195 protein-coding genes, 2 tRNA genes and 6 pseudogenes (2 of these 203 cut by a window edge) are annotated in these 230,686 nt (G+C 65.2%); 118 read left to right on the top strand and 85 right to left on the bottom strand.

The window, feature by feature from the left end; translation table 11 throughout:
- A protein-coding gene (locus tag ACNQVK_RS35700; protein WP_418033557.1) for an ATP-binding protein crosses the window boundary here: on the top strand, positions 1–954 show its 3' portion. 2,409 nt of this gene lie to the left of the window's left edge; the window shows 954 of its 3,363 coding nt (coding positions 2,410–3,363); its start codon lies beyond the left edge, outside the window; its stop codon occupies positions 952–954.
- A 54-nt stretch (positions 955–1,008) separates the two neighbouring features.
- Here ACNQVK_RS35700 and ACNQVK_RS35695 read toward each other — a convergent pair whose 3' ends face one another.
- Both ACNQVK_RS35695 and ACNQVK_RS35690 read right to left on the bottom strand, forming a co-directional pair.
- On the bottom strand, positions 1,009–1,893 hold the full coding sequence (locus ACNQVK_RS35695; RefSeq protein WP_418033556.1) for a MaoC/PaaZ C-terminal domain-containing protein: 885 nt from the start codon (positions 1,891–1,893) through the stop codon (positions 1,009–1,011).
- Positions 1,838–3,190 carry a 3-oxoacyl-ACP reductase gene (locus ACNQVK_RS35690; RefSeq protein WP_418033555.1) on the bottom strand — a complete coding sequence of 451 codons (1,353 nt, stop codon included), beginning with the start codon at positions 3,188–3,190 and terminating at the stop codon, positions 1,838–1,840. Before ACNQVK_RS35690 ends, ACNQVK_RS35695 begins: the two co-directional genes overlap by 56 nt.
- Positions 3,191–3,299: 109 nt before the next feature.
- Here ACNQVK_RS35690 and ACNQVK_RS35685 point away from each other — a divergent pair, with 109 nt between their 5' ends.
- The 5 genes from ACNQVK_RS35685 to ACNQVK_RS35665 all read left to right on the top strand — a co-directional run bounded on the left by ACNQVK_RS35685 (position 3,300) and on the right by ACNQVK_RS35665 (position 8,900).
- A complete protein-coding gene (locus ACNQVK_RS35685) occupies positions 3,300–4,601 on the top strand; it encodes an acetyl-CoA C-acetyltransferase (RefSeq protein ID WP_044519054.1) in 1,302 nt (433 codons plus the stop codon).
- Between the two features lie 370 nt (positions 4,602–4,971).
- Positions 4,972–5,883, top strand: a complete 912-nt coding sequence (locus tag ACNQVK_RS35680; RefSeq protein ID WP_418033554.1) for a TIGR03564 family F420-dependent LLM class oxidoreductase — start codon at positions 4,972–4,974, stop codon at positions 5,881–5,883.
- Between the two features lie 72 nt (positions 5,884–5,955).
- The gene (locus ACNQVK_RS35675) at positions 5,956–7,248 is read left to right on the top strand and encodes a sensor histidine kinase (RefSeq protein ID WP_418034541.1); all 1,293 of its coding nucleotides are present in this window, start codon (positions 5,956–5,958) and stop codon (positions 7,246–7,248) included.
- Positions 7,245–7,892: a LuxR C-terminal-related transcriptional regulator gene (locus ACNQVK_RS35670; protein WP_418033553.1), complete on the top strand. Its 648-nt coding sequence runs from the start codon at positions 7,245–7,247 to the stop codon at positions 7,890–7,892. Before ACNQVK_RS35675 ends, ACNQVK_RS35670 begins: the two co-directional genes overlap by 4 nt.
- A 69-nt stretch (positions 7,893–7,961) precedes the next feature.
- Positions 7,962–8,900: an aromatic alcohol reductase gene (locus tag ACNQVK_RS35665; RefSeq protein ID WP_418033552.1), complete on the top strand. Its 939-nt coding sequence runs from the start codon at positions 7,962–7,964 to the stop codon at positions 8,898–8,900.
- A gap of 7 nt (positions 8,901–8,907) precedes the next feature.
- Here the strand turns inward: ACNQVK_RS35665 and ACNQVK_RS35660 are convergent, their stop codons facing one another.
- On the bottom strand, positions 8,908–11,814 hold the full coding sequence (locus tag ACNQVK_RS35660; protein ID WP_418033551.1) for an RND family transporter: 2,907 nt from the start codon (positions 11,812–11,814) through the stop codon (positions 8,908–8,910).
- Complete coding sequence (locus ACNQVK_RS35655) at positions 11,811–12,257, bottom strand: MmpS family transport accessory protein (RefSeq protein WP_418033550.1); 447 nt, start codon at positions 12,255–12,257, stop codon at positions 11,811–11,813. The genes ACNQVK_RS35660 and ACNQVK_RS35655 overlap by 4 nt, the downstream gene beginning before the upstream one ends.
- A 153-nt stretch (positions 12,258–12,410) precedes the next feature.
- Here ACNQVK_RS35655 and ACNQVK_RS35650 point away from each other — a divergent pair, with 153 nt between their 5' ends.
- Positions 12,411–13,013, top strand: a complete 603-nt coding sequence (locus ACNQVK_RS35650; RefSeq protein WP_418033549.1) for a TetR/AcrR family transcriptional regulator — start codon at positions 12,411–12,413, stop codon at positions 13,011–13,013.
- Positions 13,014–13,028: 15 nt separating this feature from the next.
- Here ACNQVK_RS35650 and ACNQVK_RS35645 read toward each other — a convergent pair whose 3' ends face one another.
- The 3 genes from ACNQVK_RS35645 to ACNQVK_RS35635 all read right to left on the bottom strand — a co-directional run bounded on the left by ACNQVK_RS35645 (position 13,029) and on the right by ACNQVK_RS35635 (position 16,181).
- Positions 13,029–13,520, bottom strand: a complete 492-nt coding sequence (locus tag ACNQVK_RS35645; protein WP_418033548.1) for a hypothetical protein — start codon at positions 13,518–13,520, stop codon at positions 13,029–13,031.
- Positions 13,521–13,628: 108 nt separating this feature from the next.
- A complete protein-coding gene (locus ACNQVK_RS35640) occupies positions 13,629–14,270 on the bottom strand; it encodes a DUF1361 domain-containing protein (RefSeq protein ID WP_276126288.1) in 642 nt (213 codons plus the stop codon).
- A gap of 72 nt (positions 14,271–14,342) precedes the next feature.
- Positions 14,343–16,181, bottom strand: a complete 1,839-nt coding sequence (locus tag ACNQVK_RS35635; RefSeq protein ID WP_409552634.1) for an acyl-CoA dehydrogenase — start codon at positions 16,179–16,181, stop codon at positions 14,343–14,345.
- Between the two features lie 236 nt (positions 16,182–16,417).
- On the opposite strand from ACNQVK_RS35635, the gene ACNQVK_RS35630 reads away from it, so the two are divergent.
- Positions 16,418–17,497, top strand: a complete 1,080-nt coding sequence (locus tag ACNQVK_RS35630; RefSeq protein WP_418033547.1) for a dihydrodipicolinate reductase — start codon at positions 16,418–16,420, stop codon at positions 17,495–17,497.
- 73 nt (positions 17,498–17,570) lie between these two features.
- Here the strand turns inward: ACNQVK_RS35630 and ACNQVK_RS35625 are convergent, their stop codons facing one another.
- The gene (locus ACNQVK_RS35625; protein WP_418033546.1) at positions 17,571–28,682 is read right to left on the bottom strand and encodes a type I polyketide synthase; all 11,112 of its coding nucleotides are present in this window, start codon (positions 28,680–28,682) and stop codon (positions 17,571–17,573) included.
- Positions 28,683–28,913: 231 nt separating this feature from the next.
- Between ACNQVK_RS35625 and ACNQVK_RS35620 the strand changes: the two genes are divergently transcribed.
- The 5 genes from ACNQVK_RS35620 to ACNQVK_RS35600 all read left to right on the top strand — a co-directional run bounded on the left by ACNQVK_RS35620 (position 28,914) and on the right by ACNQVK_RS35600 (position 37,340).
- Positions 28,914–30,335: a condensation domain-containing protein gene (locus tag ACNQVK_RS35620; RefSeq protein WP_418033545.1), complete on the top strand. Its 1,422-nt coding sequence runs from the start codon at positions 28,914–28,916 to the stop codon at positions 30,333–30,335.
- Positions 30,336–30,409: 74 nt separating this feature from the next.
- A complete protein-coding gene (locus ACNQVK_RS35615; protein WP_418033544.1) occupies positions 30,410–33,388 on the top strand; it encodes an RND family transporter in 2,979 nt (992 codons plus the stop codon).
- Between the two features lie 92 nt (positions 33,389–33,480).
- Positions 33,481–34,620 carry an acyltransferase PE gene (gene pe / locus ACNQVK_RS35610; protein WP_418033543.1) on the top strand — a complete coding sequence of 380 codons (1,140 nt, stop codon included), beginning with the start codon at positions 33,481–33,483 and terminating at the stop codon, positions 34,618–34,620.
- A 47-nt stretch (positions 34,621–34,667) separates the two neighbouring features.
- Positions 34,668–36,422, top strand: a complete 1,755-nt coding sequence (locus ACNQVK_RS35605) for an AMP-binding protein (RefSeq protein WP_418033542.1) — start codon at positions 34,668–34,670, stop codon at positions 36,420–36,422.
- Positions 36,423–36,455: 33 nt separating this feature from the next.
- Positions 36,456–37,340, top strand: coding sequence for a P1 family peptidase (locus ACNQVK_RS35600; protein WP_418033541.1), 885 nt, complete (start codon positions 36,456–36,458; stop codon positions 37,338–37,340).
- A 33-nt stretch (positions 37,341–37,373) separates the two neighbouring features.
- On the opposite strand, the gene ACNQVK_RS35595 is transcribed toward ACNQVK_RS35600, so the two are convergent.
- The gene (locus ACNQVK_RS35595) at positions 37,374–38,036 is read right to left on the bottom strand and encodes a GAP family protein (RefSeq protein WP_418033540.1); all 663 of its coding nucleotides are present in this window, start codon (positions 38,034–38,036) and stop codon (positions 37,374–37,376) included.
- Positions 38,037–38,119: 83 nt separating this feature from the next.
- Here ACNQVK_RS35595 and ACNQVK_RS35590 point away from each other — a divergent pair, with 83 nt between their 5' ends.
- Both ACNQVK_RS35590 and ACNQVK_RS35585 read left to right on the top strand, forming a co-directional pair.
- Positions 38,120–39,106 carry an isopenicillin N synthase family dioxygenase gene (locus tag ACNQVK_RS35590; RefSeq protein WP_418034540.1) on the top strand — a complete coding sequence of 329 codons (987 nt, stop codon included), beginning with the start codon at positions 38,120–38,122 and terminating at the stop codon, positions 39,104–39,106.
- Positions 39,107–39,134: 28 nt separating this feature from the next.
- Positions 39,135–39,620 carry a flavin reductase family protein gene (locus ACNQVK_RS35585; RefSeq protein WP_276126276.1) on the top strand — a complete coding sequence of 162 codons (486 nt, stop codon included), beginning with the start codon at positions 39,135–39,137 and terminating at the stop codon, positions 39,618–39,620.
- A gap of 18 nt (positions 39,621–39,638) precedes the next feature.
- On the opposite strand, the gene ACNQVK_RS35580 is transcribed toward ACNQVK_RS35585, so the two are convergent.
- From ACNQVK_RS35580 to ACNQVK_RS35560, 5 genes are all read right to left on the bottom strand, one after another.
- Positions 39,639–39,800: a hypothetical protein gene (locus ACNQVK_RS35580; protein WP_409552643.1), complete on the bottom strand. Its 162-nt coding sequence runs from the start codon at positions 39,798–39,800 to the stop codon at positions 39,639–39,641.
- A gap of 140 nt (positions 39,801–39,940) precedes the next feature.
- A complete protein-coding gene (locus tag ACNQVK_RS35575) occupies positions 39,941–40,690 on the bottom strand; it encodes a succinate dehydrogenase/fumarate reductase iron-sulfur subunit (protein ID WP_090433701.1) in 750 nt (249 codons plus the stop codon).
- A 2-nt stretch (positions 40,691–40,692) separates the two neighbouring features.
- Positions 40,693–42,600: a fumarate reductase/succinate dehydrogenase flavoprotein subunit gene (locus ACNQVK_RS35570; protein ID WP_418033539.1), complete on the bottom strand. Its 1,908-nt coding sequence runs from the start codon at positions 42,598–42,600 to the stop codon at positions 40,693–40,695.
- A gap of 63 nt (positions 42,601–42,663) precedes the next feature.
- A complete protein-coding gene (locus tag ACNQVK_RS35565; protein WP_044514771.1) occupies positions 42,664–43,485 on the bottom strand; it encodes a hypothetical protein in 822 nt (273 codons plus the stop codon).
- 52 nt (positions 43,486–43,537) lie between these two features.
- Positions 43,538–43,834: a hypothetical protein gene (locus tag ACNQVK_RS35560; protein WP_044514772.1), complete on the bottom strand. Its 297-nt coding sequence runs from the start codon at positions 43,832–43,834 to the stop codon at positions 43,538–43,540.
- 211 nt (positions 43,835–44,045) lie between these two features.
- On the opposite strand from ACNQVK_RS35560, the gene ACNQVK_RS35555 reads away from it, so the two are divergent.
- Positions 44,046–44,804, top strand: coding sequence for an isocitrate lyase/PEP mutase family protein (locus ACNQVK_RS35555; RefSeq protein ID WP_418033538.1), 759 nt, complete (start codon positions 44,046–44,048; stop codon positions 44,802–44,804).
- A gap of 102 nt (positions 44,805–44,906) precedes the next feature.
- A complete protein-coding gene (locus tag ACNQVK_RS35550) occupies positions 44,907–45,383 on the top strand; it encodes a hypothetical protein (protein WP_418033537.1) in 477 nt (158 codons plus the stop codon).
- A gap of 55 nt (positions 45,384–45,438) precedes the next feature.
- Here the strand turns inward: ACNQVK_RS35550 and ACNQVK_RS35545 are convergent, their stop codons facing one another.
- Positions 45,439–46,347 (bottom strand): DMT family transporter, encoded by a 909-nt coding sequence (locus tag ACNQVK_RS35545; protein ID WP_418033536.1) that lies wholly within the window; start codon positions 46,345–46,347, stop codon positions 45,439–45,441.
- Here ACNQVK_RS35545 and ACNQVK_RS35540 point away from each other — a divergent pair.
- From ACNQVK_RS35540 to nirD, 3 genes and pseudogenes are all read left to right on the top strand, one after another.
- Positions 46,346–47,759 (top strand): annotated as a pseudogene (locus ACNQVK_RS35540) (PLP-dependent aminotransferase family protein). The gene ACNQVK_RS35545 and the pseudogene ACNQVK_RS35540 overlap by 2 nt on opposite strands.
- A 115-nt stretch (positions 47,760–47,874) precedes the next feature.
- Positions 47,875–50,463 carry a nitrite reductase large subunit NirB gene (gene nirB, locus ACNQVK_RS35535; protein WP_418033535.1) on the top strand — a complete coding sequence of 863 codons (2,589 nt, stop codon included), beginning with the start codon at positions 47,875–47,877 and terminating at the stop codon, positions 50,461–50,463.
- Entirely contained in the window at positions 50,460–50,831 is a 372-nt protein-coding gene (gene nirD, locus ACNQVK_RS35530; RefSeq protein ID WP_418033534.1) for a nitrite reductase small subunit NirD, read from the top strand. The genes nirB and nirD overlap by 4 nt, the downstream gene beginning before the upstream one ends.
- Here the strand turns inward: nirD and ACNQVK_RS35525 are convergent.
- The 10 genes and pseudogenes from ACNQVK_RS35525 to ACNQVK_RS35480 all read right to left on the bottom strand — a co-directional run bounded on the left by ACNQVK_RS35525 (position 50,816) and on the right by ACNQVK_RS35480 (position 60,243).
- Positions 50,816–51,067 (bottom strand): transcriptional repressor, encoded by a 252-nt coding sequence (locus ACNQVK_RS35525; protein ID WP_418033533.1) that lies wholly within the window; start codon positions 51,065–51,067, stop codon positions 50,816–50,818. The two genes, nirD and ACNQVK_RS35525, sit on opposite strands and share 16 nt — an antisense overlap.
- Before the next feature lie 671 nt (positions 51,068–51,738).
- Positions 51,739–52,434 (bottom strand): sirohydrochlorin chelatase, encoded by a 696-nt coding sequence (locus tag ACNQVK_RS35520; RefSeq protein ID WP_418033532.1) that lies wholly within the window; start codon positions 52,432–52,434, stop codon positions 51,739–51,741.
- Positions 52,431–53,581: pseudogene (locus ACNQVK_RS35515) on the bottom strand (uroporphyrinogen-III synthase). The gene ACNQVK_RS35520 and the pseudogene ACNQVK_RS35515 overlap by 4 nt, the downstream one beginning before the upstream one ends.
- A 34-nt stretch (positions 53,582–53,615) precedes the next feature.
- The gene (locus ACNQVK_RS35510) at positions 53,616–55,031 is read right to left on the bottom strand and encodes a nitrate/nitrite transporter (RefSeq protein ID WP_418033531.1); all 1,416 of its coding nucleotides are present in this window, start codon (positions 55,029–55,031) and stop codon (positions 53,616–53,618) included.
- A gap of 111 nt (positions 55,032–55,142) precedes the next feature.
- Positions 55,143–55,730 (bottom strand): aminoglycoside N-acetyltransferase AAC(2')-Ib, encoded by a 588-nt coding sequence (aac(2')-Ib, locus tag ACNQVK_RS35505; RefSeq protein WP_418033530.1) that lies wholly within the window; start codon positions 55,728–55,730, stop codon positions 55,143–55,145.
- A 49-nt stretch (positions 55,731–55,779) separates the two neighbouring features.
- On the bottom strand, positions 55,780–56,664 hold the full coding sequence (locus tag ACNQVK_RS35500) for a 5-oxoprolinase/urea amidolyase family protein (RefSeq protein ID WP_418033529.1): 885 nt from the start codon (positions 56,662–56,664) through the stop codon (positions 55,780–55,782).
- A gap of 18 nt (positions 56,665–56,682) precedes the next feature.
- A complete protein-coding gene (locus tag ACNQVK_RS35495; protein ID WP_418033528.1) occupies positions 56,683–57,351 on the bottom strand; it encodes a 5-oxoprolinase subunit B family protein in 669 nt (222 codons plus the stop codon).
- A 74-nt stretch (positions 57,352–57,425) separates the two neighbouring features.
- Positions 57,426–58,130, bottom strand: a complete 705-nt coding sequence (locus ACNQVK_RS35490) for a queuosine precursor transporter (protein WP_044514793.1) — start codon at positions 58,128–58,130, stop codon at positions 57,426–57,428.
- A gap of 12 nt (positions 58,131–58,142) precedes the next feature.
- Entirely contained in the window at positions 58,143–59,093 is a 951-nt protein-coding gene (locus ACNQVK_RS35485; protein WP_418033527.1) for an ABC transporter substrate-binding protein, read from the bottom strand.
- Between the two features lie 16 nt (positions 59,094–59,109).
- Positions 59,110–60,243: a YeiH family protein gene (locus tag ACNQVK_RS35480; RefSeq protein ID WP_418033526.1), complete on the bottom strand. Its 1,134-nt coding sequence runs from the start codon at positions 60,241–60,243 to the stop codon at positions 59,110–59,112.
- Between the two features lie 265 nt (positions 60,244–60,508).
- Here ACNQVK_RS35480 and ACNQVK_RS35475 point away from each other — a divergent pair, with 265 nt between their 5' ends.
- Both ACNQVK_RS35475 and ACNQVK_RS35470 read left to right on the top strand, forming a co-directional pair.
- Entirely contained in the window at positions 60,509–60,796 is a 288-nt protein-coding gene (locus tag ACNQVK_RS35475; RefSeq protein WP_418034538.1) for a hypothetical protein, read from the top strand.
- Between the two features lie 38 nt (positions 60,797–60,834).
- Positions 60,835–61,149 (top strand): heme-binding protein, encoded by a 315-nt coding sequence (locus ACNQVK_RS35470; RefSeq protein ID WP_418033525.1) that lies wholly within the window; start codon positions 60,835–60,837, stop codon positions 61,147–61,149.
- Between the two features lie 30 nt (positions 61,150–61,179).
- On the opposite strand, the gene ACNQVK_RS35465 is transcribed toward ACNQVK_RS35470, so the two are convergent.
- The gene (locus ACNQVK_RS35465) at positions 61,180–61,776 is read right to left on the bottom strand and encodes a TetR/AcrR family transcriptional regulator C-terminal domain-containing protein (RefSeq protein ID WP_418033524.1); all 597 of its coding nucleotides are present in this window, start codon (positions 61,774–61,776) and stop codon (positions 61,180–61,182) included.
- 225 nt (positions 61,777–62,001) lie between these two features.
- Here ACNQVK_RS35465 and ACNQVK_RS35460 point away from each other — a divergent pair, with 225 nt between their 5' ends.
- Both ACNQVK_RS35460 and ACNQVK_RS35455 read left to right on the top strand, forming a co-directional pair.
- A complete protein-coding gene (locus ACNQVK_RS35460; RefSeq protein WP_418034536.1) occupies positions 62,002–63,612 on the top strand; it encodes an amidohydrolase in 1,611 nt (536 codons plus the stop codon).
- Between the two features lie 14 nt (positions 63,613–63,626).
- On the top strand, positions 63,627–64,970 hold the full coding sequence (locus ACNQVK_RS35455) for an APC family permease (RefSeq protein ID WP_418033523.1): 1,344 nt from the start codon (positions 63,627–63,629) through the stop codon (positions 64,968–64,970).
- Positions 64,971–64,990: 20 nt separating this feature from the next.
- On the opposite strand, the gene ACNQVK_RS35450 is transcribed toward ACNQVK_RS35455, so the two are convergent.
- Positions 64,991–65,428 (bottom strand): organic hydroperoxide resistance protein, encoded by a 438-nt coding sequence (locus tag ACNQVK_RS35450; protein ID WP_418033522.1) that lies wholly within the window; start codon positions 65,426–65,428, stop codon positions 64,991–64,993.
- 96 nt (positions 65,429–65,524) lie between these two features.
- On the opposite strand from ACNQVK_RS35450, the gene ACNQVK_RS35445 reads away from it, so the two are divergent.
- Positions 65,525–65,968 carry a MarR family winged helix-turn-helix transcriptional regulator gene (locus ACNQVK_RS35445; protein WP_418033521.1) on the top strand — a complete coding sequence of 148 codons (444 nt, stop codon included), beginning with the start codon at positions 65,525–65,527 and terminating at the stop codon, positions 65,966–65,968.
- Here ACNQVK_RS35445 and ACNQVK_RS35440 read toward each other — a convergent pair.
- The 3 genes from ACNQVK_RS35440 to ACNQVK_RS35430 all read right to left on the bottom strand — a co-directional run bounded on the left by ACNQVK_RS35440 (position 65,953) and on the right by ACNQVK_RS35430 (position 71,219).
- Positions 65,953–67,932, bottom strand: a complete 1,980-nt coding sequence (locus ACNQVK_RS35440) for an MFS transporter (protein WP_418033520.1) — start codon at positions 67,930–67,932, stop codon at positions 65,953–65,955. The genes ACNQVK_RS35445 and ACNQVK_RS35440 overlap by 16 nt on opposite strands.
- Before the next feature lie 342 nt (positions 67,933–68,274).
- Positions 68,275–69,300, bottom strand: a complete 1,026-nt coding sequence (locus tag ACNQVK_RS35435) for an alcohol dehydrogenase catalytic domain-containing protein (RefSeq protein WP_418033519.1) — start codon at positions 69,298–69,300, stop codon at positions 68,275–68,277.
- 2 nt (positions 69,301–69,302) lie between these two features.
- The gene (locus ACNQVK_RS35430) at positions 69,303–71,219 is read right to left on the bottom strand and encodes a flavin-containing monooxygenase (RefSeq protein WP_418033518.1); all 1,917 of its coding nucleotides are present in this window, start codon (positions 71,217–71,219) and stop codon (positions 69,303–69,305) included.
- Between the two features lie 412 nt (positions 71,220–71,631).
- Here ACNQVK_RS35430 and ACNQVK_RS35425 point away from each other — a divergent pair, with 412 nt between their 5' ends.
- Positions 71,632–75,129: a DUF4020 domain-containing protein gene (locus ACNQVK_RS35425; RefSeq protein ID WP_418033517.1), complete on the top strand. Its 3,498-nt coding sequence runs from the start codon at positions 71,632–71,634 to the stop codon at positions 75,127–75,129.
- A gap of 702 nt (positions 75,130–75,831) precedes the next feature.
- On the opposite strand, the gene ACNQVK_RS35420 is transcribed toward ACNQVK_RS35425, so the two are convergent.
- On the bottom strand, positions 75,832–76,725 hold the full coding sequence (locus ACNQVK_RS35420; protein WP_418033516.1) for a crotonase/enoyl-CoA hydratase family protein: 894 nt from the start codon (positions 76,723–76,725) through the stop codon (positions 75,832–75,834).
- An 84-nt stretch (positions 76,726–76,809) separates the two neighbouring features.
- Between ACNQVK_RS35420 and ACNQVK_RS35415 the strand changes: the two genes are divergently transcribed.
- Positions 76,810–78,279, top strand: a complete 1,470-nt coding sequence (locus ACNQVK_RS35415) for an amidase (RefSeq protein ID WP_418033515.1) — start codon at positions 76,810–76,812, stop codon at positions 78,277–78,279.
- Positions 78,280–78,297: 18 nt separating this feature from the next.
- Here the strand turns inward: ACNQVK_RS35415 and ACNQVK_RS35410 are convergent, their stop codons facing one another.
- The 3 genes from ACNQVK_RS35410 to lysE all read right to left on the bottom strand — a co-directional run bounded on the left by ACNQVK_RS35410 (position 78,298) and on the right by lysE (position 80,294).
- Positions 78,298–78,624, bottom strand: a complete 327-nt coding sequence (locus ACNQVK_RS35410) for an MmcQ/YjbR family DNA-binding protein (protein ID WP_418033514.1) — start codon at positions 78,622–78,624, stop codon at positions 78,298–78,300.
- A gap of 60 nt (positions 78,625–78,684) precedes the next feature.
- On the bottom strand, positions 78,685–79,602 hold the full coding sequence (locus ACNQVK_RS35405) for an alpha/beta fold hydrolase (RefSeq protein WP_418034534.1): 918 nt from the start codon (positions 79,600–79,602) through the stop codon (positions 78,685–78,687).
- Positions 79,603–79,694: 92 nt separating this feature from the next.
- Positions 79,695–80,294, bottom strand: a complete 600-nt coding sequence (gene lysE, locus ACNQVK_RS35400; protein ID WP_418033513.1) for an L-lysine exporter — start codon at positions 80,292–80,294, stop codon at positions 79,695–79,697.
- 575 nt (positions 80,295–80,869) lie between these two features.
- Between lysE and ACNQVK_RS35395 the strand changes: the two genes are divergently transcribed.
- The 4 genes from ACNQVK_RS35395 (at position 80,870) to ACNQVK_RS35380 (ending at position 85,053) form a co-directional block, all read left to right on the top strand.
- Positions 80,870–81,784, top strand: coding sequence for an RICIN domain-containing protein (locus tag ACNQVK_RS35395; protein WP_418033512.1), 915 nt, complete (start codon positions 80,870–80,872; stop codon positions 81,782–81,784).
- Positions 81,781–82,224 carry a hypothetical protein gene (locus ACNQVK_RS35390; RefSeq protein WP_418033511.1) on the top strand — a complete coding sequence of 148 codons (444 nt, stop codon included), beginning with the start codon at positions 81,781–81,783 and terminating at the stop codon, positions 82,222–82,224. Before ACNQVK_RS35395 ends, ACNQVK_RS35390 begins: the two co-directional genes overlap by 4 nt.
- 827 nt (positions 82,225–83,051) lie before the next feature.
- Complete coding sequence (locus tag ACNQVK_RS35385) at positions 83,052–83,633, top strand: TetR/AcrR family transcriptional regulator (RefSeq protein ID WP_418033510.1); 582 nt, start codon at positions 83,052–83,054, stop codon at positions 83,631–83,633.
- A 28-nt stretch (positions 83,634–83,661) separates the two neighbouring features.
- Complete coding sequence (locus tag ACNQVK_RS35380; RefSeq protein WP_418033509.1) at positions 83,662–85,053, top strand: family 1 glycosylhydrolase; 1,392 nt, start codon at positions 83,662–83,664, stop codon at positions 85,051–85,053.
- 58 nt (positions 85,054–85,111) lie between these two features.
- Here the strand turns inward: ACNQVK_RS35380 and ACNQVK_RS35375 are convergent, their stop codons facing one another.
- The 5 genes from ACNQVK_RS35375 to ACNQVK_RS35355 form a co-directional block, all read right to left on the bottom strand.
- Positions 85,112–85,483 carry a nuclear transport factor 2 family protein gene (locus ACNQVK_RS35375; RefSeq protein WP_418033508.1) on the bottom strand — a complete coding sequence of 124 codons (372 nt, stop codon included), beginning with the start codon at positions 85,481–85,483 and terminating at the stop codon, positions 85,112–85,114.
- 356 nt (positions 85,484–85,839) lie between these two features.
- Complete coding sequence (locus ACNQVK_RS35370) at positions 85,840–87,072, bottom strand: cytochrome P450 (RefSeq protein WP_418033507.1); 1,233 nt, start codon at positions 87,070–87,072, stop codon at positions 85,840–85,842.
- A gap of 104 nt (positions 87,073–87,176) precedes the next feature.
- A complete protein-coding gene (locus ACNQVK_RS35365) occupies positions 87,177–88,331 on the bottom strand; it encodes a dihydrodipicolinate reductase (RefSeq protein ID WP_418033506.1) in 1,155 nt (384 codons plus the stop codon).
- A gap of 151 nt (positions 88,332–88,482) precedes the next feature.
- Entirely contained in the window at positions 88,483–89,307 is an 825-nt protein-coding gene (locus ACNQVK_RS35360; RefSeq protein WP_418034532.1) for a helix-turn-helix domain-containing protein, read from the bottom strand.
- A 285-nt stretch (positions 89,308–89,592) separates the two neighbouring features.
- The gene (locus ACNQVK_RS35355; protein ID WP_418033505.1) at positions 89,593–90,300 is read right to left on the bottom strand and encodes a helix-turn-helix domain-containing protein; all 708 of its coding nucleotides are present in this window, start codon (positions 90,298–90,300) and stop codon (positions 89,593–89,595) included.
- A gap of 110 nt (positions 90,301–90,410) precedes the next feature.
- Between ACNQVK_RS35355 and ACNQVK_RS35350 the strand changes: the two genes are divergently transcribed.
- The 4 genes from ACNQVK_RS35350 to ACNQVK_RS35335 all read left to right on the top strand — a co-directional run bounded on the left by ACNQVK_RS35350 (position 90,411) and on the right by ACNQVK_RS35335 (position 95,371).
- On the top strand, positions 90,411–91,349 hold the full coding sequence (locus tag ACNQVK_RS35350) for an oxygenase MpaB family protein (protein WP_418033504.1): 939 nt from the start codon (positions 90,411–90,413) through the stop codon (positions 91,347–91,349).
- A 218-nt stretch (positions 91,350–91,567) separates the two neighbouring features.
- On the top strand, positions 91,568–93,163 hold the full coding sequence (locus ACNQVK_RS35345; RefSeq protein WP_418033503.1) for an aldehyde dehydrogenase (NADP(+)): 1,596 nt from the start codon (positions 91,568–91,570) through the stop codon (positions 93,161–93,163).
- Between the two features lie 25 nt (positions 93,164–93,188).
- Positions 93,189–94,112 carry a 5-dehydro-4-deoxyglucarate dehydratase gene (locus ACNQVK_RS35340; protein ID WP_418033502.1) on the top strand — a complete coding sequence of 308 codons (924 nt, stop codon included), beginning with the start codon at positions 93,189–93,191 and terminating at the stop codon, positions 94,110–94,112.
- Positions 94,112–95,371 carry a glucarate dehydratase family protein gene (locus ACNQVK_RS35335; RefSeq protein WP_418033501.1) on the top strand — a complete coding sequence of 420 codons (1,260 nt, stop codon included), beginning with the start codon at positions 94,112–94,114 and terminating at the stop codon, positions 95,369–95,371. Before ACNQVK_RS35340 ends, ACNQVK_RS35335 begins: the two co-directional genes overlap by 1 nt.
- Positions 95,372–95,402: 31 nt before the next feature.
- Here ACNQVK_RS35335 and ACNQVK_RS35330 read toward each other — a convergent pair whose 3' ends face one another.
- Complete coding sequence (locus ACNQVK_RS35330) at positions 95,403–96,959, bottom strand: DUF222 domain-containing protein (protein WP_418033500.1); 1,557 nt, start codon at positions 96,957–96,959, stop codon at positions 95,403–95,405.
- A gap of 147 nt (positions 96,960–97,106) precedes the next feature.
- On the opposite strand from ACNQVK_RS35330, the gene ACNQVK_RS35325 reads away from it, so the two are divergent.
- A complete protein-coding gene (locus ACNQVK_RS35325; RefSeq protein WP_064937132.1) occupies positions 97,107–98,033 on the top strand; it encodes a LysR substrate-binding domain-containing protein in 927 nt (308 codons plus the stop codon).
- Here the strand turns inward: ACNQVK_RS35325 and ACNQVK_RS35320 are convergent.
- Entirely contained in the window at positions 98,030–99,010 is a 981-nt protein-coding gene (locus ACNQVK_RS35320; RefSeq protein WP_418033499.1) for a 2-hydroxyacid dehydrogenase, read from the bottom strand. The two genes, ACNQVK_RS35325 and ACNQVK_RS35320, sit on opposite strands and share 4 nt — an antisense overlap.
- 317 nt (positions 99,011–99,327) lie before the next feature.
- On the opposite strand from ACNQVK_RS35320, the gene ACNQVK_RS35315 reads away from it, so the two are divergent.
- Genes ACNQVK_RS35315 through ACNQVK_RS35270 form a run of 10 tightly spaced genes read left to right on the top strand, consistent with a single transcriptional unit; the run spans position 99,328 to position 109,051 of the window.
- Complete coding sequence (locus ACNQVK_RS35315) at positions 99,328–100,881, top strand: ABC transporter substrate-binding protein (protein WP_418033498.1); 1,554 nt, start codon at positions 99,328–99,330, stop codon at positions 100,879–100,881.
- 4 nt (positions 100,882–100,885) lie between these two features.
- Entirely contained in the window at positions 100,886–101,815 is a 930-nt protein-coding gene (locus ACNQVK_RS35310) for an ABC transporter permease (RefSeq protein ID WP_276126226.1), read from the top strand.
- Positions 101,816–101,826: 11 nt separating this feature from the next.
- Positions 101,827–102,813: an ABC transporter permease gene (locus ACNQVK_RS35305; RefSeq protein ID WP_418033497.1), complete on the top strand. Its 987-nt coding sequence runs from the start codon at positions 101,827–101,829 to the stop codon at positions 102,811–102,813.
- A gap of 38 nt (positions 102,814–102,851) precedes the next feature.
- The gene (locus ACNQVK_RS35300) at positions 102,852–103,868 is read left to right on the top strand and encodes an ABC transporter ATP-binding protein (RefSeq protein WP_418034530.1); all 1,017 of its coding nucleotides are present in this window, start codon (positions 102,852–102,854) and stop codon (positions 103,866–103,868) included.
- The gene (locus tag ACNQVK_RS35295; RefSeq protein WP_418033496.1) at positions 103,861–104,850 is read left to right on the top strand and encodes an ABC transporter ATP-binding protein; all 990 of its coding nucleotides are present in this window, start codon (positions 103,861–103,863) and stop codon (positions 104,848–104,850) included. Before ACNQVK_RS35300 ends, ACNQVK_RS35295 begins: the two co-directional genes overlap by 8 nt.
- Positions 104,847–105,569 carry a sulfite exporter TauE/SafE family protein gene (locus ACNQVK_RS35290; protein ID WP_418033495.1) on the top strand — a complete coding sequence of 241 codons (723 nt, stop codon included), beginning with the start codon at positions 104,847–104,849 and terminating at the stop codon, positions 105,567–105,569. Before ACNQVK_RS35295 ends, ACNQVK_RS35290 begins: the two co-directional genes overlap by 4 nt.
- A 1-nt stretch (position 105,570) precedes the next feature.
- A complete protein-coding gene (locus ACNQVK_RS35285) occupies positions 105,571–106,383 on the top strand; it encodes an IclR family transcriptional regulator (protein WP_418033494.1) in 813 nt (270 codons plus the stop codon).
- Positions 106,384–106,406: 23 nt separating this feature from the next.
- Positions 106,407–107,756, top strand: a complete 1,350-nt coding sequence (locus tag ACNQVK_RS35280) for an enolase C-terminal domain-like protein (protein ID WP_418033493.1) — start codon at positions 106,407–106,409, stop codon at positions 107,754–107,756.
- Between the two features lies 1 nt (position 107,757).
- A complete protein-coding gene (locus tag ACNQVK_RS35275) occupies positions 107,758–108,717 on the top strand; it encodes a 2-hydroxyacid dehydrogenase (RefSeq protein WP_418033492.1) in 960 nt (319 codons plus the stop codon).
- A gap of 52 nt (positions 108,718–108,769) precedes the next feature.
- Complete coding sequence (locus ACNQVK_RS35270) at positions 108,770–109,051, top strand: WhiB family transcriptional regulator (protein WP_409550812.1); 282 nt, start codon at positions 108,770–108,772, stop codon at positions 109,049–109,051.
- Positions 109,052–109,123: 72 nt separating this feature from the next.
- On the opposite strand, the gene ACNQVK_RS35265 is transcribed toward ACNQVK_RS35270, so the two are convergent.
- The 4 genes from ACNQVK_RS35265 to ACNQVK_RS35250 all read right to left on the bottom strand — a co-directional run bounded on the left by ACNQVK_RS35265 (position 109,124) and on the right by ACNQVK_RS35250 (position 113,843).
- Entirely contained in the window at positions 109,124–110,470 is a 1,347-nt protein-coding gene (locus tag ACNQVK_RS35265) for an MFS transporter (protein ID WP_418034528.1), read from the bottom strand.
- Between the two features lie 195 nt (positions 110,471–110,665).
- Positions 110,666–111,391 carry an O-methyltransferase gene (locus ACNQVK_RS35260; RefSeq protein WP_409550813.1) on the bottom strand — a complete coding sequence of 242 codons (726 nt, stop codon included), beginning with the start codon at positions 111,389–111,391 and terminating at the stop codon, positions 110,666–110,668.
- 19 nt (positions 111,392–111,410) lie between these two features.
- On the bottom strand, positions 111,411–112,943 hold the full coding sequence (locus tag ACNQVK_RS35255) for a PPE domain-containing protein (RefSeq protein WP_418033491.1): 1,533 nt from the start codon (positions 112,941–112,943) through the stop codon (positions 111,411–111,413).
- Between the two features lie 45 nt (positions 112,944–112,988).
- Positions 112,989–113,843 carry a helix-turn-helix domain-containing protein gene (locus ACNQVK_RS35250; protein WP_418033490.1) on the bottom strand — a complete coding sequence of 285 codons (855 nt, stop codon included), beginning with the start codon at positions 113,841–113,843 and terminating at the stop codon, positions 112,989–112,991.
- Positions 113,844–114,005: 162 nt separating this feature from the next.
- Here ACNQVK_RS35250 and ACNQVK_RS35245 point away from each other — a divergent pair, with 162 nt between their 5' ends.
- Positions 114,006–114,515, top strand: a complete 510-nt coding sequence (locus ACNQVK_RS35245) for a hypothetical protein (RefSeq protein ID WP_409550816.1) — start codon at positions 114,006–114,008, stop codon at positions 114,513–114,515.
- Positions 114,516–114,662: 147 nt separating this feature from the next.
- Here the strand turns inward: ACNQVK_RS35245 and ACNQVK_RS35240 are convergent, their stop codons facing one another.
- The 3 genes from ACNQVK_RS35240 to ACNQVK_RS35230 all read right to left on the bottom strand — a co-directional run bounded on the left by ACNQVK_RS35240 (position 114,663) and on the right by ACNQVK_RS35230 (position 117,125).
- On the bottom strand, positions 114,663–115,304 hold the full coding sequence (locus ACNQVK_RS35240) for an AmiS/UreI family transporter (protein ID WP_418033489.1): 642 nt from the start codon (positions 115,302–115,304) through the stop codon (positions 114,663–114,665).
- An 80-nt stretch (positions 115,305–115,384) separates the two neighbouring features.
- Positions 115,385–116,587: an acetamidase/formamidase family protein gene (locus ACNQVK_RS35235; protein ID WP_418033488.1), complete on the bottom strand. Its 1,203-nt coding sequence runs from the start codon at positions 116,585–116,587 to the stop codon at positions 115,385–115,387.
- Positions 116,588–116,711: 124 nt separating this feature from the next.
- The gene (locus ACNQVK_RS35230) at positions 116,712–117,125 is read right to left on the bottom strand and encodes a MarR family winged helix-turn-helix transcriptional regulator (RefSeq protein ID WP_409550819.1); all 414 of its coding nucleotides are present in this window, start codon (positions 117,123–117,125) and stop codon (positions 116,712–116,714) included.
- Positions 117,126–117,258: 133 nt separating this feature from the next.
- Here ACNQVK_RS35230 and ACNQVK_RS35225 point away from each other — a divergent pair, with 133 nt between their 5' ends.
- Positions 117,259–118,344, top strand: a complete 1,086-nt coding sequence (locus ACNQVK_RS35225; RefSeq protein ID WP_418033487.1) for a substrate-binding domain-containing protein — start codon at positions 117,259–117,261, stop codon at positions 118,342–118,344.
- 111 nt (positions 118,345–118,455) lie between these two features.
- Here the strand turns inward: ACNQVK_RS35225 and ACNQVK_RS35220 are convergent, their stop codons facing one another.
- Positions 118,456–119,073 carry a TetR/AcrR family transcriptional regulator gene (locus tag ACNQVK_RS35220; protein WP_418033486.1) on the bottom strand — a complete coding sequence of 206 codons (618 nt, stop codon included), beginning with the start codon at positions 119,071–119,073 and terminating at the stop codon, positions 118,456–118,458.
- Between the two features lie 35 nt (positions 119,074–119,108).
- Between ACNQVK_RS35220 and ACNQVK_RS35215 the strand changes: the two genes are divergently transcribed.
- The 4 genes from ACNQVK_RS35215 to ACNQVK_RS35200 are packed head-to-tail and all read left to right on the top strand — an operon-like array spanning position 119,109 to position 122,612.
- Positions 119,109–120,515 (top strand): alpha/beta hydrolase family protein, encoded by a 1,407-nt coding sequence (locus ACNQVK_RS35215; protein WP_418033485.1) that lies wholly within the window; start codon positions 119,109–119,111, stop codon positions 120,513–120,515.
- On the top strand, positions 120,512–121,465 hold the full coding sequence (locus ACNQVK_RS35210) for a fumarylacetoacetate hydrolase family protein (RefSeq protein ID WP_418033484.1): 954 nt from the start codon (positions 120,512–120,514) through the stop codon (positions 121,463–121,465). Before ACNQVK_RS35215 ends, ACNQVK_RS35210 begins: the two co-directional genes overlap by 4 nt.
- Before the next feature lie 46 nt (positions 121,466–121,511).
- Entirely contained in the window at positions 121,512–122,183 is a 672-nt protein-coding gene (locus tag ACNQVK_RS35205) for an MBL fold metallo-hydrolase (protein ID WP_418033483.1), read from the top strand.
- A 21-nt stretch (positions 122,184–122,204) separates the two neighbouring features.
- The gene (locus ACNQVK_RS35200) at positions 122,205–122,612 is read left to right on the top strand and encodes a carboxymuconolactone decarboxylase family protein (protein WP_418033482.1); all 408 of its coding nucleotides are present in this window, start codon (positions 122,205–122,207) and stop codon (positions 122,610–122,612) included.
- A gap of 150 nt (positions 122,613–122,762) precedes the next feature.
- Here ACNQVK_RS35200 and ACNQVK_RS35195 read toward each other — a convergent pair whose 3' ends face one another.
- The gene (locus tag ACNQVK_RS35195; RefSeq protein ID WP_418033481.1) at positions 122,763–123,233 is read right to left on the bottom strand and encodes a winged helix-turn-helix transcriptional regulator; all 471 of its coding nucleotides are present in this window, start codon (positions 123,231–123,233) and stop codon (positions 122,763–122,765) included.
- Between the two features lie 174 nt (positions 123,234–123,407).
- On the opposite strand from ACNQVK_RS35195, the gene ACNQVK_RS35190 reads away from it, so the two are divergent.
- The 3 genes from ACNQVK_RS35190 to ACNQVK_RS35180 are packed head-to-tail and all read left to right on the top strand — an operon-like array spanning position 123,408 to position 126,597.
- A complete protein-coding gene (locus ACNQVK_RS35190; protein WP_418033480.1) occupies positions 123,408–123,671 on the top strand; it encodes a hypothetical protein in 264 nt (87 codons plus the stop codon).
- The gene (locus ACNQVK_RS35185) at positions 123,668–124,777 is read left to right on the top strand and encodes an alkene reductase (protein ID WP_418033479.1); all 1,110 of its coding nucleotides are present in this window, start codon (positions 123,668–123,670) and stop codon (positions 124,775–124,777) included. The genes ACNQVK_RS35190 and ACNQVK_RS35185 overlap by 4 nt, the downstream gene beginning before the upstream one ends.
- Positions 124,778–124,815: 38 nt before the next feature.
- On the top strand, positions 124,816–126,597 hold the full coding sequence (locus ACNQVK_RS35180) for an FAD-dependent oxidoreductase (RefSeq protein WP_418033478.1): 1,782 nt from the start codon (positions 124,816–124,818) through the stop codon (positions 126,595–126,597).
- A gap of 336 nt (positions 126,598–126,933) precedes the next feature.
- Here the strand turns inward: ACNQVK_RS35180 and ACNQVK_RS35175 are convergent, their stop codons facing one another.
- From ACNQVK_RS35175 to ACNQVK_RS35165, 3 genes are all read right to left on the bottom strand, one after another.
- Positions 126,934–127,620 carry a class I SAM-dependent methyltransferase gene (locus tag ACNQVK_RS35175; protein WP_418033477.1) on the bottom strand — a complete coding sequence of 229 codons (687 nt, stop codon included), beginning with the start codon at positions 127,618–127,620 and terminating at the stop codon, positions 126,934–126,936.
- 298 nt (positions 127,621–127,918) lie between these two features.
- Entirely contained in the window at positions 127,919–128,605 is a 687-nt protein-coding gene (locus ACNQVK_RS35170; RefSeq protein ID WP_418033476.1) for a DUF3159 domain-containing protein, read from the bottom strand.
- The gene (locus ACNQVK_RS35165; RefSeq protein WP_418033475.1) at positions 128,602–130,488 is read right to left on the bottom strand and encodes a S9 family peptidase; all 1,887 of its coding nucleotides are present in this window, start codon (positions 130,486–130,488) and stop codon (positions 128,602–128,604) included. The genes ACNQVK_RS35170 and ACNQVK_RS35165 overlap by 4 nt, the downstream gene beginning before the upstream one ends.
- A 57-nt stretch (positions 130,489–130,545) precedes the next feature.
- Between ACNQVK_RS35165 and ACNQVK_RS35160 the strand changes: the two genes are divergently transcribed.
- Positions 130,546–131,277 carry a MerR family transcriptional regulator gene (locus tag ACNQVK_RS35160; protein WP_418033474.1) on the top strand — a complete coding sequence of 244 codons (732 nt, stop codon included), beginning with the start codon at positions 130,546–130,548 and terminating at the stop codon, positions 131,275–131,277.
- Positions 131,278–131,391: 114 nt separating this feature from the next.
- On the opposite strand, the gene ACNQVK_RS35155 is transcribed toward ACNQVK_RS35160, so the two are convergent.
- A complete protein-coding gene (locus ACNQVK_RS35155) occupies positions 131,392–132,246 on the bottom strand; it encodes an alpha/beta hydrolase (protein WP_418033473.1) in 855 nt (284 codons plus the stop codon).
- Between the two features lie 96 nt (positions 132,247–132,342).
- Between ACNQVK_RS35155 and ACNQVK_RS35150 the strand changes: the two genes are divergently transcribed.
- The 9 genes from ACNQVK_RS35150 to ACNQVK_RS35110 all read left to right on the top strand — a co-directional run bounded on the left by ACNQVK_RS35150 (position 132,343) and on the right by ACNQVK_RS35110 (position 138,625).
- Positions 132,343–132,915 (top strand): TetR/AcrR family transcriptional regulator, encoded by a 573-nt coding sequence (locus tag ACNQVK_RS35150; RefSeq protein WP_418033472.1) that lies wholly within the window; start codon positions 132,343–132,345, stop codon positions 132,913–132,915.
- 84 nt (positions 132,916–132,999) lie between these two features.
- Positions 133,000–133,614 carry a cadmium resistance transporter gene (locus ACNQVK_RS35145; protein ID WP_418033471.1) on the top strand — a complete coding sequence of 205 codons (615 nt, stop codon included), beginning with the start codon at positions 133,000–133,002 and terminating at the stop codon, positions 133,612–133,614.
- Positions 133,615–134,159: 545 nt separating this feature from the next.
- A tRNA-OTHER gene (locus tag ACNQVK_RS35140) sits at positions 134,160–134,246 on the top strand.
- Between the two features lie 157 nt (positions 134,247–134,403).
- A tRNA-Lys gene (locus ACNQVK_RS35135) sits at positions 134,404–134,475 on the top strand.
- A 31-nt stretch (positions 134,476–134,506) separates the two neighbouring features.
- Complete coding sequence (locus ACNQVK_RS35130) at positions 134,507–134,929, top strand: FAD-dependent oxidoreductase (protein WP_418033470.1); 423 nt, start codon at positions 134,507–134,509, stop codon at positions 134,927–134,929.
- Between the two features lie 473 nt (positions 134,930–135,402).
- A complete protein-coding gene (locus tag ACNQVK_RS35125) occupies positions 135,403–136,041 on the top strand; it encodes a hypothetical protein (RefSeq protein ID WP_418033469.1) in 639 nt (212 codons plus the stop codon).
- A 110-nt stretch (positions 136,042–136,151) separates the two neighbouring features.
- Positions 136,152–136,925, top strand: coding sequence for a response regulator transcription factor (locus ACNQVK_RS35120; protein ID WP_418033468.1), 774 nt, complete (start codon positions 136,152–136,154; stop codon positions 136,923–136,925).
- Positions 136,926–137,225: 300 nt separating this feature from the next.
- Positions 137,226–137,906, top strand: a complete 681-nt coding sequence (locus ACNQVK_RS35115; protein ID WP_418033467.1) for an MspA family porin — start codon at positions 137,226–137,228, stop codon at positions 137,904–137,906.
- A 62-nt stretch (positions 137,907–137,968) separates the two neighbouring features.
- The gene (locus tag ACNQVK_RS35110) at positions 137,969–138,625 is read left to right on the top strand and encodes an MspA family porin (protein WP_418033466.1); all 657 of its coding nucleotides are present in this window, start codon (positions 137,969–137,971) and stop codon (positions 138,623–138,625) included.
- 35 nt (positions 138,626–138,660) lie between these two features.
- Here ACNQVK_RS35110 and ACNQVK_RS35105 read toward each other — a convergent pair whose 3' ends face one another.
- Complete coding sequence (locus ACNQVK_RS35105) at positions 138,661–140,094, bottom strand: glyceraldehyde-3-phosphate dehydrogenase (RefSeq protein WP_418034526.1); 1,434 nt, start codon at positions 140,092–140,094, stop codon at positions 138,661–138,663.
- Between the two features lie 170 nt (positions 140,095–140,264).
- On the opposite strand from ACNQVK_RS35105, the gene ACNQVK_RS35100 reads away from it, so the two are divergent.
- Complete coding sequence (locus tag ACNQVK_RS35100; protein ID WP_418033465.1) at positions 140,265–141,431, top strand: phage tail sheath family protein; 1,167 nt, start codon at positions 140,265–140,267, stop codon at positions 141,429–141,431.
- Positions 141,432–141,435: 4 nt separating this feature from the next.
- Here the strand turns inward: ACNQVK_RS35100 and ACNQVK_RS35095 are convergent, their stop codons facing one another.
- Both ACNQVK_RS35095 and ACNQVK_RS35090 read right to left on the bottom strand, forming a co-directional pair.
- Positions 141,436–142,359, bottom strand: coding sequence for a L,D-transpeptidase (locus ACNQVK_RS35095; protein WP_418034524.1), 924 nt, complete (start codon positions 142,357–142,359; stop codon positions 141,436–141,438).
- A gap of 59 nt (positions 142,360–142,418) precedes the next feature.
- Positions 142,419–143,732 carry an IS256 family transposase gene (locus ACNQVK_RS35090; RefSeq protein ID WP_047040733.1) on the bottom strand — a complete coding sequence of 438 codons (1,314 nt, stop codon included), beginning with the start codon at positions 143,730–143,732 and terminating at the stop codon, positions 142,419–142,421.
- Positions 143,733–143,936: 204 nt separating this feature from the next.
- On the opposite strand from ACNQVK_RS35090, the gene ACNQVK_RS35085 reads away from it, so the two are divergent.
- The 4 genes from ACNQVK_RS35085 to ACNQVK_RS35070 all read left to right on the top strand — a co-directional run bounded on the left by ACNQVK_RS35085 (position 143,937) and on the right by ACNQVK_RS35070 (position 146,964).
- Positions 143,937–144,677, top strand: coding sequence for a DsbA family protein (locus ACNQVK_RS35085; protein WP_418033464.1), 741 nt, complete (start codon positions 143,937–143,939; stop codon positions 144,675–144,677).
- The gene (locus ACNQVK_RS35080; protein ID WP_418033463.1) at positions 144,674–145,570 is read left to right on the top strand and encodes a cytochrome c biogenesis CcdA family protein; all 897 of its coding nucleotides are present in this window, start codon (positions 144,674–144,676) and stop codon (positions 145,568–145,570) included. Before ACNQVK_RS35085 ends, ACNQVK_RS35080 begins: the two co-directional genes overlap by 4 nt.
- Positions 145,571–145,654: 84 nt before the next feature.
- A complete protein-coding gene (locus ACNQVK_RS35075; RefSeq protein ID WP_090423911.1) occupies positions 145,655–146,029 on the top strand; it encodes a BlaI/MecI/CopY family transcriptional regulator in 375 nt (124 codons plus the stop codon).
- Complete coding sequence (locus tag ACNQVK_RS35070) at positions 146,026–146,964, top strand: M56 family metallopeptidase (protein WP_418033462.1); 939 nt, start codon at positions 146,026–146,028, stop codon at positions 146,962–146,964. The genes ACNQVK_RS35075 and ACNQVK_RS35070 overlap by 4 nt, the downstream gene beginning before the upstream one ends.
- An 11-nt stretch (positions 146,965–146,975) precedes the next feature.
- Here the strand turns inward: ACNQVK_RS35070 and ACNQVK_RS35065 are convergent, their stop codons facing one another.
- Positions 146,976–147,395: a DUF5313 domain-containing protein gene (locus ACNQVK_RS35065; RefSeq protein ID WP_418033461.1), complete on the bottom strand. Its 420-nt coding sequence runs from the start codon at positions 147,393–147,395 to the stop codon at positions 146,976–146,978.
- 67 nt (positions 147,396–147,462) lie between these two features.
- Between ACNQVK_RS35065 and ACNQVK_RS35060 the strand changes: the two genes are divergently transcribed.
- Positions 147,463–147,840 (top strand): ArsR/SmtB family transcription factor, encoded by a 378-nt coding sequence (locus ACNQVK_RS35060; RefSeq protein WP_044514993.1) that lies wholly within the window; start codon positions 147,463–147,465, stop codon positions 147,838–147,840.
- Here ACNQVK_RS35060 and ACNQVK_RS35055 read toward each other — a convergent pair whose 3' ends face one another.
- From ACNQVK_RS35055 to ACNQVK_RS35045, 3 genes are all read right to left on the bottom strand, one after another.
- Positions 147,841–148,521, bottom strand: a complete 681-nt coding sequence (locus ACNQVK_RS35055; protein WP_418033460.1) for a DsbA family protein — start codon at positions 148,519–148,521, stop codon at positions 147,841–147,843.
- Positions 148,522–148,556: 35 nt separating this feature from the next.
- Positions 148,557–149,210, bottom strand: a complete 654-nt coding sequence (locus ACNQVK_RS35050; RefSeq protein ID WP_418033459.1) for an SOUL family heme-binding protein — start codon at positions 149,208–149,210, stop codon at positions 148,557–148,559.
- A 96-nt stretch (positions 149,211–149,306) separates the two neighbouring features.
- Positions 149,307–149,906, bottom strand: coding sequence for a TetR/AcrR family transcriptional regulator (locus ACNQVK_RS35045; protein WP_418033458.1), 600 nt, complete (start codon positions 149,904–149,906; stop codon positions 149,307–149,309).
- A gap of 92 nt (positions 149,907–149,998) precedes the next feature.
- Between ACNQVK_RS35045 and ACNQVK_RS35040 the strand changes: the two genes are divergently transcribed.
- The 3 genes from ACNQVK_RS35040 (at position 149,999) to ACNQVK_RS35030 (ending at position 153,666) form a co-directional block, all read left to right on the top strand.
- Entirely contained in the window at positions 149,999–151,600 is a 1,602-nt protein-coding gene (locus tag ACNQVK_RS35040; protein ID WP_418033457.1) for an FAD-binding protein, read from the top strand.
- Between the two features lie 89 nt (positions 151,601–151,689).
- A complete protein-coding gene (locus tag ACNQVK_RS35035) occupies positions 151,690–152,982 on the top strand; it encodes a lipase family protein (RefSeq protein ID WP_418033456.1) in 1,293 nt (430 codons plus the stop codon).
- Between the two features lie 120 nt (positions 152,983–153,102).
- Positions 153,103–153,666, top strand: a complete 564-nt coding sequence (locus tag ACNQVK_RS35030; protein WP_418034522.1) for a TetR/AcrR family transcriptional regulator — start codon at positions 153,103–153,105, stop codon at positions 153,664–153,666.
- Here ACNQVK_RS35030 and ACNQVK_RS35025 read toward each other — a convergent pair.
- Positions 153,606–154,268: a TetR/AcrR family transcriptional regulator gene (locus ACNQVK_RS35025; protein WP_418033455.1), complete on the bottom strand. Its 663-nt coding sequence runs from the start codon at positions 154,266–154,268 to the stop codon at positions 153,606–153,608. The genes ACNQVK_RS35030 and ACNQVK_RS35025 overlap by 61 nt on opposite strands.
- 70 nt (positions 154,269–154,338) lie before the next feature.
- Here ACNQVK_RS35025 and ACNQVK_RS35020 point away from each other — a divergent pair, with 70 nt between their 5' ends.
- The 3 genes from ACNQVK_RS35020 to ACNQVK_RS35010 all read left to right on the top strand — a co-directional run bounded on the left by ACNQVK_RS35020 (position 154,339) and on the right by ACNQVK_RS35010 (position 157,748).
- On the top strand, positions 154,339–155,448 hold the full coding sequence (locus ACNQVK_RS35020; protein ID WP_418033454.1) for a DUF1214 domain-containing protein: 1,110 nt from the start codon (positions 154,339–154,341) through the stop codon (positions 155,446–155,448).
- Entirely contained in the window at positions 155,445–156,707 is a 1,263-nt protein-coding gene (locus ACNQVK_RS35015) for a sulfotransferase family protein (protein WP_418033453.1), read from the top strand. Before ACNQVK_RS35020 ends, ACNQVK_RS35015 begins: the two co-directional genes overlap by 4 nt.
- A gap of 63 nt (positions 156,708–156,770) precedes the next feature.
- On the top strand, positions 156,771–157,748 hold the full coding sequence (locus tag ACNQVK_RS35010) for a glycoside hydrolase family 6 protein (protein ID WP_418033452.1): 978 nt from the start codon (positions 156,771–156,773) through the stop codon (positions 157,746–157,748).
- 9 nt (positions 157,749–157,757) lie between these two features.
- On the opposite strand, the gene ACNQVK_RS35005 is transcribed toward ACNQVK_RS35010, so the two are convergent.
- Complete coding sequence (locus ACNQVK_RS35005) at positions 157,758–158,384, bottom strand: hypothetical protein (RefSeq protein WP_418033451.1); 627 nt, start codon at positions 158,382–158,384, stop codon at positions 157,758–157,760.
- A gap of 82 nt (positions 158,385–158,466) precedes the next feature.
- Entirely contained in the window at positions 158,467–159,246 is a 780-nt protein-coding gene (locus tag ACNQVK_RS35000; protein WP_418033449.1) for an SDR family NAD(P)-dependent oxidoreductase, read from the bottom strand.
- A gap of 79 nt (positions 159,247–159,325) precedes the next feature.
- Here ACNQVK_RS35000 and ACNQVK_RS34995 point away from each other — a divergent pair, with 79 nt between their 5' ends.
- The gene (locus ACNQVK_RS34995) at positions 159,326–159,808 is read left to right on the top strand and encodes a VOC family protein (RefSeq protein ID WP_418033448.1); all 483 of its coding nucleotides are present in this window, start codon (positions 159,326–159,328) and stop codon (positions 159,806–159,808) included.
- Positions 159,809–159,812: 4 nt separating this feature from the next.
- Positions 159,813–160,214 carry a RidA family protein gene (locus tag ACNQVK_RS34990; RefSeq protein WP_418033446.1) on the top strand — a complete coding sequence of 134 codons (402 nt, stop codon included), beginning with the start codon at positions 159,813–159,815 and terminating at the stop codon, positions 160,212–160,214.
- On the opposite strand, the gene ACNQVK_RS34985 is transcribed toward ACNQVK_RS34990, so the two are convergent.
- Positions 160,207–161,145, bottom strand: coding sequence for an SMP-30/gluconolactonase/LRE family protein (locus ACNQVK_RS34985; RefSeq protein WP_418033445.1), 939 nt, complete (start codon positions 161,143–161,145; stop codon positions 160,207–160,209). The two genes, ACNQVK_RS34990 and ACNQVK_RS34985, sit on opposite strands and share 8 nt — an antisense overlap.
- 117 nt (positions 161,146–161,262) lie before the next feature.
- Here ACNQVK_RS34985 and ACNQVK_RS34980 point away from each other — a divergent pair, with 117 nt between their 5' ends.
- Positions 161,263–161,844, top strand: coding sequence for a TetR/AcrR family transcriptional regulator (locus tag ACNQVK_RS34980; protein WP_418033443.1), 582 nt, complete (start codon positions 161,263–161,265; stop codon positions 161,842–161,844).
- A gap of 96 nt (positions 161,845–161,940) precedes the next feature.
- A complete protein-coding gene (locus ACNQVK_RS34975; protein WP_418033441.1) occupies positions 161,941–162,225 on the top strand; it encodes a hypothetical protein in 285 nt (94 codons plus the stop codon).
- Here ACNQVK_RS34975 and ACNQVK_RS34970 read toward each other — a convergent pair.
- Both ACNQVK_RS34970 and ACNQVK_RS34965 read right to left on the bottom strand, forming a co-directional pair.
- A complete protein-coding gene (locus tag ACNQVK_RS34970; RefSeq protein ID WP_418033439.1) occupies positions 162,200–162,871 on the bottom strand; it encodes an FMN-binding negative transcriptional regulator in 672 nt (223 codons plus the stop codon). The two genes, ACNQVK_RS34975 and ACNQVK_RS34970, sit on opposite strands and share 26 nt — an antisense overlap.
- Before the next feature lies 1 nt (position 162,872).
- A complete protein-coding gene (locus ACNQVK_RS34965) occupies positions 162,873–163,505 on the bottom strand; it encodes a helix-turn-helix domain-containing protein (protein ID WP_418033437.1) in 633 nt (210 codons plus the stop codon).
- A gap of 153 nt (positions 163,506–163,658) precedes the next feature.
- Here ACNQVK_RS34965 and ACNQVK_RS34960 point away from each other — a divergent pair, with 153 nt between their 5' ends.
- From ACNQVK_RS34960 to ACNQVK_RS34950, 3 genes are all read left to right on the top strand, one after another.
- Positions 163,659–165,695 carry a DNA/RNA non-specific endonuclease gene (locus tag ACNQVK_RS34960; protein WP_418033436.1) on the top strand — a complete coding sequence of 679 codons (2,037 nt, stop codon included), beginning with the start codon at positions 163,659–163,661 and terminating at the stop codon, positions 165,693–165,695.
- Positions 165,692–166,972, top strand: a complete 1,281-nt coding sequence (locus tag ACNQVK_RS34955) for a DUF4185 domain-containing protein (protein ID WP_418033435.1) — start codon at positions 165,692–165,694, stop codon at positions 166,970–166,972. The genes ACNQVK_RS34960 and ACNQVK_RS34955 overlap by 4 nt, the downstream gene beginning before the upstream one ends.
- Positions 166,973–167,055: 83 nt before the next feature.
- Entirely contained in the window at positions 167,056–167,937 is an 882-nt protein-coding gene (locus ACNQVK_RS34950) for an LLM class F420-dependent oxidoreductase (RefSeq protein WP_418033433.1), read from the top strand.
- A gap of 6 nt (positions 167,938–167,943) precedes the next feature.
- Here ACNQVK_RS34950 and thiD read toward each other — a convergent pair whose 3' ends face one another.
- Positions 167,944–168,750 carry a bifunctional hydroxymethylpyrimidine kinase/phosphomethylpyrimidine kinase gene (thiD, locus tag ACNQVK_RS34945; RefSeq protein WP_418033431.1) on the bottom strand — a complete coding sequence of 269 codons (807 nt, stop codon included), beginning with the start codon at positions 168,748–168,750 and terminating at the stop codon, positions 167,944–167,946.
- A 91-nt stretch (positions 168,751–168,841) separates the two neighbouring features.
- Between thiD and ACNQVK_RS34940 the strand changes: the two genes are divergently transcribed.
- The gene (locus ACNQVK_RS34940; protein ID WP_418033430.1) at positions 168,842–169,684 is read left to right on the top strand and encodes a PhzF family phenazine biosynthesis protein; all 843 of its coding nucleotides are present in this window, start codon (positions 168,842–168,844) and stop codon (positions 169,682–169,684) included.
- Here the strand turns inward: ACNQVK_RS34940 and ACNQVK_RS34935 are convergent.
- Entirely contained in the window at positions 169,681–170,280 is a 600-nt protein-coding gene (locus ACNQVK_RS34935) for a TetR/AcrR family transcriptional regulator (RefSeq protein WP_418033428.1), read from the bottom strand. The genes ACNQVK_RS34940 and ACNQVK_RS34935 overlap by 4 nt on opposite strands.
- A gap of 69 nt (positions 170,281–170,349) precedes the next feature.
- On the opposite strand from ACNQVK_RS34935, the gene ACNQVK_RS34930 reads away from it, so the two are divergent.
- The gene (locus ACNQVK_RS34930) at positions 170,350–171,513 is read left to right on the top strand and encodes an aromatic ring-hydroxylating oxygenase subunit alpha (protein WP_418033426.1); all 1,164 of its coding nucleotides are present in this window, start codon (positions 170,350–170,352) and stop codon (positions 171,511–171,513) included.
- On the opposite strand, the gene ACNQVK_RS34925 is transcribed toward ACNQVK_RS34930, so the two are convergent.
- Complete coding sequence (locus ACNQVK_RS34925; protein WP_418033424.1) at positions 171,510–174,746, bottom strand: ATP-binding protein; 3,237 nt, start codon at positions 174,744–174,746, stop codon at positions 171,510–171,512. The genes ACNQVK_RS34930 and ACNQVK_RS34925 overlap by 4 nt on opposite strands.
- Before the next feature lie 138 nt (positions 174,747–174,884).
- Between ACNQVK_RS34925 and ACNQVK_RS34920 the strand changes: the two genes are divergently transcribed.
- Both ACNQVK_RS34920 and ACNQVK_RS34915 read left to right on the top strand, forming a co-directional pair.
- Positions 174,885–175,502, top strand: a complete 618-nt coding sequence (locus tag ACNQVK_RS34920; protein WP_418033422.1) for a TetR/AcrR family transcriptional regulator — start codon at positions 174,885–174,887, stop codon at positions 175,500–175,502.
- Positions 175,499–176,290: a hypothetical protein gene (locus ACNQVK_RS34915; RefSeq protein WP_418033420.1), complete on the top strand. Its 792-nt coding sequence runs from the start codon at positions 175,499–175,501 to the stop codon at positions 176,288–176,290. The genes ACNQVK_RS34920 and ACNQVK_RS34915 overlap by 4 nt, the downstream gene beginning before the upstream one ends.
- On the opposite strand, the gene ACNQVK_RS34910 is transcribed toward ACNQVK_RS34915, so the two are convergent.
- Positions 176,256–176,804, bottom strand: coding sequence for a VOC family protein (locus tag ACNQVK_RS34910; RefSeq protein WP_418033419.1), 549 nt, complete (start codon positions 176,802–176,804; stop codon positions 176,256–176,258). The genes ACNQVK_RS34915 and ACNQVK_RS34910 overlap by 35 nt on opposite strands.
- A gap of 38 nt (positions 176,805–176,842) precedes the next feature.
- The gene (locus tag ACNQVK_RS34905; RefSeq protein ID WP_418033418.1) at positions 176,843–177,316 is read right to left on the bottom strand and encodes a DUF6194 family protein; all 474 of its coding nucleotides are present in this window, start codon (positions 177,314–177,316) and stop codon (positions 176,843–176,845) included.
- A 68-nt stretch (positions 177,317–177,384) separates the two neighbouring features.
- Between ACNQVK_RS34905 and ACNQVK_RS34900 the strand changes: the two genes are divergently transcribed.
- Positions 177,385–178,089: a MerR family transcriptional regulator gene (locus ACNQVK_RS34900; RefSeq protein ID WP_418033417.1), complete on the top strand. Its 705-nt coding sequence runs from the start codon at positions 177,385–177,387 to the stop codon at positions 178,087–178,089.
- A gap of 31 nt (positions 178,090–178,120) precedes the next feature.
- On the opposite strand, the gene ACNQVK_RS34895 is transcribed toward ACNQVK_RS34900, so the two are convergent.
- Positions 178,121–179,284, bottom strand: a complete 1,164-nt coding sequence (locus ACNQVK_RS34895) for an LLM class flavin-dependent oxidoreductase (protein WP_418033416.1) — start codon at positions 179,282–179,284, stop codon at positions 178,121–178,123.
- A gap of 109 nt (positions 179,285–179,393) precedes the next feature.
- Here ACNQVK_RS34895 and ACNQVK_RS34890 point away from each other — a divergent pair, with 109 nt between their 5' ends.
- Positions 179,394–180,140, top strand: coding sequence for a response regulator transcription factor (locus ACNQVK_RS34890; protein WP_418033415.1), 747 nt, complete (start codon positions 179,394–179,396; stop codon positions 180,138–180,140).
- Here the strand turns inward: ACNQVK_RS34890 and ACNQVK_RS34885 are convergent.
- Positions 180,102–180,779 carry a TetR/AcrR family transcriptional regulator gene (locus tag ACNQVK_RS34885; protein WP_418033414.1) on the bottom strand — a complete coding sequence of 226 codons (678 nt, stop codon included), beginning with the start codon at positions 180,777–180,779 and terminating at the stop codon, positions 180,102–180,104. The genes ACNQVK_RS34890 and ACNQVK_RS34885 overlap by 39 nt on opposite strands.
- A gap of 292 nt (positions 180,780–181,071) precedes the next feature.
- On the opposite strand from ACNQVK_RS34885, the gene ACNQVK_RS34880 reads away from it, so the two are divergent.
- The 5 genes and pseudogenes from ACNQVK_RS34880 (at position 181,072) to ACNQVK_RS34860 (ending at position 186,793) form a co-directional block, all read left to right on the top strand.
- Positions 181,072–181,509, top strand: a complete 438-nt coding sequence (locus ACNQVK_RS34880; protein WP_418033413.1) for an MmpS family transport accessory protein — start codon at positions 181,072–181,074, stop codon at positions 181,507–181,509.
- Entirely contained in the window at positions 181,506–184,418 is a 2,913-nt protein-coding gene (locus tag ACNQVK_RS34875; RefSeq protein ID WP_418033412.1) for an RND family transporter, read from the top strand. The genes ACNQVK_RS34880 and ACNQVK_RS34875 overlap by 4 nt, the downstream gene beginning before the upstream one ends.
- Positions 184,415–185,269, top strand: coding sequence for a thioesterase family protein (locus ACNQVK_RS34870; protein WP_418033410.1), 855 nt, complete (start codon positions 184,415–184,417; stop codon positions 185,267–185,269). Before ACNQVK_RS34875 ends, ACNQVK_RS34870 begins: the two co-directional genes overlap by 4 nt.
- A gap of 179 nt (positions 185,270–185,448) precedes the next feature.
- Positions 185,449–185,616: a hypothetical protein gene (locus tag ACNQVK_RS34865; protein WP_090424774.1), complete on the top strand. Its 168-nt coding sequence runs from the start codon at positions 185,449–185,451 to the stop codon at positions 185,614–185,616.
- 83 nt (positions 185,617–185,699) lie between these two features.
- Positions 185,700–186,793: pseudogene (locus ACNQVK_RS34860) on the top strand (tartrate dehydrogenase).
- A gap of 22 nt (positions 186,794–186,815) precedes the next feature.
- On the opposite strand, the gene ACNQVK_RS34855 reads toward ACNQVK_RS34860, so the two are convergent.
- Positions 186,816–187,484, bottom strand: coding sequence for an SDR family oxidoreductase (locus tag ACNQVK_RS34855; protein ID WP_418033408.1), 669 nt, complete (start codon positions 187,482–187,484; stop codon positions 186,816–186,818).
- Positions 187,485–187,636: 152 nt separating this feature from the next.
- Here ACNQVK_RS34855 and ACNQVK_RS34850 point away from each other — a divergent pair, with 152 nt between their 5' ends.
- A complete protein-coding gene (locus tag ACNQVK_RS34850; protein WP_418033407.1) occupies positions 187,637–187,903 on the top strand; it encodes a YdeI/OmpD-associated family protein in 267 nt (88 codons plus the stop codon).
- A gap of 15 nt (positions 187,904–187,918) precedes the next feature.
- Here ACNQVK_RS34850 and ACNQVK_RS34845 read toward each other — a convergent pair whose 3' ends face one another.
- Both ACNQVK_RS34845 and ACNQVK_RS34840 read right to left on the bottom strand, forming a co-directional pair.
- Complete coding sequence (locus tag ACNQVK_RS34845; protein ID WP_211157073.1) at positions 187,919–189,130, bottom strand: acyl-CoA dehydrogenase family protein; 1,212 nt, start codon at positions 189,128–189,130, stop codon at positions 187,919–187,921.
- Between the two features lie 26 nt (positions 189,131–189,156).
- Positions 189,157–189,762, bottom strand: coding sequence for a TetR/AcrR family transcriptional regulator (locus tag ACNQVK_RS34840; RefSeq protein ID WP_090424775.1), 606 nt, complete (start codon positions 189,760–189,762; stop codon positions 189,157–189,159).
- Between the two features lie 106 nt (positions 189,763–189,868).
- On the opposite strand from ACNQVK_RS34840, the gene ACNQVK_RS34835 reads away from it, so the two are divergent.
- Complete coding sequence (locus ACNQVK_RS34835; protein WP_418033405.1) at positions 189,869–190,243, top strand: DUF2834 domain-containing protein; 375 nt, start codon at positions 189,869–189,871, stop codon at positions 190,241–190,243.
- 261 nt (positions 190,244–190,504) lie between these two features.
- On the opposite strand, the gene ACNQVK_RS34830 is transcribed toward ACNQVK_RS34835, so the two are convergent.
- From ACNQVK_RS34830 to ACNQVK_RS34820, 3 genes are read right to left on the bottom strand one after another with little or no spacing between them, the layout of a single operon-like run.
- Complete coding sequence (locus ACNQVK_RS34830) at positions 190,505–191,281, bottom strand: type 1 glutamine amidotransferase domain-containing protein (protein ID WP_418033404.1); 777 nt, start codon at positions 191,279–191,281, stop codon at positions 190,505–190,507.
- Position 191,282: 1 nt separating this feature from the next.
- A complete protein-coding gene (locus tag ACNQVK_RS34825; protein WP_418033402.1) occupies positions 191,283–192,185 on the bottom strand; it encodes a hypothetical protein in 903 nt (300 codons plus the stop codon).
- 37 nt (positions 192,186–192,222) lie between these two features.
- Positions 192,223–193,119, bottom strand: coding sequence for an alpha/beta hydrolase (locus ACNQVK_RS34820; protein ID WP_418033400.1), 897 nt, complete (start codon positions 193,117–193,119; stop codon positions 192,223–192,225).
- A 77-nt stretch (positions 193,120–193,196) separates the two neighbouring features.
- Here ACNQVK_RS34820 and ACNQVK_RS34815 point away from each other — a divergent pair, with 77 nt between their 5' ends.
- The 3 genes from ACNQVK_RS34815 (at position 193,197) to ACNQVK_RS34805 (ending at position 196,612) form a co-directional block, all read left to right on the top strand.
- On the top strand, positions 193,197–193,841 hold the full coding sequence (locus ACNQVK_RS34815) for a TetR/AcrR family transcriptional regulator (RefSeq protein ID WP_418033398.1): 645 nt from the start codon (positions 193,197–193,199) through the stop codon (positions 193,839–193,841).
- Between the two features lie 521 nt (positions 193,842–194,362).
- Complete coding sequence (locus ACNQVK_RS34810; protein WP_418033396.1) at positions 194,363–195,226, top strand: phytanoyl-CoA dioxygenase family protein; 864 nt, start codon at positions 194,363–194,365, stop codon at positions 195,224–195,226.
- A gap of 180 nt (positions 195,227–195,406) precedes the next feature.
- Positions 195,407–196,612 (top strand): aspartate aminotransferase family protein, encoded by a 1,206-nt coding sequence (locus ACNQVK_RS34805; protein WP_418033394.1) that lies wholly within the window; start codon positions 195,407–195,409, stop codon positions 196,610–196,612.
- A 22-nt stretch (positions 196,613–196,634) separates the two neighbouring features.
- Here the strand turns inward: ACNQVK_RS34805 and ACNQVK_RS34800 are convergent.
- Positions 196,635–196,847, bottom strand: a pseudogene (locus ACNQVK_RS34800) (FAD-dependent oxidoreductase); the annotation flags it as partial.
- A gap of 11 nt (positions 196,848–196,858) precedes the next feature.
- Positions 196,859–197,548, bottom strand: a complete 690-nt coding sequence (locus ACNQVK_RS34795; RefSeq protein ID WP_418033392.1) for a transporter — start codon at positions 197,546–197,548, stop codon at positions 196,859–196,861.
- Positions 197,549–197,776: 228 nt separating this feature from the next.
- On the opposite strand from ACNQVK_RS34795, the gene ACNQVK_RS34790 reads away from it, so the two are divergent.
- From ACNQVK_RS34790 to ACNQVK_RS34755, 8 genes and pseudogenes are all read left to right on the top strand, one after another.
- The gene (locus ACNQVK_RS34790; protein WP_418033390.1) at positions 197,777–199,288 is read left to right on the top strand and encodes a flavin-containing monooxygenase; all 1,512 of its coding nucleotides are present in this window, start codon (positions 197,777–197,779) and stop codon (positions 199,286–199,288) included.
- Positions 199,281–200,198 (top strand): alpha/beta fold hydrolase, encoded by a 918-nt coding sequence (locus ACNQVK_RS34785; protein WP_418033388.1) that lies wholly within the window; start codon positions 199,281–199,283, stop codon positions 200,196–200,198. The genes ACNQVK_RS34790 and ACNQVK_RS34785 overlap by 8 nt, the downstream gene beginning before the upstream one ends.
- Positions 200,182–201,570: a flavin monoamine oxidase family protein gene (locus tag ACNQVK_RS34780; RefSeq protein ID WP_418033386.1), complete on the top strand. Its 1,389-nt coding sequence runs from the start codon at positions 200,182–200,184 to the stop codon at positions 201,568–201,570. Before ACNQVK_RS34785 ends, ACNQVK_RS34780 begins: the two co-directional genes overlap by 17 nt.
- Positions 201,571–201,610: 40 nt before the next feature.
- The gene (locus tag ACNQVK_RS34775) at positions 201,611–202,846 is read left to right on the top strand and encodes a PucR family transcriptional regulator (RefSeq protein WP_418033385.1); all 1,236 of its coding nucleotides are present in this window, start codon (positions 201,611–201,613) and stop codon (positions 202,844–202,846) included.
- Between the two features lie 325 nt (positions 202,847–203,171).
- Positions 203,172–203,990: pseudogene (gene rfbB, locus ACNQVK_RS34770) on the top strand (dTDP-glucose 4,6-dehydratase); the annotation flags it as partial.
- Between the two features lie 901 nt (positions 203,991–204,891).
- Entirely contained in the window at positions 204,892–205,311 is a 420-nt protein-coding gene (locus tag ACNQVK_RS34765) for an MmpS family protein (protein WP_055110858.1), read from the top strand.
- A complete protein-coding gene (locus ACNQVK_RS34760) occupies positions 205,308–208,190 on the top strand; it encodes an RND family transporter (protein WP_418033383.1) in 2,883 nt (960 codons plus the stop codon). Before ACNQVK_RS34765 ends, ACNQVK_RS34760 begins: the two co-directional genes overlap by 4 nt.
- A gap of 10 nt (positions 208,191–208,200) precedes the next feature.
- Complete coding sequence (locus ACNQVK_RS34755; RefSeq protein WP_418033381.1) at positions 208,201–211,131, top strand: RND family transporter; 2,931 nt, start codon at positions 208,201–208,203, stop codon at positions 211,129–211,131.
- 111 nt (positions 211,132–211,242) lie between these two features.
- Here ACNQVK_RS34755 and ACNQVK_RS34750 read toward each other — a convergent pair whose 3' ends face one another.
- Positions 211,243–211,581, bottom strand: coding sequence for a hemophore-related protein (locus ACNQVK_RS34750; RefSeq protein ID WP_090423941.1), 339 nt, complete (start codon positions 211,579–211,581; stop codon positions 211,243–211,245).
- An 848-nt stretch (positions 211,582–212,429) separates the two neighbouring features.
- Between ACNQVK_RS34750 and ACNQVK_RS34745 the strand changes: the two genes are divergently transcribed.
- Positions 212,430–213,398 carry a sulfotransferase family protein gene (locus ACNQVK_RS34745; RefSeq protein ID WP_418034521.1) on the top strand — a complete coding sequence of 323 codons (969 nt, stop codon included), beginning with the start codon at positions 212,430–212,432 and terminating at the stop codon, positions 213,396–213,398.
- A 7-nt stretch (positions 213,399–213,405) separates the two neighbouring features.
- Here the strand turns inward: ACNQVK_RS34745 and rfbA are convergent, their stop codons facing one another.
- Positions 213,406–214,272 (bottom strand): glucose-1-phosphate thymidylyltransferase RfbA, encoded by an 867-nt coding sequence (gene rfbA, locus ACNQVK_RS34740; protein WP_418033379.1) that lies wholly within the window; start codon positions 214,270–214,272, stop codon positions 213,406–213,408.
- Positions 214,273–214,762: 490 nt separating this feature from the next.
- Here rfbA and ACNQVK_RS34735 point away from each other — a divergent pair, with 490 nt between their 5' ends.
- The 5 genes and pseudogenes from ACNQVK_RS34735 (at position 214,763) to ACNQVK_RS34715 (ending at position 220,458) form a co-directional block, all read left to right on the top strand.
- Positions 214,763–216,019 (top strand): glycosyltransferase, encoded by a 1,257-nt coding sequence (locus tag ACNQVK_RS34735; protein ID WP_418033377.1) that lies wholly within the window; start codon positions 214,763–214,765, stop codon positions 216,017–216,019.
- 484 nt (positions 216,020–216,503) lie between these two features.
- Positions 216,504–217,304, top strand: a complete 801-nt coding sequence (locus ACNQVK_RS34730; RefSeq protein ID WP_418033375.1) for a TylF/MycF/NovP-related O-methyltransferase — start codon at positions 216,504–216,506, stop codon at positions 217,302–217,304.
- Positions 217,305–217,335: 31 nt separating this feature from the next.
- Positions 217,336–218,604 (top strand): glycosyltransferase, encoded by a 1,269-nt coding sequence (locus tag ACNQVK_RS34725; protein ID WP_418033374.1) that lies wholly within the window; start codon positions 217,336–217,338, stop codon positions 218,602–218,604.
- A gap of 141 nt (positions 218,605–218,745) precedes the next feature.
- Positions 218,746–219,531, top strand: a pseudogene (locus tag ACNQVK_RS34720) (TylF/MycF/NovP-related O-methyltransferase); the annotation flags it as partial.
- A gap of 162 nt (positions 219,532–219,693) precedes the next feature.
- Complete coding sequence (locus tag ACNQVK_RS34715; protein WP_418034519.1) at positions 219,694–220,458, top strand: TylF/MycF/NovP-related O-methyltransferase; 765 nt, start codon at positions 219,694–219,696, stop codon at positions 220,456–220,458.
- A gap of 12 nt (positions 220,459–220,470) precedes the next feature.
- Here the strand turns inward: ACNQVK_RS34715 and ACNQVK_RS34710 are convergent, their stop codons facing one another.
- Entirely contained in the window at positions 220,471–221,724 is a 1,254-nt protein-coding gene (locus tag ACNQVK_RS34710; RefSeq protein WP_418033372.1) for a glycosyltransferase, read from the bottom strand.
- A gap of 111 nt (positions 221,725–221,835) precedes the next feature.
- On the opposite strand from ACNQVK_RS34710, the gene mtf2 reads away from it, so the two are divergent.
- The 4 genes from mtf2 to ACNQVK_RS34690 form a co-directional block, all read left to right on the top strand.
- Positions 221,836–222,642 (top strand): fatty-acid O-methyltransferase Mtf2, encoded by an 807-nt coding sequence (gene mtf2 / locus ACNQVK_RS34705; protein WP_418034517.1) that lies wholly within the window; start codon positions 221,836–221,838, stop codon positions 222,640–222,642.
- 80 nt (positions 222,643–222,722) lie between these two features.
- Complete coding sequence (locus ACNQVK_RS34700) at positions 222,723–222,968, top strand: hypothetical protein (RefSeq protein ID WP_418033370.1); 246 nt, start codon at positions 222,723–222,725, stop codon at positions 222,966–222,968.
- Between the two features lie 545 nt (positions 222,969–223,513).
- Positions 223,514–223,744, top strand: coding sequence for an MbtH family protein (locus ACNQVK_RS34695; RefSeq protein WP_418033368.1), 231 nt, complete (start codon positions 223,514–223,516; stop codon positions 223,742–223,744).
- A 26-nt stretch (positions 223,745–223,770) separates the two neighbouring features.
- Positions 223,771–230,686: the 5' portion of an amino acid adenylation domain-containing protein gene (locus tag ACNQVK_RS34690; protein WP_418033367.1), read on the top strand. 3,419 nt of this gene lie beyond the right edge of the window; only the first 6,916 of its 10,335 coding nucleotides appear in the window; it begins with the start codon at positions 223,771–223,773; the stop codon falls past the right edge of the window.

Here is a 230,686-nt window from a genome sequence, read left to right as displayed (position 1 = left end):
CTGGCCGGCATCATGGCCGCCTACGACAGCTCGTTCCCCGACGCGATCCCCAACGACAGCGACGTGTTCGACGAGCGGGTGCACGACTACGTGGCATTGTGCCGTCGGATCGACGAGCGGGAGCTGCCCGACGCCTACGAGCGCATGCAGCGGCTGATCACCGAGCAGGCGCCGGGGGCGATCCTGAACCTGCACATGATCGCCGACAACGAGGCGCGGCGGATCACCGAGCAGATCGCCCGCGTCAACACGGGCCTGGGCGCGGTGGAGTTCAACCGCGGCACCCGGCTGACCCTGCATGCCGGTACCCGGCATCTGGCGGCGGTCGACGAACTCAACGAGAAGGCCCAGCGCATCTCCTCGCGGGTGTCACTGGTGAGCTTCGGCGACGAGACCGCGATGTTCGATCAGTACACCGACATCCTGCAGCTGCGGAAGTTGTTGGCCGGCAACACACCCGAGGACCGGCAGTGGACGCGCGACGCGCTGGATGTGCGCAACCGGTTCGTGCTGTACTGCGAGGAGCGCGACGCCGAGACCGGCGAGGTGATCCGGACCTACAGCAATTCCGGTGACAACTCCGGTGGTGAGCAGGAGAAGCTCATGGCGTTCTGCCTGGCCGGGGCGCTGAGCTTCAACCTGGCCAGCCCGGACAGCAACGACACCCGGCCGTTGTTCGCCCAGCTGATGCTGGACGAGGCGTTCTCCAAGTCGGATCCGCAGTTCGCCCAGCAGGCACTGTCGGCGTTCCGGAAGTTCGGTTTCCAGTTGGTGATCGTGTCGACCGTGCAGAACAGTACGACCATCCAGCCCTACATCGACAACGTCGTGATGGTGTCCAAGTCCGACGCGTCGGCGCCCAATGCCCGGCCCGTGGCGTCGGTCACCTCGGCGTCGATCTCCGAGTTCGCCGATCTGCGAAAGGCTTCGGGGGACGCGGTGCCCAGCGCCTGATGTAGCGCCCAGTGCTGCGAACAGTCCCCCGCAAGCGGGGGACTGTTCGCAGGGTCAGAGCGGGCTGACCGTTGCGGTCAGGTGCGGGTAGCCCTTCGAGAGGTTCCGCAGGGTCAACTCCCAGCCGTCGGCATCGCGCTCGACATAGAGCCCGGCCTTGGCAGGCAGCACCACAGGCTTGGCGAACCGCACCGAGTACTTGACCGCATCGGGGAGTTGCCCCTCGATGTTGGCCAGCACCGCTGCCGCACTGAACATCCCGTGTGCGATGACGGTGGGGAAGCCGAACAGCTTGGCGGCGATCGCGTTGGTGTGGATCGGGTTGTGGTCCCCGCCGATCGACGCGTAGTTCCGGATCTGGCCCGCGGTGATGTTCAGAACCGCGTTGGGCGGCGGCAGCTTCGGCTGCTTCTGCGGCTCCGGCTTGGGCTCACCGGACAGGCTGGTCCGCTGCTGGTGCAGGAACGTCGTCACCTGGTGCCAGGCGGTGTCGTTGCCGACCTTGAGTTCGGTGACGATGTCGACCAGCAGGCCCTTGCGGTGTTCACGCAGGTTCTCCGCATGCACGGCCGCGCTGACGGCGTCGGTCACCTTGATCGGCTTGTACTGGGTGATGTGGTTTTCGATGTGCACCGAACCCATTGCGGCGAACGGGAAATCGAATCCCGTGACCAGTGACATCACCGTCGGGAAGGTCAGCGCGAACGGGTAGGTCAGCGGCAGGGTGTCGCTGAACCGCAGCCCGGTCACCTGCGCATAGGCGGCGACGTTGGCCGGGTCGATCGGCAGGTTGTCGACCGTGACGGTACGGGCCGGCAGGGTTTCGTCGCGCGGGATGAACGGCAGGGCGCCGACGACGGCACGCAGCATGTTGTTCACGTGCTCATGCCCCCAACATGGCCTGGCCGCAGACGCGGATGGTGTTGCCGGTGACCGCATTCGACGCGGGGCTCGCGAAGTAGGCGATCAGTTCGGCCACATCCACCGGCTTCCCGCCCTGGAACAGCGAGTTCAGCCGGCGGCCGACCTCACGGGTGGCCAGCGGGATGGCGTCGGTCATCTTGGTCTCGATGAAGCCGGGGGCCACCGCGTTGATCGTGATGCCCTTCTCGCCCAGCACTGGTGCCAGCGCATCGGTCAGCCCGATCATGCCGGCCTTGGTGGCGGCGTAGTTGGTCTGCCCGCGGTTACCGGCGATGCCGGCCATCGAGGACAACCCGATCACCCGGCCGCCCTCGCCGAGCGTGCCGCTGGCCACCAGGCCCTCGGTGAGTCGCTGCGGGGCAAGAAGATTCACCGCGATCACCGAATCCCAGCGGCTCTCGTCCATGTTGGCGAGCAGCTTGTCGCGGGTGATGCCGGCGTTGTTGACCAGCACGTCGACCTTGCCGCCGTGCTGTGCAGTGACATGGGCGACTATGGCGTCGACCGCATCGTCTGAGGTGACGTCCAGCGTCAGCGCGCTGCCGCCGACCTTCTCGGCCACCTTGCCCAGATCTTCGGCGGCCTGGGGAACGTCCACCGCGACCACGGTCGCGCCGTCGCGCGCGAACACCTCGGCGATGGTCGCGCCGATGCCGCGGGCCGCACCGGTCACCACGGCGACCTTGCCGGCCAGCGGCTTGTCCCAATCGGCCGGCGGCGTCGAGTCGGCGGCTCCCACCCGGTACACCTGCCCGTCGACGTAGGCCGACTTGGCCGAGAGGATGAAGCGCAGGGTGGACTCCAGGCCGGTGGCGGCGGGCTTGGCGTCGGCGGCCAGGTACACCAGCGACGCCGTGGCGCCGCGCTGCAGTTCCTTGCCCAGTGAGCGGGTGAAGCCCTCCAGGGCGCGCTGCGCGATCTGGGCGTTGACACTGCCCGCCTGATCCGGGGTGGTGCCGATGACGACCACGCGGGCGCACGACGCGAGGTTGCGCAGCACCGGGGTGAAGAACTGGTAGAGCTCCTTGAGCCCAGCGGCGTCGGCGATGCCGGTGGCGTCGAGCACCACGCCGCCGAACGAATCGGCCCAGCGGCCGCCGATGTTGTTGGACACCACGTCGTAGTCACCGGCCAGCGCTGCGCGCAGCGGCTCCACGACGCGGCCCTCGCCGCCGATCAGCAGGGAGCCGGCCAGCGGCGGTTGTCCGGGGCGATAGCGGCGCAACGTTTCGGGCTGCGGCACGCCCAGCTGCTTGGCCAGGAACGATCCCGGCCCGGAGTTGACCACTTGGGAGAACAGGTCGGAAGCCACTTCAGCTGCCTTTCGCTTCGCAGTACTGCGTTGTCCACACCGAACTTACTCCAGAGTAAGAACAGTGGGTAATATGGCCCCGGACAACCCGACAGTGGAGGGCAAACAGATGGCCAACAACACGACCCGGCGACGCGTTGCCGTTTTGGGTGGCAACAGGATTCCGTTCGCGCGGTCCGACGGCGCCTATGCCAACGCCTCCAACCAGGACATGTTCACCGCCGCGCTGGACGGGCTGATCGAGCGTTTCGATCTGGCCGGTGAGCAGCTCGGTGCGGTGATCGGCGGCGCGGTGCTCAAGCACAGCCGCGACTTCAACCTGATGCGCGAATGCGTGCTGGGCAGCTCGTTGTCGCCGTACACCCCGGCCTTCGACCTTCAGCAGGCCTGCGGCACCGGCCTGCAGTCCGCGATCGTCGCGGCCAACGCCATTGCGCTGGGACAATACGAATCCGCGGCAACCGGTGGTGTGGACACGGCATCGGACGCCCCGATCGCGTTCGGCAACGACCTGCGGCAGGTCCTGCTGGGCCTGCGCCGGGCGAAGTCCAACCTGGACCGGCTCAAGCTGGTCGGCAAGCTGCCGGCTGCCCTCGGCGTGGAGATCCCGGTCAACAGCGAGCCGCGCACCGGGATGTCGATGGGCGAGCACGCCGCGGTCACCGCCAAGAAGATGGGCATCAAGCGCGTCGACCAGGACGAACTGGCCGCTGCCAGCCACCGCAACATGGCCGCGGCCTACGACCGGGGCTTCTTCGACGACCTGGTCACCCCGTTCCTCGGGCTGTACCGGGACAACAATCTCCGGGCTGATTCATCGGTGGAGAAATTGGCCAAGCTCAAGCCGGTGTTCGGCGTCAAGGCCGGTGACGCAACCATGACCGCGGGCAACTCCACCCCGCTGACCGACGGCGCCTCGGTGGCGCTGCTGTCGAGTGAGGACTGGGCCCAGGCGCACGGACACGAACCGCTGGCCTACTTCGTCGACGGCGAAACCGCGGCGGTGGATTACGTCAACGGGCCCGACGGCCTGCTGATGGCGCCGACGTATGCGGTGCCCCGGCTACTCGCCCGCAACGGGCTGACCCTGCAGGACTTCGATTTCTACGAGATCCACGAGGCGTTCGCCTCGGTGGTGCTGGCCACGCTGGCGGCCTGGGATTCCGACGAGTACTGCAAGGAGCGCCTCGGCCTGGACAAGGCGCTGGGCAGCATCGACCGCACCAAGCTCAACGTCAACGGTTCCTCGCTGGCCGCGGGGCATCCGTTCGCGGCCACCGGCGGCCGGATCGTGGCGCAGTTGGCCAAACAACTCGCCGAGAAAAAGAAGGAAACCGGTAAGCCGGTGCGCGGCCTGATCTCCGTCTGTGCGGCGGGTGGGCAGGGCGTCACGGCGATTTTGGAGGCGTGACCTCTAGAAACCGCAGGCCGGAAAACATCCGAAAAGTTTCTTTCGGGGATGTGTAACGGCTGCGGCACAGAGGTCGATACATGGGTAGCTCCGTGTTGCCGTCTGACCCCCCGACCCGACGGCAACACGGGGCGACCTAGCTTCGAATTCTCGGCAAAATTCGGCCGTACTTTTCTCTGGTTTGAGGGGTACCCGAGGCGTACGATCGAGCCTACGACGGGTTCGGGAGTGACTGATCCAAAGAGTCGGTACAGGGGTGAAAGACCGGCTGCGTGAGACGAATTGAAACGCCCCCAAGTGTCCTCCCGAACCCGCCCTTTTTTGTCTGATTACCCTCGGAATTCTGTTCACGCCCGCATAGCGTGGTGCCATGCAGATCAGCCTCATCGCCTCGCTCAGTGAAACCGGCGGCCGCTCGCCCGTCGACGCCACCGTAGAGAATCTCGCGCAACTGCACGAAGAGGGATTCCGGCGGGTCTGGATGACACAGATGCCCTATGAACCGGACCTGCTGACCGTTCTCGCGGTCGCGTTCCGCGAGGTCCCCGGGATCGAGGTGGGCACCGGTGTCATCCCCATCCAGAATCAACACCCGATGCTGCTGGCCCAGCGTGCGCTCACGCTCAGCTTGATCAGCGGGGGCCGCTTCCTGCTCGGCCTCGGCATGACGCACGCGGCGGTGACCGAGGGCATGTGGGGCATTCCGTGGGACAAGCCGGTCCGCCGGCTCCGCGAGTATCTCGACGGGCTGCAGCCCCTGCTGGACGGCGAGCCCGCTGACGCGCCGGGCGAGACGGTGACCACTCGCGGCGCACTGCAGATCCCGGGGGCGTCGGCGCCCGACGTGTACATCGCCGCACTCGGGCCGCAACTGCTCAAACTGGCGGGGCGTCGCACCGCGGGCACCGTCACCTGGATGACGGGTCCGACCACCCTGGCCGATCACGTCGTCCCGACGCTGCGGGACGCGGCCGGGGACCGTCCGGTCCGGGTGGTGGCGGCACTTCCGGTCAGCGTCACCGATGACGTCGACGGGGCCCGCGCCCAGGCCGCCAAACAGTTCGCGATGTACGGACATCTGCCGTCCTACCGGGCCATGCTCGACCGGGAGGGCTATGCCGGACCCGAGGACGCCGCGATCATCGGAGACGAAAACACGGTGGCTGAACGTATTCGGGCGCTCGGCGAGGTAGGCGTGGACGAATACGTCGGGGTGGTGTTTGATGCATCGCCCGAAACCAGGGCCCGCACTCGGGCGCTGCTGCGTTCACTCGACAGCTGACGGTGTGGCCAGCCACACCCCGAATTGGCTGGACAGCACCATCGCCCGGTGCCAACGTATCCGGCAACGATGATGACCGTGACCACCACCGCAATCACCGCTACCTCCGCACCCGAAGACCGGCGCCGAACACTGAGAACCCCGTTCACCGCGGCAGCGGGTCGTGGCTATCTCTATTTCCTGCTGGTGAGCGTCCTGGCTCTCGTCGGCGTGGTCTACCTGTTCGTGACCGGCCTGACTTCGGGGCTGTTGCTCGTCACCCTGGTCGGCATACCCCTGCTGGCGCTCGTGGTGTTGTCGGGGCGACGGTGGAACGCGCTGTACCGGTCGCTGACCCGGCTGGTCGGCGTCACGATCGACCCGCCGCCGCCGTTCGCCCGGCAGGCCAGTTGGCCACACACCGTGGCGGCTGCGCTGACCGACGGTGTCGGCTGGCGCAGCCTGGGTTTCCTTCTGCTGCAGAGCATCGTGATGACACCTCTCGGATACGGGGTGGTGCTGGGAGTCGTGATATCGGCGGTCCTGGTCCTCTCCCCGGCGATCTGGGCGATCACGGGGGAAGCGATCGTCAGCTTCGGCGAACCCGTGGACTCTCTCGGTATCTACCTTCTGCTGTCGGCTGGTGGACTGCTCGCGCTGTACCTGTTGGCGTGGGTCATGATCGGTATCGGGCGTGCCCATGTCTGGCTCGCCGAAGCGCTGCTCGCCCCGAACGACCGCGAACGCCGGGTCGGTGAATTGGAGCGGGCCCGTGCCGATGTCGTCGACGATTCGGCGGCGACGCTGCGCCGCGTCGAGCGGGATCTGCACGACGGAACCCAGGCCAGGCTGATCGCCGTGGCGATGACGCTGGCGCGCGCCGAGGAACAGTTGGCCGACCCCGACAAGGCCGATCGGGCCCGGCGACTGGTCTCCGACGCGCTGGCGAACACCAAGGACACGCTGACCGAACTGCGTGACCTGGTCCGCGGAATCCGGCCGCCTGCATTGGATCTCGGCCTGGTGCCGGCAGTGCAGACGCTGGTGGCGCGCAACCCGATCCCAGTCGAGCTGGTCGACGATCTCGCCGTGCGGCCGTCGCTGGGTGTCGAGACGCTGGCCTACTTCTGTGTTGCCGAGCTGCTCGCGAACGTATCGAAGCATTCCGGTGCCACCCAGGCCACGGTGCGGCTGCACAGCGATGCCGACGAACTGCGGATCACCGTGGCGGACAACGGGTCAGGTGGGGTGGAGCCCGCCAACGGCTCGGGGTTGACCGGACTCGCCGATCGGCTGCGGATGGTTGACGGCCGGCTGGACATCGACGGTCCCGCAGGCGGGCCCACCACGGTGATTGCCGTCGTACCGTCGGGAGCGCAGCGGTGACCCGGCTGGCGATCGCCGAGGACAATGCCATCCTGCGGGACGGCCTGACCCAGTTGCTCGTCGAACGCGGGCACGACGTCGTGGCCAAGGTGGGCACGGCCGAGGGGATCCGGGAGATCGCCGAGACGCTGCGGCCGGAGGTGTTCGTCATCGACATCCGCATGCCGCCGACGTTCACCGACGAGGGCCTGATCGCTGCCGTCTCGCTGCGGCGCTCGCATCCTGATGTCGGTGTCCTGGTGTTCTCGCAGTGGGTCGAGACCCGTTATGCCGCTGAGTTGTTGGCCGGGAACCCGGAAGGGGTGGGCTACCTGCTCAAGGACCGGGTGGCCGACATCGCCGAGTTCGACGCCGCGGTGCGGCGCGTCGCCGCCGGCGGCACCGCGCTGGATCCGGAAGTGGTGCGCCAGCTGATGGGGACCCGGCGCAGCGGCGATGCGCTGGCCCGGTTGACTGCCCGCGAGCGCGAGGTGCTCGCCCTGATGGCCGAGGGGCACTCTAACAGTGCTCTGGCCGAGCATCTTTCGATCTCCGAGCGTGCCGTGGAGAAACACATCGGCAGTATCTTCACCAAGCTCGACCTGCCGCCGTCGACGGCGCATCACCGCCGCGTGCTCGCGGTCGTCACCTACCTGAACTCCTGAGCGGCCCGGGATGATTGTCGCCGATCTTTCGGTTGCAATCCGTGCATCACCGCAGAAACGGAGGCCACGGTGCCCGCAACGCCAGCAACGGCGGACAGGCCGAGCATTCTCGTCATCGGGACCGGCGAACTCGGTGCCAGTGTGTTGTCCGCACTCACCCGTCACCTCGCAGCCCATCCGGGCGCCGCAAACATCGCGGTGCTGCTGCGGCCATCGGGAGCAGGTGCCGATGGGAAACGCGACGCGCGCAGCAAGGAACTTGCCAAGGCGGGTATCGCCATCGAGCAGGCTGACGTGGCGACGGCGTCGGTGGCCGAGCTCGCGGCCGTGATGGGGCGCCACCACACCGTCATCAGCTGTGTCGGTTTCGCGGCCGGCCCGGGCACCCAGCGCAAACTCGCTCAAGCGGCCCTCACTGCCGGGGTATCGCGGTTCTTCCCGTGGCAGTTCGGCGTCGACTACGACGAGATAGGGCGCGGTAGCGCGCAGACGTTGTTCGATGAGCAGCTCGACGTGCGCGACCTGCTGCGGGGCCAACACGCCACGGAGTGGGTGATCATCTCCACCGGCATGTTCACCAGTTTCCTGTTCGAACCCGAGTTCGCCGTCGTGGATCTGGCTGCCGGGACCGTGCATGCGCTGGGAAGCTGGGACAACCGAGTCACCCTCACCACCCCCGAAGATATCGGCGTGCTCACCGCCGACATCGTCTTCGCCGAACCGCGTATCCGCGACACCGTGGTCTATCTCGCGGGGGACACCGTCAGCTACCGCGAACTCGCCGATATCGTCGATCGGGTCCGTGCGACATCGGTAACTCGCACCCTGTGGACCACCGACTTCCTGATCGACCGGCTACGGCAGGATCCCGAGGACACGATGAGCAAGTACCGGGCGGTGTTCGCCCGCACCAACGGTGTTGCCTGGCCGAAGGATCAGTCGTACAACGCTGTTCGCGGTATCAGGACCACGACCGCCGAGGAATGGGCCCGAGCGAACCTGCGGTGACACCGGCTCACGCCGGCGACTGGTTCGATGTTGTCGGCTCGGGCTCCGGTTCGAGCAGTTCGCGTACCGAGGTGCGCGATCCATAGGGACGCAGCATGCGGCTGGCCGGACGGGGCCGCACGATCTGTGGCCACCAGAACCACCGGCCGAGCAGCGCCGCGATGGACGGTGTCATGAACGACCGCACGATCAGGGTGTCGAAGAGCAGGCCGAGGCCGATCGTGGTGCCGATCTGGCCGAGCACGATGAGATCGCTGAAGATGAACGAGGACATGGTGGCCGCGAACACGAGGCCGGCGGCGGTCACCACCCGGCCGGTTCCGGCCATGGCGCGGATGACGCCTGTCTTGAGTCCTGCCCCGATCTCTTCCTGGAACCTCGATATCAGTAGCAGGTTGTAGTCCGCTCCGACCGCCAGCAGCAGGATGATGGCCAGTGCCAGCACGATCCAGTACAACTGGATGCCGAAGATGTACTGCCACACCAGTACCGACAGACCGAACGATGCTCCCAACGACAGCACGACCGTTCCGACGATGACCATTGCAGCCACCAGACTGCGGGTGATGAACATCATGATGAGCAGGATGAGGCTGATCGCGGCCAATGCGGCGATCAGCAGGTCGTATTTGGCGCCGTCTTGAATGTCCTTGTATGCCGACGCGGTTCCGGCCACGTAGATCTTGGCGTCCGACAGGGGAGTGGCCTTGATCGCGTCGAACGCGGAGTCCTTGAGTGCATCGATGTGTGAGATGCCCTCGGGGGTGGCGGGTGTGCCTTCATGCGTGATGATCATGCGGGCGGCTTTGCCGTCTGGTGACATGAACAGCTTCAGGCCGCGTTTGAAGTCCGGATTGTCGAACGCTTCCGGCGGCAGATAGAACGAGTCGTCGTTCTTGGCGGAGTCGAAGGCCTGTCCCATCGCGGTCGAATTCTCGAGTGCTTCCTGGGACTGCGAGTTGGTCCCGGCCGTGGTGGCGTAGTTGGACAGGGTCAGGTCGCGGTTGCGTTCCTGGATGGCGATCTGCGGCGGAAGCAACGCAACGAGTTTCGGCTGGAGAGCGTCGAGCTTGTCCAAACTCGCGGTGATCTGACCGAACTGGTCGCTGAGCTTGTCGATGCCGTCGAGTGCGTCGAACACCGACCTCAGCGCCGCGCACATGGGGATGTCGAAGCAGTGCGGTTCCCAATAGAAGTAGTTGCGCAGCGGGCGGAACTGATCGTCGAAGTTGGCGATCTTGTCGCGCAGGTCGTTCACGATCGCGACGGTGTCGTGGAACGCCTGGGTCTGCTCGTGGGTGGCGGCGGCACTGGCCTGCTGCAACGAGACCTGCTGCTTGAGGATGTTGATCGTGTTCGACAGCTCGCCCGCCTGCTTGAGCAGATCGGCGGCGCGGTCCTGCTGATAGCCCAGATTCATGATCTGGCTGGCGCTTTGCGCACTGATCTGAAATGGGATGGAGCTGTGCTTGATCGGCGTGCCCAGTGGTCGGGTGATCGATTGGACCAGGGCAATTCCACGAGTGTGCAGAACGGCTTTGGCGATGCGTTCGAGCACCAGCATGTCGGCGGGGGTCCGCATGTCGTGGTCGGCTTCGACCATCAGTAGCTCGGGGTTCAGCCGGGCCTCGGAGAAGTGACGCGTCGCGGCTGCGTAACCGACGTTCGCCGGTGCTGATTCAGGCAGGTAGGGGCGGCCGTCGTAGCTGGTCTTGTACCCCGGCAGGGCGAGAAGACCGATGAGCGCGATCAGGCACGACACCACCAGGATGGGGCCGGGCCAACGCACGATGGCGGTGCCGATACGGCGCCATCGCGGTGCGCGTGGATTGCGTTTCGGCTCAAGAAGTCCGAACCGGCTGCCGATGGTCAGTACGGCGGGCCCCAGCGTCAGCGCGGCCACCAGCGTCACGAGCACGCCGATGGCGGCGGGTATGCCCAGGGTCTGGAAGTAGGGCAGCCGGGTGAAATGCAGGCAGGCGACGGCGCCGGCGATGGTCAGCCCGGAGCCGACGATGACGTGCACGGTGCCGCGAAACATGTCGTAGTACGCGGCTTCCCGGTCCATGCCGCGGCTACGTGCTTCGTGATAGCGACCGACGATGAAGATGCCGTAGTCCGTGCCCGCGGCGATCGCCAACAGCGTCAGCAGGTTCGTCGAATAGGTGGAAAGGCCGATGACCCCGGAGTGCGCGAGCGCGGCGACGACGCCTCGAGCGGCCGCCAGTTCGATGAGGACCGTGACGAGCATGAGGAGCATCGTGACGAGGGATCGGTAGACGACGAGCAGCATCACTGCGATCACCAAGAACGTTATGCCGGTGACCTTTTCGGTGCCCTCGCTACCGACCTCGAAGTTGTCGGTGATGAGCGGTGCGGCGCCGGTGACGTAGGCCTTGACTCCGGGCGGTGGCGGGACGCTGGCCACGATCTCGCGGATGGCGTCGACGGATTGGTTGGACAACGCTTCGCCCTGGTTACCGGCCAGGTACACCTGCACCAGAGCGGCCTTGCCGTCCTTGCTCTGCGAGCCGCCGGCCGTGAGCGGGTCACCCCAGAAGTCCTGGATGTGCTCGACGTGCTTGGTGTCCTCGGCCAGCCGTTTCACCAGGGTGTCGTAGAAGCGGTGAGCGTCGTCGCCGAGAGGCTGGTCGCCCTCGAGCACGATCATGGCCGCGCTGTCGGAGTTGAACTCGTCGAAGACCTGGCCGATGTGTCGCATCGCCATGGTCGATGGCGCGTCGGGCGCGTTCAGTCCCACAGAGCGTGCCGCGCCGACGACCTCCAGCTGTGGCACAAGGATGTTCGTCAGTGCGGCGATCGCGACCCACACGAGCACGATCGGTACGGCGAGCACCCGGATGGTCCGCGCCGTCCTGGAACCCTCCACGGTCTCGGGTCCGTGGGCGCTCATGCGGACTTGTCCAAGCAGGCGATGTAGCCGTTCACGTTGTCGGTGGACCTTTCGTCCTTGACCACGCCATTGACGGTGATGCGGCACCCGATGGTGTCACCGTCCCCTTGCGCCCTGAGGTCGGCGAACAGCGTCGGGTCGTCTGTGACCAGGGTTTGCGACCACGGCAAGGCCACATCGTCGACCCGCTGGGGTTGTGCGTCGATGTCCAGGTAGTTGATGGTGGCGACCGAACCGGGTGATCCGAACACTTCGAAGAGAACCCGTTTCGGGTTGTAGCCGGTGTTCTCCAGGGTGTCGGCGCTGGGCCGCGACACCTCGTTGTCGGAACCGAATATGCCGTGCAACCGGTCAACGGTGAAGGCGACGACCGCCACCACCAGCACGGCAACGATCACCGTCCAGCGCCGCCTGACCAGGCTTCCTACCGAGATCCCCTGCATCTCAGAGCCTTTCGACAACGGCGCCCCGCGCGCCTTGAGGCGAATGTCTTTGGCCGTACCAAGTATCTGAACGGTACCGTACGGTACTATCCTGGACGGGGCAAGACTTACGGCCGATGGACATCGGCTCCCGCTACCGAAAGGTTTCCCCGCGTGGCATCCGCTTCGACGCACGACGTTTCACCGCCGGCTCCGGCGTCGCAGTGGACTGAGCGCGAGGCCGAGCTGCTGGCGGTGACGCTGCGGCTGTTGCAGCAGCACGGCTACGACCGGTTGACGGTGGAAGCCGTTGCGACCGAAGCGAAGTCCAGCAAAGCGACCATCTACCGCCGGTGGCCGTCGAAGACCGAGCTCGTGCTGGCGGCCTTCATCGAGGGCACCCGGGTTCAGCTGGTCCCGCCCTGCACCGGCTCGCTACGCACCGACTTGCTCAGCATCGGGGCTTCGGTGTGTGCACAGGCGCGCGAACACGGCAGCACGATGAGCGCGATCATGTCCGAGGTGGCGCACAGCCCAGAGTTGAGCGCTGCCCTGCAGAACCAGTTCGTGCTGCAGCGCAAGAACCTGATGTCCGACGTTCTGGCCGATGCCGTGGAGCGGGGCGAGATCGACGCCGCGGCGATCCACGACGAGCTATGGGACGTGATGCCGGGGTATCTGGTGTTCCGGTCCCTCATCCCAGGACGTCCGCCGACCGAGGCGACGGTTCGCGCCCTGGTGGACGACGTCTTGATGCCCAGCCTGACCCGGTTCTGAGGACAGCGTCCGCGGTCAACCAGCCCAGGTGCGCCGGCTGGTGGCCCGCACTCGGCTGCTGGTCACGTTGTGTGGTCCCGCGCAGTGGACGGTGGGGGCGAGTTCGTAATGGCGGCGGCGCTCGTCGCGGTTGATGCGCCGGTTGAGTGTCCGCTCCTCGCGGGTCGTCAGTGCCTGGTTCTGGCGCATCAACAGCTCCAATTGCTGCCAGCTCAGGCCGTCGAGTTCGCCGTCGGCGTCGTGGGTTGCCACGACGATGCAGCCGCGCAGTAGCGGGACCGTCTTGGCGTTGAAAGTTGTGGTGGCCAGCAATAATTCAGTCGCACGTCGGTTGACCTGAAGCTGGCACCGCTGGGTCGACGGGCTGAACCAGAAGTCGAATTGCCGGTCGGTGGAGGTCAGGGACTGCAACCCCTGGTCGTGCACGAGTTCGTCGATGTCGGCCGTGGTGTAGGCCCGGGTTTCATAAATCGCGCCGTTGACGCTGCAATACAGAACGGTGTTCATAGTGGTGTTCCATTCGCCTCTTTCGTGTTGTGCGGCTGCCGAGGAGCGGCGCTGTTACTAGAGTTACCCATGTGGCGAATGGGATAAACCTCGATAACGATCAGGCCACTATCTGCGCACATTCAGTCCGTTGAGTGCCCAGACCGTCAGATAGGCCAACCCGAAGAAGGCCGCGACCGCTATCGCCACGCCTGTCGACTGCACGTAGGACAAAGGCGAGCGCATCCAGTCGAACGTCGCCGCGACCACCGCGTCCGGCTGGGTTACCAGATCCCAGGAGTTCCATCGCTGGAACCGTCCGATGACCACGCCGACCGCGCACGCCGCAACGGACAGGACGACGGTCAACCAGCCCCAGAAGGCGCCGAACTCATCGTCCAGGCGCTGATGCACCAGTAGCAGCGACACCACACCCAGCAGGATCCCGGTCCACGCGGCGAACCCATACTGCAGCACATGGCGCCACAGCTCGTAGCCCTCGCCGAGGTGGACCAGGTCGGTCACCAGGTAGGGCGCATTCGGCAGGAATGCCAACCAGGCCGCTCCCAGCGGCAGCAGCCACAGCCGGCGCTCGACCAGATCGAACGCGATCGCGACGACCATCGGGATCCACGCCAGTACGAGGTTCCACACCAGGAACTTGGTCGGGTAGGACATCGGTGCGGCCGGATCGGTGATCCCCAGGGCGAGGGTCAATGCTGTCGTCGCCATCAACGAGACGACGAGCAGGATGCCACGGGCTTCGGTCATGGGACCAGTTTGCCTGTCTCCCAAATGCAATGAGGCCCCGGGCGAACCCGGGGCCTCATTGTCGGCAGCTTCTTAGAACGCAGCCTCGTCGAGCTCCATCACCTCGTTGTCGATGGTCTCGATGACCTGACGGGTGCTGGTGAGCAGCGGCAGCATGTTCTTGGCGAAGAACGATGCGGCGGCGATCTTGCCCTCCAGGTAGGTGCGGTCCTCGCCGGTGGCGCCGGCGTCGAGCTTCTCGATCGCGACAGCGGCCTGGCGGGCCAGCAGCCAGCCGAGCAGCAGGTCGCCGACCGACATCAGGAAGCGGACCGAACCCAGACCCACCTTGTAGATGCTTGCGGCATCTTCCTGGGCGGCCATCAGGTACCCGGTGAGGGTGGCGGCCATGCCCTGCACGTCCTCCAGCGCGGTGGCCAGGAGGGCACGCTCGGTCTTGAGGCGGCCGTTGCCGGTCTCGTTCTTGATGAACTGCTCGATCTCGCCGGCCACGAATGCCAGCGCCTGGCCCTTGTCGCGGACGATCTTGCGGAAGAAGAAGTCCTGCGCCTGGATGGCGGTGGTGCCCTCGTAGAGCGAGTCGATCTTCGAGTCGCGGACGTACTGCTCGAGCGGGTAGTCCTGCAGGAAGCCGGAGCCACCGAAGGTCTGCAGCGACTCCTGGCCCAGCAGGACGAAGGCCCGTTCGGAGCCGCAGCCCTTGACGATCGGCAGCAGCAGGTCGTTGACCTTGTGCGCCAGCTCGGGCTCCACCCCGTGGACGGCCTTGGCAACGTCCTCGTCCTGGAAGGTCGCGGTGTAGAGGTAGACGGCGCGCATGCCCTCGGCGTAGGCCTTCTGGGTCATCAGGGACCGGCGCACGTCGGGGTGATGGGTGATGGTGACGCGCGGGGCGGCCTTGTCCATCATCTGGGTCAGGTCGGCACCCTGGACGCGCTCCTTGGCGTACTCGAGGGCGTTCAGGTAACCGGTCGACAGGGTTGCGATGGCCTTGGTGCCCACCATCATTCGGGCCTGCTCGATGACGTCGAACATCTGCGCGATGCCGTTGTGCACCTCGCCGACCAGCCAGCCCTTGGCGGGAACGCCGTGCTGACCGAAGGTCAGCTCACAGGTGGTGGAGACCTTCAGGCCCATCTTGTGCTCGACGTTGGTGACGAAGGCGCCGTTGCGCTCGCCCAGCTCACCGGTCTCGAAGTCGAAGAGGAACTTGGGTACGAAGAACAGCGACAGACCCTTGGTGCCCGGGCCGGCGCCCTCGGGGCGGGCCAGCACCAGGTGCATGATGTTCTCGAACAGATCGTCGGAGTCGGCGGACGTGATGAACCGCTTCACGCCGTCGATGTGCCAGGAGCCATCCTCCTGCTGGACGGCCTTGGTGCGGCCGGCGCCCACGTCGGAACCGGCGTCGGGCTCGGTGAGCACCATGGTGGCGCCCCAGCCGCGCTCGGCGCCCAGCACTGCCCACTTCTTCTGCTCTTCAGTGGCGTTGTTGTAGAAGATCTCGCACATGCCCGCGCCCATCGCGTACATGTAGGCCGCGGGGTTGGCGCCGAGGATGTGCTCGATCAGCGCCCACTGCAGGGCACGCGGCACCGGCATACCGCCGAGTTCCTCGGAGAGGCCGACCTTGTCCCAGCCACCCTCGAGGAGGGCGCGCATCGACTTCTTGAACGACTCCGGCAGCGTGACGCTATGGGTCTTGGGATCGAAGACGGGAGGGTTGCGGTCGCCGTCGGCGAACGACTCGGCGATGGGTCCCTCGGCCAGTCGGGCGATCTCCGCGAGCATCTCGCGAGCCGAATCCTGATCGAGATCCGCAAACTTGCCGGTGCCGAACACCTTGTCGATGCCGAACACGTCGAACAGGTTAAAGACCTGGTCACGGACATTGCTCTTGTAGTGGCTCACTTTTCCTCCTTGTGGAATGCCACCTGAGGTTGGGTACTTTGGATAAGTTACCCACCAGTAACTGCGGCTAACTATACCGTTCAGTAACTTCAACGCAAAGAGACTCTGAGCAATTTCTGAAAGCTAACCAACCCAGTGGTTGATCGACCTCTGTACCTCTTGATCAAAATGCTGCTGACCAGCAGTGTTATCGGATTGTGACGATCCTCACGAATATCACCACCTAGGGTGGGCGGATGCGTCGAATCGCGGTGTGGGGCACGGGGAACATGGGTGCGACGGCCATCAGGTCGGCCACGGCATTCCCGGGTCTGGAATTGGCTGCTGTCATCACGTCTTCCCCGGACAAGGCTGGTCGCGACGCCGCGACGTTCGCCAAGCTCGACGGCCTCACCGGCGTCAGCGCGACCACCGACGTGGACGCGGCGCTCGCCCAGTGCGATGCCGTCGCCTATATGTCCTCCGGCGATATCCGGCCCGAGGAGGCCATCGTCGAGATCGAGCGGTGCCTGCGGGCGGGCAAACAGGTGGTGACACCGTCGCTCTATTCGCTCTACGACCCGGCCTCAGCTCCGGCGGAGTGGGTCGACCGGCTCACCGACGCCGCGGTGGCCGGAAACTCCGCACTTCTGGTCAGCGGTGTGGACCCGGGCTGGGGCAATGACGCCCTCGCCGTGATCGCGGCCGGACTGTGTACCCGGATCCGAACCATCCGGTGTCAGGAGATCTTCGACTACTCCACCTACAACCAGCCGCATTCGGTGCGGGTGCTGTGCGGTTTCGGCGGGTCGATGGACGAGACCCCGATGATGCTGCTGCCGTCCATCCCCACCATGGTGTGGGGCGGCAACGTCCGGCTGATCGGCCGCGGCCTCGGACTGGATATCGACGACATCACCGAGACGGTCGAAAGGCTGCCACTGGTCGAGGCTGTCGACAACGTCATGGGCCGGTTCGAGGCCGGCACGCAGGGCGCGTTCCGGCTCCAGGTCATCGGATGGGCCAACGGTGTCGAGCGGGTCGTCATCGAACACATCACCCGTATCGACCCGTCCTGCGCGCCGGACTGGCCGCAGCCGGACGAAGGGGTCGGCGACCACCGGGTGATCGTCGACGGCGATCCGCAGCTGAGCATCGTGGTGCGCGCCGACGTGCCGGGTGGCACCCGGGCCGACGGCGGCAACACCACCGCGGCCAACCGCCTGCTCGGCGCGATCGACTGGCTGGCCACCCAGAAGCCCGGTATCTACGACGGACTCGACGTGCCGTTGCACCCACCACTGCCTGCCGAGATCGAGGCCACCCGCTGGATCTGATCGATCCGATCGCCGAGCACACGCAAAACTGCCCCTTCTCGTGTGAGAAGGGGCAGTTTCACATCTTGTCGCGCTAGGTGGTCTCGGCCGCCTCAGCCTGCGGCTCGGGGTCGGATGGTGCCTCTGCGGCGGACTCCTCCTGAGCCTCCTGCTGCGACGCCTCCGGCGAATCCGTCGGTGACTCCGGCGATTCCGCGTCGGGCAGCTGACCGACGAGGTACTCGGCGAGCCCGCCGATGGTCGGGTAGTCGAACACCGCGGTCGCGTTGAGCGTGAACTTGCCGCCGAACTGAGTGTGCAGCCGGTTGCGGAGTTCGATCGCCATCAGCGAGTCCGTGCCGAGATCCAGGAAGCGACTGGTCGCGGCCGGCGGTGAGGCGAGCCGCAGGAAGTTCTGCACTTCCTTCTGGAGGAACTCGGTCACGAACCCGGCCCGCTGTGGCACCGGGATCTCGAGCAGCTGCTTGAGAACTTCGCTGTCACCGACGACCTCACCGACGGCACTCGGCAGCACCAGGTCGAGGATCGGTGGCCGCTGACTGCCCAGCACCTTCGCGGCCCGCTGCCAGTTCGCCTTGATGACGGTGGCCTGGCCGGTTCCGTTGGCGATGGCCTCGGACAGGGCGCTCAGCGCCGCCGACGGCTCCAGCGGAATCAGGCCCTGTGCACTGATGTTCGCGGTCGCCGCCTCCGAGGAGGCCATGCCGCCCTGGCCCCAGGGACCGAAGTTGATCCCGGTGGCAGGCAGGCCCTGAGACCTACGCTGCGCGATCAGACCGTCGAGCAACGCGTTGGCTGTCGCGTAGTTGGACTGACCGGGTGAACCGAACAAGCTGGACACCGAGGAGGACACGATGAAGAAGTCCAGCTCGTCGTCCTTGGTCAACCTGTCCAGGTACTCAGCGCCGAAGGCCTTGGGCGCCAGTGTGGTCCGGAATCGGTCCACACTCTGCTGGCCCAGCAGCGCGTCATCGAGCACACCCGCGAGATGTGCCACACCGGCGAGCGGGGGCAATTCGGCGCGGATCCGGTCGAGGAGCTTCGCCACCTCGGACTCCTCGCCGACATCGGCGGCGAAGACATGGATGCGGGACTTGTAACGCTCGGTGATCTCCTCGATCAACCGCTGAGCGTCCGCATCGGGCGCACGGCGGCTGGTCAACACGATGTCACCGGCGCCCAACTGAGCCAGGTACGCAGCGGTGTGCAGACCGATCGCACCCAGTCCACCGGTGATCAGGTAGGTCCGGTCCGGGCGCGGTGCAAGCGGGTTCGGCATCTGGCACACGATCTTGCCGATGTGCCGGGCCTGCTGCATGCGCCGGAACGCCGTCCTGGCCTCCGTCAGCGGGTAGATCTCGGCGGGCAGTGGCGTCCATTGTCCCTTGGCCAAACCGTCCGACACCTCGGTCAGCAAGGTGCGAATGCGCTCGGGCTCCTGGAACATCACCGTGTCCAACGCGACGATCTCGTACGCGATGTCGGGTCGGGCCTCGGCCATCTGCTCCGGGGTCCAGATATCGCGCTTGGCGATCTCGGCGAAACGGCCGTTCTTGGCGGTGGCCCGCACGGTCGCCTCGACGAAGCCTTCGCTCGTCAGGCTGTTGAGCACCACGTCCACGCCGGCGCCGCCGGTGTCCGCCAGGATCTGGTCGGCGAAATCAGTTGTACGAGAGTCATACACGTACTTGACGCCGAGCTTACGAACCGTTGCCCGCTTGAAGGTGCTCGCCGTCGCATAGACCTCGGCACCGCACTGCTGCGCCATCTGGATGGCCGCCAGTCCCACACCACCACTGGCGGCGTGGATGAGCACCTTGTCGCCCGGCTTCAGTTGCGCCCAGTCGAATGCGAGCCGGACCGTCAGCGCCGCGGCGGGAATCGTCGCGGCCTCGACCGCGCTGACCCCGTCGGGGATCGGTGCCAGGAACTGCGCCGGCGCGTTGAACCGGCTGGCGAAGGCACCCTGCATGGAGCCGTAGACCCGCTGGCCCACCTCGACTTCGGTGACGCCCTCACCCAATTGCGTGACGACACCGGCGAAGTCACCACCGATCGGGCCGGGGTCACCCGGGTACAGGCCCAGCACGTTGAGCACGTCACGGAAGTTGAGACCGGCGGCCTCAACCCGCACCTGCACGTAGCCCTCGTCCGGCGCAGGCACTTCCTTTTCGGTGATCCGCAGGTTGTCGATCGCCCCGCGTTCGGTGGGCAACAGGGCGTAGTCGCTCCCGCGCGGCACCGTGAGATGCCCGCTGCGCGACCACGGCAGCAACCGGGAGGCCAGCAGCTTGCCCTGCCGCACAGCGATTTCCGGCTCGTCCACCGGTGTGGCCAGCAGTTTCGCCAGCGCCTGCACGGCCTCGGGTGATCCGTCGGTATCGACCAACTTGGCGCGCAGCGCCGGTTCCTCGTTGATCGTGGTGCGCCCGAATCCCCACAGCGCGGCCTGTACGGGATCGACAGGCTCACCGGATTCGGTGGCGACCGCCCGCTCGGTGACGATCCAGAGTCCGCCGGGCAGTTTGATCTCCCCGCCCTGCACGGTGTGCACCGCGCCGAGCAGGTTGGCGATCTCGGTCTCGAGTCGAGCCTGGCCCTCAGCGCTCGACTCTCCCGGACTCGGTGCGCCGGCGCGCCAGACGACACCGGAGAACGGCAGGCCGCGCTCCTTGGCCTCGGTCAGGACCTCACTCAGTTGCTGACCGGTGTTCCGATCGAACGGGATGCAGCCGGCCACCTTGACCGCGAGGTCGTCGAATCCGGCGATCAGCCAGGTGCCACTTGGGGTTTCGGTCTCACCTTCGGTTGGCGGTACCGGGACCTCGGCCCAGCCGAGGGTGTACAGCAGCCGGGTGGCGTCACCGCCGAGGCCGCGTAGCAGCGCCTCGCGAGGTGCCCGCTTGACCGTGAACTCCCGAATTCCGCCCAGGTAGCGGCCATCCCGATCGAGGTAATCGAGATCGAAGACCTGGGTTTCGCTGTCCAGGGCGCTCTCGTGCCACTTCGCGCGGCAGTAGAACCGCCGGGGCATCTTCTCCTTCAACGTCACCTGCCCGTACCGCAGCGGCAGGAACAGGTCGTTCACGCCCTGTTCGGCCGCCAACAGGGCCGGGAACGCCGGGAAGGCGACACCGGTGCACAGGTCCATCAGCACCGGGTGCATCGGCTCTGTTCCGAGTTGTTCGGCGAGTTCCGCGCCGACGAGGATGTCGCCGATCGCCTCGCCCTCACCGAGCCACAGCGACTTGAGCGAACCGGACCAGTTCGGGCCCCACGACAGTTCCAGGTCGGCGAAGGTCTCGAACAGTTCCTGCGGGCGCATCCGGTTCATGCGCTCGATCGCCTCGTCGACCGGGTCGTCCTCCGGCGCCGGCGCCTCGGTCGCGTCCTCCAGACCGCTGACAACCGTGCCTTCGGCGTTCAGCGACCAGTCGGCGATCCGGTCCCCGTAGGGACGGCTGTGCACCTGGAACTTCCACCCGCCGCCGTCGTCCAGCGGGTGCAACGTCAGCTGCACCTCGCGAGAACTCTTCTCGGGCAGGATGATCGGCTCGTAGAAGAACACGTCCTTGGCCCGTGCCGGGGTACCGACCGCGGCCAGTGCCATGGCTGCGTAGGTCGCCCCGGGGACGACGACGGTGCCGTAGATGACGTGATCGGCAAGCCACGGCTGGGATTTGACGGACAACCTGCTGGTGTACACGGAATCGCCAGAGGCCAGGTCTTTTCCACTGCCCAGGATCCCCGATCCCCCGGCAGCACCGTTGACGTCGGCGGTGATGCCGCCGCCCTTGGGCCAGAAGCGCCGTCGCTGGAACGGGTAGGTCGGCAGTTCGAGCCGGTGCCCGGGCTGACGGTGCAGCGCGGCGAAATCGGGACGGTGACCGCCGACGTAGGCCGAGGCCAGCGCATCGGCGATCTGGCGCTTGTCGGCGACGCCCTTGCGCATCGAGACGATGGCGCGGGGCGCCGGCAGGTGCTCCGGCCAGACCTGGACCGCCGCCCCGGTCAGTACCGGTTGCGGACCGATCTCCATCAACACCGAGCAACCCAGTGCCGCCACGGTCCGCACGCTCTCGGCGAACTGCACCGGTTGGCGTGAGTGCCGGCGCCAGTACTGCGCATCGAGCGGCGTCTGAGCCGTGAGCACGGTGCCGGTGCGGTTGCAGACCAGAGGCAACGTCGGGGTGGCGAACTGCAACTGTGCTGCGTACGACTCGAATTCGTCGAGCACCGGGTCCAGCAGCTCCGAGTGGAAGGCGTGGCTGGTCTGCAGCCAGGTGCAGCGGATTCCCTCGTCGCCGAACTTGTCGACGATCTGCTCGAGATCCTCACCAGGACCCGAGAGCACTGTGTTGGGGCCGTTGTAGGCACCGACCGACACCCGGGGGAACTCGCCGGCGATCTGCTCGACGTGCTTGGGGTCGGCGAAGACCGCCACCATTCGTCCGCCCTCGGGCAGGCTGCCGAACAGCCGGCCGCGCTCGGCCATGAGCCGCGCGCCGTCCTCGAGGCTGAACACCCCGGCCACGCATGCCGCTGCGTACTGGCCCACGCTGTGCCCGAGCACCACATCGGGCTCGATGCCCCACGACTGCCACAGCCGTGCCAGGCCCATCTCGACGGCGAAGAGCGCCGGTTGGGCAAACGAGGTGTGCCGCAACGTCTCTCCGGCCTTGCCGCCTGTCTCGCGATCCGTGGCGAAGATGACCTCGAGCAGCGGTGTCGGCAGGATGTCCTTGACCGCGTCAGCGCAGCGTTTCACGGTTTCCGCGAAGACCGGTTCGGAGTCGAACAATTCACGGGCCATTCCCGGGTACTGGCTGCCTTGTCCGGTGAACAACCACGCCGTGGTCGGGTGGTTCAAGTGTTCGCCGCGTACGACACCGGGCCGAGTGCGATTCTCGGCCAGATCTTCCAGGTAGATCCGCGCATCGTCGACCGAGTCCACCACCAGGGCGGCGCGGTGCTCGAAATGCGAACGGCCCGTGCCTGCGGTGAGGCACAAGTCCGCGAGGTCGGCATCCGGATGGGCGGTCAACCAGGTTGCGTAACGCTGGGCCAACGCGCCGAGCGCCTCCGGTGACCGCGCCGACAGCGTCAGCACGTTCACCTGTTCAGGCTGGGCCTCCGGCGTCGATTCCGGCGCGGCACCTTCGGCGAGATCTCCGCCGGCGAGGTCGTCGGCCGGTGCCGGTTGCACGGGCGCCTCCTCGACCAGCACATGCGCGTTCGTGCCGGTGAAGCCGAAGGAGCTCACGCCGGCGCGTCGCGGCCTGCCGTTGGCCTGCCATGGAATCGCCTTGTCGACCACCCGCACCGGCAGCGAGTCCCACGGGATGTGCGGCGACGGATTGTCGAAGTGCAGGCTCTGCGGCAGCGTCTCGTGCTGCAGCGACAACACGACCTTGATCAGACCCGCTGCCCCCGATGCGGATTCGGTGTGGCCGATGTTGGTTTTGACCGAACCCATCAGCAGCGGCCGGTCCGTGTCACGTGAGCCGCCGTAGGCGGCTGCAGCCGCCTGCACCTCGATCGGATCACCCAGCGGAGTGCCCGTTCCGTGCGCCTCGAGGTAGTCGACGTCCCCGCCGGACAGGCCGGCGCGAGCCAGCACGGATCCGATGAGCCGTTGCTGCGCACCACCATTGGGCACGGTCAAACCGCTCGACGCGCCGTCCTGATTCACCCCGCTGCCGGGGATGACGGCGCAGATCCGGTCGCCGTCGCGTTGTGCGTCGCTCAACCTCTTGAGGACGAGAATTCCGCAACCTTCGCTGCGCACATAGCCGTCCGCGGAGGCGTCGAACGTCTTGCACCGACCCACCGGGGACAGCATCCTGGCCCGCGACGCGGCAACGACGGTCACCGGAGAGAGCAGGACGTTCACGCCGCCGGCCAACGCCATGTCGCAATCACCCGACTGCAGTGCCAGGCACGCCTGATGGACGGCCACCAGCGCAGAGCTGCATGCGGTGTCGATCGCGACCGCTGGGCCCTCGAGCCCCAGGGCGAAGGCCACGCGACCGGAAATGGCATTGAGCGCGTTGCCGGTGATGAAGTGCGGCTCGATCTTGTCGATGGGCTCGGACGACAACAGATGCGCGTATTCGTTGGCCGCGACACCCACGAAGACGCCGGTTCGGCTGCCGCGCAGCGTCGCCGGCGCGTACCCGGCCCGTTCCAGACCTTCCCAGACCGTTTCGAGCATCAGCCGCTGCTGCGGCTCGATCCAGACGGCCTCACGCGGGGAGATGCCGAAGAACTCGGGGTCGAATCCGTCTATGCCGTCGAGGAATCCACCGAAGCGGGTGTAGGTCTTGCCCGGAGCGTCCGGATCGGGGTCGTAGAACTCGTCGATGTCGAATCGGTCTTCCGGGACTTCCCGGATGGCGTCGACACCACCGGACAGAACCTCCCAGAACGCCTCGGGATCGGGCGCACCGGGGAAGCGGCACGACACCGCGACAATCGCGATCGGGTCGTCGGTGCGCGTCGTCGCTGCCAATTGCGGTGCTGCCTTGGCCTGTTCGCCGAGTCCGAGCACGTCACCCAGCAGGTAGTCGGCCACGTCGGAGATTCGCGGGTAGTCCATCACCAGGGTGATGGGGATCTCCGCCCCCACTCCCTGTTCCATGCGGCGGCGCAGTTCGACGGCCATCAGCGAATCCATGCCCAGGTCGAAGAACCCTGCGTCCTCACGGATTTCCGCGGCGTCGACGCGGGTCACCTCTGCCACGGCATCGCGCAGGTAATCGGTCAGAAGCTTCTTGCGCTGCTGCACCGGTGCATTCGTGAGCTGCTCGACCAGCTTGGTCTTCCCGGACGCGGTGACCGGAGATGCCGCTCCCGACAGCTGGGCGGGCAATTCGCGTTCCAGCTCGGCCAGGAATGCCCGTCGGCCTGCCTGCTGATAGAGCGGCAGGAAGCGGGCCCAGTCGATCCGGGCTATCACGCCTTGGGCGGGGCCAGCTGCCGACGCGGCCGCCACGACATCAGCCAGACCGGCCAGTGCATCGGAGGGCGACAGCGTCTTGATCCCGCGCTGTTCCAGCCGTGCACGGGATTCCGCGTCGGCCATACCGGCCGACCACGGACCGAAGTTGACGCTGGTGCCGGCGATGCCCTGCTTGCGCAGACGCCAGGAAAGCCCGTCCAGGTAGGCGTTCGCCGCGCTGTATGCGGTCTGGCCGAATCCGCCCCACACCGAGGCGATCGAGGAGGTGCTGATGAAGAAGTCGAGCTTCTCGTCGGCCGCCGCCTCACTCAAATGCCATGCGCCCCAGACCTTCCCGGCAAAGACCCGATCCACTTCAGCGTCGTCGAGCTCACTCAGCGGCGTGGTACCGATCTCGCCCGCGGCGTGCACGATGCCGGCCAGTGGCGGCAGCTCGGCCCGCACGGTGGCCAGGAGGCGGGCGACGTCGTGTGCGTCGGCGACATCGGCCGTGGCGACCCGGATCTCACAGCCGTGCTGCTCGCGCAGCGCGTCGATGCGCTTCTGAGCGGTGTCGCCGGGTTGGCGCCGGCTGGTCAGTACCAGTTGCTTGGCGCCGTGCGCGGCCAGGTGCCCGGCGATCTCGAGCCCGATGGAGCCAAGCCCGCCGGTCACCAGATACGTTGCGTCAGCGCGCAGTTCCAGCGGTTTGCCGCTCGGTAGGTCCACCGGCCGAACCAGCCGGGGAACGTAGACCTCATTACCCCGCAGTGCGACCTGGTCTTCCTTGACGGCCGATTCGGATGCCGCCGGGATCCGGTTGAGCAGTGCGGACCATTCGCCCGACGTTCCCTCGGAGAGATCGGCCAGACCGCCCCACAGCTGTGGAAGCTCGAGGGCCGCGGCGCGGCCGAATCCCCACAGGGCACTCTGCTCCGGCGTCACGGTGTCCGCATCGGTGACGTGTTGTGCCCCGCGGGTGACGAGCCAGATCGGCGCCCTCAGGTCAGCGGCGATCGCGGCGCGGAAGAGTCGCCGCGTTCCGGCCAGGACCTGGTGCTGCATCCGCAGCAGCGATCGCATCGAGGGCGTGGCGCCGGAGTCGAGCGCGGCGACGTGCACGATGCGCAGCGTCGATTCGCCTGCTGCCGCGGCACGCAACGTCGCTGCGAGTTGTACCTCGTCCGCATCGGAGGCGGGCAACTCGAGGAATCGATACTGCTGCCCACGCGCGGTGAGGGTGTCCACCAGCGGCTTGACGGCTTCGGACTCGTTGCCGATGAGGATCCAGGAACTCTCCCCGGTTTCCGCGCCGGAGAGGGAGGTAACCGCCTTCTCCCACCGGAACTCGTAACGGTCGTCCGCGATGGACTGCGTCGAGCGCTGTTGATTGTGTTGCGCCGCAAGCTTGGTGAGTACCGCGAACGTCTGATCGTCGCCGCCTGCGCCGTCGAGCAGGGCTGCGAGTTCCTCGATGCGGCCGTCCTCGAGCAGCCGGATTGCCTGGGTGCGGGCCGCCACGTGCTGCTGCTGGTTGGGCTCTTCACGATTGTCGCGGTACCAGTACTGCCGGTGCTCGAACGGGTAGGTCGGAAGGTCCAGTTTCTGCGCGTGGGCCTGCCGGAAGGCGCCGAAGTCGGGCAGGTGGCCCAGCACGTAGGCATCGGCGACGGCTTCGGTGATCTGCCGGTGGTCGGCGGTGTTCCGGCGCAGCGAGGTGATCACCCGCGGTGCGGTGGCCGGGTCGGGCCACGCACCCAGGGCTGTCGCGGTCAGCACCGGACGCGGGCCGACCTCGAGCAGTACCTTGCAGTTCAGATCGGCGAGGGTGCGCACGCTCTTGGCGAACTCGACCGGTTGGCGCGCGTGGCGACGCCAGTAGGCGCCGTCCATCTTGACGCTCCGGCCCAGGGCTGCGCCGGTGCGGTTGTCGATCAGAATCCGTTGTGGTGCTTTGAAAGTGAATTGGTTCGCGTACGCCTCGAACTCGTCGAGGATCGGCTCCAGCAACGCCGAGTGGAACGCGTGGCTGGTCTCCAGCCAGTCACACCGCACGCCGTCGGCCGTCAACCTGGCCACGGCCTGCTCCAGGTCGGCGGCAGGCCCGGACAGCACGGTGTTGGCTCCGTTGTAGGCGGCGACCGACAGAGTCGGGTACTCGTCGGTGAGGCTCTCGACCCGCTCGGCCGCGGCGAACACCGCCACCATGCGGCCGCCCGCAGGCAGACTGCCGAAGAGGCGGCCGCGCTCGGCCATCAGCCGCGCGCCGTCTTCCAGGCTGAACACTCCCGCGACGCACGCGGCCGAGTACTGGCCGACGCTGTGACCGAGCACCACGTCCGGTTCGAAGCCCCACGACTGCCACAGTCGGGCCAGGCCCATCTCCAGGGCGAACAGCGCGGGTTGGGCGTAGGAAGTCTGCCGCAGCGTCTCTTCGCCGTCGGGACCGTCGAGGTCGAAAATCACGTCCAGCAGCGGCTTCTCGAGGACATCGGCGACCACTGCCGCGCATCGGGTCAGGGTCTCGGCGAACACCGGCTCGGTGTCGAACAATTCGCGGGCCATACCGGGGTACTGGCTGCCCTGGCCGGTGAACAGCCACGCGGTCTTCGGCGTGTCATGGGATTCCCCACGAACCAGACCGGGTGCCGGGCGGTCGTCGGCGAGAGCACCGAGCAGCTCCACCGCGGCCTCCCTGGAATTGACCACCAATGCGGCGCGGTGCTCCAGGTGTGCGCGCCCTACTCCGGCTGTGAGGCACACGTCCGCCAAGGTGGCCTCCGGATGCGCGCTCAGCCAGTTGCGGTACTCGCCGGCGACCTGCACCAACGCTTCCGGCGTCCGCGCGGACAGCGGAAGAATGCTGAACCGCTTGCTCTCGGATTGCCCGGTCGGGCCCGGCTCTGCCGCCGGTCGCGCCGTCGGCTCAGGAGCTTCTTCGAGGATGACGTGCGCGTTGGTCCCGGCGAAGCCGAATGAGCTGACACCTGCGATGCGGGGTTCACCGTTGCGTTCCCAGGGGGTGGTCTCCTTGACCACTTCCACCGCAAGGCGGTCCCACGGAATGTGCGGCGACGGGTTCTCGAAGTGCAGGTGCTTCGGCAAGGTCTCGTTCTCGAGCGACAGGATGACCTTGATGACGCCCGCGATGCCGGCGGCCGCTTCCAGGTGTCCGATGTTCGTCTTCGCCGAGCCGATCAGCAGCGGGCGGCCCGGTTCGCGTCCGGCGCCCAGCACCGCGCCCGCTGCCTGCGCCTCGATCGGATCACCCAGCGAAGTTCCGGTGCCGTGCGCCTCCAGGTAGCCGACTTCGCTGGGTTTGAGGCCGGAGCGTTCGAGAGCGTCGGTGATAACCCGTTGCTGGGCCACGCCATTCGGCACCGTCAATCCACCGGATGCGCCGTCTTGGTTGATTGCGCTGCCACGGATCACGGCCCGGATCCGGTCGCCGTCACGGATGGCGTCCTCGAGACGCTTGATGACGATGACGCCGCAGCCCTCGCCGCGCACATAGCCGTCCGCCGCGGCGTCGAAGGTCTTGCAGCGGCCGTCGGGGGCGAGCATGTGAGCGCTGGAGAACGTGATCATCGTGGCCGGTGTGAGCAGCACATTCGCACCGCCGGCCAGCGCGAGGTCGCACTCACCCAGCCGCAGCGCCTGGCATGCCTGGTGGATCGCCACCAGCGACGAGCTGCACGCTGTGTCGACGGCGACAGAGGGCCCCTGCAGGCCCAACCGGTAACTGATGCGGCCCGCGGCTGCGGCGTTCGACGTCCCGATGGCCATGTAGGCCTCGATCTCGGGGTAAGTCAGCTCGTCAGAGGCCATTCCCAGGTAGTCGTGGGTGGCCAAACCCACGAAGACGCCGGTGTTGGTGTCGGCCAAAGCCGTTGGCGCGGTGCCCGAATGCTCCACGGCGCGCCACGCCGTCTCGAGCAGGAGCCGATGCTGCGGGTCCATCAACCGGACCTCGCGCGTCGACAGGCCGAAGAACGGCGCGTCGAACCCGGTCACGTCATCGACGAAGCCGGCGCGGCGGGTCACCACCTTGCCGGGTACGCCTGGTTCCGGGTCGAAGAACTCGTCGGCGTCCCACCGGTCCTCAGGTATCTCCGACACCGCGTCGCGGCCCTCGCGCAAGACCTCCCAGAACGCGTCGGCGTCCGGTGCGCCAGGAAAGCGCGCCGCGTAGCCAACGATGGCAAATCGAGGGTTCTTGTCGATCGGATGTTCAGCGGTTCCCATGGCCCGTTGCCCTCCTAGCGTCGGCGGTCACGCATGACTACGCCGGACATTTGTCGCACGCGAAAATTGTCCACCCCCCGACGGCACTAGAGCACTATTACACGTGAACCTGTGACGCGTGATGCACAGCTTGCGCCGTGAGGCGGGGGGAGCGGTTGCCAGCGGACCGAGGGTATGTTGGGCAGCCACAGGTGATCACGGCCACAGCCGGCCGAACGGGAGGGCGACGCTTTGCGCATCGGGAAGATAACTGTTGGCGCACTTGAGGAATGGACGTTGAGTCCGGGATCGGTCACGTCCTGGCATCCGACGGCTACCGCTCAGGAAACGGCAGATCGGGCACCTGTGAGCTCGGTGCCAGTTAGCTACATGCAGAGTCAACATCTTCGAAATTACAGCGAGCGGAAGGCTGCGGGCCTGAACTTCTCGCGGCAGATCATCGCGAGCTGTGAGGTGGCCGGCCAGTGTGACATCTCCGCCATGGACCACGCGGTCAACACCTACCTGCGTCGGCACGACACTTTCCGCAGCTGGTTCGAAAAGGGCGATGACGGCAAATTCGTTAGGCGAACGATCGAAAATCCGGATGATATCGAGTTCGTGCCGGTCGATCAAGGCGACATGACGGTCGAAGAAATACACGACCATGTCGTGGGCATACCCAATCCCTTGGAATGGGGCTGCTTCACTTTCGGAATTATCCAGAACGAAGATCACTTCACTTTCTTCGCGGCCATGGATCACGTGCACGGCGATGCCACGTTGATCGGCACGACGATGATGGAAGCCAATGGCATGTATTCCGCGATGAGCGGAAGCGGTCATGCTCTTCAGTTGCCCGAGCCCGGCAGCTTCGACGACTTCTGCGTCCGGGAACGGGAATACACGGACATGTTGACCCTGGAGTCGCCGGGAGTTCAGGCGTGGATCGAGTTCGCCGAGAACAACAGTGACGGATTTCCGGAATTTCCACTGCCACTGGGCAATCCGGACAAGTCGACCAGCAGTGCATGGAGCTCGATGGTCCTGATGGACACGGCGCAGACGGAACGCTTCGACGCGGCCTGCGCGGCGGCAGGCGCACGTTTCGTCGGCGGCTTGTTCGCCTGTCTCGGCCTGGTCGAGCATGAGTTCACCGGCGCGCTGACGTATTACGGACTCACGCCGAGAGATTCCCGCACGGCCAGCGACAATTTCAACACGCAGGGCTGGTTTACAGGCTTGATCCCGATTGTTGTGCCGGTCGCGGCGACCTCTTTCAGCGACGCGGCCGGAGCCGCACAGGCATCTTTCGATTCGGGCCTGGATATGGCGCGGGTGCCGTACTATCGCGTACTCGAGCTGGCGCCGTGGTTGAATTGGCCGCAGCCGAACTTTCCGGTCTCGAATTTCCTTCACGGTGGTGCCGCACCGCTCAACGCGATCCTTGCGGCGGGTGACTTGGGCCTCGCGAACAACATCGGGATGTACCCGGACAATCGGTTCTCGTACCAATTGACGATCTACATATTCAGGTACGGGGAGGGCACGGTCATGGCGATCATGCATCCGGACAATGCCGTTGCCGAGAAGTCGGTTACTCGGTACATGGAAGCCATGAAATCGGTGTCTTCCAGGGTTGCTGACAGTGGCCACTGGGGGCGCGTCGCGTAGCGGCGAGCAAATGGGCGCGGACGTGAGGAGCACAAGGGCGACTGCCATGGAAGCGGCGCGAGGGTGAGGGCGAGATGCGACGGCTAGCCGATTTCGTAGTGCGGTGGCCCTGGGCGGTGATCGGGATCTGGGCGGCACTGCTGGTCGCCCTGCCGCTCGCGTGTCCGTCGCTGAGCGACATGGCCCAGAAGCATCCGCTGGCCATCCTGCCCAGTGATGCTCCGTCGAGCGTCACCGCGCAGAAGATGACCGAGGCCTTTCACGAATCGGGCAACAACGACCTGCTGTTGGTGGCCCTGATCAACGAGGACGGGCTCGGCCCCTCTGACGAGGCGACCTACCGCAAGGTGGTGGACGCGCTGCGTGACGACGTGACAGACGTCGAGAGCGTCCAGGATTTCGTCGGCACCCCGCAACTTCGACAGTTCCTGACCAGCAAGGACAAGACCACCTGGGTCCTGCCGGTGGGCCTGGTCGGCGAGTTGGGGACCCCGCGTGCGATCGACTCGTTCAACCGGGTTTCCGAGATCGTCAAACTCAGCACGGCCGGCAGCCCGCTGCAGGTGCACCTCACCGGCCCCGCGGCCACCGCCGCCGACCTCACCGTCGCGGGAGAGAAGGATCGGCTGCCGATCGAGCTCGCGATCGCGGTCCTGGTCCTGGCGGTGTTGCTGGTGGTCTACCGAAGTCCGGTGACGATGCTGCTGCCGTTGGTCACGATCGGGTCGTCCCTGCTCATCGCCCAGGCGCTGGTGGCGGGCTTCTCCGAGCTGACGGGTGCGGGTGTCTCGAACCAATCGGTCGTATTTCTGAGCGCGATCATGGCCGGTGCCGGCACGGACTACGCGGTGTTCCTGATCAGCCGCTATCACGACTATCTGCGGTCGGGGAAGGACTTCGACGACGCGGTCCGGGCGGCGATGCTGTCGATCGGGAAGGTGATCACGGCGTCCGCCGCGACGGTGGGGCTGACGTTCCTGTTGTTGAGCTTCACCAAGATGGGCGTGTTCAAGACGGTCGGAATCGCGGCGGCGATCGGTATCGCCGTCGCGTACCTGGCCGGCCTGACTCTGTTGCCGGCGATCCTGGTGCTGGTCGGACCTCGCGGGTGGGTGAAGCCGCGGCGCGAACTCACCGCCCGGTTCTGGCGGCGTTCAGGCATCCGCATCGTGCGCCGTCCGGTGCCGCACCTGGTCGCCAGCCTGCTCATCTTGGCCTTGTTGGCCGGATCTGCGATCTTTGCCAAGTACAACTACGACGATCGCAAGGTCGTGGCGGCGTCGGCACCGAGTTCGATCGGGTACGCCGCGGTCGAACGTCATTTTCCGATCAGTCAGTCGATTCCGGAATACATCCTCATCCAGTCGCCGCACGACCTGCGGACGCCGAAGGGCCTGGCAGACCTGGAGCAGATGGCTTCGCGCGTCGCCCAGTTGCCCGACGTCGGTCTGGTCAGCGGCATCAGCCGCCCCCTGGGTGAGGTGCCGGCGGAATTCCGGGCCACGTTCCAGGCGGGAATCGTCGGTACCCGGCTGGCCGATGGTTCCCAGCAGATCGATCAGCGCGCCGGGGATCTCAACCGGCTGGCGAACGGGGCCAACACGCTGGCCGGCAGCCTCGCCGACGTGCGGGCTCAGATCAACCAGATCGCGCCCAGCCTCCAGAGTGTGGTCGACACGTTCTCCTCGGCGCGCAGCGAGTACGGCGGCGACAAACTGGTGAAAGACGTCGCAACCGCGGCCAAGCTCGTGCAGAGCATCAACGCGCTCTCCAACGCCATGGGGTACAACCTGTCGGCGGTCAAGAACATCTTCGGCTGGATCGAGCCGGTGCTGGCGGCGCTCCAGAACAACGCGGTGTGCGACAACAACCCGTCCTGCGCCGAGACCCGCATCCAGTTCCAGCGTCTGGTCGACGAGAACAACTCCGGCAGCCTCAGCGAGATCAACGATCTCGCCCATCAGCTGAACGGCGCGGGCGACGACAAGCAGACCCTCAACTCCACGGTCACCAAGCTGAACGCGGCCCTGGCCAGCGTCAACAAGGCGGTCAACGCCATGGGGCTGAACAAGCCGGGCGGTCCGCAGTCGGGCTTGAAGGATCTGCAGTCGGGCGCCAACCGCCTGGCCGGCGGAAGCCGCGAAGTCGCCGGTGGCGTGGATGAACTGGTCAAACAGATCAAAGTCATCTCCGCCGGCCTGAACCAGGCCTCGTCGTTCCTACTGACGATGCGCAACGAGGCCACGGATCCGTCGCAGGCGGGATTCAACATTCCGCCTGAGGTACTGGGCCTGCCTGAGTTCAAGAAGGCCTCCGCTGCGTACGTCTCGCCGGACGGCCGGTCGGTGCGGTATCTGGTTCAGACCAAGCTGAACCCGTTCAGCTCCGAGGCGATGGATCAGGTCAACCAGATCCAGGACGTCGCCCGCGGTGCCCAGCCGAACACCACGCTGGCCGACGCCTCGATATCGATGGGCGGATTCCCGGCCGGACTTCGGGATACCCGGGATTACTACCAGCAGGACATCCGGTTCATCATGACCGCGACCCTCATCGTGGTGCTGCTGATCCTGATGTTGCTGTTGCGCTCGCTGATCGCACCCCTGTACCTCGTCGGGTCCGTGGTGGTCTCCTACTTCGCGGCACTCGGTATCAGCGTCCTGGTGTTCCAGAATCTCCTCGGCCAGCAATTGCATTGGAGCGTGCCGCCACTGGCCTTCGTGGTGCTGATCGCGGTCGGTGCCGACTACAACATGCTCATGGTGTCGCGACTGCGGGACGAGTCGCCGAACAGCACGCGGTATGGCGTCATCCGCACCTTGAGTTCGACCGGAGGCGTGATCACCGCGGCGGGTCTGATCTTCGCCGCCTCGGTGGCCGGCCTGATGTTCTCCTCCATCGGCATAGTGGTGCAGGGCGGCTTCATGATCGGCGTGGGCATCCTGCTGGACACCTTCGTGGTGCGCACCATCACGGTGCCCGCCATCGCTGCGCTGGTCGGCAAGGCGAACTGGTGGCCGTCGCGTGCGGCCGGAGGGAGGCTGCGCACGTGAGGAGTCAGGAAGTTGCACGCGTAAGTACGGGTGAGCGCGCTCGCGTGATGTGTGTGAGACTACGAAACGAAGCGGGGCGATAGGGCGTGGAGATGAAGAAACTCCTTGCAGGACTTGCATTGTTGATGGCCACCAGCGTCACAGGATCCTTCGGGGTCCTCGGGAATGCCTGGGCCGATGACACGCCGGCCCCGACGCCGCCGCCGGGCGGCCCCGCCGCGGGTACGCCGTCGAACCCGGGAACCGCGTACGCATTGGGTGGCGCTCACGTCCTCGGGATCCCCTACGACGAGTACATCCGGATGACGGGTGAGAAGTGGTTCCCCGGAATGAAGCGGACGAAGGTCGACTACCCGGCCGGTCAGGTTCAGGGGCACACCCTGGAACGATTCTTCCCGGGGATCGGTGCTCTCGGCGAGAAGTTCTATCCCGGCATCGGTCTCGATGGTCCCAGCATCGGCGAGTCGGTCGACGAGGGAGAAGGAAACCTCGAAACAGCCGTCCGCAACGGTGGCAAGGGAACAGCGATGGGGCTGTCCGAGGGAGCGCTCGTGCTCAACGCCGTGAAGGCGCGACTGGCCAATGACCCGACTGCTCCGCCGCCGGACCAACTGAGCTTCGCGACCTTCGGCGACCCGATCGCCAAGCATCCCTTCGGTGAGAGCTTCCTGACCCAGAACTTCCCCGTCGGGAGCGTCGTGCCGTTCATGGACTACCGGATCCCGGCTCCGGTGGAGAGCCAGTACCACACCGACCAGTACATCTCCGCCTATGACAGCATCGCCGACTGGCCGGACCGGCCCGACAACTGGATGAGCGTCATCAACGCCATCGCCGGTCTGGCCACCGGTCATACCGCGATCGCGTTCACCGATCCGAGCAATGTGCCGGCGCAGAACATCAGGACGACGGTCAACTCCAAGGGCGCGACCACGACGACCTACATGGTTCCCGAAGAGCACCTTCCGCTGGTGTTGCCCTTCAAATACCTCGGATATGACCAGAACACGCTCAACCAACTGGACGCGGTACTCCTGCCCATGGTCGATGCGGGGTACTCGCGAAACGACGATCCGGCGACGGCGCCGATCACAGTGGACCCGGTGCACGGGTTCGACCCTGCGGAAGTCACCGCACCGGCCAACGAGGCGACCTTCGGCGGCGGCACCGATCCGATGTCGGAGCTTGCCAATGCCGCGTTGTCGGTGCTGAACCCCCACGGCGCGGGCTGACGGCGCCTTCCGAGTTGATGGATTCGACGAGTTACGGACGTGACGTGATGATGTCTACCCCCCAGTCATCGATTCTCTCGATGCTGCACGGACGTGCCAGCATGCGCCCCGACGACGTGGCCTTCACCTTCACCGATTACACCGCCGACCCGGCGGGTGTCGACGAGACCCTGACGTGGTCGCAGTTGTCACGCCGGACGATGAACGTGGCGCGCGAGATCCGTCTTCACGGGTCGGTCGGTGACCGGGCGGTGATTCTGGCCCCGCAGGGCCTCGAGTACATCCTGGCGTTCCTGGGCTCCATGCAGGCCGGGTTCGTGGCGGTTCCCCTTCCCATGCCCCATCGCGGCTCGAGTCACGACCGCGTGAGTGCCGTCTTCATCGACACGAAACCGTCGATCGTCCTGACGACGTCCGCGGTTGCCGAGGACGTCGGGGATTACGTGGATCAGTCGCGGCTCAGCACCGCGCCGAAGATCGTCGCGATCGATGCGTTGAACCTGGATGCCGATGACACAGACGGGTTCGAGAGCGGCACAACCGAGTTCCCCGCCACGGCGTATTTGCAGTACAGCTCCGGTTCGACCCGGCTGCCCACCGGGGTGATGATCTCGCACCGCAACGTCCAGCAGAACTTCGAGCAGCTGATGCGGGGCTTCTTCGCGGATGCGCACGTCAAACGCGTCAACGATGCGACGATCGTGTCGTGGTTGCCCTTCTACCACGACATGGGTCTGGTGCTGGGCGTCTGCGCACCCATCCTGAGCGGCTACCGCGCTGTGCTGACGAGCCCGTTGGCGTTCCTGGAGCGGCCGGCCCGATGGGTGCGGGCGCTGGCCGAGAATCACCACGCCTTTTCCGCGGCGCCCAACTTCGCCTTCGATCTGGCCGCCCGCAAGACCAAGGACGCGGACCTCGACGGTCTGGACCTCGGCGGGGTGGTGGGCATCATCAACGGCGCCGAGCGCGTCGAACCGGCGACCCTGGAACGTTTCACAGACCGGTTCGCGCACTTCAACTTTCGGGACCACATGCTGCGTCCGTCGTACGGGCTTGCCGAGGCAACGGTTTTCGTGACCACCGGCATGTGGAGTGAGTCGACGGAGGCCGCGCACTTCGACGTCGATGAACTGTCCGCGGGCCGGGTACGGCGGTGTGCCGCCGGAACCGGCACTCCGCTGGTCAAATACAGCCTGCCGCACTCACCTGTGGTGCGCATCGTCGACAGCGATACCAACACCGAATGCGCGCAGGACGTGGTCGGCGAGATCTGGGTCCACGGCGACAACGTCGCGGCCGGCTACTGGAGCAGGTCACCGGAGGAGCAGCAGTGCTTCGGCGCCACACTCGCCGACCCGACACCGGGCACGCCTGCCGGACCATGGTTGAAGACGGGTGATCTGGGCTTCGTCTCCGAGGGCGATCTGTTCATCGTCGGGCGCATCAAGGATCTGCTGATCATCCGCGGGCGCAATCACTACCCCGAGGACATCGAGGCGACGGTCCAACAGATCACCGGCGGCCGGGTCGCGGCGATCTCGGTTCCGGTGAACAGCACCGAGAAGCTGGTGACCGTTATCGAGGTCAAGAAGCGGGGAGAGTCCACGGTAGAGGCGGTGCACTGGCTCAAGGAGATCAAGAGCGACGTCACCTCCGCGATCTCGAACGCGCACGGGCTGAATGTCGGAGACCTGGTGCTGGTATCTCCGGGGTCGATTCCGACGACGACGAGCGGCAAGGTCCGGCGCGCCGCCTGCGTCGAGCAGTACCGGCAGGACGAATTCACGCGCTTGGACGCCTGAGCGCACGGTTGGTCCGTCAGTACCGTTGGGACGATGTCGGTACTCAACTCGCAAGTCACGCAGTTGGTTGGGGTGTCCGTTGGTCATTGGACCGATGAGACGTCGTTGACCGGATGCACGGTCGTTCTGCTTCCCCGTGGCGCCGTGGCGTCACGGGAGGTCCGCGGCGGTGCACCGGCGACGCGCGATTTGGACGCGTTGGCCCCGGACAAGGCCGTTACGTCGATCGACGCCGTTCTTCTCACCGGGGGATCGGCCTTCGGTCTGGCTTCGGCCGACGGGGTGATGAGGTTCCTCGAGGAACAGCAACGCGGTGTGTCCACTCCGGGTGGGCTCGTTCCCATCGTTCCGACGATGGCTCTCTTCGATCTGGCAGTCGGCAACTCATCGGTTCGTCCGACGGCCGAGAACGGATACCAGGCCGCATCCTCGGCATCCGGTCCCGACTTCGCGGTAGGGCAGATCGGGGCCGGGGTCGGTGCTTTCACCTCGCACTGGCGCGGCGAAGGCCACCGCAAACCCGGTGGGATCCGGTACGCGGAAACCGTTTTGGGAGATCTGGTGGTGGGTGCGCTGTGCGCGGTGAACGCGTACGGAGATGTCGACCGCGGGAACACGCCGGTGAGCCTCGACAGCGTTGCGGATCTGGAGCCGCCGTTCACCTACTCGTCCGATCGTGTCCATACGACGATCGGTGTCGTGATATCCAATGCGCGACTGGACAAGACGGCATGCTTCGTGGTCGCTCAGGGTGCCCACGACGGACTGGCACGTGCTCTCACGCCCCCGCACACCAGATACGACGGCGACGGGTTCGTGGCCGTGGCGACGGGTGAAGTCGAAGCCGATGTCGACACCGTCCGCCTCATGGCGCTGGACGCTGTTTGTCGCGCGATACGTTCTGCTCCCGAGCGGTAATCCGCCTGTGGGATCGGCATCGCCGACTCACATTCAGAGACCGACGAGCCCCACGACGACCAGCACCGCGCCGACCGTGGCCACCACGGCGGCGACTTTGCGGTGGCGTTGGGTCTGCAGCCACTCGTGCAGTGCCGACAGCGCGGCACGGGTGCGCTCCGGGGCCACCAGGTAGGAGATCAGCGGGATTTCCACGAGCCCGAACGCCACCACGTTGAACAGCAGCAGGGCGCCCAGCTGGGTGGCCGCCGCGGCACCGGAGGCGACGATGAGCGCGAGCGCGGCGAGATAGTCGACCGACGGCAGCGCGATACCAAGGCCCGCAACACTTGCCGTCCACAGCGAGTGGCCGCCCAGCACCTGCCGTAAGCGCGTCATGAGTGGTCCGGGTTCCCGGTCGGGTCTCGGCCCGAACATGCTCGCGGGCCTTCCCGCGGCCAGCACGGCCGCAGCCAGCAGCGCCAGTGCGCCGACCGCCAGTTGCACTCTGGGAAGGGTGAAATGGGCCGATCCCAGGGCGGGCCGCAGGATGAAGAGCACGATCATGCCGACGGTGGTGCCCATGGCGAAACCGCCGATGAGGAAGGCCAGCAGCTGCAGCAGCGGCCGCGGCCGGTTGAGCATCAGGATGGTCATGCCGATGCGGAACGGCTCCAGGCTGACGGCGGCGGCCATCACGAGAAGCGGAATCCACATGATGGGCGCCAACTTACCGTCCGGGCTCCGGGTTGTGTTCAGCGAGATTGCGACCCTGGCCGATACCGCTGGTCGCGACGATGATGGAGCCCGTGACGTCTGTGCGGACGGCCTTGCCGGTCGTCGATCTGAACGATGCGCCCGAGCGGCTGCGCCAGGTCGCTCACGACGTGGGCTTCTTCTACCTGACCGGCCACGGGGTCGCGACCGAGTTGTCGGACCGGCTGCTGGCTGCCGCCCGCCGCCTGTTCGCGCTGCCGCAGGCGGCCAAGGATGCGGTGGCGATGACCAACAGCCCGCATTTCCGCGGCTACACCCGGCTGGGTGGCGAGCTGACCGGCGGACGGGTCGATTGGCGCGAACAGATCGATATCGGACCTGAGCGCACCCCGGTGGCCGACCCCGATCAGGACTATCTGCGGCTGCAGGGCCCCAACCAGTGGCCTGCGGGTCTGCCGGAGCTCCCCGAGGTCATCGCGCAGTGGGATGCCGAACTGGCCAGGGTCGGGCGCGTGCTGTTACAGCGCTGGGCCGCCGGCCTCGGTGCCGACCCAGACGTGTTCGACGCCGCGTTCGCCGACACCCCGGCGACCCTGATCAAGATCGTTCGGTACCCGGCGCAGGCCGAGACCGACCAGGGGGTCGGGGCACACCGCGACGCGGGGGTGCTGACCCTGCTCCTGGCTGAGCCGGGCACCCGAGGTCTGCAGGTCCGTGGCAGCGACGGCGCCTACATCGACGTCGATCCGCTGCCGGGCGCTTTCATCGTCAACATCGGTGAGATGCTCGAGATCGCCAGCGGCGGGTACCTGCGGGCCACCGAGCACCGGGTGCAGGTGAGTACCGCTGAGCGCATCTCGGTGCCGTACTTCTTCAATCCCCGGCTCGACGCCAGCCTGCCGGTGCTGACGCTGCCCGACGAACTCGCGGCCCATGCCCGGGGCGTGAGTGTCGACCCGTCGAACGACCGTATCTATCCGGTGTACGGCCGCAATGCGTGGAAGAGCCGGGTGCGAGCGCACCCGGACGTCGCCGCCGCTCAGGGGTATGGACGGGCGGAGCAGGTGTGACACGACGCTGTGTGAAGATGGAGGTGTTATGAGTGCAACAGAACTGAGCCCGACGTCGCTGCGTGAAGCGTTCGGCCACTTTCCGTCCGGTGTCATCGCGATCGCTGCCGAGGTAGAGGGCACTCTGGTCGGCTTGGCCGCCAGCACCTTCGTGCCGGTGTCGCTGGACCCGCCACTGGTGTCGTTCTGCGTTCAGAACTCCTCGACCACCTGGCCCAAGCTCAAGGACCTGCCGTCGCTGGGGATCAGCGTGCTCGGCGAAGCCCATGACGAGGCGGCCCGCACACTCGCGGCCAAGACGGGGGACCGGTTCGCCGGGCTGGAGACCGAGTCACGCGAATCCGGCGCCGTGTTCATCCACGGAACCAGCGTGTGGCTGGAGAGTGCCATCGAGCAGCTGGTGGAGGCCGGCGATCACACCATCGTGGTGCTGCGCGTCAGCGACATCACGGTCAACGCCGATGTGGCACCAATCGTGTTCCACCGCAGCACGTTCCGCAAGCTCGGCGCGTAACGGCGCGGCTGCTGCGGGTCACGGCCGCGCGGCGAGCTCCTCGCGATACTTGGCGATGCGCTGTTCGATCTCGCCGGCATCGCCCGGCCTGCCCTCTTTGCGGGCCAGGTCGGCCCGGACCGACAGTTCGCGGATCGCGGTCCGGATCTCGGTGACGCTGTGAGTCTGTCCCATGCTCATGGAGCTGCCTTTCGACGGTGATTGGCTGCTTTTCTTGAGCCTACGCTCCAGTCGGCTCCGATCTGACTTCCAAAACAACGAAATGGTCGTTCCCTGAGCTGGGGAACGACCATTTCGTTGATCTCGATGCTGCGCGGCAGCTACCGCCTGAACAGCTTGTTGCCCAGCCACACAATCGGGTCGTACTTGCGGTCGGCGACCCGTTCCTTCATCGGGATCAGCGCGTTGTCGGTGATCTTGATGTTTTCCGGGCACACCTCGGTGCAGCACTTGGTGATGTTGCAGTAGCCCAGCCCGAACTCGTCCTGGGCCATGTCCTTGCGGTCGAGGACATCGAGCGGGTGCATGTCCAGCTCGGCGATCCGCATGTGGAACCGCGGCCCCGCGAACGCCTCTTTGTTCTCCTCGTGGTCACGCACCACGTGGCAGACGTTCTGGCACAGGAAGCACTCGATGCACTTACGGAATTCCTGGCTGCGCTCGACGTCCTCCTGCTGCATCCGGTATTCGCCCGGCTGCAGCTCCTTGGGCGGCGTGAACGACGGGATCTGGCGGGCCTTTTCGTAGTTGAACGACACATCGGTCACCAGATCGCGCATCACCGGGAACGTCCGCAACGGCGTCACAGTGACGGTTTCGGACGGATCGAACGTCGACATCCGGGTCATGCACATCAGCCGCGGGCGGCCGTTGATCTCCGCCGAGCAGGATCCACACTTGCCGGCCTTGCAGTTCCACCGCACCGCCAGATCGCCGGCCTGGGTGGCCTGCAGCCGGTGGATGATGTCGAGCACCACCTCGCCGTCGTTCACCTCGACGGTGTAGTCCTCCAACCCGCCGCCGGTGTCATCGCCGCGCCAGACGCGCAGGTTCGCGTTGTAGGCACTCATGCTCAGCCCTTCCGATCGGGGTGTTCGGCCAGTTCTTGTGCGGTGTAATACTTTTCGAGTTCGGACAGCTCGAACGTGGCAAGCAGGTCCTCCCTCATCGGCAGCTGCGACTCGGGTGTCACCGTCACGTCCGGCACCACCTGATCGTCGCCGGCTGCACGACAGACCAGCAGGGTGTTGCGCCAGTTGGCGTCCATGTCCGGATAGTCGTCGCGGGTGTGCCCGCCGCGGCTCTCGGTCCGCGCCAGCGCGGCCTTGGCGACGCACTCGCTGACCAGCAGCATGTTGCGCATGTCGATGGCCAGGTGCCAGCCCGGGTTGAAGACGCGACCGCCCTCGACGTGCACGTTGTGCACGCGGGTGCGGAGCTCGGCGAGCTTGGCCAGAGCTTCCTCGATCTCTTCGGCCTTGCGGATGATGCCGACCAGGTCGTTCATGCACTGCTGGAGTTCGGCGTGCAGCGTGTACGGGTTCTCGGGATTCGCGTGAGACTCGAACGGAGACAACGCCAGCTCGGTGGCCTCGATGATCGCGGCCTCTGAAACCCTGGGCCGCTCCGGCAGCGTCGCCACGTAGTCGGCCGCACCGAGACCGGCGCGCCGGCCGAACACCAGCAGATCCGAAAGTGAGTTTCCGCCAAGGCGGTTGGAGCCGTGCATGCCGCCCGAGCACTCGCCCGCCGCGAACAGGCCGGGCGTGGTGGCGCCACCGGTGTCGGGGTCCACCTCGATTCCGCCCATCACGTAGTGACAGGTCGGCCCCACTTCCATCTCATCCTTGGTGATGTCGACCTCGGCCAGCTCCATGAACTGGTGGTACATCGACGGCAGCCGGCGCTTGATCTCCTCGGTCGGCATGCGGGAGGCGATGTCGAGGTACACGCCGCCGTGTGGTGAGCCGCGCCCCGCCTTCACCTCGGAGTTGATGGCCCGGGCCACCTCGTCGCGGGGGAGCAGGTCAGGGGTGCGTCGTGCCGAGTCGTTGTCCTTGAGCCACTGGTCGGCTTCCTCCTCGGTCTCGGCGTACTGGCCCTTGAACACCGAGGGGATGTAGTCGAACATGAACCGCTTGCCCTCGGAGTTCTTGAGCACCCCGCCGTCACCGCGGACACCCTCGGTGACCAGGATGCCCTTGACCGACAGCGGCCAGACCATGCCGGTCGGGTGGAACTGGATGAACTCCATGTTGATCAGGCCCGACCCGGCGCGCAGTGCCAGGGCGTGGCCGTCGCCGGTGTACTCCCACGAGTTCGACGAGACCTTGAACGACTTGCCGATACCGCCGGTGGCCAGCACGATCGCGGGCGCTTCGAACAGCACGAAGTTGCCGGTCTCGCGGTAGTAGCCGAAGGCTCCGGCGATCCGGCCGTCATCTTTGATCAGGTCGGTTATGGAGCATTCGTGGAAGACCTTGATCCGGGCCTCGTAATCGCCGAGTTCCTTCTTGTCCTCCTGCTGCAGCGAGACGATCTTCTGCTGCAGCGTGCGGATGATCTCCAGGCCGGTACGGTCACCGACGTGGGCCAACCGCGGATAGGTGTGTCCGCCGAAGTTGCGCTGGCTGATCCGGCCGTCCTTGGTCCGGTCGAACAGCGCGCCATAGGTTTCCAGCTCCCACACCCGGTCAGGGGCTTCCTGCGCGTGCAGTTCGGCCATCCGCCAGTTGTTGAGGAACTTGCCGCCGCGCATGGTGTCACCGAAGTGCACCTGCCAGGAGTCCTTGGTGTTGACGTTGCGCATGGCTGCCGCGCAGCCGCCCTCGGCCATCACGGTGTGGGCCTTGCCGAACAACGACTTGGTCACCACCGCCACCCGCAGACCGCGTTCGCGTGCCTCGATCACCGCGCGCAGACCCGCTCCGCCGGCACCGATCACGACAACGTCGTAGGAGTGCCGTTCCAGCTCACCCATGAAAATCCCCACTCGCCCTTTCGCGTGTATGTACTTGTCGGCCAATGAATTCAGCTGGCCGGCTCAGCCGATGAACCTGAGATCCGAGATGGTGCCGCTGGCCACCAACATGACGTAGAAGTCGGTGAGTACCAGGGTGCCCAGCGTGATCCAGGCGAAGAGCATGTGGCGGGTGTTGAGCTTGCTCACCTGTGTCCACATCCAGTAGCGCACAGGGTGTTTGGAGAAGTGCTTGAGCCGGCCGCCGGTAACGTGCCGGCACGAGTGGCACGACACCGTGTAGACCCACAGCAGGATGACGTTGCCCGTCAAGACGATGTTGCCCAGGCCGAACCCGAAGCCGGACGGCGAATGGAACGCCATGACGGCGTCGTAGGTGTTGACCAGTGAGATGAGCACCGCGGCGTAGAAGAAGTACCGGTGCAGGTTTTGCATGATCAGCGGAAGCTTGGTCTCGCCAGTGTATTTCGCGTGCGGTTCGGCCACCGCGCAGGCGGTCGGTGACTGCCACACCGACCGGTAGTACGCCTTGCGGTAGTAGTAACACGTCAGCCGGAAGGCCAACAGGAACGGCAGTGAGATGAACGCCATCGGGATGAACCACGGCAGCTCGCCGACCCATTGGCCGAAGTGGCTCGATCCGGGCGCGCACGCCGTGCTGACGCACGGTGAATAGAAGGGCGTCAGGTAGTGGTAGTCCTCTACCCAGTACGCGCTTCCCCAGAACGCCCGGACCGTCGCATAGATGACGAACGCCGCGAGCCCCAGATTGGTCAATAGTGGTGCTTGCCACCACCGGTCGGTCCGTAGGGTGCGTTGGGGGATCTCCGCTCGTGTGGGCGAGAAGACCCCGGTCGCGCGACGGTCAGCGGTGGGTGCGCTCACGGTTCCCTTTCTGAGGTTCAGTTGTTTCGTCGGGCGTCAAACGCCCGTGAGCTCAGCGATATCCGCCGAGACCCTCGTCGGCGACGTCCTGCCAGAACTCGCTTCCGTATTGGGTGTCGGGGATGCCGATTTTCTCGCGGGCCTGTTTTTGGCGTGTCACGCCGTGACGCATCTCCAACTCTTCGGCGTCGATGTCCAACCGCTCGATGTCGTTGAGGATCCGCTCGGCGTCATTGACCACGCGGCGCATGGCAGGGGAATCCCCGTACTTCGACGCCAACGTGGTGACACAGCGACGCATGTCGCCGATCAGGTTGTGCAGTTCAGAGAACTCGGTGGTGGTGGACAAGTGACCTCCTCGGGCTGAAGGTGTCAGGGCTCACAGTACGACAACCAATGCTAGCCACATCACGATCGCGACGTGATGCGCATCACGTCGGAAGGGTCGTCCCGGGCCGGTGGTGACGGGCTGTCGGAACCCTGGTCGTAGTGTTGGTTTCGCCGGCGTCGCGCCTGGCAGAAGCGCATCTGAGCAGGACATCTGAGCACCTGGAGGTTCTATGAGCGAGACCATGTTGCAGGAGCGGGCGGCGGCACTGCTGGCGCTGCACCAACCCGGCAACCCCGTTGTGTTGCCCACGGTGTGGGATGCCTGGTCGGCCCGGCTCGCGGTCGGCGAGGGCTTTTCCGCACTCACCGTGGGCAGTCATCCGCTGGCGGATTCGATCGGCAAGGCTGACGGCGAGGTGATGTCGTTCGACGATCTGCTGACCCGGGTACGGCAAATCACCGACGCGGTCGATGTGCCGGTTTCGGTGGACATCGAGTCCGGTTACGGCGAGCGGCCCGAGCGGTTGATCGAGGGGCTGCTAGACGTCGGGGCGGTCGGTTTGAACATCGAGGACACCGTGCACAAGGAGGGCAAGCGGCTGCGCAGTTCGGCTGAGCACGCCGAGTTGGTCGGGCAGCTGCGCGCCGCCGCGGACGCCGCGGGCGTGCACGTGGTGATCAACGCGCGCACCGACCTGTTCCTGCGCAAGGACGGCGACGCCGCTGATCGCGTAGACCGGGCGATCGCCCGGTTGTCGGAGGCGGCCGCGGCGGGTGCCGATTCGTTGTTCCCGGCCGGGTTGGCCGACCCGGAAGGGTTGGGGCGCTTCGTCTCTGAGGTTGCCCTGCCGGTCAGCGTGACCGTTCCGCCCGATGCCGCCGATCTGGCTGCGCTGACGGACCTCGGCGTCGGGCGCATCACCTTCGGTCCGTTCCTGCAGGGCGTGTTGAGTGCGCGGGCCAAGGAAGTGCTGGGGCGCTGGCGCTAGCCGTCGGCAATTTGCGCCAACTACCGCTTCTCGACGTGCGATCTGTGCCAATAATTGCGCACTGATACCTCGAGCGGGCGGGATGCGGCGATGGGTTGGCGCATGAGAAGTGTGGTGACACTGGTGGCGACCGGTGGGGTGGTGTTCGGTGTGATCGGCGCAGCGCCGGCTGGGGCGACGACGATGGTGCCGTTGTCGAATTCCATCCGGGGGTGCGATTTCACGAAGGCGTTGTTTCTCGGCGGTATGGGCTCGGGTACCGGCTCCGGCCGGGCCAGCATCGGCGCCGATGGCTCACACGTAGGAGCCGAGGTGTCGCTGCAGTCGGCCCGGGCCGACACCGATTACCAGGTCCGGCTCATCCAGCTGCCACGGCCGTCGCACGCGACGTGCAACGCCGGAGATCCCGGGGTGTCCGGGGCGGTGCTGCACACCGACGCCAGTGGGACGGCGACCGTCACGGTCGCCGGGCCGCTGGCGCAGGACGCCACACAGGCCTGGGTGGTGGTCGAGGGTCCACCGGCACCGGGACGTATTCGCGGTGACGTCTACAGCTCGGACTATCCGGTAAATCTCTGACCAACCCGAAAGCCGGTGGAAGCCCATGGTTTCCACCGGCTTTCGGCGTAGCGACCTACCGGAGGCGGATGCGGACGGCCAGGGCCGCGCACCCGATGACCACCGCGCCGCCGAGCGCCGTCGACCAGGTCAGGCGCTCGTGCAGCAACAGTGCCGCCCAGCCGATGGTCATCACCGGCTGGATCAACTGGACCTGGCTCACCTGGGTCATCGGTCCGATGGCCAGGCCGCGGTACCAGGCGAAGAAGCCCAGATACATGCTGGCCACTGCCAGATAGCCGAACGCGGCCCACTGCACCGGCGTCGCATTCGGCGGCTGCTGGACGAACGCCAGCACCGTCAAGGCCAGCATCACCGGCGCCGCCACGACCAGGGCCCACGACACCGTCTGCCAGGCGCCCAGCTCCCGGGCGAGCAACCCGCCCTCGGCGTATCCGATCGCCGCCGCCAGTACCGCGCCGAACAGCAACAGGTCCGGCCAGCTCAGATGGCCGAATCCGGCGCCGTGGACCATCGCGAACACGACTGCGGCCAGCGCCCCGGCGGCCGCCATCGCCCAGAACGCGGCGGGCGGACGCTCGTGGCCGCGGAGCACCGCGCACACCGCTGTGGCGGCCGGTAGCAAGGCGATCACTATGGCGCCGTGGCTGGCGGGAACGACTGTGAGTGCATAGGAGGTCAGTAGCGGGAATCCCGCCACGACACCGGCAGCCACCACGGCCAGCCGGGCCCACTGCCGGGTGGAGGGAAGGGCCTGCCGGGTCAATGCGAGAGCGGCCATCGCGATGGCCGCGGCGACGACGGCCCGTCCGGCGCCGATGAACAGCGGGGACAGTCCACCGGTGGCCACCTTGGTGAACACGATGGTGAACGAGAACGCCGTCACGCCCAGCAGGCCCCACCACAATCCCGGGTGGGATAGCGCTGACGAACTATTCCGAGTAGCGCTACTCTGTATCAACATGGATAACGATAGCACTGAGCGGATCGTGTCCGGCCTGCGAAAGTGGATCGCCACGGCGTCACCGGGCGCGCAGCTACCGTCCAACCGGACCCTGGTGGCGGACTACGCGGCCAGTCCGGTGACGGTCGCCAAGGCCATGCGGACGCTGCGCAGCCTGGGGCTGGTGGAGAGCCGGCCGGGGGTCGGGACGTTCGTGCGAGCGGTGCGCAGCGCGCGGCTGCCCGACTACGGCTGGCAGACCGCGGCGCTGCGGTCCCCGCAGGCGCGCATCCCCGCGCTGTCGACGCCGCTGCGCAGTGTCGCGCCCGACGTGATCGCCCTGCACTCGGGTTATCCCGTCCGCGAACTGCTTCCCCAGCGGCTGGTCCGTACGGCATTCGCGCGTGCTGCCCGCGGGGACGCCGCGCTGCAGCCCGGCACCCGCACCCGGCCGGCCCGACCTGCAGGCCTGGTTCGCCCAGGAACTGGCGGAGGCGTTCGGTGCGGGTGTGACCGCGCCGACGGCCCGCGAGGTGATCGTGCTGCCCGGCAGCCAGAGCGGTCTGAGCTCGATCTTCCGTGCTCTGGTCGGGTTCGGGCAGCCGATGTTGATCGAGTCGCCGAGCTACTGGGGCGCCATCCTGGCCGCGGCCCAGTCCGGTGTGCGGTTGGTACCGGTGCCCAGTGGCCCGAAAGGTCCTGAGCCCGAGGAGCTTTCGCGAGCCTTCGCCGAGACCGGTGCCCGGGTGTTCTACGCGCAACCGAATTACGCCAACCCGACCGGTGCCCAATGGGATCCAGAACTCTCGAGTCAGATTCTGGAGGTGGTACGCAGCCACGGTGCCTTCCTGGTCGAGGACGACTGGGCACACGATTTCGGCATCGAGACCACCTCCAGGCCGGTGGTGGCCTCCGACGACGCCGGACACGTCATTTATCTGAGGTCGCTGACCAAGAGCGTCTCGCCCTCGATCAGGGTGGCCGCGATGGTCGCCCGGGGGCCGGCGCGCGACCGGATTCTGGCCGACCGCGGTGCGGAGTCGATGTATGTCAGTGGGTTGTTACAGGCCGCGGCCCTCGACGTGGTCACCCAGCCGGCCTGGCGAACTCACCTGCGCGACCTGCGTCAGCAGCTGCAGGCCCGGCGTGACCTGCTGATCACCGCCTTGGCCGAGCATGCGCCGGGCGCACAGTTGGAGCATGTGCCCCGTGGTGGGCTGCACTTGTGGCTGCGACTGCCCGATGCGACGAACCTGCCACGGCTGGTCCGCGAGTGTGAGGCCGACTCGGTGCTGGTGGCGGCGGGCAACGAATGGTTTCCTGCCGAGCCGTCCGGGCCGTACCTGCGTCTCAACTACTGCGGGCCGGATCCGCAGCGCTTCCCCGAGGCCGCGCGGGTCATCGGGGAGGCTCTGGCCCGGCAGTCGGGTTAGCTGGACCTCACGGCCGCCCAATCTCACATGTGCGGCTCGTGGACCGTGAGCACACCGTGACGGGCGCTTCACACAGGGCGACATTTCGGCAACTTCGGGTTTCTAACCTCGCCATATGTCGTCAACACAGAACGTCGTGGTCGTCGGACACGGCATGGTGGGCCACCGCTTCGTCGAGGCGCTGCGGTCGCGTGACGCCGCAGGAGCATGGCGGATCACCGTGCTGTCCGAGGAAGCTGACGCCGCCTATGACCGGGTCGGCCTGACCGGTTACACCGAGCACTGGGACCGCTCCCGGCTGGCGCTCCCGGGCAATGACTATGCAGGTGACGATCGGGTCGATCTGCGCCTGGGATGTGCGGTCGCCGAGATCGACCGCGAGGCCCGCACGGTGCGCACCTCCACCGGCGAGAGCTTCTACTACGACGCGCTGGTGATGGCCACCGGGTCGTACGCCTTCGTGCCGCCGGTCCCGGGGCGCGACCTGCCGGGCGTGCACGTCTATCGCACGCTGGATGACCTGGACGCGATCCGCGCCAGCGCGAAGACCGCGCTGGACTCGAAGTCGCCGGTCGGCGTGGTGATCGGCGGCGGTCTGCTGGGCCTGGAAGCGGCCAACGCGTTGCGGCAGTTCGGCTTACGGACGCATGTCCTGGAGATGTCGCCGCACCTGATGTCGGCCCAGCTCGACGAAGCCGGCGGCACACTGCTCAACCGGATGATGCGGGGCCTGGGGATCGAGGTGCACACGGCGGTCGGTACCGACAGTATTCAGCCGGTGCAGAGGCACAAGCCGCTGCGCAAGTCCGACGTCGACGACTCGATGCGGATAGCGCTCAACGACGGCACCACGATCGACGCCGGCCTGGTCGTCTTCGCCGCTGGTGTGCGCCCGCGCGACGAGTTGGCCCGTGCCGCTGGCCTCGACATGGCGCAGCGGGGTGGTGTCCTCACCGACCTGACATGTGTCACAAGCGATCCAAGCATCTATGCGATCGGCGAGGTGGCCGCCATCGAGGGCCGCTGCTACGGCCTGGTCGCACCGGGTTACACCACCGCCGAGATCGTTGCCGACCGCCTGCTCGGTGGTGAGGCCGAATTCCCCGGCGCCGATATGTCGACCAAACTCAAGCTGCTCGGTGTCGACGTCGCGAGTTTCGGTGATGCGAAGGGGAATACGCCGAACTGCCTGGAGGTCGTGGTCAACGACCCCGTCAAGCAGACGTACGCCAAGCTGGTTCTCTCCGATGACGCCAAGACGCTGCTCGGCGGCATCCTGGTCGGTGACGCATCGGCCTACGGGGTGCTGCGGCCCATGGTCGCCAGCGAGCTTCCCGGAGACCCGCTGGCATTGATCGCGCCGGTGGGGGACGGCGATGCACCGACGCTGGGCGTGGCCGCACTGCCCGACATCGCGCAGATCTGCTCGTGCAACAACGTCACCAAGGGCGATCTGAAGGAAGCCATCTGCGGCGGCTGTGACGATGTGCCCAGCCTGAAGAAGTGCACGCTGGCCGGCACGTCGTGCGGTTCCTGCGTGCCGCTGCTCAAGCAGCTGCTGGAAGCCGAAGGTGTCGAGCAGTCCAAGGCGTTGTGCGAGCACTTCGGCCAGTCGCGGGCCGAACTCTTCGAAATCATCAGCGCCACCGAGATCCGTACCTTCTCGGGCCTGATCGAGAAGTTCGGGACCGGAAAGGGTTGCGACATCTGCAAACCCACGGTCGCGTCGATCCTGGCATCCACCAGCTCCGATCACGTGCTCGACGGTGAGCAGGCCTCGCTCCAGGACTCCAACGACCACTTCCTGGCCAACATCCAGAAGAACGGCAGCTACTCGGTGGTGCCGCGGTCGCCCGGTGGAGAGATCACCCCTGAGCAGTTGATCCTGATCGGCGAGATCGCAAGGGATTTCGACCTGTACACCAAGATCACCGGTGGCCAGCGGATCGACATGTTCGGCGCTCGGGTGGACCAGTTGCCGCAGATCTGGGCCCGCCTGGTCGAGGGTGGCATGGAATCCGGGCACGCCTACGGCAAGTCGCTGCGCACCGTGAAGAGCTGCGTCGGCAGCACGTGGTGCCGTTACGGCCAACAGGATTCGGTGAACATGGCCGTCGAGATCGAGAAGCGGTACCGGGGCCTGCGCTCACCGCACAAGATCAAGATGGCGGTCTCGGGATGCGCACGGGAATGCGCCGAGGCGCAGAGCAAGGACGTCGGCGTCATCGCCACCGAACAGGGCTGGAACCTCTACGTGTGCGGTAACGGCGGCATGTCGCCCCGGCACGCCCAGTTGCTGGCCGGTGATCTCGACGACGAGACACTGGTCCGCTACATCGACCGGTTCCTGATGTTCTACATCCGCACCGCCGACCGCCTGCAGCGCACCGCGCCATGGCTGGAGGCGATGGATTCCCCGGGGGGCAAATCAGGACTCGACCACTTGCGTGATGTCGTGTGCAACGACTCCCTCGGTCTGGCAGCCGAATTCGAGGCGGCCATGGAGCGCCACGTCGCGGGCTACGCGTGTGAGTGGAAGGGCGTGCTGGAGGACCCGGAGAAGCTGTCGCGTTTCGTGTCGTTCGTCAATGCACCCGACGTGGACGACCCGACCATCACGTTCACCGAGCGCGGGGGCCGCAAGGTGCCGGGGGCGACAGACATCGGGATGCCAAAGGTCCGCGGATTCCAGGAGGCGAAATGACACTGCTCGACGATCACCAAGACGTTCACGCCGCGACGCCCGGGGAATGGACGACCGCCTGCCGCTATGACTTCCTGATGCCGTGCCGCGGCGTCGCGGTACTGCTGCCCGGCGGCGCGCAGGCGGCTCTGTTCCGCCTCGACGACGGTTCGCTGCACGCGCTGGGCAACATCGACCCGTTCTCGGGTGCTGCGGTGCTCTCTCGCGGCATCGTGGGGGATCGTGCCGGCCGGGCGACCGTGCAGTCGCCGATCAAGAAGCAGGCCTTCGCGCTCGACGACGGTAGTTGCCTCGACGATGACACGGTGTCGGTCCCGGTCTACCGGACCCGCATCACCCCGGACGGGTTCGTTCAGATCTCAGCCTGATCGGTGGCCCGGCTCCAGTGGGCGTCGCGTCCCTGGAGCTTGCGGCGCTGCACGGCGCCGCGGCGCTCGAGCACCGTCAGATTGCGGTACACGGACTCGATTACCACCGGTGCACGGAAGTGCTGGTGCATGTCGTCACGTAGCTGGGCAGTGGTCATCGGCCGGGACGTGCGTTCCAGTGCATTGAGCAGGTGCTGACGCAGACGTTCGGCCGGGACCCGGTCACCGGGTCGCACTGCCGTGCGCGTCGTCTCGACGGCTTGCGCCCGCCGGTGTTGTCACCTGCACCTTTGCTTCTGCTCCCGCCGAATCGCCCGATGATCGCGATAACGATAGCTGAGTTTTCGACCCGGATCTGACGCCGAGATCCACCGGCAAACGGTCGGAGGCTCGTTACTCAGGCAAATACCTGGACAGGGCCGGTTTCGCGGAAAAATTTGCCAGATTTGCATGGTCTCGAATGTCGCCAAAGCTGTGGTACGCATCTCTCTGGCTAACTAGAATAGTTCGCTGGGTGTGTTTAGACTCCCTCTCAAGTAAGCGGCGTCTGAGGGGCTGACAAGGCATGTTTGCGCGTTCGGTAGTGAATCTGGTGGGGGCGGCAGCGATGCTGGGCGCACTCGGGGCAACGTTGATGCCCCTGGCCTTGAACGCCGTGGATCGCGCCGGTCAACCCATCCCGTGCGGTAACGGAGCGCGACCGGATTACAGCGTCGCCGCCCAACAGGACCGGCTCAACCTGGACCAGCACACGCTCGCCGGACCGGGATTCATGGCCAGTGACTACGTCGAGCAATGTTCGGCGATGGTCGGCGAACGGCGCACGGCGTTCTTCGCGGTTGCGGGTGCCGGTGGGGCACTCCTGCTGGCGGGGACGGCCGGGCCGCTCATCGCACAGTCGATCCGCTCACGCCGCGGCAGGCAGGCTCAGTACCCCGGCGCGCCGGAAGCGGTTCGCAATCAGCCGGACCATGCCGGGATGGGTGCCGAGTGGTTCGCTCACGAGGTCGGCGCCGGATTCACGCAGCCGGTCCTGGAACAGCCCGTCGGCGAGCAGGTAGGACGCCACAGCTATGCGGCGATGGCCGCGGCTGCGTTGCGTGGCGACGGCTTCGGCAACGCTCGGCGCCCCGGTGGCGGCGAAGGCCAGTTCTACGCGGTCGCCGGTCACGGCTGACAGCAGTGCGGCGGTGCGCCGCAGGTCGGACTGGGCACTTCTGTCGGAGGTGCCGGCTGCTGCGAGAACCACCGAATCGCCTGGCCGCCATCCTGATTCGATGAGCCGATCGGCGAGAACCCGGACGGTTCCCTGGCAGGGCCCCAGCGGCTGGGTGACGGTGACGGCCGGGTGCGCACTGGCCGCCACGTGGTCGGGTACGTCGACCCGGACGTGATACCCGGCAGCCAGGAACGCGGGCACCACCACCGCCGGGCAGTCCATCGGTAGCGATGCGAGAACTTCGCTCGGCGTCGGGCCGACCACGTCGACGAAAGAGACGTGCACGGGCCGGCCCAGCATGTCGGACACTCGCGCGGCGAGATCGCCGATCATCGCGACACCGCCGGGCTTGCGGGTTCCGTGGGCGACCAGGACCAGGCTCATTGCGCCCGCACCATTTCGGTGTCGTCGACGGCCAGCCGGTAACCCCGCTTGACGACTGTCGACACGATGTTCTTGTCCCCCAAGGCAGTACGAAGTCTCAGTACCGCGGTCTCCACCGCGTGGGTGTCGGTGCCGGTGCCCGGTAGGGCGCTGAGCAGATCGAATCGCGACACCACCGCACCTGGACGGTTCGCCAGTGCGCGGATGGTCGCCATCCCGGCCGGGGACAGCGATTTGACTGTGCCGTCGACCAGAACGCAGGTGCCCCGGATCTCGAGCGTGTGCCCGGCGACCCGGACGGTCCGCGCCTGCAGCAGTGGCAGTTCGTCGGTGATATGACGGGCCAAGGCGCCCAACCGCATCCGTTCCGGCGCGGAGGTCGGCACCCCGAGCCGGACCAGGGGCCGCGCGGTGACCGGGCCGACGCACATGGCGTGGACGTCGGTGCGCAGCGCTGCCAGCACCCGGTCGGCGATGTCCATCTCGGTGGCGCGCATCAGCACCGAGGCCACCGCCATCGCCGAGGTGAAACTGACTGCGTCGAAACGGCGTTCGGCGATACAGGTGACCATCTGATCGAAGTCGCCGTCCCGTGGCGCGGGGTGCCAGCGGTAGACCCGGATCGGCACCACCTCGGCGCCGCCGGCACGCAACTCGTCGAGAAACTCGGGGAACGGGTCCCACTCGTCGGTGGCCCCGTGCAGCTGCACGGCGATGCGCTGCCCCTCGACCCCCTTGTCGATGAGGTAGCGCAACACCTCCCGGGAGGATTCCGATTCCGGAGACCACTCCTCGGGCAGGCCAGCGGCCCGCAACGCTCCCGTGGCTTTCGGGCCACGGGAGACGATGCGGGCGTTGCTCAGTGCGTCGGTGAGCTCGGCGGCCAGGCCCCAGCCGTCGGCTGCGGCGAACCAGCCGCGGAAGCCGATCCCGGTGGTCGCCACCACGATGTCCGGCGGCACGTCGATCAGCGACGCGGTGTGCGCGCGCAGCTCGTCGTCGTCGGGCAAAGGAACCATCGTGATGGCGGCCGCGCTGGTCACCGTCGCGCCACGCCTGGTCAGCAGCGCGCTCAGCTCGTCGGCACGCCGGCGGAGGTCACCGCCACACGAAAACCTGTGAGCGGTGCCCAGTCGGGCTCGTTCATGGATCCAGTGAAGGCACCTCGTGTTTCCAAGTGATTACCCGGCCATTGCCGAGGCGTGTCGGTCTGCGGGGGCCGTTGTGACGGCCGTCTCTGCCGGACGCCGGACGTAGCGGAACCAGGTGCACGCCGAGGCCAACACATAGAACGCCAGGAAGATCAGAAACGCCGCGGTCGCTGACCCGCTGGACAGGTAGGACTGGCGAAGGGCCAGGTTGATGCCCACGCCGCCCAGCGCGCCGATGGCGCCGGCGAATCCGATCAGCGAGCCCGACATCGACAGGGACCACCGCTGCCGCTCCTCTTCACTGACCTGCAGGGAGTGGCTGCGGGCCTCGAAGATCGACGGGATCATCTTGTAGACCGAGCCGTTGCCCAGACCGCTGAGCAGGAACAGGGCGACGAAGCCGACGACGTAGCCGATCATCATCAGGCTGTTGGCCGCACCGGCGGTGTGATCGTCGAGCATGCTGATCGCGACCAGCATTCCGGCCGCCAGGATCATGCCGCCGAACACCGCCAGGGTCACCCGGCCGCCGCCGATGCGGTCGGCCAGCTTGCCGCCGTACACCCGGGACAGGGAGCCGAGCAGCGGGCCGATGAAGGCGATCTGCGCGGCGTGCAGCGAGGCCTGTGCTGCGGTCTGGCCGCCTGCGGCGAAGTTGATCTGCAGCACCTGGCCGAAGGCGAAGGCGAAGCCGATGAAGGATCCGAAGGTGCCGATGTAGAGCAGCGAGATCACCCAGGTATCACGTTCTGCCAGAATGGCTTTCATCGCGCCCAGGTCGATCTTGTGCTGGTCTAGGTTGTCCATGTAGAGCGCCGCGCCGATGCCGGCCACGGCCAGCGCAACCAGGTAGACGGCGCACACCCAGTACGGGGCGCGGTTGCCCGCGGTGGCGATCACCAGCAGGCCGACCAACTGGATCATCGGCACGCCGATGTTGCCGCCGCCCGCGTTGAGCCCGAGCGCCCAGCCTTTGAGCCGCTGCGGGAAGAACGCATTGATGTTGGTCATCGAGGAGGCGAAGTTGCCGCCGCCGAAACCGGCCAGGGCCGCGCACAGCAGGTAGGGCCACAGCGGCAGGCCCGGATTGGCCAGCAGCACCATGGTTCCGACGGTGGGGATCAGCAGGACGAACGCCGAGAACACCGTCCAGTTACGGCCGCCGAAGGTGGCGGTGGCCAGCGTGTAGGGGATGCGCAGGCAGCCGCCGACCAGGGTGGCGGTGGCGCCCAGCAGGAACTTGTCTCCGGCCGAGAAGCCGTACACGGCTTCGGGCATGAACAGGACCATCACCGACCAGATGGACCAGATCGAGAAGCCGACGTGCTCGGCGAACACCGACCAGATCAGATTCCGCCGCGCGATGTACTTGTTCCCGGCTTCCCAGGCCAGCGTGTCCTCGGGATCCCAGTTGGTGATGCGATTCGACTTCAGCAGAGTGGGCATGGCGCAAAAGTAGGAAGCGATTATTGCGGAGGCGCTCCCCACAGTGACCCGGCCGTGAAATTCCGCTCACCCGCGGGACGGCGATGATGTGAGCCTGTGCTTTTCTGGTGGTTACCAGACGTCCCCGTCGCGCCAGTCGCAGGTGATCTCCGCGGTGGTGTCGAGTTCCATGCCGGCGGGCAGGTCGACCGGCAACACGAACAGCGAGCGGTCGTCCTCAGGCGTGCGCGTCACACCGGCGGGCCGCAGCACCGAGGTCGGGCCCTGCCAGGGCACCCATCCGCGGGCGATGTAGATATCCCTGGCGATCTCCGACGAGCTGAGGGCGCCGAGTTGGTATGCGCCGCGGAGGACCTGCTCGACCCCGTCCATGACGGCGGTGGCCAGGCCCTGTCCGCGCCAATCCTCGCGCACCGCCACGGCTTCCACGTAGCCGCAGCGCAGCGCTGTGTCGCGGTAGATCAGGCGCCGCTGCACCACGGCGGCGTGCGCGATCAGTGCACCGTGATGGCAAACGAACGCGTGCATGCCGCCGAGCGAGTGCTCCCAGTCGGCGTCGGTGAAGTCGCCCGCGAACGCCTCGATGACCATGCGCCGGGCGCCCTCGCGAGTCTCGTGATCGAGATCGGAGGTGTGGACCAGACGTGCGGTGTGCAGGATCCCGCCTCGGACGGGCGAGCTGACATCCTGGAAAGGCACACCCTTGTTCTACCAGCGCTGCGCGCCGGTGTCTCTACGTTGCTTTCGACTAGCCCTCGAACGGCCGGCGGGGGTGCGACCAGTGGAGTCGCACCGTCTGTCCGGGGCGGACCTGGCCCAGCTTGTCGATGTCCTCGTCGGTCACCACGCCGATCACCGGGTAGCCGCCCGTGACCGGGTGGTCCGGTCCGAGGATCACCGGAAAACCGTTGGGCGGTATCTGAATTGCCCCGCGGGTGGCGCCTTCGCTGGGAAGTTGGCGGTCCGGCCAGCGGTAGTCCAGCGGCATGCCGACCAGACGCATGCCGACCCGGTCGCTGTGGGTGGTCACCAGCCAGTTGGTGCGGATCAGCACGTCGGGGTCGACGAACCAGTCGTCGCGCGGGCCGGGCACCACGTTGAGTTCCAGTACATCGTCGGAGATCGAGGCGACCGGGGCCTGGTCCGTCTCGGGCAGGTCGGAGGTGTGCTCACCGACCGGCAGGATGTCGCCGGGCCGCAGCGGTGCCGGGCCGATCGCCGACATCACGTCGTAGCTCCGCGAACCCAGGACCGGCTCGACGGCGATGCCGCCGCGCACCGCCAGGTAGCTGCGCATTCCTGCGTGCGGAGCGCCCAGCGAGATCACCTCGCCGTCGTGCACGTGGTGAATGCTGTTGGTGCCGAACGGGATTCCATTGACGGCCGGATCCGTGTCGGCGCCGGTGACCGCGATGGACACATCACCGCCGATTACCCGGGCGGAGAATCCGCCGAACATCACCTCGATGGTGGCGTGCTCGCCCGGATTGGCCACCAGGCGGTTGGCCAGTGTGTGGGACCGACGGTCGGCGGCACCCGAGCGGGTGACGCCGAGGTGAGCCATTCCGGGACGGCCGAGATCCTCGACCAGGGCCAGCGGTCCGGTGCGTAGCACTTCCAGTGTTGTGGTCATGGGTCTGCTCCTCGTCGACTAGCCGATGGCCCGGAACTGCACCCACGTACCAGGGGTGAGCAGTGCCGGTTGGTCCCGATGCACGTCGAACAACACCGCGTCGGTGCGCCCGATCAACTGCCAGCCGCCGGGCGACTGCCGTGGGTAGATACCGCTGAACTCGCCGGCCAGTGCCACCGCGCCGGCCGGAACGCTGGTGCGGGGTTCGGCCAGGCGCGGCACCTGCAGCCGCTCGTCGCCACCGACCAGGTAGGCGAATCCGGGAGCGAAGCCCATGAATCCGACCTGCCACGGGGTGCCGGTGTGCGCCGCGATCACCTGTGCCGGGGTGAGCCCGGTCAGTGTCGCGACCTCGTGCAGGTCGGCGCCGTCGTAGGTCACATCGATGGTCACGTCCACCTGGCCGGCCGGGCGGACAGGTGCCGCGCCGGGTTGGAGCTGCAACTTGCTCACCCGCTGTCGCGTGGGTGCCTGATAGCGGGGATCGGCCAGCTTGATCAAGATCGTGCGTGACGCAGGCACGATATCGAGCACACCGAGCAGTTGGGCCGCGGTGAGCGTGGCGGTCCACGCCAAAACATCGGCAGTGCTGTCGAACTCGAGCAGCAGAGCCTGATCGCCATAGTCGCGGGCGGTGCCTGGGTTCAGGCTCGGTCCCGCGTCCATCACCTCTGATGTCACACTCATGACCTGAAGCTACCCGTCGGTAGCTAAGAAAGCTCCGGCTCTATGAACCTTGCCAGAGGTGCCTTATCGAAGCCTCAAACGGCGGCCTGATATGTGGGCTCGCGGCGCTTGATGGTGGCGATCACGCGGTAGGTGATCGGCAGCATGACCACCTCGACCGCGGTCTTGTAGACCCAGCCCAGCGCCGTATAGGTGACGAAGTCGCCGAAGGTGCTGATGCCGATCGCACTGGCTGCGATGCCGCAGAAAACCAGGGTGTCGCCGAGCTGGCCGGCGAAGGTGGATCCGACCAGGCGGGCCCACAGGTGCTTCTCCTTGGTCCGTTCCTTGATGGCGACCACGACCCAGGCGTTGATGGTCTGCCCGACGATGAACCCCGCCAGGCCCGCCACGATCAACTGGGTGTAGGCGTGGACGATGTTCTCGAAATGCTCCTGATTGGTGTAGAAGTCCGCCGCGGGAAGATAGATGGTGATCCAGAATGCCAGTGCGGCAAGAGCATTCATCGAGAATCCGAGGAAGATGGCGCGGCGTGCGGCCTTGAATCCGTACACCTCGGAGAGCACGTCGCCGATCACGTAGGTGAGCGGGAAGACGATGAAACCGCCGTCGGTGATGATCGACCAGTTGCCGATGACCGGCCCGAAGGCGACGCCCTTGGTGGCGGTCACGTTGGAGATGATCACCAGGGCTGTGAACACCGCGACGAGCACCGGATAGTAGGCCGAGCCGACGATGGCGGTACCGCGGTGCTCGGAGTGTTCCTGGGTGCTTGTCACCCGGTCATCTTGTCAGGTCAGCGCCCGGTTGATCAGGGCCGGCAGTTGATCGGCCACCATGGGATAGGACAGCGGTGAGGCGAATGCGATGGCGCCTGCCAGGTCTTTGGAGGTGAAAACGTGCCGTTTGCGGGTGGTCGCCTTGAGTTCGGCGATCGTCGGGTCGGCCAGTAGGGCGTCGCGCTCCTCATCGCTCTCGGTGGTCCAGATCAGCACGTCGGCGGCGTCGAGGACCGAGGCGAAGTCCGAGCGCGGGATCAGTTCGGGCGTCGGGGGCACGACGAAGCCCATCTGGGTGAGAAATTCGGTGCGCCATCCCGTCTGGGTCTGCACACCGTCGCGGAACAGCGTGCCGCCGAGCAGCATGGCCTTCTTGCCGGCGAATCGCGGATTGTCGGTGGCCACCGCCTTGAACTTGTCGTCCACGCCGGCGATCAGGGCCGTCATCGCATCGTTCTGAAACAGCGACTGGCCGATGAGGGTGGCCTGGTCGCGCCACGGTTCGAAGAACGCGTCGGGTCCAGACTGTGCGATGGTCGGGGCGATCTCGGAGAGTTTGGCGTAGGTGTCGGCGTCGAGCCCGGCGTTGGTGGCCACGATCAGGTCCGGTTTGAGCGCCGCGATCTCGTCGACCTGGATGCCGTCGTTCAGGCCGAGCACGGTGGGCTGGGCGCCCCCGAGCTTCGGTTGCGCCCAGGGCCACACCGCGTACGGCTCGCCCCCGAACCATTCGGTCGTCGCGACCGGGACCACGCCGAGGGCCAGCAGGTCGTCCTGTTCGGTGAATCCCGCGCTGACCACCCGTTGCGGTGGTCCAGGGATGTTGGTGTCCCCGAAGAGGTGGCGGACGGTCACCGAACCGTCTTTCTTGACCTCGCCGGGCTTTTGCGTGCTACATGCGGCGACGAGGGCCATCGCGGCGGTGACCGCGAAAAACCCTCGTCGTGACCAGGTTGTCGGCACTTAGCCAGGGTAACGGTTACCCCGTGCCGAAGCTGCCGAACAAACCGCCGAACAGGAGGGAGGCCAACCCGAGTGCCACCACGATGTTGACCACGGTGGCCGCCGCGAACAGCACGACGGGCCGCCAGCCGGCCTCTTTGAGGCCGCGGAGTGAGAATTCCAATCCGATCGCCACGAAAGCGAAGATCAGGAACCAGGTCCGCAGGTCGTTGACCGTTGCGATGGCCGTTTTGCCGTCGGATACGAACTGCAGGTAGAGCGTGCCGATGACCGAGGCGGCGATGAATCCGAGCACGAATTTGGGGAAGCGGTCCCAGAATTCGCGCAGCGACGGGCGGGCCACCGCCGGGTCGGGGGTGTCGGACTGGCGTTCGATCTTCAGGGCGAAGTAGGCGGTGAGGGCGATGGCAACGATGCCGATCAGCGCGTTCTGGGTGGTCTTGACGATCGTGGCGATCTGCAGGGCCTGCTCGCCGGCGATCGTGCCTGCCGCGGCCACGGCCGCGGTGGTGTCGATGTTGCCGCCGATCCAGGCTCCGGCGACCGCGTCGGACAGTCCGAACACGTCGGCAAGCCAGGGCAGCAGGAAGATCGAGGGGAGCGCGAACACGATGACGAGCGACGCGGCGTATGCCAGTTGCTCTTTTCGGGCCTGTACCGCGCCTGCGGCCGCGATGGCCGCGCTCACCCCGCAGATGGAGACCGCCGACGCGAGCAGTGCCCGAAGCTTGTCATCGAGACCGAGTCGCCCGCCCAGCCACCACGTGAACCCGAAGACGATCGAAATCAGCAGCAGGGCTTGGATGATCGCCGGTCCCGCGGCGGTGGCCAGCACCTTGAGATTGATCGATGCTCCCAGTAGGACCAGGCCGGTCTTGATGAAGAACTCGGTGCGAAATCCCTGGGACAGGACGTCGCGGAGCGCGAACTTGGCCAGGATCGCGTTGCCGATCAACCCGAGAGCGATTGCGTAGACCGGGAATTCGATCGATTTGGCGACCTTGGCCAAGGGAGTTCCGGCGGCCCAGTGCGGAACCTGGGTCTCCAGGAACCGGGTCGCCGCACCCAGTGCGATGACCACCAGCACCCCGGCTACGGCGTAGCCGATCTTCGGCGAGTGCTGTTGCGAGCGTTCCTCGGTGCTGGTCATGGGATCACGCTGCCGGGGATGGCGCCGACGAGCACGAGGGCAAGTAAGGTGAGGCCGACGATCACGGCGAGCCAGTCTTCGTTCACGCGCGTCAGGGTAGGTACGGCCGAATCCGGCAGGGAGCCTTGCAATCTGTGCGAGCGCAACCGGTTACGAATGATGTGCGCTCTGGCAGGGAACCCGTTATTGTCGATCCCGCATATAGGACGTCCTCGGGATTTATTCTCGGCTTACGGGGACCTACTGAGGAGTGGTCATGCGGAGCATGTGGCGTCCAGCGATACTCGGATTGGCCGGTTTGACGGTACCGATCGCCATCGCCGTCGCACCCCCAGCCGCGGCGGACTGCGTCGATGCCGGCGGTTCGACGGTGTGTGCACAGGGCAACGTCCGTGGCGGAGGGCCGACGCCGCCGAAGGCGGGTCCCTACTACCCGTATTACTGTGCCAACGACTGGTACTGCGCCGGCGGGGGCTTAGAAATCAACATCGACCCCCGCCCGCCCGACAACGGCGGTGGTGGCGGCGGCGGCTGGCGGCCGGGGCGTCCGTGAGCCTTAGCCCAGTTATCCGAGTCGATTTAGGAGCCACGATGTTCACTCGTGTGATCGCCACCGGCGCAATCAGCCTGTCGCTCTTGGCTGTTGGTGCGCCTATCGCTGCCGCGGACGAGCCGAACTGCACGGCTGCCGACCTGGCCGGGGTGATGGCCGGGGTCCGCGCGGCCACCTCGGCTTACCTGTTCACCCATCCCGACGTCAATGACTTCTTCACCAGCCTCAAGGGGCAGTCGACCGACCAGATGGAAGATTCGGTGCAGGTGTACCTCGAGGACAAGCCGCAGATTCGGGCCGAACTGCAAGGCCTCCGGCAACCGGCGACCGATTTCCGTAACCGCTGCGGGTAGTCGCGATTCACAGCGTGGGCTGGTTCAGGCCTAGACCAGCCCGCGCAGCAGCACCGCTAGTCCGTACTCGAACGCGTCGTCGGCGCGTGCCGGCCTGGGCGCGCCGGTGGCCAGTGCGGCGGTCAACTCGGGTCCGACCGGGTCCCCGGATTCCCACGGTTTGTCCGGGGCGGTGAGGTCGAGGGCCGAGCCCAGCACGTAGTTGTCGACCAGGGTGATGGTCCGCAGCGTGTCGGTGGGGCTGAACCCGGCGCGGGTCAGGGTGACGGCCAGTGCGTTGTACATCGTGAGGGCCTGGCTGCTGTTGACGGCATGGGCGGTGAGCAGGGGAATCAGTCGCGGATAGCGGGCGAAGCTGCTGCGGTACGAGCGCATGATGTCGGCCAGGATGTCGGCCCACGGCCGGTCGGCGTCGATGTCGGGTAACTCGACTTCCGACATCGCCCGTTCTCGGAGCAGTTCGACGATCTGCTCGCGCCCGGACACGTGGTTGTACAGCGATGACGGGCTGACCTTGAGCTTGCGGGCCAGTTCGGGGATGGTGAATCCACCCGTCGTGCTGACGAGATCCATTGCCGCGCTGGCGATCCGGTCCGTTGACAGGATCGGTATCGATGGACGCCCCATAAACTGTCCCCCCTTGATTTCCTCCCACCGCTTTACAAAGGGTGGTCTGGGTCACAGAATAAACGAATTCTATTCGCTTTAGGAGTGACATGACCACGTTCACCGCGGCCGCCCGCGCACCGCTGCCGTGCGGTGCTGCCCGACCTCGATGAACTCACCAAGGTGCTCCGCGGGACCGCGGTGTCTCTGCCCGAGAAATAGGACCAATTTGTGACTTCGTTCTCCGTGCCGGACAAGGCTGCGACCCTCTTCCACGGCGGTACGGTCTGGACTCCCGCGACGACCACCGATGCGCTGCTCGTCGTCGACGGGGTGGTGCAGGCCGTGGGTGACGACGCGATGGCGTCGGCGGCCGATCAGAAGATCGACCTGGAGGGCGGCTTCCTGATGCCGTCGTTCGGTGACGGCCATGCACATCCACTGTTCGGCGGTTTGGAGTCGGCGGGCCCCGCGGTCCGGCCCTGCCAGTCGATCGACGAAATTGTGTCGGCAGTAAAGGAGTTCGCGGAGGCGAACCCCGATCAGGAGTGGATCGTCGGCGCATCTTACGACGGCAGCCTTGCCCCCGGTGGATTGTTCGACGCGCGATGGCTCGACGCGGCGGTCCCGGACCGCCCCGTGGTGTTGCGCGCCTGGGATTACCACACCTTCTGGGTCAATTCGGTTGCGCTGCAGCGTGCCGGCATCACTGCGGACAGTCCCGAGCCGGTACTCGGTGAGATTCCGCGCCGTGAGGACGGCTCCCCGCTGGGCACATTGCGTGAATGGGGTGCCACCGACCTGATCACCGCCGTCATGCCGGCCCTTGACGAGACCGTCCGGGTCGCGGCGCTGGGCACGGCCGCCGACTATTACCTGGCGCGCGGCGTGACGTGGGTTCAGGACGCGTGGGTCGAGCCGGCTGAGCTGGACACCTACCTCGCGGCCGTCCGGCAGGGCACCCTGCGGATGCGGTTCAACCTGGCCTTCTACGCCGACCCGCGCCACTTCGACGCCCAGGTCACGCAATACGCCGCGGCCAGGGACCGGGTTCAGGCCGCGGGTTCACCGCTGCTGACCGCGCAGACCGTGAAGTTCTTCGCCGACGGCGTGGTGGAGAACGAGACCGGTGCGCTGCTGGAGCCCTACTGCTCGGGTCTGCACTCGCACGGCATGCAGTTGTGGGAGGGCAACGCTCTGGCCGAGGCGGCCAAGAAGGTCGACGATCTGGGTCTGCAGATCCACATCCACGCGATCGGCGATGCCGCAGTGCGCCAGGCCCTCGATGCCATCGAATACGTTGCGCGGCAGAACGGTCCGCGGGACCGCCGACCTGTGATCGCGCACGCCCAGCTGGTGGACGACGCCGATCTGGGCCGGTTCGCCGAGCTCGGTGTCATCCCGAACATGCAGCCGCTGTGGGCGCAGATGGATGCCCTGATGACAGTGCTCACGATTCCCCGGCTTGGGGCCGAACGGGCGGATCGGCAGTACCGGATGCGCACGCTGGAGAGTTCGGGTGCGGCGCTGGCGTTCGGATCGGATTGGCCGGTGTCCTCGGGTGCGCCGCTGGACGGTATCTCTGTCGCGGTCTCGCGGTGTACGTCCGAGGGCGAGCCGGCGGGTGGCTGGACCCCGGAAGAGGTCCTTCCGATCGAGCACGCGCTGACGTCCTACACCACTGCCGTGGCGTATCAGGCTTTCGCGGAAGAGAATTGGGGCCGCATTGTTCCCGGTTCGAGTGCTGATCTGGTGTGGTTGGACCGCGATCCGAGGTACCTCCCACCATCCGAGCTTCCGGCGCTGAAGGTGCGCGCCACCTATCTGCAGGGCACGCAGGTCTATTCGGCCGAGTAATGAGAGGAACTGGCATGTCCGATGTGGCTGAGGTGACCGAGGGGCGGCTGCGCCGTGCTCTGGGCCTGCCGTCGTTGGTGCTGTTCGGTCTGGTCTACATGGTGCCGCTCACGGTGTTCACCACCTACGGCATCGTCACCCAGACCACCGGCGGCAGGTTGTCGGTCGCCTATCTGGTGACGCTGGCGGCCATGGTGTTCACCGCACGGTCATACGCCATGATGGCGGTCGCCTACCCGGTCGCCGGCTCGGCATACACCTACACGCAGAAGACGTTCGGCGCCCCGGTCGGGTTCCTCGCCGGATGGTCGCTCCTGCTGGATTACCTGTTCCTGCCGATGATCAACTACCTGGTGATCGGGATCTATCTGCACGCCGCGCTGCCCGCGATCCCGTCCTGGGTGTTCGTCGTGCTGTCCATCGCGATCGTGACGGTGCTCAACATCGTCGGCATCGTGTCGGTGGCCAGGGCGAACTTCGTCATCATCGCGGTGCAGGCGATCTTCATCGTGACGTTCCTGGTGCTGGCCACCTCCAAGGTGCTGAGCCTGGGCACGCTCGATCTGATGGCTCCGCTCCACGGCGACGGGACCACGACCGGATTCAGCCCGGTGTTGGCGGGCGCGGCGATCCTGTGCTTGTCGTTCCTGGGATTCGATGCGGTGTCCACGTTGTCCGAGGAGGCCAAGGAGCCCAGGCGATCTGTGCCGCAGGCGATCATGATCGCGACGCTGGTGTCGGGTGTGATCTTCGTCGTGCTGTCTTATCTCGGGCAGCTGGTGTTCCCCTCCAACCAGTTCGCCGATGTCGAGTCCGGATCGCTGGATCTGATGCTCACCGCGGGCGGGCAGTTCCTGCAGACTTTCTTCACCGCGGCTTACGTCGCCGGTGCGCTCGGATCCGCCATCACGTCGCAGGCTTCGGTGGCCCGGATCCTGTACGCGATGGGACGCGATGGCATCCTGCCGCGCCCGGTCTTTGGTTTCGTCTCGCCGCGGTTCGCCACCCCGGTGTACGCGATCCTGGCGGTGTCGGTCGTATCGCTACTGGCGACCGTCATCTCCCTGGCCACGCTGGCCTCGCTGATCAGTTTTGGTGCGCTGGTGGCATTCTCGGTGGTCAACCTGTCGGTCATCAGGCACTACTTCGTCGACCGGCAAGAACGCGACGGCCTGCAGGTGTTCAGCAAGCTCGTGCTGCCACTGATCGGTTTCCTGCTGACCGTGTGGCTGTGGACGAGCTTGTCCGGCACTACGCTTATCGTCGGATTGTGCTGGCTGGCAGTGGGTTTCGTGTGGCTGGCCGGGGTTACCCGTGGTTTCCAGCGGCCGACGCCGGTGCTGGACATGAAGGAGTAATCCCGGCCGGGCACAACGTGTCAGGCGACGCTGATGGTGACGTCGATGTTGCCGCGGGTCGCCTTCGAATACGGGCAGACCTGGTGCGCGTCATCGGCGATCGCCTGGGCGGTCTCCCGGTCGACACCCGGGATGGTGACGTTGAGCCGGGCCCGCAGTGAGAATGCCCCATCGGTGTTGAGCAGGTCTACCTCCGCGTCCACCGCGGTCTCGGCGGGCAGCTTCACGTTGTGCTTGCCCGCGGTCAGGCCCATGGCACTCAGGAAGCATGCCGACCATCCGGCCGCGAACAACTGCTCGGGGTTGGTGCCGGCGCCGTTGCCGCCCGGCGGGGTCAGCTGGATGTCGAGGTTGCCGTCGGAGCTGTAAGACTCACCCTGCCGCCCGCCGGTGGTGTGGGTCTGCGCGGTGTAGAGGACGTTGTCGGTCTGGCTGCTGGTCACTGAGGTCTCCTTCATGTGGATGGTCCGATGCAATTGGATGCGTTAGAGATGAACGCAGGATGCTCCGCATTCCATCCCATCCGATTGAATCGGATCCGATACAATTTGGGTATGGCACCTGAGGCTCCGCAGCTCTCCGACTTCCTGTGCTTTGCCATCTACTCGGCCAATCTCGCGTACGGCAAGGCCTACAAGCCGATCCTGGACAGCAAGGGCATCACGTACACGCAGTACATCGCGATTGTCGCGCTCTCGGAGCAAGACCACCAGACCGTCGGAGGCCTGGGCGAGAAGCTGTTCCTGGAGTCCAACACGTTGACGCCGATCCTGAAGAAGCTCGAAACGCTGGGATATGTCACGCGGCAGCGTGATCCCAGCGACGAGCGTCAGGTGGTCGTCAGCCTCACCGACGCCGGCCGTGAACTCCGCGAGCAGGCGTTCGAGATGGACCTCGTGGCGGCCACCGGTCTGTCACTGGACGAACTCAGGATCATGCAGCGCGGTGTGTCCACGCTGCGGGATAACCTCCGCAAGCACGTTCAGGACAGCGTCTGACAGCTGTGCTCCTCGGGCACGACCAACACCGGAGTCGTGGAATGCGCGACGACGGCGGCGGCCACGCTGCCTTCCAAGTGGCCCAGTAGCCCGTTGCGCCGGTGCGGGCCGACCACGATGAGGCTCGCGTTGTGCTCGTCGGCGGTCTCGACGATGCCCTTCCAAATGGGCGCGGCTTCGACGGCCAACGCCTGGGCCGAGAAGCCGGCCCGGTTGGCCAGCGATGCGCCGTGCGCAGCCGTCTGCTGAGCGACGCGGCGTACTTCGGTGGCCTGATCGGCATCGAAATGGGTGGACTCGACCGGCGTGAATCCGACATCGACCGGCTGCCAGACGCACACCACCAGCGCGTCGCGGTGGGCTGACAGTTCGGCCGCCGCATGTTCGATGGCGGACGCGGCGCGCGGTGTTCCGTCGTAGGCCAACAGCACCGGCCCAGGGGAGGCGGAGCTCGTGCCCTGTGCGACCGGCACAGCCGGTTGGGTGGCGCCGGACGGGGTGATGGGTGCGGGCAGGCCGGGACGGAGCCGTGCCAGAAGAGGCGGCGAGTACCAGGCCGGGGATTCGCCATCGAGGAACTGGTCAAGGTCGGGCTGCTGGGGCCGGGCGCCGCTGAGGACGTAGACGGCCACCCCGAAGATGGCGCCGCCGACCGACAGTCCGAATCCGACCCACAGGGCGTCGCCGGCGCCCGCGGTGAGACCGCCGGCCGCCGTCGCCGCGAAGTGGGCGAAGATCGGCGCCACCATGAAGGCGGCGACGGCCCGCAGCAATTCGATGATCGCGAACACGCGCTGAAGGCTGTTGGACTGCAACGAGAAACCGGCGACGAACAATGCGGGAGCCACCGTGGCGCCCAACGCCAGCCCGGTCAGGGCGGAGCCGAGCAGGGCCAGCGGCTGGTTCGCCGGAAGGGCGCACCGGAACACCAGGATTCCGGCGGCCAACAGCGCCATGCCGACGAGCGGCAGGTAGTGCATGGCGCGCCTGGAGATGACGAACCCGAAAACGAAGGCCATCACGATGGCACCGCCGAGCTCGGGCAGGTACAGCAGCCCGACCTGCACCGGGCTGTAGGTCTGCATGAAAACCTGGGCCGTCAACGCGGTCGCCGCCACCGATGCGGCAGCAGCGAAGAGTGCGAGGCCGACGCCGGCGACCGGGATCGAGCTGGTGAGCATCGTGCGGACGGTCAGCAACGGGCGACGAGCCCGGAACTGGTAGGCGATGAGCACCACGATCAGCGCCAGGCCGCCCACCATCGGCGCGAGCGCCGCCGGGTCGGTGAAACTGTGACTGGTGAGTTGTGCCGCGCCGATGAAGGCAGCGGCGCAGCCGACGGCGGCCAGTCCGATCGCCTTCAAGTCACGCGGCGCGTCAAGATCGGCAGGCGGCGCGTCCTCGAAGGTCAGAGCAGCCATCAGCAGGGCGAGGACGGCGATTCCCGCGATGATCCAGAACAATGGTCGCCACGCGTGGGCCTCGGCCTGCGCTCCGCCGATGAACGGGCCGAGGGCCACGGCGCCGAACACGCACATGTTCATGATCACGGCCGTGTAGCGCAGCTTGTCCCTGGGGAAGCCGATGGTCAGAGGTGGCGCCGCGGCGATCAGCAGCATGCTGGTCGCCAGTCCCTGCAGGACGTGACCAGAGATGAACATTGCCCCGTTGACTGCCGATGCGGCGAGAATCGAGCCAAGGACAAGTACCACCGCGTAGGCGAGCAGCATCCGGCGCTGCGGCAGGTGCTGGGCGAACTGGACGGCCAGCACGGTACCCACGGCATAGGCTGCGTTGCCCAGGCCGAAGCCCAGGCTCATGGCCTGGGCGGACAGGTTCAGCTGCGCCGAGATGATCGGCACCAGCGGATCGACCGCGGCGGACAACGCCAGGTAGGGGATCAACGCCAAGGTGACCATGGCGGCCACCGCGGGATACCGGCCGGCGAGCGGACCCTGGCGCATCAGCGCCGCCCGGTGAGGGCTGTGGGCGGTGCCTGGCGCAGTGGCGCCGCGTTCGGACAGTCAACTAACGAGTTCGATTGGCGCACGTGTCCGTTTAACTGCCCGCACCGCAGGTGTTATTCCGTTGGTGGCGAGGAAATTCCGGATTGTGAAGCGACTCACGAAAATTTGCATAGTGCAACGATGTGTTGTAGGACGCCGATTGCGCTGGGAGCGAGACGCTTTCATGAAGTTCACAGCGAATTGACAGCTGGCGCCGTCAAGCCGCCCTGCGATCTCGCGAAAGGCGTTGTCAAACGGGGCTATTCGGCGACATTGCGCGCCCGGTCGTGGCCGCCGCGGCTATGGCTTGAGCTGAACCTTCAGGTCTTCACCCGAGCGGGAGAACGCCTTGGCATAGCCATCGGCGGCCTCGTCCAGCGACATCGTGGTGGTGAAGATTCCGTCGACGTCGAGCCGGCCGGCCTGCAGCAGCGGGATGAGCTCGGGCCAGGTCTGCTGCACAGGTGCGGTGGTCAGCCGGATGGTCAGGCTGCGCAGCAGGCAAGCCAGCGCAGGCATTGGGTAGGGCTGCAGATCGTGCACGCCGACGATGGACACGGTGCCGCCGGCGCGGACCGCGTCAATGGCGTCGTTGATCGAGGCGTCCATGCCCACGGCGTCGATGACGGAGTCCACGCCGAGGCCACCGGTGGCCTCCCGGATCGCCTGCGCCGAGGGCGGGGCGAACGTGATCGCGCCCGAAGCCCCCGCGCGGTCACGCCGGGCCTCCACCGGGTCGACGGCGAAAACCTTTGCCGCACCGAGGGTGATGGCACTGCGCAGGGCACACATGCCGACCGCGCCCAAACCGATCACCGCGACGGAGCCGCCGATCGGAATGTCGGCGCGTTTGGCCGCCGCCCATCCGGTGGCCAGGTTGTCGGTCAGCAGTAGCGCCTGCTCGGTGCTGATGTTCTCCGGCATCTTCAGCAGCTGGAAGTCCGCCGCCGGCACCGCGAGGAGTTCAGCCTGGGCGCCGCCGAGGAATCCGGTGCCGAAGATCTGCGGTCCCTGCACGCAGCGGATCGGGTCGTGGGTGGCGCAGCCGCCGCAGTGCCCACACCCGGCCACCGAGGACACCAGCACCCGGTCGCCGACGGCGAACCCGGTTACCTCCGGACCGATTTCGACAACCGTGCCCACTGCCTCATGTCCGACGGACACCGGGTCGGCGATGGGGTAGTGGCCTTCCAGGAAGTGGAGGTCCGACCCGCAGATCGAGGCGGCCTCGACCTTGACGATCGCCCCGTCCGGGCCGGGCAGCACCGGGTCAGGCCGGGTCTCGACGCTGACCTGACCGGAACTGTCTACGACGACCGCGCGCATGCTCACGCCTCCTGCACTGTGAAGTCCGACCAGATGGGTTCGTTGATGGCAGAGCGGTATTCGCTCAATCGCCATGGGCTGACGGTGTGGATCTCTCCGTCGGCATTCTTGAAGTACGAGTGTTTGATCGAGGGCTGCGCCCACACGGTTTGGCGGATCGCCTCCTGCGAGCGGCGGTGCCATTCCCTGGTCGGTTCGGGCAGCGGCTCCATGGTCCGCAGGCCCTCGGTGATGAGGTGCTCCAGGCACTTGTTGATGTAGCGCATCTGCAGTTCCGAGTTGAGGATCAGGCTGCCGCCGTGTGCGAGGTGTGTCCCCGGGCCGTAGGTCATGAAGAAGTTCGGGAATCCGGGCACAGTGATGCCGCGGTAGGCGTATGGACGCCGGCCCCAGACCTCGTGCAGGTCGACGCCGTCGCGCCCGGTGATGGCCATCGGGAACAGCACATCGGTGGCGCGAAAACCGGTGGCGTACACGATGATGTCGACGTCGTGGGTCTGGCCGTCGGCCGTGACGATCCCGGTCGGGGTGATGCGCTCGATCGGGGTGCGGATCAGGTCCACGTTGTCGCGCTTGAGGGTGCCCAGCCAGCTTCCGTTGTCCTGCAGAGTGCGCTTGCCGGTGGCCGGGTAGTCGGGCAGCGCCTTGGCCAGCAGTTCGGGGTCGTCGCCGACCTGGGTGGTGATCCAGTCGGTGAACATGATGCGGGCGATGGCATTGATCTCGCTGACCGCGTTGCCCTGATCGTCGTAGTCCGGGTCCACGCGTGCGGCGTCCAGGCCCTTGTCGGCTCCGGGCCACAGCAACAGGAAGCGGTACCACCGGCCGTAATACGGCAGGTGCTCCATCGCCCAGCGCACGCCGTCGGCGACGGGCTCGTGGTACATCGGGTTGGGGAACATCCACTGCGCGGTGCGCTGGAAGACCGTGAGGTGTTCGACCTTGTCGGCTATGGCCGGGGCGATCTGGAAACCGCTGGCGCCGGCCCCGATCAGGGCGACCCGCTTGCCGGTGACGTCGACGTCGTGGTCCCACGCCGCGGAGTGAAATGCCGGTCCCGCAAAGGCTTCCGCGCCGGGGAAGTCGGGGATCTGGGGCCGGTTGAGCTGGCCGACGGCGGTGATGACCGCGTTGGCCCGCAGCGTCTCGGTGCCTGCGGCCGAGCGCACCGTGACGTTCCACATCTTGCCGTCCCACTCGGCGGAGACCACCTCGGTGTTCCACCGGATATGGGGCTCCAGCTTGTGGCGGTCCACCACGTCGCGGAAGTACTGGCGCAGCTCGGGCTGCTCGGCGAAGAAGTGGTCCCAGTGGTTGCTGGGTTCGAAGCTGTAACAGTAGAAGTGGTTGGCCACGTCGACGCGGGCGCCGGGATAGCTGTTCTCCCACCAGGTTCCGCCCGGGCCGGCGTTCTTCTCCACGATGGTGAAGTCGATGTCGGCCTGCTTGAGGCGCACCCCGGCCAGTACGCCGGATTCCCCGCAGCCGATCACGACGACGCGGAAATCGTCGGTGTTCTCCAGCGTGGTGGGCCGGCGCGGATCGACGCCCTCGAGGTCGAGTTCCTCCAGGACCAGCGGCAGGTTGTCGTCGTCGACCGCCTCGCAGGCCGCCCAGTCCAGCATCTCCCTGACCAGTTCGGCAGACAGCGGGTCGGGGACCGGGCAACCGCGGTCGCGGTAGTCGGCGAGCACCGGCAGCGCGACCTCACGGACCCGTGCCTTGTCCTCCTCGCTCATGAAGCCCTGCACCTCGTTGAGGAACAGCCCGGCCTGTTTGAACTCGCGGACGTAGCGCGGGTCGCCGGTGATGTGCACGAGCGAGAGCAGCAGTGTCGGGATGCTGACCTGCTCTAATGCCGCCGCGATGTCGGCATCGGGCGTGGTGAACGGCTGGCCGACGTGGAAGCTCCGGGTCACGCGGCGTTACGCTACTGCCCGTAGCGTTATGTGACAAGGGGTGTTGTGGCTCTGCCCTTGTGGGTTGTCAATCGTTGCGTCGAAATTCTCATCTTGATGCCAAGTGAGTATTGGATTCGAGGTGCAGATGAGGGCGGGAACGCTCCGACGGGATGTTGATAAGTCGCGAGATGTCGATCCGACGTCGCCGTTGCCCTACGCGTTCTGCGATTGGCTCTCGAGTTCAGGTATGTCGACCGCTGCTCTGAGTGCAGGGAGGTGCCGCTTCAACTGAACCGGATAACTGTCATGTGCGCAGAATCGATGACGGCACGACTGGAAATTGGAGGGTATGGCACGACGTGGGCGCGGTCGTCCCGTATAAAAACGGCGTGGCGCCGGATTGGGAGCGTCATATGGAGTGGGCTGATTAGTGGAGCTGCTGATGGCGTGGTACGGCGAGGTAGAGATTCCCGACGATCTCGTTGAAGCGCAGCAGAAAGGCGAGCTCGTTCTATTTGTGGGGGCCGGTGCATCAATCGGCCCTCCGTCGAACTTGCCGGGCTTCTGGCACCTTGCTGAGATCATCAGAGATGAAAGTGAATTGGGCGAGGCCATCGGCAAGTTGGATGGCCAAGCACTCGATGAGGTTTTAGGCAGGATCGACCACGACTACGACGTCGACGTACATCTAAGAGCTGCGGAGTTACTGAGCCCGACCGGATCATCCCCTAACAGGCTGCATCACGCTATCGCTGCTCTAGCGCAGAGTTCATGCGCGCGCGTCGTTACCACCAACTACGACCGCCACTTATCCGCTGCCTTCGGCCAGGACGTCAGCGAGTATGTCGCCCCGGCGCTACCGGTTGGCAACGATTTCCATGGGCTCGTATACCTCCATGGGGCTCTTCCCAAGCAGCCCGAGCAGTCAGCGCCCGGGAGGCTGATCATCACCGCCAGAGATTTCGGCGTCGCCTACCTGACTGAGGCCTGGGCTGCACGATTTCTGGAACGGATGTTCGCCACCTATTCAACACTCTTCATCGGCTACAGCCACGACGACGTAATCATGAAATACCTGGCGCGTGGACTTGGTTCGCAAGCGAAGCCTCGATACATCCTGACGGACAAACCCGAATCGGACGACTGGAACCAACTCAACATCGTCGCGATTGAATACTCGCCAGACAGGGGCCATCTGGCTCTCTGCGAGGCGATCGAGAAGTGGGCGACGCGATCGCAGGGCGGATTACTTGCTCGGCAACGGCACATCGAACAGATTGTGAAATCCGTTCGCCCCCAGGATTTGTCGGCCGAGCAACGATCGTCCGTTGAGGTGACAGTCGCTGACGAGAAGTCGGTCAGGTTCTTCTGCGACTACGCGGACGGGAAGGATTGGCTTGACTGGATATCTCAGCAGTCCGCGTTCCAACTGCTGTTCGACACCAATGTCGCGTCAACAGTCGTCTCCTGGCGACTAGCAACGTGGTTCGCCCGGACCTACGTAACGGTGGAGATGTCTGAACACGCGCTGGCCGTCGTTAGAGCCGCGGGTGGTCATCTGGGTTCCGACCTGTGGGACGCAATAGCCCGTCAACTGAGTAGTGTCTCTCGGGGTCAGTCAGTTCCGGTGACGCTACTCAGCTGGATTGCGCTGCTAATCCGGGACGCCCCCCAGAACGAACCGTACCTCGACGTAATGCTGTCGAGGTCGAGCATGCCGGCCAAGAGTCCGGCTGCGGTGGCGCTCTTCGCGTATCTCACTGAACCTCAACTCCGTCTAGCTCCATACCTGTTTGGGCGATCTCACTTCGAGATCCGCTTTCGCGGAAACGATCACTGGCTCAGGGAGGCCTGGGATGGTGTCTTCAAGCCGTGCTTTCCGGAAGTGGCCCCCGACCTGTTGGCAGTTGTCGACCAACAGCTGAGGCGGGCGCAACGCGACATCAGTCTCGCGAATGGTCCGGGTTCAGCGAGCGAACTCGTGTCGATGAGGGGCGCCATCGCATCGATCGGCGACCAGGACTACCCTGACTCGCTGGATCTGCTTATCGATTTCGCGCGGGACTGCATTGAATCAATGCTCGACACTGAAAGTTCCCGGGCTGGATCGCAATTGGCGGCATGGGCGGATTCTGACGTCCCGCTTCTTCGGCGGCTGGCGTTGCACGGCTGGACGCACCGCACTGACGTCGAAGTCGCCGCGAAGATCGAGTGGCTTAGCACGCTGCGTTGGATGCTCGACTACCCATATGAGACTGAAGTGGTGCCGCTTCTTGTACAGGCTTCAAGGGCCAGCGCAACTGCCGTCGATGGTCTCATCGCACATCTGGTGGCTGGGGCCGACGATGGGGAATACAGTGCTCGTCGTGCGTTCCGATTTCTACACATGCTGCGAGAGCACAGTCCGTACGCGGCGAGCGCTGACCAGGCTATCGCGACCCTGCTTGGGCGACACCCGGATCTGAGAAGGTTCGTTGAACCCGCAGTGGAGGTGAGCGCGCGTCAACCATTGGCGCCGACGCATGAGGAACTACAAGATCTGGTGGAGAGCGATCCTGCATCTGCAGTGCGAGCCGTACAGGCACAAGCGGAGCAGGAGCCAGAAATTCGTAGCTACACCTGGTATGAGAGCGCCTCGCAGCTAACGCCCATAGTCCAGGCCAGGCCAGCGCTTGGGTTCACCTTGTCACACGCTGTCGAAGGCGTCGAGGAGCAGTTGCGATCAGCTGTGATCGGTGCCGTCGTACGCGGTTGGTCTCAGTGCAGTGTTGACAGTGTTACGGCGGAGCGCATCGTGGCACATCTTGGCAATCTCGATCTGAATGGCGTCGTGGGCGACGTGGCCCTGATGCTGATGCCGCGTAATGCCGAAGAAGGGCAACCGGATTGGTGCTCCGTTGCCGGCACTAAGCAACTCGCCGACAAATGCTGGAGCATAGTCGAAAGACGCTCGCAGGATCCTTCGAGCGACGACTGGGTGCATGCCGCAATCAACCATCCGGCAGGGCAACTAGCATTGTTCTGGATCCGGGTGTTGGAAGATCAAGCTGAAGAAGATCACGCGTGGAACGGATTGCCACCTGACTTGGCCACCCGGTTCGAGTCCATGCTCCAAGCTGGCGACGGCCGAAGCGATATGGCCCAGGTGGTCTTTGCCAGGGCGATCGGTTTGATGCACCAACTCGATCCGGTGTGGTGTGAACAACATTTGCTCCCGCTTTTCGCGTGGGACCCGCCAGACCGCGCGAATCGTGTCTGGTCGGGGTTCCTATCGGGAGGGCGGGTCACCGACAGCCTGCTTAACGCGGGGATGATGGAATCTGTCCTCACGGCGGCTGCGCACCGACATGATCTTCCAAAGCGATACTCGGAGAGTCTATTTGGTCTTTGCGCGTCGATGGCCCTGAAGTCGAAGATCGAACCAGGAGCCTGGATCGGCAAGTTCATGCGTAACTGTGATCTTGAGGCGCGAGTGGCATGGGCAAACCGGATCGCAGAAGGTCTCGCGTCAATGTCCTCGGCTGAGGTAGAGGCGCAATGGAACCGTTGGATGAAGACCTTTTGGCGAAATCGTTTGGCGAGTGTCCCGCGGAAAATCAACTTCGAAGAGGCCTCGGCGATGGCCGCATGGGTGGTCTACCTCACTGACTCCGCGTCGGTAGGCGTCGAACTTGCACTGAAGTACCCAGCGGGGTTCACCGAGCGAACGCGGATCATGCACAGGCTTTCCGAAGAACGAATTCGCTACGCTCCGAGCGACTTTGCGTGCCTGGTGATTCACTTGTTGACCAACACGCGGTTGCCGTTCTATGGCTTCGACCTCCCTGAACTCGTGGCTCGATTTCGCAGCGCCGGCGTCTCCGAAGTCTTTCTGACACAACTCGAAGAGCGAGCGCTGCACCTCGGAATTGTGGTCAGCGAACTCTAGGTTGCGTCCTCGACGAACTTGATACGCCGGGGACTCGATAATCGCTAGAACCGGGTAAACGGAGACATTGAGGCTAGGAGTGTCCAACGCGGCTGGCTGTTCGGGGCGTACGGGCTTTGAGGCCCGCGCCACACCGGGTTACCCGCGGTTCGCTCGACAGTTGGGCGGGCATTTCGGCATGCAAGCTGACACCAACGTCCTGGGAATCACGACTGCCGGGCGGTCCGGTGCGCCACGGTTGATCTGGATATCTCAGTGCGCGGAATCCGTTCGACTACGCCGCAACAACATGTAGACCAACTGATCCGTGCAGTAGCCTGCTTCGCCCGGTGCCTTATGTGCCATTGCCATTGCCGAGGCCGGCCAGGCGCCTTTCGAGCCGGTTCGTGACACGGGCCCAGGTACTCCAGACCTCAGGGTCAGAATTGTGCTTCTGACGCCGATAACACCTGGCCTGGTCGTAATCATCAGCGAGCGCAACGTCAAAGAGTTGACTGCTCCGGACTTGGACATGGCAACCGCTGTCGTCGTCGGTCGCGGTCACATCTGGCAGCGGCGCACAGCCATCCACAATCAGAACGAGCCGGCACAGACCTGAGAGCGTCACCCAACGTAAGGGCGAGGCTGTCCCTCTGACATCAAACAATCGCATGGGCCAGCTGCGACCGCGGTTGACGAAAACTTGCACCGCACTGCATCGGGTCAGCGACTGGCTTCGCCGCCGCCGGTGATCCACTCTCGATAGAACGGCGGCATCTCGGAAGCCCGCCCGGAGAACCGCGGTGGCCGCTTGTCGAGGAAAGCCCGCACGCCATCGTGGCCGTCGCCGATGCTCGTGTAGAACATCGCCAGCGAGTCCACCCGGTGTGCGTCGACGGGATGCGGTTCGGCTGCGTTCCGGTAGAGCATCTGCCGCATGAGGGCGACCGATACCGGTGAACGGTCACGCGTCCACGCGTCGGCCAGCGCCCGTGCCTCGGCGATCAACGCGTCCGGTTCGTGGACGGCCTGCGCCAGCCCGATCTCGCGGGCGGCGTCTGCGGTGAGAATGTCGGAGCGGTACACCAGGTCCAAAGCCGCTGGCATACCGACGATTCGGGGCAGGAACCAGGTCGAACACGCTTCCGGGGTGATGCCGAGCTTTCCGAAGACCAGCCCGAAGCGGGCTTTCGTCGACATGAGCCGGGCATCCATGGCCAGCGTCATCGTCGCGCCGATCCCTACCGCGGCCCCGTTGATGGCGGCGATCACCGGCTTGCGGCAGGCGTAGATCGCCAGGGTCACCCGGCCGCCGGTATCCCTGACCCGGAGCAGTTCGGGGTCGTCGAGGTCGGCCATGTCGGCCAGGCTCGGTGACTTCGACTCGTCGAGGCCGAACACGTTGCCCTCGCTCGACAGGTCCATGCCGGCGCAGAACGCCCGGCCCTCGCCGGTCACGATGACGGCACGCACCGCGTCATCGTCGTTGACCGCCACGAAGGTGCGCTCCAACTCGTCGGCCATCTCGACGGTGAAGGCATTGAGGTTGTCCGGGCGATTGAGGACGACGGTGAGGATCCCGTCGTCGAGCTCGTGCCGGATCGTCGTGAAGTCCACGGATGCCCCTCTCCTCGGGTGGTTTGGTACTCCGATACTGCCGGTAGATCACCGCGCAACGGCACCGCGGTCTACCTTCTTGGGGTGGACTTTGACGAGTACCGGACACACGACGCCACCTCCTTGGCGAAACTGGTTGCTGACAAGCAGGTTTCGGCGGCTGAGCTGCTCGCCACCGCCCGGGCGCGGGCAGCGGCGGTCAATCCGAAGATCAATGCCATCGTGCGCGATGTTCCGGCTTCGCCGACCGACGACCTGACTGGCCCGTTCGCCGGGGTCCCATTTCTGATCAAGGATCTTGCCCAGGACTACGCGGGTTTGCCCACCTCGGCCGGTTCACGTGCGCTGATGTCGCTGAACGCCGCCGAACACGCCACCGTCGTACAGCGCTGGATCGACGCGGGGCTGGTCATCTTCGGGAAGACCAACACCCCGGAGTTCGGCGCGAAGGGAATCACTGAGCCGGACGCGTGGGGACCGGCTCGCAACCCCTGGAGCCTGGACAGGTCGCCGGGTGGCAGCTCGGGAGGATCTGCGGCCGCCGTCGCCGCGGGCATCGTGCCGTGCGCAGGCGCCAACGACGGCGGCGGATCGATTCGCATCCCGGCGGCCAGTTGTGGTCTCGTCGGGCTGAAACCGGGCCGTGGGCTCACACCGTCGGGGCCGGTAGTGGCGGAATCCATGCACGGCGCGGCCGTTCAAGGCGTCGTCTCGCGGACGGTGCGCGACACAGCGGCGATGCTCGACGTCCTCAGCGGTGGCGAACCCTTTGGGCCGTACGTGCCGGGCCTGCCCAGTGAGTCGTTCGCCTCGTGCGTGGGGGCGGATCCGGGAAAGCTGCGGATCGGGCTGCGGGTGCCGACGGCGATCAACCCGGCGCCACACCGTGAGGCGTTCGCCGCCGTCGAGGCAACGGCTGCTGCGCTGACCGAGCTCGGCCACCACGTGGAGGAACTGCCCCAAGCGCCCTTCGACGACGCTGCACTTGCCCGCGACTTCCTGCTGACCTGGTTCGTCTACAGCGCGTGGGAACTTGCCGAGGCCAAGCGTCTGACCGGCGCGGGTGACGACGCTTTCGAACGGGACACGCTCATCATGGCGGCGATCGGCCGCGCGACCAGCAGTGTCGACTATCTCGATGCGGTGCAGCGGCGCCACGAACATACGCTGCGGCTGAGCACGTACTTCGAGTCGTACGACCTGCTGTTGACGCCCAGCTTGGCAACGCTGCCGCCCCGGATCGGCGAGTTCGATCTGCCGGTTGTGCTGCAGCACGCGGCTGACGCGCTGATCAAGACCCGTACCGCAAGCCTGTTGCGCTACACCAAGATCGTCGACGACATGGTGGACAAGAACCTTGGCTGGGTGCCCTACACGCAGCTGGCGAATACCACTGGCCGCCCGGCGATTTCGCTACCGCTGCATTGGACTGCGGAAGGATTGCCGCTCGGCGTTCAGTTCGTCGCACCGCTTGCCGGTGAATCGCTGCTGCTCAAGCTGGGGGCTCAGCTGGAGCAGGCGATGCCATGGGCCGGTCGCTTCGCCCCAGTCTGACTGGGTGCGTCCACGTAGCTACTCGGTGAGCTGGTTGGGCGCGGCCTGCTGCCAGGAGTCGAGCAGAATATCGCGGAGCTCTCGCCGATCCTCGAGTTCAGCCAACCGGACCCGCACCCAGGCCGAGGCGGCCTCGCGTTGGGGGACCCAAAATTTGTGCGGTTCGGCGGCGATCAATTCCTCACGGTCAAATCGGGGGCAGCGCACTGCAAATGAGGTCTCGTCGTCGGGCACGGTGACGAACATCTTGCCCGCCACGTCGAAGGTCGGATGACCCCAGCGCTCCTTCTCGGTGGTCTTGGGGAAGGAGAGTGCGGTGCTGCGCACATCGTCAGCGTCGAGCACGGGTATCGGACCTCCGATCGCGCGTGGGTATCCGCTCCGGCAGCCTACCGGGCAACCCGCTCAGGTGATCGACCAGAACTCCAGCAGGGTGCGGATGGTCGCAACCAGCGGCAGGGGCTGATCCAGCATGGGATGGTGGCCGGCCTCGGCGAGTTCGACGAACGGGCCGCGCAGTTGCAGCATCGATCGGATCTGGTCGGCCATCCGAGGTGGAACCACTCCGTCTTCGCAACGCAAATACCCAACCCGGCAAGGGATTCGGGCGAAGGTGTGCTCCAGGATCTCCTCGTCGGCGGACGTCTCGTCGAGCAGGTGGCCGCCGAAGATGTCGGGATCGAACTTCCACACCCACCCGTCGTCGGTCTTGCGTATCGATTCCACGGCGATGTGGTGACCGATGTAGGGCAGCGTCACGTCCTGTTTCGGCACTGCCCTGAATCGGGCCAGGATGTCGTCCTCGGTTGGGTATCCGGCGGTGTCCCGGCGACGGTTACGCAAACGGACTTCCTCGGGTGCGCGTTCGCGCAGCGGCGAATCGATGACCAGGATGCTGTCGATCTGCGAGCCGTAGCGGGTGGCGGCCGAGGCGCCCACCCAGCCGCCCATGCTGTGGCCGACGATCGTGGGCCGTGCCGAGGACCCCGAGGCTTCCGATGCCGCGAGAACTTCGCGGGCCCAGATCGAGAGGGCGTACTCGGTGCGCGTTCCGCTGTCTCCGTGCCCGCTGAGGTCGGGTGCGATGACCCGATGGGTGCGGGCGAAGAACGGAGCGATGTGATCCCACCATCCGGAGTGCGCTCCGCCGCCGTGGACGAATGCGAGCGGAGGTTTGTCCGGGTCACCCCAACTGCGCACGTGAATCGGGCATCCGTCGACGTCGATCGTGGAGTGCTCCGGTGTCTGTTCCAGGGCCGAGGTGAACCAGGCTGGAGCGTCCGCCATGGGGTGCGGGGCCGGGGATGGTTCACGGCGGAACATCGGACTCACCTCGTGATTCTGTCGCATACCCAGAAACCGATCGACACTTGCCCGACGAATTCCGGCAGCGCCGAGGTGGCGGAGACCGGTGCTCAGGACATCACGAGGCCGGCGCCGAGCGCGACCATCATCACCGCGATGACGCCATCGAGGATGCGCCAGGTCATCGGGGTGGCGAACAGGCCGGCCAGCCGACGCGCGCCCAGACCTAGGCCGGTGAACCACAGTGCACTCGCGGCCACCGCGCCTGCACCGAACAGCCACCGCTGCTCCTGGTGTTCGTTGGCCAGCGAGCCGAGCAGCACCACCGTGTCCAGGTACACGTGCGGGTTCAGCCAGGTCAGGGCCAGGCAGGTGACGAGCACCTCGGCCAGACGTGCCGGGGTGCGCTCGGACGGGTTGAGGGCCGAGGGTCGGAAGGCGCGGCGCGCGGCCAGGACGCCATAGCCGATCAGGAAGGCTGCGCCCCCGAACTTCGCCACCGCCATGGCGTCGGGATGAGCGGTGATCACGGCGCCGACGCCGGCGATGCCCGCGGCGATCAGGATCAGGTCGGAGACCGTGCACAGCGCGATCACGGCGACGATGTGCTCCCCGCGAATGCCCTGGCGCAGCACGAAGGCGTTCTGCGCGCCGATCGCGGCGATCAACGCCATGGTGGTGAGGAATCCGATGAGGACGGGTGAAGCCATGAGTTCGAGGCTATGGACGTGCGGTGATCAAGTACAGCTAATGATTCTTCATGTACATTAGAAACACTTACTAAGGTGGGCTCCATATGGCATTGTCGCTCGCGACGCCGCCCGGGAGCAGCGTCTGAGAGTTCTCATTCTTCGTGGCGGATTCTCATTTGAAATGGCGGACGATGGCGGATCCGCCAATTTGATGAGAATTTGGATAGGCCACCTATGGTGCGGGTTCTCGCGGAACCTGGCGCAATCTCAGCGATTCGGTCGCCGCCAAAGGTGCACGGGATTGTCGACGAACGTCGGCGGTGATTGTGTCGGACAAGCATCCTGGTGGCTGGCGGGTGCCGGGAGCGGGACCTGAGACGGCGATGTATTCGATCACTGGACCTCGGGGGGCTCGGCGCGAAAAACGAGTACAGCGATACTCACGCCAGTCAGGTTCGACCGGGTTTAGATCCGTCGTATGGATCTGATGCGTTTCGTCGCACCGGTGCCAGCCACCTGCCAGTCGGTCAGAGGTTTTGGGGTGACTCGGTGAAGGCAAGTTCGGTCAGCTCCTGGCGATCGAGGAGGAAGCGATGAAGTTCAAGGGTCGCCGTGAAAATGGCCACTACGTGCCCCCGCTGGATACTCCGCTGAGTCTGCTGGCGCAGCACTCGAGGAAGGTCCTCGATATTAGCGGTGCCTCGACCGACGTTGGTGCGCCGCTCATTCAATGGGGATTTCACGGTGGCGCGAATCAACGATTCCGCTTCGAGCGTACCGCCGTTCCTGGGTGGTTTCGCATCATCGCCGCCCACTCCGGGCTGGCTCTTGAGGCCCAGGATGACGCAGACGTGGACTTCGAAGGGCCAGCGGGGGTGCTGCAAGCCAAACCCAACGACAGTCCCTACCAGCTGTTCGCCCTCCATGAGAAACGTCTCGATTGGTTCACTACCGTCGTGACGGTGAAGTCGAGGGGGACTGGAAACCTGTTAGGCGTCGACGGATCGAGCATTGACGATGGTGCCTTGGTAGCCCAAGCCGCCGAACCCACGCCCGGCGCGCCGCTTTCGCCGGCCTACGGGTGGAGCTACGTCAACGACTTCACCGGGACCTTCTCCCTGACCACGAACAGCGTGGAGTACCTCGCTAGTCCAACTGGGTGGATCGACCTCAAGGGACTCATCAGACTAGACGCCGCCGTCCGCCAGTCCGACGGAACCAGTGCTCCGCGGCATTTCGAGCCCTACACGACATACTTCAACGCAGCGTCCTTCGGTAACGATCAGCGGCCGCTCCGACTGACCTCAGGAGATGTCCTCTACGCCACCGGTGGAGTTTCGGGCCTAATTCCGCAGCGAATTGTGCTGCGCCAGTCACTGCTGGGATCTGACCAGTTCGACATCGCGCTTTCGTCAGCGTTCGGTCCCGTTGAGCGGTTTGTGTTCAGAGCGTCGCACGACGGCCGGTCGGTGCGATTCGTGATCACCGTGACCAAGGAGTTCGAATGATCACCGCCCTGGTAACCGTCGTTCGCGTCATCGGGCTGCGGGCGGGCGACGGAGGGCGCATTGAGCTCAACGGAGAGATCGCTGCGAAAGCGTTGACCCGGGACCACATTGAGACGGCATCGGTGGTGCTCTACCAACCTCGGGATGTGCCGGTTCCGGTGGACGTGGTTCTCGAAGTTGGCCGGCATGCCCGGATCAACCTCGCCACTCAGAGCGACGAGACGCCGCGGCACGGAGAGAACTTGGCGCTGGGTGGCGATTTGCTCGGCGATGGCCATCCGCGGCACCTGATCGTCCAGCACTACATGCTCAACGCGGTCGCTGCGGCCCACGAAGAACCAATTCCGGTGGGGTTCCAAGTGGATTTCATCTCAGCCGATGGCAAGGCTGAAGCACGCGTAGAACTCGAGGTCCGGACCTATCCTGCCGCACTTGGTTAACGGGGAAGTACCGGGCGGGGCCCATTACGCCCACGCGCGCGTCGCTTCATCGAGATTCTGCCTGACCGCTATCGGCGTGCCCTGGCACTCGACCTTACGGAGGCGAGACCGGTACTAGAGGCCCTACCGTCCATGGTGGTCGACGGAAAGCCCGACCTTCGAATTGCCGCGGGAATTCGACCGGCACCGGCAGTCGTCGAGTCCGGTATCCAGTGGACGAAGCTGATCGGCGGGGCCGCGCTGATCCAGGACGCCGCGCTCGCCGAAGCTGCGATCTCAGGAGCCGACGCGCAATTCGCTACCGGCGGTCGACGCCCGAGCGCCCGCTCGACGGGAGTGCCGCCGCGATCGCGGTATTCATGGTGGCGCGCTGGACCACACTGTTAAGCCTGGGAGAGTTGAATATTCGTGGTTACGAACCACCGACTGGACCGATGCTGCGATAGCCCGGTGTGGGATGCAGCACTAGTTGTTCTAACGCTCGCTCGATGGTGTATCGCTCGATCTCGCCGGCTTGCCGAAGGCGGGCGAGAATCTGGGCAGTCGCACTCGAGCTGACGCGCCTCGAACCTCCTCGTCGAGTATCGCGGTGCTCGACGCCGACGAGAACGGCCGCGGCAAGGTAACCGTGGATGTCGTTGGCTCACGCAACAGTGCCGTCCCCGTTCATCCTGAATCAACACAATCAAGAAGTGACACGAAGTTGAGACGAATCTCAGATGGCGCAGAGCGAGACTCCACGCGTCTGCCCATGTCAGCGTGTCGCGATATGACATTGAACCTACAGCGTGCGCCCCATCTCGCCCGGCTATGGCTAGCCTCGCGTCATGCCAACTGTAGGTCGGTACGCCAAGGGTGAGGCCAAGCGTGCGGAGATCAAAGCCGCTGCACTCGCGGTGCTGGAACGCGACGGTGAGGCGGGCGCTTCGATGCGGGTGATCGCCAAAGAGGCCGGGATCAGCTTGGCGGGCCTGATGCACTACTTCCCGACGCGTGACGTATTGCTCACCGAGCTGCAGCGCGATGGCGATGAACAGTTCCAACAGTGGTACCGAGATTCGGGCACCGATATTGATCCGGGTGAAGTTCTGGCTCAGGCGATGGTGGACAAGGCGGCCAAGCCGGGATCGGGCACCGTCTACTTGTCGCTCGCTGCGGCCGCCGCGATCGATCCGTCGCACCCGGCCGCGGAATACCTGCGCGAACGCTACGAACGGATCCGTGCGGTCATCGCCAATGACGTGCGGCGCAGGCAGACGGCCGGCACCGTGCCGGCGCATGTTGATGCGGAGTTCGCCGCTGCTGCATTGATCTCCGCGGCTGACGGCATCCAGATCCAATGGATGTCCGATCCGTCGATCGACATGGGTGCCCACGTCCGGAGGGTGTGGGCTGTCCTGCTCGCCTGACCAAAACAGTGCAGTGTACGGTTTTGATATGGGAACGAAGTGGAACAGGATCGTGCTGACGTCCGTCCTGGTCGCAGCGCTGGGTGTGTCCGCGTGCGATGCGCGAACGGAATCCAAGGAAGCGCCGGGCTCGGGATGGGACCGCGGCTTCTACTGGGGTACCGCCACTGCGGGGTATCAGGTGGAAGGTGACGCCCGCGACAGCAACTGGCGTCGCTATGTCGACAAGACCGCGGGCAAACCGGTGACAGCCGAATCCGATCCGTTGGGGGCCGGTCCGATCGACCCGTACCAGCAGGCCGTCGACTTTCGGCACCGGTACAAGGAGGACATCGCCAACGCACACGCCATGGGCGTCAACACTTTCCGCCTCGGCATCGAGTGGGCGCGGGTGATGCCCAAACCAGGCCAGTGGGACGAGAAGGAGCTCGCCTACTACGACGACGTGGTCGCCACACTCCTCAAGAACGGCATGACACCGATGATCACCTTGATGCATTGGGTGTATCCCGGGTGGATCGCCGACCGGGGTGGGTTCATGAACAACGTCGACGCGTTCACCGAGTTCGCCACCGCGATCACCAAACGCTATGCGGGACAAGACGTGCTGTGGGTCAGTGTGAACGAGCCATTGGCCTTCGGGGCGATGGAGGTACGCACCGGCGCCATCAAACCCGACCAGTTCGACACCTTCCTCGACCGAGTGGCCGACGCGCACCGGGCGGTCTACCGCGCGGCGCACGACGCCGACTCGAACGCCAAAGTCACCACCAATGAGGCGTACATTTCGCCGGATGTGCTGGCGCAGTTCGCCGGTCTGGGCGTCAAGGGCATCGAGGGATCATTCTTCGACCGGGTCAGGGACAGCCTCGACTACCTCGGGTTCGACTACTACACCGGAACCGCCCAGGACAATCCTGCTTCGGCGCAGAGCCTGGGAGACCGCTGGAACACCAAACTGCAAGCCGAGGACATCTACTACGTGGCCCGCCACTACGGCCAGAAGTACCCGGGCCTACCGATCTACGTCGTCGAGAACGGCATGGTCACCGACAATGCCAAGCCCCGGGCCGACGGAGTGACTCGATCGCAATACCTGCAGGACACGGTGTTCTGGCTGCAGCGAGCCAAAGCCGACGGCGTCCCGATCATCGGCTACAACTACTGGTCACTGGTCGACAACTACGAATGGGGAAGCTACCGACCACGTTTCGGCCTGTACACGGTCGACGCACTAGGTGATCCGGCGCTGAAACGTGTGCCCACCGACGCTGTGGCTACCTACACCCAGATCACTCGAGACGGCGGCACAGTCCCGGGATACCGGCCGGTGATCCCCGCGGCGCAGTGCTCGACCACGGTCGGCGAAGACAGCTGCAAACCGCTGGACCCGAACGGGCCGCTCGCGGAACTGCGATGAACCCCATGTGGCCGTGCCGGCACCGGGCGCACGCCGGCGTGGTGGAAACGAATGGGGCTCAGCTCAGTGCGCGGGTGATGGCTGCCATGTCGAAATAGTCACGCCAAGCGGCGATCTTGCCGTCGACGATTTCGAATACGCCCATCACGGCCAGGGGCGTCGACTGTCCGCTTTTGGCCCGCATCGTGTCGGTCCGTTCGTTCATCACCAGGTGGCCGTCGGTAATCTGGCGGTGGATATCAAAATCGATGCCGTCGAATGCCGCGACAAAACCTGTGATGAATGCCGCAATGGCTTCGCGGCCGACGACGGCATCGAGCGGGATGTTGTGGTAGACCGCATCTTCAGTGAAGTAGGCAGCCATTCTCTCAGGGTCGGGATCGGACCACAGAGCGCAGAACTCCCGGACGATCTCATCGGGGTTGGTCATGTGTTGTCCTCCGTTCGTTTCCTGCGTTGATCCGCAGTGATGATTGGTCGATGTGGTTGTCGCGGTGAGGGTTACGTACACGCGTACGCATCGCCGGGCCGGATTTGACGTTCCCTCTGGGCGCTTCGATCCGGCGCGAAGACTAGGGCTGTGAGGTAACTATGGGCAGCGCATGTTTGTCGCCACCTGACATTTACCTGCAGCGCTGGGGCGAGAAGGTGTCAGCCGACCGCGCCGTGCTCCGATGCGCGCGACGTTGTTGCATCGCAGGATTTCAAATCGGACAGCAATTGACATTGGTAAATGCAATTGGACACTGAGAATTGCAGCCCACACTTGCATATGGTCAGTGGCCCCTAGTTGTCCCATTGCACGGCCAATTCGTTGGGGCCGCGCAGTGTGGTGCCGACTTGGCTCGTCACAAGTCCACGTTCGGCGGCGCCGTCTTGGAACCTCAGGCCAGGGAGGCGCTCGATGAGCGCTTTGAGTGCCGTCTGGAGTTCGGCCAGAGCCAGCCAATTGCCGACGCAGCTGTGTGGTCCTTGACCGAAGGACAGCATGACGGTCTTGCGGCGGGTGATGTCGAAGCGGTGCGGATCGGGCCACACGGCGGGATCGCGGTGGGCTGCGTTGATCGAGAAGATCATCGGGGTTTGCGCCGGAATTTCGATTCCGTTCCACGTCGTCGCATGAGGACACGCGCGCGGTAACAACCCGACGGGCGGCTCCCACCGCATCCCCTCCCAGATGGCCCACTGGACATTCTCGTGAATGTCGGACAGCAAGATCGCCATTTGGTCGGGGTGGGTCAGCAGCGCTGAGATGGTGTTGCCCAGTGCGAGCATGGTGGTATCCGCGCCGGCTGGGAATAGCAGCCTGAGGAACGACAGCACCTCTTCGTCGCTTAGCGATTCACCGGCCAGTTCGGCGTCGTCCTCGGCATCGATGCGGGCGGTGACCAATACCGAGATGAGGTCGTCTCGTGGATTCTTGCGTCGGTCAGCCAGGATTGGGGTGACCAGGGCAGTGAAATCGGTCGAAGCGCGCATCGCGGCCCGGGGGTCGAACGGGAAGTAGAACAGGTCGTGTGCCCATGTTCGGATCTGGTCTTCGTCCTGCACCGGAAGCCCCAGGAGTCTGCTGATCAGCAGTGCGGGGTAATAGGTGGTGAATTCGGCGACCAGGTCGGCTGTGCCGCGGTCGGCGAACCGGTCGATCAATTCGTGGGCCAGGGGAGCCAATATTGGTGTGATCTTGTCCGCGATCTGGCGGCGCCGGAAGGCTGGGGCTACCAACGCGCGGTTCTTGCGATGCTCTGTTCCGGCCATGCACTGCAGAGTTTTGCCCAACACCGGCCCAGTGGACAGCGGATACAAAGCTGACGCCGGGAAGGTCTGCTCGTCTTTGAATGCCGCGGATACCAGGTCGTGGGTCAGCAGCAGTACTGCGGGCACAGTGGCCAGCGGGACGATCGCGTAGGGACGCTGCGAACGCAGACGTTCCAGAACCCGGTGCAGGTCTGGCACGTCGCCCACCATGAAGTCGCAATCATTGAAGTCGAGGTTGTCTAGGATCGAGGGTTTCGTCACGGGAGTTCCTCTGGGGTGGACCGGTTGCGCCGCAAAATAAGCTGGGGCGCAACCGGTTTAGGTGATTTCTGTCGCTGATGTCGGTTATGAAGATTGGTGGCGCGTCATGACCTGTGCGCGTTCAGGCCGATGAGGCGGGAATCGGGAGCCACGCCGTAGTCGGGCTTGACCAGACCGGCGCCGGTGACCAGCGGCAGATCGGCGGCCACCAGCAGGCCCGGTTTGGCTGCGACCACGGCGGGGATGGCGTTGACGACGAATGCCGAACCGGCCATCCGTGCTCCCAGGTCGTGGTCGCTGCCGTCGGCCATTTCCAGCTCGCAGCGGATCGACGGGGATCCCTCGATCTCGATGCGGTAGGTGCCCTGCCCGGACACCCCGGGAGTGCCATGGTCTTTGGGGGAGATGCCGATGACCGGTTGTGGCCAGTCTGGCGCGATGCCGTCGTGCATGCGCGTCACATAATCGACGGTGACCTTCGGTTCACCGTCGGAATATCCGGTCAGGACCGACCGCATCGCGGCGATGGTGCCCGCTTCCACCCGACCGTTGGGAGCATCGAATCCGTGCTCGGTGGGGAGGCGCTGTACGGACTCCTCCATCCGGTCGATCGTGATGCCCAGAGCGTCGGCCAAGGCCGTGATGATCGGGCCCCACCCGTAGGTCAGTACGCCCGGTGTGGCCGCGAATGCGTCGGCCTCGGGAGGTAGCCCGAAGCCCAAGAGGTTGTAGACGGCGTTGGGATCCGGGTAGGTGCCGTAGTTGAACATTTCGGTGAGGCGGATCGAATCGATGGTGCGCGACAGGCCCGAAAGAGTCAGTGGCAGCACGTCGAAGGCATACCCGGGTGCGATACCAGAGGTGAAACAGGAGGTGCCGCCCTCCCAGCAAGCCTGCTCGATCGGATCGGTGAACATGGCGGTGGCTTCGCCGCGGGCCACCAGCTGGATCACCGAACACGACACCACGTTTTTGCCGGCCCGCAGCGCCCGTGCCATGTCCTCGACGGCCTCCAACGGGCGCAGATTGCCGGTCGCCGCGTACACGACCACGTCGGCGCCGCCGAACAGGATGTCGTCAGGATCGGTTGTGGCCATTACTCCCACCGGGTCGATGCCGCACAAGGTCCCGGCGTCCATCCCTGCCTTGTCCGGGTTGTTGACCACCAGTCCGACCAACTCCAGATCTGGATGGTCGATCACGCACCGCAGCGCAATCACGCCCATCGAGCCGGGTCCCCACACCGCTACCTTGGTCATCATTCCTCCTAATTTTAGGATGCAACTTCCTATAATTCGGGGGAAACTTAGGCCTGGCTGAGGGCCGTGTCAATAGACGTGCGTAGCTGAATTCCCGCGAAGATCTCGGGCGGCGCCATGACAGTGCGACGGGCTGTGGCCGAGCTGCAGTTCAGGTCGTCGGAGTGAGCCGGTCTTGGACTTCCCGCAGAACCTCGTCGAGTTCGGGCAAGCTCACCTGGGGAGTTCCGCCGAGTCGGATCTCGATTTGGTACTCGGGCTGGCCCGAGGTGCCGAAGATCGGTAGCACCACGAATTCGGCAGTGGCCAAATCGGATTCGAGAGTATCGGTCACCGATTTGAGTGTGACAAGGGTGAGCAGGGTGGTGAGCCTGCGGTTCACAGTTTCGCTGGGCTCCAAAGAGCCAAGCACGCTGGAGAGGCGCTGATGCAGGGAGCTGTGGTCGTCGTCGAATCTCCAAGCGCCGTATCGGCGAGCGCGGATATCGGCGAGCACCTGCTGCTGCTGGGCGATGTCGACACTGGTCAAGCGGGGCCGCACCCCGCGTAGCCAGTCGTCGACAACTTCGTCTACGCGCCATGCCATTGCCACCAAGCCGAACGGTGGGTCGATGGGAAAACGTTGTCCCACAGCATGTTCCACGCTGGTGTCATGGCCGACCACATCGATCGTGGTCAGGTGGCGGGTGCCGATCTTCGACAGCGAGCACGCGGCATCAAGTCGGTTGTGCAGATGGGTCAGCGCCTCGCGCCCCCGGTCCAGTAGTGGAAACTGCCGGCGAAGTCCATGGACGATGCTGAACAGGCCACTGCCCAGTCGATAGCGGCGATCATCGGTGCGCCCGACCCACCCTTGCGCCTCGAGTTCGGCCAGCAGCAAGGCGCACGTCGACGTGGTGATGCCACACTTTCGGGCCACCTCCGCTGATGTAAGCCCGGTGGCGGATGCTTCTGCCAGTGCGCTCAATGCCTCGATGACCCGACGCGTTGGTGGCGATTTGCTGTCGGCCACAGCTGGTTCCCTTCAGTGTCCTAATAATGGGCATGGTAATCCTACTATTTATGCAGGTATAGCGTTCGGGTTCTAGATCCGCTGGTTCGGAAGCGCGCGAGCGAAAGCGCTGCCATTGCTTAGCTATTGGCGAGAGGGCGCAGTGTCTGTCGACATAGTCAGCGGTTCGAGTGTTTGATCGCAGCTGTGCGGTCAATGCCGATGGCGTCGTGGCCGGGTGTACCGGGGATGGTCAGCACCCGCATCGGCTTAGTGGTTGGGTGTAACGACCGCCCGGATGATCTCGGTGATGGCTGGTTCGATCTCGGGGAGCGTCTCGGGTTCGTTGTGGGCAAGATGCTGCACCACGAGTTCGATTGCGGCGGCAACAATTGCGTTGCACAAGCCCAAGCTCAAAGGGGGAAGACCGGGTTCAGTGGTGGCGCGCAGCTGCTGCAAGCCGGGCGTCACCGCATTGACGAATTCGGCGATGGCGTCGTTGCGGCGGGCGCGCACCCTGTCCCCAGCCCCGGTGGCTTCCAGGAAGAACATGCGGGCGGCCGCAGGGGATGTGGCAATGACCGCCAGAAGGTGTCGCACCGTCTGAGGCAATGTCTGCTGCGTGACCGCATCTGGTGAACTATTGCCCGCGCCCGCGCCGGCGGCCATCAGCAACTGCGTGCAGCGGTAGGTGTGCAGGAAGAGCGCTTCCTTACTGTCATATAAGTCGTAGACGGTGCGCCGAGATACCCCGGCGCGGTCGGCGATCTGCGCCACGGTTGTCTCCGCATAACCGTGATCACCGAAAAGTTCAATGGCCGCAGCCAGGATTCGGGCGGTCTGCGACCTGCGGACTTCCTCGCGGCTGAGCTGGTGGCGGTGCCGCGGCAGCAGCTCAGCGGGAGCCCCTGACAGGAGGGCGAATGTGGCCCGCGCCAGCTCCTTGTCGTCAAGGGCTACATCCACGTCGGCGGTCACGCCATCACCCTACCGATTCTTGACGCAAGAGACACACTATGTATTCTCATTAAAGAAACACATACTGTGTGTCTATTAGCCGGTATCTGACCACCTGTGAAAGGCGTTTCGTGACAAGTTCGACCGATCAGCAGTTCCACTTGGACCTGCCCGCCCGCAGAACCGATGACGGCCTGTTCGGGCCAGAATCGGTGTCGTGGCGGGTGTGGTCGCATCCGGCCGTCATCCCCGGCGTGATGCGATCATTCGTGCTGGACATGGTGTGCAGCACGCATGGTGCCGCAGCACTCGAAGAACACAGCCGCTATCGCGAAGATCCGCTGGGTCGGCTGAACCGCACCCTGTACTACTTCCTGACTGCGGTGTTCGCCGACACCGCCACCGTGGCCGCGGCCAACCGGCGCCTGGACCGGCTGCACGCCCGCATCGAGGGTGGTGAGCCGATGACCGGCCAGTCCTACAGCGCCTTGGACCCCTACCTGCGCCTGGGCAACCACATGCTGTCCTGGCACTCGGTCTTCTATGCCTATCAGACCCTGAGTGCCGGCCTGGGCGAGAAGGAACAAGACCAGTTCTTCGCCGAAGCGGCCATCGCCTTCGAGACCTTCGGGATCGACTACGACGACATCCGCGCCTCAGCGGTGCGGCATGGCGTCGCTGAACACCTTATGCCAGAACATATTCCGTGCACCCGCGACGAGTACCGCCGGCTGTGGGCCGCCTCGCGCCATCTGATCTGCGTCAACGCACAGACCCGTGGCGCGCTCGACGCGATCCTGCACCCACGCGCGCTTGACGGAGATCCTGTCAAAGCAGCTCTGTTCCGGGCCTACCCGATCCTTGCCCGCGCCGGGCTTGCCCTTGTTCCGCGCCACATCCGGCACATCAGCGGGCTTCCCGCCTCGACGGCCGGTGATGCTATCGCCATCGCCGGTGGTCGAGCCGTCACTACCCTGCTGGACCGCAGCGGCACCTATCCGCTGCTACTCAAGCGTCTGTGCCCCCACGGCCAGCACATCCAAAGCCAGGCACTTCGCAACACCGGATAGCTCGCGCAGGTGGACATTGATGCTGATTCGTGGAGCACCGTCTCGTTCTCAGATTCGCCATCTAGATGGCAAAACATGTCCGCCAACTCCGCGACAACGCTGGGAAACGTGCAGTCGGAAGGTCGTCGTCCGCCGTTGAGAAACTGATGCAGTGGATGTATCAATTAGCCGCAAATTTGACTTGGACATGTATATATTGACGGCCGTACGGTGCCAGTATGACCCCAACGGTGATGCTGGACCTGACCGGACAGATGCTGATCGCAGGGACACCTGTGCGCGGTACCGGTGACGAGATCCGCGGTGTCGACCCGCAGACCGGCAACCCGATCGAACCTGCGTATGCGTACGGCAACCGCTCCCATGTTGGGGACGCTTGCGCCGCCGCTGCGGAGGCGTTCCCGGCGTACCGGTCAGCCCCCATCGAGACGAGGGCCCGTTTTCTGGAGGCGATCGCGGCCAATCTCGAGTCGATCAGTGACGCGCTCGTGGACCGTGCCCACGCCGAGACCGGCCTGCCCCGACCGCGGCTGACCGGCGAGGTCGGGCGCACTGCCGGCCAACTGCGATTGTTCGCCGCTGTGCTGCGCGAGGGGAGCTGGAACCAGGCCCGCATCGACCCGGCCCAACCTGACCGGACCCCGTTGCCGCGTCCCGATATTCGCCAGCGCAGCGTGCCGCTCGGCCCGGTCGCGGTGTTCGGCGCCAGCAACTTTCCGTTGGCCTTCTCAGTGGCCGGCGGCGATACCGCGTCCGCCCTGGCTGCCGGTTGCCCCATCGTGGTCAAGGCGCACGATGCCCACCCTGGCACCTCCGAACTCGTCGGGCGTGCCATCACCGACGCTGTCGCCGCCTCTGGGCTGCCGGCCGGAACGTTCTCCCTGCTTTACGGTTTCGGCCCGGAGCTTGGCATCGCCCTGGTCACCGATCCGCGGATCAAGGCGGTCGGGTTCACCGGCTCGCGTGCGGGCGGCATGGCATTGGTCGCCGCCGCCGCGGCTCGTCCTGAACCGATCCCGGTGTATGCCGAGATGAGTGCCGTCAACCCGGTCTTCCTGCTCGGCGGTGCACTGGCCAGCCGAGGTGCTGAGTTGGGCCGTGCCTTCGTCGGTTCGCTGACACTGGGTTCCGGACAGTTCTGCACCAACCCCGGTCTGGTCATCGCGGTCGACGGCCCGGAACTGGACACCTTCGCCGCCGCCGCGGGTGAAGCGGTCGCAGCCAGTGCGCCGACTGTGATGCTCACACCGGGTATCGCCGCCGGCTTCCGCAACGGCGTTGAGGCATTGGACGCCGAGGCCGTGCTGGTTGCCCGCGGTTCCGAGATCGACGCGCCCGCCGCCCCGTGCCGCGCCGCACTGTTCGCCACGGATGCGGCCACCTTCCTGGCCTCAGAGGCGTTGCAGGGTGAGGTGTTCGGCGCCGCCGGCGTCCTCGTCAAGTGTTCGGATGCCGCGGAGATGTTGCGGCTCGCCCAGAGCCTGGAGGGGCAGCTGACCGCCACGATCCAGGCCGACGAGCCCGATCACGGTCAGGCGGGTGAACTGCTGGACGTCCTTGAGCTCAAGGCGGGACGAATCCTGTTCAACGGCTGGCCGACCGGCGTCGAGGTCGGTCACGCCATGGTGCACGGTGGACCGTTCCCGTCGACCTCCGATTCACGCACCACCTCGGTCGGCGCCCGCGCCATCGAGCGGTTCCTGCGCCCGGTCTGCTACCAGGACACCCCGAAATCTCTGCTGCCGAGTGCCATTGCCGACGGAAACCCGGACGGCCTGTGGCGGCGTATCGACGGCCAACTCACCAAAGACTGACGTGACAAACACAAGGAGTAGACAAATGCTGGACGGCGTCCTGTTCTTCCCGGTAACCCCGCTCACCGCCGCTGGTGACATCGACGTGGACCTGCTCGCGCAGCACATCGCCAAGGGTGTCGAAGCCGGGCCCGGTGGTGTGTTCATCGGTTGCGGCACCGGCGAATTCCATGCCCTCGATCCCGAGGAGATGCGCACGGTGGTGCGTACCGCCGTCGAGACGGTCGGCGGCCGGGTTCCGGTGTACGCGGGGGCGGGCGGTTCGATCGCGTCCGCCAAGGCCTTTGCGAAGGTCGCTGCCGACGCCGGTGCCGACGGACTGCTGTTGCTGCCACCGTACCTGGTGGAGATGCCACAGGCCGGGCTCGTCCAGTACACCCGCGAGGTCAGCGCCGTCACCGACCTGCCCGTCGTCGTCTACAACCGCAACAACGCCCGCTACACCGAGGAGTCGGCGGTCGAGGCGGCCCTGATTCCCAACGTCGTCGGATTCAAGGACGGCACTGGCGATCTCGATCGGGTGTCTCGCATCGTCCGTGCGGTCACCGACGCGTTGGAGCCGCTCGGCAAACCGTTCCAGTTCTTCAACGGGCTGCCCACCGCCGAGGTGTCCCAGCAGGCATACCGCGCGATCGGCGTCACCCTGTACTCGTCGGCGACCTTCGCGTTCGCCCCCGATGTTGCGCTCGCCTTCTACCAGGCTCTCGAGGCCGGCGACGAGACGATGATCGCAGCCCTGACGCGCGCGTTCTACCATCCGCTGGTGCGGCTGCGTGACACTGTTCCCGGCTATGCGGTCTCGTTGATCAAGGCCGGGGTCACCATGGAGGGAATCCCCGCCGGACCGGTACGCCCGCCACTGATCGATGCCAGGCCCGATGATGTCGCTGAGCTGCAACGCATCCTGGCAGCCGGCCGCGCAGTGCTCGACAGCGCCCTGGTCCACTGATGCCGCCGGTCCGCATCACCGGTGCTCGCATCACGCCGGTTGCGTTCGCTGATCCGCCGTTGCTCAACACCGTCGGCGTACATCAACCGTTCGCGCTGCGGGCGATCATCCAACTGGACACCGACGCCGGCCTGACCGGGCTCGGCGAGACCTACGCCGACACGCGGCACCTGGAGCGCCTCGGTGCCGCGGCCGACGCGATTGCCGGGCTTGATGTCTTTTCTCTCAACGCTATTCGTGCGGCCATCGCTCGCGTGCTGCAAGGTGATACTGCCGCGGTCGGGACCGCCGGCATGATCACCACAGCCAGCGCGGTGGACCAGGTCTTCTCGCCGTTCGAGGTGGCGTGCCTCGATGTCGCGGGGCAAGCCACCGGCCGGCCGGTATCGGACCTTCTCGGCGGCGCGGTGCGTGACGCCGTGCCATTCAGCGCCTATCTGTTCTACAAGTGGGCCGGCCACCCAGGCGCTGAGCCCGACTGCTGGGGCGAGGCGCTGGACCCCAACGGCATCGTGACACAAGCCCGCCGGATCATCGACGAATACGGCTTCACCGCGATCAAACTCAAGGGAGGCGTGTTTGCGCCCGAGGAAGAGGCGGCCGCGATCGAGGCGTTGCGGGCTGCGTTCCCCAACCATCCGCTGCGGCTGGACCCGAACGCCGCCTGGACCCCCGAGACATCGATGAAGGTGGCTGCGCGACTGTCCGGCGTATTGGAGTACCTCGAGGACCCGACGCCGGGGCTGGACGGCATGGCCGACGTGGCAGCGCAGGCGTCCATGCCGTTGGCCACCAACATGTGTGTGGTGGCGTTCGACCAACTTGCCCCCGCCGTCGCGAAAGATTCGGTGCGCGTGGTGCTTTCCGATCACCACTACTGGGGTGGGTTGCAGCGTTCCCGGCTGCTGGCCGGAATCTGTGACACCTTCGGACTGGGGTTGTCCATGCACTCCAACTCGCATCTGGGCATCAGCCTGGCGGCCATGGTGCATCTGGCTGCCGCCACTCCGAATCTCACCTATGCCTGTGATACCCACTGGCCGTGGAAGACCGAAGATGTCGTGCGTTCCGGCGCCCTCGAATTCCGCGCGGGCTCAGTGCCGGTGCCGACCGGCCCAGGACTCGGGGTTGAGATCGACGACGACGCATTGGCCGCACTACACGAGCAGTACATACGCTGCGGGATCACCGACCGCGACGACACCGGCTACATGCGCACGGTCGATCCGTCATTTGAGGCCATCAGCCCGCGCTGGTAGTCCGGGCATCCGGAATCGGGCGTGCGCCTGCCTAGAAGGGCGGTATGTCGGATCCGGGGTCCGGCGGCGGAGGAGGTCGCCAGTCGGCGGGCAGGGTTTCAGGTTCGTAGGGGTCATTGATCCAAGCCGCGAATGGGCTTGTGCTGGGGCGGTTTCCCTTGAACAGCGTCAGGGTGGCGCGCATCCGGTTGTGTTCGACGCGGCGACGGATCTCGGCCGTGCGGGCTTTCCGGACGCGGCGGGCCTCGGCATTGATCGGACGCAGCCGGTGATTCTTCGCCCGTTGCTGGGAGATTCGGACAGCACGAGGCGTCGCCTTGGTGCGCCGCGGCGCGCGACGCGCCCTCAGTTCCGGGAAGACTTCGACGGCACCTGGACTTGTCGAATAGGTCTGGCCGCTCGGCGCGGTCCACACGATGGTCCCGTCGGGGAGTTGTTGGTCGCGCCAGCCGTCATGGAACGTCTTGAGCCGATGATGTTGCCGACAAAGGCATTTCAGGTTCCATGGCACGGTGAGCCCACCCCGTTCGGGGTTGGCGTGATTGAACGGGATCGTGTGGTCGATATCGCAGAGCTCAGCAGGTCGGTCACAACCCGGAAACCGGCAGGTGATGTCGCGGCACCGGATCCAGCGCGCCAGCGCGGCTGAGACCTGGTACCGCAGCGCCTCAGCCGTCGCTACCACCGGAGCTTGCACTACTCGCAAGACGGCATGCTCTGCCAGCTCTCGCAGCTTCTCGGCGTCTATCACGCCGTACCCGGCGAGGTACCCGGGCTGGTTCCCACCGGTGAGAGCGCTCTGCGGGGCGATCACATTCATCACCACCCGAACTGCGGGTGGCTCGGCCGGTTCGGCGTGCGGGCACTCGGGCCGCCCGCACAGGCAGACCAAGGCGCGGTTCTCCGACATGGCTTCGACAGCGTCGGCTCGGCGCTGGCCCAGGGTGCGCGGATCCTCCGCACACACTCCGTTGGCCAGCTGTGTCACGCGCTGGTCGAAGCTCGAACCTGCTTTCGCAGTCAACGTCCCTTCCAGTCGTGCGGTGCCGTCGGGCCCGGGCCGTACCCGCACATCGCGGCGCCGCTCAGCCTTTTCGCGTTCACGGATGGCATCGGGGTCGATCTCACGCACCGCAGCATCGACGGCGTTGATGACCCGCTGCCGTGACCACGACTTCCAGCCCGAGATCCGGCCGGCCAAATCGGCATCCAGGCGGGTGATGATCCCGTTGTCGGTGACCAGTTCTGTCCGCTCGATGATCACCGCAACCGTTGCCCAGTCGATGTGCCCGCGCCGCAGGACTTGCGCCACCTGGGGCAGTCGATCGGTCAACGCCTCAGCTTGAGAGACGACCAGTGTGGCGACTTTGGGGGAGATGTTCATGGCCGCGCCCACTTCGGCGACGGTGCGGGAAAACCCGGTCACCAACATGTAACCCGGGTCGGAATCCTCGGTCTCGACCTCGTCGATCCGGCGGGCCAGTAGCTCCCCGATGATCGACATCCGGGATGCCATCAACATGGCCTCCTCGCTGACCGAGTCACCGATGCACAGGACCAGCTCCCACGATGCGTCGATGTCGAACATACGTTCGAGTATGCTACGGAAACTGCCACCGGTCAAGGAAATTCGCGATCTCGCTGCGGCTATTGATAATTTCCTCCTCCAGCTATTTGACGCGTCGATTCATGCGGTTCAGGCATTTATCGCCTCGGTTGCCGATAGGCTGCATGGGTGTTCTCGCTGTCGAGGCTGTCGTGCTTCATCGCCGTCGCCGAGGAACTGCACTTCGGCCGGGCCGCCGAACGGCTGCACATGACCCAGCCGCCGCTGAGCCGCCAGATCCAGCAGTTGGAGAGCGAACTCGGTGTGCACCTGATCGACCGGACCACCCGCTCGGTCACCCTCACGCCCGCAGGGGTGGCGTTCCTGCCCGACGCGCGACGCATCCTGCAGTTGGCCGAAGGTGCGGCGCTAAATGTAAAGCGCGTTCCCGCAGGCGATCTCGGAACTGTGGTGATCGGATTCACCGCGGCGTCCGCACATCCGGTGCTGCCCAGGCTGTTCGACGCCGCACGTCAGCAGATGCCCGACGTGAAACTCGATCTGCGCGAGATGGTCACCGCAGCCCAGATCGAAGCGTTGATGACCGGTGAACTGGATCTCGGCATGGCGCGGCCACCGCTCAAACGTCCGGGCCTGGTATCCCGGCCGCTGCTGCATGAACAGCTCATCGCCGCACTGCCGGCCGCGCATCCGCTGGTCGAGGTGCGCCGGCAGCTCACGCTCAACGATCTCGATGGCCAGGACATGGTGATGTACTCCCCGGTGCAGGCCCGGTACTTCAACGAGCTGCTGATCAGCACGTTCACGATCGCCGGCGCCACACCGCGCTACGTCCAGTACGTCACCCAGGTGCACACCATGCTGGTACTGGTGCGCTCCGGGATCGGCATCGCCCTCGTGCCCGCATCCACGGCCACCTTGCATCCCGAGGGTGTGGTGTTCCGCTCTATCGGCGCGTTCCGGGAACGTCCGGTCGAACTGGACGCGGTATGGCGCGGGGACAGCACGAACCCCGCGCTGCTGCGTCTGCTGCGCGACGTGCTGCCGCCACGTGAATGGACCACCGACGATCTCGTCGAAGATTTTGTCGGTTAGCTCCGGGTGGCCGAAGCCGGCATGGGCACCGGAGTGACCAGTTCGCCGGACTCCAGGAACTTGTCCAGGTTGGCCAGGGTCAGTGCCTCCATCGCGGCCCGGGTCTCGATGGTCCCGCTTCCGACGTGGGGCAGGAGCACGACGTTGTCCATCGAGAGCAGGGCTTCGGGCACATTCGGTTCGTCTGTGAACACGTCGAGCCCGGCGCCGGCAAGCTTGCCCTCGGTCAGCGCCTCGACCAGGGCGTCCTCGTCCACGACGCTGCCGCGCGCGATGTTGACCAGGTAGCCGTCGGGCCCGATGGCGTCGAGCACATCGCGGCCGATCAGGTGCCGAGTCCCGCTGCCGCCGGCCGCGGCAACGATCAGCACATCGACCTGTCGGGCGAGTTCGACGGCGGACTTCACATAGGTGTACGGGCTGCCCGCGACCTCGCGCCGGTTGTGATAGCTGATCGGGCAGCCGAACCCGACCAGCCGGGTGGCGATCGCCTGCCCGATGCGGCCCAGCCCGATGATCCCGACGCGGGTACCCGAAACCTTGTGGGTCAGTGGGTAGTTGCCGTCGGCGACCCAGCGTCCGGCCCGCACATAGCGGTCGGCGGCCGAGAACTGCCGCATCGCGTCGATCAACAGTCCGACCGCGGTGTCGGCCACGCAGTCGCTGAGTACATCGGGGGTGTTGCTCACCACGACGTTTCGCGTCGCGGCCGCCTCGATATCCGTGGTGTCATAGCCGACCCCGAAGTTCACCACCGCGCCCAGATTGGGCAGCGCGGACATCAGCCCGGCGTCCACGCCGGTGCGTCCCGAGGTCACCACCGCGGCGATCGTATCGCCGTGCTCGGCGAGGAACGCCGGGCGTTCGGGGCCGTCGGGCAAGACCTGGGCGTCGTAGCTGGTCCGCAGCGTCTCGGCGAGCGAAGGCTTGAGCGGACCCACCTGCAGGACGCGGCGGCTGGAATCGGATTCGGGCACACGAACTCCTCGGTTGGGATGCCGCTACGGTAGGCCTGCGTGCAAATACCCGTCCAACACGGAAATAGCATGGGTTGATACGCAAGCTGCATAATTGCCGCTGCGGCATTGCTGCGGGCGTATCGATCACTCCCGCTCATCATCAAAAATGCAGATCAGAGCCCTATTTGTGCCGGTCGGGCACTACGTGCACCCGCATCGATGCGGGCCATTTCGCTCGATTCCAGTGGGTTGACGGGCGGAGCCGGCCGTTCTTAGCGTGTGTCTGCGGTCACAACCTGCATCCACATACGTGGACATCACATCCTGGAGGATTCATGAGGCGAGTTCTCGCCGCTCCGGCAGTCGCTCTCGCCGCCTGCACGCTCACCGCGGGGTGCACCGTCGCCAATACCGCGCACGGCGGCTATGACCCCGACACCTTGCGGATCGTGATCTCTCAGGAGCCGCCGACCCTGGAGCCCTGCGAGAGCTCGCTGACCTCGACCGGCATCGTGGTGCGGTCCAACATCACCGAACCGCTCATCGAGCGCGATCCCGATACCGGCGACCTGCAGCCGCTGCTGTCCACCGCTTGGCGCCAAACCGCGCCCGACCAATGGGCTTTCGACATCCGCAAAGGCGTCACTTTCTCCGACGGTGCGCCCTTCACGGCCAAGGACGCCGCCTTCTCGATCGACCGCGCAGTGAACTCCGATCTGCAGTGCAACGTGGACGGCTACGTGTTCGGCGACGACAAACTTGACGTCAGTGCGCCTGACGAGAACACGGTCGTCATCGGTACGCCGAAACCGGATCCCATTCTGCCGCTGCGTATCTCGTTCGTCGAGATCGTTCCGTCCGGAACCAGCACCACCGAAAAGGTACGCGAGCCCATCGGCACCGGCCCGTACGCCATCTCCGACTGGGAATACGGCCAGAAGCTGCTGCTGAAGCGTAATGACCGCTACTGGGGTGCCAAGCCGGCCTTCGCCCGCGCCGAGTACCAGTGGCGCAGCGAGGGCAGCGTGCGTGCCGCCATGATCACCAACGACGAGGCCGACATCGCCACCTCGCTGGGACCCGAGGACGGGGCAGACGACCGCGGAGTTCCGTTCCAGAACAACGAGACCACCGCGCTGCGAATGCAGGCAGGAGAAGCCCCGCTGAACGACATTCGCGTCCGGCAGGCCATCAATTACTCGGTCAACCGGACCGGCATCGTCAAAGCCCTGTTCCGTGGACTCGGCGAGCCGGCGTCCCAGCTGATCCCGTCCGGCGTCGTCGGATACAACGACCAACTGCCGTTGTGGCCCCACGATCTCGACAAGGCAAAGGCGCTCATCGCCGAGGCCAAGGCCGAAGGGGTGCCAGTGGACCGGCAGATCCGGCTGATCGGCCGCACCGCTCAGTTCCCGAAGATCTCCGAGACCATCGAGGTACTGCAGAGTGAATTCGCCGAGATCGGTCTCAACGTCAAGATCGAGATGATGGACACCGCCGGCCAGTTGCAGTACCAACTGCGCCCGTTTCCCGCCGACACCGGTCCCTACCTGCTGATGATCATGCACGGCAACCAGGCCGGTGACGCTGCGTTCACCATGGACCAGTACATGCTCTCCGATGGTCCGCAGAGTGCCTACGGAACAACAGAATTCGACAGCAAGATCCGCGCCGCGGAAGCCCTCACCGGTCAGGATCGCCAGGATGCGTTCGCCAAACTGTTCGCCGAGGAACCGCAGCAGATCATGCAGTTCGCCTACATCGCCCACATGAAGGGCATTCTCGGCAAGTCGCCACGTGTCGACTACACCCCCAACTCCGCCACCGGCGACGAGATGCGGCTTTCGGAGATGACGCCCGCTGCGACCGACCGCACCGACAGGAGCTGAGCCGATGTTCCCCTTCCTCCGGCGCCGGATGTACACCAGCACCATTCCGTTGATCATCGTGCTGCTCGGCGTGTTCCTGCTCGCCCGGCTCACCGGTGATCCGACCAACCTGTACCTGCCCGAGTCCGCCACCGCCGACCAGCGTGCGGCGTTCGCCCATCAGCACGGGTTCGATCAGCCGTTGTTCACCCAGCTGCTGGACTACTTCAAGGGCGTGATCCACCTCGACTTCGGAACCTCGCTGCGCACAGGAGAATCCGCGTCCGCGATGGCGTTGCGGGCGTTCCCGGCGACGCTGCAACTGGCCTTCGTCACCATGCTCCTGGCGATCGTCGGCGCGGTCATCGTCGGATGTTGGGCCGCCTACCGGCCCAACTCGCTGGCCGATCGGTTCTCCAGCCTGCTGTCGATGACCGCCGCCAGCATTCCCGACTTCTGGTTCGCCATCACCGGGGTGTGGCTGTTCTCCGTGCTGATGGGATGGCTGCCCACCTCGGGTACCGACGACGGCATGCTGTCCTGGATTCTGCCGATCGCCACGCTGATGATCCGGCCCCTGGGCGTGCTGACACAGGTGGTCAGGGGCGCCATGGTCTCGGCACTTTCGGCGCCCTACATCCGCCTGGCCCGGAGCAAGGGCGCCGGCGACCTTCGGGTGGTCAGCCACCACGCGCTGCGCAATGCGGCCGCGCCCGCGCTGACGGTGGCAGGCGATCTCGCGGTCGGGCTGATCAACGGTGCCGTGGTGGTGGAGGCCATCTTCGGCTGGCCCGGTATCGGCAAGCTCATGATCGACGCCATCCTGCAGCGCGACTTCGCCGTCCTGCAGGCCGCCGTCCTACTCACGGCGGTGAGCATCTTCGTGCTGAACATCATCATCGACGCCTGCTACGCGCTGCTGGACGCACGCGTACGGGAACCGGCAAAGGTCTAGGGGTACGCATCGTGAGCACGCAAATCGACCTGGTACCAGTCAAACCGACCACCGCGATCGTCGGCGAACCGGAGGCCGAGCCGACCCGCAAGCGCTCGGTCTGGTTCCGGCTGCTGGTCAATGACCGGGTGGCCGCCGGTGCCGCCGTGGTGCTCGGCCTGGTGGTCCTCACCGCGGTGTTCGGGCCCATGCTGGTCGGCAACCTCGCCACCCACATCGACCTGGACAACTCGAACCAGGCACCATTCACGCTCGCGCACGGCTGGGCCAACGTGCTCGGCACCGACCCACTGGGACGCAGCATGCTGGCCCGATTGATCGTCGCTTGCCGCACCACCCTGTCGGTGGCCATCCCGGCCGTGGTGATCTCGGCGGTCGCCGGATCGCTGATCGGCATGTGGGCCGGCTATTACCGCGGCTGGCGGGAAACGCTGGCCATGCGGGTGGCCGATGTCATCATGAGCTTCCCCTCGCTGTTGTTGGCAGTGGTGGTGCTCTACGTGTTCTCCCCGAGCGCGGCCAATATCGTTGCGGTGCTGGCGATCACCCGCATCCCGGTGTACCTGCGCACCGCTCGCGCGGAGTCGGCCGAACTGTCCAGCCGGGTGTTCGTCGACGCGGCCCGCACGTTCGGGGCCGGCGGACGTTCCATCATCGCGCGGCATGTGGTGCCGATCGTGTTGCCCACCCTGTTGACCGTGGCCACCCTGGACTTCTGCTACGTCATGCTGGCCGAATCGTCGCTGAGCTTCCTGGGTATCGGGATTCAGCCGCCAGACGTCAGCTGGGGCCTGATGGTTTCGCAGGGCCGCACCTATCTGCACACCGCATGGTGGCTCTCGTTCTTCCCGGGCGTGGCCATCGTGATCACCACGGTCTCTGCCACCATCCTCGCCGCATGGGCTCGTATCGCCACCGATCCCGGCCAGCGTTGGCGGCTCACCGTCCCGCAGAAACGCCTGTCCCGCTTCACCAAAACCGGAAAGGCCCTCGGATGACCTCACAGTTGAGCAGCAGTGTCGTGGAGCAGCCGAGCATGTCCGAGCACGTCGAAACCGATCCCGCACTGGTGGTGGACGGGCTCACCGTCGACATCCGGACCATCGGCGGAACCGTGCGCGCCGTCGACCACGTCAGCTTCGCGGCGCACCGCGGCCAGACCCTGGCCCTGCTGGGCGAATCCGGTTGCGGTAAATCGATGACCGCCACCGCACTGGTCGGGCTGCTCGAGCCCGTCGCAGAGGTGGTCGACGGCACCGCGACACTGGCCGAAGTGGACATCCTCGCCGCCGACCGCAAGACCCGGCGCATGCTGGCCGGGCCTGAGCTGGCCATCGTGTTCCAGGATGCGCTGACCGCACTCAACCCGCTCTACACGGTCGGTACCCAGCTGGCCGAGCCGTTCCGCATCCACCATGGGATGAATGCCAAGGACGCCAAGCGTAAGGCGGTGGAACTGATGGCACGGGTGGGCATTCCGCAGCCGGAGGAACGGATGAAGTCCTATCCGCACCAGTTCTCCGGCGGGATGAGGCAGCGGCTGCTGATTGCGATGGCCGTGGCGCTGAACCCGCGGGTGCTGATCGCCGATGAACCGACCACCGCGCTCGATGTCACCGTGCAAGCGCAGATCATGGCGCTGCTCAAGAGCCTGCGCGCCGAATTCGACATGGCCGTCGTACTGATCACCCACGATCTGGCGCTGGTGGCCGAGGAAGCAGACCGGGTCGCAGTGATGTACGCCGGCCAGGTGGTCGAAACCGGTCCGGTGGCAGAGGTTTTCGCCCATCCTCGACACCCGTACACCAAGGGGCTGCTCGACTCGGTCCCGGTGAGCGCGGTACGCGGCGAGACCCTCAGGTCCATCGGCGGCGCCCCGCCCGACCTGCACTCGATCCCGGCCGGTTGCGTCTACCAGGACCGTTGCCCGCTGGCCCGGGACATCTGCGTCACCACCAGGCCGGTGCTCAGGGGTGATGGCCGGCGTAGCGCCTGCCACTTCCCCGAAGAGGTCGAGGTCCGCACGCGAGGAGGAGAAGCAACAGATGTCTGAAAACCTGCTCACGGTCCGTGATCTGCGCAAGTCGTTCCGGGTGGGCAAGAACCAGCTCGCCGCCCTCGACGGGATCAACCTCGATCTCGGCCGTGGTGAAACGCTCGGTCTGGTCGGTGAATCCGGTTGCGGAAAGTCCACCCTGGCGCGGACCCTGATGATGCTCGAGCGCCCGGATTCGGGCAGCGTGACCTTCGACGGCATCGACCCGTTCGGCCTGCGTGGTGTGGAGCTGCTGAAGTTCCGGCGCCGGGTGCAGATGGTGTTCCAGGATCCCTACGCGTCGCTGAACTCCCGCATGACCGCGGGCGACATCATCGCCGAGCCCTGGCGTACGCACAAGACGCTGCACCCCAACCGCAAGGACCGGGAGATGCGGGTGCGTGGCCTGCTGGACATGGTCGGCCTGGGAGCCAAGGCCGCGGGCAAATACCCGCAGGAGTTCTCCGGCGGCCAACGGCAACGTATCGGCATCGCCAGGGCGCTGGCACTCAACCCCGACGTCATCATCTGCGACGAACCGGTGTCGGCACTCGACCTCTCGGTGCAGGCCCAGGTACTCAACCTGCTCAACGATCTGCAGCGGGAACTCGGGATCTCCTACATCTTCATCTCGCACGACCTGTCGGTGGTGCGCCACGTCGCCGATCGCGTGACGGTGATGTACCTGGGCCACATGATCGAGAGCGGCCGCACCGAGGACGTCTACCAGAACCCGCGCCACCCCTACACCGCGGCGCTGATGTCAGCGGCACCGAAACTCGATGCGGCCCAGCGCAACAACCGGATCCTCTTGAAGGGCGAGGTACCGTCACCGCTGAACCCGCCGTCGGGCTGCCGGTTCCGGACCCGATGCTGGAAGGTCACCGACATCTGTGCGACGCAGGCGCCGATGGCCACCGCCGCACCGGACGTCGACGGCCACATGTCCGAATGCCATCACCCGTTGGAACCGGCAGTGCCGGTATCGGTGTCGGCGTGAGCATCGCCGGCTACGGGATCATCGCCGCCGCGATCGTGCTGGCGTCATGCATGCAGGCCTCCATCGGGTTCGGCATGGGCATGCTGGCGGCACCGATCGTCGCGATCGTGGACCCCGGGCTGATCCCGGGCACACTCATCATGCTCGCGACGATGGTCACGCTCATGGTGGTGGTTCGCGAACGCGAGGACATCGACCTCGCAGGCACCGGATGGGCCCTGGCCGGACGAGTCCCGGGCACCGTTGCCGGGGCCCTGCTGCTGGTGGTCATGCCCGGGGAACTGCTGGCGTATGCGCTGTCCGCGGTGGTGCTCGGCGGAGTGGCACTCACGAGCATGGGCTGGATCCCCGCGCCGCGGCGGCGCAATCTGGTGCTGGCCGGCGCCACCTCAGGTCTGCTCGGCACCGCGACCTCCATCGGCGGACCGCCGATGGCGCTGGTGTGGCAGAACAACACCGGTGCCCGATTGCGCGGGACGATGAGTGGGTTCTTCCTGGTCGGGTCGGCGCTGTCGATCGTGCTACTGGCCCTCACGGGTTCCATTGATCACCACACCGTCGTGGTGTTCGCGATGCTCGTGCCGGCGTGCGTGTTCGGTTATGCCTTGTCCCGGTGGGTCAACCGCCACCTGGATCGGCAGCGTCAGCGGTGGGCGGCCATCGCGATATCCACCATCGGCGCCGTGGTGCTGATCGTCCGTCAGTTGATGGGAGGCTGAGTTGACCGACGAATCAAGCAGGGCCGACGCCGTTTCAGTGCGCAAGGTGAAATCCGCGGTGCGCACTGTCGAGCTGCTGGAGTTCCTGGCCGCGCGACCCGACCAGCCCGTGCGCATCAGGGAAATCTGTGTGGCGCTTGAGATGCCACGCAGCTCGGCGCATGCGCTGCTGCGCACCCTGGTGGCTCAGGGCTGGGTGCGTTCCGACGATGCGGGCACGCAGTACAGCATCGGTATGCGGGCGCTGCTGGTCGGCACCAGCTACCTCGACGCCGACCCGTACCTCCCGATGATCGCGCCGTTCCTCGAAGACCTGCGCGGTCAACTCGACGAGACGTTCCACTTGGCCCGGCTCGACGGTCACGACGTCGTCTACCTGGCCACCCGAGAGTCCCGCCAGTATGTGCGCACCGCCAACAAAGTGGGCCGCCGACTGCCGGCCTACGCCACCGCGCTGGGCAAGGCACTGCTGGCCGAGCGGTTCGGAGCCGAACTCGATTCGCACATCCCGGATCCGTTGACACCGTTGACCCCGCGCACGCTGACCGACCGTGACGGTCTCGACGCGGCTCTCGATGAGGTCCGGGTTCGGGGCTATGCCACCGAGGACGAGGAAAACACCCAGGGCATCAAATGTTTCGCGGTCACGCTGCGCTACCGGCATCCGGCGCAGGACGCGATCAGCGCGTCAGTCCCGCTGTCGCGGCTCACACCGGAGCGGGAGCGGGAGATCGTCGACGCCCTGCGCCTGGTGTGCGACAAGGTGTCTCGGGTGGTCCGCCCGGTTGCCAATGGAGATAAGTGGTTCGCATGAGTTTGCCCACGAATGGAGTATCGATGAGTGAACAGAACACGACACCCGTAGTGACGGAGTTGATCGTGATACCGATCGCCGGCCACGACAGCATGCTGCTCAACCTCAGCGGCGCCCACGGGCCGTTCTTCACCAGAAACCTGTTGATCCTCAAGGATTCCGATGGGAACACCGGGGTGGGAGAGGTGCCGGGCGGCGAGGCCATCCGGCGCACCCTCGACGACGCGAGGCCACTGGTGGTGGGCCGGTCGCTCGGCGCCTACCACGCCGTGCTGGAGAGCATCCGCCGCGAGTTCGCCGGCCGTGACAGTGCGGGGCGCGGCGCACAGACCTTCGATCTGCGGGTCATGGTGCACGCTGTCACCGCCGTGGAGTCCGCGCTGCTGGATCTGCTCGGTAAGCACCTCGGGGTACCGGTCGCCGCGTTACTCGGTGACGGTCAGCAGCGCAGTCGGGTACAGGCCCTTGGCTACCTGTTCTTCGTGGGGGACCGCAACCGTACCGACCTGGCGTACCAGTCCGCGGCGGACGAGCCGGCAGGCGCCGACGCGTGGCTGCGCGTCCGCCACGACGAGGCGCTCTCGCCCGAGGCTGTGGTCCGGCTTGCCGAGGCCGCGCGTGCCCGCTACGGATTCCGCGATTTCAAACTCAAGGGCGGTGTGCTGCCCGCGGCCGACGAGGCGAAGGCCGTCACCGCACTGGCCGAACGGTTCCCGGATGCGCGGATCACGCTGGACCCCAACGGTGGCTGGCTGCTGGCGGACGCGATCCAGACCTGTCGTCAGCTCACCGACGTGCTGGCCTACGCCGAGGACCCGGTCGGGCCGGAAGGCACCTTCTCGGGGCGCGAGGTGATGGCCGAGTTCAAGCGGGCCACCGGACTGCCCACCGCCACCAACATGATCGCCACCGACTGGCGCGAGCTGGGGCACGCGATCCGGGCGGGTGCCGTCGACATCCCACTGGCAGATCCGCATTTCTGGACCATGAGCGGTTCGGTCCGGGTCGCGCAGCTGTGCGACGCCTGGGGTTTGACCTGGGGTTCGCACTCCAACAACCACTTCGACGTGTCCCTGGCGATGTTCACCCATGTGGCCGCGGCGGCGCCGGGCAACATCACGGCCATCGACACGCACTGGATCTGGCAGGACGGCCAGCGGATCACCAAGCAGCCCTACCGAATTGTCGACGGCTACCTCGATGTGCCGGAGACCCCGGGGCTCGGCGTGGAACTCGACGAGGATCGGGTGGCCGCGGCCCACGAGCTCTACCTGGCGAATGGGCTGGGGGCGCGTGACGACGCGGTGGCCATGCAGTACCTGATCCCCGGCTGGAAGTTCGACGGCAAACGCCCTGCACTGCACAGGGATTGACATGAAGATTGTCGTCGTAGAGCAGAATCTGCTGGTACACCGCGATCGCTTCGAGGCCGCGCTGCCGCCGGGTGCCGAGGTCGTCTGGAACGGGAGCATCGAAGACCTGCGGGACGCCGACGTGTTCGTGGGCGGCCGGTTCACCGCCGAGATGGCGGCCGCAGCGGAGAAACTGCGCCTCGTGCACGTTGCGGGGGCCGGCACCGACAAGGTCGACTTCGCCGCACTGCGGCCAGAGACCCTGGTGGCCAACACCTTCCATCATGAACGGTCCATCGCGGAGTACGTGCTCGCGGCAGCGGTGTTGCTGCGCCGCGACTTCCTGGCGCAGGACCGGGCGCTGCGCCGAGGGATATGGGCCACCTCGGTCTACGACGCCAACCTGCCGCAGTTGCCCGCCATCGGCGCGGCCCGGGTCGGCCTGGTCGGGTTCGGCCACATCGGCCGGCGCGTATGGGAATTGTTCCGCGGTCTGGGCTCGACCGGTGCTGCGGTGACCGGATCGGGGCGGGTTGACGCCACGGCCCACGGTCTGTCCTGGGCGGGCGACACCTCCGAGCTGGACCGGCTCATGACGGAGTCCGACGTAGTCGTGGTGTCGGCGCCGCTCACCGCGGCGACCGAAGGCATGATCGGCGCCGAGCAGCTTCGGGCCCTGGGCTCCGAGGGTGTGCTGGTCAACGTCGGGCGGGGACCGCTCGTGGCGGAGCGCCCGCTCTACGAAGCGCTGTTGGAGGGACGGATCCGGGCCGCCGCCATCGACGTCTGGTACCGCTATCCCGGCCCGGGTGGGCAGGGGGTACCGAGTGAGCTGCCGTTCGGCGAACTGGCCAATGTATTGATGACGCCCCATTCGTCGGGCGTCACCACCGACACGTTCGGGGGCCGTGCCCAGGAGATCGCCGCCAACATCGGCCGGCTCGATCGCGGTGAGCCGCTGGGCAATCTGGTGTCGCAGTAGCGCGTACCGGAACTGGATTGCAGGGTGTGTCCTTCTTGGTTAGGAGCTGACAATGCAATTGCCGCAGCAGCTGCCGGGTCCGAATGTGGATCATTGGGATTGGCAGATGGGTGCGCGTTGCCGAGGTGTGGACTCCTCGGTCTTCTTCTCGCCCGAGGGTGAACGCGGGCGTGCACGGGCTGAACGTGAACTGCGGGCCAAAGCGTTGTGCCGGGACTGTCCTGTTCTGGCGCAGTGTCGAGCCCACGCCTTGGAGATCGTCGAACCGTTCGGAGTGTGGGGTGGGTTGTCCGAGGGCGAGCGCCAGCTCTTACGCAAGGGCAGTGGCCGCTGACGCCGGCACTGGATGAGGATTTCAGGACGATCGGTAGAACGCGGTTGCTGGTCGAACCAGCGTTGAGGTTCGTCAGTGCGAGGTCTTGTCGGCCGGTGCACGCTCGGGGAAGAGGTAGTCGGTGACGTCGACTGATCTCTTCCGCACGAGCAGGACAGAACCGGCAGCGATCAGGCTGGCTGCGGCCAGCGCGTACAGACCCCAGGTGACGGTGCCGGTGGCTTGTTTGATCAGCCCGAAACCGAACGGCGCAACGAACCCTCCGAGGTTGCCCAGCGAGTTGATGATGGCGATCGCGGGCGCCAATACCATTGGGTGCATGGAGGATTGGGGGATGGACCAGAACAGTGGGCTGGCGCTCTTGAAGCCCATCGCGGCGATGCACAGGAAGAGCAGTGCCAGCAACGGCGAGGCGATGGCCGCGAGATAGGTGCCCACGGCGGCCGTGAGGAGAGCGAAGATCAGCAGGGGGCGACGCAGGTCAGGCCGGCGGTCGCCGAGGCGTGAGGACAGATACATCGCTATCACCGCACTGATCCACGGCAGGCTCGACAGCAGCCCGACAGTGATGTCGTTGAGGCCGTGGATACGGCGCACGATGGACGGCAACCAGAACGTGTTGGCGTAGATGGAAAGCTGAATGGCGAAGTAGATCCAGCAGAACAGCAGGAGCTTGGGGTCGGCCAGCATCTTCCACCGGTTGCCTTTTCCCTCGACGCCGGAGGTCTTGGTCTTTTGTGCTTCCTCGGCGTCGATCGCGTCGATGAGGGCGTCCTGTTCGGCGCGGGTCAGCCAGGCGGCGTCACGGATCTTCGAGTTGAGCATGAAGTACGCGACGATGCCGACCAGTACCGACACCATGCCCTCGATGAGGAACAGCCATTGCCATCCACGCAGACCGCCCTGGCCGTGCAGTGAGAGGAGGGGGCCGGACAGCGGCCCCGAGATCGCGGCGGCGATCGAGGAACCGGCGATGAACAGCGCCGTTGCCCGTCCGCGGTGGCTGTCAGGCAACCACTTGGCCATGTAGTAGATGACGGCCGGGAAGAAGCCGGCTTCGGCCATGCCGAGCAGGAATCGCAGGACATAGAACATTTCGGCGCTTCGGACGAACATCATCGCGGCGGACACCAGGCCCCAGCTGATCATGATGCGGGTCAGCCAGATCCGGGCACCGAAGCGCTCCATCAGGATGTTGCTCGGTAGCTCGAAAATCGCGTAGGCAACGAAGAACACGCCGGCGCCGAAGCCGTAAGCAGCAGCTCCGATGCCCACGTCTGCTTCGAGGTACTCCTGGGCATAGCCGATGTTGGCGCGATTGAGCTGATTGCAGATCAGCATGATGATCAGCAGCGGTACAACGCGGCGGAAGAACTTCGACACCGCCGACTGCAAGTCGGCGGGCGCGGGCTGCGTGATCGACACTTCCGCTCCTTTCGAGATACCTCGGCGAGTGACCCGCCTCACAGTGGAATCTAGAGCAGGGTATTGATGCACGTCCAAGACCAATTGGGCATCAGCTGATCCAGCCTCGGTATGAGTTGCTCTCGAGGGTTGCCTGGTTTGGCGCCGTAAAGGCGTCATATCGACAAGAGATCTACGGTTTGCGGCGGCTCAGAACCGCTTCATCGAGATCTCCAGGCCACCCTGCCCCGGCACCGTTACGGACTGGAACGGACCGTTGGGGTCACGGACCAGCGACAGGTATTCGAGGTAGTCCTTGCGTCCGTTGACCACCTCGTCGCACACCACCAACGCACCCGGGCGAAGCTCGGGCAGCACCCGCTCGAGCGCGGGCAAGGCCATCGGGATCCAGATGTCGACCAGCATGAAATCGACCGGGCCGCCGACGTCTTGTAGTGAGTCCCGTAGATCGCCGTCGCGCACGTCGACGAGGTGGGCCAGCCCGGCATCGGCGAGGTTACGCTGTGCCGCAGCGACTTTCGCCGTCTCGTGCTCTGTTCCAATCACCTGCCCGGTGCCGCCAGAGGCCGCGATGTTGTCGCGCACCGCGGCGGCTAGGTAGATGGTTGACACACCGTACGAGGTGCCCGCTTCGACCACTCGGCGGGCATCGATCGCGCGGCACAGCAGGTAGCACAGCGCGGCCTTGGCCGGGTCGAGTGCGATCAGCTTGTCGGCCAGCCAGTCCTTGGACTCCGGCGACTGGGTGAAATCCCAACTGCCGGTGCGGATCTTGCTACGGACCGCCCGGGCGGCCAACGGCACCACGGAGGGCAGCAGTTGACGACGGCTGCGTGCGTGCAATCGGTCGGCCACCGCGCGGGCTCGTTCGTCCAACGGCGAGGGTGCGTAGCGGTCCGGAATTCGCCTGGTCATCGGCGTCAGGTTAGCTCGGTCAGACGTCATCTGGTGGTGTCCGAGGCGGGGTGTCATCGGGTTCGGTGTCCCATGTGGTGGGGAGCATGGGCACCGTGGGGATGCCGTCCTTCGTTCTGGTTTTGTTGCCGATATCTTCGTGCGAGACAAGTCCTGCCGCAGTAGTCGTGGCGGTCGACTTCGGAACTGTGCCTGCGAACCCGAGAGCTCCCGTGCCCCGAACCGGCTGGGCGCTGCGGCGTTGCGTGGATCTCGCCGGTTGATCGAAATCCGCGTCGGCTGTGACGTTCATGTCCATGTATCGCGGGCCTCGGTCTTTCACTCGTGTACGTCGTTTGCGTCGCGCCCGAGAGCGGGCAGATGCAGCCGCGGCTGCCGCCGCGGAGATCCCGGACGCCGGAGCCTGGGCGCTGCTGCCCTCGTTGAGCGTCGGTCCGAACCGAAGGGCTGGTGGTTCCTCGGGTGCCGCATACACCAGGTAGGGCGGGGTCATTGCCACTGCGGTGCCCGACGCTGGCGCCGCCGACGGGCTGACGGCAGAGGATCCGGGCGCGGCAGGCACCGCGGTGCCGGTGGGTGCCAGCGCGGTCACCGGCGGCGACTCGGGGCGTTCGGTACGTACGGTTTCGTGGTCGCCAGGCTGATCGACAGCGGCGGGTTCCTCATCGGCGCCGGGTGTATTCAGATACTGCTCGACCGCCATGATGAGTAGCGGCACGAAGATCGGTGTCGCGATGATCATCGCCCACGCCAACCAGTACCCCTGCGAAACCACCAGGTACACAAGGACACCGAGCGTCAGAAGCAGCGGCAGCCACGTGGCCAACGCGACCGCGGGGTTGCGGATGAAATCTTCGATGATCTGGACCAATGTGCCGAGCGGGTCTCGGAAGAAGTTCATCAGTTGGTCTGCAATGTCATTGCTGCTCTCCAGCGCCGAACCGGAATTTCCAGCCTGAGCCTGTGCCGCGAGCCCGGACCTGTCCGCGGCCATGCCGGAAATCTCGCCGCCGGGTGCCATGATCGGCGCAGGGGCAGGCGTGGGAGCAATCGATGCTACTGCCGCGCTCGAAACCCCCTGGTAAGTCTCCATCGTGGTGCCGGCCTGCATCCACATCCGCACATAGTCGGCCTCGTTGAGCGCGATCGGGATCGTGTTGATCCCAAAGAAGTTCGTACCCACCAATGCACCGTGAATCACATGATTTGCCGCCAATTCGGCCAGCGTCGGCATGGATACCAAAGCCGTGGTGTAGGCCGCCGCGACAGTCTCATGGCCGGCTGCCGTCGCGGCGCTGTTCGCACTGGCCTGTACCAGCCAAGACAGGTAGGGCGCGTGTGCGAGTACGTATTGCTCCGCGCTGGGCCCCTCCCACGCGCCGGCTTGAACAGCTCCGAGTAAGGCGGTGAGTTCGGCTGCCGCCGAGGCATATTCGATGCTCAACGACTGCCATGCCCCTGCGGCGGCCAGCAGCGGTCCCGGCCCCGGGCCTCCTGAGAGCAACGCAGAATGCACTTCTGGTGGAGACGCCAGCCAGATTGGGGTCGTCATTACGGCCGAGCAAACCGTGGCCGCGGCATTGTGCTGATCGTGGGTTCATGGGTCGTAGGCGTCACGTGTCAAGGCTGACCCGTACGTTTGCAGGCTGTCTTGAAGGTTTCGGAACTCCTCGGCCAGCCATACCGTCGGCGAGACGCCGGCGAAACGGACGAACTCGCGGGTCAGATGTGCCTGATCGGCGAACCCGGCCTCGACGGCAATCCGCGCCAGATCCACCGGACCACCGTGGCGCGCCGTATCCGCGATCCGGCGGGTGGCGTACTCGAAGCGCATCAGCATCGCCACCGTCTTGGGAGCGTGGCCGACCTCGCGGTGGAACAACGTGGCAAGATGCCGGGGGCTCACCCCCACCTGCCCGGCGACAGCGCTCACCGGCAGGCGGCCTCGGCTGCACGCCAACAACTTCCAGGCGTAGGCGACCTCAGGTCGCACCGGTGCAGCACGCTGAACACCTTGCAGGTATCCCGCAACGCGGGCGAACGCCGCCGACCACTGCCTCGCCTCGGCGACCTGCTCGTGTAACCGGGAGACCGACCGGCCCAGCACCGCCGAAGCATCGAGAGCACCGGCATTGAGCTCTGCGGCGGACACCCCGAACAGCGTGCGCGCCGCCAGCGGGTGCACGGCCAGTTTCACCACGCCCTCACCGCGGTCCTTGCGCACCTTGCTCGCCTGCAGCTGCAGGCCGGCAAGCACGACCGGGATGGGCTTGGCTTCCGAAGGCATGTCGTCGGCCCGTAGACCGTCACTGAGGCTGACGATGAGAATCAGCCTCGACGACGGCAGTCCGCGGTACACACCCTCGAGCGAGCGGTAGCCCACCGCCGAGGTCACTCCCGGCACAGCAAGGGACGGGGCGATGGCGAAATCCCACGTCGGCTCTGCGGCCATGGCGTTGAGTGTAGGAAAACAGCCGGTGCGGAGGTGACCTACGAAACCGGCGCGCACCGTCAATCACAGAGAGACGTGCGGTCCGATCAAACCACCGACACACGGACCTTGGTGAGATCGGTACATCCCAACTCACGTCGTCACGAACGTATGGTCGCCCCCATGTGGCTGACCCATTTCACTGCTGTCGCGCTACCACTACTGCTGGTCCCCACAGCAGCACTGCTGGCCGCCGCGCGGTGGGGTATCGCAGGGCTCTCCGACGGGGTTCCCGACGATGTGAAAGCTTTGCTTCCCGAGTTCACCGCCACAGAGCGCCGACGCGGGACCATCTTCGCCACGATCTTCGTGAGCACGCTTGTCGTCGCGGTCTTCGTCGCAACATTCTCCTGGATCGACGGCGTCCACGCTTCCGGCTTTCTACAAGCGTTCGGGATGGCGTTCGCAACGCTCTTCACGTTCTGCCTGATCGACCTGGTGATCATCGACTGGGGATTGATCTGTTGGTGGCGGCCGTCCTGGATCGTGATCCGCGGAACCGAGCAAGCCGAAGGGTGGGGCGATTACATGTTTCACGTTCGTGAGCAACTGAGCCCGAAAGGCCTGGCAGCCATGTTCGGGATGCCCGTGGCAATCGCCGGCGCAGCTACAGTGTTGCGCCTCCTGCTGTAGCTGCTGCACCGTGACAGCTGGGCGGCGTGTCCTCAACGCCGCAGACCACCGCATTGACACCCAAATAGCCAGCGAGGCAGGCTGGTTGGCGGCCGAGGATGCCAACGCAACCGTCGTCAATGACTTCTCCGCGCGGAGTTCCGGAACCTACAGTTGTACTTCTTCTCGATGATTGCGGTCACCGTGTCTCGTTATCGTCATCGGCCGGAAATGCCTGGCACCCCAGGTGATCACAACGACCAGCCCCGTGCCGATGCCCAACCCTACGGACGCGAGTACCCAGGATTCGCGAAACGATCCGCTCATGGACATCCAGGCCGGCAGGGCTGCCGTGAGCGCGCCCTCCACCAATGCGACCGTGCCCGTGATCGTTGTCAGATGCGTGCGCTCCAAGCCGAGCAGCAGGAAGAACAGTAGCCACAGCGCTGCCCAGGCAAGCCAAATGACGCCGAAGACTGGGGAATTGGCCGCGAAGTTATGGGCGGCATAGGCGACCGCCACTACCGCGACGAAGAGTGAGAACCAACCTAACCCGTGCCCCGGTAGGTCGCATAGCGCGTTGATGCCGACCCACAGATAGGTGAAACCGAACAGGTAGAGTCCGGCGGCAGCGTGAATGATGGCGGTGTCGCCGCCGGCGGTCAGCACGAGATAGGTCGGAGTGAACACCTGCAGCAGGCCGACAAATAGATTGAGGGGGGCGGCGCCGCGCGGGGTGACCCAACCCAGCAGCATGAGTCCGTTCACGATCAGCACGGCGCCCACATAGAACAGTCCGATGTTGCCCATCTAGGGGTCTCGATTCTTCCGGGATGTCGCCCGACCGGAACTGCCCGGCCGGGGCGACATCGCGTAGTCGTTGGTGGCCGCTATTGGGGGAGGATGTCCTTGTCGAAGATGTCCAGTGGGATCTTCAGGACGACTGCAGCGTTCGGGATGTCGACGACACCTCCCACGTGCATCTCACACGGCGCGACAGAGATGATGGTGTAGGCCTGCTCGGGGGTGTACCCGAACTTGCCGAGGTATTCGATGGCCTGCTCGACGACCTGGGTCACCGCCATGGTGGTGTCGAGGTACTTCTGTTCAGTTCCGCCGGCCGAAAGGCCGGTGAAGGAGATGTACCGGGTACCGAATTGCGGGTCGACGGGAGAGGGCCGGAACATCGGGGTTCGGACGCCGTAGCGGGCCATCCCGTCCTTGATCACGTTGAACCGGTACCAGCCGGCACCATCCATCTCGATTGCGTTCCAGGTGATTTCGCCGTCTCCTTCGGCGAAATGGAAGTCGCCGCTGGAGAACAACGCGCCGTCGACGAACACCGGGAAGTAGACGCGCGAACCTCGCGACAGGTTCTTGATGTCCATGTTGCCGCCGTTCTCACGGGGCGGGATGGTCCGCGCTGCAGTTTCAGCGACCCGCGCCCACTCGTCTCCCTCGAGGTTCCGAAGGACCGCGGTGTCCCGGGCGTCGGCCCGGGGTGCGGCCAGACCGTCGGCGATGAACGGATCTTCGCGCTCGTTCCAGGTCCGCAGCAGGTCGTGGGAGGGCGCGACGCCGATGATGCCCGGGTGGCTGATCGCCGGAATCTCTACCCCGGGGATCTGGCGACTGGTGGCGAACAAGCCGTGCAGGTCCCAGATGGTTTTGTATCCGTCCGGGAAGGATTCCGCCAGCGGTCCGCCCATACCCGGCAGGATGTTCGAGTAGCCGATGCCCGAAAGTGGTTGAACATCAAGGATATCGACCACCAGCAGGTCACCGGCCTTGACGCCGTCGACCTTGACCGGGCCGGTCAGCGGATGGGTCCGGGTCAGGTCGAATGAACGGAGGTCGGCATCGTCGTCGACGTCTTGGAGTTGATAGTCGTCGTAGCCGCCGCTCTCCAGAATCAGTTCGTCGCCGAGGCCGACCTCGATCAGCGGTGGGATGTCCGGGTGCCAGCGATTGTGGCCAAGGTGCTTCTGCTTGGCCAACGGGACGCCGACCTCGCAGGAGAACCGCTTGACGCCGAGGTCGCGGTCGGGGAATCGGGATACGCCGGAGCGGGTGAAGTCAGCGGGTTCAGCCATGGTGCGTTCCTCTGTTCGTGGATGTGACGACGCACACACATTATCTCCATTTGGAAATAAAACAAGGCTGCGGTTCACCGTTGCCGGAATGCGGCGAGGTGAGGTCCGGGAGGATGAGTCGAGGTCAGCCGCGCTTGGACAGCAGGCCGGCCAGGGCTTCGTGTTCCCACGCGGCCAGATTGCACAGCTGCGCTTCGGCGGCCGCATTGACCCGGGGAGCGATAGCTCGATAGTTCGACCGGCCGCGATCGGTCAGGTGCACAAGCACCCGGCGCCGATCCAGCGAGTCAACCGTCCGATGTAGCAGCGCTTGGTCGACTAGCTTGTCTACGCTGCGCGTCAGGGTTGCTCCTGGCAAGCCGACGACATCGGCCAGGCCGGTCATCGTCAGACCGTCATGGGCGCGGTGCAGCGCCCCCAGGATCAGCCAGTGCGGCACCGCGAGGCCGGTGCCCGACAGGCTGGCGCCGATTACCCGTTCGAGGCGCGCAGCACGGTCGAGCAGCAGCGACGCCAGTTCCTCGAATTCTGTCGACATCGAACGTCCACTACTCCGATCCGCACCCAGTCGCCAACCCTTGACGCGTCACCGAACTCGGGGAAAAATTGCCCACTACTCAATTCCATTTGAACATAACTCCGCGGCCTAGGTCGAGCAGAGAAGGTGAAGTGTGGGTTGCAACACGGATGCATTCCGTATCGGCCTCGCCATCCCGCTTCGTGGTCCGGGCGGGATCTTCGGCCCATCGTGTGAGGCCGTCGCGGAGTTGGCTGTCGCCCAGCTCAACGCGACTGACGGCATCTTGGGGAGGCCGGTCGAGATCGAAGTCCTGGACGCCGGCGCCCCGGTAGAGGAGTTCTGCGATCAGACGATGGCGCAGGTCCAGTCCGGCGCCGTTCATGCCGTGGTGGGCTGGCACATTTCCACGGTGCGCCAACACATGTCGCCGGTGCTGGCGCAAATGAATGTTCCCTACGTCTATACATCGCTGCACGAAGGCGCCGCCGGCGAAGCGGTGCTGTGCCCGGGGGAGACCCCCGCACTTCAGGTGCTCCCCGGGCTGCGCTGGCTCAACGAGCATCTCGGGCTGAAGCGTTGGGCGATCGCCGGCTCGGACTATGTGTGGCCGCGGCGAACTGCTCGGGCCGTGCACACCTACGCGGAGGCATCGGGCTCCAAGGTGGTCGGCGAGTTCTACCTGCGCTACGGGTGTCGCGATTTCACCAGTGCCCTGCGGGATCTGGACAGAAGCGACGCCGATGCCGTGATCATGCTGCTGGTCGGTCGCGACGCGGTGCTGTTCAACCGCCAGTTCGCGACGAACGGTATGCAGGGACGAATGGTGCGGTTCTCGCCGTTGATGGAAGAGAACATGCTGCTGGCATCGGGAGGGTGGGCCACCGACAACCTGTATGTGGCCGCAGCGTACTTCAACAGTCTGGCCACGTCGTCGGCGCTGGATTTCACCGGCTCCTACCTGGATCGGTTCGGTCCGCACGCACCAGCGCTGAACAACGCCGCCGAATCCTGCTACGAGGGGATCCTGGCGCTGGCCGCGAGCGTGAACGAAGTACACAGCGTCGATTCGCGTCAGATACTCGCGACAATCGAGGGGCGGGGCGTGACCTACAACGGACCTCGTGGGACGGTGCACCTCGGGGTCGGCCGTTCTCGTCAGCGGGTGCACATCGCGCGGGCCGATCACTATGACTTTGACGTCATCGGGACCTTGCCCGAACCAATGGCTCTGAGCTGATCGCGGCGGTCCCCTCGGTCCGAGCCGAGGTCGGATTCGAGCCTTGGGCCAAAGCGGATGTCTTGCTGCAGGCCGATGGTCCCAACCCAGTCGGAGATGGTTTCCCGGCGATCAGGGATTCGCGGCAGGTTGGGGATACTGGGCTGCCTGGACCACTCGTCCTGCGAGTTCGGAGACGTAAGTGGCATCGACCGGTTGGCGGGTGAGGGCGCTCCGGAAGTGGATAGGTGCGATCAGCAGTTCGATCACCTGCCGGGCATCGACGTCACCCGGGAGTTCGCCACGGGTGATCGCACGCGTGATCATCGGCAAGATCACCTGATAACGCTGTTGCCAGAACGCTTCTCGTGCGGAGGCTACCTCGTCGGAATCGCTGACCGCAGACAGCGCCCGCACCAGGCCGCGCCCCAGCGGGGTGTTGAGGTAGTCGCCGAGTGCGGTGCCGAACGCGGTCAGATCCGTGTGCAGCGATCCGGTGTCGGGGATCGGCAGTTCGCGCGCGCTGGATGCCAATAGCGCGTCAAGCACCAGATTTTCCCGGGTCCCCCAGCGTCGGTAGATGGAGCTGTCGCGAACGCCGGCGCGCCGGCTCACGTCGGGAATGCTGACCTTGTCCGCACCGTGCTCGGTGACCGCCTCGATCACCGCCTGGTGGACTGCCTGTTTCACGCGGGCAGCGCGGCCACCGGGCCGCGCTCGTGACGATGCGGGTTGAGCGGCTTCAGCCATACCGTCATCTTAAAACAGAAGCTCTTGCTTTTAGTGTGTCGCGACGCCTACGCTTAATGCAGAACAATCTGCTATTGGGTCAGTTGGGGAGGTTTGTGATGGCGTCGGTACTGGAAGCTGCGAAGCGGGTGGCGGTCACGGCGTGCGCCCTGACGCACACCACAGATAGGGCGGCGCGACGGCTGGGTGTGGCGGCGTTTCTGCCCAAACTCTTTGTGGATCGATTCACGCATCTGGGCGGATTCACCGATGCGCAGTTCCGCGATCAGCTGGCCGTCTGTCGGACATTCGAGGATGCGCAGTGGGCGTCGCACTGGCAGGGCTTGGCTGATGAGCAATTGGCACGGGCGGATCAGGCGCTCCGGCGCCTGGGCGGCCCGTCCGCTGAACAACTTGCCGACCCCGAGGGTGTTGTCGACATCGCCGCGCTCGGCGCGCTGTTGGGTCCGGCGGTGACGATTCTGGCCGATCGGGGAGCCGTGGCCGATCCGGACGCGGTGGTCAAGTTCAGCAGCCAGCACCCGGAATTCGCCGATGCCGCCGAGGCCCTGGACGCCTTGATCAAGGCGCTGGTCTATGAATTCGCCGCTGCCTGGCCAGGATTCAGTCCGCACCGACTGCTCGCCTACAAGCGAATGGACCGGCTGACCGAGGTTCTGATGACCGCACTCGCCCCGGCCATGGGCTGCACAGTCGACGTGGTGCAGATCCCGTCCGGCGGCGAAGACGTGGTGCGCGGGTACTTGGTACTGCCCCAGGGGGCAACCCAGGCTCCGACGGTGCTGATCACCAACGGGCTGGAAGGCACCATCGCCGAGGTGCTGTTGCCGATGCTGGCGCAGCGAGACGGAAATCTGGGGTTGTTCGTGATGGAGATGCCTGGCACCTATGGTTATAGCGCGCCACTGACGGTGGCCGGCGCCCAGACCGCTTACACCAAAGTCATCGACTACCTGGTCGCTGAACCCCGCGTTGACGCAGACCGGATCGGCATGTTCGGTGCGAGCTTCGGTGCGTACTGGTCAACCCGGATGGCCGCTGTCGACGATCGGTTGAAGGCTGTGGTGTCCAACGGGCCCCCAGCCGATCGGAGTTTTGGCACGCTCAGCTCCGTCGGTATGCCGGAAATCATGGTGTGGACTTTGCTCAACACTCTCGGTGCCAAGAACCCAATCGATCTCTTGAACAAGCTGTCTGACTTCGCTTTGACCGAGCTTTGCAGCAAGATTTCCGCCCAGTTGCTGGTGATCAACGGGGCCCGCGACACCTTGGTCGACACGCAGGACTCGATCGACATCGCCGCCGCAGCCCCTGATGCGTTGCTGGCCTTGTATGCCGGTGATGATCACTGCGCGATGGGTAATGCCGAACATTGGTCGCCGCTGGCGGCAAGATTCCTTCGCGATCATTTGAGCGGTCCGATCTCCGAGCCGGCTCGGTGACCGAGGCGATCAAGGACTTGCCGCGGATGCGGCGCGTCCTCTACACCTCCGATCACCGCATTGACACCGAAATCGCCACCGATGCAGGGTGGTTGGCTGCTGAGGACGCCGTCTGGGCCAATCACCTGCACGATCTCTCGACGGTGTTCACGCCCGCGTTCGAGATCGCCCGCTACGAGCAGTTAGGGCTTTCCGATGGAGCCACCGTACTGCCAATCTGCCCGACGTCGTTCCGCGATTTCATGATGTATGAGAAGCATGCTGTCGATGCCGCCCGTGGCCTGGCGAAGCGTTTCGTGCCGACGGGCTATCGAGTGGCGCGCCTCTACGAAACCGTCACTCGCCGAACCTTTCCCTCGTTTCGGCCCAAGGCCCTCTGGTATCGCGAACCGATCTACTACATGTCCAACGCGTTGACCTTTGTCCCGTCGGGAGTGCCCATTCGCACCCCCTCCTACAGCCGCGCTCTCGATTTCGAGCTTGAACTCGGCGTCGTACTCGGAAGCCCGCTGCGCAACGCAACCGTCGAGCAAGCCGCTGCCGCGATCGCCGCGGTCGTCGTCGTCAACGATTTCTCCGCGCGGGACGTGCAACTGGCCGAAATGCGCTCCGGTTTCGGCCCGCAGAAAGCCAAGCACTTCATCAGCTCGATGTCGGCCACCGCCGTCGCCGGTCCCGCACTCGCGCCTCACCTCGATGGGTTGACCGCCAGCGTCACCATCAACGGGAAGACCGTCTCGCGCACCACGACCGCGGGGATGCGGTACTCCATGGCCGAGGCCATCGCCCATGTATCGCGCGACGAACAGCTCTTCCCCGGAGAGCTACTGGGCACGGGCACATTGCCCGGGGGCAGCGGGATGGAACTGGGTTGCTGGCTGGCCCCGGGTGACGAACTGCGCCTGGAAATCGACGCGATCGGTGTCATCGAGCACCGAATCCAAGGCTAGAGATGATCTCTCGGTGAAGATCGATCAAGTCTCAGACTCTGTCTACGTGGTCGCTGGCACAAACGTGAACTGGGCACTTGTCAGTAACGGATCCGCTGTCACCATCGTCGACGCCGGCTATCCGGCCGACACCGACCATCTGCTCGACTCGATCCGGCAAATCGGGCACCGCCTCGACGACGTGGCCGCCGTGCTGTTGACCCACGCTCACCTCGACCACATCGGCGCGATCCCCACGCTCGTCGAGCGCATCGGAATGCCGGTCTACACCGGAACCGAAGAAGTGCGACACGCCAAACGCGAATACCTGCAACAAATTACGCCCGTCGAAATGCTCAAACAGCTCGGCAGCCAGCGTGGTCGGAAGTGGGTCACCCAAACGATCAAAGCCGCGCGAGGAGGAATCAAGACAACAGTGCCCACAGCGACTGCCGCCGCGGCCGAGGTGCTCGCCCAACTGCCGGGTGGACTGATCCCCGTGCCGTCACCGGGACACACCTCCGGTCACACCGCCTATTTCATGCCCTCGGAGAGGGTTCTGTTCTCCGGTGACGCCCTCGTCACCGGGCACCCCCTTCTGATCGATACCGGCCCGCAACTGCTGCCGTCGGTTTTCAATCACGACGAAGCACTGGCGCGGCTCAGCGCACAACAGCTCGCCGGACAACCTGCCCGTACCTTGGTCCCCGGACACGGCGCACCCATCGTCCACCCCTGACCGACGACAGACAGGCACCCAATGACAAACACCGAATCCCCGAACTCCGAACCCATGACATCCCCGGCCTACGCCAACGGCCTGCGCACTCGTCAGGAAGTCATGGGCACCGATTTCGTCGCCCAGGCACTAGCCCGCACCTCAGGAAGCGAATCCGAACAGCTTCAACATTTCATCACCGAGCACGTTTGGGACGCCGTATGGAACCGGCCAGGCCTCGAACACCGCGACCGCAGCCTGCTCAATCTGGGAATTCTCACGGCACTGCGAGCTCACGACGAACTCCGCGGTCACGTGCGAGGCGCTCTCAACAACGGGCTCACGCGAGCGGAGATCACCGAGTCGATCATCCACACCAGCGGATACTGCGGTGCGCCAGCCGCACTGGCAGCCATGCGCGTAGCTCAAGAAGAGTTCGACAAACTCTGAATACCCGTAACGTCGTCCGTGGTCGCTCGGTCCACTCCTGCCCAGCCGGTAAATACCTTGTCGGAACCCGCAAGCGGGGTCGGTCGAACCGCGGAAGCCGTTGCGTTGGAGCTCGATCGAGCTCCATTGAGATGGACGGTGTGTCGGTGGCTATCGCTTCCGTTCGCGGGCCGATGCCCCAGCGCTGACCACGACCTCGCGGTGCGCGATCGCCGTGTGGTCGTCGCTGCATTCAACGACCACACGGATCGGGGCGCCGCAGTCGGCGTGGCGGACGTTGAGAAAGGGGCCCTCGGGGTCGGCAGTGTACTTGTCGCCCCACTGCATCAATGAAACGATGATTGGCCATGTATCCCAACCCTTTTCGGTGAGCGTGTACTCGTTGCGGGTGCGCCCGCCAGTCGGTCGATAGGGCCGGGTTTCGAGAATCTCCGCCGCGACAAGCTTGCGAAGCCGATCGGCCAACACCGCCTCGGACACGCCCAGGTGATCACGGAAGTCATCGAACCTACGGACCCCGTTGATCGCCTCCCGAATGAGCAGCAGGCTCCACTTCTCTCCGACGATGTCGAGCGTTCGCTTCACAGGGCAGTTCTGGGTGTCCAGGCTGAGCCAATCCATGATGCACCTCACTTCTGTATTGACAGTCAGCCCCATTATAGCTAGCTTCTGTTTCAGAAGTTAAAGCTTCTGATGCGACCTCTCCGCACGCCAGCCACCGATGGAACGCACAGCGGCACAACCGTTCCCGCGAGATTCGTGGCGACCAAAGAAACCAAGCGACCAGGAGCCACCATGTTCGATGCCATCTCGCACCGCATCGGCGACGGCATTCTGACCATCACACTGAACCGTCCCGACAATCTCAACGCGTCCGCTCTCGCGATGGGCGACGAACTCGAACGATCATTCCGCGACGTCAACGTCAACGTCAACGTCAACGTCAACGTCAACGACAACGACGACGTCCGCGCGGTGATCGTCACCGGCGCGGGCCGCGGACTCGTATGCACCGTAGCCCGCCGTGGCACGGAATCAGAAGAAGGAAGACCGCAGTGAACGCCATACTGTCAGGCCCGATCCGACTCGGGGTGATCGAAGCCACCAATCGGATCGTCATGGCGCCCATGACGCGTAGCCGTGCCGGCGCCGACGGGGTTCCCCGGCAATCCACCGCGGCGTACTACGCCCAACGCGCGAGTGCGGGACTCGTTGTCTCCGAGGGTATCTGTATCGCGCCAGAAGCAGTCGGGAACCCGATGGTGCCTGGCTTATGGTCAAGAGAACAGATTGGCGCCTGGCGGTCGGTAACCTCCGCAGTGCATGACGCCGGCGGGATGATGGCGGCCCAGTTGTGGCACACGGGCAGAGCGTCGCATCCCAGCTTGCAGCCCGACGGACAACTCCCCGTGGGGCCGTCCCCGATCGCGATTGACGGCCTTACTTTCGCGGCAAACGGCCGCACCCCTTATGTGACGCCGCGAGCACTCGATACCGGGGAGATCCCACAGATCGTCGACCATTACGCGCGCGCCGCGGCCAATGCCAGAGAAGCCGGGTTCGACGCCGTTGAATTGCACTCGGCCAACGGCTATCTCGTCGACCAGTTCTTACAAGACAACTCCAACCGACGTGGCGACAGATACGGCGGCAGCATCGAGAACCGGGTTCGACTTCTCGTCGAGATCGTCGTCGCCCTCGTCGACACCGTCGGCCCGGGACGCGTCGGGGTACGAATCTCGCCCGCGAGCACGTTCCAGGACATGGCCGACTCCGACCCTCACCGACTGTTCGACCATGTGGTGCGTGTCCTGTCCGAGCACGACTTGGCCTACCTTCACGTCGTAGAACCCGGTATCGATGGCTGGTGCGATGCCCACTTCGAACAGGCCTCGCCGATTGACAGCGAGTGGATACGCGCACGCTACGCGGGAAACATCGTCGCCACCGGCGGATATACCGCGGAATCTGCCACTCGTGCAGTCGAATCCGGCATCGTTGATGCCGTTGCCTTCGGGCGATCCTTCATCGCCAACCCGGACCTGCCGCGGCGACTGATCGAAAACTTGCCTATCGCCGAACCCAACCGCGAGACCTTCTACAGCGGCGGCGACGAAGGCTACATCGACTACCCGTTTTGGGATGAGTCGACGGTCAGCGCCTGAAGACACCGTTGCCACCAACGAATGAATGCGAGGCGCACATGAACGTATTGGTTGATGCAGGAATGTTCACCGACCGCGGAGGCTGGATTTTCGACTCTCAGTTCGAGGCGGAGATGGGGGCACCGTACCTACTCGCGCACGGGCTCGGAGTGCCGGTGGCAGACGCGCGGACGACCGTCACGCTGACAACACCCGGCACCTATCGCGTCTGGGTGCGTACGAAGGACTGGGTGCCCTCACATCACCCGGGTAGATTCACTGTCACTGTCACGGGCCACACCTTCGATCGTGAATTCGGAGCGACCGGTCGCGGGTGGGGCTGGGAGGACGCGGGAACAGTCGAACTTGCTGCAGGCGAGAACGACATCGTGCTTCACGACCTCACCGGCTTCGATGGCCGATGCGATGCTGTCTTTCTGAGCCTCGACGACACACCACCGCCCGACGGAGCCGGGCCGGCAGCTCGCCAATGGCGTCGAGAGCTGCGCGGGCACAGCGCGCAGCCACGCGCGGCCGGCGAGTTCGATGTGGTGGTCGTCGGTGGAGGAGTCACCGGTTCGACGGCAGCGCTGGCCGCGGCGCGCCTGGGTCTGCGCGTCGCGCTTATCCAGAACCGCCCAGTTCTGGGCGGCAACGCCAGTGTCGAGATCGGCATCAGCCCCCGTGGTGAGAACAGCACTTTGGTGCGGGAGCTCTCGGCCCGCCACGCTGACGGCGACCTCGTTGCTCGCGATGTCCTTGACGCCGAACCGAACGTGACTGTGTTCATCGAACATCAGGTACACGGAGTGCTCACCGAAGGACGGCGGGTGACCTCGGTCGACGCCCGCGATACCCGCACTGGGGAGGAATGGCGATTTCGAGCGCCCGTCGTCATCGACTGCAGTGGGACGGCGATCATCGGTCTTCTGGCCGGCGCGCGAACGATATTCGGGCACGAATCCGCGTCGGAATACGGGGAGCCGCTGGCTCCCGTGGAGCATTTGGACCAGCATCATGGCCACACGCTGATGTTCCGCACTCGCGACAACGGAACTCCCACGTCTTTTCCCGATGTCCCGTGGGCGCTAGCCGTCGCCAAGGACTACGCGAACCTCAGCGGGCAATTGGTCGAACCGGGCATCGACAATGGCCCCGGACCTGCCGCCGGGCGCTTCCGCACGCCCCACCCCGACGTTCGTCGCCGAATGCTGGTTCCCGCAAGCCATTTCTGGGAATACGGCCAATGGCTCGACCCGTACACGCAGGGTGAGGAGATCCGGGACCATCTGCTGTGCGCGATCTATGGAACCTTCGCGAACGTCAAATCTGTTGAGCCGCAAACTTATGCCAATCTCACCTTGGATTTTGTCGCCTATGTTGCGGCTCAGGGGGAGTTCCGGCGATACCTCGGGGACTACGTCCTCACCGAAAACGACATCCGTGACCACCGGGAATTCGACGACGGTGTGATCACCAACTCGGGTCCGTTCTGCCTGCACTATCCCATCGACGAGACCTACGATTTTCGGCTCCGGGACTGGAAGTGGGACACCCGCGACGGGCTTCCATTCCAGGTTCCCTTCCGATGCCTCTACTCTGCAGACATCGACAACCTCCTGGTGGCCGGCAAGCACATCAGTGTCACGCACATCGCGGGCTCAGCCACCAAATTCATGGGCAACGGCGGTCAGCACGCGATCGCTGCCGCCGTCGCCGCGTCAATCTGCCTGCGCGAGAACATCAGTCCCCGTGATGTCCCTGCAGAACACGTTGATGAACTGAGGAGTTTGGTGGACAAGCTCACCGCAGGGAGCGATTGCCCCACTACAGATCCCTAATGCTAGGAGAGTGCAGTACCGTTCCGTCGACTGACCCATCGACGGACTGCGACGCATTTCGGACGTGTCGATGTCGTGATCGCCAACGCCGGCGCCAGCATGCCCGACGCGATCAAACTGTCCTCCGAGGCTGGTCGGCGCTGAATACATGCGCGTCCCCGGCCCTCCGAACCTGCATGCGCAGGACACCGGGTAGCTGTGCTTTGGCGCGGGGGTGGTGTTATCGACCGGCGTCCGCGAGGCTCGCGTGGTGCGCCCTACTCTGTCATTCGCCGTTCGAAGCCGCCTTGCCGCTCGAAAAGCTAGATCGCGATGCTAACCCGATCTCCGGGTGGACTACGCGTAGCCGACCCACCCCCGGAAGTTGAACGCCAGGAAGAAGTCTGCGACGTTGGTGAAGCCGGCCTCCTCGAGGATGGTGCGGTCTTCCTCTGGTGACACGACGGGGATGCCGGATTCGATTGCAACACGAGCCTTCTGAGCATCCGCGGGAGCGATGCCCGTTGCGACGAGGTATGCCACATGCCGGTCTATCCAGGTCTGTCGTTCAGCCTCATCGCGGTGCGCAATGCTGAGATGCATCACGACGAACGGTGCCCCGGGCGTCAGTCGGCGCCGTACCTCGGTCGCTGTACGCAGTCGTTCGTCGGGTGTAAGGAAGTGCAGTGTCAGCAGACTGGTTGCGGCGTCGAAGAGGCCAAGCGGTGCGTCGTCGATGTATCCGTTGTGCATCGTCACCCGCGACGCGTTTGATCCGAGGGTCTGTACCGCGAGATCCAGCATCGCAGCCGACGGATCGACCGCATCGAAGGTCCACCCTGGGTGAGTTTCCGCGAGTGCCTTCGTCTCCAGTCCTCCGCCGGCCCCCAGCACCAGCAGCCTCGCGTCAGACGGAGCGCGTTCCTCGATGAGGACGCCGACCAGGCGGTGAATGTCGGCCAGGGCGGGCACCATCTGCCCGGCGCGCTTGGCGTACATGGCGACGTGGGCGGGATCGTCAAATGGGTTAGGTGGTGTGGTCACGCCACGAGGGTGGCCGCCTGGAGTCTGAGGTGGCAAGTGAACTTGCCATCTGGGCAATATGTACCGCAGTCACGGGTGCGAGCAGCGCGCACGACGTCGTCGCCGAACTTACTGAGCCGCGGCACCACACCTCAATGCGTTAGCGCAACGTCGACATCCACGCCTTGGTTCAATCATGCAACGACAACTTCGCCCGAACATCTGGACCAAACCACCGTTCAAAATCCTGGGCGGCGTCGGAATCTACTGCACCAGAATCAACGACTCACGACTGGGCAGGAACCGCCCCAGCACCGCATCAGGAGCAAGCAGCGGGTTCCGGCGAGTCGCTCGCACCGGTCCCTGTGCTGTGCCGGTCGATGTCTGAGCCGATCTGCCGGTTCGCGCGGCGGATCGCCCAGTACACGATCACGGACGCCGCGCCGAGCAGCGGATAGCCCATCGCGATCCGGGCAAACGCCAACCAGCCGCTGAAGCCACCGTCGTAAAGCCATTGCTGCACAACGAATCGCGCGGAGAACAACGCCACGAATGCCAGCGTGGCGACGTCGAACGCGCGCAGCGCCACGGTGTCGGCGCGCCATGCTCGATCGGGCCCGTCCCTACGCAGCAGGTTCCATATCACTCCGACCAAGGGGCGCCGCACCAAGAGGGATACGCAGAACACGGCCGCCATTGCCAGACTGAACCAGATTCCAGGCAGGAAGTAGTCTTCGGCGGAACCGGTGTAGTAGGCGATCAGCGCGGCGACGACGACCCCGAGCAGTCCTGATACCGCCGGCTGAATGGGCTGCTTACGCAACAGGCGGACTACGATCAGGCCGACGCTGAAGCCAATGGATATCACGACCGCCGCGTCCAGGCCCGCAATCGCGTTCGCGATGACGTAGGCAAGCGTGGGCAGGCTGGCGTACACCAGCCCGGACACCCCGCCCATGCGTTGGAGCAAGGTCGGTGAATTTCCTTGCTCCAGCTCGCCGGTCACGCCTTCCTTCCATCGCCGAGATGCTCGGCGAGGAAGCGGTCGACGGTCTTGTACATGTCGATCACGTTGTCCGGGTTGATGAATCCGTGCCCTTCGTCGTGTTTGATCATGTACTCCACCTTGACTCCGCGGTCGCGCAACGCCTCGACCAGATTGTCGGATTCGGCCTGCACCACGCGAACATCGTTGGCGCCCTGGATGACCAGCAGTGGCGTGCGGATCTGGTCGACCTTCGTGATCGGTGAACGCGACAGCATGTCGGCCAACTGGTCCGGGTCGTCGGGGTTTCCGACGAACAGGTGCCAGTTGTTGGCCAGGTGCGGGCGTGCGATCTCGGGCAGCGTCCGCATGAAGTTGCTCAGGTCGGAGATACCGACGTAATCGACTGCAGCGGCGAACACGTCGGGTGTGAAGGTGACGCCAACCAGCGTCGCGTAGCCGCCGTAGGAGCCGCCGAAGATGGCGATCCGCTTCGGATCCGCATACCCCTGCTCAACGGCCCAGTCGACGCTGTCGATCAGATCGTCGTGCATCTTGCCGGCGAACTCGCCGACCGCGGCCTTGGTGAAGGCTTTACCGAAGCCCGCCGACCCGCGGAAGTTGACTTGCAGCACCGCATATCCGCGGTTGGCGAGCAGCTGCACCGGCGGGGTGAACATCCAGCCGTCCCGCGTCCAGGGCCCGCCGTGCACCAGCAGCACCATCGGCAGATCCTTCGGTGGCACCCCGACCGGCAGGGTCAGATACCCGTGCAGATCCAGCCCGTCGCGCGAGCGGATGGTGACCGGCTCCATCGCCGCCAGGACCTCGGGATCCAGCTGCGGATGAGACCCGAACAGCAGCTGGCTCTCCCCGGTGTCGTGGTCGTAGAGGTAGGTCATCCCCGCTTCGCGGTCGTGGGTGAAGTTGACCACCCAGCGTCGGCCGGTCAGGTCGGAGCTCAGGGCGTTCACGTCGCCGTCGGAAAGCTTCTCCAGGTTCGCCAGCACCGCGGCGAAGTGCGGATCCAGCGGCTGAATCACCTGACGTTCCAACAGGTACCGCACCCCGAGCAGATCGCCGGTGCGCCGGTCCAGGATCAGCGGTTCGGCCAGCGTGGTGAATACGCTGGCCCGGGTGTCCACGTCGTAGACCGGATGGCTGTCGACGTGGGTCTGTTCGCCGGTGATGACGTCGACGCGCACGATGCGGGTCCGGTCGGTGCCGTCGTTGGAGCCGATCCAGATGCCGGTGCCGTCGGGGGTGACGGTGATCGGGTACAGCCCCATCGTGTAGTCACGGCCGTCGAAGGTGACGATGGAGCGCAGCGTCTCGGTCTGCGGCTCCCACTGCAACAGCTCCACGTCACCGTCGGCAGTCAGTGCGGTGGAGAACAATTCGCCGTTGCTGCTGGCCCGCCAGCCTGCTCCCTTGCCGGGGTTCTGCGCCACCATGGTGAGTTCACCGGTGGCGATGTCCAGCTCGTAGGCGTCCATCAGGGTCGGTGTGCGCTTGTTGGAGTACACCATCGCCTTGGCCGGATCGCCGAGCAGTTCGTGGGCGGCCATCGCTCCCGGGAACGGGGTCAGATCGACCGCACCGGACTCGGGGTCCTGCGGGTCGGCCCGGAAGACGTGCCAGTTCTCGTCGCCGCCGGTGTCCTGCAGGTAGAGCAGCCAGCGGGAGTCCCTGGTCCACTCGTAGTGAATGATGCTGCGGGTGCTGTCGGCGGTAACTCGCAGCGGCTCGCCGTCGAGGTCGTCCACGTCCTGGATCCAGATGTTGAGGCGGCCCCGCCAGGGTGCGAGGTAGGCGATACGGGTGCCGTCGGGTGAGATCGATGCCTGCGCGCGGGCGGGCGGCGCGAACAGATCGTCGACGGAGAGCAACTCAGGTGGTGGCATGCCTCCATCGCACACTCGGACGTAACGGCACAGTCAAGTCCCGGGCATGATGGACAGGTGGCGTGGAGTACTCGGGAGATCGCCGAGCTGGCCGGCACCAGTCTGCGAGCCGTCCGCCATTACCACCAGGTCGGCCTGCTCCCGGAGCCCGAACGCCGGTCAAATGGATACAAGCGGTACGGCGTGGCGCACCTGGTCCGTTTGGTCCGCATCAAACGGCTCGTCGACTTGGGGTTCTCGCTCCCGCAGATCGCGGCGATGGGTGACACCGACGAGCACCCCGAAAAGGCGTTGCGGGAACTGGACGCCGAGCTGGCGGCGACCATCGATAGGTTGCAACGGGCCCGCGAGGAGCTCGGCGAGCTGCTGGAGAACTCCGCGCCCACAGATCTGCCGCCCGAGTTCGCGCCAGGGGACGCCGTCGCCAAGATGACCGACGCGGATCGCAAGCTGGTGGTGGTCCTCAGCCGGGTGCTGGGTCCACGCGGCCGACAGGCCTATGCCGACCTGATCAGGGACACCCGCGAAGATCCGGCCGCATCGGAGCTGGACACGCTGTCCGCCGACGCCGACGAGGCGACCCGTCAGGACCTCGCCGAGCGGCTGGCGCCCTACATCTGGTCGGTCCGGCAGGCCCATCCCGGACTCACCGAGGCCCGCGCCGACGCGCCGCGCGGCGCGAACTTCGCCGAAAAGGCGATCGATGACGCGATGGCCGATCTGTACAACGCGGCGCAGCTGGACGTGCTGCGCCGAGCCGGTCAGATCGTGCGGCGGCTAGCCACCTAGGTGCGGCAGCGGCAGCGCGCGAGCCGGATGTGCGACTCGTTTACGAATCCAAGTCCGGCACAACCGAAATCTGGTCCACGCCTGTCTCATATCTCGCGAAACGAGATACCCCGCTTACAGAGGACGGCAGGTCCTGAGGTAGCTGAGGAACGAGGCCTGCAGGCCAGTCACGTGTGTTTCGTGCAGGATCTCGCTGGTGACCGCTTCGTTGCGTGCGGTGAGGCGGTGAAGGACGGTGGCCGTGGTTTTCGCGAGGCTTTGGTAGACGGCCAGGTCTCCGAGAAGCTCTCTCTCGTTGAGAGTTATGTGGAGCTTGGTGGCACGCCGGCCCTCGCCCATCGCGTCGAGCTGGGCGAAGATCTGACTGTCTTCACCGATCACGCCGGGGCTACCGGCTCCGATGCTCTCGAAGAGGGTGCTGCCGGTGAGCCAGGCGTAGAGACTGAAGAGTCCGCCGTAGGAGTAGCCGAAAAGGCCGTGACCGCTTGTGGCAGTGCCATAGTCGCGTTCGATCCGCGGGTGCAGTTCCGCGGTCAGGAAGCTCAGGAATACATCGGCGTGGGTGTTGCGTAGCTCGGCGAGGTAGGCGTCGGCTTCCTCGCGTGTTCTCAAGCCCGCTTGCAGTCCCATCTCCAGGGCATCGATCAGCTCCTTGGCGATGGGCTCGCCGGGTGGCACGAAGTCTCTGTTGCGCAGCCGGTCCCAGTCCTGTGCTTCCTCACCCGCGTACCCGACGCTGACTTGGATGTAGGGCTGGATCCGTTGCATGGGGTCCATCTGGGTGACGATGAGCGGAGCCGTCAGGCCCACGGCAAAGTTGCCGTCGAGCACGTACACGACGGGCGCCTGCGTCGAGGCGCGGTCGTAGCCCGGTGGGGTGGTAACCCAGACGCCGTAGGCGTGCCCGCCGCTGGAAAGCATCTCGAAATAGTCGGTGTCGGCGAAACAGCCTTGCCACATGGCGCTCATCAAAGGTCCTTCACAACTCGGCCGGCCTCGCAGCGCGGCCTTCTCGGCAGGTATTTTTCCATTGGAAAAGTCTTATCCAATGGATAAAGTGCGGGAGTGATCCTGTCAAGCGCGGAACGCAAAGGCGATGCACGCGAGCGTCTTCTGGCTCGGCTTCTCGACGTTTTCGGGGATGTCCTTCCCTCGCCGGAGGTTTCGCTGCGTGAGGTCGCCGCCCGGGCCGAGACCAGCCACGCCCTTCTGCGGTACCACTTCGGGTCGCTCCCGGGAGTCTTGGCGGCCATGCTCAAGGAGCAGCGATCTCGTGACAACGAGGTGCTTTTCAAGACCGCCCGGCACGGCTCCTTTGACGACCTCGTCCTGGCGATCTGGCGGGCCTACACCCGCCCGGAGCAGCTGTCGCGTGTCCGCGGCTTTTTCCACGTCGTAGGACTCGCCGCATACAGCCCAGGGGACTTTCGTGAGTTCATCGACTCGCTTGACGACCTGACCGTGATGCTGGCCTCGCTCGCAGAACGCGAAGGGCACAACGCCGAGGAGGCGCTGAACATGGCCATCATCGCCGTCGCCGCGATGCGTGGCCTGCTCCTGCGGGAGGTTCTGACTCCAGGCGGCCACTCGGAGGACGCCGTTGCCTTGATCCTGTCCATGAGCAAGGGGAGTAATTAGCCGCCCTTGGCCACCACTTCAGCACCTCGACGAAGCCGTTCCCGTAGTGTCCTCGCCGATGAGCGCCGGCCGTAGGAACACGACATGAGCCTGGCTACCATCGCCCAGGCGATCGGTGCCTTCGCCGTGACCAACATCGATGACATCGTCGTACTCGCGGTCTTCTTCGGTCAGGTGCCAGGCCATCGTGGGGCGGCGATCCGGGTGATCCTCGGTCAGTACCTCGGCTTCGGCGCAATTCTGGCAGTGTCGATCAGCGGCGCTCTACTTGGCGCCACACTGTTGCCGCCTGCCGTGCTTCCGTACTTCGGGCTGCTGCCAATCATGTTGGGGCTCAGAGCCGCCTGGGTTTCGTGGCGCCACAGTCGCGACACCGAAACTCCAGATGCCCAATTCGCGTCGCCACCTGCAGGACCGGGGGTGTGGCAGGTCGCGGGCGTCACCTTCGCCAACGGCGGAGACAACATCGGCGTCTATGTACCGATCTTCGCCGTGGCATCCATCGGCACTGTCAGCGCCTACGTCGTCGTGTTTCTCATCGGCGTCGCGGTCTGGTGCGCGGCCGGGCAATACTTCGCCTACCGCCCGATCATTGCCGAGGCGCTCTCACGCTGGGGCCACATCATCCTGCCCGTCGCACTCATCGTTATCGGGACGGTCATCCTCGTTGAAGGCGGTGCGTTCGGCCTCTCGATGTAGCGGGCGTACTTCGAACATGGCGATGATCTCCCCCTGCAAAATTTGCTGGGACCTGGCGGAATGCGGTGTTATCGTCACGGCGTGACCAGGTCCTGCCACGGCTATGAGCCGCTCGCCGGGATGCATGAAGCATCCGCGGCGAGTTTGTGGTGCGCGGGCACCGTCGACGCCAGAGGACTTGCCCGACAATTGGTCGAGCATGATGCCCTGGGGCATCTCGGGTGCGTCCGGTCGATGTGTCGACGACCTTCCACTCTGTCAATGGGTGCGGGCCGCGGCCGGAAACGCGAGACCGAACAACAATCTCACAAACTTCTCAACTTCGCTGTTGTCGCTGACAGGAACGTCGCCTGACGTTGCTGTAGTTCGCCACGCCTAATTATGCTGGTGTGCAACGGATTACGAAGAAGAAACCGCTCGACAATCACGTTGCCCGCAGCCCATGCTGTTAATGGCAACGCACCCGAATGACCGTGTGCAGAGCGGCGTGACAGGTGAAACATCTTTTCCCGCTGGCTCTTTGAAAACTGAACAATGTGGCATCCGCGCTCGTGGCGGAACTGGAAGACGCGCCCGCTCAGACCCGGGTGCCCAATACGGGCATGCAGGTTCAACTCCTGCCGAGCGCACCATCGATGCTCGAGCTTGTGGATTGCGGACTCGTACCGTACCGTGCCGTGAGCGGTGAGCGTCATTGAACGCGTCGTTGGTGAGATCAATTACCACTCTTGGCTTTTACTCGTCAGTTCCGAGTTCGAGTCCCGAGAGGCCTACTCAAGAGCCACATGCGCGCCGTTAGCTGAGTTGGGATAGCACCAGACTCTTAATCTGGGGACGGGGGATCGAAACCCCCACGGCGCACCGATATTCAAGCGGTTGAGGTGTAACGGGATTGCACGTCAGTCTTCCAAACCCCAGCAGTGGTCAGCCGATGCTGTTGGCGTTCGCCGGTGGTCCGCGGGGCCGGGAGGTCGGGATGACTGATGAGCAGGTCGTCGCCTCGACGTTGGCCTCCCTGAGACAGATCTATGGCGACAGCGTTCCGGGCCCGGTGAACCATCGGGTTACCCGGTGGGGTGCAGATCCGTATTCGTTGGGTCGTATTCCCATGTGGCGGTGGGAGCTTCCCAAGAGGATCACGATGCGATGGCGACTCCCGTCGGTGGGGTGGTGCACCTTGCTGGGGAAAGCAACCTGGAGCACCGACCCGGCGACGGTGAACGGGGCGTTGCTGTCGGGACATCGGGCTGCTGAGCGCGTCCTCGGAAGACCGATTGATCTGGGAGAACTGCTTCAGCACGTCCCTGACAGCTGAGCGGCTCGCGTGACCTGATGGCAGAGTGTCAACGATTTCGCCGAGTTCGTTACATAACGTAGCCCCGGCCTCGCCGGGGCGCGGCCTAAGGTCTGCGTTGTGCGCGACGGGAGCGCACCGCAAGAGCGTCAGTTCGTCTGTAGAGGTTGCTTCATGAGTGGTGTTTTAGAGCGGCTGCAAACTGCCATGTATATAACGCTCACGGCGGCGTTCTTGGGGTTGACACTCTCGGCCCTCGTCGCGGTCCTCATCGCTGCCGCGCCTCTCAAGCTCTTGGCCTTGATCGACAGACAAGCTTGATCTGCAACTCGTCAAGCCCCGTGGTTTCCGGCTTCTCATTGAGACCTTTACCGGCCGGGGTCGATCCTCACAACAACCGAATCATCGCCTTGTTCTGAGTCGCCGGTCCGCCGATACGCATGAAATTGATATGAGTCTTCGGCGGACGCCCTTATCGTCCGCAGAATGACGGTGTGACGGCGATGTCTGCTCCCTCCGGCGCCCAGCAACAACGGCAGTCGGCCGACGGGCAGTTGCCGGCGAAGCATCGTGCCGGACGAGCACTGATTCGAGTGCTGGGTGGTGCCGAGGAGCCGGCGGGCACAGGCCCGCGTCTCGCCCTATCCAGCGGTGACCGGGCCGAGACTGCCGAACAGGTGGGCGTGGTTCGCCTGGTTCGTCAGCAGGAACTGCAACAGGCCCGGTACTACCGCGGGATGCTGGAGGAGCAGCGGGCAGTGGTCGAAGAGGAACTGGCCCGAGACTGCGAGCTGCTCGTCCGGCATTTGGCCGACGATCGCAACCGACGCCGGATGCCTCGTCTCCGCGAAGCCATCAGGCTCAAACGCCGTGAGCAGTATCAGATTGACTGTTTGCTGGAGTCTTTGAGCGCGAGGTTCTTCTGGCCCCGGCCGAAGGAGTTGCCAGACCACCGTTTCGCCATCGAGATCCACCCCACGCGGCACGGCTACCGGGTTCGGGTCCCCGATCTCGATCTGGTTGTCAAAGTTGTCAGCCGTGCCGATGCCGAGATGTCGGCTCGCGAGCACATCGCCGTACACATGGGTACCGCCATCAGCCGCATTGCGGTAGGCGTCACCCCTGCTCACTGACCGTCTCGGCGCTGTCCTTCACGAACAATCCCGATTCTGTCCCGCTGCCCCAGGCATGAGACTCCTATGAGTTCAGTGACAACCTCCTATGCGCTCCGGACTATGGAGGTATGGCCCTGGCATCGGTTCCTCCTCACTCCCAGCAACCCCGCCAGGCCATCCTCGGACAGTTGCCGAAGATTCACCGCGCCGACGGGTCAGCTATCCGGGTGTTGCTGGTCGATGACGAGCCGGCGCTGACCAACCTGGTGAAGATGGCCCTGCACTATGAGGGTTGGGAAGTTGATGTGGCGCACAACGGCCATGATGCGGTAGCAAAGTTCGACGAGATCGAACCGGATGTGGTGGTGTTGGACATCATGCTGCCCGATATCGATGGGTTGCAGATCTTGCAGCGGATGCGTGAGGCCGATGGGTATACGCCGACGTTGTTTTTGACGGCCAGGGATTCGGTGCTGGATCGGGTGTCGGGTCTGACGGCGGGTGCTGATGACTACATGACCAAGCCGTTCAGTCTTGAGGAGTTGGTGGCGCGGTTGCGTGGGTTGTTGCGCCGGTCCAGTCACACCACGCCGCCGGCTGATGAGACCTTGAAGGTCGGGGACATGGTGCTCGATGGGGCCAGTCGTGAGGTCACGCGGGCTGGTGAGCCGATCAATCTCACGGTGACCGAGTTCGAGTTGTTGCGGTATCTGATGCGTAATCCGCGGCGGGCGTTGAGCCGGGCTGAGATCCTGGATCGGGTGTGGAATTACGGGTTCGGTGGGAAGTCGAGCATCGTGGATCTTTACATTTCGTATTTGCGCAAGAAGGTCGACACTGACCGTGAGCCGATGATCCACACTGTGCGCGGGGTGGGTTACATGCTGCGACCCGCGTCGTGATCGCGGGATCTCGCTGAGATCACCTTCCTGTCAAAACATTTGCTCATCTGCTGGTTGGCGGTATCTTTGCGCACCGTGTGAACCATGTTTGAATTGACTTGGCACTGTGGGGCGGAAGCTTACGATCCGTAATCGAAGGTTAATACCCTGGCGCAGTTTTCCCGGTGTTAACCTCCGAGAAACGCTGTGTCCCAATTGTTTAGGGGTTTACTTTCGAAGGGTGGTGACACCGCTTTTCGCGCGCTGCTAGGTTCCCCGGGAAGGTCATTTCCGGGATACTGAGAGGCGCTCCGCCGCACCATGCTGAAAAGTCTTGTCACACTGGCCGTTGCCTATTTGGTCGGTGCTACCGCGCCGCTTGCCGTCGCGAATCCAACGGGCGGGCAGCCCATTCCGGGTCCGGCGGCGCCTGATCAGCCGCCCGCTCCCGGCCTGGACGACGGCACTGTCGCCTCGGCCGAGCCGGGTGCCCTATCCACCCCCGAGGGGTGGATTCTCTCGGTCGCGGCCAAGGACGAGACGCAGCTGCCCGTAATGCCACTGACCACGGCGGTATCCTCGCGGGAGTATCTGGTGGGAGGCACCTTCACCGGAACAGTCAAAGGTTCCGGCAAGGCGCCACTGGCCGGTGGATCGCTGGAGGCCGGTTATCAGATCGGGTGCGGCATCAGCGCAGATGTGGTGGATGCCAGGTTCGGTGGCAGCATCACGCCGGCGTTGAGCTCGGTGGGCGTGCCCAGCGTCGGGGGCAACCTTTTCGCTCAGATCCGACCCACCCTGAAGCCGGGAACCGCCAACATTGTCCCGGTCACCAAGGTTGCTTACGAAGGCGATTCGGCCCGCGTGACGATCAACGCCCTTCGCGTCAAGATCGACAGCTGCGTCGGCCAGTCGTTCATTCGCTCCTACGCGACGTTCACCAGCTCCACCGCCGATACGCAGGATGTTGTCACGTACGTCGGCGTGACCAAGACGGTCTGAATTCCGGAGCTCAAAACCTCACTTGCCCAACTCATTCAGCTCCGAGAGGTATCAGCACCAATATGATCAAGACTGTCGCCGCACTCATTGCCGCCGGTGCGCTGGTGTCGCAGGCGCCACCGGCGATCGCCGCTCCCGAACCTGTCCCGCCCCATGAGCCCGGCCCAGCCATGGACACCGGGATGGTCGTGTCCGGGGAACCGGCGGTCGCCACCACACCAGACGGTTGGACGTTGACCCTGGCCGCCAAGGACGAAACCCAGCTGCCGATCCCCCCGCTGACGACCGCGCAGTCGTCGCGTGAATATCTGGCCGGAGCCACCTTTACCGGCCGCGTCACCGGCGGCGGCAGCGCCGCCCTGAAAGGGGGCACATTGGAGGCGGGCTACCAGATCGGTTGTGGCATCGAGCTGAGCGCAGTTCGGTTGACCGGGAGCCTCGGTCTGTCCTCGTCGGTGAGCCAGTCCGGCCTCGGCGGGCTCAGCGTGCCGATCCAAGGCAACGTAGAAGTCAGGCCCAAACCTGGCGAGGTCACCACTGTCTCGGTCACCAAGAAGGACTTCCGGGGCAAAGAATCTCGGGTCACCCTCAAAGACGTACACATCAAGATCGATGGTTGCGTCGGGCAATCTTTTCTACGTTCTTACGCGAAACTGACCAGCGTCGGCTCCGGAACCCAGGACATCGTCGCCTATTACGGCGTGACCAAGACGGTCTGACCCGGACCGAAATCGGTACGGGTCAGACGTCCGGTTCACATCTGCGGATACGTCGGGTATTCGATTCCCGACAGGTACTGCACCGTGCGCACCACCTGAGATGAGTAGCCGAACTCGTTGTCGTACCAGACATAGAGGATCACGTTGTCCTCGTCGACGATCGTCGCGTTCGCATCGATGATGCTCGCCGCGCGTGAGCCGATGAAGTCGCTGGACACGGCGTCGGTCGCGGCGGTGTAGTCGAGGTTGCGGCTCAACGGTCCCGACAGGGACGCCTGGCGCAGGTACTCCAGGACCTCTTCCTTGGTGGTCGGGCGGTGCAGTTGCATGTTGAGGATCGCCACCGAAACATCCGGCGTGGGAACGCGAATCGAGCTGCCGCTGATCTTGGCCTTCAGGTCAGGCATTGCCTTGGCGACCGCCGAGGCCGCACCCGTCTCGGTGAGCACCAGGTTGAACGGCGCGGACCGGCCACGGCGATCGGCCTTGTGGTAGTTGTCCAGCAGGTTCTGGTCGTTGGTGAACGAGTGCACGGTCTCGACGTGACAGCGCGCGATGCCGTACTCGTCGTCCACCGCCTTCAGCGGTGGAACGATCGCGTTGGTCGTACACGACGCGCACGAGAAGATCTGCTGCTCGAGATCGAGGCTGCGGTGGTTGACCCCGTGCACGATGTTCGGCACGTCGCCCTTGCCCGGCGCGGTCAGCAGGACCTTCGCGATACCGGGGCGCAGGTGCTTGGACAGGCCGTCGCGGTCGCGCCATTTGCCGGTGTTGTCGATCAGGATCGCGTTGTCGATGCCGTACTCGGTGTAGTCGACGGTCGACGGGTCGTCGCTGTGGATGAACTTGATGACATTGCCGTTGGCGATGAGGCTGTTGGTCTCGGTGTCGATCTTGATCGTGCCGTTGAATTGGCCGTGGACCGAGTCGCGGCGCAGCAGCGACGCCCGCTTGGCCAGGTCGCCGTCCCCGTTACTGCGGATCACCACCGCGCGCAGGTTCAGGCCGTTGCCGGAGCCGGCCTTCTCGATGAGCAGGCGCGCGACGAGCCGGCCGATCCGGCCGAACCCGTAGAGCACCACGTCTCGCGGGCCCTGCGGTTCGCTCTTGTTTTCCCCGGTCACGTCGCTGAGCACCTGCGCGGTGAACTTGGGTACGGACAACCCGGCATCGCTGGCGCGGTACGCCATGATCAGCAGGCCGAGGTCGATCTTCGACGGGCCAAGGTCCAGGTCCGCCAGGGCCTGCAGGAACGGGAAGGTCTCCTCGACCGACAGTTCGTCACCGCCGACCTGTCGGGCGAACCGGTGGGTCCGCAGGATTTTGATGACGGACTTGTTCACCAGCGACCGGCTGTGCAACAGGACCGTCACGCCCTTCGCCCGGTACAGGGTGCCGATGATCGGGATCATCGCCTCCGCGAGTGCTTCTTGGGCATTCCAATGGGCGAGTTCTGGCGAGTTCAAATCAAGCGTCCTGTGGGTCGTGTGGGCTGGCCCCTCGGGTGAGTAGCGCTTCGATGTTAACGATTGTCCGATCTCACAAAACGCCACGGTATGGCGGTGAGAATCTGCAGTGGCGCAGGTCACAGGTGGAATGATCGTTTCCGGAGGGGGCGGAAGGGGTTCTCATGCCAATGCCAGAGCAACCTCCCGGCGTCGAGATCGGGGAGACCGGGGTCCACACGATCGCCGGCGTGCCCACGGCAATCTGTGCCTTCGTCGGAGGCGCGGTGAGTGGACCCGTCGACGATCCGGTGCGGGTCGATTCCTATGCCGAGTTCGAGAGCATGTTCGGGGGATTGTCGGCCGACAGTGGTCTCGGATATGCGGTGCAGGACTTCTTCGCCAACGGCGGCGGCTCCGCGATCATCCTCCGCCTCGTTGCCAGGGATGGCGCGCTCACAGAAACCGACTACGTCGACGTGGGTTTCGAAGGCGCGCAGAAGGGCATCTACGCACTGGCGAAGGTCGCCTTCTTCACGTTGCTGTGCCTACCGCCGCCGGTGCCGGGTGGCGATCTACCGCGGAACGTATGGAAGGCGGCGCTCACCTACTGCGCTCGACGCCGCGCGTTCCTGATCGTCGACCCGCCCGGTGCGGCGACGGCGAACACCGTTCAGCACTGGCCGGCCGACCAGGCGCTGACCGGGGACGCCGCCCGTAACGGCGCGGTCTACTTTCCACGGATTCGGCGGTCCGATCCGCTGCGCAACGGGGCGACGGGCGACTTCGCGGCGTCCGGCGCGGTGGCCGGGATGATCGCGCGCACCGACGCCGAGCGTGGGGTCTGGAAAGCACCGGCGAATACGGAGCTTGCCGGGGTGACCGGGTTGAGCGTGACGCTCACCGACGCCCAGAACGGCCCCCTCAGCGCATCGGGAATCAACTGCCTGCGGACGTTCCCCGGTAGGGGGCCTTTGGTCTGGGGTGCGCGCACGTTGCGGGGCGTCGACGCCCTGACTGACGAGTTCAAGTACGTCGCGGTGAGACGGCTGGCGCTCTACATCGAAGAATCCGTGTACCGCGGAACCCAATGGGTGGTGTTCGAGCCCAACGATGAACCGCTGTGGGCGCAGATCCACCTGACGGTTCGCGCGTTCATGAACAGCTTGTTCCGGCAGGGGGCTTTTCCGGGCAACACCGACAATGAGGCCTACCTCGTGCATTGCGGGCGCGACACCATGACGCAAGACGACATCGACCACGGCATCGTCAACATCATGGTTGCATTCGCACCCGTGCGGCCCTTCGAGTTCGTGATGATCCGCATTCAACAAAGGGCGGCGCCCCCGGCGGGGTAGGCCGTCACCGCAGGGCGCTGCCCCCGAGCCACTTCTCCCATGGGACACCCCAGTCGCCGTTCTGCCAGACGGGCAGGGGCTCGCCGCCGGTGTTGCGCACTTCGAAGACATCTCCGGGCTGGGAGAATTCGTAGAACCACCGCCCGTTGTCGGCGTTGACATTCAGGCATCCGTGCGACGTGTTGGTCTTGCCCTGCGCCCAGATCGTGCTGTCGAGTTGGTGGACGTAGATCCCGCTGTTGGTGAGTCGCACCGCGTTGCTGACGGTCACCTTGTAGCCCAGTCGTGAATCGACCGGCAGCCCGTATGTGGAGGAGTCCATGACCACGGAGTTCGCCTTGTCCATCACCGTGTAGACGCCGGGTTGGGTCCAGAACGAAATCGTCTTGCCTGCAACGGTTTCGGATCCACCCATGCCCATGGAGGTCGGAATTGTGCGGACCAGCTCGTCGTTGCGATAGACGCGGATCTGCTTGGTGGCGTCGTCGGCGATGGATACGTGAGATTCTCCGACGCGGAACGAGACCCGACTGGCTCCTTGGCCGTTCGCGGTCACGACGACTTCGGTGCCCGGACGGTAGTAGCTCTGCGGCCGCCAGTGGGCGCGCTGGTCGTTCATCCAATACCAGGAACCGTCGACGGGTGGCACGGTCTGGACTGCCAGCTGCTTCTCTGCGGCCCCACGGTCGGCAACCGGTCCGTCGAATTTGGCCACGATGACGGTGCCGACGCCGTATGTCCCACCGTCGACCAGCTTGGCACCCGAGGTCGTGGTGAAACTGACCTGAGCCTTCTCGCTCGATGTGGCCAGCGCGTAGGCGAATGAAGCATCGGCGCGCCAGAAAGGCGCGCTGATGGTGGCGACAAGGATCAATGCGAGTGCGGACAGGATCGGTGCCGGCCGCTTCTGGGGTGAACCCACCGACATCGCGGCGTCTCCCATCTGTCTCGGCGGAGGAATAGTCAAATCCTGTGGATCGGGGGTCGTCAGGCGACCTCGGACACCGGAGTGTCGGGCGAGGGTTCCGGGGTGATGTCGACCGGCCGTTCGAGGAGCTTGCCCTTGTGGAACAGCGCGCCCGCTCGCACCAGTGCGACCAGCTGCGGTGCGTTGACCGCCCGCCACCGCGACTGCGCGGCCTCGATCAGCTTGTAGGCCATCGCCATCCCCGCCGCTCGTGAACCCGGACCCTTGGTCACCCTGGTCCGAAGCCGCACCGTCGCAAAAGTCGATTCGATCGGATTCGTCGTACGCAGATGCACCCAATGCTCGGCCGGATACCGAAAGTACTCGAGCAACACATCGGCGTCATCGACGATCTTCTTCACTGCCTTCGGATATTTCGCACCGTAGTCCTGTTCGAACGCCGCGATCGCGATCTGCGCCTTGTCGATGTCCTCGGCTCCGATGATCTCCTTCATCGCCGCCAACGCGCCGGGATGCGCGGACTTCGGGAGTGCTGCAAGGACGTTGGATTGCTTGTGGAACCAGCAGCGTTGTTCGCGGGTGTCGGGGAACACTTCCCGCAGTGCCTTCCAGAATCCCAGCGCGCCGTCCCCGATCGCGAGCACCGGGGCCCGCATTCCGCGGCGGCGGCAGTCCCGCAGCAGATCGGCCCAGCATTCGGTGGATTCGCGGTAGCCGTCGGCCAGGGCGACGAGTTCCTTACGTCCGTCGGCCCGCACCCCCAGCATGACCAGCAGACAGAGTTTCTCCTGCTCGAGCCGCACCTTCAGGTGGATGCCGTCGACCCACAGGTAGACGTAGTCGACTTGCGAGAGATCCCGCTGTCCGAAGGCTTTCGCCTCGTCCTGCCACTGCGCGGTCAGCCGGGTGATCGAGGCCGGCGACAGGCCGGCACCGGAGCCGAGGAACTGCTCGAGGGCGGGCCCGAAGTCGCTGGTCGACAGGCCGTGCAGGTACAGCAGCGGCAACACCTCGGACACTTGGGTGGACCTGCGGGCCCAGGCCGGCAGGATCGCCGACGAGAACCTCTTACGCTGGCCTGTCTCGGGATCGATGCGCTTGTCGTTGACCCGTGGCGCCTTCACCGTCACCGCACCGGCGGCGGTCATCACGTCGCGTTCGGTGTGGTAGCCGTTGCGTACGACGAGGCGGTGGCCGTTGTCGTCGACTTCACCGGCGTGCCGGGCGATGTAATCGGCGACCTCGGCCTGCAGGGCTGCGGCGAGCATCTGCCGGGCACCGTCGCGAACGATCTCATCGAGCAGCGACCGGCCTGCACCGGCGGCGTCGCCGGCCTCGTTCGGGTCTCGGCCTTCGTGTACTACCGTGAGCACGGGCGTGCCTTCCCGCCAGCGCGCCAACGCTGGTCTTGATCAGAATCCTGTTTCGTCAAAGATCATCATCCGGGAAGGTGCGTCCTCCCGGGATCCACAGGTTCTGATCATTGCTCGTCTCGGCGTCTTGGTGACGCAGTGTGCTAGAACGGAATACGTAGCTACGGCGTAGCTACGTAGGTCAGGCTAGCATGGAGGTGCGCAGTGAACGGACGGCGAGAGAATGTCAACAAGGACCTCATCTTCATCGGGGGACTCGTTGTCATTGCGGCTGCCCTGATCGCCTACCTGGTGTTGCGCCCCGACAACGACGTCCCGGCCGCGCCCGCCGCCGGGTCGTCGGTGACATCCCTGTCCGACGCCGAAGCCGCAGGCGGCAGCACCGAGGGGAGCCGCTCGCCGGTGGAGCGTCGCCAGGCGGGCGACCCACTCGCGTTGGGCGCTCCCGACGCGCCCGTGGCACTGGTGGTGTTCTCCGACTATCGATGCCCGTTCTGCGCAAAGTTCAGCCGCGACATCGAGCCTGAACTCGTCAATCGCTATGTCGACGGGGGCCGGCTCCGCATCGAGTGGCGCGACTTCCCGATCTTCGGCCCGCAGTCGATGTCGGCAGCACGTGCCGGACGGGCGGCCGCCGAGCAGGGCAAGTTCTGGGAGTTCAACAGCGCCGTCTATGCGGCCGCGCCCGAGCGATCGAAGGCAGACCTGACAGACGCGGTCTTGATCGACTTCGCCCGGCAGGCCGGTGTCCCCGATATCGACAAATTCACCGCTGCGATGCGCGGCGACACCTTCGACGCCGCCATCAACTCCGATCTGGCACGGGGCACGGCGATCGGCGTCCCCAGCACCCCGGCATTCCTGATCAACGACGTGCCGATGCTCGGTGCCCAGCCCACCGAAGACTTCGTGCGCGCCATCGACGGCGCGTTGGCCGGCCGGTGAGTGGCGTCGGTCTGCTCGGAGCCTTCCTCGGCGGGTTGGCCTCCCTGCTCAGCCCCTGCTCGGCCCTGCTGCTGCCGTCGTTCTTCGCCTACGCCTTCGACCGGGCACACCTGTTGATCCGACGCACTTTCGCGTTCTGGGCGGGTCTGTGTGTGGTGCTGGTGCCGTTGGGCGCCGGCGTCGGCTTGCTGGGCAGCGTCGTCACGCGTTATCGCGAGCAAGTCAGCACCATCGGTGGGCTGGTGTTGATCGGGTTCGGTCTGATGACGTTGCTGGGCAAGGGATTCGGCCTGTCGTCCCTGCAACGGATGACGGCACGGATCAACATCTCCGGCAGCGTCTCGGTGTTCGCGTTGGGGGCTGTCTACGGACTGGCCGGCTTCTGCGCGGGTCCACTGCTGGGCGCGGTCCTGACCATGTCGGCGATGGGGGCCGACCCGGCCTACGGGGCACTGCTGATGGCCGTCTACGCCCTCGGGATGGCCGCGCCGCTGTTCCTGCTCGCCTGGTTGTGGGACCGCTTCAACCTGTCGAAGCGGAGCTGGCTACGGGGGCGACCGGTACGTCTGGGTCCGCTGGAGACGCACACCACCTCGCTGCTCACCGGGGCGGCATTCATCATTCTCGGCGGGGTGTTCCTGTTCACCGACGGCACCGCGAACCTTGGCGCCTTGCTTTCCGTCGACGCGCAATATGACCTGCAAGTTTGGCTGGGTCGACTGTCGTCGAGCGTCAGCGATCCCTGGCTGATCCTGGGCGTGGTGGTTGCGCTCATCCTGTGGCGGTCAATCCGGTTGTGGCGGCGGCGCGCCCGTTCGCGAGCCCGCCCTGTGGAATCCGCCGCCGTAGAGGCCGATCCCCATGCCGCCGGGATCGGGAGCGCGGCGAAATGATCAGAGCAGCTACTATCGCGCTACATAGGTTTGACGCGCGAGGCCGGGATACGGTGACGCGCACCTGGGTGGGCGGTAGTAGGTATGGGAATTAAGGGATTTGGCGATCTCGAAGCTGTGGTGATGGAAGTGCTCTGGTCACGTACGGAGCCCTCCACGGTGCGCAGCGTGCACGATGAACTCGTCGCCAAGCGCCAGATCGCTTACACCACGGTCATGTCGACGATGGACAACCTGTTCCGAAAGGGATGGCTGCAGCGGGAGAAGGTCGGTCTGGCCTACAGCTATCGGCCGGTGATGAGCCGCGAGGAACATTCCGCGCAGCTCATGCGGACCGTGTTCGAATCTGGCGGTGACAGCGAGCTGATCCTCAACTTCTTCCTCGAGCAGATCGTCGACGACGACTCGACAAAGCTCCGGCAGGCGCTCAAGCGGTTCACCGAGGGGCAGCCACGATGAACGCGGTCACCTTTCTCCTCGGCTACGCGATGGCTTTGAGCTGGCTGGCGCCGGTGCTGTTCACCGGTCCGATCTCAGGCCGCATCCATCCCCGGCTCTCGGTAGCGGGCTGGCTGGTGGTCGTCGCGACCGCGTCATTCGCGTGGGTGGCGGCGTTGGTGATCCTGATCGCGGGCGCCGCCCACAGCCTGATCACTCGCAGTGCGCCGACGTTCTGCGTCGAAACTCTGGGGATCGCCGGCGCGGTGACGTTACCGCCCACCGTGGCGACGGTGTTGGTCGTCGCCCTGCTCGCAGTCACTGCCGCGGTGGCGACCAACACCACGCGGCGTGTGATCGTCACGTTGTGCAGAACGCGGCGCGCCAATCGCCGGCACGTCGAAGCGGTCCGGATCCTCGGCAGGCGCACCGACCACGACGGCGTCGTCGCGATCACGGCTGACCAGCCGACGGCATACTGCGTATCCGGCGGCAGGCAGCGCGCCATCGTCGTCACGACCGCCGCGCTGGAGTTACTGGATCCGGTGGCTCTGGCCGCGGTTCTGGCCCACGAGCGGGCCCACCTGCGTGGGCATCATCACCACATCATCGCGACGCTCAGCACGCTCGCGGCCGCGCTGCCGCGGCTGCCGTTGATGCGAGCGGCGGCGCAGGCTGTGCCGGCATTACTGGAGATGTGCGCTGACGATGCGGCCACCCGCAGGCATGGCCGTGAGCCGCTGTTGGCTGGTCTCGTCACGTTGAGCACCCGACTCCGGCTCCCCGACGGTGTGCTGGCCGCGACCGGTACCGCGGTGACCGACCGTGTCACCCGCTTGATGCAACCCCACCCAACGATCTGGTGGCACCCACGGTCGCTGGTGACGTTGCTCATCGTCATCGGGACTGCCGCCGCACCCGCCTTCGCGCTCACGTTGTGCACCCTCCAGTCCTGACCGAACAGTGGTCAGATATCGCCGCTGCTGCGCGGGCCGGTGCGTGGTCCGTAGCGTTCGGCGTAGGCCTGGTGGATGTGCGCATTCTTCTTGCGCGACAGCTCGTCGATGAGGGCCGGGTTCAAACCGTGTTTGACGAGCATGTGACGCCGCCACACCTTGTTCAGGGCGTGGGAGAAATACACGAACGGGATGAAGATGGGCACCGTCATGCTGGCGTGTAGGTAGAGCGACATGGGGATGAACCAGATCGGCGCCAGGACGAGGATGGCCGGGACGGCGACGCGCACCATCATCCGGATGGTGGCTCCGGGGCCTGCCAGGTCGTTGGCCACCCAGTCGCGCATCGAGTCGGGTAGCCGCTTTCCGTAGCAATACCCGATGTACTGCAGCGGGCCCGGTTTCGTGCGTGGGGCTTGGCCGGTGGGCATTGCTGAAGGGTAACGGTCGCTATGATGGATTGCGAATTTCATCAATCCATCAATCATTGGGGCAGCGGTGACCGACAGCGTCCTGGAAGGTCCCGAGCGGCCGTTGTACGAGATCAAGGCCAACCTGTTCAAGGCGCTCGCCCACCCGGCGCGTATCCGGGTGCTGGAGATCCTGTCCGTCAACGAGGAGCCGACCCCGGTCAGTGCGATCCTGGCTGCCACCGATATCGAACCGACCCTGCTGTCCCAGCATCTCGCGGTCCTCAAGCGACATCATGTGGTCAGCGGGCATCGCGTCGGCAACGCGGTGTACTACACGCTCGCGCACCCGAAGATCGCCGAGCTACTGCTCATCGCCCGGACATTCCTCGCCGACACCCTCGCTGCCCAGCATGATCAGCTCGAGGCCGTCGGCTCGCTGCCGCCGATCGGGACCTCTCGATAATCAGCGCGGCAGGCGATCGAGCCAGTCGGAGTTTCCGTCGACCGATTCGCCGTCGATGACGACCATCGGCACGCCGGAGTCGGGGATTGCTCGCAGCAGCGGCAGGTTGTCGGCGGCGATGGCATGTCCGTCGAAGGGGATCGGAAGCCCCAGCTTGATCAGGTCCTGCGCTGACGGCGGCGCCCCGGCATGATCGGCCAGACCGGCGAGCTGATCGTTGCTCAGGTCTGTCGGGCCTTTCTCTTTCGGCTGCTGATCGGCGGAGAAGATCTGCTCGATGAACTGCCAGGTGACGTCGCTCGATTTCGAGTGATCGGCGACGATGAAGGCTGCGTAGATCGCACGGCTGTCGTAAGTGCCACTGGCTGAGTACTTTTCGAGAAAATTGACGAGCCGCAGGTTGATGTGGAGCTTGCCGGCCTCGATGCGACGGCCGATCTCGGCGCCCTGGTCGCGGATCATCTTCCCGCTGTAGGGGCACAGCGGATCCAGGTAGAGGTCGATTTGGCCCGGCGCGGCAGGGTCGCCGATGGAGAGGGCATCCCCGGCCGGCGATGCTTCCGCCGCGTACGCGCGTCCGGCGCCGGGGCCCCACACCAGAACCGCCGACAGCAGGCACAGCACCACTGCGCTGACAAACGGCCGGGCGGTAGAGCCGGCCCGCTTCAGGCTCGAATTCATGCTTGCCATCATGTCCTAGCGGTGGGCAGGCGTGATCAATCGGGCGCTCGGCCATCGTCGACGGGCACGGCGATCTCGTTGCGGCGTCGGCACGGAGCCGTCCACGGCGGGTCGTAGAACCACGCCGTGGGTTCGCCGATAGGTTCGAAACCGTAGGAGCGCAGTATGTCTCGAAGTTCAGAGGTGCGTGCCGCGACACTGCGAGGGCTTCGATCCCCGCTGAACCGCAGCACCGCGACCGTTTCGGGTGGCACCGTCACCAGCTCGACACGGTGGTCGTCGGGGCTCGGCAATGTCTCCATTGTCCACTCCGACGGCATATAGAAGCGGATCAACCAGCCACGATTCCCATCGGGCTGCTGTGCCACCGGTGCGGTCATGGCAATCTTCTGGCCGCTGTCGCCGGCCGGTTGCTGGCTGACCGGTGCGGTCATGGCGATCTTCTCGCGCTGGTGGTTGGCGCCGAAGATATAACCGGCCAGGCGGCGAAAGCCTGCGTTGCGGGCCGCCTCCTCGTCGGCCAGGACGGTCGTCTGAGCGGCGATCCGGGCGGCGTACTGGCGGATTTCCACGCCGTCGGCCACCTTTTGAACACTGTGCGGCGGCTCCTCGACACCGGTGCGGACTCCGGCCACCGAACCCACCGCCTGTGCCATCTGGATCGCGACCGTTCGCAACCGGTTCAACATGGCAGACCTCCTCTTCCTCGACACACAGGGATTCGGAGCCGCGGGACTCATGGATGGCCCTTGGGCATCCGGCCCCCATCGCGGTCTGAACGCGCATCAGCGTGAAGGCGCGAGCCCGTTCTCGATGAGGTGCATGACCTCGTCGGCGACTTCGCCTTGGGTCTTCTCGGAGTTGATGACGTTGTGCAGCACCGCTGTCATCATGATCGCGCCGAAGATGGTGATCGCAGCGCTCTGAGGGTCGGGGAGGCTCCGCAGTGAGCCATCGTCTGCCCCGGCCTGGAGTACTCGGGCGATGGGTTCGTAGAAGGCCTCTTGTACGGCCGACGCGAGTTCGGGCAGTCGAATCGCCCGACTCAGATCACCGACCAGTGCCTGGGCGGTTGCCGGGCGGTTCATGGTGTGCGCAACCTGAACCTCGATCACGGCGGCCAGTCGGTCTCTGCCCGGCCCGGGGGCATCGGCAGCCGAGGCGACGTCGCGGGCGAGCGCATCGAGGGAATCCCGGAAGAGGAAGGCCAGGATGTCGTCCTTGCCCTTGAAGTAGTAGTACAGCGTGGCCTTCGGGACCCCCGAGGCTTTGGCGATGTCCTCGATCTTGGTCTTCTGCAGCCCGCGGGCGGCAATGAGGTCCGTCGCCGTATACAGCTTCTCGGCCACCGCAGGGGGCACGGTCCGCCCGGTCTGTTCAGCCACGAGCGCAGTCTAGAGTGCTCTTGCGCCTAGTTTGTACTTTGAGTACAAACTAGGAGTTCAAGTTCGATGGCCGATCACGTTCAGGGAGAGCCATGCCAGACGCGCACACAGTCGATGTCCTCGTCGTCGGATACGGAGCCGCGGGGGTCTGTGCTGCCCTGGAAGCGCGGTCGAGAGGTGCCGACGTGTTGGCGATCGACCGATTCAACGGCGGCGGCGCGACTCAGGTGTCCGGCGGGATCATCTACGCCGGTGGCGGGACCTGGGTGCAGCGTCAAGCCGGGGTCGACGACAACGCCGATGCGATGTACGCATACCTGCAGGCCGAGATCGGCGACGCCGTACGTCCCGAGACGCTTCGTCGCTTCGTCGACACCAGCCCGGCGATGATCGACTGGCTCACCGAACATGGCGTGCCGTTCGAAGCATCGGTGTGCCCGTACAAGACGTCCTACCCGAACAACAAGTACTACCTGTACTACTCGGGCAGCGAGAACTCCGGCCGTTTCCGCGCCATCACGCCGCCGGCGCAACGCGGTCACCGGGCCAAGGGGCCGGGGGCCTCGGGCAAGAAGATCTATCAACCCTTGGCCGCATCAGCGGCGGCGCTCGGAGTGCGCACCCAGTTCCACACCCGGGCTGTCGCGCTGCTGACCAACTCGGAGGGCCGCGTGGTCGGCGTGCGGGCCAGCACACTCGCCGATGCACCGGCCTGGGTTCGCCACCGCTATCACGCATACGCCGAGCTCGCGATCAAACCGGGCATCTACTACCCGCCACTGCGGGCCGCGATGGAAAAGCTCCTGAACCGTCTGGAGCGCAGGTATGCCCGCACCGTCGAAATCCATGTGCGCCAAGCGGTCATCCTCAGCGCGGGCGGCTACATCGCCAACCGCGAATGGATCGCCGAGCACGCACCGGAGTACCGCGACGGACTCCAGCTCGGCACCAGCGCCGACGACGGCAGCGGAATCACTCTCGCCGCTGATGTCGGTGCCGCCGTCGATCGCCTCGACAACGTATCGGCCTGGCGATTCATCACCCCGCCGAGCGCGTTCCTCGGTGCCCTCGTCGTCGACGAAGCCGGACAACGATTCATCGACGAGACCCGCTACGGCGCGGCCGTCGGGCACGCCATGATTCAAGACCACGGTGGCCGCGGCTGGATTCTGGCCGACCGGCGTCTGCTCGACGAGGCGCGAGCGCAACTTCCCAAGCAGGCCATCTGGTTTCAGCGCCTGCAGATGGAAGCCATGTTGCGCACCGACCGGGTCGTCGGCAACACGCTGGAGGAGGTGGCCGCCAAGGCCGGTGTCGATCCAACGGGGTTGCGTGCCACCGTGGAGGCCCACAACGCCGCGGCAGCGGAAGGACTACCGGATCCGCTCGGTAAGCCGGCCGAGTTCGTCAAGCCTGTTGAGCAAGGGCCGTTCTCCCTGATCGCGATATCCATCAAGCCCAGCCTGATCAACCCGTGCCCCATGTTCACCCTGGGCGGCCTGATCGTCGACGAACTCACCGGGGCGGTGACAACGCCTGAGGGGCAGCCGATTCCGGGCCTCTACGCCGCAGGGCGAACTGCGATCGGAATCTGCGCCAACTCCTACGTCAGTGGATTGTCGATCGCTGACTGCGTGTTCTCGGGCCGTCGCGCCGCCGAACATGCCGTCGAGCTGGAGCCCGTGCCGTCGTAATAGACATCTGACCTGCGTATATCACCCTTTTCTCTAGTTTGTTAGAGGAAAAGTGGCATAGCAGGACACTTTCTTGTTACTGTCCGGTAATGCGCAATGCCGGGGGGATTGTCGTCGTCCTCATGCTGATGATCGGGTCGCTCGTTGCATCTACGACGGTGGCTTTCGCCGACACCGGTGACGAACCGCAGTACGCGGATTTCTATCTCCCGCCGAATCCGTTGCCGGCCGGTGCGCCCGGTGATGTCATCCGGACCGAACCGAGCCGGTTGGTGCTCGAGCCGTCTGGTCAGCTGGGCGCCATCATGGCGACCGGGACCCGGATCATGTACCGCAGCACAGACTCTCGCGGAAAGCCGAATGTCGTCACCGGCACCTACTTCGAGCCGTACAACGATTGGCCGGGCAAGGGGCCGCGACCGCTGATCGTCTATGCGCCGGGCACCCAGGGGCAGGGCAACCAGTGCGCGCCGTCGCGCCAGTTCAACCAGGGCATCCACTACTCGGGTGGCTGGGACATCATGGTCAACTACGAAGAGGCGTTCATCGCCACACTGGTAGCCCGTGGCTTCGCCATCGTGATGACCGATTACGAAGGCCTGGGCACCTCGACGATGCACACCTACGTCAATCGGCTGGCCGAAGGTCAAGCCGTCCTCGACGCCGCCAGGGCAGCGATGAAGCTGCCCGAGACATCGCTGGATCCCCATGGGCCCGTGGCATTCTGGGGATACTCACAAGGCGGTGGAGCGACCGCATCGGCGGCGGAGTTGGCCTCCGGCTACGCGCCGGAACTGAACATCGTCGGCACCTACGCCGGCGCGCCGCCGGCTGACCTCAAGGAACTGCTGCCCTACGCCGACGGCAGTGCGCTCGTGGGCGTTGTGGGCTATGCGCTCAACGGCGTCATCGCCGCCTACCCGGAAGCCGCCGACGCGATCCGATCCAAGCTCACGCAACGCGGCAAGGACATGCTCGAGTCGGTGTCGCGCCAATGCGTCGGGCAGACGATCGTCGATTTCGCCTTCCGTCATCTGCAGCCGTATTTCAATGAAGACATCCGCAAGCTCGTCAGCGAGGAACCGTTCAGCAGCCTGTTCGATCTGCAGAAGCTCGGTCGGTACAAGCCGAACGCGCCGGTGCTGATCAACAGCAACCGCTACGATCCGCTGGTTCCGTGGACCGCCGCGAACCAGCTGGGCCGGGACTGGTGCGCGCAGGGCGCCGACGTCGAATTCCGTACCAACGAGGAACCTCCGTTCCTGAACAAGTTGGTGATCAACCACGCGCTCCCCATGCTCGTGGACGGAGAGCCCGCCATGCAGTGGATCGCCGCCCGCTTCAATGGGGAACCCACCACGCCCAACTGCGGGCAGTTCTGACTGTCGAACCCGTTGTCGCCGAGCTTGCGCTGGGCGGTCGATACACTGCGATGCATCGCTGAACGCAGGAAGTACAACGCACCCCAGCGTCGCCGCGAATTGGCCGACGCTGCCATTGAACTGCTCGGCGCGGACGGTGCGCGCGGCGTCAGCCATCCCAAGGTCGACAAAAAGGCCGAGGTGCCTGACGGCACTACCTCGTTCTACTTCCGGACACGCAGTGCTCTGATGCATGCGATCGCCGCGCGCATCAATGAACTCGATCTTGCGGACCTGTCCCTGCTCACGGAGTTGACCGATGCCGATCCGACGGAGTTCGCGGGCACGTCCGGATTCGCCACCCTCGTCATGTATTCGGCAACCGAGCCATGGCTGACCCGGGCGAAAGCCCGCTATGAATTGGCCCTGCACGCCGGCCGCGACGATGATCTCGCTGCGACGCTGAGCGAGTCCGTGGAAGGGTTTTACGGACTCGCGCGTGCGGTCGTCACCGAATGGCATGCCGCCGACGAGAATCCGATGGCGCCGGACGTCGTCGACGACCAGGCCAAAGCCCTGTTCTCATTCGTGAACGGGGTGATGATGACTTTCGTCATCGGGCAACCCCTGGTGGACAACGCCGATCAGCTCGACCGGTTGATGCGGGGAGTTCTGGCGGGATGGCCGGTTGACGGAACTGCCTGAACGGCGCCCCTCCCGTCGAACAACGGTGACGACAGCAACATGGTGGTCACGTGATCGACGAAGGCCTCTTGGTCGGAGCCGAGATTGCCCTCGGTCCATTCGATGAACAGCGAGATGATGGCGCCGAACACGGTGGCGTACTGCATCTTCGCCCGCGCCGCTGTGCTGCCGGTCGGGGCGGCGAGGCCACCCATCGTCATCGTGCCGATGGTGTCGCGGACGAACTGCCGCAGTGTCAGGTCGGCGATGGGCTCCACCAACAGGATTCGGCAGACGCGGGGATCGTCTCTGACCAGTTGTGCTGCTGCCCCCACCCCGGCACGGGTGCGTGAGGTCAGATCGGCCTCGGGGTCGCCTGCGGCGTTGATGACACGGCGGGTCTGCTCGAAGGTGCTGCGGTAGACCTCGCGGAGCAGATCGTCTGTGCCGGTGAAGCTCTCGTAGAAAAACTTCTGGCTGAGTTCGGCTTCGCGGCACACGGCGCGCATGGTCATGGCGGCCACCCCTTGAATGCCGACCAGATCGACGCCCGCCTGCAGCAGTCGGGCACGGCGATCCGCCGACCGTGCATCGGCGGCCTGGCCGCGGTACGGCCTTGACATGCCGCGAGTGTAGCGGGCACCATCCAATTTCGGAAGCGCATGCTTCCGGAATTGGTGAGGGGGATGCATCGTGACCGCGCCCGGCGATAGCGCCGCAGGAGAACCCCGTGCCGAAGTGGCGGCCTGGAACACCTTCGTCGACGGATTGCGAACGGCGGGTGAGCAACTCGCCGGCGATACCGCCGGCCTTCCGGAAACCGAGCGCGTGGATGGCTTCCGCGCTCTGCTTCGGGCACTGTCGAATCAACTGGGACGCTTCGAAGTCGATCGAGACAAGCCCGATCTCATCGCGTTCAACGGCTGGCGCCAGAAGTTCCTGATGGACAATCCAGACTTTCAGTACTGGGTCGCCGATGTTCGCCCCGATGGCCGATACCGGATCCGCGGGAATCGAGGAGACGCGGCATACGTGTCGATCACCGTGTACGGCACCGGCGGGCGTGACACCCAGGCAACCGCCCGTATCGACAGTGATGCAATCACTTTCGATGCTGACGGGGGATACGAGGTGGCGGTCGGCGGTGAACGACCGCAGGCCGGTGACTGGCTGACCCTGCCTGAGCGTGCCGGCGTGATCTGGGTGCGGCATTTCCACAATGACGTGCAGACCGATCGTCCCGGCGGGTGCGATATCGAGCCGGTCGAGGAACCCCCGGTGTCGGCACCGATCGATCCGGTGCGGTTCGGCAAGCAGCTGGCCAGGGCTTCGGCCGCCCTGACGCACCTGCCCCGCATCTGGAACGCGGCCGCGGCTGCGGACCGCGAGACACCGAACCAGCTGCGGCACTGGACCGAGATGGCCGGTGGCGCGGTGTTCACCGAGCCGGCCATCCACTACCTGCGCGGCGGCTGGCAGCTGGACCCTGATGAAGCGCTGCTCATCGAGGGCGCACTGGTGCCATGTCGGTACTGGAACATCCTGGCGTACAGTCGATTTCTCAACTCGCTGGACTACCGCCATCGGCGGGTGTCCTATACCGGCGCCACCGCGAACCTCGACGGCAGACACTTCCGATTCGTTGTTTCGGCCACCGATCCCGGCCCGGCAGCAGGCGATTGGATCGACAGTGAGGGCCGCGGGTTCGGAATGATCGTCATGCGTTTCCTGCAACCCGAGCAGCAGCCGGCCGTGCCCTCGACGCGCGTCGTCCGTCTGGCTGACCTGGCGGAGCGCTCATGACCGGATGGACCGCACCCGTCCGCACATCGGAGGCGCGCCAGGCGTACGCGGCGGCCGAAGAGGACCGGGCCGTCCGTCCTGACCGGTACCGGCTCGGCGCCGACGCTGTCGACATCGTCATCGACCGCGGCACCCGCGGTGCGGGCGCCGGCGTGCTCGGTGCCCCCGGCCAGTGGCGTCCGGGACTGGAGCAGTACCTCGCATCAGCGGAGGAAGACGGACGGCTCAACGCGCTCGGAGCGCTGACCGCGCAGCGAACGGCAGCCGGCCGGCTGGCCGCCCGGCTCGCCATCGCCCGGTATCTGCAGGAGCACCCCGCGACCGATGATCGGCCGCTGCTGCCGCCGATCATCATCACCGGGGGCTGGCGCACGGGCACTACCTTCCTTTTTCGGCTGCTCGACCGTGATCCCCGGTTGCGGGCACCGTTGCCCGCCGAGTTGGGCGCGCCGTGGCGACTGCCCGGGGACCTCGACTCCGGCGAGCGCGACCGGCGCCTGGAGGCAGCTGCGGCCGGCCAGTACATGCTGCACGTCCTCAATCCGATGATGGCGGTCGTGCACGACTCGGGGCCGCACCTGCCCGAGGAGTGTGTGCTCGGCATGGGCACCACGCTGCGCAATTGGGGGTTCACCGCCACGACCCGGCTGGACAGCTACGCGACGTGGCTGGCCGGTCAGGATTTCGCACCCGAATACGGGCAGCACCGTCGGATGCTGCAGATCCTCGACGCCGGCGACGGACGCCGCTGGGTCCTCAAGGCACCGGCACACACCGCAGAGCTCAGCCATGTGGTCGCGACGTATCCGGGCGCCTGCATCGTGCAGTTGCACCGCGACATCGTGGAGACCGTCGCCTCCGGCGCGAGCCTGTTCGCGACGTACCGATCCACCTACAGCGACCACGTCGACGGGGCGGACGTGGGCCGATTTCAAACTGAACAGACCGAACTGTGGCTGCGGCGCGCCGTCACCGCCCGGGCCGGGGCGTCCACCGCGAACTGGCTGGACATCCAGTACTCCGACCTGGTCGCCGACCCCGAGGCAACGGTGCGTCGGATCTACGCCGCAACACAGATGGAGCCGCCGGACATCGCCGGAATGCTCGCCGAACACCACCGCGCCCAGCCGCGCGACGGCAAGGGCAGACACCGCTATCAGCCCGAGGATTTCGGCATCAACCCCGACGAGTTGCGCGAGCGTATGCGCTTCTACACGCAGGCGCTCGACACGTCCGGTGCCGGCCGCGCCCCGTCCTGACGCGCCGTCGCGGCGGGCAGCGACTGGCGCTTATCGCGTCGCGCCATTACTTTCCCTGAGGTGATGTCCTCAGCTGCTGGCGCAGTCGCACGGTTGATCGTCCCTTTTCTCACAGTTGCCTCCGTGGTCGGCGCGGGTCTTGCCGCCGAGCCGGCGCAGACGGTGCGTCTGGCGAGTGACGGCAACCCGCTGGAGGGGCACTCGTTCTACGTCAACCCCTCGTCGAAGGCCGCGCGCGCCGCTCAGGGCGACCCGAGCCCCGAGCTGCAGGCGATCGCCAACACGCCCACGGCGTACTGGATGGACAACGTCTCCAGCCCCGCGGTGGATGCGAAGTACATCGCCGCGGCGCAGGCTGCGGGCACCATGCCGATCCTGGCGCTGTACGGCATCCCGCATCGCGACTGCGGGAGCTACGCGGCAGGTGGCTTCGGGTCGGCCGCGGCCTACAAAGGCTGGATCGACGGCGTCGCCGCCGCCATCGGCGGCGGGCCGGCCGCGGTCATCCTCGAACCCGATGCCCTCGCGATGGCCGACTGCCTGTCGGGCGATCAGCGCGAGGAACGCTACAACCTGATGAGCTACGCCGTCGACACGCTGACCCGCAACCCGGGCACCGCGCTGTACGTCGACGCGGGCCACTCGCGGTGGACGGCCGCCGGTGAAATGGCGAACCGGCTCAACCGGGTCGGTGTGGCCAAGGCGCGCGGCTTCAGCCTCAACACCGCCAACTTCTTCACCACCGAAGAGGAAATCGGCTACGGCGATGCCATCTCGGGCGGGACGGGTGGAAAGCCCTACGTCATCGACACGTCGCGCAACGGTGCCGGGCCTGCCGAGGGCGAGATGTACTGGTGCAACCCCAGCGGCCGGGCCCTCGGCGCGGCGCCCACCACGGCGACCGGGAACGGAAACGTCGACGCGTTCCTCTGGGTCAAGCGCCCCGGCGAGTCCGACGGCGCGTGCGGTACGGGCGAGGCGTCCGCGGGCACCTTCGTCAACCAGTACGCCATCGACCTGGTGCGCAAGGCGCACGGCTAGCCGAAAGAGCTACTGGGGCGGCGGGGCAGTCTCGCACTCGGCGAGCATCGGCGTGGAGAAGTTGACCGAGCCGACGCCGCCGAGCGTCATCCCGTTGTCGGCGAGCGTCATCGTCGTCGTGTAGCGGCAGGTCTGATTGACCGTCAGGCCGGTGAGGAACTCGACGTCGTAGGTGTAGAGGAACGAACGCACGAGCTGGTTGGCGTCCCACGGCACATCGAGGGCGAAACCCAACGACGAGGCGGACAGGGCATTGAGCAGCCGCGGGCCGACCTCACCGATCCCCGGCGTGAGATAGAACGGGGCGCCGTCGAGCTTCGTGCCGGACACGCTGACGCTTCTGATGCGATAGCCCGTGGTGCCCGAAGGGATGAGCGGACCCCGTCGGATGTTCGTGCTGAACAGGATTGAGTAGTTCGTGCCGCCGGCAATTGCTGTCGTGCTGAAACTTGTCGAAGTGAACTGCTGCGGTAGTTGAGCCGCGCAATTGCCGACTTTGCCGGATGGATCACCGCATTCCTGAGGTGCTGCCAAGGCAATTGGTGCGAGTACCGCAGCGCCGACGACGGGCACCGTCAAGGCGGCACCGCGGATGAACGTGCGGCGGGAGAACGAGCTCCCGAAATGTTTCGTCATTGGTCTTCCTCCTTATTGGCTCGTGCTTTCATCGGCAAATTCGAACCTACAAGGGTGACCAGCGGTTTGGCGGCGATTGCGGCTAGCGGAACGAACCGGCCCCGCCGTCGACGAGAAGTGTCTGCCCGGTGAGATAGGCGGAGTCGTCGCCGATCAGGAAGGCGACGACGGCACCGATGTCGGTGGTGGGATCGCCGATTCGCTTGAGTGAGGTGCTTCTGACTACTGCCTCGTACTGCTTGGGCGCCATGTCGCGCAACACTTTCAGGCCGTCGGTTTCGGCGAGCGGGCAAACCACGTTGACCCGGATCCGGTCGACGCCCCATTCCAGTGCGGCCACCTTGGACATGCCGCGAATCGCTTCCTTGGCGCCGGCATACGCGCCGAATGAATGCGTGCCCACCGTGCCCGCAGCCGAGCCGAGGTTGACGATGGATCCGCCGCCGCCCTTGACCATGACGGGGTGAATCGTCTGCATCAGCCGGAACGTTGCCCGTGGCCCGGTGTCGTGAACCCGCTCGTATTCATCTGCGGGGATGTCGACGAACGGTATCGGTCCGGAGCTGGCGACGGCATTGTTGACCAGTCCGTCCACCGTGCCGAACGCCTCGAGCGCCGCGTCGACGATCCGCTGGGCGCTGCCGGCGTCACGCAGGTCCGCCACCACAGATGCCACCTCGAATCCGGCGTCGGTGAATTCCGCTGTGGTGTTTGCCAATACCTCGTCGAGGATATCGGTCACCAGTACACGGGCCCCACGGGACAACAACGCGGTGGCGATGCCTTTGCCGACACCACGGGCCGCTCCAGTGACGATCGCGACGTGGCCGTCCAGTGAGTGCGGATGGCTGTAGGTGGACATGGAGCTGCCTTTCGGATTCGGCCAGATTTGGCACGCTAACTCATATGATCAAGCGCTGACGAGGAAGTCGAGGAACACCATGTTGAGTGACCTACGTTTTTGCCATCTGGTCGTCGGCGTGACCGACATGGATCGGGCCCTTGGTTTCTACCGTGGCCTGTTGGGCATGGATGTGGTGTTCGACCAGTTGATTTCGGGTGAGCCGTTCAATGCGGTCCTGCACTCGTCACGCCAGCCAGAGGGCCGTGTTGTCGGGGGCGTGGTCGGCGGAGTCATGCTCGAACTTCTCAGTCTCGGAGCGTCGACCCCGCCTGGACCGGGGAAACGGGGCATCGTCGGCAATCAGAACATCGCATTGTCGGTCACCGATCTCGACGCCACCTACCGCGCCGTGATCGACGCCGGCTTCCAGCCCGTTCAGGAGCCGTTCCCCATCGACCGGGTCCGCATGTTCTTCGTCAACGATCCTGACGGCACCGCGGTGGAATTCGTCGAGTTCCCCGGCGGTGCCCGCAGCAGCTATGAGATGCACCGCGGCACATCGATCACGCCCGGGCCCTGATGTCATGGCCGTCGAGTTGGTGCATGGCGCCCGGCTGTTCGCTGGTGTGCCCTATGCCTACGCCGCGATCACGCACGGATCCGACCTGATCTTCACCGCGGGCGCGTGTCCGCTCGACGATCAGGGCCGGGTTGTCGCTCCCGGCGATGTTGCGGCCCAGGCCCGCCAGGCGGTGGGCAATCTCCGGATTACGTTGCAGGAGTGCGGTGCCGAGCTGCTTGATGTGGTGAAGACGACGATCTATGTCGCGAGCAGCCGGCGCGACGATCTCGCTGTGGCGTGGAATGAAGTGGTGTCTGGCTTTGCCGAGCATCGGCCACCGAGCACGCTAATGGGCGTCACGGTCCTGGGGTACCCCGATCAACTCGTCGAGATCGAGGCGATCGCGGTGCTGCCGGTCAAGTGACCGGCACAAGGTCGGTCCCGGCCGGGGGCTGCAGCCGACGCAGTTTGCCGTCGATGGCCGTGACATATAGGGCATTGCCGTCGGGGCCCGGCGCGACCCGCACCGAGGTCGGTCCGTTGGGCGGCACGGAAAGTTGGCTGAGTCCTTTGGCTATCGTGCAGATGCGGCCGGTGTCGGTGTTCACGGCGTAGACCTCGCCTGCGGTATCTCCGGCTACGTACAACGTTCCGTCACGGGTGGCCTGCATGTCGTCGGAGCCGGCGATCAGCCCGGGTAACCGTGCCACGGTCGAGGTGGCGTTCGGCTTGTCGAGTGGGAGCCGCAAAACTGTTGACAGGGCTACATTCTCGGTATAGAGCGCGCTGCGGTCGGGAGTCAGTGCGAGTCCGTTGGGTAACGGGGTGCCGGACCAGGACTTTGTGTGCCGTCCGGTGGCGGGGCTGTAGCGGTCGATTCCCCGGGGCGGGACGGTCAGTTGCGAGAAGATCAGATCACCGTCCGGCAGGAACAGCAGACCATTCGGCGCGGGCAGCCCGGTGAGCAACGTCGTCGATTCACCTGTGTGCACGTCCAGGCGTTGCAGCGTGCCGCGCGCCGTACCGGGGTTGTTTCCGGTCAGGAAGTACAGGCTGTTGCCCGAAAGACGCAGGCCCGCTGGATGGTCGAGGCCAGACAACACCGTGCTGCTGTTTCCCTGGTCATCGACGTGAAGCAGTCGACCGTCGTTGATCGCGCTCAGGTAGAACCCGCCGCGGCCGTCCGGTTCGAGGTTCTCCAGAGCGCCGAGCCCGCTGGCCACAGTGGTGATCTGCCAACGCTGGCAGACACCCGTCCGAGCGTCCGCGCCGGGCGTTGCGCTCGCGGTCGGCGTAGCCGCCACGAAAAGCATCGCGATGGCGCATGCCGCGGCGCCAATTGTCTTCTGCAGCATCAAGTCACCCCTCAGTCATTCCCGCCCCAAGTTTGATACCTTTTGGTATCGGATGCCAAAAGGTATCATGAACCCGTGGAAAAGGAAGACGGTCGATCGGTCGAACAGTCACGGCCGATGACGCGCCGACGCGTCGAGACCCGTCAGCGGCTGCTGGAAGCCGCGTTCTCGGTGTTTGCCTCAAAAGGTTTCGGGCGCACCAGGATCGACGACATCTGTCAGGCTTCGGGGTATACCAAGGGGGCGTTCTACTCGAACTTCGGAACTCTCGATGAATTGTTCCTTGCTCTTTATCGCGAGCAGTCACGTCAGGCCGCCGAGTACACCATCAGATTCCTGGCTGCCGAACCGTTCAACACGGTCGAGGCCACGATCCAGGCCTGGGCGCAGGGTCTGCCGATCGACCGGGACTGGCTGCTGATCAACACAGATTTTGTCCTGTACGCCGCACGCCGACCAGAGGTGCAGCTGGAACTCGCGACAGAACGGTCGCAGATGCGCGAGGGCTTCGCCCGCATGCTCGCCGACCACATCCGCGATCGGGCACCGGACCTTCCGGCGTCGCTACCCACGCCGGACGAGATGGCGCGGGCGCTGGTCACGGTCTATGACGGGGCAATCTCGCAGCTCATCCTCGACATGGACGAGGCGGCGGTGCGAAAGCACTTCGCCGACATTGCCAGTGCGCTGCTCCGGTAGAACTCACACACCGCCTGACGCCGGTGTGAACAGCTCCTTACCGGACGGATACGGCCGGGAAACTGGATCGCCGAGGGGTGCTGGGACCGTAGGGCGATGACGGCAGAACCTGTTGATCCACTCTGGCTTCGGCCGGTGGCCGCGCCTGCACCGGTGGTGAACCTGGCTCCGCGGGCCAGCGCCGATGTGCGTCAGGCACAGGCGTTCATCGCACTTCTGGAGGCCGAAATGGCTGACCTCCAGTCACAATTGGCACGGATCGACGACCGGGTCAGGGCCGGGCGCCCCGGAGCACATCATCATCAGACCGCGGTGCGCACGCGACTCAACGAGGTGAGGCGCCTTCTCGACGCCCTCATCTTCCGTTTTCCTTCCGCCTGAGTTTCCAGTCGCCGATCGCGGCCAGACGTCGGCGCTGCTGGGCTGCGGCGGCGCTGTCCAGGCCATGCCCGCGCTGTTCGAGGTTTCCGATGACCCGCTCGCGATGCTCGATCGGGTTGGCATCGTCGTACTTGAACTTGGCCTCCACCCGCAGCACCTCCAGTTGTATGCCGCGAATACCGGGCAGCATGCGTCCGTACGGGTCTTCGGCCACGGCGACGGTGGCATGGCGGCCTTCGGGCTGGAAGTCGGCGAGCTGAGCGGCCAGAATCCGGGCCTTGTCCTCGGGTTCATCCAAAATTGTTGGGCGGCAGACGAACTGAACCGATGAATAGTAGCTCGTCGGAACCCCGTCCTCATCGGGGCCGCCGGCCTTGGCGCGCCAGTAGGTGGGGATGAACGCGTAGTCACCGATCACTGTCAGGCGTACCTCGGTGGCGGCCTCCAGGTGCGGCCAGACCGGGTTGGGCCGGGCCAGATGCAGTAGCAGTTCACCGCCGGCGTGGGTGAAGTGGGTGGGCACCATCAGCGGTGCGGAAGCCGGGTCGAGGTTGTTGACCGCAAGGACGCCGAATCGATCGGTGCCGGCCAGCCAGTTCTGCCATTCGGCCTCGTCGAGGGCGGCGTCCCATGGGTGGATCAACATGTCAGTCTCCTTGCCGACGGTGAGCGGATGAGGGTGACGCGTCCGGTCGGACGACGGGGGTCCCGACACCGGGTTCGAACACGGTCAGGGAGAACCGCGCGGAGACGTCGTGCGGGTTGGCGTAGGCGTGGTCGACGTCGCCGGGGAAGGACACCGCGTCCCCGGTCTGCAGGGTGAGTGCCTGGTCGTCGACCTCGACGGTGATCGCGCCGTCGAGCACGTGAATCAGCTCCTCCGTGCCGGCGGCGTGCGCCTCACTGGCGTGACGATCGCCTGGGCCCAGCGACCAGTCCCACAGTTCGACGACATCCGGCGGGGTGGTGCCGGCCACCAGCACACCGCGGCCACCGGCGTCACCGGTCCACAGCTGTGCGCCGTCACCGGCGCGGGTGACCTTCACCGTGCGGGCCTCCGGCGGCTCTACCAGGGCGGGCAGTCCGACCCCCAGCGCGTCGCTGAGCCGCAGCAGGGTTCCGACGCTGGGGTTGACCTCGCCGTGCTCGACGCTGATGACCATGCGCCGGCTGACCGATGCGGCGGCGGCAAGCTGATCCAGCGTCCAGCCCCGGGCCACGCGTTCCTGTTTCACGCGGGCGCCGATCGCGGTGGCCAGTTTGGCCGCGGCCTCATCCATGAGTGCAACATATCGCACTAGAAGTGCGATGAAAACCGCTGTCGCTCTCGTGCCACTGGCCTGCGGAATCGAGTAGTCGCCTACGCGTGTGCAGATGACCAGCAGGGAAAAGACTGGAAGCCGCGATATCCCGACGCAACCGAGGTAGGCGTTATGTCCAACGTGTTCATGGAACCCGACCACGGCCGGTTGGTTCGCCGCGTTGCTGCGATCACTGCCGGTGACCTGACCTCAACGCAGATCAACAAGGTGGTCGACGGCGACCTTGATCTGCTCAAGGGCCTCCCGCAGTCCGGCAAGGACAAGGTGGCTGCGCTGGTCAAGCCGCAGGTGCGGGGTGAACTGAGGAAGATCATCGGCCCGACGACCGACTTCGTGCCGATTTACTACGTCGAAATGGCGAGGTTGACCGCGCGGGCGGTGGCGCGCGTCATCGACGGACAGCGCCGGCCGCTGGGTACCGGGGTGATGGTGTCGCCGCGGTTGTTCATGACGAACAACCATGTCATCGCCGACATGGCGAGCGCCGCATCGACCTCGATCCAGTTCAACTACCAACTCGACATCGATGATGTGCCCGCGGCGGTCACGGAGTTTCGGCTCGACCCGGCGACGTTCTTCTGGACCAGCGACGAGAACGAACTCGACGTATCGCTGATCGCGGTCGGACCCCGCACGGCGGGGAGCGCAAATCTGCCCGATTTCGGTTGGAGCGCAATGTCATCGGCGCGGGACAAACACGCCGAAGGCGACCACGTCACGATCATCGAACACCCCGACGCCGACTACAAACAGATCGCCCTACGGGAGAACCGGGTCATCGGCCGCGGTAAGAAGGGTGTCACGCTCTACTACGCCGCCGACACGCTGCACGGCTCGAGCGGCAGCCCGGTGTTCAACGATCAATTCGTGCTGGTCGCCCTGCATCACGCGGGCGGCGGCCACAACGACACCGAACTCGAAACCGGTCAGCCCGTGCCGGACGATTGCAATGAGGGCATCCGGATCAGCGCGATCGTCGACGCGCTCCGTGCCCGCCACGACCAATTGCCCGCCGGGGTAAGGGATCTGCTCGCCGAAGCGCTCAACCCCCCGGCTGCCGCTACCCCGTTGGAGGCAGCGGCGACCGTGCCGGGTCAGGTCAGCGTTGTCGGCGCGTCACCGTCGGTGGTGACTGCCGACTTGTTCCTGCCGAGACTGACCATCACCGGCCACGTCCCCGGCCTCACTTCGTCGGCGCCGGTTGTCAGCACCACCGATGAAGCGTCAGGCGCTGCCCAACCACCGATCCTCGAACGTAATGACGCACCGAACCCGGACTACAGCAACCGCTCGGGCTACGACCCGGAGTTCTTGTCCAAAGCCGTCGCCGTTCCGTCCATCCCGGCGAAGTTGCTGGCGCAGTGCGCAGTTCCGAAGGGCCTCAGGCGATCGACGGCCAACGCGGTGCTGCGTTACCACCACTTCAGCCTGGTGATCCGGGCTGACCGGCGGATGCCGCTGTTCACCATCGTCAACATCGACGGCCGCCGATTGCGCAAGATCAACCGCACGACGGGAGAGGTCGAGGCGGTGGAGACCTGGTACGTCGATCCGCGCCTGCGACCCGAGCAGCAGCTCGACCAGGATGTGTTCGAGCGGCAGAAGCCGCGGTTGTTCGACCGTGGCCACATGGTGCGCCGCCTCGATCCGGCCTGGGGCAGTCCGGTTGCGGCAAAACAGGCCGCCGACGACACATTCCACTTCGCCAACTGCTGCCCCCAGATCTCGGCATTCAACCAGCACCTATGGGCCCGGATCGAGAACTACGCGCTCGACAACGCCGGCGCCGAGAAGCGGCAGATCACCGTGATCACCGGTCCGGTGTTCGGCAGCAACGATCCGTTGTACCGGGGTGTCAATGTGCCGCGGCAGTTCTGGAAGATCGTCGTTCGGGTCAGTGCCGAGGACGGCAATCTCCGTGCCACCGCGTTCTTGGCCGATCAGAACGCGGCGTTGGACGCGGCCTTCGGCTCCGACACCGAATCCTTCACCGAAATCGACAAAGTCGTCATGTTCCAGAAGTCCGTCGCTGACATCGAGCGGCTTTCGGGGCTGTCGTTCGGAGCGCTGCGCGATCACGACACCATGACGGTGGGACTCGAGGCGGTTGCACCCCCGCTGGGCTCGCTGGATGAGGCCGGCTGGTGAGTGTCACCAAGGAAGACGTCGACCGGGCGGGCGGCCGCTACTCGGTCGAGGTGCGTCGGAAAGCCGTGCATCGGATGAACTCCGGTGAGGCCGTCGCGGCGATAGCGGCGGACACCGGTATCAGCCGGTCGACGCTGTCCCGCTGGAAGAACGCCACCAACGGCCGGCGTTCGCATGCTCAGTTGGCCGCCGCCCCCGTGCAGCCACCCGCCCGGCGCGGGGTAAAGCTCGCCGACGTCACCGGCGTCGGAATCACCGACCGATGGGGTGTCACCGCAACCGATCTCGGCGCATCGGTGCTGGCTCCGAACGGCACCCTGGCCTCGGTGTTCGGCGACACATTCTCGGGTGTGCACGTCGGACAAGGCCTGTGGCGGGCTCCGGTGGTACTCATCGGCTCCGGCGACGCGCAACACCCCATCCGCTATGAACATGCCGGCGGGTCCGATCCGAACTTCGCGCAACAACTGTGGTTCTACATCCACGACAATCCCAGCACCGGATGGAGCCACGGAGGAATCAGCACCGTGCTGCCCTCGGACCTGCTGCGTGTCGACGACACCCTGTATCTGCACGCCATCGTCAATCGTGGCTTCCCGAACGTCATCTGGACCGAGATCTGGTCCTCGACCGACAATGGGATCACCTGGCGCCACATGGGGGAGAAGGCGAAGTTCGCCGCCGACCTGCACCACGGCCAGGCCCAGTGCTGGTCGTGGGACCACGAACCTGACGACGGGTGGGTCTACGTGGTATCCACCGGTTTTCAACGAGACAAGGGCATCATCCTGCGGCGCGTACGGCCCGACGGCATCGGTGACAACACCCGATACGTCGGATGGGGCTGGGATGGTCAGCGTTGGGGATGGGGCAATGAGCCGACACCGATCACTCCCGCGGACGAGCACTGGGGGGAACTGACGCTGCGGCGCCTGGCGCCCGGAAAGTGGGTGCTCGGCGGCTTCCTGGCGTCGCAGTACGCGCTCGGCTACCGCGTCATCGCCTCGCCGACGGCGAACCTCCATCAGACCCCGATCCAGACACCGGTGGTCGGCACGACGTGGGAGCAGGAGGACCATACCGATGGCGCAGTGGCGCAGCTCTACGGCGGATACGTCCTGCCGGGCGCGCAACTCGACGTCGTCGGCGGCACAGGCCTGGTTGTCTCGCAATGGAACACCGACACCGGATATCCCTATCGGGTGATGCAGTTCCGGGCCACCCTCGCAGACACCACCGCAGCGGTCCGCAACCCGGCCGACCCGAGAAACCTGTAGGGATCTGCGCTCGGTTTGGACTTGATGGTCCATTTTTCTCGAGCCACGCTCGTGAGGTATCAGCGTGCGACTGGAGGTGTGCAGTGAATCTCGGTGAGTTCGGTGTCTGGCAACCGGCCTATGCCACAACACCCGAAATGGCCAAGCGGATCGAGGCCCTGGGCTACACGACCTTGTGGTTGGGCGGCCCTGAGCCGGATCTGTCGGGGATCGACGAACTGCTGGCCGCCACGGACCAATTGGTGGTGGCCAGCAGTATCTACAACATCTACCGCGGTGATGCGGCTACGTTGGCGGCAGCATACCGGCGGATCGAACGGTCATATCCGGACCGCCTGCTGCTGGGCATCGGAGTGGGCCACCCTGAACAGGTTGGCGACTACCGCACCCCGATGGCCGCGCTGAACGGGTTCCTCGATGCGCTCGATCAGCACGGGTTGCCCCGAGAGAAGAGGGCGCTGGCCGCACTCGGCCCGAAGATGCTCGCCCTGGCTGGCGAGCGCGCTGCCGGGTCGGTGCCCTACCTCGTCACGCCCGAGCACACCCGGCGCGCACGGGTGGCGTTGGGGCCGCAGCGGATACTGGCACCCGAACAGAAGGTGGTTGTCGAGTCCGACCCTGAACGGGCGCGTGCTCTCGCCCGTCCGCGGATCAAGCACCCGTATCTCGGATTGGTGAACTACACCAACAACTTACGGCGACTCGGCTTCACGGATGAGGATCTGGCCGGCGAGGGGAGCGATCGGTTGATCGACCAGCTGGCTGTCCACGGTGACGCGGCGACGGTCGCGCGCGGATTGCGCGAGCATCTCGCGGCCGGGGCGAATCACGTGCAGATCCAGGTGGTGGGCGAGCATTCGGCGCCGCACCCGCAGATGCCCGAGGTTCTGCTCCAGGTGTATGACGACGACGCGTTCGGAATCTACGAAACCCTCGCCGGGGCTTTGGGAATCGCGCCGGGGTGACCGGTATCAGCGAGTCGTGCCGCGCGCACCCTGCCACACGGTGTCGAACGGTGCGTTACCGCTGATCCGATCGACGATTCCGGCGGTGGTGAAGTCCTTGGCCAGGCGCACCGCCTCCGGGACGCCGGCACCCTTGGCCAGCTCGGCGGTGATCGCTGCTGCCAGAGTGCATCCCGCGCCCGCGACGCGGGCGTGTCCGACCTTCGGTGCGCGCAGGATCTCGGCGTCGTTGCCGTCGAACAGGACGTCCACCGCGTCGTCACCGGGAAACTCGACGCCGCCCTTCACGAGGACATAGCGGGGGCCGAGGTCGGCGATGCGTCGGGCCGATTCGACGAGGTCGTCGATCGAAGAGATGGCGTCCATCCCGGCGAGGGTGCGCGCCTCGAACAGGTTCGGGGTGACGACGTTCGCCAGTGGCAGGATCTGACGGCGCAGTGCGGTGTCGGTGTCGAGCGCGGCGCCGGGTTCCTGCCCTTTGCAGATCAGGACGGGGTCGACGACGATGTGCCGCCAGGTTTGGCCGGCAAGCGCGCCTGCGACGACGTCGATCGTTGCGGGGGTGCCGAGCATGCCGATCTTGACGACATCGAGGTCGTACGCCGACGTCGCCGCCTCGATCTGATCGGCGATGACCTGTGGATCGACGGGCACGAACCGGTGGCCCCAGTCGGCTTTGGGGTCGAACGACACGATGCAGGTCACGGTGCCCACGCCGTAGGTGCCGAGCTCCTGAAAGGTGCGCAGGTCGGCCTGGAGGCCGGCGCCGCCGGTGGCTTCGGACCCGGCGATGACATACGAGAGATCGACCACGTGGGTGAGCGTACGCCTGAGCTGTGAGCGCCCGACATGAACTCGGCGGATACTGGCGTACGTTGCTGCGCTCTTCAGAGGTGGGAGGACCATGCCCCGTCATCGTGCATTCGCCCAGGTCGACGTGTTCTCCCGAACCCCGTACCTCGGCAACCCCGTCGCGGTCGTACTCGACAGCGAAGGCCTCGACGACGTTGCGATGCAACGGCTTGCGCGCTGGACCAACCTGTCGGAGACGACGTTCGTGCTGCCGCCGACGAGGCCCGAGGCCGATTACCGCCTACGGATATTCACTCCTGGCAGCGAACTGCCTTTCGCCGGGCACCCCACACTCGGCTCCGCGCACGCCTGGCTCGGACACGGCGGGCAGCCCCGGCGTCAGGGACACGTCGTGCAGGAATGCGGTGCCGGACTCGTGGAGATCCGGCAGCGCGACGGCGAGTTGTACTTCCAGGCGCCACCGACGCTGCGGTCGGGGTCTCTCGACGACGAGTATCTGGATGAGATCGTCGAAGCCTTCGGGGTGGCACGCACCGATGTGCTCGCACACCAGTGGGCGGACAACGGACCCGGATGGGCGGTCCTCGTGCTGGACAGCGCACAGCGTGTGCTCGAACTGGAACCTGACCTGGCCAGGATCCCTACGGCCATGGTCGGTTTCGTCGGCGCGTATCCGCCCGGATCGGCGCACGACTACGAAATGCGGACGTTCGCACCCGGCGTCGGAGTTCCCGAGGATCCGGTGTGCGGCAGCATGAATGCCTCGGTGGGGCAATGGTTGACCAGTACCGGCGCGGCGCCGGCGGAATACCGGGTCTCGCAGGGGGCGCGGCTCGGCCGGGCCGGCGAGATCAGTGTGGTGGCCGAACCCGACGGGTCGGTCTGGGTCGGCGGTGCCACCACCACCTGCTTCGAGGGTGTCGCGACGCTCTAACGGGCATGAGCGGCAACGGCCGGGGCCACCCAGTCCCGCAGGTAGGTGCGCAGTCCGGTGTCGTGGCGTGACGGACCGCCCGGGTCGATGATGAAAGACTGCAGCGTCCGCAGCATGAACTCGACCAGCTGATCGAGCGCATCTCCAGCGAAACCTACTGCAGCCCAGTCGATATCGAAATGCCGCAAGATCGACTTGCCGAACTCGATGGCAAGGTCCGACGTCACCCCGGCGGTGAAGGCGCTGGCCTTGCCGGGCTGCAAGACCAGGCTGAGATAGCGGTCGTGCGGGATCTGTTCGGCGGTGTAGGCGATGCCTTCGACGACGGCTTCGCTGGGGTCGGTGATGGAACCCAGTTCTGCGGCGAGCCGATCGAGGAACCCGTCCACCGAGGAAACGGCGGTGGCGACCATGAGGCTCTCGAGCGTGGGGAAGTAGCGGTAGATCGTCTGGCGTGTCACCCCGAGGGCCTGGGCCACCTCGGACACGCTCACCGTGCCGCGCGCGTCGATCGCCTGGCGGGCCGCGCCGATGATGCGACCGACGGCTTCGTCGTCATCGGCGGGAATGTCTCCCGACCAGCCGTGCCTGCGCATCCGTTGATCGTCGCACGAAAGACGATCAGATCTTGACAATACAGTTGATGCTCATTGTATGGTCAGATCATGACTGTCAGCCCAGTGAGCAGCACCGATGAGGACCTGACCCGCCGCGCTCTGCGGCACGCCGTCGAGGGGACGACGGATATGGCCGAGGCGGTGCTGAAGGTGCCGTTGCACTACTACCGCGACCCGAAGATCACCGAGATCGAGGAATCCCAGATCCTGCGTCGGGTCCCGCTGGCGATCGTGCCGTCGGCCCAGATCGCGGAGAGGAACGACTTCGTCGTCCGCTCGGTGCTCGGCGACTCGCTGCTGATCACTCGGGACCGCACCGGGGCCAGTCACGTACTCCTCAACTATTGCCGCCACCGCGGCGCGATGCCGGCCTGCGGGTCCGGCAACGCGTCACGGTTCGTCTGCCCGTATCACGCGTGGACCTATCGCAACACCGGTGAGCTGTTCATGGTCCCGGGCAAGGCCGGTTTCGACACGATGGACGCAGCGGAGTACGGCCTGGTGGAGCTGCCGTCGGAAGAGCGTTACGGCTTCGTCTGGGCGGTCCTGACCGCGGACGCCACGATTGATCTCGACGCCCACCTGGGATCGCTCGGTCCCGAACTGGCGCAATGGAATTACGAGGCTTACGGCTACCACACCGACCGCGAGTTCTCCTCAGAGGTGTCGTGGAAGGGAGCGCTCGAGGCGTTCGCAGAGGGCTATCACTTCCCGTTCGTCCACGGCGAGAGCCTGATCGGGCAGAACACCCTGCCGAACACCGCGATCTACGATGAGTTCGGCCGGCATCACCGCATCGGATTCCCGTTCAACTGGATCAAGAATCTCACCGACGATCCGAGCGCCTCGTTCGACCCGTCGGCCAATATGGGTGTCATCTACTGGGTCTACCCGAATCTCATTCTCGCGAACAGCCCGGTGGGCGTGGAGATCATCGACATGTTGCCGGAGGGGGAACCGACCCGCTGCACGGTCCGGCACAGCTGGATGGGTCGGGTGCCGGCCACGAATGACGACATGCGCGCGGCCTATGACGCCGTCTACGAAGGGGTGCACGCCGCGGTGCGCGACGAGGATTTCGCAATGCTCCCGCAGTGTGGTGAAGGAGTCCGGCACGGTCAGCACGACCATATGATCATCGGCCGCAACGAAATTGCGGTTCAGCACATGATCAAGGTGTTCGCCCAGGAACTGGGAGTGGCTCTGGCCTAGCCCGACGGTGGGTCGAGGATCATGCGGGCCCGCTGCACTTCGGGAAGCGGGCATTCGCGGGGCATCTTCTCGACCACCTGGGTGAGGCATTGACGGGCGGGTGTTCCGCGTAGGTCGAAATCGTCCAGGCTGCATCTCAATTCGAAGAGCCAGGCCTGCTGGCTCCTCGCCAGCTCTCGCGCCGCCGACAGGTCGGCAGCCTTCGCGGCCGCATCGGTCTGGGTGCGGGCCCGCATCCGTAGGAGTTCGGCGCTGTAGAACTTCACCCCGGTGTCCTCGGCGAACGCCAGCGCTGTGTCGATACGACTGCGCGCGGCGTCCAGCTGGCCGACGGTGATGAGGAACCGGGCAAGCATGCACCAGAAGAACGGCCGGTAGGTCGCTGCGCCCAGCGCCTGCCAGATGCTGATGGCTCCGGCGAGCGCCTCGATCTGCGCGCCGAGAATATCCAAATCCGGTGTATCACTGCATACTTCGGCAAGGCCATCGACCATGGCACGCTCGGTTGCGGTGCGCAGCTGCCAGTACACATCATCGAGTTCGTATTCGTGCGCCTGGTTGAGCAGCGAGTCCACCAATGTGCGGGCTCGTTCGAACTGACCGGATTCGGCGCGGAGCCAGACTTCCATATCGGCCGCGTTGAGCAGGTTGTACGGTCTCTGCGGGTAGGTCAGTTGCTCGGCCCGCAGCGCAGCGCGCCCCAATTGCAGGTCGGCTTCCGCGAGGTTGCCGTGAATCAGGTCGGTCCAGGCCAGGTGTTCATGTGCCAGTGCGACTGGATCGTGCGACACGAACCAGAGCTTGGCGAGCTGGCGTTCGTAGTTTTCATCGAGAGCCTGAGTTGCTTTCTTGAAATATTCTGTGGCGGTTTCGAAGTCGCCACCGAGCCAGGCGAGCACTCCGCGCGACCCGTCGAGCGCTTGCGAGAACGATTGACCTTCTGGCTTTGTCGCGGCTACCTCGAGAAGCTGCCGCGCGTGGCGAAGGTCGGCACGCCAGAAATAGTAGGCGCCCACCGCTCCGAGAGCGGCCACCAGCTCGTCGTCGTAGGCGCCGTCGTTTGCCAGCTGAAGGCATCGCTCGAAATCAGCTACGGCGACCAGGCTTTGGGCGCCCTCGACTGTGGCAGTGAGGTAGCCCCGTTCCAGCCGTGCAGTGATTTCGGCGCGGTCGCGGTCGATCCCCGGTGGGCAGCGATCGATCCGGGCCAGGGCGCGACCGAGGTGAGCCCTGGCCTCTGCCATCGATCCACGCCGGCGTGCGGCCACCGAGGCCTGGTGATAGGCCGACGCGGCGTCGGCGTCCCGGCCGGCATTCTCGTACTGGGTGGCCACCATCGACCAGTCCGGTTCGCCCGGGCTCTGGGCGATCAGTGCGTCGGCAACTCTGCCGTGTAGAGCTCGCCGCGCCTCGGCGGGAACCAATTCGAAGGCAACCTCACGGAGCAGCTCATGGCGGAAACGCCAGGTGTCGGTGCCGATGGGTTCGACGACCGCGGACGTGGTCAGTCGATTGATGGCGTCGTCCAGGTCAGCCTGGTCCATGTCGAGCACGGCACGGAGCAGCGCACCATCGAATTCCCGGCCGATGACCGCCGCCGCTTCGGCTACCGGCACACCGAGCCGTTCGGCGTACAGCCGCGAGAGCAGCGGATCGTAGAGAGCATCGGGTACGTGGGGAGCTTCTGGTGCGCGCTCCCGCATGCTCGCCGCCACCTGCTCGATGTGGAATGGGATCCCGTCGCAGCGGCTGCGAACCTGAGCTCGCTGGGTCTGATCAGCCGGTAGGCCAAGGGCATCGATCAGCTCCTCTGTTTGTGCGTCGGACAAGCGTTCCAGGTCGATCGTCTCGAGCGGCCACTGCGGTGGCGGCCAGTTGTCCCGGCACGTCCCGACGATTAGCAGGCGGTGTTGCCCGTCAACCAGGATCGATTCGAGCAGGCCGAGTGTTGCTTCGTCGAACCATTGGAGATCGTCGGCGATCAGCATTCCGGTGTCCGCGCGGACGCAGGCCATGAGGTAGGTGCGCGCGGACGCGACGATGAGTCCCACCAGGTTGCGCCCTTCGGCGGGCATCGGTTCATATCCGTGCTCAGGCCCGATCGCCAGCACGGGGGCGAGGGCCGGAATCATGGTGGCCGGGTCCAGACCGCGCGCGACGAACTCGCTCTCGAGTCTGCGTAGTTGTTCGGCGGGAGGAGCTTCGCGTCCGATCCCACAGTGTCGCTCAAGCAGTTTCCGGATCGGATGCAACCCCACACCGGTGTGGTCCAGAGACCCGGCCACCTCGAGTACCGCGCCCGCTCGGCTGTGAACCCGGTCCGCGGCCTCGGCGGCCAGCCGGGACTTTCCTATCCCGGGTTCGCCGCGAATGAGGATTCCCGGCGTCGACGGACTGTCGTTCTGCAGTTGCTGCCAACGGGTTTCGATCAATAGGAGTTCTCGCTCCCGCCCGATCAGTGGAGCTCGCGTCAGCGTCAGCGGTGTGGACCGCTCGCCCAGCACCTGGAAATGCGCGACCGGATCCACTACGCCTTTGACTGTCGCGGCGGGTTGCTCGACGAGGTCGAAGTCGTTGTGGATCAGCGACTCCACCGCTGTCGACACGACCACGGACCCTGGTGGAGCCAGGCCCGAGACCCGCGCGGCGAGATTGGCTGCCAGGCCGTAGACGTCGTCGTGTGCGACATCGAGATACACCAAGCCCCGGTGGATTCCGATTCGCACGGCGATTTCGACTCCATGCCGGCGGCGAGCCTGTTCGCTGATGCGACTGACGCCCTGACACAGTTCGAGCCCAGCCCGCACCGCACGGCGCGCATCATCCACATGGGCGGTCGGATGGCCGAACACGGCGAAGACGCCGTCACCGGCGGTACCGCCGATGTGCCCCCCATGGTCAGCGATGATGCGTTGTACCTGCTCGCGGAACCCGCCGACCACAGAGTGGTATGCGTCCGGCCCGATCCGGGTGGACAGGGCGGTGGAGTCGACGAGATCGGCCACCAACATGGTGAGGCGCCGTATCTCGCCCACGCTTGTCGAGGCAGCCAGCAGGTCCTCGGCATCGGTGTTGCCGCGGTCTGCGGCCAGGATCTGGTCGGCCAACTCCGTCGCGGTCGCCCGGTCGCCGGTGTTGATCGCGGACACGGCGCGGTCGATCAGCGCCTCGATCGAGGCGCGTTGCATCTCGTGGTCTCCGTCTAGCGGCGCGGTGATCGGGCCATCCACCACGTCACAAGTTTGGCACTGTCGCTGCTGGTCCGCGACGGATCAGAGGCGCTGAACTGCGAATAAACGCAAGCACTCCTTGCGTTAGTGCAACCAGTCTGCCCATACTTAACGCATGAGTGGCTAGCGTTAGGGGTTGTTGTGGCTGATGAAATCCGACGGCGGCCTGGTGGCCGTTCCGAGCGGGTCCGCCGCGCCGTGGTCGATGCGACGTTGGAGGTCATGGCTGACAAGGGCATCGCCGACTTCACGGTCAGCGACGTCGCAGCGCGGTCCGGGGTCCATGAAACCTCGATCTACCGGCGATGGGGCAGTCGGGAGAGCCTGATCGCCGAGACGCTTCTGGGCTACAGCGAGCAAGTCATCCCGGTGCCCGACACCGGATCGATCAGTACTGACCTGCATGGCTTGCTGAGCGGTATCGCGGCATACCTCAGCAGCCCGGTCGGACGGGCGCTGGCGCAAGCGCTGGCCTTCAGCGGTGAAGAGTCGCGTTGGGCCGCAGTCCGGCAGGAATTCTGGACCGGGCGGCTGGAGCTGGCCCGCACCATCGTCGATCGGGCGATCGACCGTGGGGAACTGCCGGCCGGCACTGACCCTCGATTGGTCTTGGAGGTCCTCGTCGCTCCATTGAGCTTTCGAACTCTGGTCACGCGCGAGGCGATCGACGACGGTCTGTGCACTCGCCTCGTCGATCTCGTGCTCGCCGGCATTCTGCCGCGCGGCCCAATCAACGGCGAAGCAGGTGGGAACAGATGACGGGTGATGTCGTGATTCAGACGTTCATCGACGGGCGTGAAGTCAGCCGTTCCGATGTTCGGCGCTGGGAAGCGCGGCGCGCCAAGGCGGTCCTGGCCAAACTTGGATCCCGGCTGGGCCGGCGGGCCGTCGCCGAGATTCTTCCCGATGGCGACCTCCACACGGTGATCGACGCGGACCTGGATGCGCAGCGGGAAGCGTTGTGCGCGCTCAAATCCGGGCTCGGGCATGCGGGTATCTACGCGATGCTGCGCCACGAGCTGGCGATGTCCGAACGGGTGGCCCGGATCGCGGTGGCCGGTAGCCGTGGCAGAAAGGCCTACAGCACAACCAGTCTTGTCGTCGAGGGGTTGTCCGCTGCGGAGTTCGGCGCATGGTTCGACGACCTCACCGCGGCGAACGACGAGGATGCCATGGTTCGGGCCTGTCCGGACCACTATCTGCTGCGAGGGCTGCCGGACGGACGTCAGGAAGTCGTCGAGACCACCGGAGGATCGCCGACCTCAACCCGATTCCTAGTCGACTATGCTGCGGCCGAGTCTGTTTCGATTCCGGTGAAACCGGACTATCCGGTGCAGATCGCCGGTCGGGCGGTGTTCGACGACGGTCTGGTCATCGGAGGTGTCCGCCACCAGTTCCGGGACCATGACGGTGCCATGGAGGCGGTCCTGGCAGTCGAGTTCCCCGGACTGTTCCCGTCCCGCATGATCGCCGCGCACCGCTGGCACCTGGCAGTCGAGTTCGGTAACTGGATCATCGCGGCAGCGGCCGCATCGCCTGAATCGTGATGCCGGGCACCGAGTTCGCCAGGTCCAGCCGCTGCTTTCCGAAGGCGCGCATCGTCCGATAGAACGACCAGACCTGCCGCGGGGTGGGAATTTTCGGCACCCAGGCGAGCTCCCAGTGAATTCCGTTGACCGGATCGTCGAAGAACACCGCGTAATAGCCGGGCCAGTACTGCGGGTAGTCCTTGGGCTCATCGGTGACCGGGACGCCCCTGGCGGTCAGGAAGTCGCGGTGGAAGCGGTCCACTTCCTTGCGGTTTCGGGCCCACAGCGCGATGTGATTGATCCCGACAGCCTGGTCGGTGTGGGTGAGTTTCTCCCCGGTACGAGCTGGCTGGATGCCAATATAGCTGTGCGGGTTGATGAATCGCGTCATGTAATAGATCGACTGGTACTCCATGTTCAGCGACGAGAAGCTGCTGAATCCCAGCCAGCCGAACATCGCGTCGTAGAACCCGATCGATTCGTCATAGTCCACGACCGCGAACTCGACATGACTTACTCCGCGCCATCGCATCCTGCCCCCTCGCAGTCGACTACTACTGAATGTAGTACTCAATGGGCGCGCTGGGAAGGCTCAGGTTTTGCGCGCCGCCGGGCCGCCTCGTGTGCCTTACGGAGCAGGCTGACTGTCAGCGCGTGAGTCCGCACCCCTGGGTTGATGATCGAGATCCAGCCTTGCGTGCGATAGACCGGATGGGGGAGGACCGTGTCGACGGCAGTGAAGTCGACAGCGGCCGGATCGATCCGGGGATCTGCGCCGACGACTTCGATGAAGATGCTCCGCCCGACGTGGATGTTCAACCGCCACCGGCCAGGCTGGTCGAGGTCACAGGAAGTGTCGTCGGGATAGTTCTTCGTGACGATGGTCGCGTAGGGCTGTTCTCGCTGTGGCACTTGCCCGTTGGGCGCGAAGTAGAAGAAGTGGTCGCCCCATGCAATCTCGGGGAACTCGCTGTCCGCCGTCGGTGCCAGTTCGAGGACTCCGTCGAACCGTCGGATCGTCTCCAGCAGCTGGTCCATACTCATAGTTGAAGTGTGCGATTGAAGTGCTTATGGAGGGTTTGAGGCGTGGTCGCGATGATCGTACGGCGGGCATGCTGACCGTCTCGGCGGTAGCGGAGGCGACCGGATACTCGGTCCAGCAGATTCGCGACCTGGAGCGGCTCGGGGTCCTGTCCTCGGCGGTCCGGGCCGACAACGGGTACCGACAGTTCTCCGCGACCGCGATCCACGACCTGCGGGCGTATCGCGATCTGGCCCACGCCGTGGGTCCGGTCGAGGCCCGCCGGACGATGTACGCAATCCGCGCGTTGCCTGCCGGGGATGCGGCAACCCTGGTGTGCTCGTTGCACATCGGGCTCAACAGGGAGCGTGAGCAGGCACTCGTCGCGCGTCGAGCGCTGGAGGCCATCCAGGGCGAGACGGAGACCGAGGCTGCCCCCGTGGAAGCCGACGCGATGACCATCACCGAACTGTCGCGGGCGCTCGGCGTGCGTGCCTCCACTCTCCGCTTCTGGGAGAAGGAGGGGCTGGTGAAGCCCCGGCGCATCACCAACCGTGCTGGATCGGCCAGGCGCTATCAGCTTGAGGCCATCCGCGAGGCGCGGATCACGGCAGCCTTGCGCGCTGCCGGCTACCGCATCCCCGAGGTTCGGCGGGCGGTCACGGCGATCCGGGACCTCGATGATGTGAACCGCTCGCTCGAGGCGCTGGACACGCGGTTGAACTCCATCACCGAACGCACTCTTTCGCTGCTTCGCGCCGCATCGGCATTGGCTCAGATCATCCGAGCCGACTAGCGGAGGGAGCGACGATCGTCACCGAATTCCCCTATGTGTCAGCCTTTTCGGCCTCGTACTTCTGCGCCATGTGCGTGATCGCATCGATCTGGGTCTGGGCCAGCTCCTCGCGTACCTGCCCGGCGCGCGCCGCGGCATCCAGGGTCGGCTGGGCCTGCCCCTGGAAGTGCGGCATCACCTCCTCGGCGAACAATTCGGCCGAGCGTCGGGTGGCGGCGGGATTGGCCCAGTCCGCAGCCATCTGCAGCATGGATCCGAAACCGCCGGACTGATCCCACAGGCGCTGCACCTGGGCCCGGGCGCGTTCCGGCGTTCCGATCACCCCGGCGCCGAGTTCGTTGATCGTGTCGATCATCCCGTCAACGGTGTCGCCCGGCATGGTCATCTGCGGGAATGCCGCAACCTTCTGGAAGTAGTTGAACCAGGCCTCGATGCCGTACCGGACCTCGGCGCGGGCCTGCGCATCAGTCTCGGCGACGTGGAACGGTCCGACCAGCGACCAATTGCTGCGATCGACCGTGGTGCCGAACGCCGCCGCCCGCTCCTCGGCGATGTTCCAGTGGTGGGCCAGCGCATCGAAACCGGCCTCGCTCAGCGTGGCGCCGACCGACAGCAGACCGATGCCGTGTTTGCCTGCCAACCGGGCACCGGTCGGGGAGGCGACGGCGGCGACCGACAGCGGGATCCCCCCTTCTGCGTACGGCGCCAATTGCAGCTTCGCGTCGAACAGTTCGTGCGTGGGGGTCTTGGCGCTCACCGTCTCCCCGGCGAGCAGTCGCACCATGATGTCGAGGTTGGTCTCCAACAGCTCGCGGGTGTCGGTCGGGTTCAGCCCGATCATGGCCGAGTCGGTGGGCAGGGAACCGGGGCCGACGCCGCCGATGATGCGGCCGTGGGTGAGGTGGTCGAGCAGCATCAACCGGTCCGCCGCCCACAGCGGGTTGTGGTAGGACAGCGAGATCACGCCGGTACCGAACTTGATGCGCTTGGCCCGGGCGGCCGCCGCGGCGATGAACACCTCCGGCGAGCTGATGATCTCGCTGCCCGCGGAGTGGTGCTCACCGATCCAGACCTCGTCGTACCCGAGCGCGTCGAGATGCTCGATGAACTCCAGGTCCCGGTGCAGCGCCAACGTGGGGTTGATGCCGGGGCGGTGGAACGGGGCGATGAAATAGCCGAACCGGAGTCGGGACACGGGGCCTCCTTGCCGCGAAGTGTGCTTGCCAGAAAGCTAGCCTCGCGCCCCCGCCGCCGACAGTGCACGAAAGTGGACAATTTGACGGCCGTCGTCGTTTACTCGTCGGGTGAGGCGCGTCACAGCCGAGCTGCAGGTCGCAGACTACGAGAAGGTCTTCGCGGTGCTCGACGCCTGCGATGACGCAGCCGACTTCACCGAGTTCCGCCGTGCCGTCGTGGACGCGATCCGTCAGGTATTCGAGGTCCGCGGCGTCACGTTCTTCACCGGGCCGTCGGTGGCCGGCGCATTCTCCGACACCGCGCCGATCACCACCGATCACGAGCACGTGCTGCTCGACGACTACATGAGAAGATGGCGCGGGCACGACGTCTTCGCCACCCCGGAGGCCCTGCGGCAACTGCACACCGCGGGATCGGTCAGCCTGCGCGAGCTGCCCACCGTGCCCGCGTCGGCCGCCCCCTATGTCGAGCAGTTTCTGCATCGGGCCGGCCTGCGCTCCTGCAATGCGTTCACCTTCCCGATGGGCAGCGCCGCGCACGGACTGCTCGGCGTGTTCGATCCCGACCCGGACGCGGTCGACGCGCGGGATGCCTCCGCACTGCGGTTGTTGTGCCGGCGCCTGCGTGGGCTGGCGCGTCCGCTGCTGCCTGCCGCCCGGACCGACCCGCTCGCGCGGTTGTCGCAACGGCAACGCGATGTCGTCGAGTTGCTGGCCCACGGGAAGAGCAACGCTCATATCGCCGAGACACTGTGCCTGACCGAGGACACCGTCAAGAAGTACGTGAGCCGTGCACTCGCGACGACGGGCTGCCGGTCACGTACTGAGCTTGCGGTCCTTGCGGCCACGCCCTGATGCCGATTTCCGCTGTGCGGGTGGGGCGGCGCCGGATTGGTCGAGTTGCAGAATGGCCGCGTCGATCATGCTGCGCAGGATCTCGTCGGTGCTGAACGAACTCAGCCACAGGTGCGGAGTATCGGTGCGGTGCAACATGGCGACGCCGTGCACGGCGACCGACAGGGCCGCGGCGATCCGGTCGGATTCAGGGGTCGGCGGTGCCTGCGGGTCACCGCCGCGGCAGGCCAGTAGGCCCCGGGTGACGATCGCCAGTGCCTGCCGGGCGGCCGGCGAGGTATCGGTGATCTGGCTCATCAGTGCATAGCGCAGCGGATGGCGCTCGGCGAACGACACGTAGGTCTGGCAGCCCAGGAACAGTCGCTCACGCGGGGGCTTGCTGCCGGTGCGGTGCTCGGCGATCTCCTCGGACACCTGCGACCAACTCGCTTCGGCCACCGCGTCGAGCACGCTGTCGCGGTCCTCGAAGTGCGCATAGACCGACGGAGCAGCGATGCCGGCCTCGCGGGCGATGCTGCGCAGCGAGACCTCGGCCTCGTTCTGCGCGGCATCGATGACGCGGATGGCGGCCGACAAGATCTCGTCGCGGAGAAGCGCACCCTGACCACGCACATTGCGTCGGCGAGGTGCGGAAACCATGCCCGTATGCTAACACGTGTTAGGTTAGGGTCGGCTCGACCGGCACGCATGCCCACTATAGGTGGCGGTGCCTGTCCCCGGTCGTATTTCTGCGCCCAGGGTGGCGTTGTCGACGACCCGTGCCCCGGTGACGCTCAAAATGATTGCCGCTCAGCGGATTAAGTGATTCCCATGCACCCCTCGATCCTCGAGCGGTCACTCGATTGCGTCAACTTTACAGCTGTTTGCTTATGGTTGTAAGGTCACCGTTCATGTCGGGTGCGGTAACGCGAAATACGCCTGGGTGCAGGCGATGAAGACGTTGGTGAGCGCGTTGGCGCGGATGTGGATTCTGTTGGCGATCGTGGTGGTGGTCGGCGCGGGCGGGTTCGTCATCAACCGGTTCCACGGGGTGTTCGGCACGCAGCGACTGGCCGGCGGTGACGCCCGGGTCGAGAACATCGTCTCGACCGTGCCCAAGTACGTGACCTACGAGGTGTACGGACCGGCCGGCACCTCCGGGATGGTCAGCTACATCGACGAACACGCGCAGGCGCAGGAAGTACAGTTCAGCGCCCTGCCCTGGACGCTGACCCTGACCACCACCGTGCCCAGCGTGTTCGCGAACGTCATCGCGCAGGGCGACAGCGGGGCGCTGGGCTGCCGCATCACCGTCAACGGTGAAGTGCGCGACGAGCGGTCCGCCGACGGATACACCGCCACCACAAGCTGTTTGGTGAAGGCGGCATGAGCGGCCACCGTAGCCTCGAGGGCGCGCGGCCGCCGCTGTATCCCCGGCTGATCCGCATGCTGTCGGTGCCGATCATCTTGTTCTGGCTGGCAGCCACCGTCGCGGTGAGCGTGCTGGTGCCGCAGCTGGAGATCGTCGGCAAGAACAACGCCGTCTCGCTGTCCCCCCAGGACGCTCCGTCGGTGATCGCGATGAAGCACATCGGCGAGAAGTTCGGTGAGTTCAATTCCGACAGTGCACTGATGGTGGTGCTGGAAGGCGACGGGCCCCTCGGCGACGACGCCCGCCGCTTCTACGGCGAGCTGGTGGCCAACCTGGAACGCGACACCGAGCACGTGCAGCATGTGCAGGATTTCTGGGGCGATCGCATCACCTCGGCCGGCTCTCAGAGCGAGGACGGTAAGGCTGCCTACGTCCAGGTGAACCTGGCGGGCAACCAGGGTTCCACTCAGGGGGTCGAAGCCGTCGACGCGGTCCGCGAGATCGTCGAGCGCACCCAAGCGCCGCCAGGCATCCGGGCCTACGTCACCGGACAGGCCGCTCTCGTCGCCGACACCAACGAGGCCGGCGACAAGAGCATGGTCAAGATGACCGCGGTGACGCTGGCCGTCATCGCGATCATGCTGCTGGTGGTCTACCGCTCGTTCGGTGCCACGCTGATCGCGCTGTCGGTCGTGCTCGTCGAGATGAGCATGGCGCGCGGGCTGATCGCGGTGCTCGGATCCGTGCATGCGTTCGGTCTGTCGACCTTCGTGGTCAGCATTCTCACCGCGCTGGCCATCGCGGCCGGCACCGACTACTGGATCTTCCTGGTCGGCCGCTACCACGAGGCCAGAAATGCCGGTGAAGAGCGTGAAACCGCCTACTACACCACGATTTCCGGTGTCACCCACGTCATCGCAGGATCCGGGCTGACCATCGCGGGCGCGATGCTGTGCCTGCACTTCACCCGGCTGAACTACTTCAACACCCTGGCCATCCCGTGCGCTCTGGGCATGCTGGTGATCCTGGTGATGGCGCTGACCTTCGCCCCGGCGGTGCTGGCGGTGTGTGTCCGGTTCGGCTGGCTGGATCCCAAGCGGGCCAAAAAGACTCGCGGCTGGCGACGGCTCGGCACTGCCATCGTGCGCTGGCCGTTGCCGATCCTGGTCGCAGCCACGGCGATCGCGCTCATCGGGGTGCTAGCCCTGCCGGGCTATCGAACCAACTACGACAACCGTCACTACGTGCCGGCCGGCGTGCCGTCCAACATCGGGCACGTCGCGGCCGAGAAGCACTTCTCCTCGGCCAGAATGAATCCCGACATGCTCATGGTCGAGGTGGACCACGACATGCGCAACGCGCGCGACATGCTGGTGCTGGACCGCATCGCCAAGAACATTTTCCGGGTGCCGGGCATCGCACGGGTGCAGAGCATCACCCGCCCGCTCGGGCCACCGATGGAACACGGTTCAGTGCCGTTCCAGGTCAGCGCGCAAGGCGTGGCGATGCGGGAGAACCTGCAGTTCATCAGGGCCCGTCTGGACGACACCTTGAAGATGACGGATCACCTCAGCTCGATGATCGCGATCATGGAGCACCTGCACGATCTGACCGTCCAACTCTCCGACGCCACCCACAGCGCGGTCGGCGCCACGCACGACATGGAAGCGACCATGGCCGAACTGCGGGATCAGGTCGCCGATTTCGACGACTTCTTCCGCCCGCTGCGCAACTACTTCTACTGGGAACCGCACTGCTTCGACATCCCGGTGTGTCACGCCTTGCGATCGGTGTTCGATGCGACGGACGGATTCGACAAGCTGGCCGACAACACCAGGGCACTGGCCACCGAGATGGACAAGGTCGATGGGTTGACCCCGCAGATCGCCGCGCAGATCCCGCCGATGATCGGCATCTCCACTCAGGTGCGGGATCTGATGCTGACGTTGCACAGCACCTTCAGCGGGATGCTCATCCAGATGGAACAGATGACCGACACCGCGTCGGCCATGGGACAGACCTTCGACGAGGCCAAGAACGACGACATGTTCTACCTGCCGCCCGAGGCGTTCACCAGCCCGGACTTCTTGCGCGGTATGGAGCTGATGCTCTCACCCGACGGGAAGGCGGCGCGGATCCTCATCACCTATGACGTGGATCCGGCCACGCTGGAAGGCATTTCACATGTGGATGCCGAACTGCTGGCCGCCAAGGAAGCCGTCAAGGGCACCCCGTTGGCCAACGCCAAGTTCTACCTCGGCGGTACCGCGGCCACCTACAAGGACATTCAGGAAGGCGCGCACTACGACCTGTTCATCGCGGCCATCGCGGCGATCATCCTGATCTTCATCGTGATGCTGCTGATCACCCGGGCACTGGTGGCCTCGATGGTGATCGTGGGAACGGTCGTGCTCTCGCTGGCCGCCTCGTTCGGCATGTCGGTGCTGATCTGGCAGCACATCCTGGGCATCGAACTGCAATGGCTTGTGATCGCGATGTCGGTGATCGTGCTGCTCGCGGTCGGGTCGGACTACAACCTGCTGGTGGTCTCCCGGATGAAGGAGGAACTCGGCGGGGGCATCAAGACCGGTCTGATCCGGGCCATGGGCGCCACCGGCGGGGTGGTCACCGCGGCCGGCATGGTGTTCGCGTTCACCATGATCTCGATGATCGCGAGCGATCTGCGCTCGGTCGGCCAGATCGGCACGACCATCGGCCTAGGCCTGCTGTTCGACACCTTCATCGTCCGCTCACTGATCACGCCGTCCATCGCGGCGTTGCTCGGCCGCTGGTTCTGGTGGCCGCTCAAGGTTCGGAGCCGGCCCGCGCGTCCCACCCCGGCTGCACCGCAACCGGTTCCCGCCATCGCCGGCGTTGCGCTGTCCAGCGATGAACCGACCGTGGAGATCCCGAAAGGAACACCATGACCGAGATCCTCACCCGTACCAGCCCATTCACTGAGCTGACCGCGCTGCGCGAGCTGGGGCCGGACCGCTTCGGCGCGACCGTTGATCCGATCTGGACCATCGGTCCCAAGGTGCACGGCGGCTGCATGATGGCGATCTGCGCGGCCGCCGCCCGCCGCTCCGTCCTCGTCGCCGGGGGCGGCGCCGAGTTGCAGCCGATCGCGGTGAGCGCCAGCTACCTGGCCGCCCCCGATCCGGGTGAGGTGCAGGCGAGCACGAGCGTCCGCAAGATGGGTCGGCAGGTGTGTGCGGTGGACGTGCAGCTGTCGCAAGGTGATCGGGTCGCGGTCACCGCCGCGGTCACCCTCGGGGTGCTCGATGACGGCGACCCGCGGCATCAGGAACCTCTGGCACTCACGCAGATGCCGGCTGAGCCGACGGCCGACGCTGTTCACGTGACACCGGACCATCCCATGGGCCAGATCGTGCACGTCGCGCAAGGTTGCGACCTGCGGGTCGACCCTGCCGCGGCACTGTTCTTGAGCGGTCGACAGGGTGACCCGATCAATCGGATGTGGCTGCGACCGTTCGCTGCCGACGAGGCCGACACCGACACGGCACTGCTGTTCGCACTGATGGCCGGTGACATCAGCGCGCCGGTGACGATGAACCGGGGGATGTTCGGCTGGGCGCCGACGGTCCAGCTCACCACCTATCTGCGTCGGCGACCGTCGCCGGGCTGGCTGCGGGTGATGGCCAACTCGACGGTCATGGGCACGACCTGGTTCGAAGAGGACCATCTGATTCTCGATGCGAGCGGTGCTGTTGTCGTGCAGAGCCGGCAGCTGGCGATGATCCCGAAGGGGGCCTGAAACCAGCGGAGTCGCGCGATTGCTGCCATCGGCCGGTCAATTTCTGCCAGCGGAATTAACCGTCTTGAGCAGCGTGTTGTGGAAGTCAGACCGGGTAGGAATCCCCCGAACCGGTGGAGAGACGTCCGAACCGCGACTCCCACGCCACGGCTCGAACGCCCAGAACGAAGGGCTTCGAAATGAAGAAGTTTGGTTTCGCCGGCATGATCGCCACTGGTTTCGCCGCCGCCATCGTCGGGCTGGCAGCTCCGGCGCAAGCTGACATCACCCATCACCAGTGGGTGCACGACATCCAGCAGCACGCCAGCACCGGTGTCGTCACACCGATAGTCGGCAACGGCCGCTGATACCCGACACCAGCGAGGGGCGCCCATCTTGGGCGCCCCTCGCTTGTCGTTGGTGGGGAACCGCCGGAACGTATGGTGGCGGAATGACCACCACCCACCGACTGGCTGTGATCCCGGGCGACGGCATCGGTAAGGAAGTGGTCCCTGAGGGGCTCAAGGTTCTGGAGTCTGCGGCGGCGGCCTTCGGCTTCTCCATCGACTATGAACAGTTCGATTACGCGTGCGCGGAGTACTACACCGACACCGGCGCCATGCTGCCCGACGGATGGTTCGAGGAGCTGAGCCGGTTCGATGCGGTCTACTTCGGCGCCGTCGGCTGGCCGGACGTTGTGCCCGACCATATTTCGCTGTGGGGCAGCCTCCTGCAGTTTCGCCGGCACTTCGACCAGTATGTGAACCTGCGCCCGGTCAAATTGATGCCCGGAGTGAAGAGTCCGCTGGCCGGCGAGGGCCCGGCGACGTCGACTTCGTCGTCGTACGTGAGAACACCGAGGGCGAGTACTCGAGCATCGGCGGCAAGATGTTCGAGGGAACGGACCGCGAGACGGTGGTGCAGGAGACGGTGATGACCCGGGTCGGGGTCGACCGGATCCTGAAGTACGCCTTCGAGCTTGCTCAACGTCGACCCGGGAAGCACCTGACCTCGGCGACGAAGAGCAACGGCATCTCCATCACGATGCCGTACTGGGACGAACGCGTGGAGCTGATGGGTGAGCGGTTCCCGGACATCGAGGTGGACAAGTTCCACATCGATATCCTCGCCGCGAATTTCGTTCTGCATCCCGACTGGTTCGACGTCGTCGTCGCGAGCAACTTGTTCGGCGACATCCTGTCCGACCTGGGCCCCGCGTGCACCGGCACCATCGGCATCGCCCCGAGCGGAAACATCAACCCGGAACGGCGATTTCCCAGCCTGTTCGAGCCGGTTCACGGTTCCGCACCTGACATCGCCGGACGCGGAATCGCCAATCCCATCGGTCAGATATGGAGCGCGGCGTTGATGCTCGACCACCTGGGTGAGCGTGATGCCGCGGCAGCGATCCTCACAGCCGTCGAGGATGTCCTGGCCCGTGGAGGAGAGATCCTGACTCCTGACATGGGCGGAACCGCGACGACGGGCACGCTGGGGACCGCGGTCCGTGACCAGCTGCAGTCGAATATTTCTGCTTCGCAGTAGGTCTCGGACGGTCCGCTACGTGTCAGGCGGACATCTTGCAGAGAAAGTCGGGCCCTCCGGCATAGACGATCCCGGACGGGTACGGTGCGGACGCGGCGCGGGCGATCGTCGTCGCCAACTCCCGGTCTGACATCATCTCGCCGGACACCACGGTGAAATCGATTCCCCGTCGGTCGAATTCGGAACGCATCGCATACAGGGCGGTCTCACCGGCCCGCTTGCTCGCGGCGATCGGTCCGTAACCCTTCGGCACGGCCTTGTTGGGGAAGAAGTGCGCCTGGTGGCTGGTGACGAACACGATCTGACCGCCCGCCGGCATCAGTGGCAGGGCCAGCGTGGCGAGCCGGCGCTGTGCGTCGCGGTTCAGCCGCATCGCGTAGCCCGGATCGGTTCCGAGCTCCAGCCCGGTTGATGCGTTGAGCACCAGGACGTCCAAGCGGCCGAACTCGCGGCCCACTCGTTCGATCATCGCGGCGGCGGCAGCCTCGTCGGAAATGTCGGCCCCGAGCGTGGAGGCGCGGCCGCCCGCACGGCGGATGGCGTCGACCACCGTACTGGCGCGTTTGGCCTTCTCGCGGTAGTTGACGACGACGTGGGTGTCCGGACCGGCGAGCTGCTGGGCGACGTCGGCGCCGATACCCCGCGATGCGCCGGTGACAAGAGCGATCCGGGTGGCTGCTGCAGGCTGCATGTCGGGTTCCTTCCGTCACTGCCGGGGCGAATGGCCGCCCTGAGCACTCACCGTACCTCAACTCTAAGAAAAATAAGACCCTTCTAAGGTCACGATAAGGGCTAGGTCATGTCGCGGCCGGGTTGCTGAGCGGTGGGGCTTAACCTGGCTTCATGACTGGCCAACGCGTGCCCGGTGGAGTGGTGCACAAGTTGCCTGCGGACCTGCGCGAAGCCTTGATCGGCAATTCCACGGCGCTGGCCGCATGGCAGGACATCACGCCGCTCGCGCGCAACGAGTTCATCTGCTGGGTCGAGGACGCCAAGCAGCAGGAGACGCGCGAGCGACGGATCCGTCGGACGCAGGAGGAACTGGAGGAAGGTCAGCGGCGGCCCTGCTGCTGGCCCGGGTGCAAGCACCGCGAGCGCACCGGCAAGTAGCCGCCGCGGCCGTCACTACCGAATCGACAACCCGGTGATGGCCCGGGAGATCACCAGTCGCTGAATCTCGCTGGTGCCTTCGAAGATCGTGAAGATCTTGGCGTCGCGGTGCATCCGCTCGACCGGGTAGTCGCGGGTGTAGCCGTTTCCGCCGAGGATCTGAATCGCCTCGTCGGTCACGTAGACCGCGGTCTCACTGGCCACCAGCTTGGCCATCGAACCCTCGGCGTTGTCGAAGGGCTGGTTGTTGCGCGCCATCCAGCCGGCCCGCCACACGAGCAACCGGGCGGCATCGATGCGGCTCTTCATGTCGGCGAGTTTGAATGCGACGGCCTGGAATTCGCCGATCTTGCGGCCGAACTGCTCACGCTGGCAGGCGTAGTCGAGGGCGTACTCGTAGGCGGCGCGGGCCACGCCGACGGCCATCGCGCCGACCGAGGGCCGGGTGCGCTCGAAGGTCTTCATCGCGGCCTGACCGCCCGCCGATGCCCCCGACTTCACCCGGGCGATGCGGTCCTCGAACTTCTCGCGTCCGCCCAGGATCAGATCCTCGGACAGCCGGACGTTGTCCAGCACGACCTCTGCGGTGTGCGAGGCCCGGATGCCGTGCTTCTTGAACTTCTGGCCCTGGCTCATGCCGTGAGTGCCCGGCGGGATGATGAACGTGGCCTGCCCGCGCGAGCCGAGTTCGGGATAGACCGAGGCCACCACGATGTGGACGTTGGCGATACCGCCGTTGGTGGCCCAGGTCTTGGTGCCGTTGAGCACCCACTCTCGGGTCGCCTCATCGAAGCGGGCCCGGGTGCGGATCGCGCCGACGTCGGAGCCGGCGTCCGGCTCGGACGAACAGAAGGCGCCGAGCTGGGGTTCGTCGGCGGTGCCGAACATCGGTAGCAGCCAGGTGCCGATCTGTTCGGGAGTTCCGTTGCCCGCCAAGGCTGCTGCAGCCAGGCCGGTGCCCAGGATCGATAGCGCGATACCCGCGTCGCCCCAGAACAGCTCCTCGAACACGGTCAGCATCCCGAGGCCGGTGGGCTCGGCGGTCTGCTGGGCGAACAACTCAGGGGAGTACAGCCCCACCTTGGCGGCCTCCTGGATGACCGGCCACGGCGTTTCCTCGCGCTCGTCCCATTCGGCGGCCGCGGGACGCACGACGTCGGCGGCGAACTGGTGCACCCAGTCGCGGACCTCGATCACGTCTTCGCTCAGTTGCATGGAGAACGTCACGGTTGACTCCTGAAATATGTTGGCGGTCAGTTTTTTTGAGAGCGGTGTTGCTTGATCGTGCTGACGGTCTGGATGACCCAGGCCTCGAAGAAACGTTCGTGGTCGACATTGCCCGGCAAGCGTCCGGTCAGCGCCTGCAATGTCGCGGCATAGGACAGCCCGGCGATCGCGACCGCCGCGGTGGCCTCGGGATCGGGGATCTGGGTGCGGCCCGAGCGATTGGACGCGGCCAGTTCGTCGGCGAACCGCTGATAGGCGTTGTCGGTGATGACCTGCCAGGTCTTTTCGTCGAGCTCCCCGAGTTCATCGGGTTCGCGCAACATGACCCGCAACAGCTCCTCGCTCTGGGTGAGGTTGGTCCAGATCAGTTGCCCGGCGCTGCGAACCGCTTCTTCGACGGTCTTGGGATTGCCGGCGTCGTACTGCTCGCGGGCGCTCACGATCGCATCGATGCGGTGCGTGACCGCGGACTCCAGCAGTTCTCGTTTGGAGCCGAAATGCTTGTACAACGCGCCCGACCCCGGCGCCAGACCGGCTGCCTGCTGGATGTGGGCCACCGATGTCGCGGCATACCCCTTCGCGGCGAACAGCTTCAACGCTGTGGCCAAGAGTCGGTCCCGTCCGGTTGACACGGTGAGAGAGTACTCACTCACCAGATTGGGTTGCAAACCGCCCCCTCGCGTCCGCCGGATCGATAGGTTGACCTGGACTGTGTCGGTCTGACGGGGAGGCGTGACGATGGCGATGCTGACACGAAACGACAAGATTTTGTGCGGCACCTACGCGGTGATCGCAGTGGTAGCGCTGGTCGCCACCTGGTGGAACAACATCGGTTTCTTCACCACCGAAAGCGCGAGCCTGATCGACTTCTTCAAGAGTGGCTATGCCAACTACGGGTCGTCTTCACTCACCAATGACCTATTGCTGTTCGGGCTTGCGGCGTTCGTGTTCATGGTTGTGGAGGCGCGCCGGATCGGCATCCCGAAGGTGTGGATCTACATCGTGCTCAGTGCGGTCATCGCTGTGAGTGTGGCGTTCCCGCTGTTTCTGATCCGGCGGCAATTGGTGCTCGCGGAACAGCGGGGGGAACTGTCGAGATGTAACGAAGATTGACAAACGTGGATTGCTTGTTAAACAAAGACGCGAGCTAACTAAAGTTGGCCAGTTATCCGGTGTGGCCACCAAACAACAGGCGCCGCGCACGGATGGGGCGGGCGTGGCGGCAGCCACATCTATCGGCTGGGTGCTCGTTTCACCATGGAAGCGCGGCATTACCCGGATTCGCCAAATCACCCATGCTTCCCGGACGCAGTGCTCAATCTTGGTCAAACCTATGATTCCACAATGACATTCGGCTTCGGTGCCGAGTGGTCGTCAGCGGTGACAGTGCGCGAGCACCAGGTCGGTGTACTCTGCGGCCAGCCGGTGGCAATCGCCCGGCCATCGGCCCGAAAGGTAGTTGCCATCGCGCACGGTGAACCCGCGGCCGAGATGGTTCGGGCTGTCGCGCAACACCGTGAACCTTGGCCCGCGCTCGAAGTCCCGCGCGGATGCCAATACGGCGGTGACCTCGGCTTCGACGGTGACGGGGTAGGTGCGGTAGTAGTCACCCAGGTACAGCCGGGTCAGCTGCCAACCGGTCAATTCCAGCGACTCGGTGAGCGCGGTGGTGCGGCGGCCATGCAGGACGGACTGTCCTGTGGCCGGATTCATGGCGCGAGCCAGGAGCAGTACGCCGTGGCAGACCGCACCAACGGGCAGGTCGCGAGCGAATGCAGACACGGCGATCTGTTGCGCCACTGCGGATTCCAGCAAGGTGCGGACACCTTTGGCGTGCCCGCCGGGGATGAAGAGGCCGTCGACGTCGTCGAGGTTGACAGCTTCGTAGGCACAGGGTTTCTTGAAGCGGGGGTCTTCGGTCATCCGCCGGTAGACGGACACGGATTCCGGCTTCGTCATGAGAATGGGCGAGAGCACCGAGAAGCCTTCGTCTACCAGCCGTGAGTCTGCATAGGCGGGTTCGCCGCTCGGGGTGGTGAACTGTACGTCGATTCCGGCGGCGGTCAGCGCGTCCCAGATCACGGCCGACTCCGTGGGATCGTAATCCAGCGCTGGGAGCAGCATCAGGACAACGGGTTTCGGCTGGCTCATCTCAGTTACCCGAAAGACGCGGGTTCGCTGTGTGCGTGGCTGCGGTCAGTAGTGGGGTGCGGTGGAAGAGGTAGATCTCGGAGTCGACAGTGAGGTTGATTTCGTCGAGGGCCAGGGTGTTGTTGAAGCCGATGGAAGCTGGTCGTAGGCCTTGGCGGCTGTAGTCGTTGATGGTGTCGAATTCGATGGTGGCGACGCCGCCGAACTGGTTGTCATAGGTGCTGCGCGGGTCGGCGGTGGTGTGCACTTGGATGTAGCCGACCATGCCGGTGCGGGAGAGGTTGTCGTGCACGAGCGCGGCGTGTTCGTTGATCCAGTAGTGCTGGGCTTGGTCGAGGGTGCGATTCCACGGCACTCGGGTCAGCACGGTCAGGAACACCGCTTGGGCGCGGCTGGCGCGGCTGTCCACGACGATGTAGCGGCGGTCGCATTCGACGCTGCCGAGGTCGCTGGCCAGCGGCACGAGGGCGGCTTTGATCTGATCGAGCGCGCCGTGTTGCTCGCTGGTCAGTGGTGCGTCGAATTGGATTTCGAGCAGCGCTGCTGGGGCCGGCGCGATGGCGGTGGTGAATTTCGGCGGCACGGGTTTTCCGGCGACTTTGCTGAACAGGGCCAGCGCGGTGTGGGTGCGTCCGAGGATGAACGGTGCCAGTTCCAGACCGCGGTGGGTGGCGTCGCTGTACAGGTAGACCTGGGAGGCCCCCAATGTGGCGAGAGCCGCTGATTCGGAAGCCAGGAGCGGCGCGAGGGCTCGGTGCACGTCGGCTGCGGTGCGGTGCGGTTGCAGTCGAACGCGGAAATACACGGTGATGCCGTCGATCTGACAGGGCGTGGGGCGGTGCGGGTCCGGTGCGTCGGCGTGGAACAGCAGCCGGGTCAGCAGGCGGCGCGCGGGGCTGGTCATGATCGTGGTCTCCTCCGGGATACGCGGTGGGCGGTGTTTAGTTGGCGGGGACGGTGCGGGCCAGGAAGTCGAGTTGGTCGGTGATGACGCGCTCGAACGGTTCGCCGACGTAGATATCGAAGTGGCCGTCGGGGTAAAGCTTGATCTCGCCGGCGGGGGCGGTGCGGGCGTATTTGAGGGTAGGCCCGGCCGGGGCGACCGAGTCGGTGTCGCAGATCGCGAACAGGATCGGCGCGGTGATGTCGGCGGCGCGGCGGCCGGGGAAGTCGCGCACCAGGTGCAGCGAGATCCGGGCTGCAGCTCTGTTGTCGAAACCGCCGGCACCGTCAGCGGGTACCAGATTCAGGTAACCCGATTCGGCGTCCGGGGCGGTCATCAATGCGACCGTGCCGGGGGCTCCGGCGGTGGGCACCAGCAGCGGGTCAGCACCCAGGACGCCGCGGATTTGGTCGACGATGGCCAGCGCGGTCAGCCGGATCGAGGTCCAGGGCGGTATCGCCCGCGCGGAAGCCAGGCCGTTGGTGAACGGGCACTGGGCGATCACCGCGCTGACATGGCCGTCGTCGGCGGCGGTGGCGATCGCATGACCGCCACCAAATGAGGTGCCCCACACGATGATGCGGTTGCCATCTACCGACGGCAGGATGCGCGCGTAGGCCAGCGCAGCGGCGAAATCCTGACGCTGTTTGGTGATGTCGAGCAGCTGGCGGGGTCGGCCGTCGCTGTCGCCGAAGTGGCGGTAGTCGAACACCAGGCAGGCATAGCCGGCCGCAGCGAACCGTTCGGCGTAGGCATCCAGGCGCATGGTGCGCACACTGCCCAGTCCGTGGCCCATCACGATCACCGGCGGCGGGGTCGCAGTATCAGGCACGTACAGCCACCCGGTGCACTGTTCGCCGTGGGACGGGAACTGGATGGTGGTGCGTGTGGTCATGACCGAAACCTCCAGAAAGTGGATTCAACTCAAATAGTTGAGGTGACTCTAATATTAGAGTGGGTTATAGTCAACGCATGGTTCTGCCGTCAAAGCTCGAGGCGCCTCGAACGTCTACGCGGATGCAGCGCCGCGTCACCGAGATGCGCGCCCGGTTGGTCGACGTCGCCGAGACCTTGCTATTCGAGGGCGGCGCTCGGGCTGTGACTGCTGAAGTGGTAGCCCAACGGGCCGACGTGTCGCTGCAGACGGTCTACAACCGGGTCGGTGGTCATCAGGCGCTACTGCTGGCGGTGGCCGAACGGGCGCTTGAACAAACCCGGGAATTCATGCTGACCGCCTACGACGGCGACGGGTCCGTAGCCGAGCGGCTTCTCCAGGTTGGTGAGGCCTACATCCGACTGGCGTTCGACCGGCCGCAGGCATTCAAGATTTTCGCCAACCCGCCCGAGGATCCCGAATCCATCGAGAAAATCGCCGCACTGGCCACCGAACAGCACCAGCAACTGACCGAACTGCTGCGCGAAGGCATCGACACCGGCGAATTCACCGCTGACCTGCACCCCGAATCCGCCGCCACCGCCCTCTGGGGCATGCTCAACGGCATGCTGTCGGTCGCGTTGCGCACCGATGCCATGCGCCCGGACACCGTCACCCCGCAATCGCTGGTCCCCGCTGCGATCACCATCATCGAGACGGGCATCCTCAAGCGCTCCAACTAGCACATGCCACACCCAATGCCATTACCGCGCAACATTTTATGTTCATTCTTGTCCTGACGTGACGGCGCATTCGAGGACGAGTACGAACCCGCACAGACGACGGCGCTCTCAACCTCGGCATGCAGCGCACAAAGGTCCAGCACGCCTGATGGGCTCGGACAGCGACCCGCTGCCGGGAGCGAAACATCCTGAGCGGGGCTTTTGCAACCTAGATTGACAAGCTCTCGCGACACGCCCGAATCTTGTCAAAGTCGGTAGGCGTGTCTCGTCAATCTGCCCTGCATCTCGACAGGTGCTGAGATGCAGTGAAGATTAACGAGCTGACGATGATTGTTTAACACTTTGGTTAATCTGACTAACTATTTGTACTGACCTCATTGGTCAGGCCGGAGCTGTCGGGGCAGTGCACTCTGCACCCCTACGACCGAAATCTGCGACCGGATGCTGTAGTCGCGCGGGCCGACATTCACCCATTGTGGGGGCCCAGACCACACCGACCACAGCAAGGAAGTGTCGCCGCCATGCCCGCAACTACCGCCGCGAAACTACGCACGATCGCCAGTACGGTTCCCGTCGACGAGATTCTGTCGATCGTCCGCGAGGATGGCGGCGTCATCGTCAAAGGACTTCTCACACCGGATCAGGTCGCACGCTTCAATGCCGAGATCGACCCGGCCCTGCACGAGCTGAATCCCGGCTCGAAGCACGACACCGCAATCGTCGCGGAATTCCACGGCCGGAATACCAAGCGCCTCACCAACCTGATCAGCCGAAGCCAGACGTTCCGCCGCGAAGTGATCGATCACGACCTCGTTCATGCGCTGGCCGATGCGGTGTTTCTCGAAGAATCGGGAACCTACTGGATGACGACAGCCCAGGTGATCGAGATCGGTCCGGGCAACGCCGCCCAGATGCTCCACCGCGACCTGGAGAACTGGTTTCCGTTCGTCGGCATGGGGCCCGCTGGGCCCGAGGTGACCGTCAACTTCCTGATCGCCCTGACCGACTTCACCGAGGAGAACGGCGCCACCCGAGTGATCCCGGGCAGCCACAAATGGGATGACTTCGAGGACCGCGGCACGCCTGAGCAGACCATTCCAGCCGAGATGAGTGCTGGCGACGCGCTGTTCTTCAGCGGTAAGACCGCCCACGGCGGCGGCGCGAACCGCACTTCCGACGAGTACCGCCGTGCGGTCAGCTTCGCACTCAACCCCGGCTTCTTGGTGGGCGAGGAGGCCTACCCGTTCCTCGTCGACCGCGAACTCGCACGATCCCTTCCGCCCCGCGTGCAGAGCCTCATCGGATTCCGCTCGCAGTACCCGACCGGCTCTCCGGGACTGTGGCAGGTCGACTACAGCGAGCTCGCGGACTACCTCGAGCTCTAAGCGACGAGCGGGGCCAGACGGGCGGACCCGCTCCAACATCTCATCCGCCCGCCGGAAGCCTGCAGCCTGCAGAAGGACAAGCAAGGGAGTCGCGCGGTGGCGTTGGATAGTTCGCGTCTTGCGTTCGACCGTGCTCGTCGCAGTCTCGGCGGGGGCGTAGGGTCCGGTCTTCGCGCTACCATGCGTCCCCACCCGCTCTTCGTGCGGGAGGCGCGTGGCGCGTACGTCTGGGACTTGGACGGTGACCGATACCTCGATTACCTGATGGCATGGGGCCCGCTACTTCTCGGGCACGGTGATCCGCGCATCGTGGATGCAGTACGGCAGGTTGTCGGCGCGATGCAAGTGGTCGGCACGAGCCACGAGCTCGAGTACCTGGCTGCCGAGGCGGTGCTGGAGGCCGTGTCCCATGGCGAGCGGCTGCTATGGAGCAATACCGGGACTGAAGCGGTACAGGTGGCGCTGAGACTTGCGCGAGCAGCCACTGGCCGGCGGCGGATCGTGAAATTCGCCAAGAGCTACCACGGGTGGCACGACACCGTGTACGCCAGCCTTTCTGAGGGCGACGGCGGCAAGTCCGCGGTGCCGGCCAGCAAAGGACAGTCCCCCAGTGTGCTGGACGACCTGGTGGTGGCGAGCTTCAACGATGTCCACATGGCCGAACAGTTGCTGAGTGCGGCCGAGGAGCGCGACATCGCAGCAGTCCTACTGGACCCCGTGATGAGCAACGCCGGTGTCGAGGCTCCGGATCCAGACTTCCTGCAGACCCTGCGGGCCCTGTGCGATCGGCACGGAATTGTGCTCATCTTCGACGAAGTGATCGCCGGTTTCCGGCTGGCGCGTGGCGGCGCAGCCGAGAAATACGGTGTGTCGCCAGATCTTTCGGTGTTCGGGAAGGCGATGGCAGGTGGATTCACCCAGAGCGCCGTGGTCGGCCGCGCCGAGCTGGTGGATCAGGTCACCGATGGCGTCGTCCATGCCGGCACCTTCAATGGCAACCCGATCGCACTCGCTGCGGTTGAGGCGACAATGCGTGTTCTGGCAGACCCGGCCGTGTACGAGGAGTTGGAGAACCGGTCGTCTGAGTTCGCGAGCCTGGTCGGAGACGCGCTCGCATCAGTGCCGGACGGCGGCAGCCTCAACCGGGTCGGCTCGCTCCTACAGTACGTTCCCGCCGGCGGGAACACCGGACTCCACGGAACCGGCGGTCGCTGGGCTTCGATCCTGGACGGGATGGTGCGCCGTGGCTTCCTGTTCATGCCATCGGGCAAGGTCTTCCTCTCCACCGCGCACACCACCGCCGACGTCGAGGCGACCGCCGAGACTCTCAAGCACGTACTCCAGCAGACCTACACCACCCACGAAGAGACGAGGAACCATCGCTGAATCACACGATGTCGTCGCTCGCGATCTGTCCACCGTTGCGGGAGCTAGAGCCGTAGCCGCAGAATTCCGCTTCCAGCAGCACGACATCTTGACCGCGTTCGGCAAGCCGCAGTGCCGTCGCCATGCCGCCCATACCGCCCCCGATCACGGCGACATCGCACTTGAGGTCGCCGGTCAGGCTGGGTTGGATGTCGGCGGGCGGATCCACCCAGCCGGTGAAGGTGCTGTATTCGATGTTGTCGGTGCTCATGACAGTGCACTCACATTCTCGGTTGGTTTTGCGTCGACAGCCATGTTGTGGGCGTGCAGCGCGCGGTAGGCGAGGTAATAGACGAATCCCTGAGCTCCCCACGTCGTCAGCGCGGCGGTGAAGAAGATCGTGCGGAGTTCGTCGTCGAAGGGGAACGGGAAGAAGTCGTAGGTAATGGCGATGACGGTCCCCGCTGCCGTGACGAGTGCGGCCCAACCGGCGAGCCACTTTTCGCCAATGCCCCACAGCCGCTTGACGAAGTACGCGAGGAACAGCGTGGTGAGCAGGTTCATCGTGAGATAGAACGCGGCCGGACCGACATGGAGCGTCTTGTGGTCGAGTCCGCCCAGGAGTAAGCCGCCCACAATGGCGAGTCCGAAGGCGCCGATCTCGACGGCAAGGGTCGGCTTGTACCGATGGGTCACCGCCATCAGGCCCAGCACGAGGACGAGCGTGAAGCCGAACGATCGCGAGAACGCGTCGAGGAAGAAGGCCACGGAGAAGGGGATGTTGCCCGATTCGGCGCCCAGCAGCGACCCCACGAGGAAGTTCGTCGCCGATACACCGACGACCAAGCATTCAAGGCCGAGCAGCCAGTTGCCATAGTGCCGGAGGAACTTCCAGCCACAGTAGAAGCCGACGACGATCAGCCAGACATCGGCCAAGAGGAAGAGCATGTCCTTCATTGCCTTGGCTCCATTCGTGTTTGAGGTGGCCTCCACTTTCGCGAGCCGGTGACTCCAGTCACAACGACACTGCGCACCTGTTCGAGTGGCAGTCGGTGCACGGTGCACCCCGTGTGCACGCTGCACCCGCTCGGTCAAATGGCGGTGCGCGCTGTCGTAGTGAGCGACGCCGTACCTCAGCCACTGTGGACGTCACGAAGTCACCAGAACGACGAGGAGTTGGCAGCCATGACAACTGAGGTATTGGGCGAGGTCGCGGAGTTCGACGTCGTCATCATCGGAGCAGGAATCTCCGGGCTCGGCGCGGCAACGTACTTCACCCGCGAGCTCCCGGACAAGTCCCTCGTCGTTTTGGAGGGCCGCGACAACATCGGCGGCACGTGGGATCTCTTCCGCTACCCGGGAATTCGCTCTGACTCCGACCTGCACACCTTCGGCTACGAATTCAAGCCGTGGCGCCACGAGTCGGCGATCGCGGACGCGCACCTGATCCGGGAGTATCTGCAGGAAACGGTCGACGAGAACAACCTGGCGCGCCTCATCAAGTTCCGGCACCGCGTCGTGCAGTCCGAATGGTCCTCGTCGGACTCGAAGTGGACGCTCACCATCGAAGTGACCGACCCCGTCACCGGCTCGACTGCCACGAAGACGATCCGCACCGGGTGGGTTTTCGCGGCCACCGGCTACTACCGGTACGACCAGGGGTTCTCGCCGGAGTTTCCGGGCCGCGACGACTTCGCGGGTCTGATGGTTCATCCGCAGCACTGGCCGGAGAACCTCGACTACCACGGCAAGAAGGTAGTCATCATCGGCAGCGGCGCGACTGCCGTCACGATGGTGCCGGCGATGTTGACCGGCCCCGGCGCCGCCGGTCACGTGACGATGCTGCAGCGCACGCCCACCTACATCATGCCGATTCCTCGTGTCGACCGTCTTGCCGTCGCACTCACGAAACTGCTCGGCGCCAAGCGCGGATACGCGGTGACTCGGTTCAAGAACATCTGGATCGAACGCGGGATCGTCAAGGGGCTGCGTATGTTCCCGCACGCTGGGCGAAAGCTGATCCGCCGCGCGAACATCAAACGGCTCCCCAAGGGTTTCGACGTCGACAAGCACTTCAACCCGCCCTACAACCCATGGGACCAGCGGCTGTGCGCGGCGCCCGACGGCGACTTCTTCGACGCGATCTGCTCCGGCAACGCCGCCGTCGCCACCGATTCGATCGAGAGATTCAGTAAGCGCGGAATTGTGCTGCAGTCGGGCGAGGAGCTCGAGGCCGAGATCATCGTGACCGCGACCGGACTGAACATGCGGCTCTTCGACGGAATGCCGATCGTGGTCGACGGGCAGAAGGTGGACATCGCCGACTCCTTCGCCTATCGCGGGATGCTCCTGAGCGGAATCCCCAACTGGGCGATGGCCATTGGCTACACGACGTCGTCCTGGACTCTCAAGGTGAGCCTGATGTGCCGCTACTTCATCGACCTCGTCAGGCACATGGATGCTCATGGCTACGACCGGGCGGTCCCGGTCCCGCTGCCGGGAATGGATCGCAGGCCCGTGATGGACCTCCAATCCGGCTACGCCAAGCGCGGCGCGAAAATCCTGCCCAAGCAGGGCTCGGTCGCCCCGTGGCGGATGGCGATGTCGTATCAGGAGGACGCCAAGGCGCTGCGCGGTCCGGTCGCCGACGAGCACCTCGAGTTCGGGCTCAGCGAGAGGGCACACGCCCGTGTCTGACTCAGACCGGTACGCAACCCTCTCATCCGGACAGACGACCTGCTTCCGCGAGTCGGGAGGCAAGGCGGACCCCGCCATCCTGCTCATCGCCGGGCTAGGTGAGGACCTCACCTTCTGGACCGACTCATTCGTCGGATTGCTTGCTAACCAAGGGTTTCGGGTCATCGTCATGGATAACCGCGACGTCGGCCAATCAACGTTCGCGACCAACCCGGCACCCGCGATGTGGCGTCAGGTTATCGGGCGCCCACGCAGCGATGCTTACTCGATCGCGGACATGGCCTCCGATTGTGTCGGCGTACTCGACCATCTCGGGATCGGGCAGGTTCACCTCGTCGGACGATCCATGGGCGGAATGATCGCGCAGACGATCGCCGCGACCGAACCTCAGCGCGTGCTGTCCCTGACATCCATCTTCTCGACTACCGGGGCGAGCAAGGTCGGCCAGCCGGCGCTGTCGACGATTCGGCTGCTCGTCGCTGCACCACCCAAGAACAGAACCGCAGCCGTGCGCAACCACCTGCGAATCACGAGGCACATCGCCGGAACCGCGTACCCCATCGACGACGCCGAGGAAGCCGCGATCGCAGCACACGGCTGGGATCGCAGCGCCGGTGACACCGCTGCCGGTGTGGCGCGTCAGATTCAGGCGGTCCAGTGCTCCGGAGACCGCACTGCCCAGCTGAGCAGGATCACAGCCCCAACCTTGGTCATCAACGGTGACCGGGACCTGATGGTGAACCCCAGCGGAGGCATCGCAACTGCCAATGCGATCCGCTCGGCGCAGCACGTCGTCATCCCCGGCATGGGTCATCACATTCCGGAGGCCCTGGTCGATCCGATCACCCAATACATCGCGCAACACGCGGACCGCGTGAACAAAGGAGGAAACCATGTCGAAATCTGTTGAGAGCGGCTCCAATGCCGCTGAAGTCGAGGTCGTAATCGTCGGTGCGGGCTTCGCCGGCCTGAGCGCCGCAGACCGGCTCGTGAGTATGGGCGTGTCCGTGCTTGTCGTAGAAGGGCGGGACAGGGTCGGCGGCCGATCGTTCTCAGGCGAGGTAGCCGGTGTCAAGGTCGACCTCGGGGCAACATGGGTTGCCGAGCGCCACAACGCGATCCGCGATCTCATGGCGCGATTGGGATGTTCGTCGACCCCTCAGTTCGATGAAGGCCTCAATGTGCTGTGGATGGCCGGGCAACGCCAGACCTACACGGGCACGCTGCCGACGGTCGGTCCCGTGGACGTGGAGGATCTGGGCCGCATCCAATTGGCGCTGAACACATTGCTGGAGACCATCGAGGTCGATGCGGTGTGGAAATCTCCTGACGCCGGAAAGCTCGACGCGATGTCGTTCGGCGAATGGCTCGACCAGCAGCGGGCGACGACCAGCACACGTGCGCTGATGTACATCGTCACCAGGGTGCAGTGGGGCTGCAGCCCGCTCGACGTGTCTCTGCTGCATGTGTTGCGCTATATCGAGGCCGTGGGCGGGCTCGATCATATGCTCGCCGTCGAAGGCGGGCAGCAGGAGTATCGCGTCACCGAAACCACTCAAGAGATCGCCAGGCGGCTCGCCGCGCAACTCGGTGGAAGAGTTGTCCTGGATACCCGTGTTCGTCGGATCTCCCAAGACGACAACGGCGTCACGGTCTACACCGACTCGGCGACAATCAATGCCAAGTACGCCATCGTCACCGCAGCCCCCGAGCACCGGGCATACATCGAGTACCAGCCGGCCCTGCCGAACAAGATCAAGGGGCTCACGACCAGCTTCCCGATGGGCGCGCTGAGCAAGGCGTTCGTCGCGTACGACAAGCCGTTCTGGCGAGCGGAAGGGCTTTCCGGTGAGGCGCTGACCGATACCGTGCCGGTGTTCATCACCTTCGACGTCTCGCCCAGTGGCAGTGGACCGGGCATCCTGATGGTCTTCTGCACGGCTCGGGTGTACGACGGCTTCGGCCCGGAGGTTCGCCGGAAACTGGTTGTCAAACAATTGGTCGACCTGTACGGCGAGCAGGCGAACACCCCGATCGACTACGTCGACCATTGCTGGGGCACCGAACCGTTCGCGCCTGGTGGCCCACATCCGGCCGCGCCGCCCTACGCAACGGTGAGCTACGGTGACGCCCTCACCGAGCCGCACGGGCGCATCCACTGGGCCGGCACCGAAACCGCAGGCGAATGGGTCGGAACCATGAACGGCGCCATCCTGACAGGTCTGCACACCGCCGAGCAGGTCGCTGGACTTCTCGGCGTAGAAGAAGAATCCTCGGCGTAACTCCCGTTCGGCGCCTCGGAGTCAGAGGAGACTTGTCGGCATGGAGGATTTGTGGCCCCTGCCCACCGTCGAGGCCGCTGACGCAATCCGAACGCTGTGTCAGCGGCTCTTGACGGAGACGGATGCGATGACCGAGGTCATCGCGGGGGCCGCACTCATGGCGCAGTACGAGCCTGCCCTGCTTCCGGATGCATCGCTGGTCGAGGAGGACCGCTACCTCAACCGCTCCGATCTTGTCCAGTGGCTGACGTCGAACATCCAGCAACCGGGGCGAAGGGTCGAGCCCTACATCGGCCCGAGGATCGCGGAGTACATCCGCGACCTCGCATCCCGTGGCATCGCGCCTGATTTCGCTGAAGGATGGCGGGAGGCACTCGGTGTCGGATGGCGCCGATGGCTCGAAGAGTGCGTGGCGCACTGCACAGATCCGGCCCTGCTCGTCGACGTTCTCGACGTGTCGGCGAAGTCGCTGGTGCAGTACGCCCTCGACTCGGTTTCGGCCTTGCGCGAGGCCAGCCTTGCGGCCGCGATGGGTGACGCAAATGCCGACGCGATTGCGCTGATACAACTGATCGCCAGTGGGGCCCCCATGACCGAGGACCTCGCGGAAGGGCGCCTGAGGTACCGGTTGGCCCGCTCGCACGTCGGCCTCGTCTTGTGGACCGACGATCCTCAGCGGGCCAACGCGTTGGACGAGGCGGTCGCGGACGTGCGCTCCGCTTCGGCGGGGGGAAGCGCCCTGATAGCCCGGGCCACTGCTACCTCGCGCTGGATCTGGCTATCCGGGTCCGCGACACCTGACCTTCGCCACATCGAGAAGGTGGTGGCGAAGGCGGAGGATGTTCGAGCGGCCGTCGGAAGGCCGGGACGAGGACTCGACGGGTTCAGGTCCAGCCACCAAGACGCCCTCGCGGCCCAGGCACTTGTCGTTCGGCTCGGATCCGACCGGCGCTTCACGGTGTACGCAGACGTCGAGCTCATCGACAGCATCACGAAGGACCCTGCCAGCGCACGACGGTTCGTCACCAAGACTCTGGGCCCGCTGACCGAAGCAGACGAAGCGATACGGCAGGCGCTGCTGACCTACGTGCAGTGCGGCTTCAACACCACTCGGGCGGCGGCCAACCTTTACGCACACCGAAACACCGTCGAGCGCCGGGTATCGCGCGCCAACGAACTGTCCGCGGTCAAAGTGGAAGACAACCCCACACACGTCGCGGCCGCACTCCTGGTGCTGGAAATCGCGCCCGATATCACGGCGACCACACCCTTCTAAACGCAGAAGACGGCGCTTCAAACTGCCGACAGACGTTCGGCGACCAGCGGTCCGGCTGAAATCACCAGGAGCACTGCGCTGGGGTTTGCAGCGAAGATCAACGAGCGTCCGCGACAGCCGAAGTCTTGAGAAAGTACCTAGGCGAGTCCTGTCAATCTTCGCTCCATCTCGACAGCGGGAACTGTCGAGTTGCAACACAACTTAGCGGTTCCATCGAAACCGCCTTCTACCGCGGGCAATTCACCGATGACGAGTTCCAGCGACTGGCCGCACCTCGTGCACCCGACGCGGGTGGATCGACACATCGTGATAGTTGAGCAGCCCCGACGCCGGCCTGGTGCACCAGTTGGTCGGCGAGGCCGACGCCGTCGTGCACTTCGCCGCAGAAACCCACGTCGACAACGCCCTGGCCGACCCGCAGCCGTTCCTGCACAGCAACGTCATCGGCACCTTCGCAGTGCTGGAGGCGGTCCGCGCGCACGGGGCCCGGTTGCACCACATCTCCACCGACGAGGTGTACGGCGATCTCGAGCTCGAGGATCCGGCCCGGTTCACCGAGGGCACGCCCTATAACCCGTCGAGCCCCTACTCGGCGACCAAGGCCGCCGCTGATCTGCTGGTGCGGGCCTGGGTGCGGTCCTATCGGGTGCGCGCCACGATCTCGAACTGCTCCAACAACTACGGCCCCTATCAGCACGTGGAGAAGTTCATCCCGCGCCAGATCACCAACGTCCTGACCGGTCGGCGGCCCAAGCTCTATGGCACCGGCGCCAATGTGCGCGACTGGATCCACGTCGATGACCACAACCGTGCGGTGTGGCAGATCCTCATGGGCGGCCGGGTCGGGCAGACCTATCTGATCGGCGCCGAATGTGAGCGCAGCAATCTGACGGTGATGCGCACCCTGCTGCGGTTGATGGACCGCGACCCCGACGACTTCGAGCACGTCACCGATCGGGAGGGCCACGACCTGCGTTATGCCATCGACCCGTCGACACTGCACGACGAACTGGGCTGGGCGCCCAAACACACCGATTTCGACGAAGGCCTGGCGGCCACCATCGACTGGTATCGCAACAACGAATCCTGGTGGGGTCCTTTGAAAGACAACGTGGAGACCAACTACTCGGTGCGCGGCCAGTGACCGCACGCGAACTGACCATCCCCGGAGCATGGGAGATCACAGGTGCCTAACCGCGCCTACTTCCTTTGCTTCCAACCCTGCTGACTGCAGCCCGCCTGCGCGGAGATCGATGAGATAGAACTCCGTCGACTGCGTACGCATTGGCATTTCCCTGCGGAACATGCCCACGGAAACCGCCTATTAAAAGCGCTAGGGCAACGCTTGGCGCGCTTTGCCCACCAGTCGTGGGCGTGCAGAAGTCCCGGCTATGCCGTTATGAGCTCGCACTTTTCCAAATCAGCACGGCGACCCGCTTCATAGGCGGGGAACGAGTTGGGATAGGCGGTGATTCAGGACCTTCCGCGTCGGCGAGCCCTCCCGCAGGTGAGGCCCGGCAGTTGGCAGACGTCGCCTGAAAAGCGGCTCCCGCCGGGAGCGGTCCACTGCCAAACCCGCGCGGGCGGCCCTTGGCGGGGAGCGCGAATGTCCGGGGGGACAGCTGTTCACCGGCGTCACCCGGACCTGGTGAGTCATCTCGCGTCGCGGGGCGCCGGAGGCCGACCCCCCGGGCCTGTGCAGTCGCAGCAACCAATGAGCTACCGCGTCCGTGTTAGCCAGAACGTGACATGTGGGGACTATCTACCGGTCGCCGCACGCGCCGGCGGGAAATCACGAATTTGCCCAATTCTCATTGTCTAAAAATGGGAAACGCGTCGCCGATTTTGAATCGAATTTGGGCGGTAATTTACGCCGCCGTTCGTATATAGACTTCGCTGTGAAGCTGTGCGGAACGGGCTGATGAGGTGACGCATGACATGGTTTACTCTTCAACGACCAAGCTGACTCCGTGAGGCGTCATGCGTATTCGCTGCACCTGTACCGGGTGGGGTGATAGTGGAGGAGATCTACGATTTTTCGGTTTTTGAAGCGGTTGTGGATTCCGTTACTCGCGGTCGTGGTGATCTCCGCCGCGGGATTTACCGTTTCGCGCCTGCACACTATCTTTGGCAGTGACAAGCGTGCTACGTACGCCGACACCCAGGTCAATGATACGAAGCCATTTGACCCCAAGAAGCTGACATACGAAGTATTCGGGGCGCCGGGAACGGTGGCAAATATCAGCTATTTCGATGTTAATGCCGATCCGCAATTCATAAAGAAAGTCAGCCTGCCGTGGATTCTGGAATTCGATATCACAAAGACCACCGCTGTCGGAAGCGTCATGGCGCAAGGAGACAGCAATAACATCGGCTGCCGCATCACCGTCGACAATGAGGTCAAGGCCGAGAAGTCCTCGAATCAGATAAATGCCTTCACATCGTGTCTGCTGAAGGCTGCATGAGCGATAAAAACATGGATACAGACCAACAATCCAGGCCGCGACTGGCTTCGATGATTCGCCGGTTCTCACCCCTGATCATCCTGGGGTGGGTGGCGATCACGGTGCTGGTGACTGTGGCCGTTCCTCCACTCGAGGTGGTCGAGCGCGACCATTCGGTGTCGCTCAGCCCGCCGGATGCGCCGGCGGTCAAGGCGATGACCCGTATGGGCGAGTTGTTCCAGGAGTCCAATTCGGAGAGCGTGGCAGTCATCGTCCTCGAGGGCGAGGAGCCCCTCGGCGACGACGCTCACAGGTACTACGACAGCCTCGTCAGTCAGCTGAAGCAAGACCCCGAGCACATCCAGCACATTCAGGACTTCTGGGGTGATCCGCTCACCGCCGGTGCCGCGCAGAGCGCCGACGGCAAAGCCGCCTACGTGCAGTTGAACCTGCACGGAAGTTTCGGACAGGCCGCGGCGAACGAATCGGTCCAGGCGGTCCAGGATGTCGTCAAGCGCACGGAAGCGCCGCCCGGGATCACGACATATGTCACCGGTCCGGCCGCGATCGTCGCCGACATGGGCCAGAGCGGCAACCGCACGGTCATCCTCATCACGCTGGTCAGCATCGGGGTGATCTTCCTGATGCTGCTCCTGCTCTACCGATCGTTCATCACCGTCATCATCCTGCTGTTCACGGTCGGGATCGAGCTGCAGGTGGCCCGTGGGTGCGTTGCCTTTCTCGGCCTGCACGGGCTCGTCGGCCTCACCACCTACGTGGTCAATCTGCTTGTCTCGGTGGGCATTGCGGCCGGAACCGACTACGCGATCTTCTTCACCGGTCGATATCAGGAGGCCAGGCAATCCGGTGAGGAACGAGAGGCGGCGTACTTCACCGCCTACCGAAGTGTCGCCAAGGTCGTCCTCGCCTCAGGCGTGACGATCGCGGGAGCGATCGCCTGCCTGAGTTTCACGCGGCTGCCGTACTTCCAGCCCCTCGGAGTCCCCGGCGCGGTCGGCATTCTGATAGCGGTGGCGGTGGCGCTGACGTTGGTGCCGGCCTGTATCGCGGCGGGCAGCCGGTTCGGCATCTTCGACCCCAAGCGTCCGGTCGTCACCCGCCGATGGCGGCGTATCGGTACCGCCGTCGTCCGCTGGCCGGCCCCGATCCTGCTCGCCACCCTCGCGGTGGCCCTCATCGGCTTGTTGACGCTGCCGGGGTACAACCCGAGTTACAGCGACCAGAAATACATTCCACAGGATATTCCGGCCAACCAAGGGTTCGCGGCGGCCTCTCGCCATTTCCCGGAATCGAAGATGACGACGCCCGATCTCTTGTTGGTCGAGGCTGATCATGATATGCGGAATCCAACCGATTTGCTGATCTTGAACAAGCTGGCCAAGGCGGTGTTCGCGGTTCCTGGAATTGCGAATGTGCAATCCATAACGCGGCCGGAGGGAACTCAGATCGAACATTCTTCGATCCCGTTCATGCTGAGCATGTCCAATGCCAGCCAGCGCCTCTCCCTGCCGTTCCAGAAGGAGCGGATGGAGGATCTGGTCAAACAGGCCGACGATATGTCGACGACGATCAGCCTGATGCAGCGGATGTACGAACTGATGCAGCAGATGGTCGGCACCACTCACCGCATGGTCGGTACCACCCATGACCTGCAGTCCGATATGGGTGAATTGCGCGACCATATGGCGGATTTCGACGATTTCTGGCGACCGTTGCGCAATTACCTCTATTGGGAGCCGCATTGCTTTGACATTCCACTCTGCTGGTCGATCAGATCGATATTCGACGGGCTCGACGGTATCGACGAGGTGACGACCAAAATGCAGGGATTGGTCAAGGAACTCGACCAATTGGACCTGCTCATGCCGCAGATGCTGCTGCAGTTCCCACAGATGATCGCCACCATGCAGAGCACGCGAACCATGATGCTGACGATGCACAGCACGATGTCCGGGCTCTTCACCCAGATGGATGATTCCAGCGACAACTCCACCGCCATGGGAAAGGCCTTCGACGCGTCGAACAACGACGACTCGTTCTATCTGCCGCCGGATGTCCTGGAGAACAAGGACTTCCAGCGCATCATGAAGATCTTCCTGTCCCCGGACGGGAAGGCCGCGCGCATGCTGATCACTCAACGTAGCGATCCCGCGACGCCCGAAGGTATTTCCCGGGTCGAGCCGATGCGGATCGCGGCCGAGGAGGCCCTCAAGGGCACCCCGCTGGAGAGTTCCAAGCTCTACCTGGCCGGTACCGCGGCGGGGGTGAAGGACCTGGTCGACGGATCGAAGATCGACCTTCTGATCGCGGGCGTCACCGCCCTGGCCCTCATCTTCCTGATCATGGTGCTGATGACGCGTAGCTTTGTCGCGGCTCTGGTCATCGTGGGCACGGTGGCGCTGTCACTGGGGGCGTCCTTCGGCCTGTCCGTGCTGGTGTGGCAGTACATCCTTGGGATCCAGATCAACTGGGTGGTGCTGGCGATGTCCGTCATCGTCCTGTTGGCGGTGGGTTCGGATTACAACCTGCTGCTGGTTTCGAGGATGAAGGAAGAGATCCACGCGGGCATCAACACCGGCATCATCCGGGCGATGGCGGGGACCGGCAAGGTCGTGACGGCCGCGGGTCTGGTGTTCGCGGCCACGATGGCGTCGATGATCGTCAGTGACCTGCTCACGATCGGTCAGGTGGGCACCACGATCGGCCTCGGATTGCTGTTCGACACGCTGATCGTGCGTGCGTTCATGACCCCGTCGATCGCAGCGCTTCTGGGCCGCTGGTTCTGGTGGCCCCAGCAGGTGCGTCCGCGTCCGGCCAGTGCGATGCTGCGGCCGATGGGTCCGCGTCCGCTGGTGCGCAACTTGATGTTGAGGGATTAGCGGCGGCTGCATGACTGAGAACACTCGGCGGCCGTTCATCGCGCGCACCGTACGGATGCTGTCGCCGCTCATCATCGTGGGTTGGCTGACTGTCACCTTGATCTTGACGCTGGCATCGGTCGGCGGGGACTGGTCGGCCGCGATCCCTTCACTCGAGCGGGTCGCGGAGAAGAACGCGGTGTCCCTGATGCCCAAGGACGCGCCCTCGGCGCAGGCGATGAAACGCATCGGTCACAACTTCGGGGAATCCGACTCGGACAGCTCCGCGATGATCGTGCTCGAAGGACAGGAACCTCTGGGCGATGAGGCGCATCGCTACTACAGCGAGTTGATCCGTGCGCTGAGAAGCGATCCGAAGCATGTCGAGCACGTGCAGGATCTGTGGGGCGATCGCCTGACCGCGTCGAGTGTGACAAGCCCCGACGGCAAGGCCACCTATGTCCAGCTGAACCTCGCGGGCGACCAGGGCACACCGCAGGGTGACGAATCGGTGGCCGCCGTGCGCGACATCGTCGGCCGGTCGTCTCCGCCGCCGGGCGTGGAAGTTTTCGTAACCGGCGCTGCACCACTGGCTTCCGATATGCAGCACAGCGGAAACCGGTCGATTCTGAAGATCACCGCGGTAACCGTCGTGATCATCTTCATCCTGCTCTTCATGGTCTATCGGTCGGTCGTCACGGTGATCCTGCTGCTCATCATGGTGGGCATCGAGTTGGCGGCGGCCCGGGCCATAGTCGCCTTTCTGGGCGCCAACGAAGTCTTCGTGCTCTCCACGTTCGCCGTGAACATGCTCGTATTCCTCGCCATTGCGGCCGGAACCGACTACGGCATCTTCTTTTTCGGCCGATATCAGGAGGCGCGTCAGGCCGGCGAGGACCGGGAGCAGGCGTACTACAGCATGTATCGCGGGGTCACGCCGGTGGTGCTGGCCTCCGGTCTGACGATCGCCGGAGCGATCTTGTGCCTGACCTTCACCCGGCTGCCGTACTTCGAGACCATGGGGATCCCGTGCGCCATCGGTATGGCCGCGGCGGTCGCGGTCGCGGTCACACTGGTGCCGGCCGGGATCGCCCTCGCCAGTCGGTTCGGATTGCTGGAACCCAAACGCACATTGCGGGTTCGGCGATGGCGTGGCATCGGTACCGCGGTCGTCCGGTGGCCGCTGCCGATCCTGATCGCGTCGCTGGCGGCAGCATTCGTCGGCCTCCTCGCGCTGCCCGGGTACTCGACGAGCTACAACGACCGGCGTTACATTCCCGGGGACATCCCGGCGAATATGGGCTTCGCCGCCGCCGAACGCCACTTCTCCCAGTCGCGGATGACACCGGAGGTCCTCATGGTCGAGACCGACCGTGACCTCCGGAACCCGGCGGACTTCATCGTGCTGAACCGATTGGCCAAGGCAATCTTCAAGGTGCGCGGCATTTCTCGGGTTCAGGGGATCACCCGGCCCGAGGGCACCCCGATCGACCACACCTCCATCCCGTTCATGCTCAGCCTGCAGAGCGCGGGCCAGGTCCAAGCCACGGAGTTCCAGAAGGCACGGATCGACGACATGGTCAGGCAGGCTGCCGACATGCAGGTGATGATCGACACGATGCAGCACACGTACAACGTGATGCAAAAGATGGCCGCCACCACGCACAACATGGTCCAGCGGACGCACGAAGTCTACGAAGTCGCTCGAGACCTCCGCGGCAGTATCGCCATCTTCGACGATATGTTCCGGCCGATCCGCAATTACTTCTATTGGGAGCCACACTGTTTCGACATCCCGATCTGTTGGTCACTGAGGTCGATCTTCGACGCCATGGACGGTGTGGACAAGCTCGACGACAGTTTGCAGGTCATGGTCGAGAACATGGACGAGCTGGACTCGATCATGCCGAAGCTGCTGGTCCAGTTCCCGAAGATGATCGCGATCATGAAGACCATGCGTGTGAGCACCTTGACGATGCACACCACCATGTCGGGGCTGATGGCTCAGATGGACGAGACGAGCAAGGACGCCGCCGTCATGGGGCAGACCTTCGACGCCGCGAAAAACGATGATTCATTCTTTCTTCCGCCGGAAGTGTTCCAGAACCCGGACTTTCAGAAGGCGATGAAATCGTTCCTGTCTCCCGACGGACGATCGGTGCGGTTCATCATTTCCCACAACGGCGACCCGCAGTCACCGGAGGGCATCCAGCGCGTCGAGCAGATCCGGACGGCGGCGGAGGAGGCACTGAAGGGCACCCCGCTGGCGAGCGGCAAGATCTATATCGCCGGCGCCGCGGCGACCGCGAAGGACTGGCAGGACGGCTCCAAGTACGACCTGTGGATCGCCGGGATCGCGGCGATCTGCCTGGTTTTCCTCATCATGCTGTTCATCACCCGAAGTTTCATCGCAGCCATGGTCATCGTCGGGACGGTGGTGCTGTCGCTGGGGGCGTCGTTCGGGCTCTCGGTGTTGCTCTGGCAGTACATCCTTGGTATCCATCTGCACTGGATGGTGCTGGCGATGTCGGTGATCATCTTGCTGGCGGTGGGATCGGACTACAACCTTCTACTCGTGTCGCGGATCAAAGAGGAGATCGCAGCCGGCATCAATACCGGCATCATCCGGGCGATGGGCGGCACCGGCAAGGTTGTCACCACCGCGGGCATCGTGTTCGCATGCACCATGGCGGCGATGGCGGTCAGCGATCTGCAGATCATCGGCCAGATCGGTACGACCATCGGCCTCGGCTTGTTGTTCGACACCATGATCGTGCGGTCCTTCATGACCCCGTCGATCGCTGCCCTGCTGGGGCGCTGGTTCTGGTGGCCGCAGCGGGTGCGTCAGCGTCCGGCCAGTGCCATGCTGCGGCCGCATGGGCCACGTCCCGCGGTCCGCTCACTGCTGGGCCAGGAGCTCCCCGGAGACACGGTGACGCAGCCGATCAGGACGTCTGACTAGCGACTGTCTGCCGGATCGTCGGCAGGACGGCAGCTGTTGTCTGAAGGTGTTGCGCAGAAATGAGATTGGGCGCCGGCTGATGGCCGGCGCCCAATCATCTGCTGTGCCTGGTCAGTACTTGACGCAGCTGGTCAGCATCTGTTTGAACACGGGTAGGGCTTGGTCTGCGCCCTGGTTGTTCTTGATCTGATTCAGCAGATTCACCCGCTCGTCCTTCGGGGAGCTCAGGAACACCCGAAGGAACTGCAGGTTGGGCGGCGACTGGTCGAGGTACTGCGCGGCCATCGGGTTCTCGGCGTGCACCGCCGCGATCGCCTGATCGTAGGTGCAGGGCGAGTCGACCAACGGCCCGAGATCAGGCTCGGCCGACGAGAGACCGGCTCCCGCACTGAGCAGCAGGCCGGCGCCGGCCACGGCGACCGCGAGCCTGGCAAGTGGAAGTTTCTTCATTGTTTCCCCTCCTGGTGACTGTGGCTCAAACTCGGGCAGTCAGGCGACGACCCGGGGCCGTGCGGCCTCGTCGAGGTATTTACCACTAACTCATCAATACCAAACTTTATGCCGGACGCCCACCTCGAATTTCCGGTTTTGCTTCCGCGGTGTTACAGCCCATTCAGGGGCGGTATTGGGACAATATTTCCCGAGAATATGGACGTTCGCGTCTTTCCCAGCGCAGCCACCGTCGAAGAGTTCTCCATATGGTTGCTGGGGTAAGGAAGAAAATTTCACAACCGATCCAAGGTGTTGCCTCCGCAACGGCCGCCGATGAGGGAGTGGGCCGCCATCAGATGGGTGGAGAGCAACAGGTGGCCTGCTCGACACTGCCCGCGGGGTTCGCGCCCGTGCCCGAGAACTGGCGGAAATCAGCAGGTTAAATCCGATCTCCGTCGCCAGAAGGGCGCTCACCGGAAGTGGGCGCGCGACGGGTGATCCGGGGATGGCAAACGGTCGAAGGGCACCTGCCACGACGGTGGCCACTTGTGATCCCGATCGGGTCGCGGGTCAGCCAATAAACGCGAATTCTCGGTGTCATCGAATTGCTGACGGTGGCTGTTCGGGGCACGCATTTTGCAGTCGAGTTAAATAAAGCGAATCTCACCGAGAAGCCTTGTATTCAACATCGAAGCCGGGCTAACCTCTGTGCCGCAGTGGCTTTCAGGTTTGGTCGGATACGTGCGGTCGGGAAGATGGGAACGGGGGACCATGATGGTCGGTGCTGCGCTGGAATTGCCGAAGTTGTTGCTCGAGTTAAGTAATTCGTTCACGCCCTCGGTATTGACCTCGGAGGCATTTTCGTGATCGCGCCGGACGAGCCCACGCAGGAATCCGGCCGTCCGGTGGTGCTGTTCGTGCTCGGCATGGGACGGTCGGGGACATCGGCATTGACCCGGGTTCTCTCGCTGTGCGGCGCTGCCCTGCCCGGCGGGATGATGGGAGCCGACAGCGGAAATGAGCGTGGCTATTGGGAGCCTCGGGCCGGGCTCTATCTCAACGAGAAATTCCTGTACCGCCACGGCAGCAGCTACTTCGACCCGACTCTGCGTCTCCAGGAAGAAGGCGGGCTGAGTTCCGAAGAGGCCGCGGCTTTTACTGCGAAGATCCGGGACTACCTCCAGACGTTGCCCGCTGCTCGGGTAGTGGTGGTCAAGGTGCTGCACATCTCGGTGCTGGCGCGAATGTGGTTCGACGCGGCCCACCAGGCCGGATATGACATCGCGGCGGTGCTGGCCGTGCGTGATCCGCAGGAAGTGATCGGATCGCTGGCCAAGCTCATGGATGCCTCCCCACAGCTGACGAGCGCCCTGTGGCTGAAGTACAACTTGTTGGCCGAGCGTGAGACCCGTGGACTGCCCAGGGTATTCGTCGACTACTCGAACTTCCTCGACGACTGGACCCACGAGATCAAACGCATCTCCCACACTCTCGCAGTGGGCCTGGATACCGGCGACCGGGCCGCGGTGGAGAGGTTCCTGGCGAAAGATATGCGTCACCAACGCCAGCGGGGCCCGATCGTCGAACCCTTCGGGACGGATTGGTTGTCGGTGGCCTACAGGGCCCTGGCATCTGCGGCACGCGACGAGCCGTGGGACGAATCCTCCCTGGACCGTGTCTTCGAGGGATTCCGGGCCAGTGAGCACGGGTTCCGCACGGCCATAGAGGATTTCCAGGGCCAGTTCAACCGCCGGTACCGGTTCTCACGGGCCTTCATCAAGCCGTTGTTCGAAGGCGCCGCCCTCGTACACAGGCGCCGGGGAACCTGGGCTTGAACCGCCTCTACTTGCGCCGAAGCAGTTCCAGCAGGTAGTCGCCATACCCGGACTTGGGGAGTTCCTTGGCGCGGGCGGCCAGCTGATCGTCGTCGATGAACCCTGCCCGCCAAGCGATCTCCTCGGGCACACCGATTTTCAGCCCCTGGCGGCGTTCGATGGTGCGAACGAAATCGCTGGCGTCCAGAAGGGAGTCGAAGGTGCCGGTATCAAGCCAGGCCGTCCCGCGAGCCAGCACCTCCACCGACAGCTGCCCCTGGTTCAGATAGATCTGGTTGATCTCGGTGATCTCGTATTCGCCACGCGCCGACTTGCGCAGAGACCGGGCCATCTCGATGACGTCATTGTCATAGAAATACAAACCGGGAACCGCATAGTGAGATTTTGGCGTGGCAGGCTTCTCCTCGAGCGACAGGGCGATGCCACCCTCGCCGAACTCGACCACGCCATAGGCGGACGGATTGGCCACCCAATACGCGAAAATCGCTCCACCGCTGACATTCTGGAATCGGCTCAGGCTGGTGCCGAGGCCCGGACCGTAGAAGACATTGTCGCCGAGGGCCAGCGCCACTGTGTCGGTGCCGATGTGCTGGGCTCCGATCTTGAAGGCCTGCGCGAGTCCTTCGGGTTCGGGCTGGACGGCGTACGTCAGGCTCACCCCGAACGCCGAGCCGTCGCCCAGCAGCCGCTCGAACGCCGACACATCGGCCGGTGTGGTGATCACCAGGATGTCGCGAATACCGGCCATGATCAACGTGGACAGCGGGTAATAGACGAGAGGTTTGTCGTATACCGGAAGCAACTGCTTGCTCACGCCCATCGTGATCGGATGCAGTCGTGTGCCGGAACCACCGGCGAGAATAATTCCACGCATGCGTGCCCCTACACCTCGAAAACCAAGGATTCGTTGAGATCGGTTGCTGCGAGGACGTTTTCTGGATTGTCATCGGGCAACACACGCGCCACCTTATCGCGCCCGCGCAGCAATCGCGACGAAATGGTTTGCGATGAACCCGGACTGCCGCGGAATGCCGATGACGTCGTGGTGACGCAGCGGGGCGCGGCGCAGGTCGCCCCAACCGTCAGCCCGAATCCAGGGGAATGCGCACCCGCGGCAAAGTGGCATAGGCGACCGCGCGGGTGACGACCCGCCGAATTTGCCAGTGCGAATACCGCCGGGGAAATATCCCGCGCCACAGCGCATGATTCAGATGCTTGTCGATTAGCGAAATTTGTCATCCGAATCGACATTTTCTCGGGCCACTATCCTAAAAGCTGTTGACGGCGTGGACTATTCGGCGGTGAAGCCGCCAATCGCCATGTGCGTCTACTAGTGTCCAACCGGTGGGGGTCGCAGCACTGTCATGAGAATCGCACTGTCGAGCTATGGAACGCGTGGGGACATCGAGCCCTCCCTGGCGGTGGGACGCGAGCTGCTGCGCCGGGGGCACGAAGTACGGATGGCGGTGCCCCCGGACCTGGTGGGTTTTGTCGAGGCGGCAGGGCTGCCGGCGGTCGGCTACGGGTTGGAGGTGGAGCCGCAGCTCGACGGCTATCGCGACTTGTGGACCACATGGGCGCGACACTTCTGGCGGGTTCAGGATCTGGTGGTGCTGTGCCGGGAGGCCCTCAAGATGGTCACCGAGCAGTGGGCTGAACTGAGCCGGACCCTCACGGCGTTCGCCGACGGCGCCGACGTGCTGACCACCGCCGTGGGATACGAGCAGCCGGCGGCCAACGTCGCCGAGTACTACGGGATTCCCTTGGTCGCATTGCACACCATGCCGTGGCGGCCCAACGGCCGGCTGTTTCCGGTCGTGCCGCCTCCGGTGAGCCGCACCGCCATGACGGCCTACGACTGGCTGGCCTGGCGGCTGACCAAGCACCACGAGGATGCGCAGCGGCGTGAACTCGGTCTACCGAGGACGACTGGCCCGTCGCCGCGACGGATGGCCGAGCGCGGTGCGTTGGAGATCCAGGCATATGACGAGGTGTGCGTTCCCGGGCTGGCGGCCGAGTGGTCGAAGCTGAATGGACGACGTCCGTTCGTCGGCGCACTCACGATGGAGTTGTCCACTCGTGCCGATGACGAGGTGACTGCGTGGATGGCTGCCGGGCCGGCGCCGATCTGCTTCGCATTCGGCAGCATTCCCGTTGAGTCTCCGGCGGATACGGTGGCGATGATCAGCGCTGCCTGTGCCGAACTCGGGCAGCGGGGGCTGATCTGCGCCGGCGGCACCGATCTGACCGACATCCCGGTGTCCGACCACGTGAGGGTCGTCGGCGTGGTGAACTATGCGGACGTCTTTCGGCTCAGTAGAGCCGTCGTGCATCATGGCGGCTCGGGCACGACAGCCGCGAGCCTGCGCGCCGGCGTTCCCACCCTCATTCTCTGGTCGGTGGGTGACCAGCCGGTGTGGGGCAATCAGCTCAAGAGACTGAAAGTCGGCACCGCACGGCGATTTTCGACAACCACGGGCGAATCATTGGTAGCGGATCTGCGCCGCATCCTATCGCCGGAATATGCGGTCAGGGCGCGCGACCTGGCAGGACGGATGACCTCACCGTCCGAGAGCGTCGCAAAAGCCGCGGATCTCCTCGAGCGCATCGCCGGAGCGTGACGCCCGGAAGTGTCGCCGATCTCGGCGGGCCGCCGGCGGCGAACAGCTAACTCCTCCCATTCGGAATTGACTGCCGCAGGCGTCAATTAATCCGAATGCCGTCGCGGCCCTGCTCTGCCCGCTTCGAGCATTTGCGGTGAACATCATCGAGCCGATTCCGGCGTGGAGTCAACGGTCTTGCTCGCCGTCCCGGTGGGCCAAAGACGCTGGCTCGCGGCACGTTGAGGACAAGGTTCGATGTCGAGTTCGGGCAGGGTTTTCTTTGCCAGCGTGGCCGTAGCCGGGCATCCCCCCACATTGTGGGCGGGAATCCCGAAGCGATCGAATTCGCGTCTTTTGCATTACCTCGACGAACTGTTCATCGATTTGCCAAAGTGCCAGATTTCCAAGGACATTGGTCCTATCTGAAATGCACTGGAGAGGCTGTCGGGAGGCTAGGCTCATGGCCTGACCAGCAACCGAGTAAGGGGGCAGTTTTTTGACCGTGACGGATCACGACACCCGATCTGCATACCTGGACCTGCTCCGCCAGGACCTCACCAGATACGGCGTCGACGAATTGGTGCCGGTCGGCTGGAACTGGTTGCATCGCCCAGTTTTCAAGATCGGCAATCTGATGCTTGTCCGCAAGCGGCCCTTCGATCGCCACAAACGCGATCTGGGTCTGGATTGGCCGGCGGAAGCGCTGACGATGATCGGCATGACGCGGCTGACGAGTTTGCAGCACTGCGTCGAGACGGTGATCGCCGAGGACATCCCCGGTGATCTGGTCGAATGCGGGGTCTGGCGCGGTGGCGCCTCGATCCTGATGCGTGCGGTCCTCGCGGCGTACGGCGATGAGAGTCGTTCGGTGTGGCTTGCCGATTCGTTCGAAGGTGTGCCGCCGCCGGATGCCGCCAACTACAAGGCGGACAAAGGGGACAGGCTGCATCTGGCGGCGCCCATCCTGGCGGTGTCGGAGAAGGACGTCAAGGCGAACTTCGCACGCTATGGGTTGCTGGATGACAAGGTTCGCATCATTCCCGGCTGGTTCAAGGACACCTTGCACGATGCGCCGATCGAACGCATCGCGGTGTTGAGGCTCGATGGCGACCTCTACGAATCCACGATCCAGGCGCTCGACGGCCTCTACTCGCGGCTCACTCCGGGTGGCTTCTGCATCATCGACGACTATCACGCGATCGAAGGGTGCCGGAAGGCGGTGACGGATTATCGTGCGAGGCACGGAATCTCTGCCGAGATAGTCGACATCGACGGCACCGGGGTGCTCTGGCGCAAGGAATGAGCCCATCGCACCTGAAAGGCAGGGATTCGCAATGAAACTTGTCCTGGCCGCCTATGGAACACGCGGAGATCTCGAACCCTCGGTCGCTGCCGGCCGCGAGCTGATGCGCAGAGGGCATGACGTGCGGATGGCCGTTCCGCCCGATCTGGTCGGCTTCGCCGAGAGCGCGGGTCTGGTCGCGGTTCCATACGGGTTGGACACCCAGGCCTGGCTGGGCGTGTACCGCGACTTCTGGACGTGCTTCTTCCACCGGTTCTGGCGGGTCGGCGAGCTCAGACGGTTGTGGCGCGAGATGTGGGATCTCAGCGATCGCTCGTGGACCCAGATGAGCACAGCGCTGACGTCCCTGGCCGCGGGCGCCGATCTACTGTTCGCCGGTCAGAGCTATCAGGAGCCGGCGGCCAATGTGGCCGAATATCACGACATTCCGTTCGCCACCCTGCACAACACCCCGGTGCGGGTCAACGGCAAGTTGCTCTCGAGGTTGCCGGGACCGGTGGCGCGTGCCGCGATGTGGGCCTACGACTGGTTGGGCTGGCGGCTGAACAAGAAGGTCGAGGACGCCCAGCGTCGTGAGCTGGGGCTGCCCAGGGCGACGGGGCCGGTGTCAGGGCGTATCGCCGCCCGCGGAGCGCTCGAAGTCCAGGCCTACGACGAAGTGTGTTTCCCGGGTTTGGCCGAGGAGTGGGCACAGTGGCGTAGCGAACGCCCGTTCGTGGGCACGTTGACCATGGAGCTGGCGACCGAAGCGGACCAGGAGATCGCATCGTGGGTCGCGGAGGGAACACCGCCGATCTGCTTCGGTTTCGGCAGTATGCCGGTTGAATCACCATCTGCGACTGTCGAAATGATCGCATCGGCATGCGCTGAGCTCGGGCAGCGAGCTTTGGTGTGTTCCGGATGGAGCGACTACAGCGACGTGCCGCAGTACGACCACGTGAAGGTCGTGGGGGCGGTCAACTACGCCGCGGTCTTTCCGGCCTGCCGTGCGGCCGTTCACCACGGCGGGGCGGGAACGCTGGCGGCCAGCCTGCGCGCGGGGGTACCCACCTTGGTGCTGTGGATCGACGGCGTGCAGCCGGTGTGGGCATCCCGCGTCAAACTGCTGAATGTTGGTGCAGTGCGGAGCTTCTCCAGCACCACCCGGGAGACATTGGTCGCGGATCTGGGTAAGGTCCTCGACCCCGCGTGCGCTGCCCGTGCGCGCGGCGTCGCCGCCCGGATGGTCCCGGCCGCCGAGAGCGTGGCGCGGACCGCCGACCTGATCGAGAGCTATGCACGTCAGAGGTGTTCGGCCTGAGCTCGACCACCGCCGATGCGAACTGTCAACCAGATAGTTCCCTGAACATACTGTGAGTCACCATGTTTGAAGCATCCGAGTTCAGAGGCGCCGGGACGCGCAGTCGCCGGTGCCGTTACCGCTCCTGCCAGGGTGGTGCCCATGCCTGAGCGGCTCAAACTCAGCACGCGGGCGTGGCTGAAGGCAGTACGCGCCGAATACTGGCTGGCGCGCAACCTGTTGCCCGAGGTCTATAGCAACGACGCGTTGATCTGTTTCAACAGCTACGCGTTCATGGATGATCCGGAGTTTCAGCGGGCATATGACCGGGGCGCGCGCGCACTAGGAGACATGGACTGGTACCAGTGGCACTGGCGGGTGCACGTAGGTTTGTGGGCCGCCGGCAATGCCAGCAAGATCGAGGGCGACTTCGTCGAGTGTGGCGTCAGCTACGGGTTCCTGAGCAGCGCGGTGATGGAGCATCTCGACTGGGATCAGCTCGGGAAGACGTTCTATCTGCTCGACACCTTCGCCGGACTCGACCCGCGGTTCGTCACCGCTGAGGAGCGGGAGGCCGGCGCCCTGGAGAAGAGCGAAGAGCTCGTCCGTAACGGAATGTACGGCAGTTCGGTGGACGGTGTCCGGGCCAACTTCTCCCAATGGCGCAACCAACGTATCGTCGTCGGTGCGGTGCCCGAAACCCTCGAACAGGTCGACTCGGACGCGGTGGCCTTCCTGCATCTCGACATGAACTGTGCCCCACCTGAAGTGGCGGCGCTTCGGCACTTCTGGCCGAGGCTGGCCCCGGGTGCCTTCGTCCTGCTGGACGACTACGCCAACCGTGGGCGCGATGAGCAGCGGATCGCCATGGACGAGGTGGCCGATGAGCTGGGCGCCCCAATCTGTTCCCTACCCACCGGTCAGGGATTGCTGATCAAGCCGCCACGGCGGACAGATCGGCGCGACGAGCCGGGCGGCACCCCCGCCAAGGTGACCCGAGGCATCGGCGATGGGCAGACACCGGTCGCACGCGCGGTGAACAAGTGGCCGCTCAAGTTCAGGATCGCATGGGCCGCGCTGCGCACGGCGTACTGGATCCCGCGCAAGGTCTTGCCCGACGTGTACTCCGACGATGCTCTTATCTGCTTCAACAGCCATGCGTTCATGGAGGATCCAGCATTCCGGCGAGCCTACCAACGCGGTGTGCTCGCGCTGGGCGGAAAGGACATCCACCATTGGCACTGGCGGGTGCACGTCGGACTGTGGGCGGCCGCCACCGCGAGCGCCATCGAGGGCGATTTCGTCGAGTGCGGCGTCAGTCACGGCTTCCTGAGCAGTGCGGTGATGGAGTACCTGGACTGGGATCGGCTGGGGAAGATGTTCTATCTGCTGGACACCTTCGCCGGAATGGACCCGCGCTTCGTCACCGCGGGCGAGCGCGAAGCCGGCGCGCTGATCAAGAACCAGGCGGCACTGGACTTCGGCATCTACGGCAGTTCGGTGGACAGCGTCCGGGCCAACTTCTCCCAGTGGCGCAACCAACGCATCGTCGTCGGCGCGGTGCCCGAGACGCTAGAGCAGGTCGAGGCGAAGTCGATCGCCTTCCTCCACATCGACATGAACTGTGCTCCACCAGAAGTCGCGACGCTTCGGTACTTCTGGCCACGGTTGTCCCCCGGGGCCCTGGTGCTGCTCGACGATTACGCCAATCGCGGGCGGGACGATCAGCGGATCGCCATGGACAAAGTGGCGCATGAACTGGGAGTGCAGATATGCGCCCTGCCCACCGGCCAGGGCCTCCTCGTCAAGCCGCCGGAGCAGTTCAGGTCATCATCCGTGTCGGCAGAACACGCGGAATCCAGCCGCCCCGGCTGAGTTCTGGTGCCGTCAGCGTGTGCTTCGGCGGACGGCCTGCTCGTACAGGTCAGCAGCTTTGACGACACTGTCGCCGGAGCTGGTCATCTGCGCGGCGATTGCTCGGGCCCGGGCCGCGTAGCCCGGGCCCAGGATGTGGCGCAGGTCCGCCTCCAACGTTTCGCGGCTGGCACCCGAGATGCGCCGTGCGGTACCGACTTTCAAGCGTTTGATCTGGTTTCCCCAGTACGGCTGATCGGCCGAGCTCCAGAGGATCAGCGTGGGCACCCCGGCCCGGAGACTGGCAGCAGTGGTTCCGGAGCCGCCGTGGTGCACGACAGCCCGGCAGGCGCCGAACACTTCGGCGTAGTTCACCGGCCCGACCACCTTCACATGCCCGGGTACGGGGATGTCGCCGAAGTCGGTGCCGCCCGCGCAGATCAACGCCCGCTCACCGAGGTTGGCGCAGGCAGAGCCGATCATCTCGATCGTCGACGCGGGCGATTCAACCGGGATGCTGCCGGTGGCGAAGCAGATCGGCGGGGTTCCAGCCGCGATCCAGGACGCGACGGCGTCGTCGGCGTCTGTTGCGAGCCCCATTGTCAGTGCTCCGACAAAAGGCCTGCGGCCGTTCAACTTCGCCCATTCGGCCGCCAGCCCGGGAACACTGACCGCATCGTAGGCCTGGATCTCCAGCGCCCCGTGTTCTGCCATGCGCGTCGGTGAGGGCGCCGAGGCTGCGGACAGGCCGAGGTAGCGGCGCTGCACATCTTCTGCCTTCTTGGTAGATCGCCACATCAGCCACTCGGACACCGCACTTGCCGAACGGACCAGGGATGAGGGCAGTGCGGGAATCAACTGGCCGTTCGGTCGCATCGGGAAGTGGTGCAGCGCGACCAATGGGATGCCGTAGTACTCAGCGACATTGGCCGCCGGCTGCTCATAGTTCAGCCCCGTGGACAGCAGGTCCGCCCCTCGGGCCAGTTGCGTCAGCGTGGCGCTCGTCTCCTGCCAATGGCGAGCTATGGGTGCCCAGAGCTCGCGCAGGGAGCCGATCGGATTGCGTGGCAACCGAGTCCAAAAGTCGCGCAGGAAGTCCTCCTGCAGAAAGTCCGCCAATTCGGGCCCGTAGGAAACAGTTTCGAGTCCGGCCGTTTGCACGAACTCGACCAGGTCCGGAGGCACTGCCAGCGAGACGTCGTGGCCCCTGCGCAGAAGTTCGCGCCCGACGCTGACCGAGGGCTCGACGTCACCGCGAGTTCCGTAGCATGCCAGCGCAAATCTCATGCCGCCCTAGCCTTTCACTTGATATCTCGCGTAGTTGACCTTACCGCCCTTTGAGTTTGGGATAGTTAGCTTATGGACCTCAAAGATCGCGTTCGTGAGTCTCGTGACCGGATGATCAAGAATCAGAACGAGAAGCTCGCGCAGTATGTGCAAAAGTTCATCTACCCGTACGCCACCCGCAAGCTAGAGGCCGAGGACGTGGTGTTCCTCAACTACGGATACGAAGAAGATCCGGCCATGGGCGTGCCGCTCTCGGACTCAGATGAACGCAACCGCTACTTCATCCAGCTATATCACGCCACCGCAACGCAAGTGGATATCCAGGGGAAACGGGTGCTCGAGGTCGGTTGTGGCCACGGTGGCGGTGCCTCGTACCTGACGCGGACGTTGCATCCGGCGACCTACACCGGACTGGACCTGAACCCGTCGGCAATCGCCTTTTGCCAAAAGCGGCACAAATTAAAGGATCTCGACTTCGTCGAAGGTACTGCGGAAGATCTTCCCTTTGCCGACAGCACCTTCGATGCGCTGATCAATGTTGAATCCTCGCATCTGTACCCGCAGTTCGAGAGATTCCTCACCGAGGTCAGCCGCGTCCTGCGGCCGGGCGGGTACTTCCTCTACACGGATGCCCGTCTCATTGGTGACATTCCAGCCTGGGAAGACGCTCTCGCGGAGGCACCGTTGCGGATGGTGTCGCAGCGGACTATCAGCGCCGACGTCGTCCGAGGCATGGAGAAGAGCATGCACCAGTGGCAGTACGTGATCGACCAGGTCGCACCACGGCCCCTGCGTGGTCTCACGCGCCGCTTCTCGCCGGCACGCAAGGCATGCGAAAGCCTGCGTCCGGGGGGGACTTCCGAGTATCGGATGTACTGCTTCCAGAACTCTGAAGTTCCGTCGAATCATGGTGCGTAGCCCTGTAATTAGCGAGCCATCCGCACGTCAGCCCTGGCCGTTCACGGGTTCTGGACTTTGCTCGCAGGTATGGTGAGTGCATGAGTCTGCTCGAGTCGATCGAACGGGGCCTGGATTGGCTGGCGACGCCCAAGCGCTTGCCCGGTCACCTCGAGATGGAGACGCAGCGTGGAAAGCGCCTCGAACTCGAAGTTGTCTCGCTGGCCATCCGAATGCCGGTCGGCGGGGGCGTCAAGCTGAAGCTGCCGGTGTTCGTCATGGTCGTGCCGGCCGGATCGTCGGCGCTTCAGTCGTCCCAGGATCCCACCGAACAGGGCGATCAGTAGCCCTCGCCGTATTGCCATAGCTGCGCTGCCTGTCGCAGATCGCGGGCCGGGCACGTCGCCGGCTTCTGCGCGCTCGCCCGCTCGCCCCGCCCTGGCACGGATGGCAATCGCACACCGCCCCCAGCCCCCGCCCCGTGGGCTGGGGGATCTTCGCGGTCATCGAGTTTCAGTTAACCACTGTCAGCGCCGCTGCCATTATCGATTCAATATGTGGCGACTGATTATCGGTCTGCGTTGCAATCCTCGATTATTTGCTGTGATTGCTATTGTGGGGATAATTCGGGTTTCGGGGTTGGTTGCCGGTCGGTGAGACCACACAAAATTCACAATCTGACTGAATACGCAATAGCGTGACGCTTTCGTCAAAAGATCATGACCTCACGAAAGCACATGATGTTGAAAGTGCAGTTAACTGATTAGCGGACCTAGTCATAGTTCGCTGATGGGGGTTGTCGGATCGACTTGTATGAAACCGGGAACTGGGCGATGCGGGCTCCCGTATGTTTGCGATATCTTTGCGAAGTCACCGACCAGCCTGGAGAAACGTGAGTAATAACCCGTTCGACGACGACAGCGGCAGCTTCTATGTCTTGATCAATGACGAGGAGCAGCACAGCATGTGGCCGAGCTTTGCCGAAGTGCCCGCAGGGTGGCGGACGGTCTATGGCGAAGCGAACCGATCTGACTGCTTGGAGTTCATTGAGCAGAATTGGACGGATATCCGACCCAAGAGCCTGCGTGAGCGGTTGGCGCGCGACGGGTCTATTCAGCGCTAAATCGTCAGTGGAAGTTGAAAACATTTATGGAATCTGATGGTGGAACACTGCCGCTTTCTCGCGGTCAGTTGGATATCTGGCTTTCCCAGGAAAGTGGTCTTGCCGGCACCGAGTGGCAACTCGGCCTTTTGGGGCGAATTGACGGCGCGGTGCAGCGCGGTCTCCTCGAGCAGGCGATCCGGCAGGCCCTCCAAGAGGCGGAACCGGCCAGGGCCGCGTTCGTCGAGGTCGACGGCCAGGTCGTCCAGAGAGCGGTTGACTACTCCGACCTGGAGTTGGTGTTCCATGACGTCAGGGACTCCGCCGATCCCGTACGGAAAGCCCGGGAGATGGCGTCGGCGATTCAGCACACGCCCCTGCCGCTGACCGGTCAGCTCGTGAAGTTCGCCCTCTTCCGGACGCAGCAGGACCAGTACTTCCTGTTCGGGCTGGGACATCACATATCTGTCGACGGCTTGGGTATGGCACTGGTCAGCCGACGGATTGCCACGATCTACACGGCGCTGGTCTCGGGAGAGCCGGTGCCGCCGGCATACTTCGGCACACTGCAGGATCTGGTCGACTGTGAGGCGGAATACCAAGCATCCCAGAGCTTTCAGGATGATTTGGCCTACTGGCGGGACAATCTTCCATCTGAGGGCGGTGTCGACCAGGGACTGCCGTCGGTGGGGAACGGGCGGGACGCGTACGCGCCCTCGGCCTCGGTCGAAGTCGACCGGGTCGCCGTGGGGCACATAAAAGAACTGTCCAAGAGGCTGCGGGTCCGTCGATACTCCGTGACCACCGCGGCGTGCGCACTTCTGGTGCGGGCGTGGACCGCGAACGCCTCAGAGGTGGCGCTCGACTTCCCGGTCAGCAGACGCGTGACGCCGGAGTCGAAGACCCTGCCGGCCATGCTTGCCGGGGTGGTGCCGTTGGTGCTGAAGGCGCCGCCGGACTGGACGCTTGGCGAATTCTGCCAGCACGTCGATTCGCGAATCCGAGAACTGCTGCAGCATCAGCGGTTTCCCGTGCACACCCTCAACGGCGGGTCCCGGCAGGCGTCGAACCGCGTGGCGGTCAACTTCATCCCGTCCCGACTCACCCTGGACCTTGCCGGTGCCCCCGTCACGGTGTCGTACACCAACCACGGCCCGATGGGGCACTTCGGCTTGTTCTTCATCGGGGCGAGTGACCAACTCTTCTTGAGCACGGCCGGCACCGGGCGCCCGTTCGCGGACTTCGAGGTCTCCGATCTGGCCGACCGCATTCAACGAGTTCTGGTGGAGATGGCCGCCGACCCGGAGCGGCCGCTGTCTTCACTGGATCTGCTGGCCGGGCAGGAACGTGCCGAGCTGGCCGAGATCGGCAACCAGGCCGTGCTCAGCCGGCCCAAGGCCGAGCCGGTCTCGATACCCGACTTGTTCGCCGAACAGGTGGCCGCCGCACCGGATGCCGCCGCACTGACCTTCGAAGGGCGCACGCTGACCTACCGCGAGCTCGACGAGGCGGCGAATCGGTTGGCGCACCTGCTGGCAGCGCAGGGAGTCCGCCCGGGTGAGCGGGTCGCCCTGTACTCGAACCGTTCGGCCCGGGCCGTCGTCGCAATGCTGGCGATACTCAAAGCCGGTGCGGCGTATGTGCCGATCGACCCGGCCGTGCCCGCTTCGCGGATGGAGTTCATCCTGTCCGACGCGGCACCGATAGCCACCGTCACGACCGCGAAACTACGGTCACAGCTCGGCGGCTACCGCGGCATCGTGATCGACATCGACGATCCGGCGATCGAGGCGGAGCCCGGCACCCCCGTGCCGGCGCCTGCCCCTGGCGACATCGCATACGTGATCTACACGTCGGGAACCACCGGCACGCCCAAGGGCGTAGCGGTCACCCACCACAATCTGACCCAGCTGATGATCTCGCTGGACGCCAGCCTGCCGCGGCGAGCAGTGTGGCCGCTGTGCCACTCGCTGGGCTTCGACGCCTCGGTGTGGGAGGTCGGGCATGCCCTGTTACGGGGCGGCCGTTTGGTGGTGGTGCCCGAATCGGTGGCCGGTTCTCCTGAAGACTTCCATCGGCTGTTGGTGGCGGAGGGAGTCAGCGTCTTCACCCAGACCCCGTCCGCCGTGGCGATGTTGCCCCCACAGGGCCTGGAATCCGCGGTGCTGGTGGTGGCCGGCGAGGCGTGCCCAACCGAGTTGGTGGATCGCTGGGCGACAGCCGGTCGGGTGATGTTCGATGCCTACGGCCCGACCGAGACCACGATCTGTGCGGCCATGAGCGCACCGCTGCAGGCCGGAGTGGCCGAGACCGTCGTTCCCATCGGCTCACCCGTCCCCAGCGCGGCACTGTTCGTACTGGACACCTGGATGCAGCCGGTACCGACCGGCGTGGTCGGCGAACTGTACGTCGCCGGCGACGGTGTGGCATGCGGATACCTCGGCAGGCCGGACCTGACGGCCTCGAGGTTCGTGGCGTGCCCGTTCGGCGGTGTGTCAGGGCTGCGGATGTACCGCACCGGCGACCTGGTGCGGTGGGGCGAGGACGGCCAGCTGCAGTATCTGGGCCGTGCGGATGAGCAGGTCAAGATCCGCGGGTACCGCATCGAACTCGGTGAGGTGCGATCCGCTCTGGCTCGGGTGAACGGGGTGGAACACGCCGCGGTGATCGCCCGAGAGGACCGCGTCGGCGACAAACGACTCGTCGGGTATGTCACCGGAAGCGTCGACCCCGTGGAAGCCCGGGCCCAACTGGCGGACCAACTTCCGCCCTATATGGTGCCCGCCGCCGTGGTGGTGCTGGCCAAGATGCCGTTGACGGCCAACAACAAACTCGACACCCGCGCGTTGCCCGCGCCCGAATACCAAAGCGGGAATACCGAATACCGGGCTCCCGGCAATGCGGTCGAGGAGATCTTGGCCGGCATCTATGCCGAGGTCCTCGGCCTGGAACGGGTCGGCGTGGACGATTCGTTCTTCGACCTGGGTGGGGACAGCATCCTGTCGATGCAGGTGGTGGCGCGGGCCCGGGCCGCGGGAGTGTGGTGCCGCCCGCGTGACATCTTCGTCGAGCAGACCGTTGCCCGGCTCGGCGGCGTGGCCAAGCTCGCCGGAGGCGAGGCCGTCATCGACGAGGGCATCGGTGCGGTGGACCCGACACCGATCATGCAGTGGCTTCAGGACGTGCCCGGGCGCATCGACCAGTTCAACCAGACCTTGGTGATCCAGGCCCCGGCCGGGGTGACCCAGCCCGATGCCGAGATCGTCCTGCAGGCACTGCTGGACCGGCACGCCGTGTTACGGCTGCGGGCCGAGGCCACCGACGCCACGGGCAGAACCGGAACCGACGGCGGTGACTGGTCGCTGACCGTTCCGGACAAGGGAACTGTCAGCGTCCGCGACTGCCTGACCGCGGTCACACAGCTGTCGGACGAAGCGGTGCGGGTCGCGCGGTCGCAGCTCAACCCCGCCGACGGGGCGATGGTGCGTGCCTTGTGGGCGCAGGACACCAATCAACTGGCCCTGATCATCCACCATTTGGCGATCGACGGTGTTTCCTGGCGAATCCTGTTGGAAGACTTGAACATCGCCTGGGCGCAGCACAACAATGGGCAGTCGGTGGCATTGCCGACCGGCGGCACGTCGTTGGCCCGCTGGTCCGAGTTGCTGGCCGAACGCGCGCGGGATACCGACGTCGTCCGGCACGCCGACACCTGGCGGTCGGTCGCATCCACCCCGGCCGCGTTGCCACCCGTACAGCCGGAGTTGGACACCTACGCCAGCGCCGGGCGGCTGACGGTGTCCCTGGATGAAGCGACCACCCGGATGCTGTTGGGAGAGGTCCCTGCCGCGTTCCGCGCAGGGGTGCAGGACATTCTGTTGATCGCTTTCGGTCTGGCCTGGGCGGAGTTCTCAGGTGCCGGGGCCGGCACTGTGCCGATCGGCATCGATGTCGAAGGTCACGGGCGCGCCGAAGATCTGGCGCCCAATGTCGATCTGTCGCGCACCGTGGGCTGGTTCACGGCCAAGTACCCCGTGGCGCTGACTGTGGGCCGGGTGTCCTGGGCCCACGTGACCGCCGGTGCCGCGGCTCTCGGACCGGTGATCAAGACCGCGAAGGAACAGTTGCGGGCCCTGCCCGACGGCTTGACCTACGGGCTCTTGCGTTACCTCAATCCGGATGTGGACCTGGGTGGATCCGACCCGACCGTTGGATTCAACTACCTCGGCCGGCTGGGCGCGGGCGGGGCGGACCTGTCCGAGGACCTGTGGCGGATCAGCCAGGACAACCTGTCGATGACGGAGGTGGCTTCGGCGGTTCCGATGGCGCTGGCCCACAGCGTGGAACTCAACGCCGGCACGCTGGACGGCGCGACAGGCCCACAGCTGCAGGCCAATTGGATGTGGGCGCCTTCGGTGCTGAGCCGTGAACAGGTTGACCGGCTCAGCCGGCTCTGGTTCGAGGCCCTGTCCGGCATCTGCGCCCACGTGGGGTCCGGCGGCGGCGGGCTCACCCCGTCGGATGTTGCCCCGCTGCAGCTGACCCAGGGACAGGTCGACGAGCTGACCGAGCAGTACCGGATCGCCGATGTCCTTCCGCTGACCCCGCTGCAGAAGGGGCTGCTCTTCCAGTCCAGCGTCTCCGACGATGCCGGGACCGTCGGGGACGACGTCTACGCGGTGCAACTGGCGGTGACCGTCACCGGTGAGCTCGACCCGCAACGGTTACGCCGAGCGGTGGGTGCGGTCATCGCGCGCCATCCCAACCTGGCAGCGCGGTTCCACGACCAGTTCGGCGAGCCGGTACAGGTGCTGGAGGCGGACCCGGTCACCGCGTGGCAGTACGCCGAGTTGGCCGATACCGCAGGCGATGTCGACGATCGGATTGAGCAGTTGTGCGCCGCCGAACGCCGCGCCGTCTGCGATCTGGCCGGGCAGCCGACCTTCCGGGCCGCGCTGATCCGCACCGGCGACGAGCAGCACAAGCTGGTCCTCACCATTCACCACATCGTGATCGACGGCTGGTCACTGCCGATCCTCCTGCAGGAGATCTTCGCCGGTTACTTCGGGCACCGGCTATCCCCGCCCGCCTCGTACCGCAACTTCGTCAGCTGGCTGGCGAGTCAGGATCACTTTGCGGCAAAGATCGTGTGGCGTGATGTCCTGGCCGGGTTCGAGACTCCCACCCTGGTCGGGCCCCCCACACCGGTAGGACCCCGGGGCACCGAGTCCTACCGCCTGCCGGCCGAGATCACCAGGGCGCTCACCGAACTGGCCCGGTCACAGCACACCACGGTGAACACCGTGCTGCAGGCGGCCTGGGCGCAGGTGCTCATGGCGCTGACCGGCCAGCGCGACGTGGTCTTCGGGACCGCGGTGTCGGGACGGCCGGTCGATCTGCCGGGCGCCGATTCGATGGTCGGGCTGCTGATCAACACGGTGCCGGTCCGGGCCGGCGTCAACGCGGCCAGCACGGTGGCCGATCTGCTGGATCAGCTGCAGCGGGTGCACAACGACACCGTCGAGCATGAGCACCTGTCGCTGGCGGAGATCCATCGAGCGGCGGGGCACGACCGGCTGTTCGACACGCTCTTCGTCTACGAGAACTACCCGATCGACACCGAGGCGCTATTGGGCGCTCAGGAGTTGGGCATCACCGACTTCACCAGCCGCGAGTACAACCACTATCCGCTGTCGGTGGTGGCGATGCCCGGGGCGGAGCTGGGATTGCGGATCGAGTTCGACAGTGGCGTGTTCGGCACGGCCGATGTTGTGGCCCTGGCGAATCGGATGCGGCATGTGCTGCACGCCATGGTCGCCGACCCAGCTCGCACGCTGGCTTCGATCGATCTGCTCGACGCCGACGAACACGGCCGACTGGACAACTGGGGCAACCGCGCAGTCCTGGCTCGGCCGGCGACCGAGCCGATGTCGATTCCGCAGCTGTTCGCCGGGCAGGTGGCCTGTGACCCGGCTGCGGTGGCGCTGACCTGCGATGGCCGGTCGATGACCTATGGCGAGCTCGACGATTTGTCAAATCGATTGGCGCAGTTGCTGTCCAGTCGTGGCGCCCGACCTGGTAGCCGGGTGGCGATGTTGCTGCCCCGCAATGCCGAGGCTGTCGCCGCGATCCTGGCTGTGGTGAAGACCGGGGCGGCCTATGTTCCGATCGACCCCTCGCATCCCGATGCCCGTATCGAGTTCGTGCTCGCCGACGCGGGTCCGGTCGTCGCGATCACCACAGCGGAGCTGCGCCACCGGCTGGAGCCATCCGGTGTGTCCGTGCTCGAGATCGGCAGCCACGGCTCTCAGCACGGTGCCGAACTGCCTGCGACATCTGCTGATCCACCGCTCGCGGTGGTGCCCGACGACATCGCCTACATCATCTACACATCTGGAACCACCGGCGCGCCGAAGGGAGTGGCGGTCACGCACCGCAACGTCACCAGACTGCTCGAGGCCCTCGGCGCCGAACTGTCGGTGGGCCGGGTCTGGAGCCAGTGCCATTCGCTGGCGTTCGACTATTCGGTCTGGGAGATCTGGGGCCCGCTGCTGTCCGGCGGACGGCTGCTGGTCGTGCCCGATTCGGTGGTCCGCTCGCCCGAAGACCTCCATGCGCTACTGGTCAGCGAGAAGGTCAACGTCCTGAGCCAAACTCCGTCGGCGTTCTACGCCTTGCAGACCGCCGATGCGCTGGCGCCCGAACTGGGGCGTGAACTTGAGTTGCAGACCGTGGTGTTCGGTGGTGAAGCACTGGAGCCGCAACGTCTTTCGGTCTGGCTGCGAAGTCACCCCGGGCTGCCCCGGATGATCAACATGTACGGCATCACCGAGACCACGGTCCACGCCTCATACCGTGAGATCGGCCGCGCCGACGTCGAGGGCAACTCCAGCCCGATCGGCGTGCCGCTGGAGCACCTGGCCTTCTTCGTGCTCGACCAGTGGATGCGGCAGGTCCCGGTGG

The organism is Mycobacterium sp. 134 (genome assembly GCF_048282715.1).
GTDB classification, from domain to species: domain Bacteria; phylum Actinomycetota; class Actinomycetes; order Mycobacteriales; family Mycobacteriaceae; genus Mycobacterium; species Mycobacterium septicum.
Note: the sequence above shows the minus strand (reverse complement) of the source record. Positions and strands in the feature narration are given on the sequence as shown.

Excerpts from the sequence above, each read along its gene's own strand:
- ACNQVK_RS35695 (WP_418033556.1), bottom strand. The coding sequence starts at position 1,893 with ATGCGGTCACCGGCAACACCATCCGCGTCTGCGGCCAGGCCATGTTGG.
- ACNQVK_RS35685 (WP_044519054.1), top strand. The coding sequence starts at position 3,300 with ATGGCCAACAACACGACCCGGCGACGCGTTGCCGTTTTGGGTGGCAAC.
- ACNQVK_RS35680 (WP_418033554.1), top strand. The coding sequence starts at position 4,972 with ATGCAGATCAGCCTCATCGCCTCGCTCAGTGAAACCGGCGGCCGCTCG.
- ACNQVK_RS35675 (WP_418034541.1), top strand. The coding sequence starts at position 5,956 with ATGACCGTGACCACCACCGCAATCACCGCTACCTCCGCACCCGAAGAC.
- ACNQVK_RS35660 (WP_418033551.1), bottom strand. The coding sequence starts at position 11,814 with ATGAGCGCCCACGGACCCGAGACCGTGGAGGGTTCCAGGACGGCGCGG.
- ACNQVK_RS35655 (WP_418033550.1), bottom strand. The coding sequence starts at position 12,257 with ATGCAGGGGATCTCGGTAGGAAGCCTGGTCAGGCGGCGCTGGACGGTG.
- ACNQVK_RS35645 (WP_418033548.1), bottom strand. The coding sequence starts at position 13,520 with ATGAACACCGTTCTGTATTGCAGCGTCAACGGCGCGATTTATGAAACC.
- ACNQVK_RS35640 (WP_276126288.1), bottom strand. The coding sequence starts at position 14,270 with ATGACCGAAGCCCGTGGCATCCTGCTCGTCGTCTCGTTGATGGCGACG.
- ACNQVK_RS35630 (WP_418033547.1), top strand. The coding sequence starts at position 16,418 with ATGCGTCGAATCGCGGTGTGGGGCACGGGGAACATGGGTGCGACGGCC.
- ACNQVK_RS35625 (WP_418033546.1), bottom strand. The coding sequence starts at position 28,682 with ATGGGAACCGCTGAACATCCGATCGACAAGAACCCTCGATTTGCCATC.
- ACNQVK_RS35615 (WP_418033544.1), top strand. The coding sequence starts at position 30,410 with ATGCGACGGCTAGCCGATTTCGTAGTGCGGTGGCCCTGGGCGGTGATC.
- pe (WP_418033543.1), top strand. The coding sequence starts at position 33,481 with ATGAAGAAACTCCTTGCAGGACTTGCATTGTTGATGGCCACCAGCGTC.
- ACNQVK_RS35605 (WP_418033542.1), top strand. The coding sequence starts at position 34,668 with ATGATGTCTACCCCCCAGTCATCGATTCTCTCGATGCTGCACGGACGT.
- ACNQVK_RS35600 (WP_418033541.1), top strand. The coding sequence starts at position 36,456 with ATGTCGGTACTCAACTCGCAAGTCACGCAGTTGGTTGGGGTGTCCGTT.
- ACNQVK_RS35595 (WP_418033540.1), bottom strand. The coding sequence starts at position 38,036 with ATGTGGATTCCGCTTCTCGTGATGGCCGCCGCCGTCAGCCTGGAGCCG.
- ACNQVK_RS35590 (WP_418034540.1), top strand. The coding sequence starts at position 38,120 with ATGGAGCCCGTGACGTCTGTGCGGACGGCCTTGCCGGTCGTCGATCTG.
- ACNQVK_RS35585 (WP_276126276.1), top strand. The coding sequence starts at position 39,135 with ATGAGTGCAACAGAACTGAGCCCGACGTCGCTGCGTGAAGCGTTCGGC.
- ACNQVK_RS35580 (WP_409552643.1), bottom strand. The coding sequence starts at position 39,800 with ATGAGCATGGGACAGACTCACAGCGTCACCGAGATCCGGACCGCGATC.
- ACNQVK_RS35575 (WP_090433701.1), bottom strand. The coding sequence starts at position 40,690 with ATGAGTGCCTACAACGCGAACCTGCGCGTCTGGCGCGGCGATGACACC.
- ACNQVK_RS35570 (WP_418033539.1), bottom strand. The coding sequence starts at position 42,600 with ATGGGTGAGCTGGAACGGCACTCCTACGACGTTGTCGTGATCGGTGCC.
- ACNQVK_RS35555 (WP_418033538.1), top strand. The coding sequence starts at position 44,046 with ATGAGCGAGACCATGTTGCAGGAGCGGGCGGCGGCACTGCTGGCGCTG.
- ACNQVK_RS35550 (WP_418033537.1), top strand. The coding sequence starts at position 44,907 with ATGAGAAGTGTGGTGACACTGGTGGCGACCGGTGGGGTGGTGTTCGGT.
- ACNQVK_RS35545 (WP_418033536.1), bottom strand. The coding sequence starts at position 46,347 with ATGTTGATACAGAGTAGCGCTACTCGGAATAGTTCGTCAGCGCTATCC.
- nirB (WP_418033535.1), top strand. The coding sequence starts at position 47,875 with ATGTCGTCAACACAGAACGTCGTGGTCGTCGGACACGGCATGGTGGGC.
- nirD (WP_418033534.1), top strand. The coding sequence starts at position 50,460 with ATGACACTGCTCGACGATCACCAAGACGTTCACGCCGCGACGCCCGGG.
- ACNQVK_RS35520 (WP_418033532.1), bottom strand. The coding sequence starts at position 52,434 with ATGAGCCTGGTCCTGGTCGCCCACGGAACCCGCAAGCCCGGCGGTGTC.
- ACNQVK_RS35510 (WP_418033531.1), bottom strand. The coding sequence starts at position 55,031 with ATGCCCACTCTGCTGAAGTCGAATCGCATCACCAACTGGGATCCCGAG.
- ACNQVK_RS35500 (WP_418033529.1), bottom strand. The coding sequence starts at position 56,664 with ATGACCACAACACTGGAAGTGCTACGCACCGGACCGCTGGCCCTGGTC.
- ACNQVK_RS35495 (WP_418033528.1), bottom strand. The coding sequence starts at position 57,351 with ATGAGTGTGACATCAGAGGTGATGGACGCGGGACCGAGCCTGAACCCA.
- ACNQVK_RS35480 (WP_418033526.1), bottom strand. The coding sequence starts at position 60,243 with ATGACCAGCACCGAGGAACGCTCGCAACAGCACTCGCCGAAGATCGGC.
- ACNQVK_RS35475 (WP_418034538.1), top strand. The coding sequence starts at position 60,509 with ATGTGGCGTCCAGCGATACTCGGATTGGCCGGTTTGACGGTACCGATC.
- ACNQVK_RS35470 (WP_418033525.1), top strand. The coding sequence starts at position 60,835 with ATGTTCACTCGTGTGATCGCCACCGGCGCAATCAGCCTGTCGCTCTTG.
- ACNQVK_RS35465 (WP_418033524.1), bottom strand. The coding sequence starts at position 61,776 with ATGGGGCGTCCATCGATACCGATCCTGTCAACGGACCGGATCGCCAGC.
- ACNQVK_RS35455 (WP_418033523.1), top strand. The coding sequence starts at position 63,627 with ATGTCCGATGTGGCTGAGGTGACCGAGGGGCGGCTGCGCCGTGCTCTG.
- ACNQVK_RS35450 (WP_418033522.1), bottom strand. The coding sequence starts at position 65,428 with ATGAAGGAGACCTCAGTGACCAGCAGCCAGACCGACAACGTCCTCTAC.
- ACNQVK_RS35445 (WP_418033521.1), top strand. The coding sequence starts at position 65,525 with ATGGCACCTGAGGCTCCGCAGCTCTCCGACTTCCTGTGCTTTGCCATC.
- ACNQVK_RS35440 (WP_418033520.1), bottom strand. The coding sequence starts at position 67,932 with ATGCGCCAGGGTCCGCTCGCCGGCCGGTATCCCGCGGTGGCCGCCATG.
- ACNQVK_RS35435 (WP_418033519.1), bottom strand. The coding sequence starts at position 69,300 with ATGCGCGCGGTCGTCGTAGACAGTTCCGGTCAGGTCAGCGTCGAGACC.
- ACNQVK_RS35405 (WP_418034534.1), bottom strand. The coding sequence starts at position 79,602 with ATGTTCCGCCGTGAACCATCCCCGGCCCCGCACCCCATGGCGGACGCT.
- lysE (WP_418033513.1), bottom strand. The coding sequence starts at position 80,294 with ATGGCTTCACCCGTCCTCATCGGATTCCTCACCACCATGGCGTTGATC.
- ACNQVK_RS35395 (WP_418033512.1), top strand. The coding sequence starts at position 80,870 with ATGAAGTTCAAGGGTCGCCGTGAAAATGGCCACTACGTGCCCCCGCTG.
- ACNQVK_RS35390 (WP_418033511.1), top strand. The coding sequence starts at position 81,781 with ATGATCACCGCCCTGGTAACCGTCGTTCGCGTCATCGGGCTGCGGGCG.
- ACNQVK_RS35385 (WP_418033510.1), top strand. The coding sequence starts at position 83,052 with ATGCCAACTGTAGGTCGGTACGCCAAGGGTGAGGCCAAGCGTGCGGAG.
- ACNQVK_RS35380 (WP_418033509.1), top strand. The coding sequence starts at position 83,662 with ATGGGAACGAAGTGGAACAGGATCGTGCTGACGTCCGTCCTGGTCGCA.
- ACNQVK_RS35375 (WP_418033508.1), bottom strand. The coding sequence starts at position 85,483 with ATGACCAACCCCGATGAGATCGTCCGGGAGTTCTGCGCTCTGTGGTCC.
- ACNQVK_RS35365 (WP_418033506.1), bottom strand. The coding sequence starts at position 88,331 with ATGACCAAGGTAGCGGTGTGGGGACCCGGCTCGATGGGCGTGATTGCG.
- ACNQVK_RS35345 (WP_418033503.1), top strand. The coding sequence starts at position 91,568 with ATGACCCCAACGGTGATGCTGGACCTGACCGGACAGATGCTGATCGCA.
- ACNQVK_RS35340 (WP_418033502.1), top strand. The coding sequence starts at position 93,189 with ATGCTGGACGGCGTCCTGTTCTTCCCGGTAACCCCGCTCACCGCCGCT.
- ACNQVK_RS35335 (WP_418033501.1), top strand. The coding sequence starts at position 94,112 with ATGCCGCCGGTCCGCATCACCGGTGCTCGCATCACGCCGGTTGCGTTC.
- ACNQVK_RS35330 (WP_418033500.1), bottom strand. The coding sequence starts at position 96,959 with ATGTTCGACATCGACGCATCGTGGGAGCTGGTCCTGTGCATCGGTGAC.
- ACNQVK_RS35315 (WP_418033498.1), top strand. The coding sequence starts at position 99,328 with ATGAGGCGAGTTCTCGCCGCTCCGGCAGTCGCTCTCGCCGCCTGCACG.
- ACNQVK_RS35310 (WP_276126226.1), top strand. The coding sequence starts at position 100,886 with ATGTTCCCCTTCCTCCGGCGCCGGATGTACACCAGCACCATTCCGTTG.
- ACNQVK_RS35300 (WP_418034530.1), top strand. The coding sequence starts at position 102,852 with ATGTCCGAGCACGTCGAAACCGATCCCGCACTGGTGGTGGACGGGCTC.
- ACNQVK_RS35295 (WP_418033496.1), top strand. The coding sequence starts at position 103,861 with ATGTCTGAAAACCTGCTCACGGTCCGTGATCTGCGCAAGTCGTTCCGG.
- ACNQVK_RS35280 (WP_418033493.1), top strand. The coding sequence starts at position 106,407 with ATGAGTGAACAGAACACGACACCCGTAGTGACGGAGTTGATCGTGATA.
- ACNQVK_RS35275 (WP_418033492.1), top strand. The coding sequence starts at position 107,758 with ATGAAGATTGTCGTCGTAGAGCAGAATCTGCTGGTACACCGCGATCGC.
- ACNQVK_RS35270 (WP_409550812.1), top strand. The coding sequence starts at position 108,770 with ATGCAATTGCCGCAGCAGCTGCCGGGTCCGAATGTGGATCATTGGGAT.
- ACNQVK_RS35260 (WP_409550813.1), bottom strand. The coding sequence starts at position 111,391 with ATGACCAGGCGAATTCCGGACCGCTACGCACCCTCGCCGTTGGACGAA.
- ACNQVK_RS35255 (WP_418033491.1), bottom strand. The coding sequence starts at position 112,943 with ATGACGACCCCAATCTGGCTGGCGTCTCCACCAGAAGTGCATTCTGCG.
- ACNQVK_RS35250 (WP_418033490.1), bottom strand. The coding sequence starts at position 113,843 with ATGGCCGCAGAGCCGACGTGGGATTTCGCCATCGCCCCGTCCCTTGCT.
- ACNQVK_RS35245 (WP_409550816.1), top strand. The coding sequence starts at position 114,006 with ATGTGGCTGACCCATTTCACTGCTGTCGCGCTACCACTACTGCTGGTC.
- ACNQVK_RS35240 (WP_418033489.1), bottom strand. The coding sequence starts at position 115,304 with ATGGGCAACATCGGACTGTTCTATGTGGGCGCCGTGCTGATCGTGAAC.
- ACNQVK_RS35235 (WP_418033488.1), bottom strand. The coding sequence starts at position 116,587 with ATGGCTGAACCCGCTGACTTCACCCGCTCCGGCGTATCCCGATTCCCC.
- ACNQVK_RS35230 (WP_409550819.1), bottom strand. The coding sequence starts at position 117,125 with ATGTCGACAGAATTCGAGGAACTGGCGTCGCTGCTGCTCGACCGTGCT.
- ACNQVK_RS35220 (WP_418033486.1), bottom strand. The coding sequence starts at position 119,073 with ATGGCTGAAGCCGCTCAACCCGCATCGTCACGAGCGCGGCCCGGTGGC.
- ACNQVK_RS35200 (WP_418033482.1), top strand. The coding sequence starts at position 122,205 with ATGACAAACACCGAATCCCCGAACTCCGAACCCATGACATCCCCGGCC.
- ACNQVK_RS35195 (WP_418033481.1), bottom strand. The coding sequence starts at position 123,233 with ATGGATTGGCTCAGCCTGGACACCCAGAACTGCCCTGTGAAGCGAACG.
- ACNQVK_RS35190 (WP_418033480.1), top strand. The coding sequence starts at position 123,408 with ATGTTCGATGCCATCTCGCACCGCATCGGCGACGGCATTCTGACCATC.
- ACNQVK_RS35180 (WP_418033478.1), top strand. The coding sequence starts at position 124,816 with ATGAACGTATTGGTTGATGCAGGAATGTTCACCGACCGCGGAGGCTGG.
- ACNQVK_RS35165 (WP_418033475.1), bottom strand. The coding sequence starts at position 130,488 with ATGCCACCACCTGAGTTGCTCTCCGTCGACGATCTGTTCGCGCCGCCC.
- ACNQVK_RS35155 (WP_418033473.1), bottom strand. The coding sequence starts at position 132,246 with ATGAGCGCCATGTGGCAAGGCTGTTTCGCCGACACCGACTATTTCGAG.
- ACNQVK_RS35145 (WP_418033471.1), top strand. The coding sequence starts at position 133,000 with ATGAGCCTGGCTACCATCGCCCAGGCGATCGGTGCCTTCGCCGTGACC.
- ACNQVK_RS35120 (WP_418033468.1), top strand. The coding sequence starts at position 136,152 with ATGGCCCTGGCATCGGTTCCTCCTCACTCCCAGCAACCCCGCCAGGCC.
- ACNQVK_RS35115 (WP_418033467.1), top strand. The coding sequence starts at position 137,226 with ATGCTGAAAAGTCTTGTCACACTGGCCGTTGCCTATTTGGTCGGTGCT.
- ACNQVK_RS35110 (WP_418033466.1), top strand. The coding sequence starts at position 137,969 with ATGATCAAGACTGTCGCCGCACTCATTGCCGCCGGTGCGCTGGTGTCG.
- ACNQVK_RS35100 (WP_418033465.1), top strand. The coding sequence starts at position 140,265 with ATGCCAGAGCAACCTCCCGGCGTCGAGATCGGGGAGACCGGGGTCCAC.
- ACNQVK_RS35095 (WP_418034524.1), bottom strand. The coding sequence starts at position 142,359 with ATGTCGGTGGGTTCACCCCAGAAGCGGCCGGCACCGATCCTGTCCGCA.
- ACNQVK_RS35075 (WP_090423911.1), top strand. The coding sequence starts at position 145,655 with ATGGGAATTAAGGGATTTGGCGATCTCGAAGCTGTGGTGATGGAAGTG.
- ACNQVK_RS35070 (WP_418033462.1), top strand. The coding sequence starts at position 146,026 with ATGAACGCGGTCACCTTTCTCCTCGGCTACGCGATGGCTTTGAGCTGG.
- ACNQVK_RS35065 (WP_418033461.1), bottom strand. The coding sequence starts at position 147,395 with ATGCCCACCGGCCAAGCCCCACGCACGAAACCGGGCCCGCTGCAGTAC.
- ACNQVK_RS35055 (WP_418033460.1), bottom strand. The coding sequence starts at position 148,521 with ATGAATTCGAGCCTGAAGCGGGCCGGCTCTACCGCCCGGCCGTTTGTC.
- ACNQVK_RS35050 (WP_418033459.1), bottom strand. The coding sequence starts at position 149,210 with ATGTTGAACCGGTTGCGAACGGTCGCGATCCAGATGGCACAGGCGGTG.
- ACNQVK_RS35040 (WP_418033457.1), top strand. The coding sequence starts at position 149,999 with ATGCCAGACGCGCACACAGTCGATGTCCTCGTCGTCGGATACGGAGCC.
- ACNQVK_RS35035 (WP_418033456.1), top strand. The coding sequence starts at position 151,690 with ATGCGCAATGCCGGGGGGATTGTCGTCGTCCTCATGCTGATGATCGGG.
- ACNQVK_RS35025 (WP_418033455.1), bottom strand. The coding sequence starts at position 154,268 with ATGTCAAGGCCGTACCGCGGCCAGGCCGCCGATGCACGGTCGGCGGAT.
- ACNQVK_RS35015 (WP_418033453.1), top strand. The coding sequence starts at position 155,445 with ATGACCGGATGGACCGCACCCGTCCGCACATCGGAGGCGCGCCAGGCG.
- ACNQVK_RS35010 (WP_418033452.1), top strand. The coding sequence starts at position 156,771 with ATGTCCTCAGCTGCTGGCGCAGTCGCACGGTTGATCGTCCCTTTTCTC.
- ACNQVK_RS35005 (WP_418033451.1), bottom strand. The coding sequence starts at position 158,384 with ATGACGAAACATTTCGGGAGCTCGTTCTCCCGCCGCACGTTCATCCGC.
- ACNQVK_RS35000 (WP_418033449.1), bottom strand. The coding sequence starts at position 159,246 with ATGTCCACCTACAGCCATCCGCACTCACTGGACGGCCACGTCGCGATC.
- ACNQVK_RS34995 (WP_418033448.1), top strand. The coding sequence starts at position 159,326 with ATGTTGAGTGACCTACGTTTTTGCCATCTGGTCGTCGGCGTGACCGAC.
- ACNQVK_RS34990 (WP_418033446.1), top strand. The coding sequence starts at position 159,813 with ATGGCCGTCGAGTTGGTGCATGGCGCCCGGCTGTTCGCTGGTGTGCCC.
- ACNQVK_RS34985 (WP_418033445.1), bottom strand. The coding sequence starts at position 161,145 with ATGCTGCAGAAGACAATTGGCGCCGCGGCATGCGCCATCGCGATGCTT.
- ACNQVK_RS34980 (WP_418033443.1), top strand. The coding sequence starts at position 161,263 with ATGACGCGCCGACGCGTCGAGACCCGTCAGCGGCTGCTGGAAGCCGCG.
- ACNQVK_RS34975 (WP_418033441.1), top strand. The coding sequence starts at position 161,941 with ATGACGGCAGAACCTGTTGATCCACTCTGGCTTCGGCCGGTGGCCGCG.
- ACNQVK_RS34970 (WP_418033439.1), bottom strand. The coding sequence starts at position 162,871 with ATGTTGATCCACCCATGGGACGCCGCCCTCGACGAGGCCGAATGGCAG.
- ACNQVK_RS34965 (WP_418033437.1), bottom strand. The coding sequence starts at position 163,505 with ATGGATGAGGCCGCGGCCAAACTGGCCACCGCGATCGGCGCCCGCGTG.
- ACNQVK_RS34960 (WP_418033436.1), top strand. The coding sequence starts at position 163,659 with ATGTCCAACGTGTTCATGGAACCCGACCACGGCCGGTTGGTTCGCCGC.
- ACNQVK_RS34940 (WP_418033430.1), top strand. The coding sequence starts at position 168,842 with ATGCCCCGTCATCGTGCATTCGCCCAGGTCGACGTGTTCTCCCGAACC.
- ACNQVK_RS34935 (WP_418033428.1), bottom strand. The coding sequence starts at position 170,280 with ATGCGCAGGCACGGCTGGTCGGGAGACATTCCCGCCGATGACGACGAA.
- ACNQVK_RS34930 (WP_418033426.1), top strand. The coding sequence starts at position 170,350 with ATGACTGTCAGCCCAGTGAGCAGCACCGATGAGGACCTGACCCGCCGC.
- ACNQVK_RS34915 (WP_418033420.1), top strand. The coding sequence starts at position 175,499 with ATGACGGGTGATGTCGTGATTCAGACGTTCATCGACGGGCGTGAAGTC.
- ACNQVK_RS34910 (WP_418033419.1), bottom strand. The coding sequence starts at position 176,804 with ATGCGATGGCGCGGAGTAAGTCATGTCGAGTTCGCGGTCGTGGACTAT.
- ACNQVK_RS34905 (WP_418033418.1), bottom strand. The coding sequence starts at position 177,316 with ATGAGTATGGACCAGCTGCTGGAGACGATCCGACGGTTCGACGGAGTC.
- ACNQVK_RS34900 (WP_418033417.1), top strand. The coding sequence starts at position 177,385 with ATGCTGACCGTCTCGGCGGTAGCGGAGGCGACCGGATACTCGGTCCAG.
- ACNQVK_RS34885 (WP_418033414.1), bottom strand. The coding sequence starts at position 180,779 with ATGGTTTCCGCACCTCGCCGACGCAATGTGCGTGGTCAGGGTGCGCTT.
- ACNQVK_RS34880 (WP_418033413.1), top strand. The coding sequence starts at position 181,072 with ATGAAGACGTTGGTGAGCGCGTTGGCGCGGATGTGGATTCTGTTGGCG.
- ACNQVK_RS34875 (WP_418033412.1), top strand. The coding sequence starts at position 181,506 with ATGAGCGGCCACCGTAGCCTCGAGGGCGCGCGGCCGCCGCTGTATCCC.
- ACNQVK_RS34870 (WP_418033410.1), top strand. The coding sequence starts at position 184,415 with ATGACCGAGATCCTCACCCGTACCAGCCCATTCACTGAGCTGACCGCG.
- ACNQVK_RS34865 (WP_090424774.1), top strand. The coding sequence starts at position 185,449 with ATGAAGAAGTTTGGTTTCGCCGGCATGATCGCCACTGGTTTCGCCGCC.
- ACNQVK_RS34855 (WP_418033408.1), bottom strand. The coding sequence starts at position 187,484 with ATGCAGCCTGCAGCAGCCACCCGGATCGCTCTTGTCACCGGCGCATCG.
- ACNQVK_RS34850 (WP_418033407.1), top strand. The coding sequence starts at position 187,637 with ATGACTGGCCAACGCGTGCCCGGTGGAGTGGTGCACAAGTTGCCTGCG.
- ACNQVK_RS34835 (WP_418033405.1), top strand. The coding sequence starts at position 189,869 with ATGGCGATGCTGACACGAAACGACAAGATTTTGTGCGGCACCTACGCG.
- ACNQVK_RS34830 (WP_418033404.1), bottom strand. The coding sequence starts at position 191,281 with ATGAGCCAGCCGAAACCCGTTGTCCTGATGCTGCTCCCAGCGCTGGAT.
- ACNQVK_RS34825 (WP_418033402.1), bottom strand. The coding sequence starts at position 192,185 with ATGACCAGCCCCGCGCGCCGCCTGCTGACCCGGCTGCTGTTCCACGCC.
- ACNQVK_RS34820 (WP_418033400.1), bottom strand. The coding sequence starts at position 193,119 with ATGACCACACGCACCACCATCCAGTTCCCGTCCCACGGCGAACAGTGC.
- ACNQVK_RS34815 (WP_418033398.1), top strand. The coding sequence starts at position 193,197 with ATGGTTCTGCCGTCAAAGCTCGAGGCGCCTCGAACGTCTACGCGGATG.
- ACNQVK_RS34810 (WP_418033396.1), top strand. The coding sequence starts at position 194,363 with ATGCCCGCAACTACCGCCGCGAAACTACGCACGATCGCCAGTACGGTT.
- ACNQVK_RS34805 (WP_418033394.1), top strand. The coding sequence starts at position 195,407 with ATGCGTCCCCACCCGCTCTTCGTGCGGGAGGCGCGTGGCGCGTACGTC.
- ACNQVK_RS34795 (WP_418033392.1), bottom strand. The coding sequence starts at position 197,548 with ATGAAGGACATGCTCTTCCTCTTGGCCGATGTCTGGCTGATCGTCGTC.
- ACNQVK_RS34790 (WP_418033390.1), top strand. The coding sequence starts at position 197,777 with ATGACAACTGAGGTATTGGGCGAGGTCGCGGAGTTCGACGTCGTCATC.
- ACNQVK_RS34780 (WP_418033386.1), top strand. The coding sequence starts at position 200,182 with ATGTCGAAATCTGTTGAGAGCGGCTCCAATGCCGCTGAAGTCGAGGTC.
- ACNQVK_RS34775 (WP_418033385.1), top strand. The coding sequence starts at position 201,611 with ATGGAGGATTTGTGGCCCCTGCCCACCGTCGAGGCCGCTGACGCAATC.
- ACNQVK_RS34760 (WP_418033383.1), top strand. The coding sequence starts at position 205,308 with ATGAGCGATAAAAACATGGATACAGACCAACAATCCAGGCCGCGACTG.
- ACNQVK_RS34755 (WP_418033381.1), top strand. The coding sequence starts at position 208,201 with ATGACTGAGAACACTCGGCGGCCGTTCATCGCGCGCACCGTACGGATG.
- ACNQVK_RS34750 (WP_090423941.1), bottom strand. The coding sequence starts at position 211,581 with ATGAAGAAACTTCCACTTGCCAGGCTCGCGGTCGCCGTGGCCGGCGCC.
- rfbA (WP_418033379.1), bottom strand. The coding sequence starts at position 214,272 with ATGCGTGGAATTATTCTCGCCGGTGGTTCCGGCACACGACTGCATCCG.
- ACNQVK_RS34735 (WP_418033377.1), top strand. The coding sequence starts at position 214,763 with ATGAGAATCGCACTGTCGAGCTATGGAACGCGTGGGGACATCGAGCCC.
- ACNQVK_RS34725 (WP_418033374.1), top strand. The coding sequence starts at position 217,336 with ATGAAACTTGTCCTGGCCGCCTATGGAACACGCGGAGATCTCGAACCC.
- ACNQVK_RS34710 (WP_418033372.1), bottom strand. The coding sequence starts at position 221,724 with ATGAGATTTGCGCTGGCATGCTACGGAACTCGCGGTGACGTCGAGCCC.
- mtf2 (WP_418034517.1), top strand. The coding sequence starts at position 221,836 with ATGATCAAGAATCAGAACGAGAAGCTCGCGCAGTATGTGCAAAAGTTC.
- ACNQVK_RS34700 (WP_418033370.1), top strand. The coding sequence starts at position 222,723 with ATGAGTCTGCTCGAGTCGATCGAACGGGGCCTGGATTGGCTGGCGACG.